Here is a 230,686-nt window from a genome sequence, read left to right as displayed (position 1 = left end):
GTTGCATTGGTAGGAACATTTGCTTTCATGCAGCTTTTTGGTTTTTCCATCAACTTGCTTACGCTTTTTGCTTTGGTACTGGCCATCGGAATTGTCGTGGACAATGCCATTGTCGTCGTGGAAGCTGTGCATGCAAAAATGGCCGAAAAGCATCTGGATGCCATGCCTGCAACGATTGAAGCCATGAAAGAAATGAGCGGTGCCATTGTTGCCATTACGCTCGTGATGTCGGCAGTGTTTGTACCCGTGGCCTTTATGTCCGGGCCTGTCGGGATTTTTTACAGACAATTTTCTGTAACGCTCGCTATTTCCATTGTTATTTCGGGTATCAACGCGCTTACGCTTACACCGGCTTTGTGCGCGCTGATGCTGAAAAATACACACGGTCAGCCTGCAAAAGATACACTTCTCAACCGTTTTTTCAGAAAGTTCAATAATGGTTATGATGCTGTTTCATCAAAATACAGAAATCTGCTTTCCGTCATTGCAAACCGTAGAATGGTTACAATTGGACTGCTGCTTGCTTTCTGTATCGGCACATGGGGCATAAACACCATCCTGCCAACGGGTTTTATCCCAACGGAAGATCAGGGAATGCTTTATGTGAACGTAACAACACCGGTCGGTGCAACAGTTGAACGTACGGAAACGGTTCTGGATGATATTCAGAAAGTGGCGCAGAAGCTGGAACCTGTGGAATCCGTAACTACTTTGTCCGGTTACAGTCTGATGACCGAATCTGCCGGCGCATCGTACGGCATGGCTATGGTGAACCTGAAACCATGGGATGTACGCGTTGCTTCCGTCAATGACATCATCAAGGAACTGGAAGAGAAAACAAAGCACATTACCGACGCAGACATCCAGTTTTTTCCTCCGCCGACAGTTCCCGGATTTGGCAATTCAAGCGGTTTTGAGTTGAGGGTTCAGGACCGCACGGGAAGCGATGATCTTCAGAAAACGGCAGCCATCACAAACGAATTTGTCAAGGCATTGTCGGATGCGCCTGAAATCGGAAGTGCGTTCAGCAGCTTTGACGCCAATTTCCCTCAGTATCTGATCCATGTGGATTCGGATATTGCGGCCAAAAAAGGCGTTTCCATTGACAAAGCCATGAGTACGCTTCAGACGCTTGTCGGAAGTTTTTACGCTTCCAATTTTATCCGTTTCGGACAAATGTATAAAGTCATGGTGCAGGCAGATCCGGAATCGAGGAAAAATCCGGAAGATATCCTGAAACTTTACGTCAAAAATGACCGGGACGAAATGGTTCCTTTTTCCACTTTCATCCGTCTGGAAAGAGTTTACGGGCCGGAACTGCTGACGCGTTACAACATGTTCACTTCCGCCATGATCAACGGCGATGCTGCGCCGGGTTACAGCAGCGGCGATGCCATCAAAGCGGTGGAAAGGGTTGCAAAGGAAAAACTGCCCAAAGGATTTACTTACGACTGGTCCGGAATGACGCGTGAAGAGATTCTGTCCGGAAACCAGGCTGTATTCATCTTTGCGATATGCCTTATTTTCGTGTATTTACTGCTTTCTGCGCAGTATGAAAGCTTTTTGCTGCCCTTACCTGTAATTCTGTCGCTTCCGACAGGCGTTTTCGGTGCCTTTCTTTCGCTGAAACTGCTTGGCCTTGAAAACAACATTTATGCGCAGGTTTCACTGGTCATGCTGATTGGTTTGCTGGGTAAAAATGCAATCCTTATCGTCGAATATGCCATTATTCGCCAGAAAGAAGGCCGTTCCATCCTGGAAGCTGCGCTGGAAGGTGCCACAGAACGTCTGCGTCCGATCCTGATGACTTCCTTTGCGTTCATCGCCGGACTCATTCCGCTTTGTATTGCTTCGGGTGCCGGAGCCATGGGGAACCGCTCCATCGGAACGGCTGCTGCCGGCGGAATGCTCATCGGTACTTTGTTTGGTGTGATTATCATTCCGGGCTTATATGTTCTCTTTGCCGGTTTTGCAAAACGTAAAAAAGTGGAGCAGACGGTTGCGAAAGAAGAAGAAGTCGTGCTGGACTGATTCGGGACTTTTTTCAAGGCAGCCGGCCAGATTACTGCCGGCTGCCCTATTTCAAACAGATTTATAATCATGAAAACCTGTAAAAGGACTTATCCTATACTTTTATTCGGAATGCTTCTTGCAATATCCGGGTGCAAACTGATGCGGCCCGTGGAGCATACTTCCAGAATAAGTACGCCAAAATCTTTTTCCGGCCAGACGGATTCAACGGGCATTGGCGCCATACAATGGAAATCGTTTTTTAACGACCCGCATTTGGTTGCACTGATCGATACGGCTATTCAGAACAACCTTGATCTGAAAATGGCTGTTCAGCGGATTGAAATGGCAAGGTCCAATATGCTTTTTGCACAAGGCGCTTTGCTTCCTGTGATTGCAGGAGAAGTTTCGGGCGGCGGCAGAAAATTCGGTGATTACACGATGGACGGCGTCGGAAATTATGACACCAACTTTTCGGAGAACATTGATAACGACCGGAAACTTCCCGCGCCTTTTCTGCCGGATTATTTCGCAGGATTCCGGAGCACCTGGGAAATTGATATCTGGGGTAAACTGAAGACGCAGAAAAAAGCCGCATACAATCGCCTTCTGGCAACAGAAAAGGCAAGACATGCCATCACAACCGGCCTTATAGCGCAAATTGCAAGTATTTATTTTGAATTGACAGCGCTCGACACGGAACTGGATATCATCCGGAAAAACATTGCATTGCAGCAATCGGCCGTTGAAACCATCAAAATACAAAAAGAAGGCGGAAGGGCCAATGAACTTGGCGTACAGCAATTAACGGCCCAATTACTTAATACACAAAGCCTTGAATTCAGTACGCAGCAAAGAATAGTTGAATACGAAAATAACCTTAACCTGCTTTTGGGCCGTTTTCCTCAAAAAATAACCAGAAATAAAGTTGCTGAACAGGTTATTCCGGAATCCGTACAGGCCGGAATTCCTGCCGGCATGCTGAAAAGACGTCCGGATATCCAGCAGGCACAACTGGAAATGATGGCTTATTATTCGGATCAGCAGGCTGCCCGGCTGGCCTTTTTACCTTCACTGAACATCACAGCCATGCTGGGTTTCAATGCTTTTAAAAGCAGATTGCTGTTTTCGCCGGGTTCTGTTGCCTACAATGCGCTTGGCGGCTTTGCAGCACCAATTTTTAACAGAAAAGCACTTAAAGCAGCACAAAGAAGATCGGAAGCAGCAAGTCTGGAAGCATTGTATGCGTACAACATGACCGTGTTAAGAGGGTTTGAAGAAGTCAGCACCAGTCTGAAAAAACTCGATAATACGAAAAGCATTGCAGCGCTGAAAACACAGGAAGTGGACGTGCTGCAACAGGCTGTCACAACGTCCAAAGATCTTTTCCTTACAGGCTATGCATCTTACCTGGAAGTAATTACGGCGCAGCGAAGCGTTCTGGAAGCAGAACTTAATCTCACCAATGTGCAGAAAGAACAGTTTCTCGCTTTGGTTGAGTTATACCGTTCCCTGGGCGGCGGCTGGGAATAACGCAGGATTTCAGGCGACGTATTCCGGATTGCAACGGTGTATGTTGCCTGAAAGCTATTAGCTTTTAGCTTTTAGCTTTTAGCTTTTGGCGGTTAGCTTTTCTGACCTAAGTATTTGATCAAAAGCAAAATTCAGGAAGTGGAAATCTTGACTTATGCTGTCCAGGCAATTCTTTATTTGAAATTTTATCTCTAATTCATTTTTTTGCTGCTGGCAGCTTCATCAGCAGGTTTATTTTTTTGTAAAAACAGCTAAGTTGCATGATGAATAAATAGTAGTTGTATTTTACAACTTGCTGCTGGAAAGTATTTACCCTATTTTGCAAAAAGTTCATTCACACACTTAAAGTTATCTTGTTAAATGTCAGGATTTAATGAAAAAATGCGGTCAATCCGGATGATGAGAGGCATCAAGCAAAATGAAATTGCCGAACTGCTGAATGTGAAACAGCAATCCATCAGCAAAATTGAAAGCGGCAAAATTCATATTTCAAAAGATACTGCGAACAAAATTGCAAATCACTTCGGCTTTGCAAGCAAGGAAGAAATGGAAATATTTTATGAAAAGAACATATGCCAAAGTTCCAGAAAAGCAAATCAGAAAAGGGAATTTACGTAGCGCTAAAATGTAAAGCATGAAAAGACTTTACATCAGAACGGCTCGTAACCTGATCATTGCTATTGCCTTATTTTCCTGCACGGGATTTGCCCAGAACAGAAATATCTTTAACAATGAACGGGTTCAACCGCGCATGCGGGTCATTATAGACAATGATTTCAGCGGAGATCCGGACGGTTTGTTCCAGCTTGCGCATCATTTACTTTCACCATCTGTGGAAATAAGTGCCATTGTCGGTTCGCATCTGAAGCCAGACGACGGTTTTGATAATTCCAGAACCCAGGCCGACAATGCAGCGGCAAAAGCTTCTGAATTACTTAAAATGCTTAAACCCGGCAGCAAAATTCCGGTTATTGCGGGATCAAATACGGGCATGACATCCGACAGCGTGCCTGTAAAAAGCAAAGCCGTTGATTTTATTATCAAAGAAGCATTGAGAACGGACACCAAACTGCCGTTATACGTTGTTTGCGGGGCCGGGCTCACAGAGATGGCAAGTGCCGTCTTGACAAATCCGGAAATTGCCAAAAAGATCACGCTCATTTGGATTGGCGGCCCGGAATATACAGATCTTGCCTACCCACCGCCAAACTATACGCTGCTGGAATATAATCTGGGAATTGATATTAACGCGGCCAAAGTTATTTTTAACAAGTCGTCCATTCCATTGTGGCAGGTTCCGCGAAATGCCTACAGACAGGCGCTTTTACCTTATTCGGAACTGCTTCTTAAGATAAAAACCAAAGGAGAAACCGGTAAATACCTAGCCAGCGCTATTGAAAACCTCATGCAGAGGATTATTAAATATGTAAATATGGGGGAAACTTACATTTTTGGTGACAGTCCGCTTGTCTTGCTGACTGCACTTCAGTCATCGTTTGAAGCTGATCCGTCTTCCAGTCATTATGTTCTTAAAACGGCACCGAAAATTAATGATCAGGGTTTGTATCAGTATAATCATACAGGAAGAAATATCCGGATTTATGACAAGCTGGATATTCAACTCATGTTCAACGACCTTTTTGCAAAGCTGGAACTGAACAACAAATAACCCGGGCAATAAAAAAGCACGGATCAGAAACCAACCCGTGCTTTTATTTACTATTTCTTTTTGGCTCCTGCCAGACTTGGTTCCTTGGACAGTACGATCAGATCTGCAAGAATACGGCCTGTTTCCGTCAGATAAACATCTTTCTTCTTTTTGTCTTTGGGTGCCTCGGCAGTTTTGGAATCCGTTTCTTCTTCGTCTCCATCCGTTGTATCTTCACCAAGCTGCTTCATGGCTGCTCTTTTTTTCTCAGCTTCATCACGTTCCAGCTTACGCTTGGATTCCTGAAGAGAAACAACCTTGTTTTCACGCGCTTCCTTAAAATCATCCAGTGTTTTGACCAGTGTTTTCAATTCTTCGTCCGTTTTCAGGCGTTGCTTGTATTTGTCACGAAGCTGATCTACAATTTTCGGATTCACATTATTGGTCAGTTCGTATCTGGAAGAAGCAATCTGATCCCAAGGCAATGCACTTGGTTGCGAGCCTTCGCCATATTCGTTAACTTTAAAAGCAGTCGGCAATTCCATATCCGGCATTACGCCTTTTAACTGCGTGCTGCTTCCATTGATACGGTAAAATTTGGCAACAGTCAGTTTTACTTGTCCAAGCTGCTCGGTTTCTTTTGGAACCCATTGGTTCAGATCAATCAGCGTTTGTACCGTTCCTTTTCCGTAAGTCTGTTCACCAACAATGATGCCGCGTTTGTAGTCCTGAATCGCAGCTGCAAAAATTTCGGAAGCAGACGCGCTGAAGCGATTTACCATGACAGCCAGCGGGCCATCGTAGGCAATACTCGGATCGTTATCGGACTGTACTTCCACTTCACCGGGACCTTCTTTTACCTGAACAACGGGACCTCTGTTAATAAACAAACCGGTAAGCGAAACAGCTTCTGTCAAAGAACCGCCGCCGTTATTACGAAGGTCAATAACAATGCCTTCCACGTTGGAAGCCTGCAATTCCGTAATCAGTTTCTGAACGTCACGCGTTGTGCTTGAAAATTCTTTCTCTTTATGCTGAGCACCTTCGAAATCGCGATAGAACAACGGAACATCAATCACACCGATCTTATACACTTTATTGGCATTCGTAACGGAAACGATCTCACTTTTGGCACGCTGTTCCTCCAGTTTGATTTTTTCACGCACCAAGCGGTATTCTTTCGGCGTGGATCCGGGAATTGCATCGGCAGAAATAACCTGAAGGCGAACTACAGTTGATTTCGGGCCTTTGATCAGCTTAACCGCATCATCGACAAACCATCCGATGATATCCACCATCTTGCCTTCATCGCCCTGTGCAACGGCAACGATCTTATCTTCTTTCTTAAGCTGTTTGCCCTTGAAAGCAGGACCGCCCGGAATTACCTCTACGATTTTGATGTAATTGTCTTCTTCACGCAGAATGGCTCCGATTCCTTCCAGCGACTGGCTTATTTCCTGCTTGAAACGATCGGCTGAAGTAGGTGCCATATAGCTTGTATGCGGGTCCATGGACTCGGCATAAGCATTCATGAACATCTGGAAAACCTGTTCTGTGCGAATTCTTCCAAGCGCGCGGTCACGATTTTTGTAACGGTCGCGCAATGTTGAAACAACCGCAGTATCTGCTTTTCCGGACAACTTCAGGTCAAGTGCTTCGCTTTTCAGGTACTTGCGCCATGTATCGTTCAGTTCATCTGCACTTTTCGCCCAGGCCGCTTTCTCACGATCGGTGTTCATGGATTCATCCACCGTATAGTCAAAAGGTTCCGGCTTTTTCAGCAATGTCTGAATGTAGTCGCTTCTTTCCTTGAAGCGTTTTCTGAACACATTATAAATCTGAAAAGGAACATCCAACTCTCTTTTCTGAAGATAATCGTCAAAAGAATCTTTGTACTTGTCAAACTCATTAATGTCGGAAGCAAGGTAATACAGCTTGCCGTGATCAATTGCATCAATGTACTTGTCATAAATTGCTGCTGACAAGGAATCATTGAGCTTGGTTTTTCTGTAATGATAACTGGACAAAATCCGGGTTGTCAGCTCTTCAGCCTTATACTGGGATGCAACCGGCTTGATATCATCTTCAATAGAAGTTTCAGCTCCGGTTTTCACCAGTGCTTTTTCCTGGACCGGGCCACGTTGCCAGCCCAGCAATACAACCGGAATGAGAGTGATTAAGTACTTTTTCATTGTTGAACGTCCTATTTAACAATTTCCAATAATTCAACCTCAAAGACCAAAGCCGAGTAAGCCGGTATCTGAGGGCCTGCAGCACGTTCTCCGTAAGCCAATTGATAGGGAATAAACAATTTCCATTTGGAACCTACGGGCATCAGCTGAAGGGCTTCTGTCCATCCTTTGATCACACCGTTAACCGGAAATTCAACAGGTTCTCCTCTGTCAACCGAGCTGTCAAAAACCGTTCCATTTGTAAGGGTGCCGTGATAATGTGTTTTGACTTTGTCGGTTTCCAATGGCTTGGGGCCATCGCCTGTTTTGATTACTTCGTACTGCAATCCGCTTTCTGTTGTGGTTACGCCCGCTCTTTTCTTGTTTTCTTCCAAAAATTTTTCACCTTCCACCCTGACTACCGCTCCTTTTTCCGCACTTATTTTCTGAAAATATTCACCGATAAACTTGTTTGCATCTTCCGGTGTAAAAGCTGTTTTCTCGCCTTTGAGCGACGCATTGATCGTTTTGGTAAGTACTTCGGAATTAATCTCGTTGATTCCCTGAGAAGTTAGTGAATTAGAGAAGCTTACTCCGATCGCAGCGGATAAAGAATCCATCTGGGTTTTGAGTACACTGGACGATGTTGCTGCTTTTACCGGTGACGCTGTTGACTTTTTTACTGTTGAGGCAGGTTTTGCTGTTTTTTTAATAGTCTGTGCTTTGCCTTCTGCTGTTGCTAAAAATCCTAATATTACGGCAGCTAAAACGGTTTTTTCTAATTTGTACATTCTGTTAATGGATGGTCAAGAAAATTATTTTGAATACGTAAGTGATATTAACGAATTCAATTACAACAAAAACACAATTAGTACCTAAAAAAGTTTTAAAAATATTCGGTAATATAGAAGAAATGATTATTTGCCTGACAGGTAAGTGATTCCTTGCGAAACCTTGGAAAAATCTAATTTTATCTGACAGGTTTTAGTTAAAACATTCTTAATTAACCAAAATAAAACTCTACCTTTGCGGCAGTTTTCAAAAACTTACTACTATACTCTAAATAAGTCAATTATACTATGGTATCTGTTAGACCGGATGAAGTTTCGGCCATCCTGCGCGAACAACTTGCAGGCGCTCGATCAGAAGCAGAACTCGAAGAAGTAGGAACAGTCCTTCAGGTTGGTGACGGTGTTGCCCGCATTTACGGCCTTTCCCAGGTACAGGCAGGTGAGCTGCTTGTCTTCGAAACTGGCCTTAAAGCCCTCGCCCTGAACCTTGAAGAAGATAATGTCGGAGCAGTATTGCTTGGCGATTTCAGCGACATTAAGGAAGGCGCCACTGTGAAGCGTACAAAAGAAATTGCTTCTGTTAAAGTTGGCGACGGAATTGTTGGACGTGTTGTCAACACACTTGCTGAACCCATCGACGGAAACGGACCTATTTCCGGTACACTTTACGAAATGCCCCTTGAGCGCAAAGCTCCGGGTGTAATTTTCCGCCAGCCGGTAACAGAGCCGCTTCAGACCGGAATCAAAGCAATCGATGCAATGATCCCGATCGGACGTGGACAGCGTGAATTGATTATCGGTGACAGACAAACCGGCAAAACGGCTGTTGCTATTGATACGATCATCAATCAGAGAGAATATTTTGAAAAAGGCGAACCGGTATTCTGTATCTATGTAGCCTGCGGTCAAAAAGCCTCAACAATCAAAGGAATTGAAGCAACGCTTCGCCGTTATGGTGCAATGGACTATACCGTTATCGTTGCAGCTGGTGCTTCCGATCCGTCTCCAATGCAGTTTTATGCGCCGTTTACAGGTGCTGCAATCGGTGAATATTTCCGGGATACTGGTCGTCCGGCACTGGTTATTTATGATGACCTTTCCAAACAAGCGGTTTCTTACCGTGAAGTTTCCCTGCTTCTTCGTCGCCCGCCGGGCCGTGAAGCATATCCTGGTGACGTATTTTACCTGCACAGCCGTCTTCTGGAACGTGCTGCAAAAATCATTGCAGATGATACGATTGCCAAAAACATGAACGATCTTCCGCCTTCCTTGCAGGGCGTAGTAAAAGGCGGTGGTTCGCTGACAGCCCTTCCGATTATTGAAACACAGGCTGGTGACGTTTCTGCCTATATTCCTACGAACGTAATTTCGATTACAGACGGACAGATTTTCCTTGAATCCAACTTGTTCAACTCCGGTATCCGTCCTGCCATCAACGTTGGTATCTCGGTATCGCGTGTTGGAGGTAATGCTCAGATCAAGTCGATGAAGAAGGTTTCAGGAACACTTAAACTGGATCAGGCACAATTCCGCGAACTGGAAGCGTTTGCAAAATTCGGTTCTGATCTTGACGCTGCTACAAAACTTGCCATTGACAGAGGACGCCGCAACCAGGAAGTTTTGAAACAGCCTCAGTATGCACCGGTTCCTGTTGAACAGCAGGTTGCAACAGTTTATGCATCTACAAAAGGATTGCTTGACCTTGTGGACGTTACCCGCGTTAAAGAATTTGAAAAAGATTTCCTGACTGTTCTCAGCGGACAGCACAAAGAAACCTTGTCAGCTTTGCGCGCCGGCAAACTGGATAACAGCGTTACAGACGTGATTGAGAAAGTAGCCAGAGAGGTTGCTGTAAAATACCGTTAATTCAGGATTATCTAAAAAAGAAATACGACCGGGCAAACCGAGATGCTTTGTTTCAAACCGTTCCGTTTTGCCCAGTTGTATTTTCTTTATACCTATCAACTAAATCGCAGCGTCGGAACGCTTTAAACTTCCAAATAATGGCAAGCTTAAAAGAAGTACGTAACCGTATCGTATCGGTTAATTCCACTCAGCAGATCACAAAAGCCATGAAAATGGTGGCCGCAGCAAAGTTGCGCAGAGCTCAGGACAACATCATGCAGATGCGTCCTTATGCCCAGAAACTGGGTGAAATGCTTTCCACCGTTTCAGCAGGCTCAGAAAGTTCATCCGATAGTCCTTTGAAAACGGTTCGTCCGGTTGAAAAAGTATTGTTGGTCGTTGTAACTTCTGATCGCGGATTATGCGGTGCATTCAATACCAACGTTATCAAGGCAACTTTACAGCTGATTGAACAAAAATATGCTCAACAGGCTCTCAGAGGCAATGTTGAAATATTTGCAATCGGTAAAAAAGGCGCTGAATCCTTGTCCCGCCGTGGCTTCACTGTTCATACCGCCTATGCCGATCTTTTCGGAAGGCTGAACTTTGTAGCTGTAAAACAGGCTGCCGAAGAAATTATGAAAGATTTCTCGGAAGGACGTTATGATGCAGTAGACCTGATTTACAATGAATTCAAGAATGTAGCCACGCAGATCATTCATGCCGATCCGTATCTTCCGATCAGATCTGAAGACAAATCAATGCGTGCAAGAAAGACTGAAGTAAATTATATTTTTGAGCCAACAGAAGAAGAAATCCTTTCAGAACTGATTCCGAAATCCTTGAAGATTCAATTGTACAGGTCGGTTCTGGAATCGAATGCTTCCGAACAGGGCGCGCGGATGACGGCTATGGACAAAGCAACGGAAAATGCGCAGGAGCTTTTGAAAGAACTTAAACTGGTTTATAACCGTACCCGTCAGGCAGCAATTACGACGGAAATCCTTGAAATTGTTGGCGGAGCAGAAGCTTTGAAAAACTAACGAACCGGATCGAATATATTCAGGCGAGCAGATTTCAACATTTGCTCGCTTTTTTTGTTTTTCGGCTTATAAAGGGTTTGCTGCAATATATTGCACCGCTTCGAAGTTTCAATTTTAAAAAACAATCAAACCTTATGCAAAAAATCAATCGTTCAGGATTACTGCTGCTTCTCGTTTTTCTGGGAATCATCAATGCAGTTTCCGCTCAAAATCTGGATGAAATCATTTCCAAGCACATTGCTGCCATGGGCGGAGCCGAAAAACTATCAAAATTGTCCAGCATGAGAATTGCCGCAGAAATGGACATCATGAATATGAAAGTGCCGATTACAACTACAATCGTTCAGAATAAAGGTTTTCGCAGTGAAACAGTCATTCAGGGAATGACGATTGTGCAGGCAATCAACGGAACCAGCGGCTGGGCTATAAACCCGATGTCGGGCCAGACAAAAGCAGTTGCTTTACCCGAAGAAGCCGTAAAATCCATGATCACGGAAACGGATCTGACCGGGTTATACAATTACAAGGAAAAAGGCTATACACTTACGCTGGACGGAGAAGAGGATCTGGCAGGCGCAAAAGTTTATAAGGTAACAATGACTCTGAAAAATGGAATAAGAAGAATCAATTATATTTCAAAGGATACTTTTTACATTCTCAAGATCATCGTTCAGGCCAGCATAAACGGTCAGGAAATCAAATCGGAAAATACGCAATCCGATTTCCGGCAAGTGGACGGCATTTATTATCCTTTTACTTCGGAAGTAACCACTTCGGCCATGCCGGGTGCCACAATGGCTATCAAGATCAATACGCTCGAAGTCAATCCCAAAATTGATGAAAGCATTTTTGCAATGCCGAACTGAGCACACTTTCAGGTACAATAACATTCTGATCCGGCCTGGTCGCCGGATTTTTTATTTAAAATCTTTTTTATAAGCTGAACTATTTTCTAAATTTACATGTATATACATTAAATGTTATTACATAAATAATTTCAGCTATGGCAACTACAACAACCTGGGCTATTGACCCGACACATTCCGAAATCCAGTTTAAAGTGAAGCACCTTGTGATATCTACAGTTACCGGTTCGTTCAAATCATTTGAAGGAAGCGTGGAATCTGAAAAAGAAGATTTTGACGGTGCGGCTGTTCAATTTTCTGCAGACGTTGCGACGATCGATACCAATCAGGCACAACGCGACGAGCACCTGAAATCAGCGGACTTTTTTGATGCAGAAAAGTACCCAAAAATTTCATTTGCAGGAAAACTTGAGAAAAAAAGCAGCGACAGCTATACTTTGAAAGGCGATCTTACTGTGAAGCATGTTACCAAACCGTTTGAGTTTGCTGTTGAATACGGCGGAAACATGACGGACTTTTATGGAAACAACAAATCAGGTTTTGAAATCACAGGAAAAATCAATCGCAAGGAATTTGGTCTGGAATGGAGCGCGGTGACTGAAGCGGGCGGCGTTGTTGTCGGTGACGAAGTGAAGCTGATTGCCAATATACAGGTTGTAAAACAATAAATTAAGCGTTAAACCTCCTCCTAAAATACAAAAGCGCAGGCATTACGTCTGCGCCTTTTTTATGTCCGCAAGGATATTTTCCTTTACAGTAAGGGCAAAAGCAGATTGCGTCGTCCTTTAGTTATTACTTTTGATCAAAAAAGACTTCACCTTGATTATTGAAACACGTGCTTATGCCCGGGCCGGGTTATTAGGCAATCCATCGGATGGTTTTTACGGAAAAACGATCTCCATTTCTGTCAGGAATTTCGGTGCTTCCATTTCACTTTACGAATCGCCGGAACTTCATATTGAAGCTCAGCCTCAGGATGTAAGTACATTCAGGAGCATTTTTCACCTGCGCGATTCAGTAAGCATGCTTGGCTACAACGGCGGGATTCCGCTGATCAAGGCGGGTATAAAAAAATTCGGTGACTACTGCGAAGAACAGGGAATACGGCTGCCAAACCGGAATTTTACCGTGCGTTACCGTTCGTCCATTCCACGACAGGTGGGCATGTCCGGGTCCAGTGCGATTGTCGTTGCGTTATTCCGGGCATTGATGCAGTTTTACAAGGTTGAGATTCCGATTGAAATACTTCCTCAGCTCGTCATGATCACCGAAACGGAAGAACTCGGAATCACCGCCGGATTGCAGGACCGCGTCATTCAGTGTTATGAAGGCTGTGTTTACATGGATTTTGATAAAACCATGATCGAGCAGAAAGGACACGGCTTGTACGAACGCATTAATCCGGCATTGCTTCCCAAATTGTACGTGGCCTACAATACCAATCTCAGTAAGGTTTCAGGCAAAGTGCACAGCGACGTGCGGACACGTTACGACCGTGGCGAACAGGATGTCATTGATGTACTCGGACAAATTGCGCAAAAAGCGGAAGACGGGAAAAAAGCACTTCTGGAAGGCCGTGCACATGATCTGCATGCACTGATGAATGAAAATTTTGACCTGCGCTGCAAAATCTACAATGTCCCGGAATCGAATAAAAGACTCATCAATGCGGCAAGATCGTGCGGTGCGTCAGCAAAGTTTGCAGGCTCCGGCGGTACAATTATCGGTATTTATCACGATGACGACATGCTGAACAAGCTGTTTGTACACCTTAAAAAGCATAATGCAAGGGTAATCAAGCCGTTTGTAGTCTGAATTCCCTGTTCTTGCCTGCAAATCAGAGCCATTTTAAAAACATATTAATCAACCAAATATATTAAATAGCCAACGGCTGCATGCCGAAAGCAGAAGTCAAACTTATGATTCGTAAAGCTGTAATTCCTGCCGCCGGACTTGGAACCCGGTTTTTGCCGGCAACCAAATCAATGCCCAAAGAAATGCTTCCTATTATTGACATTCCGACGATCCAGTACGTTGTGCAGGAGGCAGTTGATTCCGGGATTGAAGACATCCTGATTATTTCCGGAAAGGGAAAGCGTGCCATTGAAGATCATTTTGACCGCAATGTGGAACTGGAAAGCCGCCTGGAAGAAAAGGAAGATCTGATGTGGTTCAATGAAATGCGCAGGCTTGCAGATATGGCCAATGTACATTTTGTCCGCCAGAAAGAAGCCAACGGACTGGGCGACGCTATTTATTACGCCAGGCATCATGTTGGCAATGAGCCTTTTGCTGTTTTACTCGGCGATACCATCATGGATTCTGTCATTCCGGTAACGCAGCAACTGATGGATACTTACGAACAATACGGCGGATCGGTCATTGCCGTGGAGGAAGTTCCTGCCAATAAGGTAAACCGTTACGGGATTGTCGGAGGAAATTCACTCAGCGATTCCATTATGGAATTACGTACGTTGGTTGAAAAACCATCCATTGAATCGGCTCCTTCCAACCTTGCCATTGCCGGCAGGTACATTCTGACGCCTGAAATTTTCCAGACTATTGAGCAAACGCCGAAAGGGAAAAACAATGAAATCCAGCTTACCGATTCCATGCTGCTTTTGCTGAAACGCGAAAATATCTATGCGCACCGGATTGAAGGAAAACGTCACGATATTGGCGACAAGCTCGATTATCTTAAAACAACGGTTGAATTTGCGCTGAACCGAAAGGAATTTGCAGAACCTTTCAGAAAATTCCTGATTGATATTTTAAATAAATGAAACGGTACAAACATGTAAAATCAGGCTGTTACGGACTTTTTGCCTAAAAGAAATCGCAGTTGTATTTAATCCTTTAGATAAGCTATGGCGGATTTTATAAAGTTGAAAGCAAAAGTTTCGTTCAAATGCCTGATTTTACTTGTACTGCAATTGCACCTCACAGCCGCTTCTGCCGTTTCACAGAATTTGTACGTTTCGCCGGACGGCAACGATTCGAATAACGGCAGCATACTGGCTCCGCTGCAAACTCCCGCCACAGCCATTGCCCGAGTAAAAACCCGGAAAGGCAATGCGATTTCTATTTTTATCCGCAAAGGCATTTATTACCTCGACAAGCCGCTTTTGATCAACCCGGCTGCATTAAATGGCAAAAAGCTTCATATCCGGTCTTATCAAAATGAAAAAGTGACGCTGAGCGCCGGTCGGAGGTTGCATCCGAAATGGGAAAAGCACACGGAAAATATCCTGAAAGCCAAAGTAGACACCGGAAATTTTGAAATGTTGTTTGTCAATGGTCAACCATTGCCTTTGGCGCGCTACCCCGATTACGATGCAACGGCAAGGGTCTTCAACGGAACAGCAGTAGATGCAATCGATTCTTCCAGAACGGCCCGATGGAAAAATCCGGAAGGCGGATATCTGCATGCGCTGCACCAGGGCGAATGGGGAAGTTTTCATTACCGTATCAAAAGTATCAAAAACGGACTGCCGGAACTGGAAGGCGGCTGGCAGAATAACCGGCCCGCTCCGCTGCATAAAAAGGAGCGTTTTGTCGAAAATATTTTTGAAGAACTTGATGCACCCGGCGAATGGTTTTACGACTGGAAAACCCGCTTTCTTTATGCATATCCCCAAAAAGGTACTGACCTGAACAAGGCAATCATTGAAGTTTCCAATCTCAGGCATATTATTGAAATTAAAGGAACATCCGAAATGCCGGTCAGCAACGTAGCCGTTTCGGAAATTCGTTTTGCGCATACGGAACGTTCCATTATGGAACATTATGAGCCCTTGCTGCGCAGCGACTGGATGATTTACCGCGGAGGTGCCGTGTTAATGGAGTACACGGCAAACTGTGTCTTCACAGGTTGCGAGTTTACAAATCTCGGCGGAAATGCAGTGATGATCAGCGGACAAAATCTGAAATCCGGTATTAAAGACTCGCATATTTACAACATCGGATCAAGTGCCGTTTGCTTTGTCGGCGATACTTCCGCCGTCCGTTCAGCCGCATTCGGCTATGAAAATTTCATTCCGTTTTCGAAAATGGATAAAACGCCCGGACCTAAAAACAACCGTTATCCGCTTCAGTGTTTTGCAGAAAATAACCTGATTCATGACATTGGAAAAATAGAAAAGCAATGCACCGGAATCCAGATTGAAATGGCTTCGGAAATACATGTGAGCCACAACACCATTTACAAAGTGCCGAGAGCCGGAATCAATATCGGCGACGGAGCTTGGGGCGGGCACATTATCGAGCATAACGATGTATTTGAAACCGTACTGGAAACCGGAGATCATGGCGCGTTTAATTCCTGGGGACGCGATCGTTTCTGGCATCCTAACCGGAAAACAATGGACAGTCTCGCTCTTGCACATCCTGAAATGATTTTGCTGGATGCACAAAAACCGGTTGTGATCCGAAATAATCGTTTCCGCTGTGATCATGGCTGGGATATTGATCTGGACGACGGCAGCAGCAATTATCACATTTACAACAACGTGCTGCTAAGCGGCGGTCTGAAGTTCCGGGAAGGATTTTACCGGATTGCAGAAAACAACATGCTGATCAACAATTCCTTTCATCCGCATGTATGGTTTAAAAACAGCGGTGATGTGTTCAGAAAAAATATCGTCATGCGCCCGTACTTCCCGATTCTTGTCAAAGATTGGGGAAAAGAAGTGGATTACAACCTTTTCCAGAACGAAGCAGACCTGAAAAGTGCAAAGTCAAACGGAACCGACATGCATAGCAAATTCGGAAATCCTGAATTTGTAAATGCAGAAAAAGGAAATTATCAGGTTAAAAGTACAAGCCCTGCATGGGCACTGGGATTTGTAAACTTCCCGATGAACGAATTTGGTGTTCAAAATGAACGTTTGAAAAATTTGGCGGATAAAGTAACTTTTCCAGTATTGCTAGATGCCGAACTGGAAAGCAAAATACAGGAAATGCCGTGGTTGGGAATCCGGATACGCAATGTTCGGGGTCTGGGCGACCGTTCAGCCTTTGGCTTGCCGGATGAAAAAGGCATTGTAGTGACAGAAATTCCGGACAGTAGTATTCTTGCCAAAAGCGGATTACAGATTAATGATGTCATTGTTGCCGCCAACAGAGAAAAAACGGATAATATCATCCGTCTGGAAGCGATTCGCCAGCAATTAAACTGGACCGGAAAAATGGAAGTCGAAGTTTTCAGGAATCAGCAAAAATTCAATCTGGTGTTGAACCTCAAATAATCTGTAAACTGTTTTCAGGAATCCAGTACTGCAATTTTCACCAGTGCAATGGTACTACGCTGCTTTTTCAGGATGGTAAATTCATAATGCCTGGTTTTAAGCCGCTCTCCAACCGACGGAATACGTCCGAATTTCCAGATCAGATAACCCGCCAGCGTTTCGTAATCGCTTTCTCTGGAAATGTCATGAGGCAGTTTATCATTGACATCCGTAATGGAAGCCGAGCCTAAAACGGTAAAAGTATGGTCATTTTCATTCTTTATAAACGCAACTTCGTTGTCGTACTCATCCTGTATTTCACCGACAAGCTCTTCCAGAATGTCTTCCATCGTTACAATGCCGTCCACGCCGCCGTATTCATCAATGATAATGGCCATTTGCTGACGATTTACCTGAAAATCACGCAGCAACGCACCAATCGGTTTGGAACCATGCACGGTAGAAACAGGTCTGATCAACTCCGGAAGTACGATTTGCTTGCCTTGCCGCATTTTCAAGAGCAGATCTTTCAGATGCAGCACGCCGATAATCTGGTCCAGTGTATCTTCATAAACGGGCATTCTTGAATAACCTTCTTCAATGATCTTTTCCAGCTTTTCTTCATTGAAATCATTGATATCGATGCCCGTCACCTGCGGACGCGGAATCATGATTTGTCTTGCAATCCGTTCCGAAAAGTTGAATGCATTTTTGATCAGATCGTAATCTGCCGCTTCAATCATGCCACTTTCCTTTTGCTGCTGAACAAGATAACGCAGTTCATCGCTGCTATGCACCTCACTTCCGTGCGATGGCGTAATACCGACCCCTTTCAGAATAAAATTGGCAATGCCGTTCAGGATCCAGACAATTGGCTTGAAGATCAGAAAAAACCCGTGCAGCGGATACGAAAGCAGCAAGGTTGTAGCTTCCGGACGCTGTATGGCAATGGATTTGGGGGCAAGCTCACCAAAAACGATATGCAGAACTGTAATGATCGCAAATGCGGCTGGCAAGGCAATCTGATGAGCCAGTTCGGGATCGAGGGAAATACCGACAAGTTCCATTCCGGCAATAAGTACTTTTGAAACCACGGGTTCACCGATCCAGCCCAGCCCGAGACTTGCGAGTGTAATTCCGAACTGCGTTGCGGCAAGGTAGCCATCCAGATTTGCAACGATCTTTTTGGATAAAACTGCCATTTTGTTGCCATCCTGTGCTTTTTGTTCCAGCTGCGAAGCCCTGATCTTTACGATTGCAAATTCAGCGGCTACAAAAAAACCATTCAGAAGAACAAGCACTAAGGTTATTAATATCTGGATAGCCATTCAGTTAAATCAGGATTAGGTTAAAGCGTTGCACATGCATTTTAACAAAAAATTGTTCCATTCAGAAACGCGGCTGCATGGCAACTTGTGCAAGCTATGCGATAATGTTCGCAAAATCTACTAATCCCTGGCGACTGTAACAGTAAAAAACCATTTATTTTACACTTTTTCTTATCTTGTCTATAATTTTTAATTGCTGACCAGGACTAACCCAAATTCTGCCTAAGGCACTATCTCAATGACTTCCAGAAAATTTTTGAAAAAGCCATTGGTGCTACTCACCGTCACCACGGCTGTTGTTGTATCATGCATGAAATTATCGCCCACAAGTTCTACCTCTTCTACTTCCAAAACCAACAGTACGCCTTTGGTTGTGAAGGAAAATGCTGCAACGGGCAAAGCCAGAGCAAAGGAAATACGTGACAAAGTTTCGGTCAAACTGGCGGACGGCCTGAAACTGGATCTCTGGGCTTCGGATTCCCTCGCGCCGGACCCGGTGGCGATCGCTATGGATGATAAAGGAAATGTTTATCTGAACCGCACAAACCGTCAGAAGAACTCGGAATTTGACATTCGCGGGCATCAGAACTGGATGACGGCTTCCATCGGCCTGCAAACCGTTGAAGAACGCCGTGCTTTTCTGCACAGCACCTTTGCTCCTGAAAAAAGCAAGGAAAACCAATGGCTGAAAGATGTGAATGGCGACGGCGTCCATGACTGGAAAGACCTCGCCGTTGAAAAAGACGAAGTCTGGAAAATAGAAGATACGGATAACGACGGCATTGCCGATATTTCCACACGCGTTCTGAATGACTTTTTTGACGAAGTTACGGACGTTGCAGGCGGTTTGCTGATCCGCGCACATGATGCTTTCGTTACGATTGCGCCCGACGTTTGGCGATTGAAAGACAGCAATGGTGACGGAATTTACGATGAGAAAACTTCCATAAGCCACGGTTACGGCGTACATATCGGTTTTAGCGGCCATGGCATGTCCAATCCGATTGAAGGTCCGGACGGTAAAATATACTGGAACATCGGAGACATCGGCGCCAACATTACTACGGCGGAAGGCGTGAAACACGAACACCCTAATTCCGGGATTATTGCACGTTCCAATCCGGACGGAAGCGATTTTGAAGTGTATGCACACGGTCTGCGCAATACACACGAGTTTGTTTTTGATGAATACGGCAACCTGATCAGTTCCGATAACGACGGCGACCATCCGGGTGAAAGTGAAAGGCTTGTGCACGTTGTGGAAGGTTCCGATGCGGGCTGGCGTTCCAACTGGCAGTATGGAAAATACACCGATCCGAAAAACAACAGCTACAAGGTATGGATGGATGAAAAACTTTTCAAACCGCGCTGGGACGGACAAGCTGCCTACATCATCCCTCCTATCCAGAATTTCCACAATGGCCCGACGGGCATGCAGTATAATCCCGGAACGGCGCTGGGATCGGCCTGGAAAAACAAATTTTTCCTCGTTGAATTTGTAGGAAACCCGGCACGTTCTCCGATCTGGTCTTTTGGCCTGAAACCAAAAGGAGCATCTTTTGTTCTGGACGGAGAAAAAAATATTCTTACCGGAATCTTGCCGACCGGCATCCGGTTCGGCCCGGACGGCGCATTGTATGTAGCTGACTGGATCAATGGCTGGGATACGAAAAATTACGGAAGGGTCTGGAAACTGGATGTGACGGACGACAAAAACGACCTGAAAGAAGTAAGAGCAACAACCAAAACGCTCATGCAGCTCAACTATGAAAGACAAAGCGATGATATGCTGTTGTCGCTGCTTTCCAATGACGATATGCGTATCCGTCTGAAAGCACAGTTTGAGCTGGCTTCCAGAGGTGCAAAAGGCGCTGCCGTTTTCAGCAAGGCTATGGAACAAAAAGGAAAACAGCTGGAAAGGATTCACGGAATCTGGGGAATGGGACAATTGGCTCGTCAGGATAAATCCTATGCAAATGTTTTGATGACGCTGCTGAAAGATTCGGATGAGGAAATCACCGCGCAGGCTGCCAAAGTGCTTGGCGATGCAAAAATTGCAGAAGCCGGCCCGATGCTGATCCCGATGCTTTCCAGTAAAAACCCGCGTGTACAGTTTTTCGGAGCGCAGGCGCTGGGCCGTATCCGTCATAAAGAAGCGATTAATCCATTGCTGGAAATGATTAAAGCAAACAACGATTCGGATGTATATCTGCGCCATGCAGCAGTACTGGCTTTGTCCCGCATCGGCGAAGTGGAACCGATTGCTGCTTTATCCAATAACCCTGAAAAGTCACTGCGGATTGCAGCCGTACTGGTGCTGCGCAGAATGCACAATGACAAGGTAAGTCTGTTTTTACAGGATAAAGACGAATACATTGTTGCCGAAGCCGCACGCGCCATTAACGACGACACGTCCATTCCCGGCGCACTCCCGGCACTTGCCGCTACCTTAAAGGAAAGCCGGTTTACTTCCGAGCCGCTTCTGAGACGTGCGATCAATGCTTCTTTGAGAGTTGGAACCGATGAGCAGCTGGACAATCTGATTGCATTTGCAAAAAGAAAAGACGTTGACAAAAGCATAAGGGCCGAAGCGCTGGCTACTTTGGGAACCTGGGCAAATCCGTCTGTTATGGACCGGGTGGACGGCCGTTACCGCGGTGCTGTAAAGCATAATGCGGAGACAGTCAAATCAAAAGTACAGCCGCTGGTTGCTGAATTCCTGAAAGACAATGATTCTGAAATCCTGATTGCTTCTGCGCAGATGCTTACGAGTCTGGGAATTACAGAAAACAATGCCGCGCTGGCCGGAATACTGGCAAATCACTCCGATCCGAAGGTAAGAACGGCCATGCTGACTGCATTGAACAATCTGAAATACACGGATATGGAAACGGTTATGAAAAAAGGAATGACCGATTCCGATGCCGATGTGAGAACAGCGGCTTTGGGAATGGCAGGAAGTGTAAACATGTCCGCAGGAACTTTGGCGGATATTTCCAAAACCATTTTTGACAAAGGAAGTGTTAAAGAACAGCAGCAGATGCTTCGTGTACTGGGAAGTTTGCCGGTTGCCAAAACAGAAAATATCTTCAATGATCTGATCGGTCAGATGAATGACAAGAAACTGCCGCAAAGTCTGGCGCTGGATCTTGGCGAAGCGGTGGATTCTACAAAATCAAGCACATTGATTGCCAAACTGGCTCCGATGCGTTCAAACGGCGCTACGGTCGCCGATTTCCAGGATGCACTTTTTGGCGGAAATGCGCAGCTGGGCCGCCGTTATTTCATGACAAGTTCTGCTGCGGAATGCGTAAGATGCCATTCTATCGGCGGACAGGGCGGTGAAGTGGGGCCTAATCTGTCCAATATCGGCAATGTACTTTCGCGTGAGCAGATTCTGCAGGCGCTTATCGAGCCAAGTGCCCGTTTGTCGCCCGGTTTCGGAATGGTTGTACTGACATTGAAGGACGGAACCAGCGCAGCCGGTATTCTCAGCGAGGAAAATGACCACGAACTGATCCTGAAAACATCGGAAGCGGAACCTCTGAAAATCCCGGTTGCCCGGATCGCCAAACGGGACAATGTTCCTTCCAGCATGCCTCCGATGGGTACGATTATGACCAAAAGGGAAATCCGCGATGTCGTGGAATTTTTATCCGGATTGAAAAAGCAATAATCATCAAACCGGTTAGTTGACGAAAACCGGTCAAGGTTTCTGCTTTTACAATTTGTTATTTATTAGCTATTTTATCTTTCCAGCAGCTTGCAGCTAACTACTGACAGCTAAGAATAGTCCGGGCAGCATCTGTCTGGACTATTTTTTATAGCATATCATTCCCGTCTTAAATTAACGGTAACACTTGTTAACACATACTGGTTGTGTTGATAATTCCATTAATTTTGAAAGGATCAGGAATTATTACTACAAAGCTTATCAAACACATGGAACTAGACAAGAAAGAAGCTGCTGTAATTGATAAAGCAATACGTTTTTGGGAAAGTACCAATAAGATTTCACCCGAGCAGGCCAAAGCACTTCAGAACAGCTATCAGCTGAGAAATGAAAACGTTAATGCCATTGCTATCTATGCGCTGATTGCGGCTCTTTCCTGCGGACTGCTTGCATTCGGCGCGCTGGTAATTGACGAAAAATGGATTGAATTGCTGCGTAGGAAATGGGGATTTTCAGAAACCATTTTCGGCGTTGTGTTTACACTTGCCGCTGCATTGTTTGTGGTTTTGGCAAAAAGGAACCGGAAGAAATATCCCGAAGCGCGCACCAGCACCGAAACTTACAATATAGCCATCATACTTACGGTTGCAATCGCAATTACTTACTGGACGCGCAGCTTTGCCAATTTTAACGGCAATTATGCTTTGCCGCTGTTCATTGCCACGCTGGCCTATGGCGCCATCGCCGTTTTTCTTCAGTCTACGCTGTTGTGGACGGTTATGATTATTTCCTTTGCTGGCTGGTGGGGCGCGCAGACACACTTCTGGTCAGGAGGAAGTTACCGTTTTTTCGGCATGAATTACCCGCTGCGCATGACCGTTTTCGGATTGTTCGTGTGGGCGGCATCCGGGATTGTTTCCAAAATCAAGCCTTTGATCAAATTTGGCGAAGTGACTTATACAATCGGCCTTTTTCTGTTTCTGCTTGCAGGCTGGACACTATCCATTTTCGGAAATTACGACGATCTGAGCGGATGGACAGTGATCAAACAAAGCCATTTCTGGTATTGGGCGGTCGGGTTCAGTCTTGTGCTGGCGGGTTTGCTTTTTTATGCATTTAACAACAAACAGGATACTTTACGCGATCTTTGCCTCGTGTTTTTTCTGCTGAACATTTATACAAGATATTTCGAATACTTCTGGGACAGAACCAACAAAGGCATTTTCTTCGCCGTACTGGCGCTTTCTTTCTGGCTCGTGGGCAGAAAAGCCGAACAATGGCGAAACAAGGAAAAAATTCCGGCTACTGACAAACTGACCAATGAATAACATCCGACCAATCAGGCAGAATGAAATTGAACTGATCCAGTACTTGCTGAAATTACTGAATCTTGATCCTGAAAAATACCCTTTTAGTACACAAGTAGATGAATACGAAGGCGGCAAAATGGGCAGTATCAGTCTTGGCGGCGACACATCGGCTTATGACGGCGATCTGATTCAGGTAGAATATGTGGATGCGGACGGAACGCCGGTTGTGATTACTTTAACCAAAGACGATAAAGGCCGGTTGCTTGATCTGGATTTCTGGAAAATTGATTTCACAAAGCTGATCGAATATCCAACTCCGGACAAGATCCTTGTAAAAAGAAGCTGAAGACGTTTCCGCTTCTTTTTATACTTCTTCGTAATCAAGATCCTTCCCGTACGTTTCTTCCATTTTCCAGAGCGACAGCAATGCAAGCAAAAAGCAGATCGCCCCGACGATTGCACCCGCATTCAGTACACCTTGTTCCGGTTTCAGAAATTGAAATAGCGGAAGCGTAAGCAACACCGTGGCCCTTACATTATTGGCAACAGAAGTAGTTACGGTTGCTCTCAGATTGGTCCCGAACTGCTCGGCTGTCGTCGTCAGGAACATGGCAATGTAACCGATTGAAAACCCGAGCCAGGCATAGCAAATGTAGAGTGTTGATTCAGAATTTATTCCGCCATAGATAAGCCAGAGTACGCCGCTGAAAGTCATGGCCATCATCAGCAGAATGGCCTTTTTACGTGAACGAAGCCACTGACTCAGAATCCCGCTGAAAAAATCACCTGTAACAATGCCGATATAAGTATAAAGAACGCATGTTCCCGCCTGCACTTCGCCGGGAATGTTCAGGGCTTTTGCAAACTCATTGCCGAAAGTCGCATAAATCCCGATGACTATGTAAGTCGGCAACCCGATTCCCATGCAGCGCAGGTATCGAACCAACCTTGAAAAATTGGTAAACAAAGTCCACCACGGAACCGATTCTTTTTCTCTTTTTTCCAGACTTTTATTAAAAATGATTGATTCCAGCACATTAATCCGTAATATCAGTAAAATGACGCCCATGCCTCCGCCAATGAAATAGGCAACGCGCCAGTCGGTGAGTTTAACCGCAAAAAATGCTGCAATGGCTCCGGCCAGTCCGACGCTTGCCACAACGGAAGTGCCATATCCTCTGAGTTCTTTGGGTAAGATCTCGGCAATTAATGTTATGCCCGCACCCAGTTCCCCGGCCAGTCCAAGCCCGGCAATGAATCGCAGTATGGAATAAACTTCCACATTATTTGTAAAACCGCATGCAATATTGGCCAGTGAATAAGTAAGGATGGAGCCGAAAAGCACCGACCTTCTGCCAAGCCTGTCGCCCAGTATGCCCCACATAAATCCGCCGATCAGCAGCCCGGCCTGCTGCCAGTTGTAAATCTCCGCTCCTATTCTGGAAATTTCGGCTTCCGATAACCCAAGGTCTTTCAGACTGGGAACGCGAACAATGTTGAAAAGCAGAAGATCATAAACGTCAACAAAATAACCCAGCGATGCAACGATAACAGGAAGGGTAAGTACAGCACTTATTTTGGGCCGGGCAGCAATATCAGAAGACATGAGGCGGAGGAAATGATTACAGATTTGACAAGTTTATTCTTCAAAAGTTTTTCTGCGCATGGATTTGATCGCTGCATTGTGCTGCTTGGTCTGCAGTCTTTTCAGTTTTGAGGCAAACGTCGGTCTGGAAGGCGTTCGGCTTTTTTCCTGAAAGAACGCTTTCCGGATGAGGTTATCGAATTTTTCAACAACCTTGTCTTTATTGGCCAGCTGCGACCTTTCGGTCTGATGATATAAAACGAGCACTTTTGCATTCGTCAGTCTGGTTGCTAATTTTTCATAAAGCGTTTGCTTCTGTTCTTCACTCAACAGCTGGGAATTTTGAACATCAAACCGCAACTCCACTTTTGATTCGACTTTATTCACGTTCTGTCCGCCTTTGCCACCGCTCCGGGCCGTCTGAAAAACAAGTTCAGTGTGCAGTATTTCAGGATTTATCATTTGTATGCAAATATTGTTAACGCTTGTTAATGCTTTGTCTGGAAAAAGGAACCTTATGCAAGCCGGACCTGCAAATTGACGGAAACCAACATCGTATCTAATAAAAAGGCAGAACGCATAAAGTTAATTATCAATAACTTACGCTATAAATTATTTTATTTGTGATTTTAATACGATTCATTCATTTGTAAACAACCAAATCCGGTTTTCAAGCATCTTGTAAATGTCGTTAAACCAATTGCAAAAAAGAATGTCAAACAAATGATTTTAATAAACAGAAAACAATTAATCCATATAGCCATGAACAGCATGCGTTCACTTCGGATTTTCGGCTTATTCCTGTTAATGCTTGCCGGTATTTCAGTTCCGGACCAGGTTCAGGCTCAACCCGGATTCAGGATTTCCTTTCAGACTTTCTATGATGAATTGTCGCCGTACGGAAGATGGACCCGCAATCCGCAATACGGTTCCGTATGGATTCCTGACGTGCCCCGGGGCTTTCAGCCTTATTCTACCCAGGGATACTGGGAAGTTACCGAATACGGCAATACGTGGGTTTCGGATTACGACTGGGGCTGGGCACCTTTCCATTACGGACGCTGGTCTTTTGACGATTACGTTGGCTGGTTCTGGATTCCGGATTATGAATGGGGCCCGGCGTGGGTCAACTGGCGTTCGGGAGGCGGATACTATGGCTGGGCACCGCTTGGTCCCGGCATGAATTTCAATGTTTCCGTCAATATTCCGTCATTCTGGTGGGTTTTCATTCCGCAGCGTTACATAACAAGTCCGCGCTGGTACAATTACTGCGCACCGCGTAACCGCGTATCGCATTATTACAACCAGACGGTTATCATCAATAATTATTATGAGAACAATAACAGAACGTATGTTTATGGCCCCAGACGTGATGAAATCGAAAGGGTAACAAGAAGAGAAGTTCCGGTGCGTACGATTGATGCCAGCCCGAGCGGACGCGGACGTGTCATAGTAGCCGGTAACAGCCGCGGCAACGACCGCTATGAACCTTCGGGCAACAGCAGAAACAACGGCTATACTAATCGTAATTCCACTATTGATGCCGGCGGCAGCCGTGGAAATGGCAATTACAATCCGTACAACGGAAACCGGGATGACCAATCGGGAAACGGAGGCATTAACGGAAGCACCAATAACAGCAGAAGAGACAATGCGCCTGCAACGCGCTACGGCAACTCCGACGAAAGAAATAACAATGATTACAACCGCGGAAGAACGGCAGAACCGGCGTATCCTTCGGAAAACAGAAGCAACCGTGGCTATGAAGCCCCGCGTTCATCTTTTCCTTCGAGAGAACAAAGCGTTCCGTCGTACGGCTCCGAACGAAGCAACCGATCCGGCCGTTCTGCCGAGCCTGCCAACCGCAGCCAGGAAAGAATGCCGGACAATATGCCTTCACCGCGTTCAAACCGGTCGGAAAGAGGTTCCTCGGAATCAAGAATCAGTGTACCAAACAACCGATCCGGCAACGACAATCCGGGCAGAAGTTCCGGCGGAGCTACTGAAAGAAGCAGCCGGTCACCAAGATAATACAGTGATTTTATAACAAAACAATCCGTTGGGAATAGTAGTTATTCTCAACGGATTGTTTTGTTCATATGGAATGCAGTTGCCGTTTTCAAAGCTTGCTGTCCTGTAATTTCTGAACTATTATGGCCTGAACCCTAACCCGCTTTTATTAATGGAAATACAATTTGACATTGAATTCAAGGAAAGTGCCCCGAAATACATGCAGATCATCAAATCGCTTTTGCAGGCGATCAGTAAGGGAAAGCTGAAAAGAGGCGATAAAATCCCTTCCATAAACCAGCTGAGCGAAGAATATCTGTTATCGCGGGATACGGTGGAAAAGGCGTACAAACATCTGATCAAAGACGGCGTGCTGATTTCGGTTCGTGGAAAAGGCTATTTTATCAATCGGATCGATATTGAAACTTCCCTGCGAATTCTTCTGGTATTCAATAAAATAAGTAATTACAAAAAACAGATTTACAACGCATTTGTAGAAAACATCGGAAGAAACGTGAATGTTGATTTGCATATTCATCATTCCAATGTCAATATCTTTAAAAACCTGATCAAAAACAGTATCGGCGAGTACGACTATTACGTGATTATGCCTCACTTTTATGAAAAGGCCGAAGAAGCCATTGAAACGCTGAAAATGATTCCTTCCGAAAAACTGATCCTGCTCGACAAGGATATTGAGCTGAACAGCAAGAAACATTCTTCCGTTTTTCAGAATTTTGAAAAAGACATTGTTCACGCGCTGAACGAAGCGCTGGATCTGATCAAAGGCTATAAAAAGCTTATTCTCATATTTCCGACACTGATTCCGTATCCGAAAGAAATCATCAAAGGTTTCCGCATTTTCTGCATCCAGCATGAACTGCAGCATGAGATTATCTACGATTTTCATGAAAACAGTATGGCGGTAACGGATACGGCCTATGTCGTTATTGAAGATAATGATCTGGTTAACCTGATTAAAAAATGCCGTGAACAGCAGCTTTCGATCGGCAAGGACATCGGCATTATTTCTTATAATGAAACACCGCTGAAAGAAATCCTGCTGGACGGAATCACCACAATTTCGACCGATCACGAGCAAATGGGAAAAACGGCTGCCGAACTCATTAAGGAAAACCGCCGCGCCATTATCAAGAATCCCTTTACGCTGATAAAAAGAAAATCGCTTTAAACAAAGTTGTTTAAAGCGATCGAAATCAGACCTAATAGAATTAATTGTTAATGCAAAGTTTTATAATCCGGTTGCTACCGTGAGTTTTCCTCGTTCGTTCATCAGTTCCGAGCGTACGTTCAGGTTTCTGAAAAGGCCAATCGGATCAATGGAACCGCCGTTCATGCGCATGGATTCCCGTACAAGCGGACGTACATCCGTCCTGAATGCATTCTGAAGGATTTGCTGTGCAAGCACCACATCGTTTTCATTCCGGGCTTGTTCCAGTTTTTTTCTGTCTACGATCAGCGCCTGTGCATAGGCAAGCAAAATAGCCTCTACGGATTGCAGCAGATCTTCCAGCGGATCTTTTACGTTGTGGCTCGCATCGATCATCCATGCATAGCCGTCGCTTCCTTTTCCGGCGCGCTTCATGCCGTCCACCAGTTCCACAAAGATCAGGAACAACATATACGGCCGGATACTTCCGACGGTAAGATCGTCGTCGCCGTATTTTGAATCATTGAAATGAAATCCCGCAAGACGTCCTTCCATCATCAGCGTAGCTACAATCTGCTCGATGTTTGCATTGGGTAAATGATGGCCAAGATCAACCAAAACATCCGCTTTCGGGCCCAGTTTCTGGCAAAACAAAAGGGAGCTTCCCCAATCCTGAATAACGGTGGAATAAAAATTCGGCTCATAAGCCTTGTATTCTACAAATACTTTCCAGTCGTCGGGCAGTGCGGCATAAATTTCCTGAAGAGATTCCAGCGTATACTGAAAGGATTTCACAAAGCTGGATTGTCCCGGAAAGCAGGAACCGTCTGAAAGCCAGATCGACAATGCTTTTGAACCCAGATCTTTTCCGTATTTGATGACCTCAATATTATGTTCAACAGCCTGCTTTCTTACTTTCGGATCCACATGTGAAAGGGAACCGAACTTGTAAGATTGCTCCTGATTTTTCTGATCCTGAAACGTATTGGAATTAACGGCATCAAATTTCAGGTTCAGCGAACTGGCAAGACTGATGATTGAATTTGCCTGCTCCGGAATATCCCACGGAATATGCAGCGAAATAGAACCGCTGGAACGGTTCAGTGCATGCAGCAAACCTACATCTTCCACTTTCTCTTCCAGCGAGCGCGGTTCACCGCCGCCGGAAAACCTGCCGAAACGGGTTCCGCCGGTGCCCAGCGCCCAGCTTGGAATAGCCACCTGAAATGCCGCAAGTTCATTAATAACTTCCTGCGCATGAATGCCCTGTTCGCCCAATTGTTCATTGGTAAAAAGCAACTGGCGGTTATGTCTTGACAGCAGGCTATCGTTATGCTGATCAATCTGATATTGCTCGATTTTCATAATTAACAGGTTTTTAGGCAAGCAAAATATTCATTCGCCCGATCCGGAATTTATCTCAGAAATGCCGCCGGAACGCCTCCATCCACATTGATTACGTTTCCGGTGCTTTTGCTTAGCAGGCCGCTTACAAAAATGTATACGCCGTTTGCAATATCCTCGGTATGGATCTCCGCATTCAAAACCGTTCTTTTGGCATAATAAGCAGGCAGTTCTTCAATTTTGATACCGTATGCTTTGGCCCGGCCCGCAGCCCAACCGCTTTCCCAGATTTTACTTCCGGAAATAACCGCATCCGGGTTAACGACATTTACGCGGATTCTGTCTGCTCCAAGTTCAGCGGCCAGCAAGCGCGACATATGCTGCTGCGCGGCTTTGGCCGTTCCGTAGGCCACGTTGTTCGGGCCTGAAACAATACCGTTTTTGCTTGCAATATTGATGATATCGCCGCCAAGTCCCTGCTGGCGCATAATGGCAACGGCTTCCTGCGAAACAAGGAACTGGCCTTTTACCAGCACATCCTGTAAAATATCCCAGTCTTTGATTGTTGTTTCTGCCAATGGTTTTGAAATAGACAAACCCGCACAGTTTACGATAATATCCACACCGCCGTATTTCAGTTTGGTGGCATGCAGCGCAGCCTTGATCTGGTCCACTTCGAGTACGTTGGCTATGGTCGTATCTGAAAAATCCTTGCCGAATTTTCCGTCAAATTCCGCTTTTGTTTCAGCCAGTGCTTTTTCATCAATATCGGAAATAACCACGCAAGCGCCTTCCTGCAACAGTTTTTGTGCAATGGCTTTTCCGATCCCGCCTGAACCGCCGGTAACAAAAGCGACTTTACGCGAAACTGATTTTTCCTTTGGCATACGCTGCAGTTTTGCTTCTTCCAGCAGCCAGTATTCAATGTCAAAAGCTTCCTGTTCCGGAAGGGAAACGTACGAAGAAATCGCTTCTGCGCCTTTCATTACGTTAATGGCGTTGGTATAAAATTCGGCCGCAACACGGGCAGTTTGCTTGTCTTTGGCAAAAGAGAACATGCCCACGCCCGGCAATAATATAATAACCGGATTGCGGTCGCGCACTGCCGGACTGTTGTCATGCTTGCAGCGATCGTAATAGGCCTGATAATCCAGTCGATAGGCTTCGAACTGTGGGCGGATATGATCCAGAATTTCCTGATCAGTCAGTTCCAGTTTTTCAAACGGCATGTCCAGAACGAGCGGACGTATTTTGGTACGGAGAAAATGGTCCGGGCAACTTGTTCCGAGCGGAGCCAGTTTATCCAGATCATTGCTACCAATGAATTCAAGCACTCTTTCATCATCGGTGAAATGTCCGATCATGGCCTGCTGCTCGGAAGCCAGTCCGCGCAGGTAAGGCGCCAGTTTTCCGGCGATTTCCGAACGGCGGCTTTGAGATTCGTTTTCCAGACGCTGTCCGCCGAAAACCGGACGGTTTTTGCCAAAGTTTTCATGCAGGTATGCCGATGCCTTTTCGATGGTATCCAGCGTATTGATATACGATTCATAAGCCGTGTCGCCCCATGTGAAAAGTCCGTGGCCGCCCAGTACGATCCCGCGAATGCCCGGATTGTCGGCCAATGCTTTTTCAAGCTTTAAACCAAGATCGAAGCCGGGACGCTGCCAAGGAACCCACGCAAGTTCACCGTTAAAGAGTTCTTTGGTAATAGCTTCTCCTTCTTTGGAAGCAGCAATGGCGATCAGTGCATCCGGGTGCAAATGATCAATATGTTTGAAAGGCAGCAAGCCGTGCAATGGCGTATCAATGGAAGGTGCTTTTGATTTGAGGTCGTAAATGCAATGGTTAAAAAGCTCCACCATTTCATCTTCAAATTCCAGTCCTCTGTATATATTTTTCAGATTATGCAAACGATCCTGATATAGTCCGGCGAGTCCGCTTCTTGTGAGCGTCCCGATGTCTCCGCCGGAACCTTTAATCCACATTACCTCAACAGGATTGCCGGTCAAAGGATCTTTCTCGATGGTTTTGCAACTGGTATTTCCGCCTGCATAATTGGTCAGGCGAAGGTCAGCACCTAATAAATTGGAACGGTATAACAAAAGGGCTACCTGATCGTCTCCGAGCAAAGCGGCTTTTTCATCATCCCATAAATAGCTCACGTACTTGTATTGGCTTTCTGTAATGCTGCTCATATTTTAATTTGATTGATTATCATTTTCGAGGTAAAAGAATCTGCTCCAGAAAGGACAAGCTGCAAGGATCAATACTCTGGAACCGGGCACAAGATTAGAAAACTTACCTATACACACCGTCCTGTTGTATCCTGCATGTTGAAATAAAATAAGAAATAATGTGAGATAATGAAGTTAATTTATCAAAGTAATTTCTGAAAACTTCCAATTTACTTCCAGGCCAAACCCATGTTCTCAAACATAAAAGCATAAATATCTGCCTGTGTTTCAAGTGCTTTCTTTGTATTGCTTGCGCCATGCCCGGAATTGGTGTCAATGCGGATCAGCAAAGGATTGGAGGAAGTTGCTCCGGCCTTTGCCTGAAGTTCGGCAGCGTACTTGAATGAATGTGCAGGCACTACCCTGTCGTCATGGTCTGCGGTTGTGATCATGGTCGCCGGATATTTCCCACCATCTTTGATATTGTGCAACGGAGAGTAGCCATACAGCACTTTAAATTCGTCCGCGTTATCGCTGCTTCCGTAATCCGCAATCCAGTTCCAGCCAATCGTGAATTTGTGAAACCGCAGCATATCCATGACGCCCACAGCCGGAAAGGCAACCTTGAACAGTTCCGGCCGCTGGTTCATAACCGCTCCGACGAGCAAGCCGCCGTTCGAGCCGCCCTGAATGGCAAGACGTTCCGGTGAAGTATATTTTTCACGGATCAGGAACTCGGCGGCGGCAATGAAATCGTCAAATACATTCTGCTTTTTAAGCTTCATGCCCTGTTCATGCCATTTTTCCCCGTACTCGCTTCCGCCGCGCAGATTGGCCTGCACGTAAATGCCGCCCTGATCAAAAAACGGAATCCGGGTCGGGCTGAACGAGGGCGTAAGGCTGATATTGAAACCGCCATAACCGTACAAAATTGTCGGATTGGAGCCGTCCCGTTTCAGTCCTTTTTTGTAAGTGATAAAAGCAGGGATTTTTGTGCCGTCCTTACTTGGATAAAAAACCTGTTTTGTTTCATAATCTTCGGGATTAAAAGAAACTTCCGGCGAACGGAACACGGCACTTTTCTGCATATCAATGTCATACCGGAAAATAGTCGGCGGATAGCTGAATGAGGTGTACGTGTAAAAGACAAAAGTATCTTCCTTTTCCCCGCCAAAACCCGTTGCAGTTCCAAGCCCCGGAAGACGGATTTCGTTTTCCAGCTTTCCGTTCAGATCATAAACATAGGCACGCGTTGTAACGTCTTTGGAGTAAGAAACAAACAATTTTCCGCCTGCAACATTTGCAGACTGCAACGGTTCCGGTTTCTCAGGAATAAGTGTTTTCCACGTTTTGGATCCCGATTCATAGCGCATTACTTTACTGTTCGGCGCATTTTCATTGGTTTCAATCAAAAAATCACTGCCGACATTTTCGATCACGCCAAAGCTGAAATCCGTAATTTCTTCTTTCACCGGAACAAACTCCGAAGTTCCTTTTTTTAATACCCAAAGTCCGTTGCCGTCCTTTCCTTTTCCACGGTCGCTCACGCTCAGAAACGCATATTCTTCGTCTTTGGTCGTACTTACAATGTGAAAGCGCTGCGGATTGGCCGGATCTTCAAAAACCAGTTTATCGTTCTGCTGCAAGGTTCCGATTTTGTGATAAAAAACCTGATGATTTTCATTTTTTGATGCCAGCTCACTTCCTTCCGGCTTCGGATAACGGCTGTAATAAAACCCGTTGTCCTGCCATGCGGCGCCTGAGATTTTTACCCATTCCACTTTATCCGGCAGCATGGATAGATTTTTCATGTCCATAATCTGATATTCCTGCCAGTCGGAGCCGCCTTTGGAAAAACCGAGCACTGCATGAGCGCCGTCTTTGGACAAACTGAAAACCGTAAGCCTTGTGGTGCCGTCCGCAGAAAGCTTGTTGGGATCGAGTACGACTTCCAGATTGCCGTTCAGCCCTTTTTGCCGGTACAGTACCGACTGGTTCTGAAGTCCGTCGTTTTTATAGAAATAAAAATAGTCGCCTTTTTTGCCCGGAGCGGAGTACTTGGGATAATTATATGCTTTTTCAAGATCTGTAAAAATCTTCTTTTTAAAAGCAATTTTGTCCAGATAACCGAATGTGACTTCATTCTGTGCTTTTACCCAAGCAGCTGTTTCGTCGGAACGGTCATCTTCCAACCAGCGATACGGATCGGGCACTTTTACGCCATGATATTCATCGGTATGCTCGATTCTTCGGGTAGCAGGATAATTCAATTGCTGGGCAGAACCGTTTGAAGCAAAGATGGTTGCCGAAATTACATTCATTACAATCAATTTTAAATTCATTCTGTTTTTGAAAATTACTGCTTAATGACATCCGCCTCGATCATACTTGCAGCGCCGGCCTGATGGAAAATGGTTTGTGTAGCCTGAATAAAGTCCGAATCTGCGGCTTTGTAAATATTCTCCACATATTTCTGCGGATTGCGGTCGAAAAGTGGAAATGCGGTACTTTGAACCTGAATCATAATGCTGTGCCCTTTTTTGAAAGTGTGAAGTACATCCTGAAGGCGGAATTTGATGTCGGTCATTTTGCCTGCAACGAGCGCTTCGGGCTTTTCAAAACTGTTTCGGAACCGAGCCCGCATAATTTCACTCCGGACCATTTGCTGATAGCCGGCCATCACCGTTTTCGGGTCGGGCATGAACGCATGATTTTTTTCATTGTCGGGATAAACATCGATCAGTTTTACGAAGAAATCAGCGTCCGTTCCTGTGCTGCTGATTTTTAGCAATGCCGTAATTTCACCGCCCAGCGTCACATCTTCCTGCAGAACGTCCGTTTTAAAAACCAGTACATCCGGCCGTGAAGCCGCAAAACGCTGGTCTTCAGACATGTATTCAAACGGTGTAAAGCCTGACATTTGCTTCACATTGGCCGTATAAGGAACCGGTTTGGCGGGATCGCTCACGTATGCGGTTGCAGATTTCGCTTCTTTCGGCTCGGAGAAATCCAGTTTGCCGTTCGGATGAAAGTATAGTTTTACTTTTTGCGCCGTTGCTGCCGGCCATTTATCGAACGTTTTCCATTCTTTTTTACCCGTGTCAAACAAGTAAGCTTCCGGCAGGCCGGTTTTTCCGTCACCTGATTCTTTCAGAAAATGCTTGAAAAATCTGGCCTCAATGTTATTCTGGTAAAAAGTAGCGATGCTGTCTCCGAAATAAAGATCATTATGCAGCGTATGCCCGGTTTCACGGCTCCATCGTCCGTGTCCGAAAGGCCCGACGACCAGCGTGTTGTAAATGGAAGGATTATTTTTTTCAATGGTCTTGTACGTATTCAGCGGGCCGTAAAGATCTTCGGCATCAAACCATCCGCCAACGGTCATAAATGCATGTTTCAAACCTTTCAGATGCGGCAGAATGTCTCTTTTTTGCCAGAATTCGTCTTTGTTCGGGTGCGCGACGGTTTCCTGCCAGAAAAAGTTTTTCGAGTAATACTGATCAAAGTTTTTCAGTGAACCCATTTTCAGATTGAACGTGTAACCGTCCGGCTCGGGCTTGATAAAATCATTGGCAAACCAGGAATCGGCACCCGGCTGCGGCGGCTTGATGCCGAACACCGGAAAAGTCAGATAATACCCTTGCGTAAATGCGCCGTTGTGATGAAAATCGTCAAAGAAAAAATCCGAAATCGGTGCCTGCGGTGAAGAAGCTTTCAGTGCCGGGTGATTGGAAAGTGCGCTGGCCGTTGTATAAAATCCGGGATACGAAATTCCCCATTGCCCTACTCTGCCGTTGTTTGCCGGAATATTTTTCAGAAGCCATTCAATGGTATCATACGTGTCAGATGCTTCATCCACGTCCGTTTTGCTTTTTTTCTGCGCAATGTGCGGCGTCATGTTCGTCCACACGCCTTCGCTCATATAACGGCCGCGAACGTCCTGATAAACAAAAATAAACTTGTCGCGCATCAAGGCAGGACTCGGGCCCAGTCGCGGCGGATAGGTATCTTTTCCGTATGGCGCCACGCTGTAACACGTACGCTGCATGAGAAAAGGATATTTTTTGTCGTTTGACGCATCTTTCGGAACATACACAATGGTATGCAGCTTTACGCCGTCCCTTACCGGAATGTCGTACTCGGATTTGGAATAATTATCCTTTATAAACTGTTCGTCAGAATTGTTCTGGGCACTGGCTTTCAAGGAAATGAAAGCAATTGTAAGAAACAGGAGTTTTTTAAGCATTGGACTGGATTATTTTCTTTTATAATAGTTTAAGCTTACGCCTGAGGAATTTGATTTTTCACTGAGCGTATAAAAGCCGGCACTTTCGCGATCGAAGCATATGGCTTCTCCCTGCGGTTCCGGCGCCACAGAAAGCTGTTTCAATGCAGATGCAGACAAAGTCTGGCCTATGGTTTTATCCTGTTTTCTTTTCCAGTAATGAACCGAAAGGTAAGTACGGATCAGGATTTCAGTTCCGTCTGCCGAAATACTGCCGCCGGTTGCAAGAGAAACGGAAGGAACGGTCCCGACTTTTTCGGCAATCATCGTTTCCGAAGTGGACTGCGGGAAAGGCAGACGGTAAATTCCTGTACTGCCGATTTCTTTTGAGAGAATGAACAGATCTTTTGTAACAGGATCAAGCAGCAGCGTTTCGGCATCGCGGGCACCATCCGGATAGCTGAAAGTTATTTTCTCAACCGAATTTTGTAAAAAACTGTCGTTTGTGATGCCGATTTCGGGTACGCGGTAAATGATATTGGTCAGAGTAACCGGTTTGTTGTTATTGCCGATATCGCCAATGTAAAGGTAATGGATACCGTCTTTCGGGCCGGGGCCGCCAGCCATATCTTCCCAGTCATGATTGGCCGTTCCGGGAACAGGATATTCCTTGATTTCTTTTCCGTCCCTGCTGATCAGATAAAGCGAATTAGGCGCTCCGGAATCCTGAAGAGTCCATAGAAATCCGTCCAGATTTTTACCGGGTGCAAGCCCGGACGCTTCATCAATAATGCCGGGCGTAATGGCGTATTGCTGCGGTGAGGATTCAAATGACCCGGAGCTGCCGGTTTCAGGATCCGGATCGGGGTCGCAGCTGCAGAGTGCCAGCAATATCAGTGGAGAAAGCACACGACTAATCTGTCTTCCAGGCGTTTTATATAATTTCATAAAAAACACTTCATGTTAGATTTGCTAAAAATACGTACTTTTGCGCCATTTATTATCAGGCACTTTCTTTATATCCGTATTAAAATAATTATATGTTACGTACAAATACCTGCGGGGAGTTAAGCTTAGAACATGTAAATCAAGAAGTTGTATTATGCGGCTGGGTGCAGCGCATTCGGGATAAAGGCGGAATGATTTGGCTGGATTTGCGTGACCGCTATGGCTTGACACAACTTCTTTTTGAAGAAGGGAAAACACCTTCGCAAGTATTGGAGACGGCACGTGCGCTGGGCAGGGAATTTGTGATCTCCGCCAAAGGAATCGTCATTGAAAGGATTGCCAAAAATGATAAAATAGCCACCGGCGCTATTGAAATACGTGTTTCCGAGCTTACGGTTCTGAATGCGGCCAAATTGCCTCCGTTCCTGATTGAAGATGAAACAGACGGCGGCGACGACATCCGGATGAAATACCGTTATCTGGATCTGAGAAGAAATAATGTACGCAAAAACCTGCAGTTACGGCATCAGGTTGCGCGCTATACCCGTGCATATCTGGACGAACTGGACTTCATTGAAGTGGAAACGCCCGTTCTGATCAAGTCAACGCCGGAAGGCGCACGTGATTTTGTGGTTCCGAGCCGCATGAACCCGGGCGAATTCTATGCGCTTCCGCAGTCGCCGCAGACGTTTAAACAGTTGCTGATGGTGGCCGGTTTTGACCGTTATTACCAGATTGTAAAATGTTTCCGCGATGAGGATCTTCGTGCCGACCGCCAGCCGGAATTTACACAAATTGACTGTGAAATGTCTTTTGTGACGCAGGAAGATGTACTGAATACGTTTGAAGGACTGATACGCAATCTGTTCAGCAAGGTGAAAGGAATCGAACTGCCCGAAGTTCCACGTATGACGTATGCGGATGCCATGCGCCTTTACGGATCGGACAAGCCGGATATCCGCTTTGATATGCAGTTTGCAGAACTGAAAGGTGAAAATCAGGACCTGACTTCCGGCAAAGGATTCGGTGTTTTTGATGACGCGGAACTGGTTGTAGGAATTTGTGCGCCGGATTGTGCCGTTTACACACGCAAGCAAATTGATGAACTGACGGACTGGATCAAACGTCCGCAAATCGGCGCAAAAGGATTGGTGTATGTCCGTTACAATGCCGATGGTTCAATCAAATCGTCCGTTGACAAATTCTACTCCGAATCGGATATTAAAAAATGGGTTGATACGTTTAACGCTAAGCCCGGAGATTTGATTTTGTTGCTGTCCGGCCAGGCGGATAAAACGCGCAAGCAGCTGAATGAACTGCGCCTTGAAATGGGTTCACGACTTGGGCTTCGCAATCCGGACGAGTACCGGGTTTTATGGGTTCTTGATTTTCCATTATTGGAATACGGCGAGGCGGAAAACAGATGGTTCGCCATGCATCATCCGTTCACCAGTCCGAAACCTGAAGATATTGCGCTGCTGAATGGCAATCTGGGTCAGGTCAGGGCAAATGCATACGATATGGTCATTAACGGTGTGGAAGTGGGCGGCGGGTCCGTAAGGATATTTGAAAGAGCGCTGCAGCAGAAAATGTTTGAGATTCTGGGATTTTCTCCACAGGAAGCGCAGGAACAATTTGGTTTTCTGATGAATGCCTTTGAATTCGGAGCGCCTCCGCATGCCGGAATTGCCTTCGGTTTTGACAGGCTGTGCTCCATTTTCGGTGGCGCGGATTCCATCCGGGATTTCATTGCTTTCCCGAAAAATAATTCAGGACGTGACGTAATGATCGATTCTCCGTCTACTATTTCGGAAGGGCAGTTAAAAGAACTTTCAATCCAGACCGCTTTATAGATTATGCGTTGGCTATATTTCAACAAGTCAACACTTTAACAGTTAGTTTTAGTAGTTTTACCCCGATTTAAAATTTCTTTATTTGAACCTGACGCTACGCTTTACGGAGTAGTTGTTGATTGTAATTAAAAACACTGCATGCATTATCATTTCTTTTCACGGTTATACTTAAGTGTTCTATCCTTTACGCTGTTATTCTTTGTAAGCATTTCCGGTTTTGCTCAAAACACGAATCCATCCAAACCTGCAACTGCATTGCCGGAACCGGCGCAAAAGGTAAATCCCTCACAGATCACCAATCAGCAGGCAACTGATTTCTATAACCAGGCCAAATCCACGGGCATGTCGGATATGGATATTGAAAAGGCAGCTTTGCAGAGAGGTTACACATTGGACCAGATCTCAGCCATGCGCAAGCGTGTGGCGCAAAAACCGGAGCAAGAGGAAGTTGCTGATCCTAACCGTGATGAGCTGGATGAAACCCGTGATCAGGATGAACTGGACGAACTAGAAGATGAAACCCATAACGAAAAGGACTCGACGAACGCAAGAAAAGTTACAAGAAAACGCATTAACCGCACCTTCGGATCTTCTTTCTTTGCACAGCCTTCATCCACTTTTGAGCCAAACCTGAGAATTGCAACGCCCCGAAATTACATTCTTGGTCCTGAAGACGAAATTGTAGTGGATATTTACGGCAATTCGGTGGACAATTTCAAAATGAAGATCAGTCCGGAAGGAACTGTAAAAATGCTTAATCTGGCGCCTGTGTATGTGAACGGTCTTACAATCGAGCAGGCCAATGAACGCATTGTAAACCGGCTGAGACAAGCCTATTCTACCTTAAACCGTTCAGGATCAGGTACTTATTCTTCCATTACCTTGGGAAATGTCCGGAGCATCCGTGTGATGATAACAGGCGAAGCAACGCGTCCGGGAACTTATACAGTTTCTTCTCTTGCGACTGCCTTCAACGCTTTGTCCTTATCCGGCGGGCCTAATAAGAACGGATCATACAGAAACATCGAGGTAATACGAAACAATAATGTAATCCGGAAAATTGACCTTTACCGCTTTCTTGTAGATGCAGACCTTAAAGACAACATTGCTTTGCAGGATCAGGATATTATCCTGATACGACCGTTTGAAAGCAGGATTGAACTGGTCGGTCAAGTGAAACGGCCCGGCATTTTTGAAGCCCGAACAGGCGAATCCATTTCCAGTCTGATCCGGTATGCAGGCGGATTCACGCCCGAGGCTTATACCCAGACGCTAACATATCAAAGAAATACCGGCACCAACTACGTAATCGGAAGTATTGATTCTGCACAGATTGCCTCCTTTACGCCTAAAAACGGAGATATTTTCAACATCAAGAAGATTCTTGACATCGTAAGCAATCAGGTTGAAGTAAAAGGTGCTGTGACTTTGCCGGGCATTTATGCACTGGAAGAACGCTGCAATACCGTCCTGAAACTTATTCAGATGTCTCAGGGACTCAGCCCGCGTGCATTCCTGAACCGTGCCCTTCTGGAAAGGTCCAGCGGGGAAACCCAGACCGGAATTGTGGCGTTTGATCTGCGGAAACTTGTTAATGGCGAGATTGCAGATATTGAACTGCTTCCGGGTGATATCCTGACAGTAAAATCCGTTGAAGACCTTAAAGAATTTACATTTTTATCGATATCCGGTTCTGTGATCAATCCGGGTAATTACTTCTATTATAAAGACATTTCCATTGCGGATCTGATATTTCAGGCTGGCGGCTACACAGAAGGCGGGGTTCCGTACCGAATCGAAGTTTCCAGACGTATCAAAAATGATACACTTGACTTGCCAACATCACAGAACGTGCGCATCTATACTATAGATGTTGCGGACAATCTCATACTTAATCCGGACGATCAGAAGTTCAAACTGGAACCGAGTGATATGGTTATCGTACGCAAATCCCCGCGTTACGAGGCTCAGAAAACGGTGACGATTATCGGGGAAGTGAAATTTCCCGGAAATTACACCATCATCAGCAACTTCGAACGCATATCCGATCTGTTCACCAAAACAGGCGGCGTTAAACCGGAAGCTTATCTGCCGGGTGTGCGTTTTTACCGGAACAGAGAGTTGCTTGCAGTGGATATTGAAACCATCATGAAAAAACCTTCACTTCCATCCAACCTGTTGCTGTTGGACGGAGATACATTGATGATTCCGAGAAGGTCTGAAACGGTACGGATTCAGGGCGGGGTACATAATCCTTCAGTAATGAATTACGATCCGAAATATGAATATGAAGATTACATTTCACAGGCGGGAGGTTACACGGAGCAAGGCTGGAAAAAACGCGTTTACGTGTCGCATCCGAACGGACGGACCTACCGAACCAAAAATTTTCTGTTTTTCCGCTCCTATCCGACCATTGCACCCGGCTCAATAGTTACAATTCCGGTAAAAGCAGAACAACCTGAGCGCGAAAGGACACCCGGTGAACGTATAGCGTTGTTTTCATTCATAGCATCCATGGTGAGCACCTTGTCCATCGCTATTATTACTTTGAGCAGATAACATCAATGACCAATCCCGAAATACAAGCTGATAAAAACACCGACACACTCGAGATAAGCATTTTTGAAGTTGTAGGGTTTTTCAAGAAATATTTACCGGTTCTAATCGCTGCTGCCATAATATCCGCCATAATCGGAGTTGCATTCAGTTTCCTGCTTGCCAAGAAATATACTGCTCAGACAATCCTGCTGCCCGAGCTGGGATCCAGCAGAAACAACTCATTTTTCAGCATGGCATTGGGTGCAGGCGCTGATCCCAGCGGTAAACTGGTGCCAGAGCTATACCCGAACATCCTTTCAACAGTTCCATTCGGACAGTATTTGTTAAAAACGCCTGTTGTTGATCAAAATGATGTATTTTACCCTACGCTGGAAAGTTATCTGACCAGAAAAAGCTCAAAATCTTTCCTGTCAGGCTTGTTTTCGTTTGGGAAAACATCAAAAGAAGAAACCAAGCCCAAAGTGCCTAATCCTAAAATCAAAATTCTTTCATTTGATCCCAAACAGGAAAAAATGGTGATGGCTGCAAAAAATCTCGTGCATGCAACTGTCGGAACAACAGATGGAATTATTACCATTGAAAGCGAAATGACGGACCCGGTAGTCGCGGCGATGCTTGTTGATGCAGGTGAGAAATACTTGATCAACTACGTCAGCAACTACACTATATCCAAAACGACCCAGCAGGTTGAGTTCCTTCAGAAAAGAGTGGCGGAAGCCCGAAGAAGACAGCAGAAAGCGGAATATGCCCTGCAAACATACAGAGATACGCATAGAAACACTTTTTTGAACGTAGCGAGGATCGAAGAACAAAGGCTACAGGCTGAATATGTACTTTCAGAGGCAATACATTCGGATTTGTCTATCAAGCTGGAACAATCCAAAATACGTGAAAAGGAAGAGAAACCGGTTTTCAAAGTTCTGGAACCTGTCCGGGTTCCATTGGCAAAGAGCAGCCCGAAACGTCCTTTTATCGGCGTTATCTTCTCGGTTCTGGGATTATTCCTGACACTCACCTACATCATTTTCTTTAAAGAGAAACTGCACAAGCAACTTGTTTAGCACTATACATCTGTAAATTATTTTCAACTAAAATGAATGAACATGCTAGATTTGACCGGTAAATCAATACTTATCACAGGAGGAACTGGTTCTTTAGGTAAAGCATTAACCGCCACGATTTTCAAAAGATGGCCAAACGTGAAAAGGCTCGTCATCTTGTCAAGAGATGAACAGAAGCAATTTCAGATGGCACAGGAATATACACCGGAGAAATATCCGCAGATCCGTTTTTTTATTGGTGATGTAAGAGATGAAGAACGGTTACGGAGAGCTTTCAAAGGAATTGATTTTGTGATCCATGCGGCAGCAATGAAGCATGTGCCTATCGCCGAGTACAACCCCAGCGAATGCGTCAAAACCAATATCAACGGAGCACAAAATGTCATCAATGCGGCATTGGACACCGAAGTAAGCCACGTAGTTGCACTATCCACAGACAAGGCAGCAGCTCCGATCAATCTGTATGGCGCTACAAAACTCACTTCGGACAAGCTCTTTATTGCGGCCAATAATATTCGCGGACAGAACCCCATCAAGTTTTCCGTTGTCAGATACGGAAATGTAATGGGTTCCAACGGTTCAGTTATTCCTTTTTTTATCAATAAGAAGAAAGAAGGCGTACTGCCGATAACAGTCGAAAGCATGACCCGGTTTAACATTTCCCTGCAGGGCGGCGTCGATATGGTGCTGCATGCTCTGGAAACAGCCTGGGGCGGAGAACTTTTTGTCCCGAAAATCCCATCCTATAACATTCTTGATATTGCCAAGGCGATCGGACCGGAATGCGAGCACCGGGTAATCGGCATCCGTCCGGGCGAAAAGATTCACGAGGAAATGATCACCACATCCGATTCATTCTTCACTTATGATCTGGGAAAATACTATGCAATAGTGCCCCAAACACCGACATGGAGCATTTCTGATTTTGTCAGTCACTTCAATGCCCAAAAAGTGCCGGACGGCTTTTCATATAATTCCGGAAACAATACAGAATGGGAAACGGTTGAAAGTCTGCGGGCTTTAATCGTTGAGCATGTAGATCCCGGCTTCACAGTTTAATTTTTCTTGAATGATACCGTACGGAAGGCAGAACATAACCGAGGAGGACATTAAGGCCGTGACAGATGTCTTAAAGTCTGATTATCTTACACAGGGACCTAATATCCAGCAATTTGAAATTGCTTTTGCAGAATACGTGGGTTCAAAATATGCTGTTGCGGTAGCAAATGGAACCGCGGCACTGCACTTGTGTGCGCTTGCCTTAGGCGTGAGCCCGGGCGATAAAGTAATTACAACACCCATTACTTTCGCAGCATCGGCAAACTGCATCCGTTATTGCGGAGGAGAAGTTGTATTTGCCGACATTGATCCGTCTACTTATCTGATTGATATTCAGTCGGTACGCAAGTTGCTGGAAAGTGTCCCGAAAGGAACATACAAGGGTATTGTTCCGGTGGATTTTGCAGGCAATACGGTTAATCTGGAAGATTTCAAAAAACTGGCTGATGAATATGGCCTCTGGATGATTGAAGATGCCTGTCATGCACCGGGAGGATTTTTTACAGATTCGGCTGGCAATGAACAGCTTTGCGGAAACAGCAACTTTGCGGATCTTGCGATTTTCAGCTTCCATCCTGTAAAACATATTGCATGCGGGGAAGGCGGAATGATTACGACCAATGATGCTGAATTATATCAAAAATTGCTTGCACTCCGGACGCATGGAATTGTAAAGTCAAACGATTTGTATGTAAACAGCATCGAGCTGGCCGGTGGAGCGGAGCAGTATCCGGGCTGGTATATGGAAATGCAGACTTTGGGTTACAATTACCGGTTAACGGATTTTCAGGCTGCACTCGGTGTCAGCCAGTTAAAAAGAGCAGATGCCGGTCTTGAAAAACGCCGCGCCATTGCGGCTGCTTATCAGGCCGGGTTTTCTGACAAAGCCTTTATACATGGACAAAGTGGCGTGGTCACAGGCCATGCGTATCACCTTTATATTATTGAAGTGGAGGATCGTCTGGGCTTGTATAATCACCTGCGAAGCAAAGACATTTTTGCCCAGATCCATTACATTCCATGCCATTTGATGCCTTATTATCAGAATCTTGGCTGGAAAGTGGGTGATATGCCCCATGCAGAAGCTTACTATCGGGGATGTATCAGTCTGCCGATGTACCCGACACTGACCGCAGAAGAACAGTCGCTCGTCATTGACGCTGTCAACAGTTACTACCATCATGGATAAAGCTCTGGCAATCATTCCGGCCAGAGGCGGCAGCAAGCGTATTCCAAGAAAGAACATCAGGGATTTTCTGGGAAAACCGATTATTGCCTATGCCATCGAAACTGCACTGAATTCCGGCTTATTCAGTGACGTAATGGTCTCGACGGATGATCCGGAAATTGCTGAAATCGGAAAAAATTACGGTGCATCGGTCCCATTTCTGAGAAGTAAAGGCAATGCAAATGATTTTGCATCCACCGTGGACGTTATTAAAGAAGTAGAAAAGGAATATGAAGCTCGTTTTTCGGTTATCTATGATAAAATCTGCTGCATTTATGCTACGGCTCCTTTCATCCAAACCAGGCATTTGCGGGCCGGATTGTCACTGCTCAGCGAATCCGGGTTTGATTCTGTCTTTCCGGTTGTCCCTTTCTCCTATCCGATCTGGCGGGGTTTGGAAGTAACGAACGGAAAAGTACAGATGGTTTGGCCGGAAAATCAAAATGTCAGGTCGCAGGATCTGAAACCGGTTTACCATGATGCCGGCCAATGGTACTGGTACAATCCAGCAAAAATCACGGATTCTCTTTTTACGTCAAACACGGCATCCGTCATCTTGTCGGAAGAAGAAGTGCAGGATATCGATACGGCCTCTGACTGGCTGATGGCGGAAATGAAATACAAATTGCTTTATGAAAAGTAAACTATATATCAGGACGGATGGAAGTTCCAGCATTGGCCTCGGCCATCTTGTCAGGTGTATAGCATTGGCAAAAATGCTCGTCGAAAACTTTGACATTTATTTTGCCTGTAAACAAATTCCGGATAGCATCATTGATGAAATCCGGAATGCCGGTTTTTCCTTTATGCGCCTCCAGAATGACGAAGCGCTATTGCCTGTTTTGTCACCGGAAGATCTGGTTGTCGTCGATAGCTATGAAATTGAAAGTGATTATCAGCTTGCTGTCAAGAAAATAGGCTGTCAGCTAGTGAGTATAGACGATCTGCATGAAAAGCCCAGCTATGCAGATTTGGTTTTGAATCACACACCCTGCGTTTCTCCAGGTGAATACGACGCAAAGCCATACACGCAATTTGCGCTTGGCCCCGACTATGCATTGATCCGTCCGGCATTTCTTGAACTGGCGGGCAAGAAAAAACAGCAAGCTCAAAGTGGCTCGGTTCTGATTTGTTTCGGCGGCTCGGACAGCCGGAATTTAACCCGAACAGCACTGAATGTTGTCTCAGGTTTCAAGCAGTTTAAAAAGATATGCATCGTAACCGGTGCTGCATACCGCCACCAGGAGTCTTTGGCTGCCATTGTGAATGAACATGAAAACGTAATTCATTACAATGACATCAGTGCCGAGGATATGGCCGGGCAAATGGCGGAAGCTAGCTTATGCATTGTTCCGGCAAGCGGGATCCTGACGGAAGCACTTACATCAGGAGCGAAAATTATTTCCGGAATGTATGTTGATAATCAGCGGTTTGTTTTTGAAAACTACAAAAAGGCTAATGCTTTTATCAGCGCTGAAGATTTTTCAGAAGAAAACCTTCTTTCCGCAGTAAAAAAATATTTTTCTCAGGAAAGTCCGGAAAATGCTTTGTTGGTTGACGGGAAATCGGGAGAACGGATAAAAAGGCTTTTCCGGCAACTGGTTGCCGGGCAGCATTTGCACCTGCGGAAATTAACTAGTGACGACGCAGAAATAACTTATCGCTGGGCTTCGGATCAGCAGGTACGCCGGTATTCGCTCAACCAAAACGAGATACAGTATGCGGACCATGTTGACTGGCTTTCTCGAAAGCTAACGGACCCGAAATGCCTGTTTTATATCGCATCATTTTACGATAAACTTATCGGCTCGATCCGGTTTGATCTGCATGGCGAAGAAGCGGTGATCAGCTATCTGCTGGATCCGGAATATCAGGGTCAGGGTCTGGGCGCTGTATTGCTGAAAAAAGGAATTTTGTCGCTCTGTGAAAATACAGAGCAAAATATAACACGGATTTCGGGAATTGTCATGCCCGATAATATTTCGTCGTGCAAGACCTTCGAGCGGTTTGGATTTACAAAAGAGACGGAAGGTGAGAACTATAAATACACCATGAATATCGGATGAGAATAGGAACATTTGAAATAAATAAAAACAGTCCTGTATTTATCATTGCAGAACTGTCGGCTAATCATAATGGCAGCCTGGAAACGGCAATAGAAACGATCAGAGCAGCTAAAAGAGCTGGCGCGGATTGTATCAAACTGCAGACCTATACGGCCGAAACAATCACCATTGATTCCCGCATGGACGATTTTCGCATCGGCGGTACGATCTGGGACGGGCAGTATTTATTTGACCTGTATAAAGAGGCGTATACGCCATGGGAATGGCATGCGGAATTATTCCGTGTAGCGGAAGAAGAAGGTTTGGTCTGCTTTTCTTCTCCCTTTGATCCAACGGCTGTTGAATTTCTGGAAACGCTGGATGTGCCCGCCTACAAAATTGCATCGTTTGAAATTACAGATATTCCTTTGATTGAACTGGTTGCCTCCAAAGGGAAGCCTGTCATTATTTCCACGGGCATTGCTACCGAAGAAGATATCAGGCTTGCCCTGGATGCCTGTGCCAGGCAGGGCAATGATCAGGTTGCTTTGCTGAAATGCACATCGAGCTATCCGGCTCCGGTTGGTGAGGCAAACATGACGATGGTTAAAGATTTTGCAGAACGGTTCCAGGTTATCAGCGGACTTTCCGATCACACCATTGGCAGTACTGTCCCGGTTGTTGCCACGGTTCTTGGTGCCAAAATCATTGAAAAGCATTTTATTCTGGACAGAGCTATTGGCGGGCCGGACGCATCCTTTTCCATGAACGAAGCGGAGTTTTCGGAAATGGTGAAATCGGTGAGAGAAGCTGAACAGGCCATCGGCGTGGTGGATTACAAACTGACTGAAAAGCAATCGAAAGGCAAAGACTTTTCCAGATCCTTGTATGTGGTTGAGGACATTGCGGCAGGCGAAATCATCACAGAATCGAATGTCCGCTCCATTCGCCCGGGCTTTGGTCTGCATCCTAAATACTTGAAAGACATTATAGGAAAACCGGCAAAAGAGGATCTTAAAAAAGGGTCGCGGATGGCGTTGAATAAAATTGCATAGCGCTGTTTGCTATAACACTTTCGATGGAAACACATGGAAGAGCGCGCATTAAAGAGATCATATTGAATTATTAATTGGAAAGCTGGTTTTGAGGAGTAAAATTGAAAATTTAAGGAAACATCCACTTGTCAGGAATAGCGTGCTTTATGTTATTACTGACGCTGTAAACAAGGCGGTTCCGTTTTTAATCCTTCCATTACTCACTCATTATCTGCTTCCTGAGGATTATGGTAAAGTTGCCAACTACAATGTTTACCTTAATCTTCTGGTCATTTTCATAGGAATCAACGTTCAGAGTATTGTTTCGGTCAACTTTTACCGACTGGACAAGGTTGAAATTGGAAAGTATGTTTTCAATATCCTGTTTGTACTTGCCATCACGCTCACGATTTGCGGTTTGATCGTTTTTTTGTTTATCGAGCCAATTAAAAATCACCTTTCGGTCAATACAACTTTTGTAATCACCGGCCTGATCATTGCTACTTCTCAGGTAATAAGCAATATTAATCTGATCATCTGGAGACTTGAAGAGCAACCTCTGTATTTTGGAAGTTACCAGATTTCACAAACGGTCTGCGACGTTACGCTTTCGCTTATTTTAATCATACTCTTCCAGTTAAGCTGGCAGGGCAGAATCATCGGGATCGGCACCAGTTCCGTTCTCTATGCATTGATCAGTATGATCCTTTTATGGAAGCGCGGTTACCTGAATATCTCGTATAACAAGCAATACATCAACGATATCTTCAGGTTTTGCCTTCCGTTAATACCGCATGCAATCAGCATCTGGGCTCGTGCAGGTGCTGACAGACTTATTATATCCAATCTGGCGGGTGTTTCCGAAAGCGGCATTTATGCAGCCGGATTTCAGTTCAGCCTGATCATTTCTTTCCTGACACTGGCATTCAACAATGCATTTACACCGTTTGTTTACAAGACACTATCCATTTCTGATCAGAGTGTCCTTGCGGTAAAGAAGCTGAAACTGGTCAAGTTCACTTACTTGTACATTGCGGCTTTGCTGCTGCTTACATTCATTGCAACCCTGGCATCGGACATGCTAATTGACCATTTTCTGTCAGAAAAATACAGTGATGCAAAAATGTATGTAGGCTGGGCATTGTTTTCACAAGCGTTTCAAGGGATTTACCTGATGTATGTTACATACGTTTTTTTTGTAAAAAAATCCGCCTCCCTGGCAATTGTTACCTTTTTGTGCTCAGCGCTCCAAGTCGCCGCGTCCTATTATCTGGTAAGCATAATCGGACCGCTCGGCGCAGCTTACTCCAATTTTGCAATCAGTCTGCTCAACTGTATTGTCGTTATGATTCTCAGCTCGAGGGTTTATCCAATGCCCTGGTTAAACTTTCGCAAACTCCTGGCCAAATAGAATTTCATTGAACCTGCTATGATTAACGACCTTAAAAGACAGATTGTAGTGCTAGCCGAAAAAACCAAAATTTTTCGGAGGATATATTGTGCTTACAAAAGATCCGGAGCTACCGATTTTCCTGCTCAGGTACAATCGCGGCAGTCAGCCGATATTTTTGATCTTCCTAAACTGGGTGCTCCATTGCCTTATTTTCCGCAATTCTATTTTGAAGATTGCAACTATTACGGCATTCTCTTTCAATTCCTGAACTATGCAAATATTGAAATAGGTGATAAAAACCTTCCCTTGCATGAAATTTATCTGGAGCATGGTATTGTCATAGGCAACCTTGTTCGCACCGATTCGGTCAGTCTTGCAAAAAAAACGTTGACTTTCAGCAGCTACCGGGCAAAATTCATCCAGGAGAAAACAGGCAAAGTGCCCAGCCAGGTTGGACCTTACATTCATTATTGCGAAGGGCTTCTTGACGCAAAGGCTTTATCAGAAATCAAGGAGAGCCTGGGCAGAGTTCTGCTGGTTTTTCCGAGTCATTCCATTGGCGCAGTTGCGTCAGAATACGATAAAGAGCAATTTTGCACCGAGATTGAAAAAAGGAAGGCCGGATACGATACCGTGTTGGTTTGTATGTACTGGAAAGACGCCCAAAACGGTGACCATGAATATTACCAGAACATGGGGTACAAGCTTACAACTGCCGGACACCGGGACGATCTCTATTTTCTGAACCGGTTAAAGTCAATTATTTCGCTTTCCGATATGGTTATCTCGAACAGCACCGGCACACATATTGGTTACAGCCTTTTCCTGAACAAACCCAATTACCTGTTTAAGCAGCACGTTGCCCTTGTGTCAAAATCCAAAAGTGGAGACAACTTGTTGAACCAACACTATCATCCGGAAGTAACGAGTACGAAAGAACGGGACAATCAGTTACTTTACGATGCATTCAGTGTATTTGAGGAAAAGATTAGTCCGGAACAGTACAAACTGGCCAATTACATCTGGGGATTTGATCAGATCAAAAGTCCTGAGGAATTAAAATCGATCTTACTTAATTAATTTTCATCGACGTTTGATGTATGAAAATACCGGCATTGCATATTTCAGTTCAAAAGAATCGCAAAATTGATATCCGCAAGCTGATATGTATCAACCTTGTCCTGATTGCATTTTTTGATTCATATCCAGTATACAGTACCATCGTGCCGGTTCGTGTGTTTGTATATGGCTTGAAATTCCTGAACTTATATGCTTGCCTCGCACTTCTGATCAAGAATAATTACAAAAATTATATTCTTGCAGCCCTGATACTTCCTGTATGGTGGGCTTATTACAATGAAGATTCGATACTTATTTCCATTCAGTTGCTGTATTCCGGTATTTTGCCGTTACTGACGTTCACGCTGTTAAGGGATGAAGAGCGTTTCAAGGTTGCTCAGTGGTATATCAAATTTTTCATTTTTCTGCTCATTGTCGGATTACCCATTTACTTTCTTATCAATCTGGTCGATATTCCTCCGCTATTCTCTATTCAGCGCGGCGAAGCGGGAAAAGGCAGGGTTTATGACAACTATTTCTTCTTTTACTGGACCAGACTTGGTGTCAAGAATCGATTCAGCTCGGTTTTTGATGAGCCCGGCGTAGTAGGCACCATCGTTCCGATCATTATGTTTTATTACCGGCGGATGTTAAGCCGGTTTGAATTCTGGATTCTGACCATCGCAGGGATTCTCTCTTTATCGCTCTTTTTCCTTATCGTATTTTTACCTGTAATCTACTTTTCGAACACCCGGTTGTTAAAGGCAAAACAACTTGCCTTTCGTCTTGCCTTTTCTGTTGTCTTCATCTGCATTTCTTATGTTTCTTTCGTTCTGGCGGCAAGAAGCACCAAAGATGACCCGGTATTGTCTCTCAAAATATACAATCGCTTTGAGTGGCAAAACGGCTGGATTGTAGGTATTGTGAATAACAGAGATACAGCAATCCGGGGATTCGAATCGCTGTATCAGGGCTTTCTTTCAGAAAGCAACACGGATTTGCTTACAGGAAAAGGAAAAGATTATATGCTGAAGGTATACGGCGGTTCGACCTTATCGTACAGGGTTTTTGTTCTGGAACGTGGTATTCTCATCCTTTTCTATCTGATTTTTCTCTTTGCCTACTTACACCCGTGGCGAAAATACTTCATTTTCAGCTGTATTTCCATGCTGATTTTAATGCTTGTTTTTTTCCAAAGACCCATGCTGTACTCGCTCAATTACTTTTTAATAGTGTATGTCGGTCTTGAATTATTTGAAATGCAGGCCCGGTTTAATTCTAAAAAACTAGATTCCAAGAATGAAGATAGCACACATTACTCCATCTCTCGGTAGAGGTGGCGCAGAAAGATTTGTTGTAGACTTATGTAATGAAATGGCCAAGATTACAGGTGTCACGGTATACCTGCTTTCACTAAAGGACAATGATGTTCCGGAATCTTTTATATCGGAACTTGCCAGAGAAGTACATTATATTTCTTTCGGAAAAAACAGCGGGTTCAACCCGAAAACTTTACTAAGCGTTTCTAAATGGATAGATAAGATCAAACCGGATGTTGTAAATACCCATATAAATGCATTTGAATATATCAACCTTAATGTGTTCTTCAAATTCCCTGCGCGTATAACTTATTTTCATACGCTTCATACGCAGGCAGCTCAGGAATGCCCCATTAGCATACTTAAAATGATCCGGAGCCATTATTATAAAAAAGGACGTGTTGTTCCGATTACGATCTCAGGAGACGGAAAAAAAACTTTCAAGGAATATTATGGTATTAGCAATGACGTTACCATCGTAAATGGCCGTCCTCCGCTGGAAACAACGCCGGAATTTCCTGAAATACAAAAGCGATTCAGCGTAAAAGAAAATGAATACCTGCTGCTCAATGTCGGCCGTGTGGTTGAAGTCAAGAATCAGGAAATGCTGGTCAGAGCCGTTCAGATGTTTAATCAGCAAATTTCGGAAAAAAAGTGCCGGCTTCTGATCATCGGTGATTTGAGAGAACAAAAGATTGCAGCCCGTCTGCAGAGCCTGATCGAAGGTGATCCTTATATAGAGATGCTTGGCGCAAAAGATAATATCGTAGATTATCTGTCTATTGCCGATGCTTTTTGCATGTCAAGCCTTTATGAAGGAATGCCCATTTCGCTGATTGAAGCATTGTCGCTGGGATGTATTCCGATCTGCACGCCCGTGGGAGGCATGCCGGAAATGATTACGGATCAGGTAAATGGCTTTTTCAGTACCGGCGTAACAGAAACCGCTTTTTTCGAGGCCATCAAGGCATTTCACTACTTTGCTGAAAAACAGAAAATAGCAGAAAACTGCGTTGATACATTTCTTCAGAAATACCACATTCGCTCCACTGCTGAAAAATACCTCGGATTGTATAAACAAAAAATGAAGTTGCAGTAAAGGAAACCTAACTGGCAAAACGGGCCAATTTGGCACGATTGTTATCGTTTCAGGCATAAAGTCAGGCACAAAATCTTACAACCGCTGCATGACCAAATGGCTGCAACTGCCTCGATTTTCAGAATCAGCAAAGCATTCATCTATCGCATTGGAAACCAAAATCTCCGTTTATGAAAGTATTAGCACTTTGGGCAACATTTATCGGATTGTCACTATTAAGTACAGACGTCTATTCTCAGCGGAAAGTCCTTTCCTACGATTCGACCAGGCATTCCAGCAGGGTCAGCAAGACCATTATGAAACTGAATATTCAGAAGGATTTCGGTGCCATCCCGAATGATACTATTAACGATCATGCCGCTTTCCAGGCTGCATCGGACTTTATCAATCGTCGGAAGGGCTATTGCGAACTGATCATACCCGCAGGAAAATACATCGTCGGCAAACAGGAGAAGCTTGGTAACCGGGATTATTACTATCGTGGAATTGACGTTATCCAGATCATCAATGCAAAAAATGTCAAGATCAGGGGCGAGGTTGGTAGCTTACTGAAATATGACACCGGCTTCAGATTCGGAACTTTTAACCCGCAGGACGGTTCCAGTACGGACATTACGATGGAATGTACCCCGAAAACCAAAACAACTTCCGATAAAAGGGCTGATCTGGGAAGATGCATCCTGATCGTGAACAGCAGCAATGTTACCGTTGAAAATCTGGAACTGGACGGCAATTTTTATTCGGAAACACTGAATAACATGAATACTTACAAAATAAAGTGCATGGATGAGAAAAGCCCGGCCTTTAACCCGAAGAAGATCAACGTAGGCGGCGGCTATGGCGATTGCGGGATTCAACTGGCGCATTACGGCGTTCTTGTATCACATTCCGGAAATGTCACCTTGCGGAAAGTAACTGTTCAGCGTTTTGGTCTGGATGGCATGCAGATAGCAAATTCCCATTCCGAACCTGGTCAGAAGAATATTAAAATCATTCAGTGCAAACTGGACTTCAACGCAAGGACGGCATTGGCCCTGACGGGTGGGGACAAAATGGAGATTACCGGTACGTCGCTAACAAATACCGGACGTTGTCTGTATGCTGCCACCGGAACCGGAGTAGACATTGAAGCAGAGGTTGACGCAAAACGAAAAGAAAAATTGGTTACCAATGTCAAATTCACTAATTGCAGCTTCAGCAACAACAGTTCCGGTGAAATTCTGGCCAAGTTCGGACTGGGATCTTCCAACGTTACTTTTGAGGGTTGCGATATCAAAAGCAGCAGCCGCGCAATTAACCTGGGCAGAAAAAATACCGGTTACAGATTCGTAAACAATAAAATAAGCGGCTCCAAAATAGTTATTGTTGAAGATAAACAGATTGATATCCAGAATAAAGCCTTGCCAAAAAGCACCAGAACCCCGGGCGCTTCGAAAAACGAAAAGTCATTAAGAACTGCTCCCGATTCCAATGTTTTTGAAAACAATGTGCTCGTAGACTGATCTGTTGCAATTTATTACAAGCAGTAACTGGCAGAAAAATTTATAATGAGAGTTTTAGTAATTATCAATGACATATCTCAAGGCGGTGGAGAAAAGCTCTTGGCCTCTTCTCTTCCGTTTTTCAAAAAAAAAGGCATCGATATTGCGCTGTTGCTACTCAATGCAAAAGGATCTGTGCCTTCCTTCTTGTCAGACATTAAAAAGGCCGGTATCACCATTCACGATCTTGGCATAAACAGTTTTTATAATCCGTTGTGTACCTGGAAAATACGGACATTTATTGAAGCTAATTCCTTTGATGTCGTTCATGTTCACTTGTTTCCGGCCCAATACTGGGCGAGTCTGGCTGTTTCTTCCATGAAGGTCAGGCCGGTTCTGATTTTTACGGAACACAGTAACCATAACAAACGACGGGACAAAAAGTACTTGCAAGGAATAGAGCGTGCTGCGTACAAACCTTATTCGGCCATCATTGCCATTACAGACAGCGTCAACACCAAACTAGCTTCGTGGATCGGTCAGGGCGAAAAAATTCATACGATCCATAACGGCGTAGACCTTACAGGTATTGCAAATGCTGCAAAGCTTGACAGATCGGTATTATGCTCCCAACTGAACATTCCATCAAATGCGAGATTAATGCTGATGGCAGCCAGTTTCAGGTATCCTAAGGATCAGGGCGCGCTGATCAAGGCTTGTGCAATCCTGGGAAAAGAATATCATGTGTTACTGGCCGGCGAAGGCGAACTGAAGGAAAAAACAAAGGCGCTGGCCGCTGAATGCGGCGTGGAAAATCAAATTCATTACCTTGGCTTCCGGACTGATATTTCTTCGTTGATGAAAACGGTTGATCTGAACGTTCTTTCTTCAGCTTATGAAGGCATGTCCGGGGTTACACTGGAATCACTTGCAGCTGGCGTTCCGTTTCTGGGCTCCGATGTTGCCGGAATCCGTGAAATCGTACCGGACAAGTCCTTTCTGTTTGTTCCAGGCGACGAAGTTGATCTGGCTAATAAAATCAGACCTGTCTTTCAGGAACCGGGCTTGTCTGAAAAGATGGCTTCTGAAGCAGTCACCTTTGTAAAAAGCTTCAGTATGGAAAATATGGTAGACAAATACATTTTTCTTTACAAAAAATTACTGGATCAATAAAATTTTTTATGCTGTAATCTGCCGTAGAAGGCAAAATTACTCGGTAAAACCTACCGCCGGAATGCTACACTTTGTGCTGCATGCAACTGTTTTATAATTAGAATTGTTTTACGAAAAATAAAACTAGTTCTGTTTTTTTGTAAAACAATTTTAATTAAACATTACAGCATGACAACTTGGTCAACAAAATTCCTTTGCCTCGTGTTAGTTGGAATTCTGACACTATTATCCGCACACACAAACGCCATTGACCCCATCCGTTTTTCCCTCCGCACGTCTGCAACAGAAGTTGGGGTGAATGAAGAATTTGAAATCAAGATAAAGGCCGATCTTCTGAACATACCTGCCAATACCGTTTATGTTTTTGAAACTGCCCGCGCATTTCGCCTGAAGATAATCCTGCCTGACGGATTTCAGCAAACCGGAGGATCTTACCATGACTTCATTGAAGATGAACTGAGCGGCAGCAAGCCATCTGCATTTTACACGCTCAGGGGAAAGTTTGTCAGTGCCGAACGATCCGGTATTTTTCAGTTGCTAAGAAGCCACAAGTCCGCAAATAATGCAAGCAATTTTGTCGAAGTGGACAGGCTTTTATTTGGGATGAGTGAAGGTACACAGGAAGGATCATCCAATGCCCGTATTGCACTCGCAGGAAAGATTTCATATGTTCCCTATCTGAGTATGGCTGAATTAAGATCAATCACGGATACCGCCACTACTGTTTTCATCACAGATCCGTTCCGCGCGGGAATATTCAAGCATAATCCGTCTTCCACCAGGGCAGACGACGGAGCGCTGACCATAGTTGCATCCAGCAAACGATACGAGCGCGTGTACTCAGGACCGGTGAATGTAGAGTGGTTCGGGGTTGTCGGCGATGGCACAACAGATCATACGGCAGCATTGCAGAAAATACTTGACCGGACGGATATCAGCAGCATTCATTTCCCAAAACCGGCTGTTTCTTACCGGATCAAAAATTTGAATATGCGCTCCAACAAGACGCTTACCCTTGAAGAAGGCACTGTTGTAGAAGGGCTTGGCACATTGGGTCTGGAAGAAAGAATGATCATGATGTACAATGTTCAGAATGTCTCCATTAAAGGGAACAACGTTGTATTCAAAGATCAGAAAGCGAAATATACAAGCGGAGAACAGCGGCATATCTTTATCATGCTTGGTGTAAAGAACGTAACGATTGAAGGAATTGCCGCCAACAACAGCGGCGGTGACGGCTTTTACATCGGTTCCAGCCCGACTCAGAAATTTTCGGAAAATGTTAAATTGATCAACATCAGTGCGGACAATAACAGAAGACAGGGCCTTTCCATTATATCCGGTAAAAACATTGAGGTAATCAGTCCCGTCTTTTCGAACACAAACGGAACGGCTCCGAGTGCCGGAATCGACATTGAGCCAAACTACCCCGACGAATTTCTGGAAGGAATCCGCATCACCAATCCGATCACGAAAAATAATGTTGGAGCGGGTATAGTCATCCTTATTGATGATTTCAAAGGTACAAACCGTGTTGTGGACATTGCCATTACCAATCATACAGATGACGGCAGCTTTTATGGCGCATATATTTCCAGAGCCACAGGAGCTATCACGGGAACGATCACATTCCAGAATCCGATCTGGAAAAACAATAAAGCCAACGGCTTCTGCGCCAGCAACTACAGTTCCAGTGCATGCGCGGTTCAGATCAATGATCCTACGGTAATCGATTGTAATAACGCCGGTTCCACGCATGCGCTGTTTGGTTCCGCTATGCTGGTTTATCGGGAAGCGAATGCTATAGGTGACGCCAATGTCGGCAATGTCCACATTATCCGTCCGAAGGTTTACGATACAAGAACTGTCAAAAAGATGGTTTCGGCATTTGCTTTTGAAGATGTGTCCAAAAAGGGAACCGTTAAAAACTGTAGCCTGATCGATCCTGCCGTGCTGGAAGGACTGGATGCTTTGAAATATGTGCACCTTGCGGTTATGGATAACTTTGCTTTATCCGATAGGCATGAAAAACTGACTTTTGACATTGCGCAGGCAAACCGGTTACTGACTTACGGCTTCTTTAAAAAAGTATTTCATAATGCCACTTCGACGGGCTTAAGAACCATTTCGCTCAACGGGCTTCCGCCTAATTATCCTGCAATAACTTTTGAAGTACGTACTGCCCAGATATTGAGGCTGATACCATTAATTAATGACGTAATCCTGCCCATTTCCGTGAACAAGGGAAAGTACATTCAAAGTAATGTAGTAGGAAGCAAAATCACACTCCGGAAAATCGCAACGAACACCTGGCAAGTGGACGAAATGGTAGGAACCTGGACCGTTCAGCCTTAACTTTTATCAACTGCGGGCGGGAGCAATTCCGCAAGATTTTAGATCCGAGCAACCTTATTTTGTGCACATCGACTATTTTTGTCAATCACTGACAATTATAAACAACTATATGCACCTACAAAATAAGGAAATTTGTGTCATCGGTCTGGGTTATGTGGGGCTGCCTCTCGCAGTTGAATTTGGTAAAATTTTTAAAACAATCGGACTTGACATTGATCAGCAGAGAATAAACGAATTAAACAATCAGTTTGACAGAACACTGGAAGTGGATGCGGAAGGTTTGAAGTCGGCCTCCAAACTGAGATTTACTGTTGATCCGGACGACATCCGACAAGCTTCCATCTTCATCATCACCGTTCCTACTCCGGTTGACCAGTTCAATAATCCCGATCTTACGCCTGTGCGGAAAGCAACGGAAACGGTTGCTCACAATTTAAAATCCGGCGACATTGTTATTTATGAATCAACGGTTTATCCCGGCGTTACGGAAGATTACTGTGTTCCGATCCTGGAAAAAATTTCCGGGTTGACTTTCAATCAGGATTTCTTCTGCGGCTATTCTCCGGAGCGGATCAATCCGGGCGACAAACATCATACGCTGACAAAAATCCGGAAAGTGACATCGGGATCAACGCCGGAGATTGCAGAGGAAGTGAATAAATTATACGGCTCGATCATCACTGCAGGCACATTCAAAGCTTCGAGCATTAAAGTTGCCGAATCCGCCAAAGTGATCGAAAATGCACAGCGCGACATCAACATTGCCTTTGTAAACGAGCTTGCAAAAATCTTCAACCTGCTCAAAATCGATACGAGCGAAGTTTTGGAAGCAGCCGGTACCAAATGGAATTTTCTACCCTTCAAACCGGGACTCGTAGGCGGGCACTGCATTGGCGTAGATCCTTTTTATCTCGCTCAAAAGGCCAAGGAAGTAGGTTATCATCCGGAAATCATTCTTGCCGGACGCAGGTTAAATGATTCCATGGGACCCTACGTTGCCTCTCAGTTCATCAAATTGCTGATCCAGAGCGAACGTAAGATAAAAGGCCAGGATGTGCTGGTGCTCGGGATTACTTTCAAGGAAAACTGTCCTGACATTCGCAACAGCCGGGTTATCGACATTATCCGTGAACTGGAATCTTACGAGATGAATGTTCATGTATATGATCCCTGGGCCGACAAAAAGGAAGTTCAGCAAGAATACGGGATTACTTTGATCGATCATCTGGAAAAAATCGAGAAATATCAGGGAATTGTTGCTGCGGTGGGCCATGACCAGTTGCTTGATCTTCAGATCCCGTCCGGAGAAAATGGCCCGATCGTTTACGATGTCAAAGGAATATTTCCCAGAGAAAAAATGTATGCAAGGCTTTAAAAAGCTTTGATTATCCCGTTCCATATTAACTTAAAACTGCTTTTTAAAGCACTTCTTTCGCCTTTGAATTCCATGGATTTTAATAAATATCATCAGCAGGATATTTCATCCTGCAAATTTCTGATTACCGGCGGTGCCGGGTTTATCGGCTCCAATCTTGTTGCGTATCTGGCTCAGTATCAAGCGGCAGAGATTGTAGTTCTTGACAATTTGTCTACGGGTTATCTGGAAAACATCGCTGAATTTATCAGTAACGGCCAGGTCCGGTTTATTGAAGGCGACATCCGGGATTACAAAACCTGCACGGAAGCTATGAAAGGCATTGACTATGTTCTGCATGAAGCGGCACTTGGTTCGGTTCCGAGAAGTATCAATGACCCGATCACAACGAATGAAGTCAATATCAGCGGTTTCCTGAATGTTCTGCAGGCAGCCAAAGAAGCAGGTGTAAAACGAATGGTGTATGCAGCTTCGTCCTCTACTTATGGTGATAGCCCTTCATTGCCCAAGCAGGAAGCGGTTATAGGGAATCCTTTGTCGCCTTATGCTGTCACCAAATACGTGAACGAGCTTTATGCGGATGTTTTCTCGCGTACTTACCAGTTTCATAGCATTGGCCTGAGGTATTTCAATGTTTTCGGTCCGAAGCAAAATGTCAACGGTCCCTATGCTGCTGTTATTCCACTGTTTATTACACAAATCCTGAATGGCGAACGACCGGTTATCAATGGTGACGGGCTTACTTCAAGAGATTTCACATTTGTGTCAAACGTTGTTCAGGCAAATATAAAGGCATTGCTGACGGCTAATCTTGTCAAGCATGAAGTTTTCAATGTTGCCTGTAACGAGCAGACGTCACTGACACAGCTTGTATCTGCCATTACTCAGAATCTGGGAAGCTCACTGGAACCCGTTTACAAGCCGGAAAGAAAAGGAGATGTGAAGCACAGCCTTGCCGATATTTCAAAAGCCGGCAATCAGTTGGATTATCAGCCGGAAGTATTGTTCAGGGACGGTTTGAAGGAAACCATAAACTATTTTCAAGAACTGATCGGCGCATCCTGATCAATGACTTTCTGAAACCGGCATTATTGGGAACATTCAATAATGACAGCGTACGGTTTTGAATATTTTAGGCGTCAAACTTAAATGAATAAAATCAAATTACTCAGGATTACTACCGAAACGTATTCCATACGACTTTTACTCAAAGGGCAATTGAAGTATATGTCGGAAAACGGCATGGAGGTATATATGGCCAGCACGCCCGACGAGCATGTCCCGGAAATGGAGAAAAGTCAGAACGCACAATTCTTTCCCTTGCCTCTTTCCCGCGAACTGACGCCCTTTAAAGATTTGATTGCGCTGTTCAACACCATTAAATTAATCAGGCGGATCAAACCTGACATTGTGCATACGCATTCCCCAAAGGCCGGAGTTATCGGCATGCTGGCAGCTTACATTTGCAAAGTTCCTTTAAAAATGCACACTGTTGCCGGCTTGCCGCTTATGGAGGTTACCGGTCCGAAACGGAAGCTGCTTGATTTTGTAGAATCCCTTACGTACCAGTGTTCGGACTGGGTTCTGCCCAATTCCCAAGAGCTGAGACAATTCATTCTGGACAACAAGCTGAGTTCAAACTGGTCAAAAGTGAAAGTTCTGGGAAACGGCAGCAGCAATGGCATTGATCTCGGTTACTTCTCCAGCAATCCGCAATTACTGGCTGAAAGCCGGGATTTCAAAAAACAGCATAACATCAGTGAGCAGGATACCGTGCTTGCTTTCATGGGCAGGCTCGCCCATTACAAAGGTATTAATGAGTTAGTAAAAGCATTTAAGGTCCTCCAAAAGCGTTACCACAATCTCAAACTGGTGCTGATCGGTGCACCCGAAGACTTGAACCCGCTTGAAGAAGAAACAGATCGTGAAATCATTAACAATCCATCCATCATTGCAGTCGGCCATCAGAGCGATGTGCGAAAATTCCTGATTGCTTCCAGCATATTTGTGTTTCCAAGTTACCGGGAGGGTTTTCCGCAGGCCCTTTTACAGGCCAGCGCCATGGGTATTCCCTGCATTGCCACGAACATCAACGGCTGTAATGAAATGATTGAGGACGGCAAAACAGGAATCCTTGTTCAGCCCAAGAGCATGGAAGCAATTGTTGAAGCATGCAAAAGATTGATCGAAGATCCGCAAGCCAGCAAAAAGATGGGGACATTGGCACAGCAGTTTGTGCTAAAAAACTTTGAGCAGCAGCAGTTATGGAAAATGATTCATACTTTTTACAATTTACATCTGCCGAAAAAGAAGCTGGAATAAAGTGCAAAAACAATGTTTCCGTACACATTCCGTGAATCTGTTTTTCAGGATACTTCAACCCTTTGCTTCCTTTCGTACATGGAAGAATTTTCCTTTTTATCCCGATATGACCTTCTGAAAAATCAGATGGCCCATTCGATAAAAATTCTGTTCGATTTATGTTTCTGAATCATAATCTAACCGTATCAAAAATTTACCTTTGACCGTAAACGGGGATAATTACTTGCTAACTAGTAGATAAAATATAGTTCCTGATTTTTATGTTGACAGTAGTAATACATTGAGCGTGCATTAGAGAAAATTTCGAATTATATTGAAGCTCGTAAACTACAATCCGCTGTGATCTTCAAAAGTGAATCTGGAAATGGTACTGAGTATTGCAGCGGCAATGCAAAGCGGCTTGATCGGCTTTATTGTCTTCCGTTGCACCGGGAATATGCAGCCTGCGGTGTCCGGACCTATTCAGGATAAGCAACTCTGAACCGGTTCTACGACAAAAGTGAAAGCTTCCACTACCGATCAGGTCTTATACAAGAAATTCCGAATAGCTGTTTTCAGCAATTCAAAGGTGTAAATACATACTCCAAATCTTATTTCAGAAATAACAGCTTTCAGCCAGGAAAAATCATAGTCATTTATCATATATATAAATGTTTGGTACTCTAGCTGATATGTGCCTGCAATACCTATGAAAATATTACATGTTATAACACTGGCCGAACTTGGAGGGGCACAATCGGTTGTGATCAATTTGGTAGCAGAGTCCATTCGAAACGGACATCAGGTGATGGTTGCATCATCAGCCAGCGGCGAGCTGTGGAACACTTTGCCCGAAGAAGCAAAACAATGGAAAATACCTTCTCTGCAGAGAAGTATAAGTATTCCCAAAGAAATCAGGGTGGTTAAGGAATTACGCAAAATAGATGCCGCTTTTAATCCTGACATTGTGCATTTGCACTCTTCCAAAATTGGAATTCTGGGACGTCTTGCTTTTTCAAGTTCCAAGATCATTTACACCGTTCATGGGTTTGACTCCATTCGCGTTGCGTTTCGTAAGTTTTTATTCCTGGAAAAAATATTACAGAAAAGGGCACGACATATTGTCGGGGTTAGTCAGTATGATTACAATAACCTGCGAAATGAAGGCATTCAGAACAACATAGGATTTATCTATAACGGCATCATCGATTATTGTACATTCTATAATAAACCTGAGTCCGAAAATCATATTCGATTAAAAAACTTCATACAGGCAAAACCTGGTTTCAAGGTAATCTGCATTGCCCGTATTGCTCCGCCAAAGCGGTTTGACCTATTTTGTGAAGTTGCAGAAAAGCTTCAAGTACAAGGCGTAAATTTTTTCTGGATTGGAAATAAGGAAAAACTAACAGCTGTTCCGGGCAATGTATTTTGCCTGGGTGAAGCAGAAGAAGCACACCGGTTGCTGAAGTATGCCGATCTTTTTATGCTGCCGTCCGATTACGAAGGAATGCCGATTTCGATTCTGGAAGCATTGTGCTATTCAGTGCCGGTAATTGCATCCGATGTCGGCGGGATTTCAGAAATACTGAACGGCTGTAACGGAAAAGCAGTCGGTAACAATGTATCCGATTTTGCAGAAGCAATACTGAAATATGTAAAAAATACAGATGAACTTGTAATGGCAAAAAAAGAAGCAAGAAAGTCTTACGAAAAGTATTTTACGATTCAATCTATGTACAATGCGTATTTGGATTTATATTATTCTGCAGATGCAGTAAAGAATAATAAAAGCGGAGTATCAGAAAAATTAAATGAGTAAATACAAGTATTGCAATAGCAATTTCATTCCGTCAACCGAATAAATTTCCAATCGGAGAATATACTTTTATCTTATACCGTTTTTACATAAAGTTACTGGATCAAAAACAACTTTTTTCTGCATTTTCAATGAGCTTACGATTGTTTACAATCATACTTTAATTGTTAATGCATGATGATTCGATTTTCACCTCTCTTACCAAAAAATCGGTATCGAATTCATACTATAAAGATTACTATAATATTTCTGGAAAAACGACATTCATCATATCAGTCGTTATTCATTGGCAATCGAATCGGTTCCCGAACTTTTTCCGCATTCCTTTATCCTGTACGCTGATAACTACCGAAAACTTAAGTAATAAATCCTGTCAGGAATTTCTGCTTTCTTTCGGACAAGTTCATTTTAATATCAGAAAAAAATCGGCATTGATTTAAAACTTACAACTTCTTCAAGCAATCCGGGAAATGCCCGTCCTATCCTGTTTTTAATTTATCTGTTTGTTATTCAGCCTCTGTACGTTCAGTTTTCAGACCGGAAGATTTTTCATTTTAGTCCTTGAACTTGTCATTACAGTCGCTGTTGCCAATCTGCCAATACATCATTTTTGAAAATAATTTGCTTGAAGGATTAAAATCTTTTTTTGATCAAAGGTTTGAGAAACCATCTGTGCAACTATAAAACAATAACAAAAAAGCATTCATAAATGATTGAAAACTGAAATTTTGTTTGATAAAATACTTATATGTGCATTGTACTTATAACTTTACACAAGCTGTTCCAAATAGTAATAATTGTATTCTTGCCAAAATAACGGCGATCTGTTTCAGCTAAATTAATATTTTATATTATAAAAGTTTATACCTAAACTTGCGTTCCCAACGCATTTTTTTCGAAAAAACCACACTATTCTTGTCATCTTAATACACACATATGAGCAACACTTACGTAACAAACCGCAGGTATATACATCGGCTTTTAAGTAAAACGGCAACTTCAAAGGAGGTTTTGATAGTAACGAGCTATGATTACTTCCTGCAGAAGCATGACCTGGCCTTGCTTTTGAAAAAATACAAGGAAGTGATTCTCATACCGCATTCCAATGACGACGACTACCTTCTAAACCATACTGTCCGACCTCTGCTTGACAAATTTGAAAAAATCCATCTGGTTACAAACCCGCAATATGACAAGCGCAACCGGATTATCTACGAACTTGTAGTACAAAAAAACAAATCGATCCGGATTACAACCGTTTATGATTTTTGTGAAAAAAGCCTTAAAAAGGTTTACATTCCTGACAACGTTTCCGAGATAAATCCCAACCTCCTTACGATTCCTACTTTTGGACGCAGAATCCGGTATCCCAAGAAAATTATTGATGTCACGATTTCTATCATTCTCTTCCTTTTTACCTTTCCGCTCTGGATACTGAGTTACTTCAAAATCAAGATACAGTCACCCGGCCCCGTCTTTTACTTTCAGGAAAGAGTTGGCATGAATAATGTCGCTTTTAATTGCATTAAATTCCGGTCTATGGGACTTGATGCAGAACAGAATGGCGCTTCATTTTCGAAAAAGAACGACTCCAGAACCTTTTCCTATGGTTCGTACATGCGTTTAAGCCGGATTGATGAACTTCCCCAGATCATTAACATTTTCAAAAGAGACTTGTCTCTGATCGGGCCAAGACCTGAACGCCAGGTTTTTACTGAGACATTCGATGAATTGATTCCGTATTACAACATGCGGCACAACATCAAACCCGGAATTACCGGATACGCTCAGGTAATGTATACATACGGTGCAGGCGTATACGACGCGCGGCACAAACTCATGTATGACTTGTATTATATCAAAAACTGGAGCCTGGTTTTGGAACTTAAAATTATTCTGAAAACTGCCGTTGTTATTTTTGGTAAACGCGGACGATAGGATCCATTCCGGAAATCTTTATTGGAATCAATAACCCATTCTGGATGAGGAACTTAATTCTTACGTTGTCCATATGCTTCATTTATTATTCTGACGCACTTTCACAGGATTCAACCTTAACCTATTCTGCTGAACTACAGGCGGCTGCTTCATCGCAAAACACACCGTTCTGGTTGAATGCAAATCAGTATGGTGCAATTCCGGTTAAAGGATCATTCCTGCTGGCAAAAGGTGGAATTCACAAAATATACAATCCAAACAACCCGCGCTTTCTTCAATGGTCTGCCGGTGCTGAACTGATAGCCAATGCCGGAAAAAATCCTTCTTTCTTCTTTACTGATCTGTACCTGGCCGGCAAAGCAGGCCCTGTTGAAGTAAGCATCGGGCAGCGGAAAGAATTTACGGGTTTATCCGACAGTACTTTAACAAGCGGACCCATTGCAATGTCTGCCAATTTCCGTCCATATCCCAAAATCCGGATTTCAACACCGGATTACTTCCACATCATTCCGGCCAGTGATATTATTTCACTGAAATTCTCTTATTCCGACGGACTTCTTGGTCCTGCAAAGGTTCAGTACGGGAATGTCAAGCGGGTTTCTGACATTTATCTTCATCATAAATCCATTTACTTCCGGTTTGGCGGACGTAAGCAAAAGCTGAACCTGTTTGCCGGTTTTAACCATCAGGCCATCTGGGGCGGAGAAGATAAGATTTTCAGCTCCGGACTGAAAAGACCGGAAGCTTACCGTTATGTGGTTTTTGGCAAGCCATGGCAATTTAGCCGGGTCGGAAACCATTTTGGAACCATTGATCTGGCCGTAGAATGGAAATTCACAAACTGGACTGCTTTTCTATATCGGCAAAACATCTATGAAGACGGCTCTTTAAGCAACTTTTCCAACATTGCGGACGGTCTGAACGGGTTCAGGCTGAAAAGAACGGGTTACCAGTCCACGCCTTTCCAGCTTAAAACGTTTTTATTCGAACTGCTTTACACCAAAAGTCAGGGCGGAACAGTATTTGACTTTGCAACAGGCACATTCGGCCAGGATAATTATTTTAATCATTATGTATACAGCCAAGGCTGGTCATACCGCAACAGGTCTTTGGGAACGCCGTTTATCGGACCTAAATACCTGCTAAGAGAAAAATGGAATACTGCCACATCCAATTACACTTTGAATAACAGGATCATTGCATACCATATTGGAAGCAGCGCCAGCATCAATAAGATAAATCTGACATTCAAAGGAAGCTATTCGGCCAATTTTGGCACTTATGCTTCCGGTTTCAGGCATGCAATACATCAAACTTCCTTGCTGCTCACAGCGGAGTCTCCGCTGCCTTCAAGAAAAAAAGAGTTTGTAAATATAAGTCTGGCAGCCGATATTGGCGGACTGTACCCCAACAATGCTGCTGTCATGATTGGCTGGAAGAGGTCCGGCTTTACTGAATGAATGTTTCAAACCCGAAACTTGCAACGTATTGTTTCACCCATAAAGCAGCTTTAACCTGTCAGATGCGAGTCTGTTTGATCTTTCTTATGCTTTGTCTCGCGTCTGGTTCCTACGCTCAGGATTCAACTGTATTCTATAAAACTTCATTGGCATTGTCCGGCGCCACGGACCAGACACCGTTCTGGGTACGTGCCAATCAGAACGGCAACATTCCGCAGGAAGGAAATTTTGCATTTGCCAATCTTGGAATTTACAAAAAATACGATTCCAATCATTCAGAACGGCTTCAGTGGAGTGCAGGGGCGGAAGTTGTAGCCAGCTATTCCACGCAGACCAACCTGTTTCTTTCAAACCTTTATGTTACCAGCAAAATCGGAATACTGGAAGTTCTGGCAGGACAAAAGAATGCAGTTACCGGATTAACGGATACCACGTTGACGTCCGGCTCATTGTCTGTATCAGGAAATTCACGTCCTTTCCCGAGATTGCAGCTTGCAGTTCCGGATTATTATCAGCTTCCTTTTACAAAAAGCTTCGTTTCCTTCAAGTTGTCTTATTCGGATGGTTTTATCGGCCCCAGTGAAATAAATTACGGAATCGCAAGACAGGTTCCCCGCACCTATTTTCATCAGAAAACTTTCTACCTGAAGTTTGGCGATGCAGCCAGCCGGCTTCATGTCTATGCAGGATTTAATCATCAGGCCATGTGGGGCGGAGAAGCAGAAATTACGCCTTTATACAATCTTGCTCCGCTTAAAGCTTACTGGCACACCATTACCGGAAAAACTTTCCACTTTAAAAAGATCGGAAATCATTTTGGCACCGTAGATATTGCGGGAGAATGGAAAGGCAGAAACTGGTCCTATTTCATTTACAGGCAAAACATTTATGAAACCGGTTCATTGTTCAGGATTATCAATTATCAGGATGGGCTCAACGGATTGCGGATCAGGAGAAACAAACCTCCTGATAAATCATACAAGCACTTCGTATTTAACAGCTTTCTGCTTGAAGTATTAGGCACCAATAATCAGATAAACCGATCACCGTTTGAGGATCAGTCCGTATACGAAAATGGCAATTATTACAACAGTTACATTTATCGCCGCGGATGGTCGTACAAAGGGAAAGGAATCGGAACGCCGTTAATTCCGGAAGCCGGAACTACAAATAAGGAGCTTCCTGAAAACGATTCGGAATTCACGAACAACAATCATTTATGGGCATTTCATTCGGGATTTACGGCATCGTGGCAGCGTACGAGCTTGTGCTTTAAAGGCACCTATTCGCGTAATAACGGCTCATTGCTCAGTGACTTTGATTCGACCAGACAGCAGATATCGCTTATACTATCGGCAGAAAAAAAATTGAAAATATTAAAAGGATCCAGCATTTATTCGAGTATATCGTGCGATATTGGAGAGTTGTATCCGGATTCTTACGGTTTGCTGATCGGTTTCCGGAAAGCAGGTTTTCTTAATTAAATAGTGTCGATAGCTGCTCTGAAATAGTTTGAACATAACCGAACAATTTATATCCGGCTATTGAACATGTTACATTATACACATAACGAAAAAGTTTGAAGGCGTACTTATGAAATTAGTTTTTAATATTATTTTACTGCTTGCCATGTCATCTGCTTGTTATGCACAATCAGAAACGGAGCAGCAGGAAACGTATTCCGATTCCGTTTCCAATTATATAGAAGTACTGGGAATCGGAAGCACCGGTTCGCGTACGCCGTTCTGGATGCAGGCCAATCAGTTCGGTACAGTGCCTTTGACCAGCCCTTCCGGCAGTGTACGCGGCGGATTTGAAAAATACTGGTCGATTTCGCAAAGCGGAAAGACAGACAACAAATGGCGGGCCGGCGTAGGCGTTGAAGCTGTTGCCAACTTTTATGACAATACCAAAGTGCTTCTTCCGCAACTGCATGGAACTCTCCGGTTTAAAAACTGGGAATTATACGTTGGGCGAAAAAAACAATCGCTCGGACTGGCAGATTCCACCATTGGATCGGGTTCCTATGCATGGTCCGGAAACGCACTTCCGATTCCCAAGATTTTTATCGGAACAACGCGCTTTGTACCGGTGCCGTTTACCAAAGGCTGGCTTTCCTTCAATGCATTTTACTCGGACGGGTTGTTTGAAAAAAACCGGCCTATCACAAGCGGACTGAAATTTCATCAGAAAGCATTCTATGCCCGTCTCGGAAAAGCGGATTCGAAAGTCAAACTGTATGGCGGTTTCAATCATCAGGTTCAATGGGGCGGCAAGTCGCCATACCTGACTCAAAACGGTAATTTACCCGATGGACTAAGCAATTATGTGCATGCCGTATTTGGTACAATCGGAGGCAGCGGGGACGACATTACTTTTTTTGACAGCACAAGCCGCATTGGTAATCATCTTGGGTCCGTTGATATTGCTCTTGAAATTGAAACTTTTGCAAGCAGTATTTTTCTTTACAGGCAATTTATCTACGAAGACGGATCTTTGTTTTATCTGACCACGCTTTCTGACGGTCTGACCGGCGTGCGCATCCGCCGGAAGAATTCTTACGGTGCCAATTTTGAAATTACGGAAGGCGTGCTGGAAGTGCTTTACACCAAACATCAGGGCGGAAATGTGTTTGTGATCGGCGATGGCAAGCAGCGCGGGATTGACAATTACTTTAACAATCAGCAAGTACGTGACGGATGGTCTTATTTCGACCGGACAATCGGGACGCCGTTCATTCCGCCTACTTCCCAGACAAACTGGAAATGGCCGAACTATGCTGATAATTTCACAAGTAACAACCGCGTAACCGTTTTGCATCTAGGACTGAAAGGAACATTGTTCCGCAAAGTCATGTGGCAGAGCAAGCTTTCTTATTCCAGCAATGCCGGCTCTTACAACGAACCTTTCGTTGGCACGCCAAAACAGTTTTCCGGCTTGCTGGCGCTTCATACAAGAGTCAATTTGCTTGGCGGAATGACTTTAAAAGGTTCCTATGCTGCCGATATAGGCGATTTGTACCCTAAAACGCATGGCTTCATGCTTGGAATCAGAAAGGATTTTTCCAGCTTCTGATTCCAGGCACCGATTCGTCACCTGTTACTTCTGATTTTTGCGGCCAGTTCTGCCAGTTCATCCTGCGATATTTTCAGCTTATTGCCAAAATCCGCATCTTTCATGCTGTTGATCGGCAGCAAATGAACATGCGCATGCGGAACTTCAAGCCCGATTACGCTCAATCCGACTTTTACACACGGTACTGTCTTTTGAAGCGCGGGAACAATGCTTTTTGCAAAAAGAAACAATCTGGAATAGAGCGCATCGTCCAGATCAAAAATATAATCAATTTCCTTTTTGGGAATTACCAGCGTATGTCCAAGTACAATCGGGAAAGCGTCCAGAAATGCCAGAAATTCGTCGTTTTCAGCAATTTTATGACTTGGGATTTCACCATTTACAATTTTTGAAAATATAGAAGCCATTTTACAAGATCAGATATAAGGTTTCGTTTGATGAAAGACGGAAAACAACCGTTCCGAAGTTTCAGCCAAAATAAGTAATTGGAAACTTAAAAGTACTTAATATTGCGATCCAAAACTTTTAACAAACAAGACATGAATTGCACAAGAAGGCTATCTTTTCTAAAAGCCGCTTTTATTGCCCTTACTGCTGTTACATTATCCGCCAATAATGCCGATGCCCAGAGTAAAGGAAAATGGGTTACTTTATTTGACGGAAAAAGCCTGAACGGCTGGCATAGCTGGCAGTCCGACAAGGTTTTACCTCAATGGAAAATCGAGGATAACGCCATTGTTCTTTCCGAAAAAGGAGGAAAAGACCTGGTTACAGACAAAGAATACGGTGATTTTGAACTGGAACTGGAATGGAAAATAGCCGAAGGCGGAAACAGCGGCATTATTTACCACGTAATTGAAGACAAAAAATATTGCTGCCCTTATTCAACCGGTCCTGAAATCCAGGTTCTGGATGATGTAAAGCACCCTGATTCCAAAGCGGGTAAAAACGGAAACCACAAGTCCGGCTCGTTGTACGACATGATTCCGGCAAATGACTTCAATGCGGTAAAACCTGCAGGTGAATGGAACAAAGCCAGAATCGTGATCAAAGGCGGCAAAGGCGAAAGCTGGCTGAACGGCAAAAAAGTAGTTGATTTCCCGACTCAGGGCGCTGAATGGGAAAAACTGGTTGCCGACAGCAAATTCAAAACCTGGGAAGGATTCGGCGCTGCTTCAAAAGGCAAAATCGCTTTGCAGGATCACGGCGACAAGGTTTCGTTCAGAAATATCCGCATTAAAGAATTATAATATTGCTGAATTCAGCACATTGCACCAGTATTCACGACTGTAAACGCGCCTGAAAGGCCAGTTTTTTTGTCGGAGCAGAAGGGGTAAATAAGCGTGAGGTTCTTTGGACGATTTGCTGTTATGATACAGGTCATCGTCGGTCAGGATCAAGCCCTTGTAAACCCCTTCTTCTTTTACGGTGATGTCGCCGAACGGAAGTTCTTTTTCATATTCCGGCGCAGATTTCAGCAGACGATCTTTCAACAGCCAGTCCGTTCTGAATTTTCCTGAGTAAAACGGAACAGGCCGGAATTTACCTTCGGAAACGTCCAGCGCGTACTGAAGATACTGTTTCAGCATTTTCGGTCCGGTGTTGGCGGTTTGGTCCGTTTGTAATTGCGCCGGCCACAAACTGGTTACAAAATAAATGCGTTCCCTTGCCCTTGTCACAGCCACATTGAGCCTGTTTTCTCCGCCTTGCATATTCAGGCTTCCAAACTGCATGGACAACTTGCCTTTTTCATCCGGCGCATAACCCATTGAAAAAATGATAATGTCGCGTTCGTCGCCTTGAACATTTTCAATATTCTTCACGAATAAATCTTTCACAACAATTTTTTCCTTTTCCAGACTGTCCTGAATGGCCTGCTGCTGAAAAAAATTGAACGTAACCACCCCGATGCTGCTGCCCGTCGCACCAAGTTCTTTCACCAGTTCGGTTACTTTTTCCACCTCAACGGCATTGGTATTGTTTTTCCAGGTACCTTCTGTCTTTATATACCGGATTCCTGGAAGTGCATCATTTACATACCTGAAATCAGGAAGCAAACGCAGCGTATCATTGTAAAAATTACGGTTTGAAAAATCAATCAGATCCAGCGACAAGCTCCTGTAATGGCCGGTAAGCTGATATTGATCCAGCGATTGCGCTGCAAGATCGAGCAAAGATTCTATTTCAATGGCTGCCGAATACTCTTCTTCCTCCGCTTTGTCTTCGTAACGGACGCGGTATAAGTCACTTGGCGAAAGCTGCTTGCTGTCGCCGGTAACAACGATTTGTTTGCCCCGGTAAGCCGCCGGCAATCCGTATTCCGCATAACATTGTGAAGCTTCGTCAAAAATAACAAGGTCAAAAATGGCCTGCTGCATGGGAAATATGGCCGATACTGCCTCAGGCGAAGCCATCCAGCAAGGTATCAGTGAAAAAACTTCATCGGTATAGTTTTCCAGCAGCTTCCGGATCGGCCAGATTTTTCTTTTTTTCGTAACCTGGTGTTCCAGTTCACGGTACGTTACGCGGTTTCCCAAACGGTTTTTTTCAATATCCGCGTAAGTAGCTTCTCTTAATTTGATTCCGGTAATGTCCGTACTCAGTTTCCGCTTAATATGAATGCTATCCTGAAGCTGCTCTTCCCATTGCTTCATTTTCAGCGAAGTCACTGATCTCAAATGCGGATATTTGGTTTCAATATGCTCGATCCAAGCCAGCCGGATGCTGTTTTCGAACAGACTGACCATTTCCGCAGAACTTTTAAGGCCCAGTTTTCTGCCTTCATGGATAACGGAGTCTGTTACCGACCGCTCCGCAGGCGTCATTTCTTTTGCCAGTTTGTCCATATCCACAATGGAGTCAAAATCCTTGCTCAGCGGTTCAATTAGTTTCCGGCTGTAATCTTCCGGCTCGCTCAGCAGCATTTTGATTTGTTCAGGCAAAAGAAACGGAAACATGACATGTTCCATCCGGTTCCATTTTTCCAGCCACTGGATTAATCCGGAAATTTGATTGCGGAATAAATTCACTTCACTTCTTTCAGATGCCAATGCAGTCAGAACTGTCAGCCATGGCTTCAATGAAGCTCTCACAGCTGCGTCTGCCGCCTGTTCTGCATTCCTGAAAAATGCAATGTATTGTTCGCCGATAGACAGGAAATCATTTTCAATGTATTTCCGGCTGAATCCCAGATTCGGGTTTTCAAGCCAGTTTTCCAGCTCGATTCTGTTTTTCAAGCGGATTTCCAGTTGGGTCAGGTCTTCAAAGGAAGTGCTCAGATTGTTTTCAGAAGCTGTTTTTTCAATTGCTTTGCGCTCATCTCCAAACATATTCCACCATAAGCCTGAAACACTGGATTGCTTCGCGCTGATTGCTTTTCTGAGCGATTTTGCAAATGTCGTAAGCTGTTCCCGTTCAAGCGAAAATTCAATCCCGTCTTCTTTCAGAAATCCTTCAAGTGCATCCGCAGTCTGCCGGATAAAGGCAAGTCTTCCGTGATTCGTTTCTGAAAACAAGTAGGTTTTGAACAGTTCAAAGCTTGTATTTTCCTGAACAAGCGCGTGTATGTCGTTCAGCCGTTCCAGAACTTCTTTACGGTTTTCCAGAAAATCCTTGGAAAACAGGGTTCCTGTCAAATCGGAAAAAGCGGTTTTATACCTGAAAAAAGCATCCGGCCAATCCGCCAGCATACTTTCCATTTTACGCAGTTCGGTTATGCCGAAATCCGCGAAACTGACGCGTTTTGCCCATGCGTGATCCGGATGGATGTAAAGCGAATACTGACTGAAAACATTCAGCCGCCTTCTGAAATGATCCCAGTTATCCATCCGGAAATGCTTGAAAAATTCATTGGCGTTCACATGCGGCGCATCCGGATTGCTCGTAAGGTAAAGTTCCTTGATGCTGATCCCGCATTCACTTTCTTCAAAAAGCGCTTTGCGGAACATATCCAGATCGTCCACAATACGGTCTATGGCCCGGCTTTCCTGCGTAAACTGCCTTTCCAGAATAACGGCATCCAGGCTGTAATTCTGCTGCTTGTAAGCATCCACACTTTCCGCTTGTGAAGCAATCTGGTGATATAATCCGGGCCGGTCATTTTTAAAATCATGGATCAGACCCACGAAATTGTTCATTCCGATGGTTTCCAGACGTTGATAAACGACATCCAGTGCAGCCCTTTTCTGGCAAACCAGCAAAACCCGTTTTCCTCTGGAAGCGAAATCTGCCATTAGGTTACAGATCAGCTGCGACTTGCCGCTTCCTGGCGGTCCCTGCACAACAACGGATTTGCCCGATTTTACCGAAAGAATAATTTCTTCCTGCGATTCATCGATAGCAAATGGCGTCAGGATTTCCTCTTCCTTAACTTCTGCTACATTGGAAACGGAGTTTTCAGAACTTCCCAAAGGCAGATTTTCTTCCTGTTCCATTCCGATCAGCGGAAATGCAAACGGGTTTTCCTCAAAGTTTTCAAGCAGATTATTGTAATCGGGAACGAGATAGGAACCGGCCTGCGGAAAAATCCCGAGAACGGCTTCCGGGTAAAGTTTCAGTTCTCCGTTCCGTTCGCTGCTTTGCAAATCCGAACTTTTCTGAGCGTTGAAAGCAGCAAGTTTGTCTTCAAACAACTCCTGATTGAAATTGATTTTCAGCGAAGTGGTTTTCAGCCATTCGTAAAGCTGCGTACGGAATTCAAGAAAATCTCTGGAAAAATCCTCAAACGATTTTTCCAGGACTTCATCCATAACCGGCGATTCATTGAAATGCGCATAAGCAAGCGCAAAGCTCTGATTTAAAGTAACGGCAGTTTCCTCCCTTTCAAAAAGGCACCATTGCTCTTTATCCATTTTCAGGGTAAACGGAAAGAAAAGCAGCGGTGCATGAATGGGCGTGCCGTCAGAAAACTTTCCTTTTACAAACGGATAACCAACGTACAGATCGCGTGAACCCCGCTCCTCTTCAATAAAATGCTCGGTTCTGGCAATTTTTCTCAGCCTTTTACTGATTTCATTGACTTTTTCAAAACGCGAATCTGCTACGTCGCAAAGTGCAATGCGCGTTTTTTTCTGGACAATCTGCCGGATCAGCTCGATGGAAGGTTTTTCCAGCAGGAAATCCGCATCATTTAAATCCAGAAACTGCTCGGCAGACAAACTGGTCAGCAGTAATGACTTGTTACGGGTACTTAAATTGGTCAGTCTTTTTAAATAAGCTTTCAGAATCCGGTTCATAGACACTTAAAACGGTTCTGATTACTTAACTATTGGAAGGAACACGCGTAAGTTCCTTTTTCTTTTCCGGAATAACGACCGATGCAAGAATGCTCACAGCCAGAATGCCAAGAATTACATACAGTGAATAAACCGTTTCGAATCCGATTGCTTCCAGCTGGGTATGGAACAGCATCTTGCCCCCGATAAACACAAGCAGAACGCCGAGACCATATTTCAGGAAACGGAAAAGTCCCATGATATTGCTCAGAAAGAAGAACATGGACCGCAAACCCATGATGGCAAAAATGTTCGAAAAGAAGACAACATATGGATCTTTGGTCACTGAGAAAACAGCCGGAACCGAATCAACGGCAAAAATAAGGTCCGTAAATTCAATAATCAGCACGACGACGAACAAGGGAGTAAGCAGCCATTTTCCTTTTTTCAGAACAAAAAAATGTTCTCTTACGTACCGTGGAAAAACAGGCAGATATTTGGAAGTAAAGCGGACAACGGGATGTTTGGAAGGATCAATTTTTTCATCTTCACCGCCTTCAAAGAATATTTTTCCGCCCTGATAAACCAGCAAGAGACCGAATATATAAATGATCCATTCAAAGCGCTGCATTAATGCAGAACCCAGAAAAATAAATACAAAACGCATGATGATTGCGCCGAGCACACCCCAGAAAAGCACTTTTTTATAATAGATCGGCCTTACCCCGAATGAAGAAAAGATCAGGATAATGACAAAGATATTGTCAACGGAAAGCGCATATTCGAGCAGATAGCCGGTAATGAATTCCAGCGACATGTTCTTTCTGTATATTTCCACGCTTGCCTCGTAGTTTCCGGGAATGAGCTGCAGGCTGGGCGCATACTTGTTCTTTATCGTTTCCAGTTCAGCATAACTGTCCATGCCGTGCACCAGATCGCCATGCGTCCGGATCACAAAATAGAAAACCATGGCAAGGGCAATCCAGGCAACGGTCCAGGCGGCAGCTTCGCCAAACTTTACAACGTGATCTTTTTTATTAAAAACGCCAAGGTCCAGCAGCAGCATGATGCTGATGACCAGAATAAATCCTCCAAAAAACAAAACCTCGTTGGAAAACATGTAATTAAATAGTTAATGAGTAGTAAAGTTAAGAACCAGGAAAAATCAGTTTATACGCCGTTAAACTAATCATATTCCTTGTCATGAAGGTAAAGTTAAGCAAAATATAAAGTGCTGAGATTTTTTAGTATGGATGGCAAAAGCGTCCATGCGTCGGTTCAGGCATTTTTCAGAAGTGTTAGTAAAATATTGTTCCTGCAATCTGCATGAACATGTCTGAAAAAAAATGTTAAAATCATTTCCCTGATTAACAATTTGTTAATTAAAAGTTGAAGATTTTTTATCAAATATTTCATTCAAACACTTGCGTCGAATATGACGGGTGCATACATTTGCACCACGATAATCGAAAATGGTTATGCGAAAGTAGCTCAGCTGGTAGAGCGCGACCTTGCCAAGGTCGAGGTCGCGGGTTCGAACCCCGTCTTTCGCTCAGAGAACTCAAGCACCGGAAACGGTGCTTTTTTTCTCATAGGTGCTATCGTTTTTAACAATAGCCAATGCCGGGGTGGTGGAACTGGTAGACACGCAGGACTTAAAATCCTGTGAGCCGAAACGCTCGTACGGGTTCGATTCCCGTCCCCGGTACCAAAAAGAGGATGTACATTTCCATGTGCATCCTCTTTTTGTTTGCATCCGGCCTGATCTGTTCATACCTCCAGTACGGACACGGCCATTAACCGGCTAGCGGAACCGGCTTTTCAGGCAAACGGTCCGGCGACTTTACAACTACAATCGTCAGCAAGGCGGCAAGCAGCAATGCTACTGCCATCAGAATGTAGGAAGCTTCAAAACCGCCGGAGCTGGCATTCAGGTAACCAACCAGATAAGAACCGACAAAGGAACCCAAAGCGCCCAGGCTGTTGATAAGTCCAATTGCTCCACCGACCACATTTTTTGGCAAAATTTCAGTGATTACCGCAAAGAAAGGGCCATAAGGCGCATACAAAGCACCGCCGGCAATAACCAGAAGCACAAACGACGCCCAGAAGTTACTCGTTCCCAGCCAGTACGCTCCGAAAAATGCAGCAGAAGCAATCAGAAGAAACGGCCAGATAAAGATTTTCCGGTCAAGGGTTTTATCCGAAAAGTATGAAGCGGCAAGCATTCCGATAACCGCCAGCACATACGGAACAGCCGAAAGCCAGCCGGTGGTTACAATGTCCACATCCGGCGCTGCTTTTATAATGGACGGCAGCCACATGACAAATCCGTAAACACCCAGGCTCCACAACAAATACTGCAGACAAAGAAGGATAACAGGAACAGACCGGAAAGCCTCAGCATAATTCTTTACCGGCCGGATGCCCGCCTGCTCTTCCAGAAGCTCATTCCTTACTTCTTCTTTTTCCGCATCCGAAAGCCAGCCGGCATCTTCCGGTTTTTCATCAATCATTTTCCACCATATAAAAGCCCAGGCAATCCCCGGCAATCCCTGAACAATAAACATCCAGCGCCAGCCCATGGAATCGATCAGATAACCGGACAGAACGGACATCCATAATACCGTCACCGGATTTCCCAGTATCAGGAAAGTATTGGCCCGGGAACGCTCCTTTTTTGTAAACCATTGACTTAACAATATAAGCATTGCCGGCATGACGGCACTTTCCACAACACCGAGCATAAAGCGTACGGCAATGAGCACGCTGACGTTGCTGACCATTCCGGATGCAGCAGCCAGTGCGCCCCAGCAGATCAGCGAAATAAAAATCAGCTTCTTTGCACTTTTATGCGCGGCATAATGCGCACCGGGAATCTGAAAGAAAAAATAGCCCAGAAAAAACAGCGAGCTCAGCAGTGAAGAAATGCCTTTGGTGATATTCAGATCTTCCGCCATTCCTCCGGCTACGGCAAAACCGAAATTGGCACGGTCAAGATAAGCCAGGCTGTAAGTAACAAATACGATTGGAATAATGCGGTACCAACGGGCGGGAGCTAGTTTCGGCTTCATTATGCAGGGTTAACAGACAAAAGGATTGTCTTGCTGATTTGAAAACAAGATCGGATATAAGTACAAAATACAATTTCCCTGCTTTCATACTGCATTTTGCACCGGGTTATGTTCAAGGTTTGCTGCTGGCCATTTGCAGTGGCATAATATTAGTTGTAAACGATCGCGCTTATTATACGCACTTTCCGTTACCCGATTTTCAAATAAAGGTCCAGAAGTTTTACACTAATCTAAAAATGCATGAAGTCCTGTACGTTTCCCCGTTCCAGATTCCGTTTGTTCAGCTTACTTTTTATCCTGATTATCTGTAAAAATACCGCGTTCGGCTTTGCTCCGAAGCGTGAATTTTACCAGATAAAAATTTACCATTTTAAAGAAGACAGCCAGCGCCAGCGACTGGAAACGTATTTGAAAGACGCCTATCTGCCGGCATTGCACCGCGCGGGCATCAAAAAAGTCGGTGTTTTTGAGCCTGCTGACGAAAAGGATTCGCTGTTGTATGTACTGATTCCTTTCAAGTCTGCAGAACAGTTTCTTTCCTTGCCGCAAACCATTTCAAAGGACAAGCAATATGTGACAGCCGGAAGAGATTACATTGAAACAGAATACAACAATCCGGTGCACGCGGGTTTTGAATCCGTTTTTATGGAAGCATTTGCAGGAATGCCCGCTTTCAAAGCGCCTGCATTGCAATCGGGTCCTTCCGAAAGAATCTATGAACTGCGCAGGTATGAAGCCGCCAGTGAGAAATTACATGAAAATAAAATCAGCCAGTTCAATAACGGAGAACTTGCCATTTTCAGCCGGCTGGGTTTCAATGTTGTATTTTGCGGCCAGGTAAAAGCAGGCGGAAAAATGCCGAGCCTGATGTATATGTCTTCCTTTGAAAACAAAGCGGAACGCGATGCGCACTGGAAAGCTTTCGGCAGCGATCCTGCATGGACTAAGCTGAATGCACAGCCGGAGTATGCGCATAACTTTCTGCGTGCAGATATATACCTTCTTCATCCAATGGCATTTTCCGATATATGATTGTATTTTAAAACGCTGTATACTGTCATTAATCCAGGCGGGCCGGAGTTACTGAATGATTATCATGAGAAGTAGCTCCGGCCTTGTTGTTTATATACTCATCCAAGAATTGTCTGATCATTACCTGAATGAAAAAAAGCAGAGTTATCGTAATCGGATCTTCGGCAGGCGGTGTGATTGCACTGAAAGAACTGGTCGCTTCTTTACCGGCTGATTTTGGAGTGCCGATTTTCATTGTTCAGCATATTGCTCCGCAAGTACACAGCTATTTACCTGAAATCCTGAACCATGCAGGCCATTTGAAAGCCAAACATCCGGAAGACGGAGAACAGATCCGGAACGGGCATATCTACATTGCACCGCCGGACCATCACATGCTTATTGAAGACGACCATATACTTGTTAAAAAAGGACCCAAGGAAAACCGTTTCCGCCCTTCCGTTGATGCCCTTTTCCGCTCGGCTGCCTATACTTACAAAAACGGGGTCATAGGTATAATCCTGACAGGTATGCTGGATGACGGCACTTCCGGAATGTGGGCAGTAAACCAGATGAAAGGAATAACGATTGTACAGGATCCATTGGACGCCATGTATCAGAGCATGCCTCAAAATGTTCTGGAACATGTTAACGTAGATTATATTGTTCCGCTTGTTTATATCCCAGAGCTGCTGACCGGGTTAGCTGAAATTGAAGTAGAGGAAATGCCCATTGAAGTGGATAAAAACAAAGAGTTGATGAAAATGGAAATTGACATTGCTGCCCAGCAGAATGCTTTTGAAAAAGGAATTATCAATGTGGGCGAGCCATCTTCATTAACATGCCCGGAATGCGGAGGAGCACTTAATTTGCTGACCGAAGATAAAATCACGCGCTACAGATGCCATACGGGCCACGCTTACAGTTCGGAATCGCTTATGGAGGAAGTCAGCCAAATGACGGAAGTCAAGGTGTGGCAGACCATAAGAAGCCTGGAAGAACGCATTATTCTGCTGGAAAAGTCCGCGGATAAATCCAGGGAGACAGGCAATGAAGGTACAGCGGTAAATTTTCTTTCAAAGGCCACAAAAACGAGGAAAGCAACAAACCTGCTCCGGGCTTTTCTTTTCGATCAGCTTGGCGGCGGTTCCGGAAAAACCGGTATGTAGCTTCCTGTAAAATCTTGTTGTGAACGGTCGTTCATTGCAGTAGTAGAAAAATATCCACAAGCGGACAAATGCGGAAATGCCGGTAATATTCTGAAATCATATTCCTTCTATTCTAATAAAAATCTTTCTGCCTGAATTGATACATCAAAGCTTATCCGGCATGTTAATTGCCTGCCCGGCTAAAAAAATTTATTACGATTATGGGAAAAGATAAATCTGGAGGGTTTCACCCCGCGAAAGGAAAGCCAACGGCGATCAATAAGGAGGAAGGTTTAGGGATTCCTACATCTCCATCCGATAAAGTAGAAGAATTTCTGGAACTGTCCGATACTTACACAGACGACGATCAGACCATTTCAGCTTCCATACCGGTAAGGCATCCCAACCGGAATGTCTCAAAAAAAGAGCAGACTTTTAAAAACAAGGATAATAAACCGGAAAGTGACAAGACTGTGGAACTGGCTATGGATGCAGAAGTCAAGACGGAGCCGGAGGAACTGCCCGGTGTTCTTGAAAAAGAAGTGTTCGTGGAGCTGGCCAATTTCAAATCTTCATGCGCGGCGTCCTTGTATTTCGGTACGCACGAGTCGGGTGTGGAAGTGAATGAAAAGAAGGACGCCATCCGATTCAAGAACATGCTTCAGGAATTAAGGGCAACGCTGGTTGAAAAGGAAATTCCGGAAAGTCTGATTGAGAACATGCTTACGCCTGGCTATGAATTGCTGAATCAGGATGATTTCTGGGCAAACCTTACTCCGGGACTGGCCGTCTTTATTTCAGAAGGATACTTCAAGTATATCAAAATGCCTGTTGCTCCGGCTGAAAACGAAATTATCTGCAATACATCCTTTTATGTAACTCCGCTGGTTCCGATTCTTGCCCGCAAAGAGTATTTCTATCTGCTGGTGATTACAAAACATCATTGCAAACTGTTTCGAGCCGATGCGTTCGGAATGGAGTACATTGATGTTCCCGCGCTCCCGGAAAGCATGGAAGATGTAAAAGATTTTCCTGACAAAGACGCCAGTACTTTCCGTGCCGGCGGAAGAGGCGGAAACGGCGGCGCCAGTTTCCATGGAATCGGCGGCGGCAACCCTGAGGAAAAAGATTTGATTGCTGCTTACTTCGAAGCAGTAGACGATGTGTTGTTCAAGGAAATATTCAACAAGGAAAACGCACCGTTGCTGCTGGCCGGAGTAGAATACCTTATTCCGATCTACAGGTCTGTTTGCGATTACCACAATGTTTACAGCGAAGCACTTACAGGAAGCCATGAGCATGACGTCAAAAGTGAGCTTTACAAACTTGCAAAAGAGGTTATGCAGCCGTATTTTCTTCAGGCGCAGGACAAGGCACTTACCATTTATGCAAACCAGTCTGCAACGGAACTTACTTCTTCCATTCCTGCAGATGTAATCCCTGCGGCATATTACGGCAGGTTGTCCCACATTTTTGTACAAAAGGCTTCACATATCTGGGGTACTTTTGATGAAAATACAACCGAACTCGCACTGCATGAAAGTGAATCGGAAGAAGCGGAAGATCTGGCAGGTCAGGCGCTGATCAAAACCCTGATGACCGGAGGGGAAGTTTTTCTGCTGGAAAAAGAAGAAATGCCCGCGGATTCTGTCATCGCCGGCGTTTTCAGATATTAATAAACAGAGAATTTGTAAAAAGGACAGGAACCATGTGTGATTCCTGTCCTTTTTTGGTCTGAAGCATTCGTGTATTTTAGTCCACAAACAAAATTCCGGAAGCTGTTTCGTATATACATAAAGACTGGCACAAGATTACCGTAGTAACCGTATTGAACATTAACAGCAAAGTTTTTTCCACATATATGAGCCCATCCAGATCAAAACAGACCTTTTTTTACAGAAACGGCCTGAGCATTGTATTTACATCGCTGTTTGTTTTAACCCTGATTGCACAAGCTGTTACCGGCTGGCATGAAAACAATGCAGAACGCAAGCAAGACAAAGTTGAACCGATCAGTTTTACAACTTACCTCCAGAGCGGTCACTTTATTTCAGCCACATTTGAAAATTTTGAAAGTGAATTCCTGCAAATGGCATTGTATGTTATTCTTACAATCAAGCTCAGGCAAATCGGTTCCGCTGAGTCTAAATCGCTCGATGAGCCCGAAGATGTTGACAAAGAACCTGAGCCTCACAAAGATGCACCGTGGGCTGTAAAGAAAGGAGGCTGGATCCTGAAATTATATGAAGGCTCCCTGTCGCTTACTTTTATCCTGCTTTTTCTTGTAAGCTGGTATTTTCATTTGTACGGAAGCTGGCTGGATCATAACGACCAGAATGCAATCAATAACCAGCCGCCGGACAGCATGACTGATTATCTGATGCAGGCCAATTTCTGGTTTGAGTCCTTTCAGAACTGGCAAAGTGAGTTTCTTTCCATCGCTTCTATCGTCATTTTCACCATATTCCTGCGCCAGAAAGGTTCTCCTGAATCCAAGCCTGTGGATGCGCCGGATATGCAGACGGGCAAATAATACGGTTCTTTTCACAAACAGAGCAACAGCAAATCCGGTTTGTAATTCCGGAATGGCATCCTGATCAGTTGTACGCACCATTTCCATTTGTCTGGCACAACTTTAACTGCGCAATGTATCCGAATTTGAAATTTAAAATACTACGCACTAATGGATCAGCATATTGAAAATGAAATTCTGGATTCTCCGGAATCATCAAGTCTGAAAGTAATGCCCGGCCAGCCTTATCCACTGGGCGCAACCTGGGACGGAAAAGGTGTGAATTTTGCAGTCTTTTCCGAGAATGCAGAAAGTATTCAGCTTTGTCTTTTCAATGATGAAAACGATGCAGAAGAATACGTCAAGATCAAAATTGAAGAAGTCAGCCATCATATATGGCATGTTTATGTTCCTGATCTGAAACCCGGCCAGCTTTACGGATACCGTGTATTCGGGCCCTACGAACCTGAAAATGGCCATCGTTTCAATCCCAACAAATTACTGATTGATCCTTATGCAAAATCACTTGCCGGGAAAATCAGATGGGACGATGCATTGTTTGGCTATGAAGTCGGTCATGAAAAAGAAGATCTGGGTTTCAGTGAATCCAACAGCGCGCCTTTTATTCCAAAATCCGTAGTCGTAGACTACTCCTTTGACTGGGAAAATGACAGCCGGCCAAACATTCCTTATCATGACACTATTATTTACGAAGCGCATGTAAAAGGTTTCACCATACTGAACAATGAAATACCCGAAGAAATACGCGGCACCTATGCGGCGCTGGCACATCCGGTAACTATCAAATATCTGAAAGAACTTGGTATTACGGCTATAGAACTTTTGCCCATTCATTATTTTATTGCTGACAGGCATCTGCTTGAAAACGGACTGACCAACTACTGGGGTTACAACTCCCTTTGCTTCTTTGCCCCGGACAGCCGTTACAGCAGCGCAAAAGGGAAAGGAGAAGAAGTAGCAGAGTTCAAAAATATGGTAAAAGAGCTGCATAAAGCAGGGATTGAAATTATACTGGATGTGGTGTACAACCATACTGCAGAAGGAAATCATATGGGTCCTACGCTGTCCTACAAAGGTTTGGACAATGCATCCTATTACCGCCTGAAAGACGATGAACCGCGGTATTACATGGATTATACAGGAACCGGCAACACCATCAATGCCCGGCTTCCCAATGCGCTGGCCATGATTATGGACAGCCTGCGTTACTGGATCACAGAAATGCATGTGGACGGCTTCCGCTTTGACCTGGCTTCCGCGCTTGCACGGGTACTGCACGATACGGATACATTAAGCTCGTTCTTTAATATCATTCATCAGGACCCTGTAATTTCACAGGTAAAATTGATCGCCGAGCCCTGGGATATCAATGCGGATGGGTATATGGTAGGCAAATTTCCGGGTGGCTGGGCGGAATGGAACGGCATGTACCGCGATTGTATCCGCAATTACTGGCGCGGATCAGAAAGTATGCTGGCTGACTTTGCAATGCGCTTTACGGGAAGTCCTGACCTTTACAAAGGCGGATACCGCAGGCCGACAGCCAGCATAAACCTGATTACGGCACACGACGGTTTTACACTGAACGACCTTGTGAGCTATAATGACAAGCACAATGAAGCAAACGGAGAAGACAACAACGACGGCGCAAATGATAACAACAGCTGGAACTGCGGCGTGGAAGGTCCAACGGATCAGGCAGAAATTATTGCACTGCGTAACAGGCAAAAACGCAATCTACTGGCTACTTTGTTTTTATCGCAGGGCGTTCCCATGCTCGTTGCCGGCGATGAACTCGGCAGGACGCAGAACGGAAACAACAATGCATACTGCCAGGATAATGAAATTTCATGGCTGAACTGGCAGTCTGCTGACCATGAATTACTGGAGTTTACAAAGGGCATTATCCGCTTCATTAAAAAACATCCGTCTTTCCGGCGCAGACGGTGGTTTCAGGGATTGCCTGTTACCGGCGCAGGCCGCGACGATATCATGTGGTTTATGCCCGATGGAAGTCAGATGACCGAAGAAAACTGGCAGCATGACCTGGCCAAATCCCTGAGTGTTTACCTGAACGGCAAAGGGATACGCTGTGTAAACTACGATGGTGCAAGAATTTATGACGATAGTTTTTTCATTATTTTCAATGCACATGAAGATTCCCTTGACTACATACTTCCGGCAGATGAATGCGACAATGCATGGCACAAAGTCATTGACACAAGTGACGGATTTCTGGGTGAAGATGAACAGGAATTTAAACCCGGAGAAACCATTGAAGTTCAGGCACGTTCTGTCATGGTACTGAAATGCCGGACGGCATAAAAAAGAGCGGCATACAGCCGCTCTTTTTTATCACGAAAATTCATCCGTACTGTTTCATGCAACATTCAGCTCGGACAATTCCTGATTTCCCAGGTTACTGATTTCGTTGTAAAGCAACACCTTCCTGCTGCTTAATACGTCCATGTGCTCATTGAGTAATTTGGCCAGACTGCTATGTTCATCCAGATGAATCAGGACATTTTTATAACTTTCCAGAATCTTGTCATACTGCTCAATAATCAGAGAAATTATAAAGCCGGGATTGTTCCGGTTGCTTACTATATGATCAACGTTAACATCCACAGTAATGTGGCTCAGGTCGGGATCGTGCAGGTAACATTTGTTATAGTCATACACGGAACACAATTCCTTTTTAAAAAGGACAGAAGTCATATGTCCCTGACTGCATAGTTTCCTTATCGATCCCAGTTCTTCTATGCTCATAATTGTTTTGTAGAACAACTCGCTTTTGTTGAGCATCCTCCAAAGTCTTGCAACATTCACTAACAAATTCTGGTTGGTTTCCATGATTCCTGAAGTTGGTTTCCATGCTTCCTAAATTGTGAGGTTCCATTTGATCTAAAATCCGTTCCAGCTGCTGTTCCTTGCTAAACAACTGACTTATTGTCATTTGAATACAAGCAAATATAAGGCCATATGCATGCGTGGAAAATTTCCTACAACCTTGCTTTACATTGGTCTGCTTTATCTGCCAAACCGGAAAATGTGAAGCTACTTCCAAGGCGGAAACTTTTTTATTGGCACGGTTTGAATTATATTTAAAGTTCTTAAAATTAAAAAAGACAGTTTTTTATTTGAATAGTGATCTATTTCAATCAAAAGCTTTATTTCCAGCCAACGATCATACAATGAAAGTCTCTCCTGCCGAACCCTTTAAAATCGTCTACTCGATTCTGAATCACGAGTATTTGGGATATATTTTTGAATCGTTTGCAGTGCAGCTTAATGCACAGGGAGAATTTACATTTCAGGTTCAGAGTATTTCTTCCAAAAACATCAAGGAATTCAGGGCAGGACTGGATGCAAGGGATTTTGAACTTGTAAAACTGATCGATGATATTCAGCAGGATAATATCCTGCGCAAATTCAATTCCAAAAAGCTGAGTACCGTAGATTTTTTCCTTAAAGTTTACGATCCCAACAAAGGCGACAAAACAATCCAGGAATCCATTGCAACGTATGTGGAAAGCTGCAAGGAAAAAATCCTGGAACGGCTCTATGACAAGGACTTGTTTATAATGGGCAACGATGGAAATCCGTTGTGGAAGCCGGTGATCCTGGAAAAAGACAAGGCAACAATCCGCTTTCATTTTATACGCAATGCAGAAAACACGCACTACTTTCCTGCCATCCGGCATCAACAGCAAAAGCTGGAATTTCAATACAAAAACGCATTTCTGATCTGTGAAGAACCTGCGTGGCTTGTTCTGGAAGGCCATTTGTACCAGTTTGAAGGCCATGTGGACGGAAAAAAGATAAAGCCGTTTCTTGCTAAAAAATTCATTGCCATTCCCGGACAGGTTGAAGAGCAGTATTATGAACGTTTTGTTGCACCGCTGATTGCTTCCTACGATGTTGTAGCGCGCGGATTTGAAATCCGGAATGTGTCCTCCCAGCCGAAAACGGTCCTCACCATTTCTGAATTCAGTTCTCTTTCCAGAAAAGCACCATTGCTTTTTGCAAATTCGGACAATGACGAAGTTGCTACTATTGAAGACGACGATAGTGACGTCATATTTGACCTTTCGTTTCAGTATGGAAATTTCAGTTTTCACTATGATAATCTGGCACATGCGTCCAGCGTGTACATGGAGAAAAAGGGAAATGACTATCTTTTCAACAAAGTTAAGCGCCGGATTGACGTCGAAAATACCAGTGCGGATCTCCTCCGGGAACATGGCCTCGAACTTAAAAACGGCAAAATACAGATGCCGAAATCGCAGGCTTTTGGCTGGCTTCAGATCCATGCAGCATGGCTTGCTGAAAAAGGCATTGCTGTAAAACAAAATACAAACGACTCCAAACGCTATTTTCTGGGCTACTCTTCACTGGATATTTCCATTCAGGAAGGCCATGACTGGTTTGACATCAATGCCAAAGTCTGGTTTGGCGATTTTGAGATCCCGTTTATTCAGCTCAGGAATTACATTCTGAACCGCAAAAAAGAATTTTTACTTCCGAACGGAGAAACAGCGGTGATTCCGGAATGGTGGTTTACAAAATATTCCGAATTCTTTTCATTTACCGAAAGTGGAAATGACGATGGCCATCTCCGGCTGCGCATGCACCATCTTGCCTTGATTCAGGAACTGAAAGAAGAAAATCTTGCTTCGGCCATCATCAGCCGGAAACTTGAAAATTTAAGGGATTTCAATCACATTGATCCTGCTGAACCGCCTGTCCACTTTAATGGAACGTTGCGACCTTATCAAAAAGCGGGTTATGACTGGCTGCAGTTTCTGAAACAATACCGTTTTGGAGGCTGTCTTGCGGATGATATGGGATTGGGTAAAACGGTACAGACCCTGGCGCTCTTGCAATCTCAAAAAGAATCCGGTACGACCGAGCCTTCCATGCTGATTATGCCCACTTCGCTGCTTTACAACTGGCAGCTTGAAGCAAAACGCTTTACACCGGAACTGAAAGTGCTTGTTTATACCGGAACAAACCGGGAAAAAGACACGGCTCAGTTTGACGAGTACGACCTTATTCTGACTTCATACGGAATTATAAGGCTTGACATTGACTTTCTCCGTTTATACCGTTTTCATTATGTCATTCTGGACGAATCGCAGGCCATAAAAAATCCGGCTTCGATCATTACCAAAGCGGTAAAAAACCTGAACGCCGCTTACCGGCTGATACTGACGGGAACGCCGGTCGAGAACAATACGCTGGATCTGTGGTCTCAAATGTCGTTTGTAAATCCCGGACTTCTGGGAAGCCAGTCTTTTTTCCGCGATGAATTTCAGGTTCCGATTGAAAAGCGCGGTGATGAAGAGAAAACAAAACGGCTATACAATCTGATCAAACCTTTCATTCTCAGACGCCTGAAGTCACAGGTTGCAACGGACCTGCCGGAAAAAGTAGAAAGTGTGCAATACTGCGATATGTCGGAAGAACAGGAGAAAGCCTATGAAGAAGCCAAGGCATATTACCGTAACCTTATCTTGCAAAGTATTGATAAAGAAGGGATATCCAAATCGCAACTGGTCGTTTTGCAAGGATTAACCAAATTGCGGCAACTGGCCAATCATCCTTTGATGGTGAATCCGGAATATGAGTTTAGTTCTGGGAAATTTGAAGACGTGATTTACAAGTTGCAAACGGTTATGGCCGAAAAGCACAAAATTCTGATTTTCAGCCAATACATCAAGCATCTGGATTTGTTCAGGAATTACCTGGAAGAGAAAAACATTACTTTTGCCTATCTGGACGGCTCGACAAAAAACCGGCAGGAACAGGTGGAAACTTTTCAGGAAAATGACCAAATCAAGATCTTCCTGATTTCACTGAAAGCAGGCGGCTTGGGTTTAAATCTGACTGCCGCCGATTATGTCTTTATTCTGGACCCGTGGTGGAATCCTGCCATTGAAGCGCAGGCTGTGGACAGAGCGCATCGCATTGGACAGGATAAGACGGTTTTTACTTACAAGTTTATAACAAAGAATTCGGTAGAAGAAAAGATTCTGGCGCTGCAGAAAACCAAAAAGCAGCTTGCAGACGACCTGATATCCAACGAAGACGGGTTTATAAAATCACTTTCCCGCGAAGATGTTCTGAATTTGCTTGCCTGAAAAATGGTCAGCCCGAACAGAGTGCGAATGTTTCCGGCTCCGTTGGGGCTGACAAATGGAATATGAATCCGTTTCGGTATTTACTCCGGTACTTAACTTAAAAGTGCAGAAGTTTCGCGGCTGATGAGCGCTTCTCTGTCCGGGCCGGTCGAAATAAACGTAATCGGCAGTTTAAGCTCTTCTTCCAGGAATTTCACGTAAGCCATTAATGCATCCGGGATTGCTTCAAAATCGTGAATGCCGTCCAGCGATTGCTGCCATCCTGCAAATTCTTTGTAAACAGGCGTGACAGTTTCATCGCACAAGTCATACGGAAGATGATTCGTAAGTGATCCGTCCGGCAAGCGGTAATCCGTACAAACCTTGATGGAATCAAAAATGGTGAGAACGTCCACTTTCATCATGATCAGCTGTGTAACACCGTTGATCATAATGGCATATTTCAGTGCAGGAAGATCCAGCCAGCCGCAGCGGCGGGGACGACCCGTTGTAGCACCGAACTCACGTCCTTCCTGACGCATTTTTTCACCGGTTTCCTCCAGCAGTTCCGTTGGAAAAGGCCCGCTTCCGACACGGGTACAATAAGCTTTGAAAATCCCGAAAACCTCTCCTACCTGACTTGGCGCGATTCCAAGACCTGTACATGCGCCTGCCGTCATGGTTGTGGAACTGGTCACAAACGGATACGAACCGAAATCAATGTCAAGCAAAGAGCCTTGTGCTCCTTCTGCCAGAACCGTTTTACCTTCTGTCAGTGCATCATTAACTACATATTCGCTGTCTACAAGTGTAAACTGCTTCATGAATTCAATTGCTGCGAAGAAGTTTTCTTCTGCTGCCGGTAACAGATCAGCGTAATCAAAAGAATAAAAATCAAGAATTACTTTATGCGCATCAACGAGTTTTTTGTACTTGTCTGCAAATCGCGGTGATAAAATATCGCCTACTCTGAGGCCCAATCTCGCTATTTTATCCTGATAAGTCGGTCCGATGCCACGCAGCGTTGAACCGATTTTGGAATCGCCTTTGGAACGTTCGTAGGCAGCATCCAGCAAGGCATGCGTCGGAAGGATCAATGACGCCTTTTTTGACACAAAGAGATTGCTGATCAGGTCCAGATTATATTTGGCGAGATTGTCGATTTCCCTTTTGAACACGATCGGATCCAGCACAACGCCGTTACCGATGATATTCTGGATATCACTACGAAAAATTCCGGAAGGAATCTGATGTAAAACGTGCTTGATACCGTCAAATTCAAGTGTATGCCCTGCATTCGGGCCACCCTGAAACCGGGCTACGACCTGATAACGTGGTGCAAGTACATCCACAATTTTACCTTTTCCCTCGTCTCCCCACTGAAGACCAAGTAATACGTCAACTTTCATTCAATTTTTGATTACTGAAATAAATATGGTAAGGTTGGAACGACCTGAAATAAGCAGTCTGTTCCGGTATGAATCCGTTTATCTGTCCTCGTAAACTGCCGTCGGCTCCTTGGAAATCTCGTTCCTGTTCTGGCAGTTTTCTTTGGTGCAGTTTCCGTAAAAAATCAGAGAGTGATGCATCACGCTGAAATTCAGCATTTCACCAACCATGTTCTGAATAGATTGAATCCTTGGATCGCAGAATTCCATTACTTTATGACAATCCGTACAAATCAGGTGATCGTGCTGCTTGTTGCCGTATGATTTTTCAAACTGTGCCAGGTTTTTACCGAACTGGTGTTTGGTAACCAAGTCACAATCAACCAGGACGTCAAGCGTATTGTAAACAGTTGCACGACTGACCCGGTAGCGTTTGTTTTTCATGCTGATGTAAAGTTCATCCACATCAAAATGATCTTCCCGGGTATAAATCTCCTCCAATATCGCAAAACGCTCAGGCGTTTTACGAAGTCCCTTGTTTTCCAGGTAAGCCGTCAGGATTTTCTTTGCGGCTTCAAAATTCGGTTTGCTGGCTTGTGGCATATCTTTAATATTCTTGCGCGAAAATACGCTTTTTTACTTAAATCACAGTTACTTCGACAGTCTTCCTGTTACTGCCTTACCGGTAACAATTCATAAACACGGCAGAAACAGAATCGTTCAAAGAAGCTACTTGGCATTCAGATTCGTATCGAAACGCTGCACATTGTACACGCCTTCTACTTCTTCCAGTTTATTGATCAGCATGTCCAGGTGCATGGTATCCTGCACATAAAGCTTGATATCGCCTTTAAAAACGCCGTCTTTGGTATCAATCGTCAGTCCCCGCATATTGATGTGCAGCTCATTGGAAATAATCCTTGTCACGTCATTGACAAGCCCTACGCGGTCAGTTCCGGAAAGGTAAAGACCGGCCAGAAATGCTTCTTCTTTTCCGGATTCCCATTTTGCCTTGATAATGCGGTTTACATGCTTGGACATCAGCTCCGCAGCGTTCGGACAAGTGGTTCTATGAATTTTGATGCCTTCGTTGATCGTTACAAAACCGAAAACGTCGTCACCGGCAATCGGATTGCAGCATTGGGCCAGTTTGTAATCAATTTTGTCCATGTCGTCGCCGATCAGAAGCGTGTCGCTGTCAGCACGGTCGCCATGAATGTGTTTCAGGTATTTGGTGAGCGTTTTTCCGTCGCTTGCAGGCGCCTGTGCGGCATTTGCAGCAGCATTGTTATCCGAGACTTTTCGTTCCTTTGCCTCTTTGTCTTTCTTGAACCTTTTTAATTCGTCGAGATGGATATACCCTTTTCCGATCCGGTAAAAAAAGTCGGCAGCCGTTTTACATTCAAAGAAAGCCCGCAGCTGATTGGTTACTTCGGCATTAAGGTCTATGCCGAGCACTTTCAGCTTTTTCTCGACCATTTGCCTTCCGTCCGTTTCGTGACGGCGGTTGTCTTCTTTCAGAAAATCCTTGATTCTGGCCCTTGCCTTGGAAGTGACGACGATACGAAGCCAGTCTTCATTGGGTTTTTGCTTGCTGCTCGTAATGATCTCGATCTGATCGCCGTTGTTCAGCACATAACTGATCGGAACCAGAATCCCGCCCACTTTTGCCGCCATGCAGTGCGCACCGACTTCCGAGTGAATATCAAAGGCAAAATCCAGCGCGGTTGAGCCGCTCTGCAGTACTTTCAGTTCTCCTTTGGGCGTAAAAACAAAAACTTCCTCATTGAAAAGATTGCTCCGGAATTCATCCAGAAATTCAATGGCTGCCGTTTTGTCGCCGAAACCGTTTTCCAGCGTTTCCCGTACCTGCGTAATCCATTGTTCAATGTTGCCGCGCACTTTGGTATCGTTGCCTTTGTATTTCCAGTGTGCCGCATAGCCTTTTTCCGCAATCTCGTCCATGCGTGTCGTACGGATCTGCACTTCCACCCACTGTCCGCTTTTGCTCATCACCGTCGAGTGCAGCGATTGGTATCCGTTGGCGCGCGGCGTGCTTAGAAAGTCTTTCAAACGGTCCGGATTGGGCTTGTAATGATCCGTTACGATCGAGTATGCCTGCCAGCAGATTGCCTTTTCACGGTCATTTTCAGCTGTGGATTCCAGCACGATCCGGATGGCAAAAAGGTCATATATTTCCTCAAAGGGCTTGTTCTGCTTGCGCATCTTATTCCAGATGGAATAAATGGATTTCGGACGGCCTTTCAGGATAAAATTCAGTCCGGCAGATTCCAGATCCTGCGCAATCGGCTCCATGAATTTGGCGATAAACCGGTCACGAATGCCTTTTGTTTCCCGTAATTTTCTGGCAATCGCGCGGTATTCCTGCGGTTCGGTGTATTTGAGGTACAGTTCTTCCAGTTCGGATTTGATGCTGTACAATCCGAGCCTGTGCGCCAGCGGGGCATAGATAAAAATCGTTTCGGAAGCGATCTTCAGCTGTTTGTCGCGCGGCATGCTGTCCAGCGTCCGCATATTATGCAGCCTGTCCGCCAGTTTTACCAGAATAACCCTTACGTCGTCCGAAAGCGTAAGCAGCATTTTCCGGAAATTTTCCGCCTGCTGGGAAGTTCCGTATTCAAACCTGCCTGAAATTTTGGTCAGGCCGTCAATGATTTTGGCTACTTTCTTACCGAAAAGACGTTCGATATCCTCAATGCGCATGTCGGTATCCTCGACAACGTCATGAAGCAATGCCGCCACGATGCCCGTCGTACCCAGCCCGATTTCTTCCACGACAATCTGGGCAACGGCCAGCGGATGATAAATGTATGGTTCTCCCGACCGGCGGCGCATGTCTTTATGCGCATCGACGGAAGTGTAAAAAGCTTTTTTGATTAATTTCGCATCATTATCCTTTAAAAAAGGTTTTGCTGTCCGTAACAATCTACGGTATTTCTTAAGAATATCCTTTCGCTCCTGCTCCAGATCAATGGTGAGGGATTCAACGAGTTGCTCCACTTCTTTATTTAATTAGTATGCTTCACCAAAATAACAAATTTTAGTGACATTCTTCAATATCATTTTACCAAAAGATAAAATTTTTAAAAAAACTTGCATGTATATAAAAAATTAAAATACCTTTGCACTCCCAATTCAACGATAGGCGTTGCAAAAAGGAAATAAGCAAGCGGGCGTGGCGGAACTGGTAGACGTGCTAGACTTAGGATCTAGTGCCGCAAGGCGTGGGGGTTCGATTCCCTCCGCCCGTACAAATAACAAGGGAATGACGGGGCGTCAGATTCCTGTTTTTTCAGAAAAATGGATTGCTCCGTAGTAAAACCCGTCAAATGCCCTCAGGACATCGTTTTGAGGGCATTTTTATTTTTTCTGTTAATCTAAAAGGTACTTACCAATATATCACAAGCGACTCATGGAAGTTTTGTTAGAAAAAAATTCACCTACATTAGCCTCTCTCAAAGTAACGCTAACCAAGGATGATTATCAGCCAAAAGTTGATAAAACCATAAAGGATTATTCTAAACGCGTTAATTTGAAAGGATTTCGCCCGGGAAAAGTACCGTCACATGTCATTCAGCGCATGTATGGAAAAAGCATTCTGGTTGATGAGGTCAACAGTCTTCTGAGCAACGCGGTAAGCAACTACATCAGAGAAAACAAACTGCAGGTCGTAGGCGACCCGGTTCCAGACCGCGATAAAGCCGAAGCTGTAAACTGGGACAATCCGAATGGTTTTGAGTTCAGCTATAACCTGGGCGTTGCTTCCGATTTTGAAGTAAACCTGAGCGAACTTCCGGCAGTAAAGCGTTACACAATTCATGTTGACGATAATGAGCTGACCAAAACAATCGACAGCCTGCGTGAAAGATTTGCTGAAAATGCACATCCGGAAACAAGCGAAGCCGGTGATATGGTCTTCGGGGAACTGAAACAGGAATCGTCTGAATTTACGACACGTACCGCCATTCCTACCAAACAGGTAAAAGAAGAAAGCCAGGCTAAATTCATAGGCATCAAAAAAGGCGATGTCATTACTTTCGATATTCAGGATACTTTCGTTGACGAAGCAGCGATTGCACATGTAACCGGCAAGAAAAAAGAAGATATCGAAACGCTTTCGGGAGAATATACGCTGATCGTCGAAGATATTACGCGTCAGGAACCGTCAGAAATCAATCAGGAATTTTTCGACAAAGTTCTGGGGCCGGGCCAGGTTGAAAACGAAGAGCAATTCAACGAGAAAGTACTGGAAATTATAAAAAGCAACTACGAACGCGAAACGGAAGCATTGCTCCGCCGCGACATCGAGCAGGCTTTACTGAACAGCATTTCCATTGATCTTCCGGGCGAGTTCCTGAAAGATTGGCTGGAACGCACCAATGAAGGCAAATTTACCCGTGAGCAAATTGAAGAACAATTTGAAGATTTCCAGAAATCTTTGAAACTGAGCCTGATCAAAAACAAGATTGCCGACAAGGAAAGCGTAAAGGTTGAGTATCCTGAAATTCTGGACTTCACACGCGAAATGGTAAAAGGCCAGTTTGGCATCTACGGCGACGACGACAACATGAAAGAAACCATTGACCGCGTTGCGCAAGGCTATTTGGCCGACAAGGAACGTGACAATTATACCAACGTTTTCAATCAGGTTTTCGATAATAAAATTCTGGATCTGATCCGCAGTCAGGTTGCTACCGATGAACAGACTATCGAAATCAGCGAATTTGAGAAACTGGCCAAAGGAGAAACTACAGAAGCTTGATCTGAGTATTTATAAAAACTTTTTTTTCACCGTCCCGGATTCAAATTCGGGGCGGTGTTTTTTTTAGAAGCCGATCCGTTCGCGCTGCTGCCCTATTTCCCGTATCATTCCTTCTCCGAACCATTGCCTGAATTTCAGTTTCCATTGTTCCAGTTCATGCTGTAACCTGCTGTTTGCAGCCAGAAGCCTTGTATTTTCCTGGCGCAGCCATTCGGTTTCCGACATCGTTGCGGATTCTAGGCCGAGCAGTCCGGACAACGGAACATCGAGTAACCGGGCAATATTTTCAAGACGGGAAACCGACAGTTCCGTGCGGCCTCTTTCCAGGTCGCCGTATGCCGTTGTGGACAATCCGAGCATATCAGCCATATTTTCCTGAGAAAGGCCTTTTTGCAATCGGATCTGACGGATTCTTTCGGATAAATGAGATGCAATATTCATAGCATATCTGTATTTTACTGTTTCAGGACAATTTGTTACACAATGTAATGACATCTTTTACAGGTGACTGTCGCAATTTTCGATAATTTATCACCAGCATTGACAAGGATTATTCAATGATTTAGTCAATTTTGTAAAAGTCAAAGAATAAATGCACATCATTAATGTATAGAAACTAACCTATATTGCTTTTTGTTCTTTCAGTCATTTACCTATTAAATGTAAATTAAATTAAAGTTTATTCATGAACTACGGAAATGAATTTAGAAAATATGCCGTTCATCACCTTGGCATGAACGGTCTTACAGTGGACGGTTACGTAAACCATACAGTTGAAAACATGACCCGTTCGGTCATTGAAGAGCGCCCGATGAACTTCCGTGAAGTGGACGTATTTTCACGCCTTATGGCCGACCGCATTATATTTATGGGAACCGGAGTGGATGACAATATTGCCAATATTATTGTTGCCCAGCTTCTTTTTCTCGAATCTGCAGATGCCAAAAAAGATATTCTGATGTATATAAACAGCCCGGGCGGTTCTGTTTACGCAGGTTTGGGTATTTATGATACCATGCAGTATGTACGTCCGGACGTTGCAACAGTTTGTACGAGCCTTGCGGCATCCATGGGCGCTGTATTGCTGGCGGGCGGTGCTGCCGGCAAGCGTTCCGCGCTTCCGCATGCCCGTGTAATGATTCACCAGCCATCCGGCGGAGCGCAGGGAACTTCGGTAGATATCGAAATTACAACGCGTGAAATTGTAAAGCTGCGTCACGAACTGTATGAAATCCTGGCACATCATACCGGACAAACGCCTGAGCAGATCGGCCTGGATTCGGACCGTGACAAATGGCTGCGTGCGATTGAAGCGAAAGAATACGGACTGATCGACGAAGTATTGACAAGAGATAAATAATGCGAATTTATTGAAAATAAAAACCGTCCTGTTGCTTCGGAACAGGACGGTTTTTATTTTGTGGCTTGTACGGTATTTGGTAAGCCGGTTAAAAAGTTGGAAATTTGTACAAAGGCAAATTAAGTTATAGCATATAACAATAACCAAAAAGTTATTCTGTTTTCAGTCTAAGCACCAAAAATCATTTATATCAAACGGGTTTTTTGAGAATCACTTTAATATAAATGAAAAACTATGAGGCGGATTTTGAAACATTAATTTTCGTCTTCTTGTTAACATGATTTTCCGGCCAGGCTATTTTCTGCAAAGGTGAAACGGAAAAATTAATAACTGTTTATATCGAATCAATGGCACAAGTAAGTTGTTCGTTCTGCGGACGTAAGAAAAACGAAGTAGATTTATTACTCTCCGGAATAGATGCACATATTTGTAATCACTGCATTGCACAGGGACATCAGGTAATTAGTGAGGAGTTAGGATCAAAGGAGGATAAAAAAGAAAAGAAAACAAAGCTGCCCAAGCTTAAACCGATCCCGCCTGCTGAAATCAAGCATTTTCTCGAACAATATGTAATCGGACAGGACGAAGCAAAGCGTTCGCTGGCTGTTGCGGTCTATAATCACTACAAACGCCTGAACCAGCTTCATACGGATGACGATGTGGTGATAGAAAAATCAAATATCATTATGGTGGGCGAAACCGGAACCGGGAAAACGTATCTTGCCAAATCTATCGCACGCATTCTTCAGGTTCCTTTTTGCGTTGCGGATGCAACGGTTGTTACGGAAGCCGGTTATGTCGGAGAAGATGTTGAAACCATTCTTACGCGTTTGCTGCAGGCAGCAGATTATAACGTGGAAGCAGCTGAAAGAGGAATCGTTTACATTGACGAGATTGATAAAATTGCCCGTAAATCGGACAATCCTTCGATTACGCGTGATGTCAGCGGTGAAGGTGTGCAGCAGGCTTTGCTCAAATTACTGGAAGGTTCAATTGTGAACGTTCCGCCTCAGGGTGGCCGCAAGCATCCGGATCAGAAAATGATTACACTGAACACGGAGAATATTCTTTTCATCTGCGGCGGTGCTTTTGACGGAATCGAGCGCCATATCGGAAAACGGATCAACACGCGTCCGATCGGTTTTTCCGGCGACAACAGAATCATTGAAATATTTGATAAAGGCAATCTGATGCGCTATGTAACAGCCATGGACCTTAAATCTTTCGGATTGATTCCTGAGCTGATCGGCCGACTTCCGGTACTTACACATTTGAACCCGCTGGATCGTGAAACACTTCGCCGCATCCTTACAGAGCCTAAAAATGCTTTGGTAAAACAATACAGCAAGTTGTTCGCGATGGAAGGTATTACGTTACATTTCGAAGAGGAAGTTCTGGACTTTATTGTGGATCAGGCAATGAGCTACAAACTCGGCGCACGCGGATTGCGTTCCATCTGCGAATCCATTATGACGGATGCCATGTTTGACCTTCCTTCGCAGAAAGACATCAAAGAATTTACGCTTTCGCTGGATTACGCAAAAGACAAGTTTGAAAAGTCGTCCATGTCGCTTCTCCGGTCTGTTGCTTAATCAGCTCGTTTTACAACAAAAGCCCTCTGTATTTGGTAGATAAATACAGAGGGCTTTTGTTTTACGCAGCAATTTTTCGGGTTACCAATTGCATTGTTCCGTGAAGAATTCGTAATGAAAGCTGTAAAAACAGTTTTTTTTATTTTATTAGCGTAATTTCATCCTATTAACCTGCGAACAGATAACTTTATTTTTATGGCTACCGGACCCATTGTAACGCTTACAATAAATCCTGCTCTTGACAAAAGTTCCAATGTAGCACGCATTGTGCCTGACAATAAACTTCGTTGTGACGCACCGAATTTTGAAGCTGGCGGCGGCGGGATCAACGTGGCGAAGGCCATTCACCGGCTGGGCGGAAATCCTGTTGCCATTTTTACCATCGGTGGCCCGACCGGCCACAGGCTTCACAAGCTCGTTAAAGCCGAGGGCGTCGGAACGATGGTGATTGAAACCAAGCAATGGACAAGAGAAAACTTTCATGTACTGGAAACCAGTACCGGCTTTCAGTACCGGTTCGGAATGCCGGGCACTGAAATGATGCCGACTGAAGTCCGCTCTATTCTGGAAACTATGGAAGAGCTTGATCCGAAACCTGCCTATATCATTGCCAGCGGCAGCCTTCCACCCGGCGTACCCGCAGATTTTTATGGTGAAATTGCCAAAATCGCGCATAAACAGGGAGCAAAATTCATAGCCGACACTTCCGGAGATGCACTGAGGTATGCCACAGAAGCGGGCGTATACTTGCTGAAACCGAATATTACAGAACTTAGTGAACTTGTAGGCGTTGACAAGCTGGAAATGGACGAAGTGGACGATGCTGCCCGCGCATTGATTATCAGAGGCCAATGTGAAGTCGTTGTCGTTTCCATGGGTGCCATGGGTGCCATGCTCGTAACCGAAGATCAGGTGGAGCACATTCCTGCGCCTCCGGTTCAGCCCAAAAGTACGGTGGGTGCGGGCGACAGCATGCTTGCAGGCATAATCTGGACACTTTATCAAGGCAAATCTTTCCGGGAAGCTGTACGTATGGGCGTTGCCTGCGGAACAGCTGCAACCATGAATGCCGGCAGTGAATTGTTTAAAATGCAGGATGTAAACAGATTGATGGATTGGCTGAACCGCTATGGAAAACGTTATTCTGCAAGTTAAAACCGGAATAATGAAAATTCCGCTGCATTGCAAATAGTAAGAAAAAGTATGTCATGTCTTTTGTAAAAAAGATTTTTTATGGCAGAAAAACAATCCCGTCGTCATTTTTCCAAAATAGCAGCACTTACCGCTGCCGCCGTAACGTTCAAGCCATTCTATATTCTGAAAGCAAAACCAAAACCGGACGGTGAAACCATTGGCCACGGATCTTACCAATATAAGGTTCATCAGGGCTGGGGAAATCTGGATGCTTCCAAATTCCCTGTCAATAACTGTCATGAGATGGTTCAGGACAGTAAGGGAAGGCTGATTATGGTAGGCGACGAGATCAAAAACAATATTCTGGTTTATGATCGTTCGGGCAAGCTGCTTGAATCCTGGGGACATGAGTTTCCGGGCGGCCACGGGCTTACGTTATGGAATGCAAACGGAGAAGAATTTCTGTTTATCTGCGATCCGAATATCGGAAAAGTCTTTAAAACCGATCTGAAAGGTAAAATCCTGCTGACCATAGAACATCCTTCAAAGGTTGGCGCATACAAGGAAAGCGATGCTTTCAAGCCTACAGAAAGTGCGATCGGGCCCGACGGAACCATTTATGTTGCCGACGGGTATGGTTCCCAATGGATTTTGAGATATACGCCAAAAGGTGAATTCATAGACAAATTCGGCGGTTCAGGCGATTTGGATGCACAATTTTCAACAGCGCATGGAATTGCCATTGATTACCGTGACAAATCCAATCCGACGCTCTTAATAACCTCGAGAGCACATAATGCATTCAAGCGGTTTACGCTGGACGGCAAATATCTGAGTACTATTTTTCTGCCGGGCGCTTTTGTATGCCGGCCGGTTTTTAAAGGAGAGCAGCTCTTTGCCGGTGTCTGCTGGTCCAGACTGCGCTATTTGAATCAGACTCCGAACTCGGGTTTTGTAACGATTCTGGACAAAAATAACAAGGTCATTTCCAATCCCGGCGGAACCCAACCGGAATACAGAAACGGAGAATTGCAGCTCATGCTTCAGGAAAAGCCGATTTTTATGCATTGTCACGACGTCTGTGTCGACACAGACGAAAACATCTACGTTTGCCAGTGGAATGCAAAGAAAACATATCCGGTAAAACTGGAACGAGTCTGAATTCCTTTAACTCACCATTATTCCTTGACAACCCTGATCGTCACAAAATTGACGATCATCGTAACAATCATCAAAATTGAATAAGCTGGACCGATCGGAATTTGAGGAACAAGCCAGGAAACGCCAATCAGAAATACTACAAATCCGTAACTCGCGAGTAAAAGTCCGTGCAATACCCGGCTTGCCGCATCGGCGCCGCGCTGTGCATGTGTAAAAACAGCCAGCGTAGAAGTCATGATCGGGAAAGGCGTTAAAATTCCGCTCCAAGTCGGGCCGAGATAATCCGCGGCCTGCGTCAGCAAAACGACAAAAAACGTAGCCACAAGCATCCTTAACGGAATGTCGTACAAAGGCTGCTTTTTTGTTTCTGTTACAGGCCGGGATTTCGGAAAGAAATAAAGGACAAATGTAAGCACAAGCAAATTCAGGCCGGCAGCTGCGGGCAGTGAAACCGTACGTCCAAGAGATAAAAAGGCAACGGCAAAAAATGCTGCATAGCTGATCAAAACCGTCGGCAGCCAGGAAAACCTGGAAGCTACAAGCGCATAAACCAGTGCAAACAATGTGGTTCCGATGGATCCCAGCAAAGCGGAAGTGACGGTGGAAGCAGCAAACAATGCGCCGTGCTCCAAGGCAATAAAAAAGGAAATCGGGCCTGCAACCCATGGAAATCCGCCGATCAATCCGCCAATTCCCTCGCCCCACTTTCGGACTGCCAGCGTTACGCCTGCAATCAGCGGCGGCATTAAAACGATTTTTGCAATAAGAAGATCAGACAAAGCAGGAAAAAGGAAACGCCTAATAATGGACAAAGTTAAGTTTCAGGCGCCAGATTGGACTTAAAATAACAAAATACTTCAGAATTCTTCTTGCAACATAGTTGCAATGATTGTATGTTTGCAACATTGTAACATACATTAGAATGAGTTTTCCCGGCATCTCAACTGTAAAGACCAAATGTAAATTATTTAACAAGCTTGTATACAGCTTCTTACTGATTTTATTTTCGGTTTCCGTCTTTGGGCAAAACAGCAATTGCGCCTGCTTTGTAAAAGGTGTGGTCAGAGACAAACATTCCAGCCAGCCGGTAATTGGCGCAACCGTTTTAATCATCGGACAAAACAGCGGGGTTTTTACAGATGAAAAAGGCCGTTATGAATTGCGTGATCTGTGTCCCGGAACGTATACGCTGGAATGTAGGATTGTCGGTTATAGCGCGTTCAGGCAGACCATTGATCTGACATCCGGCCATATTGAAGACTTCAGTCTTCAGGAACAGGAAATTCATTTGAAAGATGTTGAAATAACAGCGCACCGTTCAGATACTCCTGCTTCGCAGCCCCTGAGTACGATCAGTGGAAACGAGCTTGAAAATACAAGAGGCAAAAGTCTGGCCGAAAGCCTGAAAGGATTGCCCGGCGTAACTTCATTACAAACCGGATCTTCCATTTCCAAACCGGTCATTCACGGGCTACACAGTAACCGCGTTCTGATCATGAACAACGGCGTGCGGCAGGAAGGCCAGCAATGGGGCTCGGAACATGCGCCCGAAATTGATCCGTTTATAGCAACGCGGCTTTCGGTTGTAAAAGGCGCTGCAGGCGTACGTTACGGTTCGGATGCAATCGGCGGCGTCATTCTGGTGGAACCTGAAGAACTTCCTTTTGACAAACCGCTGAGCAGTGAACTGAATACCGTCGGTTTTTCAAACGGCCGTCAGGGTGTTTTGTCGGGAACTGTGCAGGGCGGCATAAAAACGCTCAAAGGTTTTGGCTGGCGGGCGCAGGGAACAATCAAGAAAAGCGGAAATATCAGAACGCCGGACTATTATCTGGATAATACCGGAACCAATGAAAACAACTTCTCACTTGCAGCCGGTTACCGCAACAAAGGTTTTGGAATTGATTTGTTTTACAGCCGTTTTGACACAAAAATCGGTATTTTCTCCGGTTCTCATATTGGCAGCGTAACGGACTTGCTGAACGTTATCAAAAATGGAGAACCTTTTATAAAATCCGGTTTCAGCTACGCCATTGCAAGGCCAAACCAGAATGTTACGCATGACCTCATCAAAGCAGAAACGCATTATCATTTTCAGAACGGCAACAAAATTCAGTGGACTGCTGCACGGCAGATCAACAACCGGAACGAATATGATCTGCACCGTTCCAGAAATGATTCCATAGCGGCTTTGAACCATCCGGAGCTCACATTTAAATTATCCACGCTGACCAATGATATCGTCTGGGATCATAAACCCATTGCCGGGAAACTGGCCGGACAAGTGGGCGTAAGTACATTGTATCAGTACAATCTGATGAGCGGAAGGCCGTTGATTCCTAATTTTAACCAGTTCAATATCGGTGTTTTCTGGATGGAAAGACTGGTTAAAAACAGCTGGGAACTGGAAGCAGGCGTACGGTACGATTACCGCAAACTGAAAACATACCGGATTGTCAGCAAGGAAAAATTATCGGACGACTTTGATTTTAAAAACTTTTCAGGAACGCTCGGCGCAACAAAGAATTTTTCAGGACGTCTTTCTGCAAGATTAAACGCCGGAACGGCATGGCGGGCACCGAATGTAAGCGAGCTTTTCAGCGACGGTGTGCATCACGGAGCCGCAGCTTATGAAAAAGGCGATGCTTCCTTACAGCCTGAAATGGCCGTTAATACAATCGGAAGTGTAAAGTATGCCGGCGAAAGACTGACTTTTGAAGTTGGCGGATATTATAATTTTATCTCGGATTATATTTATCTGAAACCGCAACCGGAACCGATTCTGACGATCCGGGGCGCTTTTCCTTATTTCAAATACACGCAAACGGACGCGACTTTCAAAGGAGTGGATGTTTCCGCAAGCTGGAAATTTGTTAAAACGACGACTTTCAGCAGCAAGCTGAGTTATCTTCAGGCATATGACCGCCGCAATGATAATTACCTCGTCATGATTCCGGCAAACCGGATTGATAATCAGCTGAAATACGATCTGCCGGATTTTGGAAACTGGCATCAGACTTATATTTCGGCAGGAAATTTATTTGTAGCAAGACAAAAACGGGTTCCTGCGGAAAGTGATTTTGCACCACCGCCCAAAGCTTACTCAATCTGGACCATCCAGGCCGGCTCGTCCATACAGCTTTCAAACAAACATCAGCTTGAAACGGGCATTACCGTTCAGAACCTGTTCAATACAGCTTACCGGGATTACCTGAACCGCTTCCGTTACTATGCTGACGAAATGGGCCGGAATATATCCATACGCTTCAAATACAGTTTCGGAGCTTAAGAATCTTAACCAAATATAAACCTTGATTATGAAAATGAACCAAAAACGGACGTTGGCTTTGCTTTTATTCACAGCATTGACTTTTACCCAATGCAAAGATGCAGGAGAAAACGTGGAGCCTGATGATGAAAATGAACTGATTACAACGATTACTCTAAAATTTGCAGAAAAAGGAACGACTACGGTAAATACATTTTCCTACAAGGATACAGACGGCGACGGCGGCAATGCTCCGGTCCAGTTTGACACTATTTTGCTGAAACCGAATACGGCTTACACGCTGACAGTAGAAATGAAGGATGAAAGTAAAACGCCGGCCGAAGACGTTACTGAAGAAATTCAGGAAAAAGCGGAGGAGCATCTGCTGATTTACACGCCTGCTCCTGCTACCCTGCTTACTTATACTTACGGCGATAAAGATGCCAACAATTTCAACATTGGACTGAAAGGCGAGGCGCTTACAGGTGCAGCCGGAACCGGCAAGCTAAAAGTACAGCTTCGTCACCAGCCAGGCACCAAAAACGGTTCAGCTGTGCCGGGAAGCGATGACGTAAACCTTGATTTTACGTTAACTGTTAAATAATGGCAGCTACGATTTGCATTTCGGGCAGGTTCCCTGAATCAGCAAATTAAAGTTTTCCGGTATGTAACCTTCCGGCAGTTTCACGGCAGGAATGTGCAGGTTTTCGATGCAGTTGGTTTCGCCGCATTCATTGCATTTGAAGTGAATATGATCGTGCTGATGCTTTTCCTCCGAGCAGCTCTGTGAACAAAGCGCATAACGCAAGCCTTCATCATCAAGGACTTTATGTATAATCCCTTTTTCCAGAAAAGTTTTCAGCGTACGGTAAATCGTCACACGATCATAATTTTCGCCCAGCATTCCTTCCAGGTCACCGTGCGAAAGGGCATTCTTTTTGCTTATAAATGTTGAAAGTACATCTTCCCGGCAAGTTGTCGTGCGAAGCTGATGTCCTTTAAGCATTTCTCTTAATTGTTCCATTGTTTAAAACAAATAGTTACTTGTGTGGTGACTATAAAACCTTTCCGGCCAAAGTTAAGTTCTAAGTTCGGAACTTTCGGATCTTTAACAAAGGTTAAAAGTAAAGGCAAAAATAAAATATCTTGCAACCCTGTTGCATGTTGAAACCTAAAACCTTATTTTTGCAACATGATTGTATCTGGTATGAAAGCAACACACTCACATGGCAAGGCCGACTATTTTGGAATTCTGGGTTCTGTATTGTGCATCATACATTGCCTGATTATGCCTGCACTGGCATTCGGCTCCGGTTTCCTGCAGAAGTTTCATACGCATGAAGGCTTGCTTTCTCTGGATTACCTGTTTATAATCGTGAACGGCATTGCGGTTTACTATGCCACGCGCGATCATAAATCCTTGCCGGTTCGCATATTGCTCTGGGGTGCTTTGGCCTTATTTTCTGTTTCGCTGATACTGGAAAGTTATAGCCCGGTTTTTACCTGGCTCAGTTATGCGGGTTCGGCCTTACTGATTATCGGCCATCTTATTAATATCTACATTTGCCAGATTGCGCCGAGACTGAAATTCAGGGTTTCCTGAGATTTTCTATTTATCATATTCCACTTCATACCGGCTTAAATCGGGCCTCACCGTTCTTTTGCGGTTCAGTTCATATTCAAAGATCGTCTTTCCCAGATTGACCATAAAAGGAAAACCTTTGCTGTCGTACTCGTATTTGTCGTCGTTGAAAATCTGGTCTTCATTGCAGTAAATAACGGCTGTCAGCATGAATTCAATTCCTTTTTCAAAATCAGCGATGTAAGCATTGTCGAGCAAATAGCCGTATGCGTCACCGGATTTGTTGAATAGCCGGATATGCCTTGGCAAACGCGTTTTTGTTGCGCCAAAAAGCAGGAACTTTACATATCCGTCGTAATAATCATCCGTGTAACTCGCAGGAAAACTCGTTTCCACCGGAAATTGAGACATATACTGATATATAAACCGGTAATCTTCACTGGTTAAATTGAAGCGTTGTTCAACGGGAACCTGTTCAGGAAAAATAATGGCCTGCAAAAGCCGGTGCTGCTCTGCAAGTGCAAAATAGTTTTTAGAGGAAAAGTCAAAAGGTTCATTAATCAGTTCTCCGTTTTTTATATATCCTTTGCCTCTCAGAACGGGCTTTTCAGATTTGTAATCTTTACTGCAATACTGCGCCGGCTGCTCATAAACTACTTTTCCATCCTTTTCAAACCGGACCGGATTGGTATATCTGTTTTCTTCAGCACTGAGCGGCGATTCCAGCCGGTGCAGAATCCTTACATTGGTGTAGCCTTTTTGATGCAGGGATGCATTATATTCCTCTTGTCCGATGAATTCATAAAGACGGTTAAAGGCATCGTTATCGCTTGCAAGCAGTATTTTCTTTGCATAATGCGCTACCGAAGGCAAGCCGTTTTCCGATGACGTATCCTTTGAAACTGCCGTTTGTTCAGGCCTGTCGGCCCGTGTAATCATCGGCGTGTACTTGTCAATTCCAAGACGGTTCAACTTGTCGAGTGCCAGAACTACTGCCGATAATTTCACTGTACTGGCAGGATAAAAATAGTTGGAGCTGTTGACACGATAGCCATGCGTTGTTAAATGCGGCTCGTTTTTCTTGTTGCGGTCAATGCGGGTGTAAAGAATCTGAACCTGGTATTTTTCAGGGTTATCAAGAATTTCGGAGAATCTTTCAGGATGTTTTTTTAACAATCTTTCAATAAAATTGTCATTCTGGTACTGAGCGGACGAAGGCAATGCAAACAGCTGTAAAAGCAAGTAAAGCAACAATTTATAATCTCTCTTCAAAATCATGGACAATCCCGGGCACGTGCAAAACGAATATACAATTTTTATTTTAAAGGGTTGCCGGAATTATATTTTACTGCTGTTGGCCTTTACTTATTTACATGTAAACGATGGCAACTAATGGGAGAAAATAAGTTACGCAGCCGCGGCTGGTTTGGCAAATCAGGAAAAGACGGATTTATATACAGGGCATGGATGAAAAATCAGGGTTATCCTGCGGATGAATTTGACGGAAGACCCGTGATCGGAATATGCAATACTTTTTCAGAGCTAACGCCTTGCAACGGGCATTTTCGTGAACTTGCAGAATCTGTAAAGCGCGGCGTCTGGGAAGCCGGCGGTTTTCCGCTCGAATTTCCTGTGATGTCGCTGGGAGAAACCTTGATCAAGCCAACGGCCATGCTTTACCGCAACCTGGCCAGTATGGATGTGGAAGAATCGATTCGTGCCAATCCGATTGACGGCGTTGTGCTGCTTTGCGGATGTGACAAAACAACTCCTTCGCTCGTCATGGGCGCCGCAAGCGTAGACATTCCGACGATTGTCGTTTCGGGCGGCCCGATGCTCACCGGCAGATACCGCGGAACAAACATCGGCACAAGCGATGTGTGGCGGTTCAGTGAAATGTACCGGAAAGGTGAAATATCGCAGGAAGAACTCACAACGGCAGAAGCCTGCATGTGCAGAAGCAACGGACATTGCGCCGTGATGGGAACGGCTTCTACAATGGCCTGTATGGTGGAGTCGCTTGGGCTCACTTTGCCCGAAAATGCAGCAATTCCTGCTGCGGATTCCCGCCGAAAAGTACTTGCCCATTTATCCGGAAGAAGGATTGTCCAGATGGTAAATGAAGACCTGCGCATGTCGCAGATCCTGACCAAAGAAGCTTTCGAGAATGCCATTATGCTGAATGCCGCCATCGGAGGTTCTACCAATTTTGTAATCCATTTGCTGGCCATTGCCGGAAGGATCGGCGTGGATCTTTCGCTGGATCATTTCAATGACCTTTGCGCCAAAATTCCGCTGCTGCTGAACCTTCAGCCGTCGGGCGGCTATTTTATGGAGGACTTTTACTATGCCGGCGGCCTGCCCGTTGTGATCAAGGAAATGATCAGTCTTCTGCATAAAGATGTCATTACGGTAAATGGAAAAACCATGGCCGAAAACAGCAGTACGGCAGAATGCTACAATCCGGAAGTAATTGCAACGCTTGAAGAACCCGTAAAAAACCTGACGGGTCTGGCGGTTGTAAGAGGAAATCTTTGTGAGCACGGAGCTGTTATCAAACCTTCCGCGTCGTTAAATCCTGCATTGATGAAGCACCGCGGAAGAGCTGTTGTTTTTGAAGATATTGATGATTACAAACACCGGCTTGACGATCCGGATCTCGATGTGGACGAAAACTGCATTCTCGTACTTAAAAACGTAGGCCCGAAAGGTTATCCCGGCATGCCGGAAGTCGGAAATATGTCACTTCCCAAGAAAATCCTGGCAAAAGGAATTGTGGACATGATCCGCATTTCGGACGGACGCATGAGCGGTACGGGTTTTGGAACAGTTGTTTTGCATGTTTCCCCGGAGGCAGCGGTAGGCGGAACGCTCGCGCTTGTACAGGATGGAGATATCATTGAGCTGGATGTTGAAAACAGAAAACTGAACCTGGAAGTCTCCGATGAAGAACTGAACAACCGGCGGGCATACTGGAAACCGCTGGATATGGGATATAGCCGCGGCTACGTTAACCTTCATATAAACCATGTAATGCAGGCGCACGAAGGTGCAGATCTGGACTTCCTGCGGGGCGGTTCGGGCGATAAAGTTACAAGAGATTCACACTAGCAGGTTTTCCGGGATGCATAAGGCATCCTGGAAAGTTTAAAACATAAAGCAAAAATGAATAGCCACTTATTTGATAATCAGGCTGCCATTGTTACCGGTGCCGGTCAGGGAATCGGGTTCGAAATTGCCAAGCAACTTTCCTGCCAGGGCGCATGTGTTATCCTGAATGACGCCAATGAAACGCTGGCAGCCGATGCTGCACGCAAGATCCGCGACAAAGGTGGCGAATGCATTGCTTTTGCCGGAGACGCATCCAAGCAGGATGTAATAGATGCCATGGTGGATGAAGCCATGCGCTGCTTTGGAAAACTGACGATTACCGTTGCCAATGCAGGCATTACGCTGTTCGGGGACTTCTTTGAATACCCGGCGGAAAACCTGAAAAAAGTACTGGAAGTAAATCTGATGGGTTCATTCCTGCTTACCCAAGCAGTAGCCCGGCAAATGCGGTCGCAAAAATCAGGCGGAAGAATCCTGCTGATGTCTTCAGTTGTCGGGCATCAGGCGCATCAGTTTCTGGGTGCGTATGCGATGACGAAAGCGGGCCTGGAAATGCTTGCCAAAAATCTGGTACTGGAACTTTCCCCGCATGGGATTACAATTAATACAGTAGCTCCGGGCGCAACGCTTACGGAACGGACACTTGCCGAAGATCCGGCTTATCCGAAAATCTGGTCCGCCATAACGCCCATGGGCCGGCCGGCCATTTGCGAAGATATTGCCAATGCAGCGCTGTTTCTGCTTTCACCGTTTTCAGGACATATTACCGGACAAAGCCTTGTTGTAGACGGCGGCTGGACTTCCGTAAGTCCTTTGCCGGATCTGAGCAGCCTGAATTCTGTTAAATAAGTTATTCTTCCAGGCCCTGGGAAAATAGCTGCGTCTCAAGATCGTCCATATTGCCTTCCTTGGAAACAAAGAGTTCACGCTGTCTGGAAGGAACGGCAGGCTTTACCTTTACAAAGCTGCGGTATTGTTCGTCCGTTATAATTTCCAGTGACAAAGCTCTCTTCAGAACAATTGCAAAAGGTACTTTAAAGAATCCGGCAATTTCTGCGGCCAAACTTGCCGGAATTCTGGAAATACCTGTACGAAAAAAGCTCTCCACTTCTTTAAACGGAAGCATGACATCAAAAATCAGCTTTTCGGAACGTTGCAGCAACGTTTCAGGGTTGGCATAAGAAGCATGCAGTCCAAGTGACACAGCCAGCAGATGAATGTGATAATTCCGTTCATGAATGTCCGCTGCCGCATTTACAAAAATCCAGCCTTTCCGATCAAAAATGGCAGAAAATCCTTTGAATACCGGATCTGCATCATGCATCTGAGCTATTTTGACAACCTCCGGATAAGGAAGTTTATGCCCGATCTGATTTAGAATATCCTGTGCATAGGAAATATCCGCAGCTTCACCGGCCGGCTCAATCATCCATTCGCCATTCACCAGACCTTCAAAAAGCCGGTTTCCCACTTGCTGGCTCCCGGTTTCTCCGAGATGCAGGACAATCCTGTCACCACGAACCGAATAATCGAGAAGCAGCTGGTTTTTTGGCGGTTTTCTTGGCATAATCTGTAAGGAAGCTGAGGTGCATGATATCAAAGATACATGCTTACAATTTTCACTGCAATATCGTTCCGGATTTTATCTCCATTCCAGCGTATTTAAAAGCTGAAGCATGTCTTTCTGCAGATAATCGATAACCGGAGCCAGCGAATCATTTTTTGTTGCAGTCGGGAAATAAATGGCGCCTCTTAAAAAATGCGTCGTGCTGTCTGTTATGTAAAATTGATAAGGGCTTGGAACATCTCCTTCTATTTTAAACAGCATTGCCATTTTTCCGCTTTGTGTCAGAACCCGCTGTTCCTGAATGGATGAAGCCCGGATCTGGTGTTTGCTTGTCAGTTTGTACGTATCATTTATAAAGTCGCTCAATCGTTTCGGATCGTTCCGGATTGTTTTGTAAGTCAGCTGAATACTGGCTTTGAACTGCGGGTAATTGATAAAAACCCAGTCTTTTTCCGCCATTGGAAAAGTATCCGGAACAACAACTGCATATTTCGAAAATTCGAAGCTGTAAGGATGTTCCTGCAAAAGCTTCTGATACTGATGCGCAGGGAGTTCGATCCGGTTATAGCCTTTTGGCTTCGGAGCATAACTTTGCTCCTCTTTTCCACACGAAAAAATAGTAACAGAAACAAAAAGGACAAGCAATAAAACGGAATGCTTTGATATCATGCTGAGTAACCGGTAAATGAGCGCCCAAAATTAACGAAAAGCATGCAACAATATTTTCCGCCTACTCTACCGTTACCGATTTTGCAAGATTTCTGGGCTGGTCTACATTTCTTCCGCGCATGACGGCAATGTAATAGGAAAGCAGCTGCAACGGAATCACCGAAACAAGCGGCGTCAGGATTTCATGCACTTCCGGAACTTCAATCACAAAATCGACCATTTCCGGAATCAAAGTATCTCCTTCCGTTACAATTGCAATAACCCGTCCTCTTCTTGCCTTCACTTCCTGAATGTTGGAAACGATCTTTTCATAGGAACTGTCTCTGGTTGCCAGAAACACAACGGGCATATCTTCATCAATCAATGCAATCGGCCCGTGCTTCATTTCGGCGGCGGGATAACCTTCTGCATGTATATAGGAAATTTCCTTCAGCTTAAGTGCTCCTTCCAGTGCTACGGGAAAATTAAAGCCGCGGCCGAGGTAAATAAAATTCCGTGCATAAGTAAAAATGTAAGCAATTTCCTTGATCCGGGAAGCATGCTCAAACACTTTTTCCACCTTGCCGGGTATGGCTTCAAGCGCTCCGAGCAACTGGCGGTAAGTTTCTTCCGAAATCGTATTTTTCCTTCTGGCGACGGCAATGGCGATCAAAGTAAGTACGGTTACCTGCGCCGTAAAAGCTTTTGTACTTGCCACGCCTATTTCCGGACCGGCATGTGTGTAAGCGCCTGCGTGCGTGGCGCGTGCAATAGAAGATCCGACCACATTGCATACTCCGAAAATCGTAGCTCCTTTTGATTTTGCAAGTTCAATGGCAGCAAGCGTGTCCGCAGTTTCTCCGGATTGTGAAATGGCTATCACCATGTCATTTTCCCTAATAACAGGATTGCGGTAACGGAACTCGGATGCATACTCCACTTCCACATTGATGCGTGCAAGTTCTTCAAACAGATATTCGGCCACGAGTCCGGCATGCCATGAAGTTCCGCAGCCTACCAGAATAATCCGCTCGGCACAGGCAAGTTTTTCCAGATAATTGTTGAGTCCGCCCAGTTGCAGATGCATGTCCGCTGCCCGGAGTCTTCCGCGCATGCTGTCCGCAATGGAACGGGGCTGTTCAAAAATTTCTTTGATCATGAAATGGTCATAACCGCCTTTTTCAATCGTATCCAGCTCCATTTCGAGCAGCTGTATGTAAGGAACCGTTTCTGTACTGTCCAGATTCCGGATGCTCAGTTTGCCCTGGTTTACGGTTGCTACTTCATAATCATCGAGATAAACCACATTTTTAGTATATTCAATAATCGGCGTAGCGTCAGAAGCAAAAAAATACTCGTTTTCACCAATGCCGATCACAAGCGGGCTGCCTTTCCGGGCTGCGATCAGCTGGCCGGGATGATCCGCAGACATGACAACAATGGCATAAGCACCTACTACTTCCTTTAAAGCCAGACGAACTGCGGCCTCGAGAGCGTTTCCGGTTTCCTGCTGAATGTCTTCAATGAAATGGATAAGAACTTCTGTATCGGTATCGCTGTGAAAAACGTGCCCTTTCTGCGTCAGGTTTTGCTTGATGGCCGCATAATTTTCAATAATTCCGTTATGGATAATGGCAAGTCTGCGGTTGTTGGAAAAATGAGGATGTGCATTGACATCATTAGGCTCGCCGTGTGTGGCCCAGCGCGTATGGCCGATTCCGGTCGTTGCGGAAAATGGCTTTTCAGAAAGCTGGCTTTCCAGATCGGCAACTTTTCCTTTTTTCTTGTAAATATTCAACTCGCCATTTTCGAGCAGCGCAATTCCTGAACTGTCATAACCACGGTATTCGAGTCTTTTCAGACCTTTCAGGATCAGATGGCACGCTTCTCTGCTGCCGGTGTAAGCTACAATTCCGCACATATTTGAAGTTGTAAGTTTAAGTGTATGTATATGAGAATGTGCAAATAAATAGGAATCAGGCTTGCCTCACAAACTAAATTTTCCCGGAAAAATGAAATTGACCCATTCTTTCAAGAGTGTTCGAACACATCGCTAAAAAAAATTTGGCACAAAAAAACGGCGACTTGAAGAAGCCGCCGTTTTTTATGATTTTTTATCAGGATCAATTCATCAGGTCTGTATACAGGTTGTAATACGACTCGGAGAATTTCTCATTGTGCTCGTCCAGCTCGACACGCTTCGGAGCACTGTTGAAAATCTGGTTCAGGCTTTCGCTGCAGTGATCGTCCGCTTTGATAACGGCATCCGCATAAGCACAGCCGATTTTAACAAAGCCTTCAAAATCTGCAGAATGAAGATGGGACAACGCCTCGTCACTTACATCCATGGCTTTGGCCTTGCTTTGCAGATCCGCATCAAATTTGTAATCAAAAGCATTGTTATGTACCGTAAAGACACTTTTCGTATCCTTGAACATCGGATCGTTGCGGTAAGTGGTTTTCAGATATAACGGGATCAAAGCAGTCATCCAGTCATTACAATGTACCACATCCGGAGCCCATCCCAGTTTCTTAACCGTTTCCAGCACCCCTTTGCAAAAGAAAATGGCACGCTCATCGTTATCATCGAAAAAGTTATTCTCTTTATCAAAGAATACCGACTTTCTGTGAAAATAATCGTCATTATCTATAAAATAGACTTGTAACTTGGCATTCGGAATGGAAGCTACTTTAATGATCAACGGCTTTTCTTCATCTCCTACAGTAATATTTATTCCAGACAGTCGAACTACTTCATGAAGCCGGTTTTTGCGCTCATTGATTAAACCAAAACGGGGAACCAGAATTCTGATTTCTGCACCTAGTTCCTGCATTGCCTGAGGAAGTTTTCTTACGTAATCGGCAACATCTGTGGTTTGAAGGAAGGGATTGATTTCACTGGCTACATACAAAATTCGTAGTTTCTCCATAGATCCTTTTAGCAGTTTGTGAAAAAAAGTTTTGCAAAATTATACAAAAAAAATCGCATTTTCAAAAGATATTCCAAACTAAATGTAATATTGCGTTCAGATTGGGATTGCCTGCCTCAGATATTCTTGAATCCTGCCTGTTGTTCCTGCCCAGGTTAAAAAGCACAGGAAAGGATTTGCTTACTGCCCCTGATTTATATTTTAAATGGAAGTATTTACTTCAGTCAAAAGCCTCAGAAATTACCTCGATCAGCAGCTTTTACAGCAACGTACCATCGGCCTTGTTCCTACCATGGGGGCCCTGCATGAAGGACATATTTCACTGATCGAAAGTGCTATCCGGCAGACTGACATTACGGTTTGCAGCATCTTTGTCAACCCCACGCAGTTCAATAATCCCGAAGATCTTCTGAAATATCCCAGAACGCCTGAAGAAGATTATGCCATGCTTGAAAAAGCCGGCTGCTCGGCTGTTTTTGCGCCAACTGTCGAAGAAATGTACCCGGAAAAGGCGGTGCTGAAAATTAATTTCGGAACGCTTGAAACGGTTATGGAAGGCGCTTCCCGGCCGGGACATTTCAACGGTGTCGGAATTGTGGTTTCAAAGCTCTTTAATATCGTCCGGCCGCATAAGGCTTATTTTGGCCAAAAAGATCTGCAGCAGGTTTCCATTATCAAAAGGCTTGTAGCGGACCTTTCATTTGATCTGGAACTCGTTATTTGCCCAACCGTACGCGAGCGTGACGGACTGGCCATGTCGTCGAGAAACCGGCGGCTTAATGAAGCTGAAAGAGCTATTGCTCCTGCCATTTACAAAGTGCTGACATCAGCAAAAGAAAACCTGCTCGCAGGCAAACAGGTTCATGACGTAACTGAACTCGCAAAAAGTGAATTCCTTTCTATGAAAGAATTTACACTCGATTACATAGAGATTGCTGACCTTAAAACGCTGCAATCCGTAGAGCGCATTGGCCCGGAAGGAAGCAATGCCATTTGCATTGCCGTTTTCCTCGGCCCGGTAAGATTGATTGACAACATCGTTTTTTAAACATCCGTAACGCTGCAAAAGCTGCAGCGTTACGGATGTCTTGTATTTTAAGACAATTTCCAGTCGCCTCTGTATTTGCGTTTTACAAACTGGTTTGCGCCGTCGAAGTTGGTTACTTTCATGTTGTTTCCATCCCAAAGCAGCTTCTTGCGGCCCGGATAATTAAATCCTTTTCCGTCTGCTCTCGCTTCGCGCAGGTTATAACTGCGGATACCGAGATTTCCCATGATAACGGTTTCAGTCAAAGGACCTGCGTAATCGAAAGAAGATGTAAGTGCCTTGTGTTCCTTGCTGTTAAAACCGGCTTTGCAGGCGTCCGACCAGGAAACATGATGGCCATATTCCGGCATCGTCGTGTATTTGTTACCAAAATCGCCTTGTTTGTATTCCAGCTTGGTACCATCTTTCAGATAAACTTTCGGATCCACTCCGTAAGTACCGCAGGTCATTACGCCTTTTTCACCGATTAGCAGAACGCCGTTGCTGCTGTCCGGTTCTCCGAGCGGATCGTTTGCCGGGATCAGTTCCGGATGAAAAGGACGCAAACCACCGTCGTGCCATGTAAGCGTAACTTCGGATTTGTTAATTTTATTGGCAGGAAATTTCAATTGCACACGTGAAGACGGCGGGCAGCCTTCGGGAATGTATTCCGGAGTCCAGTCTTTGATAAAAACCTGTCCTACGCTGCATTCCAGTTCCGTTGGATAACCCAGTCCGAGCGTACGGAAAGCCGGATCGATCAGGTGACAGCCCATATCGCCCAGAGCGCCCGTTCCGAAATTCCACCAGCCGCGCCACTTGAACGGATGCCATGCCGGGTTGTAATCCACCCACTCTGCCGAGCCGACCCAAAGTTCCCAGTCAATATCCGAAGGCACGTCGAACTTTCCGGTTGGAACCGGAATTCCCTGCGGCCATACGGGGCGGTTTGTCCATACGTGCGCCTCATGCACATTTCCGATCAGGCCTTTGTTAAACCATTCTTTCATCTGGGTCTGTGCAGGGTTCGATGCGCCCTGATTTCCCATTTGCGTTACAACCTTGTATTTCCGTGCAGCCTCGGTCAGCATGCGCGCTTCGTAAATATCGTGCGTTAAAGGCTTCTGAACATACACGTGTTTCCCTCTCTGCATGGCTGCCATGGCAATAATGGCGTGCATATGGTCTGTAGTTGAAACGGTAACCGCATCGATGTCCTTTTCCATTTCGTCGAACATCTTGCGGAAATCCTTGTATTTTTTGGCATCCGGATGCAGCTCAAAATTCTTTTTAGCCTGGCCCCAGTCCACATCGCATAACGCGACCAGATTTTCAGCTCCTTTGTTCCATGCGTTATTAGTATCCGAAAAACCTTTACCTCCAACCCCGACTCCGGCAATGTTCAGTTTATCACTCGGTGCACGATATCCTTTACCTAAAACATGACGGGGAACTATAAAAAAACTGCCAATTGCCGCTGCCGTACTCTTTTGTAAAAAGTCACGGCGAGAAACATCCTTCGGTTTATTTTCTGTACTCATTGGATCTTTTAATGGAAAAAAGTTGATAATAAAGATAAAGCATCAAAAACCGGATTATTACTTATGCTCTGGATCAGCTCCGGAATATAATGGCGTGCCGGCGGGCCAAAGATCCTTTATGCATGAACAGCGGCTGATTCCCGCATGGCTGTACCGTTTTCATTTCACATCCTGATACCCGATGCCGGCAGAGAACGGATTGGAACCCTAAGCAGCATACTGATGTTTTGAAGGCTGCATATTATTCCTGTAACTTTGGGAATTAATGCAGATTAACCAGAATCCCGACCAGAAGGAAATGCAAATAACAATGATGAAATCGAAGATTCACCGGGTAAAAGTAACCCAGGCTGAATTGAATTATGTCGGCAGTATCACAATTGATGAAGATCTTATTGACGCCGCCGGACTAGTTGAAAACGAACAGGTGCATATTGTAAATAATAATAACGGCGAACGTTTTGTAACCTATGTCATTAAAGGTGAGCGCGGAAGCGGAATGATATGCCTCAACGGCGCAGCAGCAAGAAGAGTCCAGATCGGCGATGTTATTATCATTATCGCTTACGGCTCCATGTCGCAGGAAGAAGCAAAAACCTTTAAACCCATGATTGTTTTTCCGGATCATAATAATCAGTTGGTAGTTTAATGTAGATTTATTTTTATTTGCACTAACATTCACTATATCACAGCCAATGAAAAATATTCTACGTTATGCAGTATCGCTCCTGCTTGCAGGCGGTCTGATCTGGTTTGTATTCAAAGATATCAATCTGGCAGAAATGCTGGACAGATTTGCGGAGTCGGACTGGCGATGGATTGCTGTTTCCTGTTTTTTTCTGCTTTGTGCGCATATTATACGGGCGTGGCGCTGGGGAATGCTGATGGAACCGCTCGGACATAAACCCGGACTCTGGAACAGCATTATTTCCGTTCTTACAGGCTATTTTGCCAATTACATTGTACCGCGAATGGGCGAAGTCACACGGTGCGGCACCTTGTACCGGCTTGAACGCATTCCCGTCAACCTGAGCTTTGGTACCGTCGTTGCTGAAAGGATATTTGACGTCCTTGTTTTGCTGGTCATGATCGGTCTGAACTTCATTCTTGAATTTGACAGGCTGAGTACTTTTTTCACTGATTTTTTCCAAAGTAAAGTTGCCGGCGGACAAGGAAATTCGGGTAGCAGTATGCTGCTGACCGTACTGCTCGCAGGAATTGTGCTGATTTCGGTTGCTGCTGTTTTTATTTACAGGAACCTTACGTTCCGGAACAAACTTCAGCAGCATGCAATTATTCAGAAAGTGCTGCATTTTGTAAAGGGAATGCTGGAAGGATTACTGAGCATCCGAAAGCTGCGCAGTCCCGGGTTGTTCATTTTAAGCACCATTGCCATCTGGGTCATGTATTATTTTGTTTCGTACGTTCTTTTCTTTTGTATTCCGGAAACGTCAGACCTCGGCCCGCTTGCCGGCCTCACGTTGCTTGTAGTCGGCGCCATTGGCATGACGGCTCCTACGCAGGGCGGAATCGGCGCTTACCATCTCTTGGTTGGCAATGTCATGGTGCTTTACGGACTTTCCCAGAATGACGGAATTACGCTAGCGACCTTTATTCACGGTGCACAAATGATATTTATGCTGATCACAGGCGCTTTGGCATTCTTATACGTACTTACCAAAAGCAAGAAACCTGTGGAACAGGAAGCACACGTTACTGCCAAAAGCTAGATTATTTCTGATTTTGGCATTAACGGCAAATTTATTTTTCTGACTGATTTCCGACTTCTGAAAACCGACTTATCCATGAATCATACCGAAAGCAAAATCCTAAGACTGGAAGAAGCAATCACCACAATCGGAGACTGGCAGCGCGCAGGTCAGAAAGTTGTTTTCACAAACGGCTGCTTTGATATCGTTCACCTCGGGCATATCGATTACCTGGAAAAAGCACGTGCTTTGGGTGACAGGCTGATCCTCGGACTGAACACGGATGCATCCGTAAGCCGCCTGAAAGGACCTTTGCGCCCCGTTGTGAACGAATATGCAAGAGCACGCCTGATGGCAGCACTTTCATTCGTTGATGCTGTCATTTTGTTCGACGACCCGACGCCAAGTCAGCTTATTGAAGCTATAAAACCTGACATTTTGGTAAAAGGAGACGATTATACGGTCGAAAACATTGCTGGCGCGGATTTTGTTTTGAATAATGGAGGTGAAGTAAAAACGATCGCTCTTGTGCAGGGATATTCGACAAGTTCACTGATTGAAAAAATAAAACAGGGATATAACTAGATAAAATTATGGGTGGAGCATATTTGATTGGTATACTCGTAATGGCCATCAGCTTTTATGTGCAGTGGCGGTTAAAGAGTAAATTTGAAGAGTACTCGCAAGTAGGCCTGAGTAACGGAATGAGCGGTAAGGAAATCGCCGAAACCATGCTCCGTGAAAGCGGAATTTACGACGTGAGAGTGTTATCCGTAGAAGGAAAACTTACGGACCATTATAATCCACAGGATAAAACGGTAAACCTGAGCCCGGATGTATATCATGGACGCAGCGTTTCGGCAGCAGCAGTCGCATCACACGAATGCGGACATGCCGTACAGCACGCTACAGCTTACAAATGGCTTCAGTTCCGGTCACAAATGGTGCCGTTCCTGAGCATTGCTTCCAGTTACATGCAATGGATTATTCTGGCTGGAATCCTGATGATTAATACAACTTTGATTCCGCTGACAATCGGCGTTGCCTTGTTTGCAGCGACTACCTTGTTCAGCTTTATTACGCTTCCGGTTGAATACGATGCAAGTAACCGCGCTTTGGCCTGGATTAAAAATAACCGGATTGTAAACGAAAGAGAATACATCATGTCTGCCGATGCATTGAAATGGGCAGCACGTACTTATCTTGTTGCAGCCATCGGTTCTCTGGCAACCTTGCTTTATTATGTAAGCATTTTGATGGGACGCAGAGATTAATCGGAAAGGGACTTTTAATAAAAACAAAAACGGATCGCAGAAAACTGCGATCCGTTTTTGTTTGTGGGCAAACTGATTACTTTTTAAGCTGGTTCCAGTAAACAGCCACATTTTTTGTAGAACGCCCGGAAGCAATAATATCCAGATCGCCATCGCCGTCCAGATCGGCGGATGAAATATCTTCACAGGCCATTTTTATTTTTTCATCCAGCACATATTCCTGCCATTTCTTGCCTTCAGCATCGGAACCGACGAATATGCGAACGCCAGTCCGCCCGCCTTCATCCGGATTTCGCCAGCCCATTACGATCTGATCTCTTCCCTGTCCGAAAAAATCCGCGCACAGCAAAGCATGGCCTTCTTTAATTTTATCTGTAAGTACTGTACGATTATCCTTTGAATAAACGACAACTGAATTGCCGTGCATGGGCTCAATCGTTGCCGTAAAAAGCTGGTTTTTACTCAGGCTTCCTGTTCTGATTTCCCCGACGCCCTTATTTGGAACCATCCAGTTACCCGATGTAGCCCAGCCATCCGCTCCGTTCAGAAAAATCTGCACGCCTTCTTTTCCTGCAACCGCAAGTCCGAGAATCCTGCCCGGCACTTCCATCGGATGCATGTTATGCGTCATATGCATGTTGGTTTCCAGCAATTCGTAGCTCCAGATGCCTTTGCGGTTTTCCGGTACGTCAAATGTAATGAGTTTAACGCCTGCTCCTTGTCCCCCGGTGTTTCCTTCACCATGCAGCGGCAGTACGGCAAGCTGAAATCCGCCGTCTGCTTTTTTCAACCATTGCATGCGGTGAATGGTCACCTCGTGGTGCAGGCGCACAGGTTCCCAAAGCTGCGCCCGGTCTTCGGGAGAAAGCATATAAAACACAGCCCCGGATTTTTTTGCATCTTTTGTTTCGGAAGGATTCCATTGCGCCCCGACGGCTACTTCCACTTTTCCGTCTCCGTCAATATCCCGGGCTGCAATGCATACATTATCCTGCTCGGTAAGATCTTTTGCAATGATATACCGGACCCATTTTTCTCCTTTTTTACCCGGGTTTTTATACCAGACAATTTCTTTTTTATCCGCCAGCAGAATGTCCTGTTTTCCGTCGCCGTCCACATCGCCTGCAGTAACGCCGTAGCCGATGCTGATGTTGTCATCAATAACTTCGCCGCTGAAAGTAGCAGTCTGCGCATACGACTTTCCGGCCATGCAAAAAACCGAAAGGATCAACAAGTACTTCTTCATATTTCCGGAATGTAATCAATGCTCATAAATAAACCTTTTAACCTATATTTTCACAATATACTTCAAATACTACATCCTTGTTTCTGAAAAAAGAGTTTTTTGTGTCGCTTTGACCGGCTTTGCATACTTTTGTAAATTAATGTGAACCAATTAATCATTCATGAAAACTGTCCCTCTGCATCATGTCCATGTCCGGCTTGGCGCCAAAATGGTTCCTTTTGCCGGTTTTGAAATGCCTGTGCGCTATTCCTCGGATCTTGATGAACACCACACTGTAAGAAATAATGTCGGCGTCTTTGACGTATCGCATATGGGCGAATTCAGCATCAAAGGGCCAAATGCAACCGCTCTTGTGCAGAAAGTTACTTCCAATGATGCTTCGGCTTTGTACAATGGAAAAGTACAGTACAGTTATCTGCCTAATGCTGCCGGCGGAATTGTAGATGATCTGCTGGTTTATAAAGTCAGTGACGATGAATATTTTCTGGTCGTAAATGCTTCCAATATAGAAAAAGACTGGAACTGGATCCAAAGCCAGAATACGGAAGGTGCAGCAATGAGCAATGTTTCGGATGACCTTTGTCTTTTGGCAGTTCAGGGTCCGGATGCAACGGCTACGCTGCAGAAACTGACAAGCGAAAACCTGGCCGCCATGGAATATTACACATTCAAGATCGGAGAAATGGCCGGAATTGAAAATGTCATTATTTCGGCAACAGGTTATACAGGCTCCGGCGGTTTTGAAATATATGTAGACAAAGAGGATGCTGAAAAAATGTGGAACGCCATTTTTGAAGCCGGAGAAGAATTCGGGATCAAGCCCGTCGGGTTGGGCGCAAGAGATACTTTGAGACTGGAAAAAGGGTTCTGTCTTTACGGAAATGACATCGACGATACAACATCTCCACTGGAAGCCGGTTTGGGCTGGGTTACCAAATTCAATAAAGATTTTATCAGTGCTTCGGCATTAAAAGCGCAGAAAGAAGCCGGTCTGAAAAGAAAGCTTGTCGGTTTTGAAATGATCGACAGAGGAATTCCGAGAGGCCATTACGAACTGTGTGATGCCGACGGCAACAAACTGGGCGAAGTCACTTCCGGCACCCAATCGCCTACTTTACAAAAAGGCATCGGTATGGGATATGTTCCGGCCGCTTACAGCAAGCCCGACACGGAAATCTTTGTAAAAGTCCGTGACAGATTGCTGAAAGCCAAAGTAGTGAAACTGCCCTTTGTCAAAAACTAACCCTCAACCGCTTTCCCATCGTTCCGATTGCATTTATGAAACACCTTGATATTTGTCTGACACCCGATTTACTTCATTTGCATAAACTAGATAATTCCATTGTTGTTGTCGCCGATGTTTTCAGGGCAACTTCCTGTATGGTTACCGGCCTGGCTTATGGCGTAAAAAGCATAACACCTGTTGCCACGATTGAAGAATGTAAATTTTTACAGGATAAGGGCTATTTTGCAGCAGCCGAACGCGATGCACGCAAAGTGGAAGGTTTTGATCTTGACAATTCCCCGTTCAGTTATATGAACGAGCGTCTGATCGGTGCCGAAATTGCAATGACTACAACCAACGGAACGTTATCTATTGCCAAAGCAAAAACCTCGGCAGTAAAAGTAATGGTCGGATCCTTTCTTAATCTCGGCGCGCTCGCCAATCATCTCAGGTCTGAACCGTATGACGTGCTCGTTCTCTGTGCCGGCTGGAAAGGAAGGCCTAACCTGGAAGATACGCTTTTTGCTGGCGCGCTCGCAGATGCTCTGAAAGATCAGTATATGCTTTTGGAAGACGGCACACTGATGGCTCAGCGCCTGTATGAACAAAGCCGCAACAACCTGCTGGCAAGCGTTTCCAACTCTTCACACGTAAGGCGTTTGCAGCGGCTCGGGATCCAGAAAGATATTTCTTACTGCCTGCAGACGGACCTTTACGATATTGTACCGATTTTACGGGGAAGCCAGCTGGTAGCAATGCATTAAATTTTTTTAATTAAAATCTTACATGTCAAGATTCGTCTTTTTCATTTTTTTCGGACTGCTGTTTTATGCCAATGCTGCTAATGCACAGAAAAGAAGCACAACGCCCAAAAAACAGTCTTCAGCAAAGCGGGCTGTAAACGCTCCTGCAAAACAATCACTTCGGGCCAGACCGGACACAAACCGGCTGAATACTGCCGAAGTCATTGATTCTGTGCGGATTGATTCTTCAGGCAAAGTGCAGCAACCGGAGCATGTATCCGGTGTCTCACAGGATACATTGACGGAGCAGGCAGCTGAAGAAAAACTTGAAAAACCGGCAAAGACACTTGCTGACAGCATTCAGTCCTATAAAATAATAGTTGACGATATTTCTTTTCTCACTGTTTGCCCCGGAACGGCCATCACCATTCCGTTTTCGACAGTCGGGCCATTTGATGAAGAAAACACTTTTGTTGCACATATGATTGATGCGAACGGAAAGTCTGTTCCTATTTCGTTGCCCGTCAAGAAAAGTCCGGTAAAAGCAGTTATTCCTTCGTATAAGATCGGCGGAGAAGTATACCGTATTCAGATTGTAAGTACGCAGCCGATTATCAAAAGTCAGGAAGTGCCGGTTCGTTTGCTGCAGTTGCCAGCTGCCCGCCTCGAAGTTGCCGACGGAACGCAGTCAGTACGCATTATGCCCGGACAGGAGGCTATGCTCAAAGTAAATCTTACCGGCGCGGCTCCCTGGTCTTTCCGGCTCTCGGACAGCAGTACCGTTTTACAGACCTTATCCAATCCGCATTATATTTCGGTCAGGCCAAAAGACGTAAGAGCATACAGGCTGACGGCTGTCGCCAACGCCTGCGGAAGCGGAACCACGTCCGGCGAAGCCATTGTGAATGTCAACAACAATCCGGAGCCGAAACTGGAACTGAAAGAAGCTGAGAAAATTGCCCGGCTTTGCAGCGGAGTACCTTTTCAGGTGCCGTTCAATGCAACCGGCAAGTACAAGGAAGGCAACCATTTTGTGGTCCAGATCGCAGAAAGGACCGGCGCTTTCAAAACCATTTCCACACCCGACACGACCGGCCAGATCGTAACGCAGATCCCGACCAGTTACAAACCCGGAGAATACAAGCTCAGGGTAATCTCCTCAGCGCCGTACCTTGTAAGCCAGACGACCAACGTAACAATTGTTTCACCTGCTACGGCCATTCTACAGAAAGATTCGCTGCACCTTGGAGAAAATGAATCCGGCGAACTGACGGTAAAATTCACCGGTGGCGGCCCGTGGTTTGTGCTGCTTTCCGACGGAACGTATGAAAACAACATTCAGGAACCGGTTTACAAGATCAAGGTCAAGCCCATATATGACACCAATTACCAGATTACGTCTGCAGGCGGATTATGCGGCGTCGGCAAGTTTTCAGGATCAGCAAAAATTTCGGTAAAAAGTGCGCCGGCAAGCATCACGCTTGACAAGCTGCCGCAGAATATGGTTTGTTCCGGCTCTTCCATTGAAATACCCTACAAAACAGAAGGACGCTACAATCCGGGTAACCGTTTTGTAGTGCAGATAACTGATAAAACGGGAAGATTCGTAGACCTGCCGACTACTGTAACGCCTGCTACGATGAAAGTAAAGATCAGCGGTTCTGCATCGGAAGACACAATCCGTACGCAGAAAATACGTATTATTTCTTCCTCTCCGGCTGTTTCCAGCGCAATTCAGGAAATTGACGTCGTGGCACCGGACAAAGCAGTGGGCGAAGTATCCGGCAAGAGTACCGTTTCCGCAGGAAGATCAACCCGTATTCAATTGAAATTCAGCAACGGAATGCCGCCATGGTCATTTACACTGTCTGACGGAACGGCCATTAACGGAACATTTCTGAATCCATATCTGATCTCGGTTTCGCCTGCATCCACAACGGAATTCAAGATCAGTTCCCTGAAAAGCGGTTGTGGAACAGGAACCGGAAAAGGATCTGCACTGGTGACCGTAGAAAACTGAAAGACAGCATTCGCCCAACAGATTCAGAAAATACCAATTTTTCATTTCTGGTTTGAAACAGGAACAAAAGGAAAAGTTAAATGATGAAAATGGGACGGTTTGTGGTGCTTGCTTTTCTATTTATGACTGTAAATGGCCATATCAAAGCGCAGCATGTGCCGCTCGGATCATGGGAAACGCATTTCAGTTATCTTTCAGCAAAGCAAGTTGTTCAGGCTAACGACCACATTTTCTGTTCCACTTACAACGGCCTTTTCAGCGTAAACCTTTCGGATAAGAAAATCAGAATATGGTCCAAACTGGACGGGTTAAGCGAAAGCGGAGTCAGCAGCATGGCTTACGATTCTGAAGACAGCCTGTTACTGGTTGCTTACCGCAGCGGCTTTATTGATCTTGTTTATATAGATCAAAATGCGGAACCAAAAGAAATAATTCCATGGCCTGTTCTTCAGAATGCCGCCGGGCTTCCCGACAATAAAGAAATAAAACAGGTTACTTTTCATCAGGAACTTGCTTATTTATCCACAAGATTCGGAATTCTGGTACTGGATACCAGGCTGCGTCAGGTTGAAGAAACATATCGCTACATTGGCTTAAACGGCTCGGAAGTAGCTGTCAGTAACATTGCCTTTTCCAGTGATTCCATTTATGCAGTCACTTCAAACGGAATCCTTGCTGCATCCATGCAGCCTGATGTTAACCGTCAGTATTTTGCCAACTGGAAACCGGTCGGAACGCCGGCTAATGCGGTGGCTGTATGTCAGTACAACAATAAACTTTATGCAGGATTTTCCGGAAAAGGAATTTATGAAAGAGCCGGCGGAGCATGGCAGAACGTTTATTCTTCCCAAAGCAAACGTTACTCGATATCAAAGCATGAAAAGTCCCTGATTGTCGCACTGGACGATAAAATTGTTACGATTGATGAAAACAACAGTGCAACAATCACGAACAACACTTCAATCAAATCACCGGCCGAAGCATTGCAAACTGCTGATGGAACATTATGGATTGCAGATTATAAAAACGGCCTGATCCGTAACTCGGGTCCGGATTTTACATCTTTTGTTCCGGAGCAAAAAGACACCACCATTTCGCCGCGTCCAGATTCTGTTGTCATTGACCGGAACGGACTTAGCTGGGCACGGCTTCCGGATTATCTTGGCGGTGGCATTCTGGTTGAGAATAAAGAAAAAAATAAACAGCGCGTACTTTCCGTTTCCATCGGCAATGGAAGTTTGCCGTCATCTTCCATCCACAGTCTTGCGCTGGATCAGGACGGCTACGTTTGGTTTGCAAGTGATAAAGGAGTAGGCTATTTTATTACAGATGATATTCTGAATGCCGGCCGCACAGATGCCATATTGCCGGTTTATGGCCAGCGCAGGCTTTTTGCCAATGAAAAATGTACCGCCATAGCTGTTGAACCCGGAAACAGAAAGTGGATCGGAACTGCAAACGGATTATTCCTTTTCAGTGCGGACGGCATGGAATTGATCCGGCAATTTACAGCAACGGACTCTCCTCTTCCGTCGGATTACATCCATGCATTGCGGTTTGATGCTGAAAACGGAATGGTTTTTATAGATACGCCCAACGGCATGGTTTCTTATCGGAGCAACGCATCTGCTTCAGCGGAAAATCTTTCTGCTGTAACCATTTTCCCGAATCCTGTCAGGCCGGGTTTTGCAGGATTGGTTGGAATAAAAGGGCTTCTGGATAAATCCATTGTTAAAATTACCGAACTTTCCGGCCGGCTGATTTACGAAACGGCATCTCAGGGCGGAACGGCATCGTGGAATCTGAATGATTACACCGGACGACGGGCCAGAGGAGGAATTTATATGGTTTTCGTTGTTACAAATGATGGAAATGAAAAATTTGCCGGAAAACTCGCCGTTATTGAATAAGTATATTTAAAATCTATGAAATCTGTAAAAATCAGGTTTCATGCTCGACCTTTATGATAACCCCCGAAAAACTACCTTATATCATCGGAATTACCGGCGGCAGCGCGTCCGGTAAGACCTTTTTCATGAAAAGCCTGATCGATGCTTTTGGCAAAGATGAAATCACACGCATTTCGCAGGACAATTATTACCGTCCGATTCATGAAATACCGAAAGATGAAAACGGCGTTGAAAATTTTGATTTGCCTGAAACGATTGATCATCATTTGTTTGCGGAACATATCGCTGTGCTCCGCGCCGGCAGAGAAGTCCATCAGAAGGAGTACACTTTCAATAATCCGCTCATTCAGCCCGAAATTCTGGTTTTTGAACCAAGACCGATTATTATTGTAGAAGGGATTTTTGTATTTTATTTTCCGGAAATTTCCAGACTGATTGATCTGAAAATTTTTGTGGACGCCAAGGAGCATGTGAAAATAAAAAGAAGAATTATTCGTGACAACAATGAGCGCGGTTATGACCTGAATGATGTTTTGTACCGGTGGGAACATCATGTTGCACCGACTTATGACAAATTTATTCTGCCGCTGCGTTCCGAAGCAGACGTAATTATCAACAACAATTCTCGTTTTGATACAGGCCTTCAGGTGTTAATCGGTTTTCTCAAAGGAAAACTGGAAGAACGAAAGGTTTTGGACTAGTTTTATATTTATACAAGCAAGCATAGTTATTCAGATTATGAAGATCCATACACACATTAACAGTTGGTTGCCCAAAAAAGCCGGTTTGAGTAACCCGTTTCTGCTTCTGATCATGGTTGCAGTTTTTTCATGCGATACAAAGACGACGGAACCAGTCAGTGACTACAACTATTTTCCGTTGGAAGCAGGAAGGTACTCCATTTATCAGGTTCAGGAAGAAGTGTATTCCACAAGCCAGAAAGATCCGGTGGTAAAAGCATGGCAGGAAAAAGATGAAGTGATCAGAGTGGAAACCAATGAAGGCGTTTCGACTTACACCTTCTCCCGTTCTACCCGGAACACCTCAGCAGATTACTGGCAAAAGGTGAAGGAATTTACGGTACAGAAATATCCCGACAAGATCCTGACCAACATGGATAGCCGGATGTATTTTTCCATGGCGTTTCCGGTGGACGCAAACCTGGAATGGAATGGCAACAGCTATAATGACCTGGACGAAGAAAATTATCATTATCAGCATATCGGTCAGCCTGCGAGCATCGATGCACAGTCTTTTGATAAAACGGTGACAGTAGAAGAGCGTAGAGATACATCGATAATCAACAAATATATCGGCGTAAAGCAATATGCACTCGGAGTAGGATTAATCTCGGATGATCAGACAGCCCTGGAACTTTGTCAGAATGAAAACTGCATCGGATCAGGCAAGATTGAGTCAGGGTCGCATAAAATCAGAAAGATAATCGAGTACGGAAGTAAGTAGCAGCCAGTTTTAGTAAAATACAACTTCGATTTTCCCTATCCGGGTTCAAAATATTTGTTAATTAAGTTTATCTAACTAAATTTACGCTGGATACTGGTATTAATCATATTAACAACATTTTAAAAATGAGAACAGTGACTTCGCACTCTACACAGACCAAAAAGGCTTACCGCAAGCCAATTCTGAAAAAGCACGGGAATGTTAGTAAGCTGACAAAAGGAAAGTTGGGAAGTCTTCCTGACCTTACTCCTCCTGATGACTTTTCTTCTGAAGGTTAAAAAAATAATTTTGATTTGCTTAAAGATTTGAATTTTGCTGATTGAAGGCTTTATAAATTATCAATTTGTAACTTCTAATAATAACAAGCCTTTTTTTGAAAAAGCAATTGAATTTAATCATGGTCTAATCGGTACTCATCATTTAGACCACGATCCCTTCAATAAATTTCTTGTAGCAAGTTTCGATATTAACAATAAAGAGAGTACTTCATTAAGTAATTTTTTACATGATGAAATACTCTCTTTTGATTTTTGCCGTAAAATCTTAAAAAATTGTGATAACAAATTAAGGATAGCTATTTGTTATGATGAAGTCAACAACCAAATATTGTTGGCTCGTGAGTTGTTCGGCACTATTCCCTTATTTTACCTGCACATTCCAAAAAAGTTTTTTGCTTTTTCAACAAGCCTTGCTTCGCTTGTTTCAAATAAAGAAGTTCAGCCATATCTAAACATTAATGATAGTGCAATTACATCGTACCACCGTTTCAGGATGGATCTTACGACAAAGCACTCCTATGATTCGTTTTATGATCAGATAAAATCCGTTCTCCCAGGTCATATAGTAACAGTGTATGAAAACAAAGTTGTTACGGAGCCTTACGTAACCTTTAATCCTGAGAAATGGTCTCATTTATCATCATTAAAAGATTATGGCGAAGCTGTTTACAACATTTTTAAAGATTCTGTACGATCATCTGCTTTAAATGAGTCGTTGAATGTTGCTTCTCATTTGAGTGGCGGACTTGACTCCTCTTCGGTGAGTACAATGTTTAAACATATTTTTCCATCCCGCACCTTGCACACTTTATATCACAAAAGTGCAAGCAAGGAAATGGATGAAAGTTATTATTCTGAAAGCGTTGTAAACAAAATAGGATCCATACACCATGAAGTATACCAATCAAAGGAAGATTTTGATTTGATCAAAACACATACTGCATTATACGGTGAACCGGAAGTATCCACACTTTCTCCTTCATTGATTACAACCATGATGCCTTTTGCCAAATATCTTGATTGTAATATCCTTTTACGTGGAAGTGGCGGCGATTCTGTTATTGGAAGTGGAATGGAAGTATTAGGAGAAACTTTCAAGGAAAAAAAATGGCATGACTTTGAAAACCTTTTACGCAAAAGGGTACCCTATTTTTCCTTAACTGAACAATATCCAAATTGGAATTCATACTCCTTTGAACAAAAGTATAATCTTGTTCTTCAGAATTTTCTTTATAACCGTATCTCAGATGCAAGAAATTTATCCTTGAAAGATCTCGTGAAAGTGTACAGGGAAATACATAGCACATTGAGAATATCCAATACTTACTTTTTAAAGCGCGGATTAGGTAATTTCATCAATCGCTTACGGCATCAGGCAGTTAATGCTCCAATTTCCATTTTAAAAGATGAATATTTGCAAAGACCAATTCTTGCATCTGTGGAGCCTGTTTTACCTACATCTTTACGCAGCAATTTGCCGGAGCATTTTCAACCGTTGTTTGAAGATGTATTTACGCCAAGAGCAGTTACAGCAATAGAGCAACAGTTTGTACTTGGTGAACATTACGGAATAAGCAACAGATCTCCTTTTCTTGATAAAGACTTGTTTGAAGTATGCATGGCGGTACCGAATGTCATTAAATACGGAAACGGTAAAGGCCGTGAACACTTTCGGGAAGCAATGAAAGGGCTGTTATCCGATGAGGTACTTGGCCGCAGCAGCAAAGCTACATTAGCATCATCGCATGGACAGGAAATTACGCTCCGGCTTTACAAACAAGCCGAAGAATTCCTGAATGATACAAAGCTGGTTTGGGAATATGTAGATAGGAAAAAGTTTAATGAGCAAACCACAGTTCTTGAAAACAACCGAATTCCCTATACGCATAAAGTCAGGCCATGGTTCCATATTACCAGAACCATATCACTTGCGCTTTGGCTGGAATGGTTTAATGAGAAAAAACTATCTTAGACGAGAAATTCTGATTGTTAAAGTTATTTAACAATCAGAATTCTTCCGGTCAGCTGCTTACTTGTTGAGTCCTTTCCTTTTCTGGTAACTTTATAAATGTATAAACCAGAAGGTTGATTGTCAGGCTGCCAATACCATTCATTCACATCTGCTTGCACTTTATCAATAATTTTTTCCCCAACCTTGATTCCTTTCAGATTATAAACCGAGTACTCCAGAGATTCAATCTGTTCAAAATCAACTGTTTTAGCTTCAAACCGAATGTACGATGAAGATGGATTAGGACTGCTTGTAACACTCCATTGTGATACCTCTTCACTAATCTCAAAACGTATTCTGTAAGGTTGCAAGGATGAATTTCCTGACTGATCCCGAACATTGATCAACAGTTCATACTTTCCTATTACAAGGTTATCAAAATAGTAGTTAATTTGAAAAGAACGAGCAGTTAGGGATTGAATATCATATTTGCCAGCAGTGTAATTTACCGGTTCAAACTCGCAGTTCCCATTCCAGCAAGGTTTGATAAAAATATCTACCAAAGCCGTATCCCCGACAATCAGACGATCATCATTCACTGTAATATTTAATAGTGGGTTTTGCAGTAACACCTCCTCATTTCTGATCATTCTGTTATTTACCTTGACATTAAGCAATGGAGGAATAATGTCCTTGATGGTTTCAACTGGATACAGCATTTCGTTCTCTGCTATTTCCCAGTTAATTTCCAGCTCTGCCAGATTATTCTTTTCATTCAACTCATCCAGTATGTTGTCCGGATCCAATTGTACTTCCACCCTCTGAATATTTTGATTTTTGTTTGGAAATACAATATCCAATGTACTCTGATAAGGAAAAGCTGCAATGGTTTCTATTTGAGAACTGGTTCCCTCCTTAAAGTGAAAAGTTATTTTAACAGGTAATTTATCATCCTTCAAAAACCTTCCCTGATTAAAAATGCCAATCTGTAGTTTTAATGTATCAGAAGATCCAATGGTTTTATCAGGAGATTTTGAATATATCTTTATGCTATTGTTAACATCAAGAGAATAATCAGGCTTGCTTACTGTTATGAGCTTTAATGCCGGATCACCCTGAAGTATGGATTGATGAATATTGGCAATAGCGTATACACCATTATCTGACGTAAGTACCTGATTTGCTACGGCTGTCAAAATCTTACCTATTGACAAGTTAACAGTTGCCGGATCTGAAAACATTTTCTCATAAAGAACCTGCAGATATTTGGCTGACGGGCTGACAAAGCTTTCAAAGGAGTTTGCAACAATTGCTACAGAGCCCCTGTTCTTTGCAAGTAGCCAGTCGAGCGATAAAGCATAACGGTCAGAAGCGTTCGGATTTGGATTGAAGCGCGCACTGAAAATATTTCCTACTCCGCAACCATTGAAGTACATCATCGGATATTTACCGGCATTGTTATATCCGCGGTCGCCATCCGTAATATACCCCATATTCAAGTCTGTACGTATCGTTGATCCATGCCCAAAGTAAGTAATCAGTCCTACACCTTCATTTACCTGAGACGTTATATTTACTGATTCGACCTCAGCCATTGCCTGCTGCTTGGCAAATGGTGTTACTTTGCCGCCAATACTCCCGTTAATAACAAAAGGTTCGAGAGATGCCAGTTCATTTTTCAACTGCGTTATTTCTTCGGTTGATTTACCGCCATTCAAATGAAGCACTTCTTTGCGCCATCCATATTCTCCGGAAATATTTGATTCATAATCTTTAACCTTTTGAAGGTAATCCAGAACATTTTGATTAGTTATTGCTGATACTCTTCCAACAGGAATGGCCTGAACGTTCTTGGGTGCTCCGGCAAGTCCTTCCACAAGCAATATATCAGAAGCCGGATAGCCTACTGTCGGAACTTCATCCGGCAATTCTCTTACCATTCTTTCATTGTGTGTAACCGACTTTCCTAGGAGTAAAAGATACTTGTCTTTTAATCCCGACGACAGTGCAAAATTTACAAAATTACGAATGGCAACAGGGCTCGGTTCTCCATAGTTAAATTGATTGTAAATATCTTTAATATTTACAACAGCCGTTTTGAAGCTTCCTCCGTTAACAGATGAACGGTAAGCTGCATAACTGTTTGCTCCTTGCAGTAGATTTTCACTGGAAACAATAATGTAATTAATGGAATTTACATCTTGTTTGTTAAATTGTACATTACTGATTTTGGCTGGATTTACAATGCTTGTTTCATCAGTAACCAACATATTGGCCATCTTGCCGGATGTTCTTGAAATTACTAGATTATCTGCTTTACCCATGATAATCCTGGGCTTGTCGGGATCTGTAATGTCAAGGAACTTTGCATTTGCAAAATTGCCGGACAAGGAAATACGGCTAAAAGGCTCCGAGACAGCAGGCAGGTCAAAGTAGCTGGTTTTTCCCTGAATTGCCGTGGATGCCGGATAAGAAATACGAAAATAGGTAAGTGAAAATCTTTTTAGTTTATCTTCCGTACTTCCCGACTTAAATGTAAATATGCCCTTTCCATTCTCGTCTGTGTCGCCTTCTTCAAGTTCAAAGGTGTATTCTGTTGCACCAAAACCTGCGCTGGAAAGAGATTTCACAAGCCTTAATGATTGTTCATTTTTTCCAACTGAAATCTCAATACTTCGGGAATTACTGCTTCTTCCATGTAAAAGCAACTTAACCGTAGCTTTCTCTAATTCGTTTTTTTTTATACCTGAAAGTTCAAAAGGGTAAGCTGCTGTTTTACCATCAATAATGGCAGGTCCTGTTTTGCTCGCAGAAAATTCAAAAAAGCTGTTTCGTAAATTAGGAGCATTCGGATCTTCTGTTGTCATCGAGTATACATCCTTGAATACATTCAGATTGGTTTTTCTGAAATAAGTTTGTACAGGAATACTCGTATCTGCCGGTTTGTTAATGACTTCCGCCCGTAATCCTGCTGTTTCTCCATTTGTCAGAAAGTAAGAACTTTCATCGGAATACATGCTGAAATACGGATTCAATCGGGAGCTTGTTGGCTGGTAAAATACGGAATCGCTTGATCCGTCATTTGGTACACCAAAAAAGAGAATTTCATTGTTATCAGTACTCAGGATTGCAACCTGTTTTCCACGATGCCAGAGTTGTAGATTAGATGGTTGGACGGTTGAAAAACCTGCCGGAAGAGAAGCAAATGGTACCTTATATATTCCTTTGGCAGTAATGCCGATTTTCACATAAGGTTTGCCATAGGAAATCCAGCTGTTTGCAAAAGAAGCGCTTTCCTGCGCAAACAATTGATTAACTGAGAATAAAAAAAAGAGTAGAATGGAAGATAGAAAAGTTTTCAAATCGTGTGTATTTAGTATGAAATAATGAAAGCACGGACATTGTTGCTAGAACGTTTGTCCGTGCTTTTCTATTACATTTTCACAATTTTCTTAAAATAAATATCTTCATTTTCAGTAAGGATTTTAATAATGTACTCTCCGGCTGGGAAATTGGCAAGATTTACTTTATTTCCTGTTCCCGCCCTTTTAAATACTTTTCCTTGCTGATTCAGTATGTCCCAGTTTTTTATTTTAACCGGAGCATCAAGAACAATTTCGACCAGATCCGTTGCAGGATTAGGTGAAATAACCAGCATACTTGTCTCAGGCCTGTTGATGGAAACAATTTTGGAGTAACTGATTTTTTCCGCCGAAGTTTTGTCTCCGGATACTGCTGCCTTATCAATTTGCTTTAAACGGTAATAACTTGTACCGGCAAGAGGATTTGTATCACTAAACAGATAAGTGCTTTCCGTATTGGAATCTCCTTTACCTTCTGCAAATCCAATTTCTTCAAAATTTTTGGCATTGTAACTTCTTTCCACTACAAAATGGCTGTTGTCTTTTTCCCAGGCCGTTTTCCAGGTTACATCCACTTTATTCTTTTCTGCCAATGTTGCATCAAAAGAAATCAGCTCAACCGGAAGGGGCCCGTCGGTTACCAAAATGCGAAGAGCCGGATCTCCCTGTAAAATAATTTGATGAATATTTGCTCTGTCGTAATCATAGTAGGACGCTACTCTGCCGTTTGTAATCGGATCGTATGAATATCCTTTTTCAAGCTTTGTTTTCAAGGCAACATCCTGAATAATTCCTCCGATCGATCTTCTTTCCAAATCTGATTTTGGGAAAATTTCCAGATAAAGCTTATCCAAATATTCATTGGAAGTAGTAGCATAGGCATCCCAGTCATTACCAAATACAGCTATTGCTCCTTTGTCAGCAGCCAGCAACCAGTCCAGAGACATCGGCCGCCTGAACGACGGACTTCCGGGTGCTTCTGAAAATAACTTAAAACGGTTACTGAACACGTTATTTACACCACAGCCATTATAGAACAAAATCGGATATTTACTGGTATTTGCATAGCCTTTTGCCGGATCAGTAGCATACCCAAAATTAAGATCGGTTACATCAACACCTCCGTGTCCGAAATAAGTAACCATTCCAATCCCAGTTATAGACGGATCAATCGTTCCATTTACATAAGGTGCTATTGAAATTTCCTGAATTGCATTGGTTGCTAAATCAAGAGCTTTCGGCACAGCAATAACTTTACCATAATAAGGCGCATTCGAAAGGTTCGATGCAGAAGCAATGTCGGACAAATTTTTGGCAAATTCCTGAACCTGCAGGTTTCCTTTACCTCCGCTTAGATGCAGTACGTTTTTCCTCCATGAAACATCGGTCTGGCTTTCATAAGTCTTTACCTTATTTAAATAGTCAATTAATTGCTGATTGGTTATAGCAGAAATCCTTCCATAAGGAATAGAAGGAACATCATCAGGCGTACCGCCAAGTCCGTCAACAAGCAACAAATCAGAAGCAGGAAATCCGACAGTCGGAACTTCATCGGGAACTTCCCGGGTACTTCTTTCATAGTACGTTATTGATTTTCCTAAAAGCAGCAGATACTTGTCTTTATTCTCATCGGAAATCATAAAATCAACAAACCTTCTAATTGCAACGGCACTTGGCTCGCCATAATTAAACTGGTTGTAGACGTCCGTAATTTTCTTGACAATTGGTTTATACTTTTTACCTGGCGATCCATTTTTACGATAATCGGCATACGTTTGAGCTCCTGATGATAACGTTTCGTTCGTCACAATGAGATAATCAAAATCAGCCGGGTTTATTTGCTGGAAGGTTACCGAGGAAGGAGTAACTGTTGTACTTTCATTTGAAGCCAGCAGTTTCATCACACCCCCGTTTCGTGAAACCATCAGATCAGAAGCATTTCCATTAATAATCCTTGGATGATCTGCGTCGGTAACGTCCAGAAACCTGAGATTTCCAGATGGTGTATTCAGTATGGTAAATCTTGTATTGGAATTGGAAGCCGGAAAGTTGAATTCATAAGAATTTCCTCCCTGCATATCAATTTTCTGCTCATACGTTACAGAATAGTAAGAAACAGAAAACCCGTCCGAAGCACCACCGGTTGATTTGAAACCAAGTGTACCCTGTCCGTTTTCTATGTCTGTTTCCTGTAATTCAAAATTATAGTCCTGATCAAGGAATCCGGTAACTGCTGTAGATCCGGTTAGTCTCAAAGAAGCCGGAGTGTTGTCTTTGCCGGCATATACGCCAACATTTGAGGTAGCGCTAAACAGAAAGCCACGACCTTTCAGACGAACGTTAACTTTCGGTACAGCAGATCCAAACCTTGATTTAAGCTGATAAATAAATGGTTCGGCTACATACGAGTTTGAAAAAATAACAGGTTTCGGATTGGAGGTTTTAATGTCCGCAGAATTATTTGCTATCCTTGTTCCGGTTCCTGCTTTTCCTTCTTCAAAATAACTGTTAAGGGTTGCAGGACGACTCGGATAAGTAGTCATATGAGAGTTTTCAATTGTAAACTCTTTGAAATAGGTAGCATAATGAAATTGCTGTGGAGTTACTGCCTGATCAGGAACAAGAGAAACCTGTACTGTTGCTGTTCGAGGTGTAGAATCAAATGTCAGAAAGTATGCACTTTCATCCGAGTAAATGCTGAAGTTGGTATTTTTTCTGCTTGTAGGCAAACGATACAACAAAGCATCCGAGGCTCCATCATTGGGCACACCGTAAAATTCTATTTCTGTATTGGTTGCACTTACCAGTGCAACTTCAACACCTCGACGATATAAATGCAGTAAATTAGGCTTATTCTGGAAAGCGACTGGTAACGCAACCTTGTAAATGCCATTCTTGGAAACACCGATACGCAACCACGATTGGCCATACTTTCCCGCAAGCCATTCGTTCCCATACTTTCCACTCCATGGCGTTTGTGCATGTCCAACAGTTATTTGTACCTGAATACAGACTGCTAAAAGAAAAATTAACCTAGTAAAGTTTTTTGTCTTCATAAAACTGTTTTTGATATAGTGTATTCTTTATTAAATTGATTGATAAAGCTGGATTTTTGCAGTTAGCCAATATCTGTACTACTTACATATTAAAATTAAAACTACGATATCTAACGTAGCCTGACACATTTTAGCTTATAAAACATTACTCATTTTTAGTATTGTGCTAAAATATTGCCTTGAGACACAACTGGGCAATAGCTGACTTACAACATTCAAATTTAGTTAAACAATATGAATCATATTGTTCTATCTTGATCATTTGTTGCATATGCAAAGTTAAACCTGGCCAAATTTCCTAGGTAATTGAAACAATAACTACTTAATTTGTCTTGGAATCCATTACTCACAAATTCCCATTTTACCTTTTAACTAAAACTTGTACTACTATGATTAAAAAATTAACGATTATTGCATGGATAGCAATTGTTGGTGTAGGAATAGGATGTGACGGCCCAAAAGGTGATGTCGGACCGGCAGGTGCTCAGGGACCTAAGGGAGAAACAGGTGCAGCCGGCGCAAATGGGAAAGACGGCATAATGGCAAAAGAAATTGTTACGGGTGCCGTACAAAGTACAAAAGGCGGATACACACTTGGTAAAGCAAACTTGTCTTCTGAAGATTCTGTAATGATCTCCAAAAGTGTAGTCGTTGTCTTTATAAAAAGCCAGGGACTATGGTGGGCACAACCGGGCAAAGTGGAATTTGGAGAAGGCAAGTTCACAAATTTCAACTTTGTAACGCTTTTGCGCGGATCAAACTTTTATGTTGACATACGTCCGGTAAGCTGGTCGGAAACAGAGCAGCAAACAGCACCGGAACGTCAGTTCGAAGGAATAAAAGCTGTCATCATTCCTTCCGAGAGTCTTCGTACGAATGCCAATGTAGATTGGACGAATTACAAAGAAACAATGGCTGCTCTTGGATTGAAAGAGTAATAAATTATAAATCAGAAATTTACTATTTTGTAGCTATACAGATATGCTGTAAATGATAATCGTAAGATTCATTTTATAGTATCTGTTAACTTAATTCAAGGTTACTGTAAAAACAGTAACCTTTTTCTTTGTCCATTTGGTAAGAAAAGATTTAAATCAATAGCACCTAAAAAAGTTTTAATTGGGACTAAAAAAGAACTTGCCGCTTGGCTTGACTTTATTTTTAAGAATTATACTATTTTCGAAACAAATTGTGCTGTTTAAATTGTTACCAGATAGTATTTTGTACTTTTCCGGGCTAACGCCCTTTTAACATATCTACTTTTTTCCTGATGGTTACCAAAAAATCTTCAAAAACGATCTCCCCTGATGTTGTTTTGATTGGGGCCGGTATCATGAGTGCAACTCTTGGAGTTTTGCTTAAAAAATTAAACCCATCTATCACAATATCCATTTTCGAACGTCTTGACCGTGTTACTGCCGAAAGTTCGGATCCCTGGAACAATGCCGGAACCGGACACTCTGCCTTCTGCGAACTGAACTACACGCCGCAACTTGAAGACGGCTCTATTGAAACAAAGAAGGCCATTAAAATTGCCGAGTCTTTCGAAGTCTCCAAAGAATTCTGGTCTTTTCTTGTTGAAACCGGGGTGATTGAATCTCCGGATGCTTTTATCCATAACATTCCGCACATGAGCTTTGTCTGGGGTGAAGAAAATGTGGAATACCTGAGAAAACGCTATGAAGCACTTACAAAGCATCATTTGTTCCGGGAAATGGAATTCAGTGAAGATAGCAAGGAAATAAGCAACTGGATTCCGGTTGTGATGGAAGGAAGAGATCCGAATGAGAAAGTGGCAGCAACCCGAATGGAACTGGGAACGGATGTGAATTTCGGAACACTTACCAAATTCATGTTTGATCATCTTGAAAAACAGGAAGGTGTCAATCTTTACCTGAATCATGAAGTGGACGATTTTGATCGTCATAAAGACGGTTCGTGGATTATCGAGGTAAAAGACCGCACTACGAGAAAAGAGACTAAAGTCAAAACCAAGTTCGTATTCATTGGTGCTGGCGGCGGCTCTCTTCCATTGCTTGAAAAATCAGGTATTCCGGAAGGTAAAGGATTCGGCGGATTTCCGGTAAGCGGCCAGTGGCTCGTTTGCAATAAACCCGAGATCATTGAAAAACATCAGGCAAAAGTATATGGAAAAGCTTCTGTCGGCTCTCCTCCTATGTCGGTACCGCACCTGGATACACGTATGATCGAAGGCAAAAAAGCATTGCTGTTCGGGCCTTATGCAGGTTTTTCTACCAAATTCCTGAAAAACGGGTCGTTCCTCGACCTTCCGCTTTCCATTAAGCTGAATAACATCAGGCCGATGCTGGCTGCGGGAATTCACAATATTCCGTTGACAAAGTATCTGATTGATCAGGTGAGACAATCGCCGCAGGATCGTCTGATGGCATTGAAAGATTACTTGCCGGAAGCTAAACTGGAAGACTGGGATCTGGAAATGGCCGGACAACGTGTTCAGGTAATCAAAAAAGACAAGAAAGTGGGCGGTGTACTGGAATTTGGAACCGAAATGGTAACGGCTGCGGACGGTTCTCTGGCTGCGCTGCTGGGCGCATCTCCGGGTGCTTCTACGTCCGTTTCCATTATGCTGGAACTGATTAACAAATGCTTTAAAGAGGCAAAATCCAAAGAATGGCAGGAAGAATTGAAAAAGATCATTCCGTCTGTTGGAAAATCGCTGGCCAAGGATGCAAATCTGGCGGCTAAAACGCGCGCAAGAACAACTGAAGTTTTGCAGTTGAGCGCATCGCAGCTTGAAGAAGGAATCACTGCCTGATTATAAATCATATTTGCTATTTAAAGCCTCTGATTCGTTCAGGGGCTTTTTTCATACCCTTATTGCTGATTCCAGCTGTTTACTTGCCGCAATAATTAGCTTTTACCTATTTCTCGAATTTCTCTTTTACTAGAAATTGATCTTCAAAAATTTGATCCTTAATAAAACTAAACTACTTTTGTCTACTAATCCGATAGATTAAACATTTGCAAATTAATTTAAACAACCACCCGCCGGTTTTTATGAAAGCCAATTTTATTGTAAAAAATCTTTTCGTCCTCGTTCTTTTACTTCTTCCTGTTTTATCATTTTCCCAAGGAAATAATTTTATTGAAATATCCGGTAAAATCGTAGATAAGAACGATAAAACTTCCCTTCCCGGTGTCAGTGTTCTTATAAAAGGAACGGTAACCGGAACAACGACCGAATCCGACGGCAGTTTCAAATTAAGGTCCAAAGCCAAGTATCCGTTTACACTCATCATATCAAGCGTTGGTTTCCAGACGCAGGAATTTGAAGTTACCGGCCCCGGCTCCAACCTGAATGTGGAACTTGTAACACAAACGCAACTTGCTCAGGAAATAGTGGTTACGGCTTCCAGAGTGGAAGAAAGCATTCTGAAATCGCCGGTCGCCATTGCCAAACTGGATATCCGTGCCATACGTGAATCCCCTTCTCCTTCCTTTTACGACGCACTGGAAAATGTGAAAGGCGTACAGATGACTACTTCCAGTCTGACCTTTAAAATTCCCAATACGCGCGGTTTCAATATCCCGAGCAATTACCGGTTTATGCAGCTTGTAGACGGCATTGACATGCAGGCGGCTACACTCGGCGTTCCGCTCGGAAATTCCATCGGGCCTACCGAACTGGATATTGCCAGCGTTGAAATTACGCCCGGAGCAGCTTCCGCTCTTTATGGTTTGAATGCAATCAATGGAATGTCGAACCTTTTGACCAAAAGCCCTTTCTTTTATCAGGGCCTGAGTGTATATCAGAAAACCGGTGTAAATCATGTGGGCGGAACCGGTCGCGATGCCAGTATTCTGACTGAAACGGCTATTCGCTATGCCAAAGCATTTAACAACAAAATTGCCTTCAAGCTGAATTTCGGTTACATGAAAGGTACCGACTGGCTTGCGGATACAAGACTGGATCAGAACCCGAACAATCTCAAAAGTGCCAATCCGAGTTTTCCATCGCTGAACGGAGCCAATAACGCGGCTTTTGACGGATGGAACAAGTACGGCGACGACGTACTGGCCGGAAGTAACACCGTTTCGGTAAGCGGATTGACCATCAATGGGAAAGCCAATCAAACGCTGAATGTGGCCCGTACCGGATACTGGGAAAAAGACTTGATCAGCCCGCATGTGGACAATCTGAAATTTGATGCAGCTTTGCATTACAGACTTAGTGATCAGGCGGAAATTTCTTACAGTTACCGAGTTGGTAAAATGGACGGCGTGTTTCAGCGCGGAAATAAAATACAACTGGACAACGTCCTTGTTCAGAATCATAAAATCGACCTGAAAGGCAGCAACTTTTTGGTAAGGGCTTATATTTCATCAGAGAATTCCGGTGATTCTTTCAATGTAAAGCCGCTTGCCGATAATATGGACTTGTCCACGGGCGGAAGCGGAAGCACATGGGGCGCTGCGTACAAAACAGCATTAAACACGTATGCCGAACAAAATGGCGGCGCACTGACGGACGCAAATCTTGCCGCTGCAACACAGTATGCGCGTGGCGTTGCCGATGCAAACCGGGCGGTTCCGGGAACAAAGGCATTTGAAGATCAGAAAGCATTGATCCGCAGCATTAATAACTGGGATATCAAATCGTCTACAATTCCGGATGCTCCGGCTTCCGGCGGTGCCGCTTTGATTCAAAAAAGCCATTTGTATCACATTGAAGGACAATGGGACCTTTCCAAATACACGAAATATTTTGACCTGCTGATCGGCGGTGACGCAAGAAATTACAGGATTACTCCCGACGGCAATACGTTCGTCGATTTTTCCAGACCAATTGCGGATCGCGGAAGACAGCTTGAAGACGGAACATTCGGTGACAAGATCAACTATAAAAAAGTAGGTGCTTTCGCGCAGGTTACGAAACAGTTTTTTAAAGACCGGCTGAAATTGTTCGGTTCATTGCGGTATGACTACAATCCTGAATTTGACCCTAAGCTCACGCCGCGCCTTGCAGCCGTTTACTCTCCTACTCCGAACAACAATTTCCGTTTTACCTATCAGCAGGGTTATCGTTTTCCGGGCTTGTTTGAAGCACTTTCTTACGTAAACAATGGCCGTGTGAAGCGCGTAGGCAGTTTGTCGTATATCAATGAAGGTCTGGGTTATCTGGACAACAGCTACACAAGAGCATCCGGTGTTATTTTCAATGCAGCTGTCAATGCAGCAGTTGCCGCGGGTGCAAACCGCAACGATGCAGCGCTTGCAAACCGGAACTTACTCGTAAAAGCGCAGCTTGACAAAGGCCGTCCGGAACAAATCCATTCTTACGAGTTCGGTTACAAAAGTGTTTTCCTGAACAATACACTGGTTTTTGACTTTGACGCTTATACCAATACTTACGATGGTTTTCTCGGTCAGGTACAAGTGGATGTTCCGCGCGGACAAACCATTGGCTCCGACGCCGCAGTGCTTGCCATGCTGGATGCCAACCGCGATGCCGGACAGGATCGTTACCGGGTTTATACCAATGCAAAAAACCAGTATAGAAATTATGGCTCGGCACTTGGCCTGACTTACAATTTCTACAAAAACTTTACGATTTCAGGAAATACAAGCTTCAATAAAATCAAGTCCAATGCGACTACGGATATTTTTGTAACCGGATTCAATACGCCGGAATGGACGGCCAATGTTCAGTTCGGGAATCGTCAGATTGTGAAAAACCTTGGGTTCAGCGTGGTTTACAGATGGCAGCAGGCATTTATGTGGGAAAGTCCGCTTGTAAACGGTAAGGTTCCTGAAATCCATACTTTCGATGCACAGGTTACTTATAAAGTGCCGCAGATAAAAGCAAATGTCAAAGTTGGCGGCAGTAACATTTTCAACAGAAATTATATACAGTACGCCGGCGGCCCCACATTGGGCGGCTTGTACTACGTTGCCCTTACATTTGACGGATTATTGAATTAAGATTGAAACAGATGGCGCCGGAAATCACCGGCGCCATTAATTTATAAATACTTCGGATAACTGCTACTCGCCTATTTGCACAATTCAAGAGCAAATTTTCATGCTGTTTAATGACAACATCCGTTAAAATGCAAGCGATCGAAGAAAGTTCAGGCCATCGATTGCAATGACTTCCTTAGAAGGTTCTATTTTACGCCAGATGGAAGCTGCTTTTGCGATGATTTTGACGTCCGGCGTAAAGGATTCAATGACAATATCTCCCTGATAATTAATGTTGTCCAATGCTGCAAAAATCCGTTCCCAGTTGATCTGATCGCCGCCGGGCGTTCCTCTGTCGCTGCCCGAAGCATGCAGCAAAGCCAGTTTTCCGCCCGCTTTTTTGATAGCCAGCGCCGGATCTTTTTCTTCCAGATTCATATGAAAGGAATCCAGATGTACAAACAATGCATTGCTCCCGACATCCTCTATTAATTGAATCGCCTGATCGCAGGTGTTGATAAAATCGGTTTCATAACGGTTAAGCGGCTCAATGGCCAGCTTAACCTTTTGTTTTTCCGCATAGGAAGTAAGTGATTTCAGGTTTTTGACGACAAGATTCCATTGTTTTGATTTCTTTTCTTCCGGAACCAGACCAGCCCTTCCGACCGCTGAATAGACAGGTCCGGCAACAAGGCTGCTGCCCAGAACCGGCGCAATATTGATCAGTTCCTGAATATACTCCATAGAAGTAATCTGTTCCTTGCGGTTGCCGCGCAGGTCGCGCCCCTTACCGGTTGCCGCACATACCGAACGGCATTCCAGTCCGTTGTCATCCAACGCTTTTCTGACAAGTTCGGGATCAATGTTTGCCGGATCTTCCAATGCAATTTCAACAAAGTCAAAGCCCCATTTTTTGAAAAGTGGAAAACAGGAAATGCTTTCGTTTGTGAACGGTGAAGAAAACAGGTACGTGTTGATGCCGAATTTCATTTCATTGAATTTTGAACAGGTTCATGTCATTACAAAAACAGCACTTACTTCTGCTGCGTGAAAATCCGAACTCCTTTTTTATTTCCCGTAACTATATCCGGAAGTTTGTCATTGTTCATGTCTTCTACGGTAACATGCAGCCCGACGCCGGAATCACTGTCAATTTCATGTTTGATCCATTCAGGTGTTTTTCCCGGCTTGTATTCATACCAGCAGATCACAGCAGGCTCAAATTCGCCCGGATCGTTGCCGTTATGCGCAAAATATCTTTTCCCGGTAACGAAATCCATGTTTCCGTCCCCGTTGATGTCCGCCAGAGCCAGGCCGTGTGTCTGAGAAAAAGTCTTGTCAATTTCGTGGTGCTTCCAGGTTTCCTTTCCGTCCTTGTCTTTTCCCTGTTCATGCCACCATATGCCGTAATTATGCGCGGACGCACTCAGAACGTCATTCAGGCCGTCGCCATTCAGGTCCATAACGTACATCTGTGAACAATCCTCGCCAAGATCTGCGGGATGAAAAGTCCAGTCTGCATCTTTGGGATGCTTTGCCGGACCTTCTTTCGGGCCTTCCCACCAGCCTGATTTGACCAGCACATCCTTTCTGCCGTCGCCATTGATATCGCCATAACCGATACCGTGCGTGTACATGTGCGTGGAATTTTTCTCATCGTTGCTGATGATGTATTTTTCCCATTCCGTTTCTCCCTTTTTGGAAGGACATTTCAGCCAGATTACCTTTTTGGCCGTCGGATCATTGCATAACAAATCCAGCCGGTTGTCACCGTCCATGTCCACAAGTTGCGGCGATTCATTTCCGACTGAAGAATGAATGACATGCGTTGGCCAGTAACCGGTTTTTCCCTGCGGATTTTCATGCCATACTGCCGCTTTTCCGGGCCAGTCAATACGGATCAGATCAATCCAGCCATCCTGATTTACATCCATGGCAAAGTCAAGAAAAGAATCGCTGTAACTTCCGTTTACGATAAAAGAATCGGGTTTAGCCAGTTCGTGTGCTTTCCAGTCGGGTGCTTCAAACCAGTAAGCACCGGCAAGCACATCTTTTTTGCCGTCCTTGTTCACATCGCCGAATGCCGCGCCTTCAGAGATGAATTTCGTGATGAGCTCCTGCTTTTTAAATGTAACTTCTTTTCCTTTTTTCTGTGCGGATTGAGCCTGAACCGTTTTTATTCCCAGCAATACAAGTGACAACAAACAGATCAACTTGATTGAACTCTGCATTTTTTTCATCGGGTAAAAGGTTTAAGAATGTATTAAAATAGCTTTTAGCAATTAGCTTTTAGCTTTTAGCTCTTGGGAAAAGAAATATTACTCACGCAGGTAATTTCCATAGCCGACAATCAGTACGGAAAGCACGATGACCAGAATTCCGGTAATGATCGTCCGGAGTGTTTTCCTGCTGATCCCGTTCCATTCTTTCAGGATCAATCCCCAGGAATTGGCGACCAGAATAATAAATGCCATATGCAGAATCCACGAGCTCGGGCCGTTTCCAAGTTTGCTCTCGCCCATTCCGTAAAAGAAGAACTGCATAAACCACGTTGTTCCGGCCAGTGCAGAAAAGATGTAATTGTTCAGCAAAGGCGTGCTGCTGTCGGTATAGTTGCAGAAAGTCTTGTTGCGTGCATTCAGGATCATGCACCAGATCAGATTGGTCGTAAGTCCGCCTAAAAGAATGATAACGTACGTGACATTGTTTTGAAATAAAAATTCGCCCTGACCCGGATTCACTGCTTTCCAAAGCTCGTTTGCATCTTCGGCCATAATTTTGCCGGCATCAATCCCGAAGGCAAAACATGCGCTGAGAATACCGGAAATAATGGAAACCGTAAGGCCCAGTCCGATTTTAAACTCGGTCTTGTCGTCCGGTATGTAACCGCTTTTTTTAAGATCGTTATCTTTCATTGCACCCGCTTTTCCGCAGATGACAATCCCGATCACGCAAACCAGCAAGCCAAGCAGGACCATCTGGCCCCAGCTATTGGTAAACAAATCCGAAATGGTGTCTTTTCCGGGCTTTGGAGCATATTGATAATAAACTGAGGGGATAAGCGCACCAAAAACCGAACAAAGTCCGAGAATAATACTGCTACCCAGGGAAACGCCCAGATAACGTACGCCAAGTCCGTACGTAAGTCCGCCGATTCCCCACAAAACACCGAATAGATAAGTAATAAAGAGAACTCCGTCGTTGGTATGCGCTATGATTTCTGTAAAATCCGGAATCGTGAGATAAGCGGCAAGCGGCGGCACGATAAGCCATGAAAAAAGCCCGCCTACGATCCAGTATGACTCCCAGGCCCAGCCTTTAACCTGTTTGTACGGAATATAGAAACTACCGGAGGCGAAACCGCCGACAAAATGAAAAATGACACCTAGAAGAGCTTGCATGAAGACAGGATTTTATACTTTTAAGCTAAAATCAAAAGGTATCTACTCAATAAAATTGCCTTCCAAATGCAGTCAGATCATTAAAAAAGGCAATTTAGCGAACAACTATCTTCTTCACATTCCGGCTGCTGCCATGTTCAAGTTCCAGTATATAAAGTCCTGCCGGCCAGTTTAATGTAGAAATTTCCAATGTCATGTTCGCTTTTACATTCCGGTTTGCAAGCACCGGCTTGCCGTTGGCAGTCAGTATGCGCAAAGATCCGCCTCTGGAAGAATGTACGCTGACATAATCCGCTACCGGATTGGGATATACCTTAAAATCAATGCTTTGAACCGGCTCCGTTCCTGTAACGGTAATCGGCAGCACATTGGTCAGCAGTCCTATGCCCCCGGCATTGTTCCCGATGGCAAGATCCATTTTTTTGTCCCCGTTATAATCACCTGCAGCAACGGCAAGATAATTTCCGAATACAGGCGCAGTAGCCTTGCCGTTGCCGGCTACCAGCAGACTTTCCCTTTGCGTCCATTTGCCCCATGCTGCACCGTGAAAAATGCGGATTGTTCCGCTGTTATCAGCTGTAAGCAGATCCGGCTGCCCGTCCAGATCAAAATCCATGACAGCAAGTTGCGGCGAACCGCCTGTGAAATCATTGTTGCCGACGCCTGCAAATGCATTTGTTTCAAGGTTAAAAGCAAATTGCTTGCTGTTTCCTGCATTTTTATAATAATAAATATTCCCCTGCGGCTTTCCCAGAAGCAAATCCAGATCGCCGTCGTCGTCGCCGTCATAAAAGTAGGGTGAATCACCGATCTGTACGTCTGCCGGTAAAGCAATGGTCACGGCATCAGCCATATTGAACTGTGGAGCAGCGCCAGCAGCGGCTTTGTTGGGAATGTAACGATATTCCAGCTTCAGACTTGCAGACGAAGTTGCCGCAAACCCAAGATCGGTCATGCCGTCTCCGTTAAAATCCGCCCACTGCGGTTTCAGGTTGTAAACGGACAATGCAGCGGTGATGTTCAGATAATTTTCGGTTGCAAGCTTAAATGCCGGCATGGCTGCGGTTCCGGTATTTTCCAGAAGCCACAAACTTCCTTTGAACCCCGCAGCGCCCGGCCTGCCGCCGGTCCCGATCACCATATCCAGGTCGCCGTCGCCGTCCACATCAAAAAACGTCGGCGCGGCATTTTCCCCCACATCGATCATCTGATCCTGAAGAAAGTTTTTCTGCTGTAATTTGAAATCGGGCTTTATGTTTGTGCCAGCATTGTGGTAAAACCAGCCGGAAGATCTGAAATCGGTTAAGTTCCCGTCATTGGAAGAAACATTCGGAGCAACCAGCAAATCTTTCACACCGTCAAAATCCACGTCTTCCATGTAAGCGGCCGGAAAAATATGCAGTAAAACCGGATCGGTCGGCGGATAGGAATTGGTGTAAGCTGTAAAATTTCCGATCAGTCCGGAAGCTGAATTGGTGAGAAAAGAAATGTGTTCATTGCTGACATGGCCAACGAGCAGGTCTTTTTTGCCGTCTCCGTTCAGGTCGTTCAGCAGGATGGAGTTGCCTGCATGCATGACGCGTCCGTCTTCACTATCGGTGACGCCGCAATCGAAACCAAAGATAAAATCCTCATTATTGCCTTTGCGTAAATTTCCCCAGCATTCGCCGTTTCTTCTGAAAACCGTATTCTCTTCATTTCCCAGACTATCCGGAACGCCGAATTTTTCCATGCTCAGATTCTGGTGCAGCTCGATAATGGTTCCCTGAGAATCAAAGGTAAGCAGGTCCAGATCGCCGTCGTCATCAATGTCTGTAATTCCCGGAATATCCGTTCCGTAAACCTGCAGATTGATATTTGAATTATAACCGCGTGTATAAATCGCATCTTTCATGAGTTCCCAATGCCACGCATTCCCTGTTTTTACCTGCTTGTAAACGCTGATACCAAACGGATTGCTGCCGAAAAGATCTTTTAATCCGTCTCCGTTGTAATCCGCCAGAATCATCCAGTTGTCCATATGCGGAAACAGGGACTCATAATACGGCGCATGCACGAATACTTTTTTTCCGGAACCGGCCGGATCAGCGGCTGCCAGAAAAGTAGTGACTTTGCTGTTGGTTCGGTCATAGACAACCAGATCTTCCTCCGCATCGTTATCAAGATGCATTTTCTGATACTGGGAAGCATTCAGTCCGCCGGCCCATGGATTGATCAGTTTTTTATCATTGGCCAAAAGCGTTGTGACCGTATCCATTTTGAACCAGATCTGCTGCGAACGTGCACCCGTAGCGGCCATGAAGTAAAGGACAAAGAAAATACAGAAGGTATATTTGGTACGCATCGTTGAGGAATAATCCATTAGTTTTGCAGGTTTACAGGCTTGTAACTTATGCTTCTTAAACGTAACGAAATAAGCACTTATAACTTTATATTGAACTTTTAATTCATGTATACTTCTACAGAAACGCTTTACGATCTATTTAAAGCCGGCGCCGGAATCTGTACGGATACCCGTCAGATCAGTGAAGGCGGCCTGTTTTTTGCGCTGAAAGGCGACAAATTCGATGGCAATCAATATGCGCAGGAAGCATTGCAGAAAGGCGCAGCTTATGCCGTTGTGGACAATCCCGAAACAGTTGCCGGCCCACGCTTTCTGCTCGTGGAAAATGTACTCGCAGCATTGCAGGACCTTGCGAGGCATCACCGCAGGACGTTTGCATTTCCGGTTATTGCACTGACGGGGTCCAACGGCAAAACCACGACCAAAGAGTTGATTGCAAAGGTGCTTTCCATGAAGTACAATACGTACGCAACACTCGGCAACCTCAATAATCATATCGGCGTTCCGCTTACGCTGCTTTCCGTCAATCCGGCGAAGCATGAAATGGCTGTAATCGAAATGGGCGCCAATCACCAGGAAGAGATTGCGCTGCTGTGCACGATTGCGCAGCCTACGCACGGACTGATTACCAACATCGGAAAAGCGCATCTGGAAGGTTTCGGCGGAATGGAAGGAATCAAAAAGGGAAAAGGGGAACTGTTCGATTTTCTGTCCAAGAAAAAAGGAATTGTATTTGCCAATGTAAACCATGATGCGGTTATGGAAATGATCAGCAAACGGCGCGCGTTCGGTGAAATCGTTTTTTACTGCTCGGAAAACAGCCCGGTCAATCCGCTTCTGATTCAGGAAACGCCTTTTGTTGTTTTCAGCAATTATGGAAAGACGGTTACAACACATCTTCCCGGAAACTATAATTTTGATAACATCTGCGCGGCACTGGCCGTTGGAAAACATTTTGAAATCTCCGATGAAGATGCGCTGGAAGCCGTAGCCACTTACGAGCCGGACAATAACCGTTCACAAGTCGTCAAAAAAGGAAGCAATACGGTGATAATGGATGCCTACAATGCCAATCCGTCGTCCATGCAGGCTGCCATTGCCAATTTTGCCCGGCTGGAAGCGCCGCGTAAAATGCTGATCCTTGGCGATATGTTTGAACTGGGCAATGCAGCTCCGGAAGAGCATCTTGCACTCGGAAAACAGATTGCCGCCGAAAAGTTCGATATCGTCATACTTTCCGGACAACTGATGCAGCATGCTTTGCCGGCTTTGCCAAAAGCCTATTATTTTCCGGATAAGTTTTCACTGCATAACTGGGTCATGGATAACCCGCAGGAAAATACGTATATATTGATTAAAGGTTCACGCGGAATGGCGCTGGAAAGTGTGCTCGGCGTGATGCTCGGGTGACATTTATTATTTAAGTAAATATTAGTATAATTATATTACAAAAATTTATATACGTATTGAAAAAATTGATAACATCCGGATTTATATAAGCAAAACCAAATTAATTTAATTTAAACAACTCTTTCCTGACAAAGTACCATCGTGTGAGTTGCCTTGCATTGCCTGCGCCTGTAAGTTTGTAACATTAAAAAGTACAAATAATAAACAAACGAGCAATCATGGCTAATAGATTATTGTCAGTGGGATCAACATTCCCGGAGTTCAAAAAAACATCTGTTGTTTCTCTTGAAAAAGGAAATGAATTCTACGACATTACTTCGGAAGACCACAAAAATGCCGGCAAATGGATGGTGATGTTCTGGTGGCCGAAAGACTTTACTTTTGTATGCCCGACTGAAATTGCCGAGTTTAACAAACACAATGAAGATTTTGCAGACCGCGACGCCATCCTGATCGGTGCTTCTACGGACAGCGAATTTGTTCACCTTGCATGGCGCAAGAACCACGACGATCTTCGCAATCTTCATTTCCCGATGCTTGCCGATACATCCAAGTCACTTGCTGAAGAACTGGGCATTCTGGAAGCCAATGAAAAAGTTGCCTACCGCGTAACATACATCGTTGATCCGCAAGGAATCGTTCGCTGGGTCAGCGTTAACGACCTTTCAGTAGGACGTAACGTATCCGAAGTGATCCGCGTGCTGGATGCTTTGCAAACTGACGAACTTTGCCCTTGCAACTGGCAAAAAGGAGAAGCGACCATCGCTTAATCCAAGTTACTTAAGTACAGTTCACAGCAGGCAGCCACCTTTTGCGCTTCCAACTGTGAACTGTTTTCATTTATCACCAGAGGAATCCGGCCTCTTTCAATCCAAAAACATCATGTATCCATTTACATCAACAGGAAATACAAAAGATTCGCTGTATAAAGAAATCAATCTTCCGGCTGATTTTGAAAGCGTGCTGATCAATAAACTGGCCGCTTTGGATCACCGTTATCTTAAAGATCTTAAAATCAATGTCGGCAATGTTCTGAAATCGCAGACGCTGAACCGCAAAGAGGCGTTATTGATTGCGCTTGCCGTTGCAGTAAACGAGAAAAATACGGCGCTGATTACAGCCATCGAAGAACTTGCAGCCAGTGAAGGCGCAGATGAAAAAGAGATTGCAGAAGTGACTGCATGCGTTTCGCTCATGAATGCAAACAACGTCTTTTACCGTTTCAGACATTTCATGCACAAGGAATTTTATGACAATGCGCCCGCCGGCATCAAAATGAGCATTATGGTCAATCCGGTGTTGGGAAAGGAATTTTTTGAGTTGCTGAGCCTTGTGGTTTCGGCGCTTAACGGTTGCGAAATGTGCGTGACTTCACATGAGCAGTCGGTTCTGAATCACGGAGGGACGCAGGCGCGCATATTTGATGCCGTAAGAGTCGGCGCTATTTTCAAGAGCTTTACCGTGCTTGTATAGTTTTCTGAATGCATGCAAAAATCCAGGCTTCAAAGAGTCTGGATTTTTTATTTACCCGCAAAAACGATTTTACTTCACAACTGTAACCCGCTGTCTCGGCCAATCTCATCCATGCAATCTGGTTTCAGAATGGAAAACCGCTAACATTCCATGTGCAGAATTCGTTGGCAAACGGCCTAAATCCGATGCTATACGGAATTGCCAGACAAAATATCTGAAAGGAACGAATATAAACCTTTGCATCACTGACAAATCTCTGATTAGGCATGCCTGCAAGATAAAATATCTGATTTCAGACCTTTATTCTCAATTTGTATCTGTTTTTACTAAGGCCAGTGGTTTTTCTACTTAATTTTGTATCAAATTAAAGATATTAACTAAACTGTAAAATAATGGCAACGTCAACAGAAACGTACATTCCTTACAAGGTAAAAGACATCTCGCTGGCCGAATGGGGCCGTAAAGAAATTACACTGGCAGAAGCTGAAATGCCGGGTTTGATGGCTATCCGCGCTGAATATGGCCCGTCCCAGCCGCTTGCAGGTGCACGTGTTGCCGGTTGTCTTCACATGACGATCCAGACTGCAGTGCTGATCGAAACGCTTACTGCCCTTGGTGCGGAGGTTACATGGTCATCATGCAATATATTTTCTACGCAGGATCACGCAGCAGCTGCTATTGCTGCATCTGGCATTCCGGTTTATGCGTGGAAAGGTATGAATGAAGAAGAATTTAACTGGTGCATAGAACAAACACTTTTCTTTGGTGAAGAACGCAAGCCTTTGAACATGATTCTGGACGACGGCGGAGACCTTACCAATATGGTTTTTGACGAATACCCTGAGCTGATCGCCGGCATCAAAGGACTTTCCGAGGAAACGACAACAGGCGTACTTCGTTTGTACGACCGCCTGAAGAACGGAACACTTCACTTGCCTGCCATCAACGTAAATGATTCGGTTACCAAATCCAAATTCGATAACAAGTACGGCTGCCGCGAATCGCTTGTGGATTCCATCCGCCGTGCTACGGATTTGATGCTAGCCGGTAAAGTTGCCGTTGTAGCCGGTTACGGAGACGTTGGCAAAGGTTCTGCCGAATCGCTTCGCGGTGCGGGCTGCCGGGTTCTGGTTACTGAAATCGATCCGATCTGTGCGCTTCAGGCTGCGATGGACGGCTTTGAAGTTGTAACAATGGACGAAGCTGCGGAACGTGCGAACATTTTCGTTACTGCAACCGGAAACTACAAGATCATCACAGACCGTCACTTCCTGAAAATGCGTGACAAAGCCGTTGTTTGTAACATCGGCCACTTTGATAACGAAATCGATATGGCCTGGCTTAACAAATCATACGGCCATACCAAATCGCAGATCAAACCGCAGGTTGATATTTACTCGGTGGAAGGCAAAGACATTATTGTACTTGCAGAAGGCCGTCTTGTAAACCTGGGCTGTGCAATGGGCCACCCATCGTTTGTAATGTCATGCTCTTTCTCAAACCAGACACTTGCCCAGATTGAACTGTGGACAAACACGGCTGCATACGAGAAAAAAGTATATGTACTTCCAAAAGCGCTGGACGAAAGAGTAGCTGCTTTCCACCTTGCCCACGTTGGCGCAAAACTGGAAACACTTTCTGACGAACAAGCGGCTTACATCGGCGTTTCAACCGAAGGCCCTTTCAAATCGGAAACATACCGTTATTAATATATGCTTTTGAAAAAGGCTTGCCGGATTTCTCCGGCAAGCCTTTTTTTATGCCTGATCTTTTGTCTGCGGCGGTTCCGGGCCTCGCTTTTGTAACGGAATCGCAATGTTGTTTTCATCAAAGGCTTTCTTCACAGCTTTTATGGCCGCACTTTTTGCCGGTCCCGGCCCTGCTTTGCTCTGATCAATCCAGAAGAATACTTCAAATTCAATTCCATTGTCACCGAATTTAGTAAAATTCAGTTCTACCGGTTTTTGCTTTTGGAGGAAATCAAGGCTGTTGATAACAGAAAGCACCAGACCTTCTACAAAATTCAGATTTTCATTGTTGGCAACGCTGCAAAGAAGCTGTATCCTGCGCTCACCGGAATAAGTAAAGTTTACAATCGGTTTCTGGAAAATATCTTTACTCGGCAATTCCACATGCTGTCCTGCAAAATTGTCCATCTTCACGGAACGCAGTCCGATGGATAAAACCTTGCCCGTAAATCCGTTGGTTTCGATAACGTCACCGACTTTGATCGGGCGCTGAATGGCGATAAAAGCACCGGAAATAAAATTCGTTGTCAGATCCTGAAAAGCAAAACCGAGCGCAAGTGCCAGTACGCCGGCACCTGCCAGCAGGGACGTTACCGTTTTGTCCAGCCCGAGCATACCGAGTGCAAAGAACAAACCGGTTGTAATAATTGTTATTTTGGTCAGCGCTGAAATCAGACTTACAAGTGCGATATTCTGTGAAGCTCGCGTCAGTGTCTTTTCTGTAATCCGGCTGCCGTAATGCGACAAGTACCGGAAAACAACCAGAATGATAACGGCAATAATCAGGTTCGGAACAAATCTGATACTTGCATAAGCCCAGCTTTCCAGCTTGACGGCAACCGGCTGTATAAATTTTGAGATTTGTAATAAAATCATTTCAGCAATTTTAATCTGATAAAAATCAGACTTCAAAATTGCTGAATTTTTACTGAATATCTGTATAGCTGTTGGCTATTAGCGATTGGCTATTAGCTTTTAGTTGTTGGCAATGAAGTGCTTGGCTGTTATCTGATTTGAGATTTACTTTCAGGCTTGTAGCTGGTTTCATATAAATATCTTTTTATAAATCAGTTAGCAATCAGCCAACAGTTATGTATCCAAATGCTAATAGCTAAAAGCTAATAGCTAACAGCTTATCACAATTTCTCCAGCAACTCCTGTTTCTTAGCTTTAAATTCTGCTTCCGTTATCTGGCCTTTTTCAAAAAGCATGTTTACTTTTTCAATCGTAGCCATAATAATATCCTGCGGGTTATGTCCATGATTTTCCGTGCTCAGGTCAGCCGTTGAAGTAACATCGTATGCAATTTCAGGCGTTGGCTGCGTTTGTACCGAAGGCTCGGAAATAATTGTCAGGCTGCTCAGATCAACCGGTCCGTCCTGACTTGTAAACTTGTACGAATTTACGCTTCCCTGCTGCTGTGAAATGCCTGTAATATCGTGATGTTTGGTATCATAAATAGTACGCTTGCCGTTTTCTTCTATCACCAGACGCTTTACTCTTGCAAAATAAGCGTATCTGAAATCGTTCTGTGAACCGCTGGAAGTCGGACTTCCGAAAATGGAAGGCCATGAACTGCCGGAATCTGCGGAAAATCCGCTGCCGGCCTGCTGCTTTTTTTCCGGCATTTCAGCTGTTTCTTCAAACAACAATTTGGTACTGACCAGATTTGAAAGTTCGCTGCAAAGCTTGTCAACGGTAGTCCGAAGCGAATTGTTGAACATATCTCCGACCATAGTCATTCCGCCTTTCATCCACTGGCCCGATCCGCCCAGTTCAGGAATGTTAAACTGTGCCATGGTACCATTTCCGCTGATAACAGCATTTAACAAAGATTCAACTGTTGCTGCCTGCAGGTTATATTTAGCCGCAATGTCTTCCACAAGTTGCTGGCCTTCATTTGTAAGTGCTTTCATATCCAAATAGTTCTTTTCAGTATACGTCATAAAAACAATGCCATCATTGCCAGCAGTTCAGTCTGCGGATGACGCTTTTCACAGCTTATTTCTCCCCTAAAATGGCTTAGACAAAAGAAATGCGCTAACCTTCAACATGGATTTTAATCGTATGCATATTGTCAAACACATATTCTATTCCAAATCCGTACAGATCCGCAATGGCCTTTACAATCGCCAGGCCTAATCCTGTATTGTTTTTACCTGAATTGCTTTTATGAAAACGCCGGAAGATTTTGTCTTTGTCCAGCGCTTCCGGATTTCCCGAATTTGAAATGCTGAAATGATCCTTTTCAATGTAAATGTTTACACTTCCGTGTGAGTAATTATGGACAATGGCATTTTTAAGAAGATTGGATAAAAGTATCGCCGCCAGATCCTTTTGCATGGATACGCTCAGCCGGCTGTTTTCATAAAGTTTGATGGTTATATCTTTGTACTCGGCAAAATCCGCAAACTCATTTGTCAGTTGTGCAGCCAAATCATTTACAGAAACATTTTCAGTTTCCGGAAACTGACGGTTTTCTATTTTGGAAAGCAGCAGCAACGATTTGTTCAGCCGTGTAAGCCTTTCCAGCGTCTGGATCACCTGTCCGACAGCTTCCAGACCCGCTTCGCCAAGATCATTTTTTTCAGCAAGCATTTCCAGTTTGTTGATACTGATTGCAACGGGCGTCTGAAGTTCGTGCGAGGCATTTTCAATGAATTGTTTCTGGCTGTTGTAAGTTTCCAGCGTATGCAGAACCAGTGAAGTCACTGCGGAATTTAATTCTCTAAACTCTTTTACGTCCGTATCTGCCGTTTTTACCGGCTCGCCTTTTCCAAGCTGAAAATGCTTCAGTTGTTCAAGCAAATGATAGAATGGTTTCCATACTTTTTTCAGCAGAAAATTATTGACAACCAGAATACTCACAATCAGCGCCACATACAGCCATATCAGCGCAAAAAACAGATCTTCAATCAGGTCATCTTCCTCCACCATGGAAGAAATGATTTTAAGCTCGTAGAAACGGTCTTTATATTTGAAGTCCGTCGTCAGCATGCGCACGGGCTCAAGATCCTTTTCGTTCATCATATACATGAGCGTGTCGCGGTAGGAATCCTTTTCCTGAAATGCCTGGATGCTGGAAATTTCCCGGATTTCATAATTGGCTTCGCCGAAGTCCGTTCTGGATAAAGTCGCGGGATCTTCATTGACCTTTTCCAGAATCAGCAACTTGTAATTGTCCAGCCCGTCGTCCAGACTGTCGTAAACTTCGTCCAGCATATTGATATAAAACAGGACGGCCCAGACGCTGATGATGCCAAACAGGGCAAACGCCAGATAACGAAGTGTATAATTGAGCAGATTCACAGCTGAACAAGTTTATAGCCGATCCCGTATACAGCCTGTATTTCTACGCCTGCGTTGTTTTCCTTGAGTTTCTTTCTGAGGTTTTTGATTTGCGAATAAATAAATTCATAATCGTCCGCTTCGTCCATATGATCACCCCAGACGTGCTCGGCAAGAGCCGTTTTGTTTACAAGGCGGCTTTTGTTCACAATCATGTACATCAGGATGTCAAACTCTTTTCGGTTCAGAGGAATTGGCTGATTGTCAATTTGTAAAGTTCTTTCCCCAGCGTCCAGTTTGAGATTGGAAAGTTCGATGAAGTTTTTTCCCTCAAAAGACTTTCTCCTCAGCACCGATTTTACTCTTGCCGTAAGTTCCGCAATGTGAAAAGGTTTGGTCAGATAATCGTCAGCGCCCAGATTCAGGCCTTTCAGCTTGTCATCCAGCGAATCTTTAGCCGAAATAATGATGACGTTGTCCGATTTGTCAAGATCTTTGAGTTCCTGCAGCAAATCCAGCCCGCTGCCGCCCGGAAGCATAATATCGAGCAGAATGCAGTCGTAATGGAACGAAATGATTTTATCCAGTGCCGATCTGTAATCTTCTGCGGATTCCACCAGAAAATGCTCCATTTCCAGCGATTCGCGGATCACATCGGACAATTCCGTCTCGTCTTCAATAATCAGTATTTTCATAGCCTGCAAATTAGCTTAACAAACTGGAAAGAATCTGGAATTCCCTATATGAAAAGCTTGTCTTTATAAACCCGACTCGGCATAATTGTTTTAGGGACAGAATCATCATTAATAATTAAAATACATCAGGCACAATGGATATTTATCAGATTGCTAGCGAATACAGGAACGACCCGTCCAATGAAATTGACCCGACAGACCCCCGAGAAACGCCTCCTTTTGATCCAAGGCCGGAAGTTCCTTCACCGGATGTTCCCGAAGAAACCCCTCCGTTTGAAAGAGAACCGGAAACACCGCCCGTAGAACCCAGTCCCGAACTGCCGCCGGTTGAACCCTCCGTTCCGGAAGTTGATCCTTTACCGACACCCGGAGGCGATCCTGAAATTCCTGCTTTTCTGTAAACAGTCGACTGTTCACAAACCGGAATCAATTTGTCTCCTGACTTCCTGAAAGTTGCTTAAATAAAGAAAGTTTTCCTGATCAAAACAGACGAACGTTACTTTATGGATTTCGTCTGTTTCTGAAATAAACTCAGAAACAGCTTTTACAGCAATTTCAGCTGCCTTGTCTTTCGGAAAGCCGTAAACGCCTGTACTGATATTGGGAAAAGCAATGGTTTTACACTGATATTCAACAGCAAGATTTAACGAACTACGGTAGCAGTCAGCCAGCTTCTCAGCTTCCTGACTGTTGCCGCCTTTCCATACCGGTCCGACAGTATGAATAACAAATTTTGCAGGCAGGCTGCCGCCGGTTGTAATAACCGCGTCTCCGGTTTTACAGCCGCCTTGCCTGGCTACAATCTTGCGGCACTCTTCCAGGATCGCTGGTCCGCCGGCGCGGTGAATGGCACCATCGACACCGCCGCCACCCATTAATGAGGTATTGGCTGCATTCACAATGGCGTCAACATGCAGCTGTGTAATATCTCCTTTTATTAGTTCGATCCAACTTTGTTTCATTTTCACACGTATTGTTTTGTAATCTCCAATCAAATAATTGTTCCTGTGAGATTAAATTCTTGTTAAGATGTAAAATACTTTGATTGCCGCTTTAACAGAAGCCGTTAGTACGAAAAATTATTTGTAATTTTGTATAGTAAACCTTCTACTATTTAATAATGCTTCTAGCTAATAAATTGCACACAATCAAATTTTCTCATTTATTAGAAATGAAAAAAATTCTACTTTTCATTTTCTTGTTTTGTGCTCATCTTTCTCAGGCACAAACCTACAAATCGCTTCCCGGTAAGATAGAAGCTGAAAACTATGATTTGATGTACGGAGTCCAGACCGAAACAACAAGCGATACGCTGGGCGGCCTGAACGTAGGATTCATTGATGACGGTGACTGGATGGATTACAATATTAAGACGGTATCCGCGGGTCTGCATACGTTTCATTTTAGGGTTGCAAACAACTACGGTTATGGCATTATTGAAATAAAAGATGCTGGCAATAACGTACTGGGCCAGGTCAGTGTACCGCAAACCGGCGGGTGGCAAAGCTGGATTACGATTACTACACAGGTAAATCTTCCGGCCGGCGATCAGGTTATCCGCCTGTTTGCCAAATCCGGCGCTTTCAACCTCAACTGGTTTGAGCCTGTTCTGCTTGTCGTGCCTGACCTGGAAACAACGCTTCCAGCCAGAATCGAAGCCGAGGATTTCAATGCCATGAACAATGCGCTTACGGAACCTACTTCAGATGCCGGCGGCGGCAGTAATGTGCGCTGGATGGAAGACGGCAGCTGGATGGATTACAAAGTTCAGGTGCCTGCACACGGATTTTACACAATCAGTTACAGAATCGCCAACGGATTCAGCCCGGATGCAACCATTTCCCTCAAAGCAGAGAACGGAACTGTTCTCGGACAAACAAAACTTCCTCAAACCGGCGGTATGCAAGGCTGGAAAACCGTTAACATGATTGCTGAATTACCCGCAGGAAACCATACTTTACGCTTGTTTACAGAAAAGGGAATATTTAGTCTGAACTGGTTTGAAGTAAAAAATCCAAGGCCGCTGCCGGGAAAGCTGGAAGCAGAAAGCTTTGATGTTACCAATAATGCAAGATTGGAACCGACGACTGATATGGATGCAGGCTATGCCGTCAGTTATATCAATGATGGCGACTGGATGGATTACAACGTCAACATGGCGGCATCAGGCATTCACACGCTTAATTTCAGGATTTCCAACAGTTATGGCAATGGATTGATTGAAATCCGGAATGCTGCCGGAACTATTCTTGGCCAGGTGGATGTGCCGCAAACCGGCGGCTGGCAAAACTGGTCAACAATCCGTACAACTGTGAATTTCAGTGCCGGAAGTCAGATATTGCGCATTCATGCCAAGCGCGGCGCTTTCAACCTGAACTGGCTGGAAGTGGTTTCCGGCTCCGTTCAAGGACAATCAGTAATAACCATGGCGCCGATCACGGATAAAAACATAGGCGACATCGGCTTCAACATGACGGCAACAAGCAACAACAATGAAACGCCTGTCATACTTACTTCCTCCAATCCTGAAGTTGCTGCTGTTTCCAATAGCGGAGATAGCTGGCGGGTTACGCTTGTTGGTGCCGGTGATGTTACAATTACTGCATCGCAGGCAGGAAACAATAACTATATGCCTGCACTGGACGTTTCCAGAAGCTTTACGGTTGCCGGAAGTTCCAGGCCGTCCGATCCGGCATATGGCACGAAAATCCCGATTGACCCGAAACGCTGGTATCAGCTGACCAATGCAGCCAATGGGCTGGAAGGACTTTTTGACGGCAATACGCAGGAAAACGTGCATACCGGCTGGGGAAAAATCATTGATTATTACGAGGCATATTACCCGTTGCTGGAAGGTGAGCAGATATCGCTGGACCATATCCGCTTCTTCGATTATACGGGTTCAACGCCGGACCAGCCCATGATTTTGTCTGTTATCGACGATCAATGGCGACGGATTCCGATTGCTACCTTTACGGGAGAAATCTACAATGGCTGGGTTGGACCTTATCCAAACCGGCCTCTTACCGGAAATGATCCTTTTAAATTGGACTCGGTCATAACAAATATCCGGTATTTGGTCATAACTGTTCCGCATACCTTGCCTACGGAAATTGAGTTTTACGGAAATTACACAGCTCCTGCTCAAACCCAGAAGCAGTTCAGAACCAGAAATATCAGGCTTAACGACATGATCGGTGTCAATGGGTATGAATGGAATTTTCAGGATGGAGCACACGCCGAAAAACTCGTAGAATCCAAAATGAATGCTGTGAAAGGTTTTTCAGGATTTCGTCATTACATGGACTGGGAAAAACTGGAATCTTCCGAAGGGGTTTTTTCCTATAATCCTACCCTTAGCGGAAGCTGGAATTATGATTTGATCTACGAAAGGTGCAAGCAGGAAAATATCGAAGTGCTTGCCTGTCTGAAAACCTTGTCGAACTGGATGCTCAGTTCATATCCGGACAGTTTGAAGGATCATGAAAATGTACCTGTACGTTATGGAAAAGATTTCAAAGATCCGCTTTCCTACATTGAGCAGGCAAGAGTAGGCTTTCAGTATGCCGCCCGTTACGGCAGCAACAAAAATGTAGACCCTACCCTGCTGAGCGTTTCCACAACACCGCGCTGGTTTGGAGATTACCCGAACACCGTTCGCATTGGTCTGGATCTGGTCAAATATATTGAATGCGACAACGAACGTGACAAATGGTGGAAAGGCCGCAAAGGATACCAGACAGCCAGAGAATACGCCGCCAATCTTTCTGCATTCTACGACGGCCATAAAAACACCATGGGACCTGCGGTCGGCATCAAAAATGCAGATCCAAACATGAAAGTAGTAATCGCAGGACTGGTTACAGGGCCTGATTTTGTAAAAGGAATGGTGGACTGGTGCAAGGAATTCCGCGGTTACAATGCGGACGGATCGGTAAACCTTTGCTGGGATATCATCAACTTCCACATTTATACGGATAACACTTCATCCAGCCAGAGCGGGACTTCTACACGCGGAGCCGCGCCGGAAGTTACGAATGCAAGCCAGATTCTTCAGGACTTTGTAAAAGTATCCCAGGAAGTTTCCAACGATTTGCCGGTTTGGATTACGGAATCGGGTTACGATATCAGCCAGACCAGCCCGCTGAAGGCCATTCCGATCGGAAACAAATCGGCTATGCAGACTCAGGCTGACTGGATTCTGAGAACTTCGCTGTTTTCTGCGCGGAACGGTATTGAGAAACTGTTTTTTTACCAGTTATATGATGATAATGGTTCCGGCGGAATGTTCGGAACTTCCGGACTGCTGAACAATGACCAGACGCGAAGACCTTCGGCAGACTATCTTTTCCAGACCAAAAAACTGTTTGGAGAGTACGTATACAAGGAAACGATCAACGCTGATCCGATTGTGGACCGCTATGAACTGAACGGCAAGTCCCTGTTTATTCTGGCTGTTCCGGACGAAGTAGGCCGCACCGGAGAATATACGCTTAACCTGAACGGTGCCACAGCGGCAAGAATTTACACGCCGACGGCAGGAAGCGATAACATGGCCATGACGGAAGTGCCTGTAAACGGCGGAAGCCTAACCGTTACTGCTGGTGAAACACCGATTTTCATTGTAGGCGTAAGCGATCCCAATGCCAGAAAAGCAGCTGCTGAAACGCTGACGCCTGCATTGGCACCCGTTGAAAAGGTTCTTCATGAAGATGTTACCGTTTACCCGAACCCTGCATCCGGTTTTGTAAACATTGATTTGGCCAATGAAAATACCGGAATCCTGGAAATCAATATATTTGATTCGAAAACCGGTCGTCTGCACACGAAGACGCAGGTTCACAAATCCGGAAGCAAACTGTCGCACAAGCTGGATCTGACCAGTATGCCTGTTGGAGTCTACGTGGTGGAAGTGAAACAGGGAAATGAAAGTGCCTTCCGTAAAATAGCTAAAGTCGATTAAATATTCTGCGGCATGCGCTTCGACATCCGGTTGTTGCGCATGCCGTCAATACGTGAAATATTGAACTTGTCACGGTATTCCTTAGGCGTTACGCCCGTACTTTTCTTGAACAGCTGCCTGAAAGATTTAAGGTCGTTGTACCCGGAATTCAGCATCACTTCCAGCACGCTCTGATCGGTTTGTTCCAAAAGTTTTTTAGCCGCTTCAATCCGGGTTTTCTGAAGATACTCAATCGGTGTCAGTCCGATGGCCTGCTTGAAACGCCGGACTACATTACGCCGGCTTGCGGGAATATCCTGAATCAGCTCTTCAATCGTCCTTCCTTCCTGATAGGCCGTTTCAATCTTTTGCTGCGCCATATTCACCAGCCCGTCACCATGGTTCTGCAATGGCGTGAAAGTCCCGAAGTAAGTCTGTTGTTCACGGTCCATATCAATGGCAAACATTTTGGCGGTGCGAAGCGTAATTTCTTTTCCGCAATAGCGCTGAATGAGATACAGCATCAGATGAAAGCTGCTGGTGGCACCGCCGCTCGTATAGATTCCTTTGTCATCCGTCACTACGGCATCACTTTTCATGATTACTTCCGGGAAATTGGAAGCGAACGTCAGGGCTGCGTCAATGTGCGTGGTTGCTTCTTTGCCGTTCAGCAAACCGGCCATGGCAAGAAGGAATGCGCCTGTACAGAAACTGGCTATTTCGGCACCATTTGCATACTGCTCTTTTAACCAGGGAATACACAACTGATTTTTTGCAAGAGAAACCTGCAGATCGCCCGGGCCAAATGCCGGAATCAGAATCAGATTCTGCTGAACAGCATCTCGGATCGGCTGTATGGTATACAGATCGTTGAACTCGCCTGGCTGGTCGTCCGAAGAAAACAAGGTTATTTCAAAGAAAGGGCTTTTGTTTTGCTGTTCATGGAAAATATTTGCCGATTCAAACACATCCAGAATGGCAGCTACACTGAGCAGGCGATACCTTTTGGTAATTAAAAGACCTAATCGTATCATAATTTCAAGGTGGAATAGAACATGCCAATTTAAAGAAATTTGTCTCAAATACCCCTGTTTATCTAATTTTCAATCGTTTTTATTTTACTTATGAAAATTCCGGCTCCATTTGAAGATGGCATGAATTTGGTAAGAACCGACAGAACAACCAAGTATTTAAAAATGAGGGTGTTTATTAAACCATTTGCTTTATTCCTGACAGCCGTTTACCTGTTTGCCTGTAAGCCTGCACCCGTTTCGCACTGGTTTCCTGTAACGCCGCTTGAACATTACGAAAGGGAACTCTACAAGGCAGAACTCGAAAAAACGCCGGCCGGGCAAACCTGGTTTAAAGAAAGCAAAAGGGTTTTGAGCGATTCCATATTCTCCGTTGTACCCTATCAGGAAAGGTTTTATCTGGGCGATTCTGTTCCGGCACAGGCGATCCGTCTTAAAATCCCGGTCGGAAGAAAACTGGTTATCACGCCTGCGCGCAGCGAAAATGATACCGTTTCCAGACTGTTCGTGGAATTGTACCGCATCCGAAAAAACGGCAAGCCGCAGCGTCTGGAATACCTGGCCAAAGAAGCACAATCGCTTACGTATCTGAATGAAGACGAAGACACGCTGTTGCTGCGCCTGCAAACGGGCCTTCATGATAAAGCAAGTGTTTCCCTGACACTGACAACTTTGCCTTCACTCGCATTTCCCGTTGCCGGCCATACGATGTCGCATGTAATCAGCGTCTGGGGCGTAGACCGTGACGGCGGTGCAAGGCGGCATGAAGGCATTGATATTCAAGCAAAACGGGGAACGCCGGTTGTGGCGGCAGAAAACGGTTTCATCACACAAACCGGGACCAACAACCTTGGCGGAAAGATCGTTTTTCTGTCGTCAGCAGGAAGTCCTTATTCCCTTTATTATGCGCATCTGGACAGTCAATTGGTTTCGGTTGGCAAACGCGTACTGAAAGGCGATACGCTGGGTTTGGTGGGTAATACCGGAAATGCCATTACAACCGCGCCGCATCTTCATTTCGGAATTTACTCGCATGGCTCGGGCGCTGTAAATCCGCTGCCTTTTATCAATGACAGAAAAGAGAAAATTCCCGGCCTGCCCGAACAATCGCGCTGGCTGGGCGATTCGGTTAAGATCAGAAAAAAAGCCAATTTGTTTGCTTCGCCTCAGTTTCAGGAAGCGGAGCGGATTATGGCATTGCCGCCATATACGATTGTAAGGATCCTTGGAGAAATGGCCAAAGGCTTTCGCGTAGCAACGGAAAGCGGCACCATTGGCTATATTCCAACAGTGCCGCTTGAAGCATATCCCAAACAGGTTTCCGGGATCAGCAGGTCAAACAAAGATTTGTAATAACCGGTCCGGAAGTTAGTTTCAATCTGCCTGTTTCAATTCTGTCAGCCATTGCTGTGCAAAAGCGCGTGCCGCATTGGTCGGAGCAGGCCCGATCCGGTAACAGAATTTCCAGACATCATTTTGGCCTTCGTAAGCTGCATCGACAAACTTTTTCCGGTTATTGACTTCCTTTGTCTTTGCAGCAAAGTCAACGCCTTTGCTTTTTTCCAGAAATTCCGTCAACCTTGCCGCAAGGACTTTTTCCGGACTTTTCCATTGATCAAATTCTTCCGCATTGTTTTTGTTGCTGCGGATCAGCTGCTGCTCGGCCTGCGCAATTTCGTCCTGTGCAAGAAATGCTGCATACTGTTTTTTAAAGGCTTCAAAATCCGATTTCAGCAGCGGCTTTACTTTTTTGAAAAATGCCACCGTCCGTTTGCTGTCTTCAATCTGTTTTTTAAATTCGGCCCGCTGGTCTGGAGGAAGGCTCGTTAACATGCTTTCCATACCCGTAATGGATTCGCCGGCCTGAATCTGGATATCAACAATCGGCTCCATATCCTTTGCGTTCAGGCTTTTTATATCCCTGATCTTGTTTTCCCTGATTTCAGCCTTTCTTTCTTCACTTATTTCAACTTCTTCCTGCGGAAAACTTTTGGCAAGCCAGTTATTGTAACGCTTCTTGAAATCCTGCGAGCCATAGTACAACTTGATCAGATTTCCCGCTTTCTGCACAGCCGCCGCCTGATGGTCAGGCGAAATCGAGCGGCATGCTGCCTTTGCAGAACTGCTTAGATACGGTGCATACACGCTTTTATTTTGCAACGTACTCCAGAACTTTTCCTCAACATCTTCATGCGTAACACCGAATTCCGAATAATCTTCTGAAAACCGGAAATTCAGAAAGCAAAGGCACACGGCAGTAATCAGTAATGCTATTTTATTTTTCATGGCTAAATAGGGTATTCCGGTTGCTATCTTTTGTTGGCAACCATTTCAAAATTCTGACCTTCAAACTCTACAAAGAGCGTAAGTACATCTGATTTAATATTACCGACTTTCGTGGTTCCTTCGTAAACGTCAACGCCCATGCTGCCGACATTTTTGAGGTTCAGTGTGCCGAGATCCGAATCGGGTTCCGCCTCACCGTCTATTTTCAGGCGCATTTCACCGGTTACTGTTTCCGGCGACGATTTGTCAAGCTGTACGATGATTTCCACCTGATCGAGCGGGTAACTGTCACCGTCCACGGTTAGTTTGGAAACTTTGTAGGTTCCGGCAACCTGCGCGCTCAATTCCGGAGCAGGATCTTTGTCATCTTTGCAAGCGAAGAAAAACGGGATCAGGAAGAGAAATAAAAAAATCTTTTTCATGGCTGTAAAAACTTGATGTTTGAATTTTTTGGATGAGATAAATTGTCTTTTGACATGACAAAGGTAGCTGCGCGGCGTGGCCGGAATCAATCCTTCAAAAACAGGATTTTTGAAAAATCATGCTTTTAGAGGATATTATTAAAAGGTTTTATTTAGGAATTTTACAATCGTAATTTTCAAGCCCATACTCCTTTCAAGAATCAATGAAGTTCTTTTTTACAATTCTTATCTTACTGATTTACAATGACATTTTAGCGCAAGGCAGCGATGCAAATGCCATTCTGGAGAAAATAAAAAAGAGTAAGGAAGACACGAACCGGGTTCTGGCCTATGTCGAATACGGGCAGTATCTGGAAAACCGGAATCTGGACAGTGCAGCCAAATATTACCTTAAGGCGGAGGCGCTGAGCAGCAAGCTGGATTACCCGACGGGCAAATTCAAGTTCCGTTCCAATTACACGTATATTCTGAATCTGCAGGGAAAATTTGAGCAGGCACTTAGGCTGAATAATGAAAGTCTGGAAATTGCGCGTGACATGAAAAGCCCGCTGAACGTCGGTAAAAGTCTGGCCAATATTGCAGCAAGTTATACGTACATGGGAAATTTCACCAACGCCATCAAATTTTACCAGCAATCGGCCGACCAGTTTGAAAAGCTGGACCAGAAAACGTTTTTACCGAGGCTGTATGTCAATATCGGAACAGCTTTTGAACACGCCAATCTGTTCAACAAATCCTTGATTTACAAACAGAAAGCGCTCCGACTTGCGCGGCCCATGAATGACAGTCTTCAGCTCGCCGACATTCTGACCAATCTGGGCGGCTGCCTTTTCAACCTGAAAAAATACGAACAGAGCCAGACTTACTATTTGGAAGGCCTGAACGTAGCGCAGAAAATAGGTTCGGACATTTTTGTCATTCAGGCATACGGCGGCTTGTGCCGGACCTATCGAGGACTGAAAAAGCTGGACAAAGCACGGGAATTTGGTGAAAAAGGACTGGAACTTGCCAGAGAAACGGGAAATGTATTTCTGGAAATGGAATGCCTCCGGGCGCTTATGTTCGTGGCGGAAGACAGCAACCAGCCGGAACTGTCAGCAAAATATACAGGTGAAGCCTTGAAAATCGCCGAAGAAAATGAAATGACCGATCATCTTGTGGAGCTTTACGAAGACTATGCAACGGATCTGGCCCGCCGTAACAATTATAAAGCTGCTTACAACTATCTGTTGAAATACGCCATTCTGAATGATTCGATTCAGGGCATTGACGTACAAAAACAACTTCAGGAACTGGATACCCGATACTTAACAGCCCAGAAAGAAAAACAGATTATAACACTTGAAAAAGAAAAACAGACACGCAACACACTGATATACGGCCTGGCGGCCGGACTGATTGTACTTGCACTGATTTCGGCACTTGTATACAGAAATATCACGATCCGGAAACAGATTGCAGAAAATGAAGTATTGCAACTGCAGCAGGAAAAGCAACTTGTTGCAACCAATTCCATTTTAAAAGGACAGGAAGAAGAAAGAACACGCGTTGCCCGCGACCTGCACGACGGGCTGGGCGGCTTGTTATCCGGTATTAAACTAACTTTAAATTCAGTGAAAGGAAATGTAATTCTGCCCGAGGAAAGCGCGATGACCTTTACGCGGGCGCTCACACAACTGGACGGCGCAATCAGTGAAATGCGCCGTGTAGCACACAGCATGATGCCCGAAACGCTGGTCCGGTTCGGACTTATTGAAGCGCTCAGCGATTTTTGTGAAGGCATCAGTTCTTCCGGCCAGCTGCGTGTAACGATGCAGGATTTCGGATTTGACAAACGGCTGGACTCTTCGGTGGAAATTGTATTGTACCGCATTGTGCAGGAACTGCTCAACAATGTGCTGAAATATGCGGAAGCAACGGAAGCGCAGGTGCAGCTTACCCGCGTCGGGAACAATGTCAGCGTTACGGTGGAAGATAACGGCAAAGGTTTTGACGTAAAAAGTCTGGATCAGAACAAAGGAGCCGGAATCCGCAACGTACAGGCCAGAGTAGATTATCTGAACGGCAGACTTGATATTCAGTCCACGCCGGAAGAAGGCACTTCGGTACTGATAGAAATTGTGGTTTAAGAAAGTTAATCTTCAGGTTCCACAATGGCATAACCTAAATCTTATTTGAACATGAGCGCGAAGATCCTGATCGTAGACGATCATCCGATGGTTCTGGAAGGACTGAAATCCCTGTTGTCCGACAGCGGGGAGATTGCTGTCGTAGGAACGGTTTCCAATGCAATCGACGCCATTGCCTTTTTGAAAAACAACGAAGTGGATATTGCCTTTCTGGACATTAATCTTCCCGACATTAACGGTATTGAGTTATGCAAAAAGATCAAAGAGCAGTTTCCGGATGTAAAAACATTGGCATTAAGTACATTCAGCGAACGTGCGTACGTTTCCCGAATGATCCAGAACGGCGCCTCAGGGTATTTGATCAAAAGTTCGGGAAAAGAAGAAATCCTGGAAGCAATCCGTCAGGTTCAGGCAGGTGGTTATTTTATAAATGTCAATTTTGATCAGAATGCATCCGTTCCTGCCCCGAAAACCATTCCGTTCCTGACGCGAAGAGAAAAAGAAGTATTGCTGCTCATAGCCGAAGGAATGACCAATCCGCAAATTGCAGAACAGCTTTTTATCAGTGTCACAACCGTCAACAGCCACCGACAGAATCTGCTGATGAAATTCGAGGTTTCTAATACGGCTTCATTGATCAAGCTGGCGGCCGGGCATGGTTTGATCTGAACAATTTTGCTGACGTGCAGTTATTGACTTTCAATAATTGCAATATTACAGATCCCTATTTTCAGCAATAATCGTTAATCCTTTTCTGATTGTACCAGGATCAGAAACATTTCCCAATGCTATTCTAATGCCGCTATACTTCGCATTCTTTTCGATCCGGTACGCGTGGCTTGTAACCACATCCACGCCTTTTTCAGACAATGTTTCCTCTAATTTTTGAATGTCTGATCGTTCCGGCAAAGGCAGCCATAAATGATAACTCGAAGGTTGAGAAATGTATGGAATACTTTTAAAAACCTCTTTTACAATAGCTTGTCTTTTAACAGCTTCTTTCCTTTTTTCTTCAATAATCCGATCAATCAGGTCGGATTGAATTAGCTTGCTGATCAATCCGGTAAACAGGGAAACAGATCCGCTGGCAGTTAAACGAAGGGCACTTTCTATGTTGCTCTGCCATTTTGGAGGAACTATGATGTAAGAGGTTTTAACGCCTGACGCGATGGACTTGGAAAAGCTGTAAATGTAAAATGCTCTTTCAGGCGCCAGATCAGCGAAATTGAGCGGAGCATTGCTTTCCAGAAATCCATAAGCATCATCATCAATCAGCAAAAGGTTAAATTCACGTGCGATTTCTACAATAGCCAGCCTGCGATCCAATGGCATCGTAAAGCAAAGCGGATTATGAATCGTTGGCATCAAATAAATTGCAGCTGCCTGCTGAGTACTGCCTATTTCCCGCAATGCTTCCGGGATCATTCCGTTATCGTCAATGCTGCACGGAATCAGCGTAATATTCAACATGCCGGCGAGATTAATTACGCCATTGTATGTAATGGCATCAACAATGATGGATTTACCGGACAAACCGGCAGCCAAGAAAATGGCAGCCAACGCATTATGTCCTCCACAAGCCGCAAACAAACTTTTCGGGCTAACTTTATATCCGGATTTTGACATCCATTCAGCTGCAATTTCTCTGTCTTGATAATTTCCGGCAATTGCATTCATGCCCAAATTAATTTTCGTTAAATCCATAGAGGACAACTCATTAATCAGTAAATCATGATGTGCATCGGATAATGGATAATTGAATTTAAAATCAATCATAAATAGGTTTGATAAGTATTCGAAAGATTGACAATTGTTCCTTTTGATTTTATTGGATAAGATTAGTAATTATCCTGCGGCAATCAAAAGTACACTTCAACAGCATTGGCAAGGATTTTATAGCTGAGTAGCAGACGAAATCCACAAATGCATGAAAAAAAACGTTTACTTCCTTGTTCTTACTTTTTGCCTTTCCATGTCAGCCGCTTATGCGCAGCTCACAATTTTCAATGTATCCTCTTCTGAAATTACTGACAAGCACAAAGCCAGTGTTCAGCAGCAGTTCGAGTTCCAGGAAGTCATCAATTCCACGACAACGCTGACGTACGGGTTGGGGAAATTCTGGGAAGCCGGTTTTAACGTTGTCAATGTCAATTATGACAAATCTGTACATCATCTTACAAAGAATGACACCAGTACAGTTGATCCTTATGCGCCGTTACTGATGGTGAACACACAGAAACTTTTTAAACTGAACGAAGTTCTGGGAATCGGGATCGGTGGGCTTGCAGGTTCCAATTTTTCGGGTAAAAAGCATTTTGTTTATTACAGCTACGCCAATCTCGCCGCTTCCTTGTACGAGGAACATTACAAGCTGGCTGCCGGAGCGTACCTCGGGAACAACGGCTATCTGGGAGAAGGGCCGATAGAAGGCGTTCAGCTCGGCCTTGATGCAGGCATATGGTACGAAAAAATACACATTCTTGCCGACTGGCTTTCAGGCGCACATCCGAAAGGACAGCTTTCTGCAGGCGTCGGCATTTACTTCCTAAAACATTTGCCGGTTTCCGTCGCATGGCAGCACGCCAATGCAGACGGTTCCAACGGCTGGGCTCTGCAGGTTACTTACGTACCCTGAAATGCCGTTGGATAAATCTGACTCTTAGTTGGATGCCATGTTGCCAAAAGGAAAAATAGCTGAAGAAACATGGGCCTGATTCATAATCCGGCCGAGTTCTTTTGCTTTTTGAGCAAATTCTGAAGCTACGTTTTTGGTTTCGCCCGGATCTTTGGATAAATCATATAGCTCGACCGGCGCATCGGGGTTGCCTGCTGCTTTCAGCCGGACTGCTTTCCAGTTGCCTTGTCGTACGGCTTGTCTTCCGCCTTGTTCATGAAATTCCCAGTAAAGGTAATCGTGCTTTTTCTGCGTGTTTTTTCCGTAAAGCGCGTCTGTAAAGGAAATTCCGTCAATGTTGCCGGGCGCTTTGGCCTGCGCCAGTTCGGCAAACGTTGGCAGAATATCCCAGAAAGCACCGATGTAGTCGCTTTTGGATCCGGGTTTGATAACGCCCGGCCAGCGTGCAGCAAACGGTTCTCTGACGCCGCCTTCGTACAAATCCCGCTTTACACCTCTGAACCCGCCCGAACTGTTGAAAAATACCGGATCAGCGCCGCCTTCCACATGCGGGCCGTTGTCACTTGTGAAAATAACCAGCGTATTTTTATCCAGCCCTTTTTCTTTCAACTTTTCCAGAACCTGACCTACGTATAAATCCAGACGCGCGACCATGGCAGCAAATGCAGCAAGCGGATATTCCTGTGAAGCATAACCTTCTTTCTTGGCATTCGGACCATAATCAGCGCCTTTGAAAGGTTTTTCATTGAACTTTCCTTTGTAATACTGAAAAATACTGTCATCCGGAACAACCAGTTCGGCATGCGGCAGAATGTACGGCAGGAAAAGGAAAAATGGCTCTTTCCCGTTTTTTGCATCAATAAAGCTCAATGCATTTTTCTGAATGATATCCGGCGCATACTCTTTATTGTGAAGCAAATCCTGATTTCCTTTCAGTGTTATTTTTTCAGAATTGTTCCAGAGATGGTCCGGATAATAGCGGTGCGCAAGGCCCTGGCAATTGTAACCGTAAAATTTGTCAAAACCCTGCTTGTTCGGATCGCCTTCCGAACCGACCGGCCCTAACCCCCATTTGCCGAAAGCGCCGGTGCTATAACCGGCTTTTTTCAGTACTTCGGCCAATGTAACAACCGAATCGGCGATAGGCTGCTGTCCTTCCGGTTCTACACTTTTATTGCCGCGAATGTACGTATGGCCCGTATGCTGGCCGCTCAGCAAGGAAGAACGGGAAGGCGCACATACGGAAGTTCCGGCATAAAACTGGCTGAAAATCATTCCTTCTTTGGCCAACTGGTCAATATTCGGCGTTTTTATGTATTTCTGACCATTAAAGCCCACATCTCCGTAGCCGAGGTCATCGGCAAGAATGAATATGATGTTCGGTTTTGCAGTTTCCGGAGCCTGTGCCAGCAAGTCCGAAGAAAGCAAGCCGGCCATGCAGGCAAGAAAAAAGTATCTTTTCATTAAAAATGCTGTTGATATGGATTTAAAAACCGGACTTTTTATTTTCGGACAGCGGTTCCGACCGGCCTTGCGTTTTTACCTGTTTTCTGTTGTAAATCGTCGCCCAAATCTTCCCGCGCAGTATCAGCTATTTTCCGGAGTTCGGCTACGATTTCCGGATTTTGTTCCAGCACATTGTACCGTTCGCCGGGATCGCGTTCCAGATTGTAAAGGGCTTCCGGAAACGCATGATCTTCCGGACTGGGTCCCGGCTTGCCGTTCTGGCCGGGCAATGATCCTTCGTACGTTCTTCCCGGATGTGCAAAAACCAGTTTCCAATCGTGCTTTCTGACGGCTTCAAGGCTATTTTTTCGGTAATAATAAAGGAATTCCTCACGCGGGGATTTACTTTCATCGCCTTTCAGCAAAGCGGTGAATTCAATCCCGTCAATCTTTTCTTTCGGCAACTTGGCACCGGTCAGTTTTGCGATCGTCGGAAGAATGTCAAGCGTGGATAAAAGCTGGTTGGAAACCCTTCCGGCAGGAACCACGCCGGGCCAGCGCATAATACAAGGTTCCCGCTGCCCGCCTTCAAAGGAAGTTCCTTTGCCTTCCCGGAACCCGCCGGACGAGCCTGCATGATCGCCGTAATTCAGCCACGGACCGTTGTCGCTTGTAAAAATCACCAGCGTATTTTCATCCAGTCCCTGCGTTTTCAGTTCTTTCATAATTTCGCCTACAGACCAGTCCAGTTCCATCAGTACATCGCCGAAAATACCGCGTTCGCTTTTTCCTTTGAACTTATTTGAAACAGCCAGAGGCACATGCGGCAGCGGATGCGGCACATACAGGAAGAAAGGTTTGTTTTTGTTTTTCCGGATAAATGCCGTTGCATGTTCCGTAATGACCGGCGTGAGTTCGCTTGCGTCTTCCAGATTTTTGATTTCCTTGCCGGGTTTGTTCCCGTCGATCCAGTGCAGCGGCGGGTATTTTGCCTGTTCCTGCCACGGATGCAGCGGCCACATATCATGCGAATAAGGCACGCCGTAATATTCGTCAAATCCCTGCTGAAGCGGCAGGAATTCCTGATCGCTCCCCAAGTGCCATTTCCCGAATATTCCGGTTGCATACCCCTGCGCTTTTACGAGTTCGGCAATGGTTTCTTCCTTTGGACTTAATCCCAGCGGAGAAGCAGGCCCGAAAGCACCGTAAACGCCTACCCGATTCGGATAGCAGCCTGTCAGCAATGCGGCACGCGACGCGCTGCATACGGCCTGTGCCGCCATGAAATTGGTAAAACGCGTTCCTTCGACGGCCATTTGATCCAGATTAGGCGTTTTATAACCTAGCGCGCCCGTTACCGACAAATCGCCGTAACCCAGATCATCAATAAAAAAAAGCACAATATTCGGCGTTTTTGCAGCCGGTTTGTTCGTCATGGCCGTCATTACAACCGCAATGGCCAGCATGAAAAAAGGAATAAGAAGCAGTTTGAAATTTTTAATCATCAATATTAAAGTTAGAATTTAGCGACTAGCTTTTAGCTGTTGGCTTTTAGCTATTAGCTATTAGCTGTTGGAAAAATAAGTAATACTTGCGTTTTTACCAGTTTGGATTTTGTTTCAGCAATGGGCTTAAATTAAGTTCTTTCTGCGGAACGGGCCATAGGTAATGACGGTTCGGATCAAATACTTTGTTTACAGCCACCGCTTGCACGATTGTTAATTTCCCTTGCTCATTGACGTAAGTAATGCCGTAAACAGGCCCAGGAATAACCGATTCTGCCGTTTTCCACCGGCGTATGTCAAACAAATGCTGTCCTTCAAAAGCGAGTTCAACAGTCCGTTCCCTTCTTACAAGTTCCCGAAGTGCTGCCTGCGAAGCATTGCTCACAGAAGGCTGTTTCACGTCCGTTCTACCATTTCTGACGGCATTTATTGCGGCATACACGCCTGCGTCAATTTGTCCAAGCTCAATTTTGGCTTCTGCATACGTCAGCAGGATTTCGGCATAGCGCAGCAGAATAATGTTGATGCCGCTGTTCACCGGATTGGCATAATCGTCCGTATTGATGTATTTTTTAATATTATAGCCCGTACCCGAAGCAATGTAAGTGCTGCCGACGGCATCCGCCGTTCCGCTGCCCGGCTTCGGGTTGAAAACCGCTCCGCTCGGCAGAATATCCCCTTCCAGAAAAACAGAGAATTTCAGCCGCGGGTCCCGGTTCAGATACGGTTTCAACGGATCATACCCGCTTCCTGCTTCCGCGATCTTTTTCCCGCCTAACGTTTCGTACATATCCACCAAAGCCTTTGTCGGAACAAATGTGCTGCCGCTGTTTTTCTGACTGTACGGCGCGAGCAACTGAAAAACGGTATTGGAATACGTGTCTTTTATAAATTGTCTGTCGAGCAATACTTCCTTGTTATTTTCGGCTGCGTAAGTAAACAGCTTTTCATACGATTCATACAATCCGTACGTACCCGATTTTATTACTTTATCGGCTGCCTCAGCTGCTTTCTGATAACGTCCTGCGTAAAGGTTCGCCCGCGCCAGCAATCCCAGCGCGGCTCCGCTTGTAACCCTGCCTTTTTCCGTAGCGGCATAAGTTGCGGGCAAAAGCAATGCGGCTTCGTTCAGTTCTTTATCTATAAAATTCCAGAGTTCTTCTACCGGCGTGTTGGCGACCTGTTTTGCATCTTCCAGACTTAACGATTTAGTAATCAGCGGCACCGGCCCGAACAAGCCGGTCAGTTTAATGTACTGATAAGCTCTCAGCGCCTTTGCTTCCCCTTTGTACTGATTGATCAGCGCCAGATTGGCAGCAGGAATCTTGTCCACGTTTTCCAGAAAGTAATTGGAAGCCTGAACGCCGCGGTATGCTTTCCGCCATTCGTCGTACACTTTGGAACTGGTTGCGTCGTAGGTACCAAGCTCCACATACGCTTCCACATTGAAGTTCTGATTGGTATGCGCAATGTCCGTCATGGCATCCCAGGATATGATATTGGTGCTGTCCAGATCGGTATAAAGCGAGTTTACCGCAATCCGGGCGTCATTTTCAGTTTTCCAGAAAACATCCACAGAAAGGCGGTCATTTGGAACGGTATTCAGCAGGTCTTTGTCGCAGGATACAAGGCCGGAAGCCGTGCCCGCCAACGCAAGTGAAAACAGCAGTTTATTAAAATATATCTTTTTCATGATTGTAAATTCTTGTCTGAGAAAAATCAGAGTTGCAGGTTTAAGCCAATTGTATAAAGTGCCGTTTGAGGATAATACACGCCTCGCCCGGAAGAGACTTCGGGATCCAGGTTCCATTCGTTCAGTTTGGAAAAAGTAAATACGTTGGTTGCGGAAGCGTAAATGCGGAGCCGGTTGAGGTAAATCTTTCTGGAAATTTCAGAGGGCACTGTATAGGCGAGCTGCACATTTTTCAGCCTGAGATAAGATCCGTTCAGCACCAGCCGATCCGAAGTTGCTACGTTTCTCAGGTCAAATTTGATCGGCCGCGGAAAACGGGCGTCCGTATTTTCGGGCGTCCAGTAATTGTTGGTGTAAATTTCATGCGTAAAACCTTCCTGATTTCCCATTTCCGCCAAAGCGCCCGCAAGCCGCGCATCCACTTTTGCAGCACCCTGGAAAAGAATGCTCAGTTCAAAGTGCTTGTATGAAAAGTCGGAGTTGAAACCAAAAGTATACTTTGGAAACGAGTTGCCAATTGCCGTCATGTCGTTGGCATTGATCTTTCCGTCTTTGTTCAGATCCACATATTTTACGTCACCGGGCTTTGTATTGGCTGCATACGTCGCTTTATATTCGGCAATTTCCTGTTCGGTCTGGAACAATCCGTCCGTTTTGAAACCCCACAGCGTATTGATCGGCAATCCTTTGGCAATAATGTAACGCGGATCAATATCGGAGCCGGTAATGTACGGCCCTGTTCCTTTCAGGTCAGTCACTTTGTTTTCATTGATGCTGAGGTTGGCACCCAGATTATACCGGAAACCGGAACTTGCCGGCGCGCCTCTGTAATTCAGGCTGAATTCCCAACCTTTGTTTTCAACGGAGCCCGCATTCTGCGGCGGTGCCGTAAGCCCGATCGTAGCAGGAATTTCCAGATTAAGCAGAATGTCGTTTGTCAATTTACGGTAATAATCCATCGTCAGGTTCAGGCGCCTGTTCAGCAGCGAAGCGTCCAGTCCTAGATCCAGCTGTGTTGTAGATTCCCAGCCCAGTCCCGTATTGGCAAGCGTTGTCGGACGATAACCCGGAACGGCCGCTCCGCCAAAATTGTACCCGACAGCCGTAAGCGCAGCATAATAACTGTACAAATCCACAGACTGATTTCCGGTAATGCCCCACGATCCTCTGAACTTCAGATCATTAACTGCTTTTTCAAGCGGTTTCCAGAAATTTTCCTTTGAAATCCGCCATCCGGCCGAGAAGGAAGGAAAAATGCTGTATTGCTTGTCGCCGGTGAATTTGGACGATCCGTCATAGCGCGCATTGACTTCGAGCAAATATTTTTCATCAAAATCATAATTGACACGTCCGAAGAAAGACCTTAACCCATAAACGGCATCTCTTCCTGAATTGCTTTTGGTACCGTCATTGGCGCCTTCACTGATGGAACCGATGTTGTTGTTGTAAAAACGTTCGCGGTATGCGGATAAGAACGTCTGCGTATTGCCGATCTGCGAATAGCCGAGCAATCCCTTGAAGTTGTTTTTGCCAACGCTTTTTTCGTAAGTCAGCAAATTGTTCAGCGTATATTCTTTCAGGTTATCCCGAACTTCCGTGAGGCTGTTGTTGGCAATGGTTTTGGTAATGTTGGTATTCTTGTCCGTGTTAACGTAAGAATTGATATAGTTTTTCTGCTGGGTAAAAAAACCTCTTCCTCCCAGCTGGGATGAAAAAGTAAGTCCTTCCACAATGTCGAAATCTGCTTTGATGTAACCGGCCAGATAATCTGTATGCTGTTTGGATTGCCCGCCGATTTCGTTAAACATCAATGGATTGTTTCCCTGCGTGCTCAGTCCGTACGTGCCGTCCGGATATTTGGGAACGGCCCATAATGTTCCGTGAAAAAAGTTGTTCAGCGGAGCCGTAGGATTTGTCGAAGGGCTTTCTGTTTTGTTAAAACGGTAATTTACATCCGCACTGACACGCAGTCTTTTGGAAACTTCATAATCAGAGTTCAATCTGATTTCACCGATTTTATTGCCAAAATTATTGATAACGCCTTTCTGATCCTGATATCTGACACTCAGCCTGGTACGAAGCGTTTCATTTCCGCCGGCTACCGAAAACGTATGATTTTGCTGTGGCGCAGCTTTCAGCATGGTATCAAACCACGTATTGGGCAAAGGATATTTTTCACGGTCTGTCGCAGTAATCCACGTCTGAATGGATTGCTCTGTAAAGCGGGCGGGCAGCGTGGCGCCGGCATTGGTGTAAGCGGCAACCTGTTCGCGCATGTACGCTTCCAGCCCCATCATTTTGGGCACGTTATTGGATTTCTGGATGGCATAATAACCGTGATAATCCACTTGCACTTTGCTTCCTTTTGCCCGTTTGGTACGAACCAGCACAACGCCGTTGGTTGCGCGCGATCCGTAAATAGCCGTGGAAGAAGCATCTTTCAGCACAGAAATCGTTTCAATATCGTCCGGATTAATGTCGCTTAACCTTTGCTCGATGCCGTCAACGATCACCAGCGCATCATTTTTTCCAAGATCGTAGCCGCTTGTGCTGCTGTTGTTGATGTTGAAAGTAGTGATTCCGCGCACGCGGATTGTTGCATTGGATTTTCCCGGCGAGCCGCCCAGATCCGTAACGGTAACGCCCGGCATCACGCCCTGAAACGACTGCTGAATGTTGGAAACCGGTCTGCGCGTCACATCTTCGCCGCTGATCTGCGAAATGGAATTGGTCAGGCTCGTCCGCTTTTGCGTTCCATACCCGACGACAACTACTTCTTCAAGCTGTTTGGTATCTGCGGCAAGTTGTAAATCCAGCACACTTTTGCCGTTTACAGCCGCTTCCTGCGTCACAAACCCGATGCCGGAAAACACAAGCACGGCGTCGGAAGGAACACTGAGCTCGTATTTTCCATCTACGTCCGTAGTGGTTCCGGTGAGTGAATTTTTGATGATTACGTTCACGCCGGGCAAAGCCGTACGGTCGGAGGCGGAAGTTACCGTTCCTTTTACAGTAATATTCTGGGCATGGGCATGCAGGCCGAAGAGCAAGACAGCCAGAAAAAATGCCGCTTTGCTTCGCTGAAAAATAGTTTTATAAAAATGATGATACATACGTTTTTGAATTGAAAAACATGGAAACTGATAATCCGGATTTGACATGAAAAAATTCAGGAAAGGATGTTGCTGCAACAAAGGCAATGCATGCAAAGAACCGGCTCGAAAATCTTGCAGAAAATGGCGGTTGTTTTCATAGAAAATGGCGTTCAGGTTTAAAGGCTTGATAAATCTACTAAGTTGATAGGCAAAATAAGATATATAGATTGACATTATCAACCTTGCTCCTATTGCAGGCGGTTTGCATGCGCACTTTCATTTATTATTTTATATAAAAAGAGGCAAAAATTCTATTTCAAATGACATATAGCGTTCCATCTGTTTTATTTAGTATGAAATTTGATACAGGACTTCTGGAATGAAAAAGCGTTGTTTGTGAAGGATTCAGAAAAAATCAGTAATATTCTGCCCGGATCGGCATTAACCAGAATCATGAAAGACGAGAACACACATTACGGCGTGAAGGAAATTGCCCGGCGCGCAAATGTTTCCATTGCTACCGTAGACCGGGTTATTCACAACCGTCCCGGCGTTTCGGAAAAGACTAAAAAGAAGATTAATGACATTATCATAGAACTGGATTATCAGCCGAATGTGCTTGCCAGCCGGCTTGCCTCGCGCAAGATCATTTCACTGGCCGTGCTGATCCCGCGGGTTTCGGAAGAAACGGACTTTTGGGAAGCGCCGCTTCGCGGAGTCATGCGTGCCGAATCCGAAATCAAAAAATACGGCATTCAGGTTCTTCCTTTTTTCTTCGACCTGAACGACAAGCATTCGTTTACCGAACAGGCCGAGCTGATCCTCAAAAAGGAAGTACAGGGAATTCTGCTTGCTCCGTCGTTTATCGAAGAATCCAGACAATTAATCACCGCTTGCCAGAAGTTAAAAATTCCGGTCGTTTTCATCGATTCCAATGTTCCGGAACAGGATAATCTTTGTTACATCGGGCCGCATCTTTTTCAGAGCGGCTATGTCGGTGCCAAGCTGCTTACGTACCGCCTTAAGGAAAACCATAAAGTACTGGTTGTCAATATTTCAAAGGAAAAGGATAATTACAGTTATCTGCAGATTGAAGATGGTTTCCGTTCTTATTTCAAGGATCACAGCCAGCCTTGTGAAATCATCCGGATTGACATAAAAGATACCGACAAGCTTTCAGTGACCAAAGACCTCACGCGTGTTTTGTTTGAACATCCGGACATTGAAGCCATTTTCGTGACCAATTCAAGGGTTTTTTCCGTTGCTTCTTTTCTTGAGAATGCCGGTCGTAAAGACATTTCACTGATTGGGTACGACTTCCTTAAAGAAAATATCCGCTTCCTGAAAGAAGGCATGATTGATTTTCTGATTTGCCACAAACCCGAAGAACAGGGTTTCCGCGGACTCATGGCATTGTACCAGACGCTTGTGCTGGGTTCGCCGGTTGAAAAAGTGCATTTCATGCCCATTGACATCATCACGAAAGAAAATCAGGCTTTTTACCAAAATTAAGCTGTATACACGTTTTTGCAGTAGATTGTATTTACGATAAGTACAAACGACAAAATATATTGCAAACAAACAAGGCGATAACTTGTAAATAAAAAAAGGTTTGTATATTTACGGGTACGTACCCGAAACCAATACGCTTTTCCATTCACCAACACTTTTACTTTTCAGTTTATGCATATTCTCAGCAGAAGAAGATTTATTCAGCGTTCCGTTGTAACAGGAGTAGGATTAAATCTGCTCGGTCATTTTCCTTCAGAAGCAAAGGCAGCAGATGGTAAAAGAGTTGGAATAATCGGGCTGGATACATCGCACAGCATTGCGTTTACCAAAGCTCTGAATGCAGAACAGCCGGATGCCGTTTATGACGGCTACCGCGTAACCGCAGCTTATCCCTACGGAAGCAAAGACATTGAATCCAGCACCAAACGCATTCCGGGTTACATCGACGAAGTAAAAAAACTGGGCGTAGAAATAACCGGTTCCATCAAAGAACTGCTTGGCAAATCGGACGTGATTCTGCTGGAAACCAACGACGGCCGCCTTCATCTGGAACAGGCACTGGAAGTTTTCAAAGCGGGCAAAAGAATGTTTATCGACAAACCCGTTGCCGGAACGTTGAAAGATACGCTTGCGATTTACGAAGCTTCGGAGAAATACAAGATTCCTGTATTTTCAGCATCGTCTTTACGCTATATGAAAGGGATTGAAAGCATTGATAAAAGCAAAGTACTCGGTGCCGATACGTACAGTCCTGCCGTTCTTGAAAAAACACATCCTGATTTTTTCTGGTATGGAATTCACGGAATTGAAGCACTTTATACAGTTATGGGAACAGGCTGCAAGAGCGTTACCCGCGTCAGTACGCCGGATACCGACATTGTTGTGGGCATCTGGGAAGACGGCAGAACGGGAACATTCCGCGGAACACGCACCGGAAAACACGATTACGGCGGAACGGTATTTACGCAGGACGGCAACAAAATCCTTGGTCCGTACGGCGGCTATGAACCGTTGCTGAAAGACATTATCAAGTATTTCCAGACCGGCGAAGTGCCCGTAACGTCCAAAGAAACGATTGAAATATTCACCTTTATGGAAGCTGCCGACGAAAGTAAAAGACAAGGCGGCAAAAATGTAACGCTTGAAAGCGTCATGAGCAAAGCCCGTAAAAAATAGCCAGTTCGGAACAGCGTAGAACCTTGTTGCGCTTATTTGAACGCTTCCGGACAGGAAAAATAAATCCGGCGGAGTAAGATTCCGTTTGAGTGTCTTATAATATTACATTAAACCATTAACCATATGCAAAATTCAGATCCTATCAAACGCGTTGTCCAATCAGACAGTGAAACAACCGCAGATAACCGCAGGGATTTTATCAAGAAAACACTTGCCGGAAGTGCGCTGCTGACATTCGGCGGAATATTGCCGGGATTTACTCCTAAAAGTTACGCACGCATTCTGGGCGCCAATGAAAAAGTAAAAGTCGGCATGATGGGCGTAAACAGCCGCGGTCTTGCACTGGCTTCCAATTATGCGCTGCAACCTAACTGCGAAGTTATTTCCATTTCGGATGTCGATTCCAGAGCGGCGGAAAAATGCATTGCAACCGTCAACGATATTCAGAAATCCAAACCTGCAAATACGCCCGATTTCCGGAAAGCACTGGAAAATAAAGAAATGGACGCACTCGTGATTGCAGCGCCGGATCACTGGCATGCGCCGGCTGCGATTCTGGCTTCCAAAGCGGGCAAACACGTGTATCTTGAAAAACCATGCAGCCATAATCCGAACGAAGGTGAAATGCTGGTGGCTGTTGCCAAGAAATACAAGAATGTAATCCAAATGGGCAATCAGCGGCGTTCATGGCCAAATGTGGCGGCGGCGATCAAAGAAGTGCATGGCGGTACAATCGGCAGACCCTATTTTGTAAAAGGCTGGTATACAAACAACAGAGCTTCGATCGGAATTGGAAAAGAAGTAGCTGTTCCTGCATGGCTCGACTTTGAACTCTGGCAGGGACCGGCGCCAAGACGGCCTTATAAAGACAATATCGTGCATTACAACTGGCACTGGCTCTGGAACTGGGGAACGGGCGAAGCACTCAACAACGGCACGCACATGCTGGATCTGATGCGCTGGGGATTGCAAGTGGATTACCCGACACGTGTTACCTCAGCCGGAGGTCGGTACCGTTACAAAGATGACTGGGAAGCACCGGATACACAGGTTATCAATCTGGAATTTGACAATAATACGGCCATGACGTGGGAAGGCAGAAGCTGCAACGGACGAACCATTGAAGGAAGCAGCGTGGGTGTCATTTTTTACGGCGATACCGGTTCTCTGCAGATTGGCGAAGGCAATACGTATAAGGTTTACGACCTGGAAAACAAGCTGGTCAAGGAAGTTAAAAACGATTTCGTCATTGACCCGAGAAACAAAATGAACCCGTCGCAAGGGCTTGACGCGCTGCATATTCAGAACTTTTTTGAAGGAATCAAGAACGGAACTGCACTTAATGCAGAGATTGTCGGAGGCCATAAAAGTACGTTACTTGCCCAGCTTGGCAACATTGCAATCCGTACCGGCGAAACACTTAACATTGATCCTTCCAACGGACATATCAAAAACAGCAAGGAAGCCGACAAATTATGGAAGCGCGAATATGCAAAAGGATGGGAACCAACAGTTTGACAATAAGTAAGGTTTTTAAAAGGAGTGAATCCGGGCACAAAATTTAACTAAATGAAAAGTACAGCCGAAGCAATCAAAGTAGAAAACCTTTCGAGTCGGGAAACGACCATTTCCATTTTTCTGATCGGACTGATGTTCTTTATATTCGGTTTTGTGTCCTGGGTTAATTCCATTCTGATCCCGTATTTCAAGATTGCCTGCGAGCTCACCAGTTTTCAGGCATATCTGGTTGCGTTTGCCTTTTACATTGCCTATTTCGTCATGTCTGTGCCTTCGTCCTATTTATTAAAATCGGTGGGTTTTAAAAAAGGCATGATGTTCGGTTTCTGGGCAATGGCGCTCGGCGCATTTATTTTTGTTCCGGCCGCCATGACCAGAACTTACGAGGTTTTTCTGCTTGGCCTGTTTACAATTGGCATCGGGCTAGCCATTCTTCAGACGGCGGCCAATCCCTATATTACGATTCTGGGCGCCAAGGAGCGGGCTGCACAGCGCATCAGCATGATGGGAATCTGCAATAAAGCAGCAGGAATTCTTTCACCGATTGTATTTGCGGCCGTTATTCTGCGGCCAACGGATACGGATCTTTTTGCGCAGCTTAGTTCCATGACGGACGCTGAAAGAAGCGCGGCTCTGGATGAACTGATTCGCCGGGTGATTAATCCGTATATTGGTCTGGGCAGTTTTCTGTTTGTTCTTGGTATTCTGGTTTACAGATCGCCTTTGCCGGAGATTGACACGGAACATGAAAGTCAGGAAATTGCGAGTGCCAATGCGGGCAAAACAAGCATTTTCCAGTTTCCGCACCTTATTCTCGGTGCCATTGCGATTTTTCTGCACGTCGGCACGCAGGTGATTGCCATTGATACCATTATCGGATATGCCAATTCAATGGAAATTGATCTGCTGGAAGCCAAGGTTTTTCCTTCTTACACGCTTTTCTGCACGATATGCGGTTATCTGATCGGAATTACGTTGATCCCTAAATTTTTGAGCCAGGTCAATGCGCTTCGGATCTGTACGCTGCTTGGAACCGCTTTTACGCTTTTGATCATTTTTGCTCGCGGGCCTGTTGAACTGCTTGGGCATCGCGCTGATATTTCCATTTGGTTTGTTGTTTTGCTGGGATTGGCCAATTCGCTGGTTTGGGCAGGCATATGGCCGCTGGCGCTGGACAATCTGGGCAGATTTACCAAACTGGGCGCTTCCATTATGATCATGGGACTTTGCGGAAATGCCATTATGCCGCTTTTTTACGGATATTTTGCGGATAAACTGGACGTACGGCAAGCTTACTGGGTATTGCTGCCTTGCTATCTTTATCTGGTTTTTTATGCTGTAAAAGGGCACCAATTGCGCCGCTGGAAATTATGATTTGTGACGTGCGGCGTGAGATGAAATGCGTTTATGACAACGTGCACCTGATGTGCACATAATATGCCAAACAACGTGAACATGACGTGCACAAAATTTAACATGCGATTTGCATACAATATGCCAAACAACGTAAACGTGACGTGCACAAAATATATGACGTGCGATTTGCATACAATATGCCAAACAACGTGAACGTGACGTGCACAAAATATATGACGTGCACACAAAATGCACACGTCCAACGATTTGCTACCGGGATTTTGTTCCTGACGGAACAGTTGAAATTGAGTAATTAGAAAAGCCAAAAGCTAATGGCTAAAAGCTGACAGCCTAAAGCCAAAAAATTATGCGATTAAAAATTATTAATGGTGATATTATAACGCCTTACCGCTATATCCGGAATGGAACCGTACTTGTTGAAAACGGCATCATCATCGGTGTACATGAAGGAAATGTCGATTTCCCGGATGCCAAGGTTATCAATGCAAACGGGAATTACATTGCGCCTGGCTTTATTGATCTGCATGTGCATGGCGGCGGCGGACATGATTTTATGGACGGCAGCGCAGAAGCATTTCTGGCCATTGCGGAAACGCATGCCAAATATGGAACTACGTCCATGGTTCCGACGACGCTTACAAGCGAAAAAGAAGACTTGCTGCAAACGCTCGATTTGTACGAACAGGCAAATGCCACAAACCGGAAAGGCGCTCAATTTCTTGGTATGCACCTAGAAGGGCCGTACTTTGCATTAAGCCAGCGCGGCGCACAGGACCCGCGCTACATCCGCAATCCGGATCCTGCCGAATACGAAGAAGTACTCGCCTACTCTAACTCCATTACGCGCTGGAGTGCAGCTCCTGAACTTCCCGGCGCTATTGAATTCGGCCGCAGGCTTTGTCAGAAAGGCATTCTGGCTGCGGTGGCACATACCGATGCGATTTATGAGGAAGTGCTGGAAGCATATGAAAATGGGTATTCATTGGCAACGCATTTGTATTCGGCCATGTCGGGCGTTACGCGCAAAAACGCATTTCGTTATGCAGGCACGATTGAAAGTGCTTTTTTGCTCGATATGGATGTGGAAATCATTGCGGATGGCGTGCATTTGCCGGCTCCGCTGCTCAAACTTATTTATAAAATTAAAGGTGCAGACCGCATTGCCCTGATTACCGATGCCATGCGCGCAGCCGGCATGCCCGAAGGTGAAAGTACGCTGGGTTCTCTAAAAAACGGTCTGAAAGTCATTGTGGAAGACGGCGTTGCCAAGCTGCCCGACCGCACTTCCTTTGCCGGGAGCGTTTCCACAACGGACCGTCTTGTAAGAAATATGGTTCAGATGGCGGATGTTTCATTGCTTGACTCGGTCCGGATGATGACGGTGACGCCGGCCCGGATTATGGGAGCAAGCCGGAAAGGATCGCTGGCTGCGGGCAAAGATGCAGATATTGTCATTTTTGATCCGGATATACGGATTCAGATGACAATTGTGCAGGGAAAAATAATTTATGAAAAGCAATAAAAAAAAATTTACCACAAACTATGAAAGTCGATCAACTGGAAATCAGAATATTTGATACAAGGCAGGAAATGGGTGAAAATGCAGCAAAAATGGTTGCGGATAAAATCCTTGAATTGCAGCAATCCCAGGAATTTGTCAATATAATTTTTGCCTCTGCGCCTTCACAGAATGAATTTTTGGCTGCGCTGAAAGAAGAAAAAGGCATTGCATGGGAAAAGATAAATGCCTTTCACATGGACGAATATGTAGGTTTGCCAAGCGACGCACCGCAAAATTTCGGTTATTTCCTGAAAGTAAAATTGTTTGATCACGTGCCGCTGCATTCCGTTTCGTATCTGGACGGCAACGCTGCCGATTTGGAAAAGGAATGTGAGCGTTATGCGCAGTTGCTTCGCGAAAACCCGATTGATATCGTTTGTCTGGGCATTGGCGAAAACGGACATCTTGCATTCAATGATCCGCATGTTGCTTTTTTTGATGATCCGCTGACCGTTAAAATGGTGGAGCTGGATCATGCCTGCCGCCAGCAGCAGGTGAATGACGCTTGTTTTACTGCTTTCGGGGAAGTGCCGGAAACTGCGCTGACATTGACAATTCCAACGTTACTGAAAGCCAAACACGCTTACGCGATTGTGCCGGGCGAGAAAAAAGCGCAGGCCATTTACCATACCGTAGCCGAGGATATCAAAGAAGAATTTCCTTCAACCATTTTGCGCAAACACCCGAATGCGATTTTATTTATTGATAAGGCAAGTTCAGGGAAACTGAAAGAAATTTCGTCATACAGTCAGGCATAGTTCAGCTTTGCGATTATCTTGCCATTATTACCTGAATCCATTAAAATGAAAAAGAAAATCCTGACCATCGCTTTACTGAGCGCAATGACGTTAAATTACGGATGTAATTCCAGGAAAGAAGAAGAACAGAAAGATCAGAAAAAGCCTTTGAGCCTGATTGTTGTGGAACCCGGCCATTTCCATGCGGCTTTGGTTCAGAAATCCATGTATGCGGATGTGGACTCCGTTGTGCATGTGTACGCCACAAAAGGCCCGGACGTACAGGCTTATCTTGACAAAGTTGAAAAATACAATACACAGGCTGAAAATCCGACGCACTGGAAAGAGGAAGTTTACACCGGAAATGATTTTCTGGAAAAAATGCTTTCTGAGAAAAAAGGAAATGTCGTTGTTCTGGCCGGGAATAATCAGAAGAAAACGGATTTTATCAAAAAGTCTGTAGATGCAGGTCTGAACGTACTGGCCGACAAGCCGATGGCGATTGATGCGGCCGGATTTGACAAGCTGAAAGAAGCATTTGCAAGTGCGGATAAAAATAAAGTGCTTTTGTACGACATTATGACGGAGCGCTACGAAATCACGAATGCGCTGCAACGCGAACTGGCTTTGCTTCCGGCTATTTTCGGGGAACTTCAAAAAGGAACGGCAGAAAATCCCGCAGTTGCAAAGGAAAGTGTCCACCACTTTTTCAAATACATTTCTGGCGAGCCGCTTGTACGGCCTAGCTGGTTTTTTGACGTGAAACAGCAAGGTGAAGGAATGGTCGATGTGACGACACATCTTGTGGATCTGGTGCAATGGAGCTGCTTTCCGAACACAACGCTGGATTATCAGAAAGATATCAATTTATTATCGGCAAAGCGTTCGGCTACCAAGCTGACGCCTTCGCAGTTCAAGCTCGTTACAAAAAGCGATAAGTATCCTGATTTTCTGAGCAAAGACGTTAAAGACAGCACATTGAATGTGTATTCCAACGGAGAGCTTCATTACACGCTGAAAGGAGTTCATGCAAAAGTTTCGGTAATCTGGAATTTTCAGGCACCGGAAGGAACCGGCGATACGCATTATTCCATCATGAAAGGTTCCAAGGCTAATCTGATCGTTCGTCAGGGAAAAGAGCAGAATTACAAGCCTGTTTTATACATCGAAACAATGGATAAAAGCAAAGGGTATGAAAATGCAGTTGTGGCCGCTTTCAAGTCGGTTCAGGATAAATATCCCGGAATTGAACTGAAAAAGAATGCTGCCGGTTGGGAAATAACCATTCCTAAAAAATACGACAACGGCCACGAAGCCCATTTTGCACAGGTAGCCAACAAATACATGGAATATCTGAAAGCCGGCAAGTTGCCGGAATGGGAAGTTCCGAATATGATTGCGAAGTATTATACAACTACGCAGGCTTTGAAAGAGGCAAAGTAATTAACTATAAATCAATATTTTAATGCAACAAGCGAGTGGAATGTAATCTGCTCGCTTGTTTTTTTCTTAATTGGCAATGTAACACATGTTGTTACATTTGTGTTAATGATCCAGAGTTTTCAACACAAAGGCTTGCGGTTGTTTTTTGAAAATGAAGATACCGCCAAGTTGCCCGCAGCACACACTAACAGAATTCGTAATATTTTGACCAGACTGGAATTTGCTAAATCATTAGAAGATATTGGCACGCCCGGATCACGATTACACTCGCTATCCGGAAAATTAAAAGGGTTTTATGCAGTGAATGTGTCTGGAAACTGGCGAATCATTTTCAGATTCGAACATGGCAATGCTTACGATGTTGATTATCTGGACTATCATTAATTACAAGAATTTATGAAAAGAGGTATGAGGCCGGCGCATCCCGGGGCACTTATTAAAGAGACGATCGAAGGTTTGAAAGAAGAAACCGGACACAATTATACACAAGCCGAAATTGCAAAAGGTTTGGGCATTACGCGTAAAACACTTTCAAATATATTGAACGAACATCAGGGAATCAGTTCTGAAATGTGCGTACGCTTGTCCGAAGCATTTGGAACAAGTGCTGAATTCTGGCTTGATATTCAGCGAAATTACGATCTTTGGCATGCAGAAAGAACAGTTGAACGCAAGACAATACAGCATTTTCGGACGTTGCAGAATGGAACGCTGCAATTTGTCTGACGTTTTAATTTTTTATTGGCACCTACTCTCCTCTTCTGATCCGTTCCACTTTCTCAAAAAATTCCAGCAGTTCCTTGAAAGAAAAGTACGTATTACAAAGATTTGATGAGCGGCCTGTTTCGTTTTGAGCGAGTATGAACCCGCTGAACATTGTCCAGAGTTCACGGTTCCAGCTTTCGGCACTACTGCTGCTCAGCAATGCATTTACTTCCCGGCCATATGCAATCAACTTCAAATTCGCAGCCTCGTTAGCGTATGTTTCTGTATGCATTTCCTTTGATTTTTAAGTGTATAAAACCAATCCTTGCTATAAATAATCTGTTTATTTTGCAGCAAAGCACCAAATCCCGCAAATGGTAGCCAATTTATCCAGCCGGTATTTTACAATCAAATGCGCGTAAATTACTCAAACATTTACCGATGGATTTGTATAAATTGCCTTTTCAAAGAAACCGTTTTTCGCATGACACATACTAATTCCAATCCGAAAATTCACGAAGGCCGCAATCTGAAACGTTTCCGCGAAATGCTCGGAATAAAGCAGGATTTTCTTGCCTTTGAACTTGGCGACGAATGGAACCAGCAAAAAATTTCTTTATTGGAACAAAAAGAAAAGATCGAAGCTGACATTCTGGAGCAAGTTTCTGCTATTCTTAAAATACCCGTTGACGCCATTCGTAATTTTGATGAAGAAAATGCGGTAAATATCATTGCAAATACATTTCACGACAGTTCATTTGTAAATGCGGGAAATACTCCGACTTTCAATATTAATCCGATAGCCGAAATCATGAAGTTGCATGCAGACAAAATGGAGCTTTATGAGCGGATGTTGAAGGAGAAGGATGAAATGATGTTGCGATTGGAGCGGTTGATTGGTGCGAAATAAACTAATTGCTATGATTATGCATTTTTCAATATAATGCTAGAAAAGAATTTATACATCATTGCGGGTTGCAACGGTGCTGGAAAAACAGCCGCCTCTTTTGCAATACTACCGGAGATTTTAGACTGTAAAGAGTTTGTAAATGCTGACGAAATTGCAAAAGGTATATCGCCATTCCAACCAGAAAAAGTTGCGCTGGAAGCCGGACGCATTATGTTGGGCAGGGTTAATGAACTACTAAACGGCAGTGACAGTTTTGCATTTGAGACAACATTATCTACTCGAAGCTATAAGCCCAAAATTGAGGAAGCAAAGAAAAAAGGATTTGCAGTGACATTGATTTTTTATTGGCTAAAAAATGTAGAATTAGCAAAAGAGCGTGTTAGTATGAGAGTTTCAGAAGGAGGGCACAATATTGAATCTGATGTTATAGAAAGGCGATATGTAAAAGGAATCAAAAATTTATTTGACATCTACTTACCAATAGTTGATCTTGCCTTTATAATTGATAATTCTTTTGAAGATGAAGAATTGATTGCACAAAGATCAGAAGATTATAGTTTAAAGATATTTCAAAAAGAAAAGTTTAATCAACTTCGCAATTTTTATGAACACAATTGAAAAAGAACTGGCATTACAAGAGAAAATTTTACTTGGGATAAAAAGAACTCATGAAAGAGTTGTTGAGTTCAAAAAGCAAAAAGGTACGCCACTTGTTGTAATGAGAGGCAACGAAATTGTAAAGATTAAACCTTGGGAAAAGTAGGCATATTTATTGAGTAAAATCATTCCGTTTTAGAAAACTCGTCCATTAAATGGAAAGGCTCGGAAAGTATAAAGCGACAATAACAAAACTTTGCAAAGCGCATAAAGTAAAAAGCCTTTACGCTTTCGGTTCCGTTCTGACCAAAAACTTCACTGACGAAAGTGACATTGATTTAATCATCGATTTCCTAGATATGGAAGTTGAGGACTATGCGGATAATTATTTTGATTTCAAGTTTTCATTACAGGAAATATTCAAACGGCCGGTTGATCTTCTGGAAGAGAAAGCAATCAAAAATCCTTATTTTCTGCAGAATATAAACCAGCAGCGCCAGCTTGTGTATGGACATTGAGATTAAAACGTGGCTCTACGACATGTTAATGCAATCACCGTAATTGAAAGCTTTTTCGCCGACCGAGACTAATGCTATTTGGAAATTATAAATCCGACTTATGCATAAAACGTGCCGTTGAGAGAAGCATTAAAATCATTGGCGAGGCAATGAGAGTACAATTTTGACAATGCTCATAGTCTTGGCTTTACTGATTAATATCCTTAAAGCTTTTTAATGTTGTATTCAGATCGGTCAATAACTTAGATATCGCATCAATTTTTTTTGGTAAAAGTGTGATACTATATTCAGCCTTTGTGGATTCTTTATTATGATCCAATGTGATCCTGAATTCTTCCATTGATAAAGGAACGATAATTTCGTAGTAATTTCCCCCAGAAATTTGATCAGTAAAATTTATCTTAGCAATATAATTAGTGGGAGCTTTATTATTTTCGTAAAATTGATAATAGCCATCCACAGTAATAAAGTGAGACTCGCCTTTTTGAAGAGATATTACTCTATCAAACTCCTGCTGCTTGTGAATGGCAACATAACCTCCATAAATACATTTAGGCTTATCGTAAACGTTCTCTTGACCATGATACGTGTCCAACCAGGATAAACGAATATTATATGCAGTGCTACCTCCTATATTTTGAAGTACAAGTTGAATAAAATTATATCTGCTTTCACAATCAAATTTAGCTATTACCTGAGGAAGCTGATTTACATTAACTTGATGAACAACCTCAAATGCAAATATTGCTGAAATAATTGCTGCACTAACTCCTAATGATGATACTGCTTCTGGCCATTTGCCAAGATAGAGCGCGTATAATGTCATAATGATTGACAAAATGCATATCCAAATCATTAATCCTATTATACCTTTTTTTCGGTCAAGTATTTGTTTTGGAACCATAAAGTTCAGTTATTTTAATAGCTGTAAATTCTAGTAAATTGGACTCAAAATCAGTACACAGCATACTATTCTCCCCAAGCCAACTCCACTCCTTCCCCTTCCAAAAACCCCTGAAATCCCTCCAATAACGTCTTATTCTCACGCACAACCTGCGGGATTACTTTTTTCTCAGTCGCATACTTCACGAGTAACCCAACTGCTTCGCCAATGCTCCATTCTACCGGATGAAGCCGGTAACAGCCGTTTGTGAGGTGCGTGGTACCGATATTTTTGTTGGCAGGAAGCAGGTTTTCCATTCGGATGGGCAGCAGGGCACCGAGTGGGATTTGAAATGGCAATGAGGCGAAATCAATGTAATTGTCTTTTCCTGTACTCGGATGCAGATCAATGTGATAATAACCGATTCCTACGCTGTCGTAAAATTCGGCTGCTTTATTTCCGGTTTCCTTTCCGGTGATCATGGCTCTGTTTGCAGCGCCTACATGTTCTTCCTTGATGGTAAAAACGGCTTTAATTCGCCTCGATTCACGCACATACGGGTATTTGGCAAATCCGTCCGACGTTCCCATGATATCTTTCCTGAAGCGGATTCCCGGCCAGCCTTTGCCGCCGTCCGGACGCGGTGCTTCCGTTTGCAGCCAGTAAAGCAATGACAAGCTCAGTTGTTTTCCGCGTTCCACATGGCGCGCAAATTCTTTTTCACTGGCTCCGATCAGGTTTCCCAGAAAATAATCATTTTGCGGCCAGTTTACAATCGTAATATCGCTCTCGTAACTTCCAATTGTGAAATTGTCTTTACTGATTATCCTGCGGTAATTCCAGAGATTCAGTTTATCGCCGGTATTAATTCCTTCGGGATGAAATGCAAGTTCTTTGGGTTCAAGCGTTTTTGGATTGGAATATGAAAGTGAAAGCAGCTTTCCCGACCATGGCGACGTCATTTCAGGTATAAAGTTTTTCCAGAAATCGTATTCTGCCGGCTTTTCAATCACGTGATTTTCGCCATATCGATAATCCATAGCAAAGCAAATGGTGAAAGCCTGATTGTTTTCCGGATTTGCTTTTTCCGGTGCATGCAGTTCATTCGTTTCACTTTTCGCCTCAGCACCTGTCACAAACTCCGTTCCGGTAATTGGCAGCAAATCTCCCAGTTCTGTCGCATCCACAAAGTATGGAGCCGTTAACTTTACTTGCTGTTTGCTGCGTTTATTCAGCACATGCAGCAATTTTACTTTGTTGCCGTTTACTTCTGCGGAAACAGGCTTGTGTTCCAGAAGCAAAGTCAGTTTGCCGCGGCTGATGTAAGGCGCCAGCATATCCGTCAGAACCGACACTGCTACTTTCGGTTCATGACACAATTTTGAAACGGAACCATTTCCCGGATTCAGATATTTGCTGTTCTTTGCGGCTTCCGTTAGCGGGTAATTCCGGATGTAATATTCGCGGATTGCATTTCTGAAATCACGGTATGCCTTTGGCGCGCCATGTGTTTCAATCCATTGATGTTCATCCGGCGGAACGCCCTGCTGACTGACTTGCCCGCCGATCCAGTCTGTTTCTTCTGTTAAAATGACCGAAAGGTTATTCCGCAAAGCTGCAAGTGCAGCCGCACAACCGCCCAGTCCGCCGCCGGCAATGACGACATCAGCAGTAATTACTTCCGGTTCTGACTTAATTTCAGGCTCTTCTTCTAAAATTGCTTTTTTACTGATTTCAGGATCGGTGGCCAGCATACTGCTTCCTGCTGCAATGCTTTGAATGAAGTTTCGGCGTTTCATAAGGTTTTATACAAGAAGAACGCTCATTACAAAGCCTCGTCTTTGTAATGAGCGTTGAAGATTTTAAAAAAGGAAATTTATACTGCTTTTCCCATAACATACATTTCTTCCATGGTTGGCGTCGGATTTCCGCCTTCTTTTTCAAGTGTAATGGCAAATGCAGCCGATCCGGACTTTGTATTTTTCATTTTCAGAACTTTTCCTGAGAACTGATTGTCCAGCATACCGATATCGACCGGCTTGCCGTCTACAATGCTCCAGAGCTGATATTGCTTGCCTTGCGGCGGCTCCGGCAGTTTACGTACGTCCAGTAAAACTTCGTTCGTCTGCTGGTTCCAGAATGCGGCAACCGAACTTTCGGGCGATTTGGGAAGCCCGGCCATCTGAACGATCTTGTATTCCGGATTTCGGTAAAGATTTGTCAGATACTGATTATCGACGTACTGGCTTTTTATACTTTCCATTTCAGCAACAACTTTTTCGTTGCTCTCTTTCAACCCGTTTATCTCATTGGCAGACCAGGCTGCAAATAACGCAAGCAGTAAGGATGCTGCAACGGCCAGTCGGGCCCAAAGCGGCGTTACTTCCCGTATTTCGGTTTTATCAAATGCATTGGTTATTATACGGGAGTCGTCTGTTTTTTCTGAAACGGGCGGAACCGGAACATTTTCAGACGAACTTTTTGAATCGGCATGCCCTTCGTCAGCGTTCGTTTCTGCTGTGTTTTGAGGAGAATCAAAATCCATTTTCGCAAAAATGGATTCTTTCAGTGAGGCGGGCGGCGCAGTCTGATGTTTCAGTGCATATTGTTCCAATGCGCTTTCCGTTCTCAGCAGCTCTTCTTTAATCTCAGGATAAATATGAGACATACACTCCACTTCCTGCTTTTCCTGCGGAGAAACAGTGCCCAATACATACTCTTCTAGTATACCGGACTCTATGTATGCTTGGATGTTCATGCTGCAAAGTATTGTTTTAACTCTTGTAATGCTGTCCGGATTCTGGATTTTACCGTTCCCAGAGGAATACGCAGTTCTTCGGATATTTCTTCATGCGTATAGCCCTGAAAATAAGCCATATCAATCAAAATTTTTCTTTCCGGCCTGAGCATATTCACGATTGCCTTCATTTCCGAACTGGATGCCAGTGAATCTTCATGCACATCAGGCTCATTCAGAACTATCCTGTTTTCGATATCATCCATTGCCGGCTTTCTCCCTTCCATTCTTGCTGCGTCAATCGCACCGTTCCGTGCAATGTTCATAATCCATGTAAACAGTCTTCCCTTTTCCGGATTGTACGATGCAATATTTTTCCAGATTTTCAGAAAAGATTCCTGTAATACATCTGCCGCTTTCTCCTCGTCCCTCAGCGTTTTTGAAATGATATTAAACAAAGCTCCCGAGTAGTGATCGTACAGAAATTCAAAAGCGGTTCGCTCGTTTCTTTTCAGAGCTGCCACCAATTCCTCTTCCGAGTATTTTACCTTGCTAGTCGCCAAGAGATGCTTAACATTTAATTGTATAATACTTAGCGGCAATCTAGTAAAATTTCGGAAGAACAGGGCTGATGCGTTGTAATTAATTGTTTTGTCGCTCCGGCAGAAAGAGCCGTACAACTGAAGAGGCTGGGGCAAACGTGCTGTATGTGTAAAAGTCGTCATCTTCGTGTGTTTTAATCATATACGATTAATACACAGGATTAGATCGGGAAAATGGCCGCAGCGGATATTTTACTTTCTGAGCTTTTCAACCTGCCAGTAGGTAAGGCAAAGGAAAAACAGGATCAGGCTGAGCAGATAAATAATGTTCCTTGAATCGATAAGCCCTTTTCCGAGCGCGCGGTACTGCTCGTCCAGTGCGGCCCAGGAAAGTATCTGCGCAGCCAACCCAGTTCCGAACAATGCCGCTACCGAACCAAATCCGACATACCAGATAAAAGCAAAAAAAACACCCAGAATGAATGCAACAATCTGATTGTCATTTAAAGAAGAAGCCCACAAACCCATTGCAACCACCACGCCGCTGAAAAGCAGCAAACCGATGTAAGAACCGAAAACCGCTGCTGAATCAACGTTTCCTTCCGGATTCCCAAGCTTGTACACGCTGTAATAATATAGCAGAGTCGGCAAGAGCGTAATCAGCACCAGAAACCAGTTTGCAAGGAATTTACCTAAAATAAGGTCGCGGTTTTGGAGCGGTTTGGTCAGCAGCAGTTCCAGCGTGCCGTTTCTGGATTCTTCGGCCAGTGAACGCATCGTAATGGCCGGGATCAGAAACAGCAGTACATAAGGTGCCAGCTGAAAGAATGAGCCAAGATCGGCATAGCCGTAATCAAGTATGCTGGAATCCGGAAATACCCACACGATCAAACCAACGGTCGTCAGAAAGACTGCCATAACAATATAGGCAATCAGTGAATTGAAAAAACTCCCTACTTCTTTCCGGAAAATTGCTAACACAAATCTGAATTATTTAACAGGCTGTTGTAACTGGAAAAGCTATTCAAATACCGGCTTTTCACGTCTTAAAATGGCAGCAACAATAAGGGAAACGATAAGTCCCATTAAAATAGATCCTAAAACGCCCATAAAAAAGACAATGCCCGGCGACATAAACCGCTGCGACAATTCCATGGCCTGATCAATCTGGGCATCGTCCTTGCCGCTTTTTTCCATATCCTCACGAACCTTATTCATGGCCTGTTCCAGCAAGGTATTGTCGATAAACTGCATGTAAAACATGTTGAATGCAGAACTCAGAAGTCCCATTACTGCCGAAACCAGCGTACCCAGGCCCAGACCTTCGCCATACGACATGAAACCTTTGTTCTGCTCGCGGTAATCTTTCATGGCAAGAACAATGGCAACAATCATAAACACAAAGGTGAGAGAAGTCAGGAACTGGTTTTGCGACAATCCTGAAACGTTTATGATCGTGGTATAAACCATGATGATGACGGACGTAAGAACGCCGTATTTAAGCGCAACCCGGGCAGTAGATGTTCTTTCTTCCATTTCAGTGCTTTTAAGATTTGGTTAAATCCTTTTTCCGGAACCTCAGAATAAATTCCGGATGTAAAATTTACGGTTTATTGTGAAAAACGCCGTAGTTCTGTTTACGGAAAATCAGCGAAATAATCAGAATGGGAATAATGGCCATTACCGTTTTTTTGCTCACTTCATCCATGATAATCTCGGATCGCTGCATGCCGCCGACTCCATTATACATTTTGGAAAATTCCGCTTCACCGATGTTTTTCACGAGTTCACTTTTTCCTTCCAGCATCAACGCTTTCATCTGGGCAATGTAATCCGTGAAAACAGAAGGATCTGCGTACGTTACAAAAAAATAGATCAGCCAGCCCGCAACCAGCGCACCGATCGTATTGACGACATAACCGATTGTGAGCGCTTCCCAAAGGTGCAAAAACCCGTTTCCGACTTTCTTGCGGAAATACCAGCAGGCCACCGCTATCATAATGATATGAATGCCGAAATCCAGGACTTTATTGTTGCCCAGCGGCACGATACCGATCGCGTACAAACCCAGAAAAAAGATAAAAACCAGCAGTCCCGTTGCCAGTCCGAACAGCAAAGGAATTTTAAGGATCGGTTTGTTAAAATATGCAATTACTGATTTCATTTGTACCACTCCTGTTTTCCATTGTTGATTACTCCTCTTACCTTGCCTGTCAGCGTCTTTCCCAAAAATGGCGTATTCTTTGATTTGGAATAGCTCTTGTTGAAATCCCATTCTGTTTCCGGTTCAAAAAAAGTCAGGTTTGCTTTCGTCCCTGCTTCAATGCTGTTTTCCGGCAACCGTAAAATTCTTCTCGGTGCAGCGCTTAGTTTTTCAATTATATCTTCAACGCGCAGGCCACTGTACATGATGGCAAGTGAAAACGCAGTTTCCAGACCCGTTATCCCGAAATCGGCATGATCAAATTCCACGTTTTTACTTTCCTCGTCATGCGGGCTGTGATCTGAAACAATCGCGTCGATAGTTCCGTCCGCAAGTCCGGCTTTAATTGCATCCGTATCGGCAGTGGAGCGGAAAGGCGGATTTACTTTCAGATTGGTATCAAAGCTGATCAGGTCCGTATCGTGAAATGCCAGCTGGTGCGCAGCAATATCGCAGGAAACCGGAAGGCCCTTCTTTTTGGCTTTCCGGATCAGCTCCACCGATTTGCCGGCAGAAACAAGGGAAACGTGAAGCGCCGGAACGTCCGATTTATACATGTTTTTTTCCAGTGCATATTCCAGCAGTTTCAGATCGCGTGAAAGCATCATTTCTTCCGCCAGCGAAGGCATTCCTTTCATACCGACCAACGTACTGGTTATGCCTTCGTGCATTTGTCCGTAAAGCGTAAGCTGTCTTTCTTCCGGCCTGTTCATGAGCAGTGCGTTCATGGGCCGAAGGTACAGAATGGTTTTCAGGAAAAGATCCGCATTCTGCACCGGATGCTCTCCGTCTGTAAACGCAATGGCGCCGGCTTCATGCAAGTCGATCATTTCGGTAAAGTCTACGCCTTCCGATTTCCGGCTTACCGATCCGGCCACATGCAATTTCACCAGTTCATCCGTTCCCGACTGACGAATGTAATTCAGCGTGTCTTTGCTATGCACGACCGGCTGCGAATTGGGAAGCAACACGATTTCGGTAAAGCCGCCGTGCGCTGCTGCCTGCCGCACACTTTTAAGATCTTCTTTATGTTCAAATCCCGGGTCCCGCGAAGCAACGCGCATATCCAGCCATCCGGCCGAGACACACATTTCAGCACCTTCTATAATTTCAGCTGAGTCTGCAGAAAGATTTTCACCTATTTCCTTAATTATATTCTCTTCTATCAGTAAATCCTTTATTTGTCCGTTAAACGGAGACTTTTTATCAACGATCTGAACAGAGCGAACTAGTAGTTTCATATGTATCTAACAAGAATGAATTGCCGGAATCATGGTCACCAAACCGGTTTCAAAAAAAAAGCTCCTGATGGAGCTTCAACCTAATTTTCAGGCGCCTATAAATTTTTCATAATCTTCGGCTGACATTAATCCGTCTTCGTCGCCGGGACTTGACAAGCTTATTTTTACCATCCAGCCACGGCCGTAAGGATCTGTATTGACCAGTTCAGGCTCTCCGTCCAGTTCTTCGTTTACTTCGGTCACAGTTCCTGCAACGGGAATTAAAAGATCAGAAACCGTCTTTACGGCCTCAACAGATCCAAATACTTCGCCTTTTTCCAAAGCGTCCCCGACAGTATTGATATCGACATACACAATATCACCTAATTCATGCTGAGCGTGATCGGTTATTCCAATGATAGCTGTATCTCCTTCAATACGAATCCATTCGTGATCTTCTGTATACTTAAGTTCGGACGGGAAATTCATGGTATATTAAGGTAAGTTTTGAAATCTTTGAAGCGCAAATTACAGGATGTAGCGCGTATTTTCCAAATCAAAATGTTATTCTGCCAGATTGAACTTCAGCTGGACGCCACCCGAAGTACTTGCACGGTAAAACGAATTGGAAACCAGCGGATCGTTAAAGGTTCTGTCAAAATAAAACTGAACGCTTAACCGGTTATTTACCAAGTAATTAACCGTTGGCCTTAGCTGGAAGTTAATATTTCCGGCAATCGGTATGTTCTCGCCGTCAAATTTCCGCTGAATGGACCGCGTGTCCCTGAATGTCATGGCAAGCTGCATGGTCATGTCATTCTTAAGTTTCTTTTTTACGCCGTTGATCTTGAACGGAATTGCTACATTGTTTTTGGTAAAACCGATATTCACCGTCACGTCCTGATTGAACAGTTCCGCCATCTGCGAGTTGGAAATATTCAGCGCAACCGTACGGTCCCGGTTGTATTCGATTCTGGCTGTAACCCTGCTCTGTGTCCTGAACTCAACGCCGACCAGCGGCTGAAACCGTTCTGCCAACGTAATGGTGCTCATGGCAAATACCGGAATGTATTGTCCGAGTTCGTTCAGTCTGGAAGACAAAGGATACCCCATAACCGCAAGGTTCACGTATAAAGCCTCATAATCCAGCGAAGAAGTAAAATTACCCACGCTGTAATTGGACATGTATTTGTGTTTCAGAGAGAATGAACTGAACAGTTTCTTGAACATGGGCAGCTGCGACAATCCATTATAGCTTAAATCCCAGTTTGGCATCGGGAATTTAAGGAACGGGTTGGTACGGACTGTTAACGGATCTTTGCCTCTGTAAGCTGCAAAGAAAGAAGAAATCAGTACGTCCTGCGAAGTTTCGTTATACTCGCCTGAAGTCGGGTTTTCCTGATTCAGCCTGTCCCTGAGAACGGCCCTGTATGCCCTGAACTTGTCAAATACCGGAGAAGAATTGTCTCGTCTCATTTTGGCGAATGCAGTCCGGAAAGACATAAAAGACATGCTGAACTGCCCGTTCCGCAACGGACTCTGCGAAGCAAAATTGCCGCTTGCATCCGGCCGGTAAAATTCCTGATACGCATCCTGCCGCGTCAGCCTCGCTTCTATAATCAGCCTGAAATCCTTGAAGGGTTCCAGCGTCGTATTGGCCGAAAAGTTTTTGGCAATGGTTTGCTGAAACGGCATGTTCTGCTGCTCACTTTTCGTAATCCAGCCTTTTTCAGCTGCTTTCATCTGGAAATTCCTGTCCTGCTGGCCAAGTACGAAAGGCAGCCCGGGCGCATTGGTATTGTCAATTCCAAAGTACTTCGGCGCTCTCAGATAACCCGGCAAAGAAGTTGTTTCCAGGACCGAGTAACTTACATTGATTCCTCTTACCGTCATCAATGCCCGTGTAAGGGTTTTCAGAACATCCGTTGTACGCATGTCAATGTCTTCGATATCACCCGGGCTCCTGGCAAAATTTTTCCGTGCCACAGTTGGTGTATTGGCGAATTTCAGATATCGGAGCTTGTTGTATAGCAGTACAAAATCCACTTTTCCATTGATACCGCGTTCACGGCTGTTGCGGATAATATCTCCGAAAGGAAGCCCGGTCGTATCTTTCAGACCAAGCGCATTTGCCTGATATTGATAAGCGACCGAATGTTTATAGTCTGCGGTCATCCAGTCGGTAAGCGGTATTTTATCCAGTGGCAAGCGGTATGTAAGGTCAATTTTCTGATCAAAATTCTTGATCCTGCCCAGTTTCTTGAAATTGCTCCATAAGGAATCCTTTTTCGCTGCTGTATTGATATCGCCCATTGGTTCATCGATAATGGAATTGGCCGATGAATTGTAGGTCAATGTGACATTGCGTGTCAGGTTCCAGCTGAAATCATAGTAACGGTTGAACCAGAAATATTTCTCATAAAGCGGCTGTATGCCTTCGGTTGTCAGGTCTGCGTTCCGCAGCTGCGTTTTCAGGAAACGACGGTCTACATCCGTGCGGATCGAAACGGTATTCGGAAGCAAAGTAAGGTTAAAGTCCTTGATCAGATCGGTCCAGCGGCTTACTGCAGTCCATTTCTTGAACGGCTCAAAAGCTTTTGGCTGACTGCTGTACACATAGGAAATCCCGCCTTTGTACATGCGCTGTGCGTATTCCTGTGTCAGGATATTCCGGCGTTTATCATCGCTGAACGCATACGTAAAGGAGAAATTCTCAAAATCATAAAAGTGATTTTTGGCTCCCTGATTCATTTTAACCTTGTGCACGTTGGAGAAATTAATCCCTCGCTTGACCGTATTTTCTTCCACCAGACGCCGGTATCCGTCCCGGTCTTCATCCGACAGCAGATTATCCAGCGATGTATTCAGCGGCGTATCCGGATCAAGCGGATTGAAATGCGGCTTGACATTGCGCCGGTCGTAACTTACAAACAGCGGTATACTAAAACCCCAGCTCTGCGGAAGCAATTTGTCAAGTGCAATGTTGGATGAAAGTCCGTATTCGGTTGTAAAATTACGCGACCGCTCTCCTATCCGTTGCTGGACACTTCCGAAACCAAACGTTTCCATTCTTCCCGAAGCGGTCAGTGTTGCAAAGTCGGCAAGTTTTGCATTCAGCTGCGCGATGGCTGCAATTCCGCCTGTTTCGTCAAATCCTTCCACATGCATTTCATTCACCCAGATACAAAACGTTTTTGGCCGTTCATCGACTGATTTCGGGTTACGCATCCCGATCATCATTACCCTTACAGCACTCAGATCCGGATTACCTACGACTGTAAGTTTATAGCGGCCGTCGGAAGTAGTAATTGTATATGGCAGGCTCAGGTTTCGGTCAATCTGCCTGTTGCGTTGTGCTTTGGCTTCAATCAGATCTGCAAGTGCAATATTCAGTTCATTTTCTTCAGGCCAAACTTCTGTATCAGGCCGGTCACCAGGCAAGGTTGCCCGCAACGTGGAAAGGTCTATTTCGTAATAGTTTTGCGTAAGGTCCGTTCCGATTCGCATGAATGCACCCACCATGCGGTCTTCATTCTGCTCGTTCTGCATATGAATATACATGCGCAGTCTCTTACGGAACAAAAGGTCAAGACTTACATTTTTATAAACAGCCCGGGAATCTCCGTCACGCAAATCGGTTACGCAAAGGTTCATGGATTGTTCATTCAGCAAAAGCGGCGGACGCTGCGTAGCGTCCTGATCGCGCTGCCAGCCCGGAGGAATTTTATAAACGTATTTGTTTGCTCCGCTGTTTGCCTGACTATTTTCTTCAATACTGACCGTTCCAACCGTAAATCTGGCATCATACGGTTCCGGAACTTCCTGAAGTCCGGGTGCATCCAGATTGGAAGTATATTTACGATATTGCTGTCCGACCATCTGCAACTGGGCAAAACGGAGCACAACGGGCTGCTGAAATCCGGTGAGATACATCCGCATAAACCGGATTGACTTGAATCCGCTCATACTGCCGACAACACCTGTAAATTCCCGAATCGGGACCCGGAACAAATACCAGTTCTGACCATCTGTAACTGTTTTATCAACAATATACCCGTTTCCGATTGCAAGCTGATTAGGCTTCAGATCAATTTCATAGGAGTAGTAAGATTCATTGTCGTTAATGGTATTATCAACGTTCATGTCTTCACCGTCCGGAACATTGGTCGAAGCCGGCGTAACGTCCGTAGCAGTTCCGCGGCTTTCAGGAGAATTGTTCTCCATACCTATGTAGTTTTTATAACGCTGCAGTACTTTCGCATCGGCACTGTCAAGATCAGAACCGAGAAAGAACTGAAAGTCGTCACCGGAAGGGTCCGCAATGATTCTTGCTCTCGCCTGCGGGCTCAGGCTTGCCGGAAGTCTGTCAAGGTACTGCTTGTAGAATACCCTTTCCTCATCGTTGTTCATTCCGTCCAGACCTACATCCTGTCTTTCACGCGCGCCGGATTCATTGCTGAATGCATTGATCAGGTACTGCGATTTGGTTACATACCCCCAGGCAGTAGAATCCACGTTGGTACCAACGATTTTGTCCACAATCGGAAGGCCGTTTTCAAAATTGTAACGTTCATCCGGAATTACATCTTCAGAAATATCCCCGAGATTGAAAACAAGTTTTCCACCGGTCGTATTTGATTTATCCTCGAAACCGTCTCTTACTTTTCCTTGGTCGCCTGTAATAAACGGATCCAGCATCCAGAATTCAATGCTTTCAATGTTGGCATTGTCAAAGTCATTATCCGAAGTAATTGCCCTGCTTAACCCGCCGAAGTTCTGAACGGGATTTTTCAGGCGTCCGTCTGCATTCAGGTCTGTATTATAGTTATACATTCCTTTTTCACTCGGGTAATAAGCAATGTCAAGTATGTTCTGCGGATAAGTTACCAAACCTGCAATGGCACGGTTCGGGAAAATTTCGTTGGGAAGAAACAGTCTTTCGTAAAAGTTCTTGCGGTCATCATCATTTATATTGGTTGGCGGTTCATATCCGCCGCCCAGACCTTGCGCTCCGCCAAAAATGTTGTCTACGGTATAAGCAGATATTTTTGCTCTTTTGAAGCCGTAATTCAAAGTTTTGCTATCCACCCCGGTTCTGAATTCAGGCGGTACGGAAGCAAGCCGCCACTTTTGCGGCTGCCGGGAAAGGTCATAAATGGTACGCGTTGCTTCAAAGTCGTCGACAAGCGAACGGTTGTTCACATCTTTTGAAACTCCGGGAAACAATTTGGCAACTTCTCCTTTAAACTGAATGCTTGACATTTCTTTCGTCTGCAGTAAAGGCAATGCGTCCAGCCATTTGGTCAGAAAAGGAACATCTTTGCGGAAATTGATATCAAAGCCGATCATGGTATTGTTCACCGGCTCGTTTCCGATGGACACCCGTTTCAGAAATCCGGCAGTTCTTTCCCGGTACTTGATCGCAGTCATACCCAGGCTCATATCGCGGTTTACCAGATAATCAAGCCTTGTTCCGAGCAAAGTGCGTATCTGGTTCTGGAACATATCCGGCCGCTCGTACTCAATCACGATTTCCCGTCCGGAATTTAACACGCTGCTGTTCAGTAACCGGACGCGTCCGATCTGTGCTTCCACAATGTAATCCGAACCGGGAGAGAGCGGCGCACCGCCGGATGTGACAGTAACCGAAGTTTCCAAAACGCCAAACGGCAACTGCACTTCTGCTCCGCCGCTGGACTGATAGGAACCTTTGATATAAAACTTGTTGCGCTCGGTAATTTGCTGCGCGTCAATCATCGTAGTCCTGTAAAGCTCATTGAAGACATACTTGCTGCGAAACTGATCCTCACCGGCACCGAACTTCTTGGAAAGGTTTGTTCCGAACGGTTCAAGAACGGGAAAAATAATCCTTCCGGACTTGCTGTCCACCGTAATACCTTCTACAAAATCAAAGTTTCCGTCCGGCTGAAGATCGTTGACAGGATTCAGGCGGTCCAAACCCATTAAACGGATCAAAGGAACATTGGCAATGCTGCTTTCCTGTAAGTTCGGGTTATCAATTCCGGTCTGGTCATCCTTGTAAATCACTCTCAGCTGAAATCCCTGCTTGTCGATCTGACTGGTACCCAGTGAGTAAATATTCTTCATCATCAGGTCCCACATCGGAAGTTTGGTATTGTTCCGGATTGTTGAGGATTTTAAAAGTTTCAGAGCAATTACTTCATCATCGCCTCTTGCCTGGTAATCTTCGGTAAGTTCACCTACTTTGAAGGACCTTCCATTTAATGTGTACTCATAAGATACGGCCAGCACTTCATCATTTCGGAGCGCGTTGGTCAGGGAAATATAGCCAAGCTGCGGATTGAATGTGTAATCCCGTTCTGCGATAAGCCTTTTGGCACCGCGCAGCAGTTCATAATCGAGCGTTTTTTCAAAACCAAGACTTGTTATTGCGCTGTTGGCATTATCAACCTGACGAAATGATTCTGTGCTTGTAAGTGTTTTATACAATCCGTTGGCGGCATTATCTGCCGGCGAAGTGGAACGGATAGGCTGTAAACTCGGGTTAGCGGATTTGTAAGGTGCGGGTTCACCGAGATCAGCAAAACCGACTATATTTCTTAGCGATTCCGTTGTGGTTGTCCGGTTGGTAACGTACACTTCAATTCTCGTCACCGTAACACCGGAAGTAATTGTCGGCGTGTTCTGCAGAGAACCTTCATATATATTTCTGAAATACTGGGAAAGAAAGAAGTTCCGGTTTTCGTCGTAAGTATCCGCTTTCAACTCAAAGTCACGGCTTTGTGCACCTCCGCGCAGTACAATCCTTTCCTTGCTGGATTTCTGCTGTGAAGCCACAAAAGTCGCATTCAGCCTTCCGAACTGAAAATCGGTTTTTAATCCAAACAAATTCTGAACACCCGGAATCAACTGACTGTTTATCGCCCAGTTGATGTTTCCGGCCTCTATTTTCCGGATAAAGCTTTCTTCCGGATTCTTGTAGTTCAGCTTGATCGCATTTTCAAAATTGAAGTTGGCCTTTGTATCAAAGTTAGTCTGAAAGCCAAGCTGATCGCCCAGTCTGGCGTCAAAGTTGATACTAATCTGTTCATTAAAGATAAACTGTGTATTTCGCCGCTGGCGGATCGGAATGGCAGGATTATCAAGGAACTGATGCATCAAACCAAGATCCAGCGATACAAACCCGGTTGGTTTGAAATTGATGAAATCATCACCGAGCAGCTTGGAAAGTCCTGGCGGAATATCCAGTTTTGGCAGCAATCCTCTCGCTCCCATCGCACTTTTTCCATCCTGTCTTCCGGCATACTCGCGCAACAGACTTCTGAAAGCACGGTCTTCCTGGATCTTGTCATAAGTTTCCAGGTCCATACGTTCCGGTGCACGAAACTTCAGGTTTCCGTCGGGCGTCTGGATATTTTCAGAAACGGCGACTTTTCCTGCGCTGTCAAGCACGATGGAAGTGGCAATGTTGGTCGGGTCCCGAAGATAAAAAGGAGAACGTGGCCGGGGTTCAGCAATGCGGTTGGAATAGAAATCTTTCCAACGCATGATGAGCTGGTTGCCGGAACGGTCTATATTCTTTTTTGTAGAATCGGTAAGCGTATCCGCAATGATGGCCCATTCCTGCGCCTGGCCGGAATATGGTTCTTCCACATCAACAGAAACGTTGGCAAGCAATACAGCTCCTGTCGAAATGGTTAATGCCTTGAAAAGAAATGAGTAAATCGTTGATGACAAGGGAATATGCTTATTTAAAGAAGGTTGCAGCTACAATCAAATCCATTAAAACGATTTTTGTTATCGTAAAAACTTTTACCCGGTTTCATTTCAATACTTGTTAACGTAGTGCCAGCTTTATTAAATTTTCCACAGTTATGGATTGTCCTTCCCGCTTGATAATGGCGTCCAGACTTTTTTCTGCAGTTGCCTTTGGAATACCCAGCGTAACAAGCGCAGCCAATGCTTCACTTTTAATAGTACCCGAAGCGCTTTCCGGCGTTTTTATACCTGTAGAAAGCATGTCTTCCTTGCGAATTTTATCTTTCAGTTCCAGTATCACGCGCTGTGCGGTTTTGGAACCAATGCCTTTTATAGATTGTATCAGCCGTAAATCCTCATCTATGATTCCCTGACGGATTTCTGATGCAGAAAATGACGAAAGCATCACCAATGCAGTCGAAGGACCGACCCCGGAAATACCGATCAGATCTAGAAAAAGCTTTTTTTCATCATTTCCCCAAAATCCATAAAGAATATGGGCATCTTCCCGAATGTTAAGAAACGTCACCAGTTTGCAACGTTCGCCTAATTCGGGAAGTGAGGTATATGTTTGTAGGGATATTCGAACTTCATAGCCTAATCCGTTAACATCAATGATCGTGAATGCCGGATCTTTGTAGACTACAGTTCCGTTAACGTAGGCAATCATAGAAATAGTATGTGTGTTTCTGACTCTTGTTCACTACGCGGAGATGATAAGTTTTTGTCCGGGTTTGATGGCATTGCCTCTGATTCTGTTTTTCTTTTTCAATTGTCCGATTTCCAGGCCGTAACGTTGTGAAATGATCCACAAGGTATCTCCTTTCTGAACCGTATGATACCGTTTTCTTGTATGTCTGTCTTTGTGAGCCGGCGCTTTTTCGGTATGTGCCGATGCAACTGAAACGCGACTTGTGGAAACCGTTTCTTTTACTTTTACCTCTTTCAGAATAACCAGCCTTTGTCCTCTGTTTATAGAGCTCCGGCGAAGATGGTTCCATCTTTTAAGGTCGGAAACAGAAACGCGGTACTTGCGGGAAATAGAAAGCAGGTTTTCGCCTCTGCGTACCGTATGCGTTGATTTTTTTGTTTTACTGCGTACCTGCACTTCGGTCCCTTCCACTTCCGGCTCTTCTTCCGAATCATTTACGGCATAAGCAACAGTTGCGTACGGGAATGCAGTACGCTGGCCGAGCGAATCCGTTGCTGTGCTGTCAGCTTTTGCAATCATGGTTTGGCCCGGAAGGAATTTCCTGGTGCAGGAATCCATGATAGTACTTCTGTTGCTGACAAGGTAAGTAAACCGTACACTCGGCACTTTAAGTACGAAGTCTGCCGTTTTTTCAGGAAGTGAAGTTTTGGTAATCTGCGGGTTCAGTTTTCTAAGTTCTTCAAAATCGATATTCGTTTGCTGGCAGAAAGTAAGCAGATCAATGTAGCCATTGATGTGGATGGTATCGTTCGGAATCGGAAATTCTGTATTCTGAGGAAAAATCCCGTGGTCATTGCCATAATTCATCATGTAATTCATGGCAACATACTGCGGAACGTAAGAGCGTGTTTCTCTCGGAAGTACATTGTATATGGTCCAGAAAGTGGTTCCGTGCGAACGGCGCATGGCGCGCTTTACATTTCCCGGTCCGGTATTATAGGATGCCAGTGCCAGTTCCCAGTCGCCAAAGATGTTATAAAGCTGTTTCAGGTATTTGCAGGCTGCTTCAGTTGCTTTCACAGGCTCGAACCTCTCATCGATATAACGATCCTGATAAAGCCCGAATTCACGGCCTGTTGCCGGCATAAACTGCCACAATCCGCCTGCGCTTGCATGGGAAATAACGGTTGGATTGAGCCCGGATTCAATCATGGAAAGGTATTTCAGCTCCACCGGCAATCCGTATTTCTGTAATGTTTTTTCAAAAATGGGAAAATACAAAGGCATTTTCTCCATCATGGTCTTGGTAAAATTCGCCTTCTTGTAGATAAAGTATTCAACAAATTCGTGAGAAGACTTGTGATAAGTCAGTGGAATGGACTTTTCCAGCTTTGCAAACCGGGATCTTAAAAGTGCTTCCGGAATGGCCGGGTTAGGTCCTATTTCTTCTACTTCCGGCAAATAAGGCATCAAGTCCTGCTCTGTCTCAGCTACGGTCTTTACGGTATCCTGCTCGAATTCCAACGTCTCTTGTGGAGTGAACGCCCTAAGCGGCGAGTTCCATAATCCTGCGCACATGGCTCCGAGCCATAATACTTTTTTTGAAATCTTCATCAATAAAATGTTTTTTGAAGGTTAATCAATTCCCGGTTTTCAATGGCTGGTACCTGTTAATATAGCAATACAGATAAAAATCCTCTTTTTCAGCTTATTTAAACATCTGGAAATCTGCCTGATGAATCAGAATAATCTCTAATACATGATATCTGGCTCAATAAAATCTTTCAGAAGGATTTTCTCCTGAAAGATTCACTACACTGGCACGATTATTTTCTTGAACAAAGTGTTGGTTATGCTCTAATCTGAATATACTTAGGCAAAAAAATTTACTGATTCAGATTAAATTCCATCACACCGCTTTTGTTTGTATTAAAAATATAATCAGCAAAGGCCAGCATTTTATCTTCTCCAAAATAAGGAGCCATAATCTGAATTCCGACCGGCATTCCGTTCTCATCTGTTCCGACAGGAACCGAAATTGCTGGATTACCTACTACATTCGCCTGAACTGTAAATATATCAGCCAGATACATCTGGATCGGGTCTTCTGTTTTTTCCCCGATTTTGAAGGCGGTTGTAGGTGTTACCGGTGAAATCAGAAAGTCAAACTGCTCGAAAAAGCGGTTTGTTTCTTCCCGCACCAGTCTTCTAACGCGCTGCGCCTTGGTATAGTATGCATCGTAATAATTAGCACTGAGTACGAAAGTACCTAAAAGTATTCTTCTCCTTACTTCTTCTCCAAAAGCTTGAGTACGTGTTTTTTTGTACAGACTTTCCAAATCCTTTGATTCTGAGCTTCTGAACCCGTAACGAACACCGTCAAACCTGGACAAATTGGAGCTTGCTTCGGCCGTTGTCAAAATGTAATAAGTGGGTAATAAAAAATCCAGCAACGGCATTTTTACCGGCGTCACTTCATGGCCCTCAGCCTGAAGGCGGTTCAGCACATCCAGTGTACGCTGACGAATATCAGAAGAAATAGATTCATTATCAATCGTTTCAGCAATATATCCGATTTTCGCTTTTTCAGTCCATTTCGGAGAAGAAGAATAGGACGGAACTTCCTTTTGGGAAACAGTACTGTCATAATCATCCGGACCGGCCATAATTTCCAGAATCAGCGCAGCGTCTGCTACGCTTTTTGTAATCGGGCCAATGCAGTCAAAGGAAGAAGCATAAGCAATAAGTCCATACCTTGAAACCCGTCCGTAAGAAGGCTTCATACCCACCACACCGCAAAATGCAGCGGGCTGCCGGACAGAGCCGCCCGTATCGCTTCCGAGTGATGCATGGCAAAGACCGGCCTGCACAGCTACTGCCGAACCGCCGGAAGAACCACCGGCTACCCTGGAATTGTCCGCAGCATTCAGTACCGGCCCGAAAGAGGAATTTTCATTGGACGAACCCATTGCAAACTCATCGCAGTTCTGTCTGCCGATGATAATTGCATCCGCATCAATCAGGCGCTGGACGGCCGTTGCGGTATAAGGTGCAGAATAGGATTGTAAAACGCGGCTTCCGGCCTGCAAATGATGATCTTTGTGCGAAAGAACATCTTTAAGCCCAAGCACAAGACCTGCAAGCCGGCCTGCTGTCCCGTCTGCAATCTTTTGGTCTACAGCAGCTGCTGTTTGTCTCGCCTCGTCGGCATATACTTCAACAAAGGCATTCAGATGAGCGGCGGATGCTATTTTACTTAAATAATGATCAACTAACTTGACGCACGTCAAACTGCCTTCACTCAAATCTTTCTGAATTTCAGCCAGCGTCAGATATTGTTTCAAAGCAGATAATTTATTGGATTGTAAATAAATAATCAGAGCCAATAAGTTTATGCTTAAAGGCTCTGTTATACCCGTGACAAGATGGAAGTGTTATTTGGGGTCTTCCATGCTTTTTTCAATATTTTCCTTAACGTCCTTGGTAGCGTTCTTGAATTCATTGATACCCTGCCCCAAACCGCGCATCAATTCAGGAATTTTCTTCGCACCGAAGAAAAGTAAAACGAACAAGGCAACCAAAAAGATTTCTTGTCCACCCAATCCCATAAATGCCAAAACGGTTACTGATTCCATATCTGTTTCTTTTTTAATGTTTACAAAAATAATTATTCTTTTTATAAGAGCGGCAACATCGTGCTGTTTTATCCTATATTAATTGTTTTTTTTCGCTTTTCCCACTCACTAAATTTCTGAATATCGCTCCCAAAAGTTTTTATCAACCATACAACAAGTGCTACATCGTCTGTAATACCAATTACAGGCAGAAAATCAGGGATCAGATCAATCGGAGAAACAAAATAAATCAGAACAGCAACGATGGAAAGGATGCTTTTCCAGGGCAGACCTTTGTATTCACCGGAAGCATAAGCACGGATCATTCTGATGAGTATTTGCACATTGGTTTGAAAGTCCGACATATTTTCCCGAAACCCAACTTTCTGCATCTTGCTGATAACCTGTTTGGCCAGCTCGAACATTTTAGCTGAATTCGTTGCATAACGGCTTGCTTTCCCCTGCGCCTTTTTGAAAAAAATGGATTTCAAAACCCGTGCTATCATGGACTCGTTACTCATTATTCAAAGCAGGAAAGGTGATTGATTATGCCAATATAACTATCAAGTTACGTAAAAAATTGCATTTCGGATCATGTCCTTTACTTTTCAGGCAAAAAATCACATTCCTCTTGGTTTAAACAAATTATGTGCTCTACTTTAAGAACAAAATTCAAAAAGCATTAATTTCTATACAATAAACCATATTTATATGAAGATTACTGTTGTAGGTGCGGGTGCCGTCGGTGCAACGACTGCCGATAATATTATTCGTCGTGAACTGGCCGAAGAAGTGGTACTGCTTGATATCAAGGAAGGTGTAAGCGAGGGAAAATCGCTGGATATATATCAGACTGCCGCCTTACTTGGCTTCAATACCAAACCCATCGGCTGCACCAATGATTATGAAAAAACAAAAGGATCTGATGTGGTGGTCATTACATCCGGACTGCCCCGCAAACCGGGTATGACCCGTGAAGAACTGATCGGTATAAATGCGGGGATTGTAAAAGGAGTTACTGAAAATATACTGAAATATTCTCCCGAAGCCATTATCATTGTCGTGTCCAACCCGATGGATACCATGACTTATCTTGCATTTAAAAAAGCGGGTATTCCGAAACAGCGCCTGATCGGAATGGGCGGCGCGCTGGACAGTGCACGCTTCAAAACGTACCTTGCGCTGGCTATGGACGTTTCGCCGCTGGATATTCACGGAATGGTTGTCGGGGGCCACGGCGATACCACCATGATCCCTTTGACCCGGCTTGCAACGTATAACGGCATTCCTGTCAGCAATTTCCTTTCCGCCGAAGAACTGGAAAAAGTAGCCGCGGATACCATGGTCGGTGGTGCCACGCTTACCAAACTTATCGGGACTTCCGCGTGGTATGCGCCGGGAGCGGCCACTTTGTTACTGGTAGAAAGCATTGTCCGGAACCAGAAACGCATTGTTCCATGCAGCGTATACCTCGAAGGAGAGTATGGCCAAAATGACATTTGCATGGGTGTGCCGGTTGTTTTGGGAAAAAATGGCTGGGAAAAAATCATTGACCTGGAACTGAACGAAACGGAAAAAGCCGCATTCGAAAAGTCGGCAGAAGCTGTAAGATCCATGAATGGCGCACTGAACGCGTAACTGCATTTAAAAATAACAAGGCAGAGGCTGGCTCGTTTGTTCGGGTCAGCCTTTATGCTTTTACAATTTTTTGTGACTGTTTTATAAAAAATACGTAATGAAGGTAAGTTCCGGCACTGCATTTGCTAAGCGGGCTTACTGACGAACATAAACTTATTTTTTATGAGAAAATCACTAACTATACTATTTGTTACGCTTCTGATTTCATCCGGATTATTCGCTCAGGGAATAAGAGGAAAAGTAACGGATGAAAAAAACGGCTCTGCCCTGCCGGGAGTTTCCATACTCATTGAAGGTACGAACAATGGAACAGTAACCGATGCAAACGGAAATTTTGAACTGAATGCAGCCGAAGGTTCTTACAAGGTCATTGTTTCATTTATAGGTTACACTTCAAAAACCGTCCCGGCAGTCATCAAGGCAGGCGAAATGGTTCCATTGAATGTTTCCCTTGCAGAATCCTCAGAGCTTCTGGGTGAAATTGTCGTGACTGGTACACGAAGCGGCGGCAGGTCGCGTATAGATTCTCCCGTTCCTGTCGATATCATCCCGGTTGCACAGATCACAAATAATGTCGGACAAGTGGATATTAACCAGATCCTGACTTTTATTGCGCCTTCTTTCCAGTCAACACGGCAAACGATTTCTGATGGCTCCGATCATATTGACCCGGCTCAGCTTCGTGGCCTGGGCCCGGATCAGGTACTTGTTCTGGTAAACGGAAAAAGAAGGCACCAGTCCTCGCTTGTCAACGTAAATGGAACCGTAAACCGCGGAACTGTAGGAACGGACCTGAACGCCATTCCGGCAACATCCGTAGAACGAATTGAAATCCTGAGAGACGGTGCCTCGGCGCAGTACGGATCGGATGCCATTGCAGGCGTAATCAACATTATCCTGAAAACCCGGACCGGTTTGAGCGGCAATGTATCCTATGGGCAGAATGTCACGAGTTATGATAAAAATTATGTTATCAACAACGGAACCGGAAAAGATCCGTCTGTCAACGTCACAGACGGCGGAACCACGCAGGTCGGGCTAAACTATGGCTTGAAAGTCGGAGAAAAAGGATTTGTGAATATTACCGGAGAATATGTAAGCCGGGAGCCAACGAACCGGACCGGCACATACACCGGCCAGCTGTTTCCTGCCGTTAACGGACAAATAGCCGATGAGGAAATCTTATCCCAGCGAGGACTTACCCGGAATAATTTCGACATGCGTATCGGTAATTCAAAAGTAAAAGGCGGCGGCGTGGTGCTGAATGCCAGTATTCCTGTTAATACCAATCTGGAAGTATATGCGTTCGGCGGTTATAACAATAAAAAAGGGTACGCAGCCGGATTTTACCGTTACCCGAATGCAGTTCCGGCCATTGTAAGAACCAATATCTTTGCCGTCTATCCAAACGGGTTCCTGCCGGAAATCAATAGTGACGTTACGGATATTTCTGTTGCAGCCGGAATACGAGGAAAGCTCGGAGAATGGAAATTTGACCTGAGCAACACATTCGGCAAAAATGATTTTGACTATGAAATAGCAAATTCCGTCAATTACACGCAGGCTGTTTCCACCAGTAATTTCCAGAAAACCTTTAATGCAGGCGGTAACGGATTTATGCAGAATACCGTCAATCTGGATCTGGGACGAAAATTTAATGTACTGCAAGGACTGAATGTAGCCGTCGGAGCGGAACAGCGAACAGATAAGTACACCATTACAGCAGGTGAAGAATCATCTTACCAGAATTACGATATTGCTTCGGGAGTCGCATCCGGTTCACAGGTATTTGCCGGATTCTTTCCGCAGAATGCAGGAACACATTCCCGACACAGCGTAGCCGGATACGTTGATCTTGAACAGGATCTGACACGTGCTTGGGTACTGAGTGCGGCGCTTCGCTTTGAAAACTATTCCGATTTTGGAAATACGCTTAATTACAAGGTTTCTACCCGTTACAAAATTACAGACGGCATCGCACTTCGCGCTTCTGCCAGCAGTGGTTTCCGGGCTCCTTCCCTTCAGCAGAAGTATTATGCAAGAACCAATACCTTGTTTGTGACACAGAACGGCCAGCAGGTTCCGCAGGAAAGCGGCACTTTTACCAATGACAGCAGACCCGCAGAGATTCTGGGTATTCCGAAGTTGAAACAGGAAACTTCCCAGAGCTTTACAATCGGAACAACAATCCAGATTAACAACGCATTTGAACTGACGCTGGACGCTTATCAGATCGACATAGACGACCGGATTGTACTGACCAATAACTTTACCGATGCAGGCAACGCTACATTGAAAGCACAGCTTGCAGCTGCCAATGCTACTGCGGCCAATTTCTTCGCCAACGCGGTGGATACGCGTTCGAGAGGGCTGGAAGGCGTATTGTCCTATAACACAAGGTTTGCAGGAAATCAATCTTTCCGCGCAGTGCTGGCGGGAACATTTATTCAGAACAGAGTTAAAAAAGATGCAAATGACAAGCCGATTATTCATGCATCCGATATTTTGGTAGCAACCAATCAGGTGAATACTTATTTTAACCGGGAAGACCTCAGCCGCTTTGAAATCGCAAGTCCGAGAAATAAGCAGAACCTGATGATCAATTATAAAGCAGGAAAATTCGGTGTGATGCTCCGTGCGGTCCGTTTCGGTGAAGTTGCATACTGGGATGCAACCATTGATCCGACAAAGCCTGATTCCTGGCCGGTAAATACATTAACAGGTCAGAGGGAAACGCTGGATCAGGTTTACAATGCCAGAATTGTGACAGACATTGCATTGAATTATGATCTTACAAAAGCAATCAATCTTTCAGTTGGCAGCAACAACCTGTTTGATGTTTATCCGGAACTGCAAGCGCATTCAGGCAATATCAGTTCGGGACGTTTTGTTTATTCGAGACGTGTTCAGCAAATGGGCTTTAACGGACGCCATATCTTTGCCAGATTAAATTTCAATCTCTAAATCCTTGCTACAAACAGGGGGCTCCGCGGGAGCCTTGCATTGTGCATTTTTGAGATCTTTTACAAACAGGGTGTTACTCCGTAGCAGATTGAATTCTGCCACAGCGTGGCACCCTGTTTATAGCATCAGGTTGTTCGTAAAATTCCGCTTGCAAGGAGGCTCCTGCGGAGCCGCCTGATTATTACAATGTCTTTTCTACAAACAGAGGGCTCCGCGGGAGCCTTGCATTGTGCATTTTTTGGGGTTTTCAAATGGAAACCTGATATTGAAGCACAAAAGCACTTTTTCTTCCATATGAAGCCAACTTATTCGGAACAGCACTTGCCCTGTAAACCGGGCGGTTCTCAAAATTGAGTGACATTTTGCCATTATGCCCTTTGATCAGCCAGTTAAAACCAAGATTATAAACGTTCATTCCGCCATCTAACCTTTCGTAATCAGCATATTGTAAAGAAGCATAAGGCATTAATGTTCCCTGATTTCCAAGCAAACCATCTTTGAACTTGTAACCGGCCTGTGCATACATCACCCTTCCTGTTCCGAACATCGGATAAGCATTTCCCTGCGTACCGCCTGTTCCGGCAATGGGTTGTGTAGTACCCGTAGCAGGATTCATAATGCCATTGTAACGAAGATATCCTTTACCGTAATCTGTATTGAAAAAGCCAAGATATGCAGAAACAACTGTACCCTTGTTTCTATCAACCGGCATGTCCATGTATGCAGCAACAGACCATAAGTTCATATTGCTGTAAATCGTATCAGCAGTTTCCCTGCGCCATGTTGCATTTTTTTGCGAGATAATCCCGGCTTCAACATTCAGAACCTTACGCTTTCCAAGGTATGTTCCTGTCATGTAACCTGGCGTTGTATTGTCTTCCGTGTCAAAGATGTTGTAAATCAGTAATCCCTGAAACTGCTTGTGGTTTTTTCGCTGCGCAAATACGGAATTTACACCAATGACGGCTGGAACCAAACCGTTCGTTTCTATCGGAAAAGGATCGGCTATGTCCAGACGATAGTTGAATCTGCCGATTTGGCCGCGGCTGTAAACACTTAGTTTTCTGGCAAACTGATCCGTCTGATCGACAGTTGCCTGTGCAAAAACGGGCACATCCATCGTCATAATGGTTCCGATACTTGGCTGAGAGAAACGGGAAAGGCCGTTTACAACCGTGAGCCCGCCTCCGAACCGGATAAAACGGCTTCCTTTCCGCTGAATTTCGTACTCACCGAGTGCATCATGAAAAAAGGCTGCTACTTTTCTGTTGCTCGGCGTGCCATTGGTATTATAGGCAGGAAATGCACTCAGCTTGTTAAAATTGTTCATTCCGAATTGTGTGTAGAAAAAAATGCGGTCCGTTATTTGTCCGAAAAGCTGAACACGCGTACGGCGCAGTCCGATGTCAAACGTATTCGTCTTTGGATCACCAAGCACGGTAGTTCCCGGATTACTTTCATTCCAGCGAAGCCACGTCTGATTCGTAAATGTAAATTTCACATAATGTGAGCCGGATTCATTAAGATTGTAACGGATGTCATTTCTCGAATTGTCATCAGAAGGCTTCACCTGCGACATGGAAACTGAAGAGGTGAACAAAAGAATTGCAAGTACTTTTTTCATTTACTAACGTTATTATGTTTCACTGATGAAGCGCATTATCTTCTTCATCTTGCGTTAAAGCAATACCAAAAGATTACTAAAATGATTTTTGTTTGTACAGTAAAACAGCTTATGCATATTTTTTCCATCATTAAAACTGGTAAAGATAAGACGGCATTGCTTACTGTTATACTCTTTTCCGCTTCTGTTTTCCGGGCCGTCATGGCGCAGGAAACGCCTCCGCTGGTCAATTATCCTTCAACAGTTTACAAGGCGCACAATCAGAACTGGGATATGGATCATGATAAAAATGACATTGTATATGCAGCCAATTCCGACGGGTTGCTGGAATTTGACGGCGCAGCCTGGAAAGTGCATTCGCTGCCGGACGGACAAATCGTCAGAACGATATTGTATGATGAATCCGAAGTTGCCGTTTCTTCCGGCAAGGTTTATCATCACAATACGCAAAAGGAACAAAGGATTTATGCCGGCGGCTATTCTGAATTCGGTTACTGGAAAAAAGAACCGGACGGCCAGCTGAAATATTATTCCCTGAGTAAAAATGCCCGTTTTGCCAGCCTTAAGACGGAAGAAATCTGGCACATTCTGAAAACGCCGGAGTATATTTATTTTCAGTCCTTTTCACGTATTTACCGGTACGACGGCAAAAATCTCACCGAGATCAATCCGGCTGGCAACTTCATGTTTTTGAGGTATGTACAAAATCGCATTCTGGCTCAGATCATCGGAAAAGGACTTTTTGAACTGAAAGGTAAAAAATTCGTCCCGTTGAAAGGAACAAACGGCCTGGCACCTGCCATTGTTTCTTCCATTTTACCTTTCTCAGGCGGTCAGCTTTTAATTACAACAACCAAACACGGCTTGTTCCTTTGGAAAAACGGCATCTTATCCAGCTGGAATATTCCACTGTCGGAAGAACTGAAAACCAATATCATTAACCGGGCGCTTGTTTCAAGTCAGGACAGCAGCCTTGTTTTCGGAACCATTCAAAACGGAGTTTACATTGTATCAAAAAACGGCAATCTGAAATACCGTTTCAACAAAGAAACCGGACTGCAGAACAATACGGTGCTTGCATTGGCCGAGGACAGCCGCAAACAGCTCTGGATCGGTCTGGATCAGGGAATTGATCTGGTCAAAATGTCTTCACCAGTTATTTCTTATCAGACCAATGACAATCCGCTCGGCTCTACGTATGCAGCTGCTTTATGGCGTGGTAAATTGTACGTCGGTTCCAATAAAGGTGTCTTTGTAAAAAAATGGCTTTCTTCCGAACCATTCAGCCCGGTGCCGGGGCTGGAAGGCCAGACGTGGAATTTGAAGGTGATTGGCAATCAGTTATTGTGCGGGCACAACGACGGAACTTACCGGATTGGAGAAAACGGGGTCTTCAAAATTTCCAATATAAACGGTGGCTGGATCATTATCCCGATCAGAGCCGGTAAGGATACATTGCTTTTACAAGGTGCTTACAACGGTCTGCATGTTTATAAGCGGGACAAGCAAAACCTGTGGACGTATGCACATGCTGTAAAAGGTGTTCTTCCGATTCCGATCCGTCAGATAATCCGGGATAAAGACGGTTCTTTCTGGCTGGGACATGCCTATAAAGGGCTTTTCAAAGCACAGCTTACGCCTCAGCTTGACTCGGTTTTGCAATGGAAAGAATACAAGTCACCGCAGGATTTGCCCGGAGAATTTTCAATTGAACTCAATGAATGGAAAAACCGGATTTACATACATGTTGCCAACCAGTTTCTGGAACCGGATGCTTACGGCAAACTGAATCCAAGCAAAAACCTTTTCAGAGTGGAAGATGAAGAGCCGTTCAAGTTACGGACAGGTATTTCGCAGGACTGGTTTAAAGTATATATCAATCGGGTTGCTTATTACTCAGGGAATAATATCCTGAATCTGCCGCTCACGCTGGTACGGAACAGTGAAACCATCATTCCGTTATCCGGAGATTATTATTTCTTTTGTCTGGACAACGGTTATGCATTGTACAACCGGCTTGCTGATAAAAACAATGAGGAAATCGCTGCATTTCCGCTGATCCGCAAGGTAGCCAATCTGCGCAATCTTGCCGAGACTTTCAATATTTCCGGCAAACCTGTACTCCGATCGGATGTCCGATCGATCCGGATTATGTTTGCACTGCCTGTTTACGGCCAGCATGTACAATACAAGTACCGACTCAGGGGACTTACCGATCAATGGTCGGAATGGACCGAACAGAACTTCGTGGAATTTACAAACCTGGAATCGGCTAATTATCAGTTTGAATTAAAAACCAGCCTGAATGCCCATACCGTTTCGTTCCATTTCAGTATTCAGCCATACTGGCGTGAAACGCTTTTTGCACGCTTCCTTTTTGCAGTGACTTTAATAGTTGCATTCATCGGGTTGATTTTTTACCAGGAAAAGCGGCTTGCAAGGCATCGCAACAAGCTGATCCGGGAACAGGAAGAAAAGCTGCGCCAGCAGCGGATGTCCAGCGAACGGCAGATCATGCAGATCCAGAATGAAAAACTTCAGAGTGAGATCCAGAACAAAAGTCAGCAACTGAGCAATGTAGCAATCAATGTGGTCAAAAAAAATGAAATCCTTGAAGAAATCAGGGACGAACTCAAACAGGTGAAAGCGGAAATGGGACAGCAGCTCCCGAACATTCATTACCAGAAACTGCTACACAGCATTGAGCGCAATGTTGCCGGTAAAGACGACTGGGTACTGTTTGAGCAGAACTTTGATGAAGTGCATGAACAATTCTTCAAGAGGCTCCGGACTATTTGCCCTTCTGTTTCTCCTTCCGAACTCCGTCTTGCGGCATGTCTTCGCATGAATCTTTCCACTAAAGAAATGGCTCCCGTATTGGGAATTTCTATCCGCGGTGTGGAAATTAAACGTTACCGATTACGCAAAAAACTCGGATTGAACATGGATGCCAACCTTGTCCAGTTTATGATGGACATTTAACCGTCTTGTACTAATTCCTCATAAAACCTTCTGACAACGCCTAAACCTTGCATTATTCTAATTGATGTAATGGTGATGTAGCGCTTTATTTGATTGCTGCTGATTCTGGAACTTAAATTTGAGGTCAATAAATTCTTTTAATAATTCTATCAACTAATTTATACCTAATGAAAACTACTGTACGAATTCTGTACACGCTTGTTTTCCTGTTCTGCAGTATTATATCCTTTGCACAGGGAATAAATGTAACAGGAAAAGTCACTTCCGGCTCTGACGGTTCAGCACTTCCGGGAGCCAGCGTGCTCATAAAAGGAACAACTACCGGCGTTCCAACCGACATTGATGGCAACTACACCATCCAGGTGCCGTCATCGGAGTCTGTTCTGGTTTTTTCCATGATCGGTATGGTCGCCCAGGAAATTCCGGTGGGTACGCAGACGGTGATCAACGCTGCTCTGGCAGAAGATGCCAAGTCTCTGAATGAAGTAGTTGTTGTCGGATACGGTACGCAGCGCAAACTGGACGTAACCGGCTCTGTGGCACAAATTAAAGGTGAAGAAATTTCCAGACAGCCTTCCATGAATGCCGTAAGCGGCCTGCAAGGAAAAGTAGCGGGCGTTCAGATCAACAACTCCGGAAAACCGGGTGAAGCGCCGCAAATCCGTATCCGCGGTGTCGGAACTGCTTACGGAAGCGCTAATCCGCTTTATGTTGTGGACGGCGTTTGGTTCGATGATATCAGCTTTCTCAATTCCGCTGATATCGAAAGCATGAACATTCTGAAAGATGCATCCAGCCAGTCGATTTACGGTGTACGTGCGGCTAACGGCGTTGTGCTGATCACAACCAAAAGAGGAAAATCCGGAAAGGCCGTTGTGGATTATAACGGTTTTGTTGGATTTCAGAAAGTTACCAATCAGATTAAAATGGCCAATGGCAGAGAATATGCCACCATGGTGAATGAACTGAGCAACATCAACGGCAAACAGAACATTCTTGATCCTTCACAATACGGCGAAGGCACTGACTGGTACGATCAGATACTGAGAACTGCAAAGGTGAACAATCATCAGCTTTCCATCAGCGGCGGCGGTGAAAAATCGACTTACAATCTTTCACTCGGATTCCTGAATCAGGAAGGAGTTGTTCAGAAAAACAACTTTAAAAGGTACACAGCCAGATTACAAAATGATTTTCAGGTTCTGAAAAGCCTTAAAGTCGGCTATACGGCAACGGGTTCTTACAGCAAATCGCAGGATGAAGCCGGCGGTATTTTCAGACAACTGTATGCGGCCGGACCCATTGTACCGGTTTACAATGCAGACGGAAGCTACGGCGATCCCAACGATTTTGGTCTGGGCGATGCCAACAATTTCAATCCGCAGGTCACCATTGATTTCTTTAATCAGAATACAAAAAGAACTTTGCTGACTGCCAATGCTTACGCGGAACTGAATGTGTTGGACGGACTGACTTTCCGTACAAGCCTAGGCGGACGTTATTCACAGGACGAAACGCGCAGTTATACACCGCAATATGCTGCAACCTTGAAACAGCAGAATACAACAAGCGTTCTGCAGTTTGTACGTCCGCAGACACGTTACTGGATTTTTGAAAATACATTGACTTATACCAAAGAATTCGGCAATCATAACTTCACGGCATTGATCGGACAATCGGCACAACGTGACCAATCCTATCAGCTTACGGCAAGTGCACTGAACGTTCCGTATTCCAGTGAAGGCGATCTTTACCTTACGCTGGGTAACGCAGACAGTCGTTACGTAACAGATCAGGGCGATCTGGGAACATATGCTTCCTACTTTGGAAGGGTTAACTATTCTTTTGCAGACCGTTATCTTCTGAATGCATCGTTGCGTGCCGACGGTTCTTCCAAATTTTTCCAGGGCGGTAATGCATGGGGTTATTTTCCATCTGTGGGTGCTGGCTGGGTCATCAGCAACGAGCCTTTTATGGAAAGCCAGAAGTTTTTTGACAATCTGAAAATCAGAGGAAGCTGGGGTAAAATCGGTAATGCATCCGTACCGTCCAATCTTTCCACCCTTACGGTTGCAACCGGCGGAGGCCTGGCAGCAGTTTTTGGCGGTCAGCTAAATACCGGAGCCAGCATCAACACCATTATTCCGCCGACAACTTACTGGGAACGCGGCGTAGGAACAGACATCGGTCTTGAAGCAGCCGTATTGAATTCAAGACTTTCCCTGGAACTGGATTATTACAGCAAGAAAACGGAAAGAGCTATTTTTGACATTCCGGTTTTAACTTCCATCGGTACCGAAACCGGCAGGATTGTGGGTAATCAGGCAAACTTCCGGAACAAAGGCTTTGAAGCCGCTCTGACGTGGAGAGATGAAATCGGAAAAGACCTGACTTACAGCATTGGCCTGAACGGAAGCATCAATGACAATACTGTTCTTTCCGTATCTTCCGGCTCCAACCCGATTTATGACGGTGGCGTGGGACTTACAAGCGGCGCGCTGGCAACACGTACCGTAGTCGGCGATCCGATCGGTTCATTTTATGGATTGATTGTGGACGGCATTTTCCAGAATGCGGACGAAATCAGCAAGTCAGCACAACCGAATGCCAAGCCGGGCGATTTCAGATACCGTGACATCAGCGGCACAAACGGCACACCGGACGGAGCCATTACAGGTCTTGACCGTCAGGTAATCGGGAATCCGAACCCGAAATATACTTACGGTATCAATACCAGCTGGAATTACAAAACCATTGATCTTACACTTGATTTCCAGGGTGTGGCCAAAGTGGATATTTACAATGCCAATATGGGCTGGCGCTACGGAAACGAAAATTTCACCAAAGATTTTTTTGATAACCGCTGGCATGGAGAAGGAACTTCCAATACGTATCCTTCGGCGAACATAGGCGGAGGCGCTAATTATCTTCCAAATACTTTTTTTGTTCAGAGCGGCAGTTATTTCAGGGTGAGAAATGCGCAGCTTGGCTATACTTTCCCGCAGTCTGTCAATGAAAAACTGAAAATCAGAAAACTGCGTTTGTACGCCAATGCGCAAAATGCGCTGAACTTCTTCAAGTACAAAGGACTTTCTCCCGAGGTAAGAGCCAATGAGAATAAGCCTACGCAGGCGGGAATTGATGCCAATGTTTACCCGATTTCGGCGACTTACAACTTTGGTATAAATGTTACTTTCTAAGATTCAATAAAATGAAAAATATAAATTTTAAGAACAACTTGAAAAAAGCGGGCGTTTGCGCCGGATTGATTTCCATGCTCATGATTCCCTCCGCATGCAGACAGGAGTTTCTGGATACAGATCCGCAGGGAAAGCAGGCCGGAACCGTTTTCTGGACGAATGAAGCGGATGCGACCAAAGCCGTTAACGCCATGTACGCCAATCTTCGCAGCTGGAGAAATACTGCATTTGCCTCCATTGCTGTGGAAAGCATGGGATCGGATGACACGGAAAAAGGAAGTACGCCTTCCGACGCTACTTTCTTCAACGACTATGACCGGTTTACAGTAGGTTCCAGTGACGGACAGCTAGCCGATTTCTGGTCAGGACAATATCAGAACATCAATTATGCCAATCAGGTCATTACGAACATTCCGGCGATCAGCATGGATGAAGCCCTGAAAGCGCGTTACATCGGAGAGGCGAAATTTATTCGTGCTTACTCCTATTTCAGATTGGTAAGAGCATATGGCGACGTTCCGTTGCGGCTTACACTTCCGAAAGATGCTACCGAATACAACATCCCGCGTTCACCGAAAGCAGAAGTTTATGCCGCCATTGAAGCGGACCTTACGGATGCAGCTGCAGTTTTGCCGTTGAAATACGGTTCCACTGACACCGGCCGTGCAACCAAAGGCGCCGCCATGTCATTGCATGCAAAAGTAGCTATGTACCAGCAGAAATGGCAGCAGGTTTTTGATCTTACCAATCAGGTGATGACTTCCGGACAATATTCGTTGTTCCCGAACTTTGAAGCACTTTTCCGGGTACAAAATGAAAACTCTGCCGAATCTATTTTCGAGATACAAAATGAGCTGATTCCTTCCAATAAGGATGCATCCAATTCACAGTATTCCCAGGTTCAGGGCGTACGCGGCGTAGTTGGCGGCGGCTGGGGATTCAACACACCTACGGAAGCACTTGTAGATTCCTTTGAAACTGGTGACCCGAGAATGGACGCATCTATTATTTTCCGGGGTGAAACCACGCCTGCGGGTGATGTAATACCCAAAGAAGGCGACAATCCGATGTACAATCAGAAATCTTATGTTCCGTTCAACTTGTATATAACCGGATTCAATGAAGGTTCGCAGCAGAATATAAGGGTAATCCGGTACGCAGAAGTGCTGCTGATGAATGCGGAAGCTGCCAATGAACTGGGTAATACCACACAGGCGCTTGCTTCGCTGGAAATGGTAAGAGCTCGTGCAAGAGGTACAAGCAAGACGGTTCTTCCAAAAATTACGACAACAGACAAAGCTGCCTTGCGCCTCGCCATCTGGCATGAGCGCCATGTGGAACTTGCGCTTGAATACGACCGCTATTTTGATGTGATCCGTCAGGGAAGAGCAGCCCAGATTTTTGGTCCGCTAGGCTGGAAACCAAACAAAAACGAAGTATGGCCGATTCCGCAATCCGAAATTGATCTGAGCGGGGGCACACTGACCCAAAATCCCGGTTATTAACTGCCGGAATTGAATTGGATCAAGTCAGTTACGCTGTTCTTATTTGCAATAAAGGCTTGTTTTAAAATTTTGAAATAAGGTATTAAAAGGAAAAAATGCCCTGTAAAAACCTGTTTCTTATCTGCCTGCTGATATGGCTCGGGATTTCCTGTAAATCAGAAAAGGATCCCGAGCCGTCAGCACCTTCTGCTTTCGGTCTGAAAAGCGTTGAGGTCAATGAAATCAATAGCGGTTTGGCAGTTGAAAATGTAAGCCTGAATCCAAAGATCAGGTTTACGTTTTCAACTGCTTTGAACAGTACTTCCATTAAAAACGGGTTTACTTTCAAAACTGGTTCGGGAGAAACCGTTGCTTTTTCCGGAACGCTTGAAAACGGCGACAGTTCGGTTGTTGTTGAGCCGGTATCCGCATTGAACGGCCTGAATTCCTATATGGTTACGGCTACAAAATTTTTAAAATCCGTCACAAACGGCACTTTGCAGGCAGAAATAAAAGTCAGCCTTCAAACACAAGTTGATTCCACTGATAAATTTCCTGTACTATCCGACGAAGCATTGCTGGATCTGGTTCAGAAACAGACTTTCAGGTATTTCTGGGATTTTGGACATCCGGTTAGCGGCCTTGCACGCGAGCGGAACACTTCCGGGGACGTTGTAACTTCCGGCGGAAGCGGATTCGGGATTATGACCATTCCTGTGGCTATCGAAAGAAAATTCATCACCCGCGCGCAGGGACTTGAAAGATTACAGAAAATCACCGGTTTCCTGAAAGATAAAACACAGCGGTTCCACGGCGCTTTTCCGCACTGGATCAATGGCGCAACCGGAGCTGTGGTGCCTTTCAGTACAAAAGATAACGGCGCTGACCTTGTAGAAACTTCTTTTCTGATTCAGGGTCTGCTCACGGCGCGTCAGTATTTCAACGATCCGGGAGCGGCTGAAACTGCTTTGAGAAACGACATCAGTAAAATCTGGGAAGCCGTGGAATGGGACTGGTTCCGGAAAAATAATGAAAACGTACTTTACTGGCACTGGAGCCCGGAATATGAATGGGAAATGAATCATCCGATCCAGGGCTGGAACGAATGCCTGATTACTTACGTGCTGGCCGCCTCTTCACCGACCCATGCCATTCCCAAGTCAGTTTACGATTCGGGCTGGACAGATCACGGGAATTTTGTAAATGGAAAGGAATATTACGGAATTAAACTTCCGCTGGGCGAACCTTATGGCGGCCCGCTCTTCTTTGCGCATTATTCTTTTCTGGGTCTGAACCCAACCGGATTGTCGGACGGTTTCGCCAATTATTTTACCCAGAATAAAAATCATGCATTAATTAATTACAATTACTGCAAAACCAATCCGCTGGGCTATAACGGATACAGTGACCAATGCTGGGGACTTACGGCAAGTGACATTCCGGATGGCTATACAGCCAGCTCTCCAAGTAATGACAAAGGGATAATTGCCCCGACTGCCGCACTTTCTTCCTTTCCTTACACGCCGGCGGAATCCATGAAAGCACTGAAATTCTTTTACTACAAACTGGGTGATAAAATCTGGGGCGAATATGGTTTTCACGATTCCTTTTCCATAGATCAACGCTGGTTTGCAGATTCCTATCTCGCCATTGATCAGGGCCCGATTGTTATCATGATCGAAAATTACAGAAGTGGTTTGCCATGGAACCTGTTCATGAGCAGCCCGGAAGTAAAAACAGGCCTGAAAAAGCTGGGCTTTACCAGTCCGAACCTGAATTAAGTCAGTTAAAATTTAAACCAATCCGTCATGAAAATAACGTTCCGTTACCTTCTATGCATTACGCTGCTTTTTGCTGCTGCAGAAAGTTTTGCACAGAAAAGGAAAAATACAAATAGTAAACCTCCTCTTTTTAATCCTTCCGACCGGCCCAAAAACTTGTCAGACACTGCTTTGCTGGAACTGGTTCAAAAGCAGACATTCAAGTATTTCTGGGATTTTGGTCATCCGGTCAGCGGCATGTCACGCGAACGAAGCAATGCTGCATACGATTACGGCGACGAAGTGGTGACAATTGGCGGAACTGGATTTGGTGTGATGGCCATGGTCGTTGCGGCAGAAAGAAAATGGCAACCCCGCGATTCCGTTGCGGCAAGGCTGCTGAAAATGGTCAAATTTCTGTCCAAAGCAGATCATTACCACGGCATTTTTCCGCACTGGCTCAATGGCGCTACGGGAAAAACAATTCCGTTCGGACGAAAGGACGATGGCGGCGACCTTGTTGAAACATCCTTTCTTTTTCAGGGATTGCTAGCAGTACGGCAATACTTTGATGCTGATAACGATCTGGAAAGGGATTTAAGAAACCGGATTCAATGGCTCTGGAATGAAGCCGAATGGGATTTCTATACCAGAGAAAACCCGAACCAGCTTTACTGGCACTGGAGCCCGAACCATGGCTGGGCCATGAACTTTGAACTGAGAGGTTATAACGAGACGCTTATCACGTACATTTTGGGTGCTTCTTCTCCGCGCTATCCGATTACGGCTCAGGTTTACAACAAATGCTGGGCGCAAAGTGACCATTTTAAAAACGGCAAGGAATTCTATGGCATTAAACTTCCGCTTGGTTTCGATTACGGCGGGCCTTTGTTCTTTGCGCATTATTCATTCGTCGGCCTTGATCCGCGCAAGCTCAAAGATCAGTATGCCGATTACTGGGAACAAAACGTAAACCATACGATGATTAATTACAAGCATTGTGTGGCCAATCCCGGCAAATTCAAAGGTTATGGCGAAAACAACTGGGGACTTACGGCCAGCGACACGTACAACGGCTACAACGCACATTCTCCGACAAACGACTTCGGAACCATAACCCCGACAGCCGCATTGTCGTCATTTCCTTATACACCGGAGCAATCCATGAAAGCACTTCGCCATTTTTACGATGATCTGGGTGACAAGATATGGAGTGAATACGGGTTTACGGATGCCTTTAATGAATCGCAAAACTGGTATGCAAAATCGCATCTGGCCATTGATCAGGGGCCGATCATCGTCATGATCGAAAATTACCGTACGGGTTTGCTCTGGAAATTGTTCATGAAAGATCCCGATGTAAAAAATGGTCTGAAGAAACTCGGATTTGAAAGTCCCGCACTGGAAATTTCCGGCAATAACTGATCTTTTACCCTGAAAAAACAATTGAAAGGCCGGCATCGTACCGGCCTTTCAATTTTATGAAATAGATTTGTACCTTAAAGGCGTTTTTAAATCAGCTGCTGATTTCAGCAGACTTTCCAATCCCTTACCAAACGTTGACAAAATGAAACCTTTTTTCAAAACCGGTGCATTGCTTTTTGCGCTCAGTATTTTGTCTTCATCTGTTTCAGGCCAGATATGGAATGTTTCCGAACCGGAAAACCTTCCTGAAAAACGGCACGAAAATGCCATGGCTACCGCCAACGGAAAATTATATCTGCTTGGCGGACGCGGTATCAAGCCTGTGGATGAATACGATTTCAAAAAGGACTCCTGGACAAGCCTCAGCAAAACGCCTTTGGAAATGAGCCATTTTCAGGCTGTAACTTATAAAAACGAAATATATGTTGTGGGCGCTTTTACCGGCGGATATCCGCACGAGATGCCTATTCCGGACATTTATATTTTCAATCCGGTCAAAAATGAATGGCGGAAAGGTGCTTCCATCCCGGAAAACCGCCGTCGCGGAGCAGCGGGTGCTTTTGTGCTGAATGATAAAATATACCTTGTTTGCGGAATTCAGGACGGGCACTGGGACGGACAGGTTACTTGGTTTGATGAATACGATCCGAAAACCAACCAATGGAAAACGCTGGCGGATGCGCCGCGTCCACGAGATCATGTGCAGGTGGCAGTATTGGATAACAAGTTGTACGTTGCAGGCGGGCGGCTTTCCACTGCGCGCATTAATCAGGTTCTGAACACAGTGATCAAGGAAGTAGATGTTTATGATTTCAAAACCGGAAAATGGTCCACAATGGATGCATCCAATAACCTTCCGACTTTAAGAGCCGGAAATACAACGGTTGTCTATAATAATAAAATCCTGATCATTGGCGGAGAGAGCGATGCACATGTGGAAGCACATAATGAAGTGGAAGCATTTGACCCTCAAAAACAGAAATGGGAAAAATTGCCGGCTCTGCATCAGGGCAGACACGGAACGCAGGCGGTTTCACTGAACAAAAAGGTTTACATTGCTGCCGGGTCGGCCAATCGCGGCGGCGGCCCGGAACTGAATGATATGGAAATCCTGGAAAAGTAAGCTTGGCGTTTTTTAGCTGTTGGCTGTTAGCTATTGGCTTTTAGCTGATGGCTATTAGCTGGTGGCTGTTGGCTTTTTTTAGCTGTTGACTTTTGAAAATATTATTAACGGGCAAATAGCCTGTACTGATTTAAAGCGATTACTTGGCTGTAATTACAAAATGTTCAAACCACTTCTTTTTATTTTTCTGGTTATTTCCGGCGGCTGCATGGCTCAGAGCGGCAAATTTACGCATGCAGATACGTTGCGTGGTTCCATCACGCCGCAGCGCGAATGGTGGGACCTTACTTATTACCATCTGCATGTTCGCCCGAATGCGCAGGACAGCACGTTGTCTGGAAGTACGCAGGTGAATTACAAGGTACTGAAAGCCGGCCAATCCATGCAGATTGATTTGCAGGAACCTTTAAAAATCGATAAAGTGATTCAGGACGGAAAAGAACTGACTTTTAAAAGAGACGGCAATGCCTTTTTTATTGATCTTGTAAAAAAACAGGAAGCCGGAAAGCTGGAATCCGTTGAGGTCTTTTATTCAGGTAAACCAAGATTGGCCAAGCGGCCGCCCTGGGACGGGGGCGTTCAGTGGATTCCGGACGGAAAGGGAAACACGATTATTTCAACTTCCTGCCAGGGACTTGGTTCCAGCGTATGGTGGCCATGCAAGGATCACATGTACGATGAGCCGGACAGCATGCAGATCAGCATTACAGTACCTAAAAACATGATGGATGTTTCAAACGGAAACTTGCGTTCTGTGACTGAAAACAATGACAATACGCATACGTTCAACTGGTTTGTAAAAAACCCGATCAACAATTACGGCGTGAACATGAATGTGGCGGATTACGTAAGCTGGAAAGAAACCTTTAAAGGTGAAAAAGGCGATCTGGCGCTGAGTTATTACGTGCTGCCACAGAATCTTGAAAAAGCAAAAGAGCAGTTCAAACAGGCACCGCAAATGCTGAAAGCATTTGAGCACTGGTTTGGGCCGTATCCGTTTTATGAAGACGGTTACAAGCTCGTGGAAGTGCCTTATCTCGGAATGGAACATCAGAGTTCGGTTACTTACGGCAACGGATATAAAATGGGTTATCTCGGCCGTGACTTGTCCAAAACAGGCTGGGGTTTGAAATGGGATTTCATCATCATCCATGAAAGCGGCCACGAATGGTTTGCAAACAACATTACGTACAAAGATGTGGCGGATATGTGGGTGCACGAAAGTTTTACAAACTATTCCGAAAACCTGTATGTAGAGTATTACTTTGGAAAAGAAGCCGGCTCGGATTATGTACTCGGAACAAAGGCGCTGATTGCCAACGATATTCCGATTGTCGGGATTCATGGCGTAAATCAGGAAGGCTCGCGGGATATGTATTACAAAGGCGGAAACATGCTGCATACCATTCGTCAGATCGTAAATGACGATGAAAAATGGCGGCAGATTCTTCGTGGCCTTAACAAAACTTTTTACCACAAAACGGTTGACGGCTCGGAAATTGAAAATTATGTAAGCGAGCACGCCGGAAGAAACATTTTCAAAGTATTCGATCAATATCTCCGCGATGTGCGCATTCCGGTTCTGGAATATTCTTTTGGAAACAAAGGTCTTCAGTATCGCTGGAACAATGTCGTCACCGGATTTGACATGCCTGTAAAAGTCAAAATAGGAAGCGGCAAGGAAGATTTTATTTACCCGACAACGGAATGGCAAACGATGAAGGCAAAAAATGAAAAGACGCTTATTGTGAACCGCAATTTTTTTGTAGAATCCAAAGAAACAAAGCAGGCTTCTTTATAAATCCCAGCATTCCATAATCAGCAAATCGCCTTTTCGGGCTGAAATACGGACCATACCGTCTTTTTCGGCTTCATTACTGTTTCCGGTTCTATGCCCCAATGTGAGTGTTTCGTCATGAAGATTGTACTTTAATCCGCTTGTTTCAATTCCTTCAACAATGCCAACCGGAATGAGCGAAACGGGCGTTCCGGCTACATACCATTTTTCGAATGTTCCGGACAATGGAAAAATTTTGGAATAATCATCAAATAACACCAGCCGGATTTTTTCCTTGTAACGAACCAGATTTGTAATGTTGGTTATGGCGTGATCGGCACGGCGGCCGGTTGCCCAAACGATATTGGCAGCAGGAAAACCCCTTGTTACCAGAAAGTCAATTGCTTTTTCAAGATCCGTTTTTTCCTGATCCGGCGTATGAACAATTTCCAGCGGCGCTTGTCTGGCCTGTATCATTTCAAAATCATGCTGCTGATCAAAGTCGCCCATCCATACATCCACTTTGATACCCAGATCCAGCACGCGGTAAATGGCATGATCCAGCACGACAATAAAAGGACTCCATTCCAGCAGCTGGCCGAGAAGCTCTTCGCTGCATGCTTCTCCGTTGGCAATGATAAGCGCAGGTTCCTGTTTTTCTCTGACGATATGATGCGATGACATGGACTGCGCTGTTTAAACTTCTGTTTCCTTGGCCTTGTTCCAGTATTCGTCCATTTCCTGCAAAGACATGTCGGACAAAGTTTTGCCGTCGGCCTTTGAAGCTTCTTCGAGGTACTGGAAACGCCGGATGAATTTCTTGTTTGTTCTTTCCAGAGCCGTTTCCGGGTTAATGTCTACAAATCTGGAATAATTGACCAAAGAAAAAAGCAAGTCGCCAAATTCACTTTCGGCTTCTTTCTGATCCATAACGTCGTTTGTTTCAATGTTGAAATGATCCTTAAATTCTTTAAGTTCTTCTTCCACTTTTTCCCAGACCTGCTGCTTTTCGTCCCAGTCAAATCCTGCGCCTCTTGCCTTTTCCTGAATCCGCATGGCTTTCACAAGCGCAGGCAAGGAAGCCGGAACGCCGGACAAAACGGATTTATTTCCTTCTTTAAGTTTGAGTTTTTCCCAGTTCTGTTTTACGGCTTCTTCTGAATCCGCCACGGCATCGCCGTAAATATGCGGATGGCGCGAAATCAGTTTTTCACAAATACCGTTCAGAACGTCTTTGATATCAAATTGATACGAATTTTCCTCTTTTCGTTCGGAACCTATTTTGGCATAAAAAACAATATGCAGCAGCAAATCGCCCAATTCTTTTTTGACTTCGGGAATGTCATTTTCTAGGATTGAATCCGAAAGTTCGTAAGTTTCTTCAATCGTGAGATGCCGCAGACTTTCCATTGTCTGTTTCCGGTCCCAGGGGCATTTTTCACGGAGTTCGTCCATGATCGTCAGCAGCCTGTCAAAGGCCATTAACTGCTGTTGCCTGCTTTCCGGCAGGTCGCTAAATTGTTTTTCCATAAATAAGAGTAAATGTTACCTGAAAGTA

General features: G+C 44.6%; 172 protein-coding genes and 3 tRNA genes (2 of these 175 only partly in view). 108 read left to right on the top strand and 67 right to left on the bottom strand.

Annotation, left to right across the window (positions count from 1 at the left end):
- The 4 genes from FEM55_RS19160 to FEM55_RS19145 all read left to right on the top strand — a co-directional run.
- On the top strand, positions 1-2,031 hold the 3' portion of the coding sequence (locus FEM55_RS19160) for an efflux RND transporter permease subunit (protein ID WP_138282996.1). 1,125 nt of this gene lie to the left of the window's left edge; 2,031 of the gene's 3,156 nt are visible here — the last part of the coding sequence; its start codon lies off the left edge, out of view; its stop codon occupies positions 2,029-2,031.
- A 69-nt stretch (positions 2,032-2,100) separates the two neighbouring features.
- Entirely contained in the window at positions 2,101-3,543 is a 1,443-nt protein-coding gene (locus tag FEM55_RS19155; RefSeq protein ID WP_138282995.1) for a TolC family protein, read from the top strand.
- Positions 3,544-3,903: 360 nt separating this feature from the next.
- Positions 3,904-4,161: a helix-turn-helix domain-containing protein gene (locus FEM55_RS19150; protein WP_138282994.1), complete on the top strand. Its 258-nt coding sequence runs from the start codon at positions 3,904-3,906 to the stop codon at positions 4,159-4,161.
- A gap of 16 nt (positions 4,162-4,177) precedes the next feature.
- Positions 4,178-5,212, top strand: a complete 1,035-nt coding sequence (locus FEM55_RS19145; RefSeq protein WP_138282993.1) for a nucleoside hydrolase — start codon at positions 4,178-4,180, stop codon at positions 5,210-5,212.
- 50 nt (positions 5,213-5,262) lie between these two features.
- On the opposite strand, the gene FEM55_RS19140 is transcribed toward FEM55_RS19145, so the two are convergent.
- Positions 5,263-7,383: a carboxy terminal-processing peptidase gene (locus tag FEM55_RS19140; RefSeq protein WP_138282992.1), complete on the bottom strand. Its 2,121-nt coding sequence runs from the start codon at positions 7,381-7,383 to the stop codon at positions 5,263-5,265.
- 11 nt (positions 7,384-7,394) lie between these two features.
- Positions 7,395-7,982 (bottom strand): BamJ family beta-barrel-assembly machinery protein, encoded by a 588-nt coding sequence (gene bamJ, locus FEM55_RS19135; RefSeq protein WP_308420232.1) that lies wholly within the window; start codon positions 7,980-7,982, stop codon positions 7,395-7,397.
- A gap of 7 nt (positions 7,983-7,989) precedes the next feature.
- Between bamJ and FEM55_RS25340 the strand changes: the two genes are divergently transcribed.
- From FEM55_RS25340 to FEM55_RS19100, 8 genes are all read left to right on the top strand, one after another.
- Positions 7,990-8,241, top strand: coding sequence for a hypothetical protein (locus FEM55_RS25340; protein ID WP_308420231.1), 252 nt, complete (start codon positions 7,990-7,992; stop codon positions 8,239-8,241).
- A 200-nt stretch (positions 8,242-8,441) separates the two neighbouring features.
- Positions 8,442-10,019 carry a F0F1 ATP synthase subunit alpha gene (atpA, locus tag FEM55_RS19130; RefSeq protein ID WP_138282990.1) on the top strand — a complete coding sequence of 526 codons (1,578 nt, stop codon included), beginning with the start codon at positions 8,442-8,444 and terminating at the stop codon, positions 10,017-10,019.
- A gap of 137 nt (positions 10,020-10,156) precedes the next feature.
- Entirely contained in the window at positions 10,157-11,041 is an 885-nt protein-coding gene (atpG, locus tag FEM55_RS19125) for an ATP synthase F1 subunit gamma (protein WP_138282989.1), read from the top strand.
- A gap of 134 nt (positions 11,042-11,175) precedes the next feature.
- Positions 11,176-11,907, top strand: a complete 732-nt coding sequence (locus tag FEM55_RS19120; RefSeq protein ID WP_138282988.1) for an outer membrane lipoprotein-sorting protein — start codon at positions 11,176-11,178, stop codon at positions 11,905-11,907.
- A gap of 137 nt (positions 11,908-12,044) precedes the next feature.
- Positions 12,045-12,575, top strand: a complete 531-nt coding sequence (locus FEM55_RS19115; RefSeq protein WP_138282987.1) for a YceI family protein — start codon at positions 12,045-12,047, stop codon at positions 12,573-12,575.
- 151 nt (positions 12,576-12,726) lie between these two features.
- On the top strand, positions 12,727-13,722 hold the full coding sequence (locus FEM55_RS19110) for a mevalonate kinase family protein (protein WP_138282986.1): 996 nt from the start codon (positions 12,727-12,729) through the stop codon (positions 13,720-13,722).
- Between the two features lie 104 nt (positions 13,723-13,826).
- Positions 13,827-14,690 (top strand): UTP--glucose-1-phosphate uridylyltransferase GalU, encoded by an 864-nt coding sequence (galU, locus tag FEM55_RS19105; RefSeq protein WP_138282985.1) that lies wholly within the window; start codon positions 13,827-13,829, stop codon positions 14,688-14,690.
- Between the two features lie 84 nt (positions 14,691-14,774).
- Positions 14,775-17,153 (top strand): PDZ domain-containing protein, encoded by a 2,379-nt coding sequence (locus tag FEM55_RS19100; RefSeq protein ID WP_138282984.1) that lies wholly within the window; start codon positions 14,775-14,777, stop codon positions 17,151-17,153.
- A gap of 14 nt (positions 17,154-17,167) precedes the next feature.
- Here FEM55_RS19100 and FEM55_RS19095 read toward each other — a convergent pair whose 3' ends face one another.
- Positions 17,168-18,460 (bottom strand): hemolysin family protein, encoded by a 1,293-nt coding sequence (locus FEM55_RS19095; protein ID WP_138282983.1) that lies wholly within the window; start codon positions 18,458-18,460, stop codon positions 17,168-17,170.
- A gap of 238 nt (positions 18,461-18,698) precedes the next feature.
- On the opposite strand from FEM55_RS19095, the gene FEM55_RS19090 reads away from it, so the two are divergent.
- The 3 genes from FEM55_RS19090 (at position 18,699) to FEM55_RS19080 (ending at position 23,789) form a co-directional block, all read left to right on the top strand.
- A complete protein-coding gene (locus tag FEM55_RS19090; RefSeq protein ID WP_138282982.1) occupies positions 18,699-22,136 on the top strand; it encodes a HEAT repeat domain-containing protein in 3,438 nt (1,145 codons plus the stop codon).
- A gap of 266 nt (positions 22,137-22,402) precedes the next feature.
- Positions 22,403-23,461: a hypothetical protein gene (locus FEM55_RS19085; protein WP_138282981.1), complete on the top strand. Its 1,059-nt coding sequence runs from the start codon at positions 22,403-22,405 to the stop codon at positions 23,459-23,461.
- Positions 23,454-23,789, top strand: coding sequence for a DUF6984 family protein (locus tag FEM55_RS19080; protein WP_138282980.1), 336 nt, complete (start codon positions 23,454-23,456; stop codon positions 23,787-23,789). The genes FEM55_RS19085 and FEM55_RS19080 overlap by 8 nt, the downstream gene beginning before the upstream one ends.
- Before the next feature lie 18 nt (positions 23,790-23,807).
- Here the strand turns inward: FEM55_RS19080 and FEM55_RS19075 are convergent, their stop codons facing one another.
- Together FEM55_RS19075 and arfB are read right to left on the bottom strand one after the other, a co-directional pair.
- A complete protein-coding gene (locus tag FEM55_RS19075) occupies positions 23,808-25,049 on the bottom strand; it encodes an MFS transporter (RefSeq protein WP_138282979.1) in 1,242 nt (413 codons plus the stop codon).
- A gap of 33 nt (positions 25,050-25,082) precedes the next feature.
- A complete protein-coding gene (gene arfB, locus FEM55_RS19070; RefSeq protein WP_138282978.1) occupies positions 25,083-25,490 on the bottom strand; it encodes an alternative ribosome rescue aminoacyl-tRNA hydrolase ArfB in 408 nt (135 codons plus the stop codon).
- A 300-nt stretch (positions 25,491-25,790) separates the two neighbouring features.
- Here arfB and FEM55_RS19065 point away from each other — a divergent pair, with 300 nt between their 5' ends.
- Together FEM55_RS19065 and FEM55_RS19060 are read left to right on the top strand one after the other, a co-directional pair.
- Entirely contained in the window at positions 25,791-27,059 is a 1,269-nt protein-coding gene (locus tag FEM55_RS19065; RefSeq protein ID WP_138282977.1) for a DUF6600 domain-containing protein, read from the top strand.
- A 151-nt stretch (positions 27,060-27,210) separates the two neighbouring features.
- The gene (locus FEM55_RS19060; RefSeq protein WP_138282976.1) at positions 27,211-28,230 is read left to right on the top strand and encodes a GntR family transcriptional regulator; all 1,020 of its coding nucleotides are present in this window, start codon (positions 27,211-27,213) and stop codon (positions 28,228-28,230) included.
- A 60-nt stretch (positions 28,231-28,290) separates the two neighbouring features.
- Here the strand turns inward: FEM55_RS19060 and FEM55_RS19055 are convergent, their stop codons facing one another.
- From FEM55_RS19055 to FEM55_RS19035, 5 genes are all read right to left on the bottom strand, one after another.
- A complete protein-coding gene (locus FEM55_RS19055) occupies positions 28,291-29,574 on the bottom strand; it encodes a sugar isomerase (protein WP_138282975.1) in 1,284 nt (427 codons plus the stop codon).
- 50 nt (positions 29,575-29,624) lie between these two features.
- Positions 29,625-31,748 (bottom strand): bifunctional aldolase/short-chain dehydrogenase, encoded by a 2,124-nt coding sequence (locus FEM55_RS19050; protein WP_138282974.1) that lies wholly within the window; start codon positions 31,746-31,748, stop codon positions 29,625-29,627.
- 209 nt (positions 31,749-31,957) lie between these two features.
- Complete coding sequence (locus tag FEM55_RS19045) at positions 31,958-34,069, bottom strand: prolyl oligopeptidase family serine peptidase (protein ID WP_171036608.1); 2,112 nt, start codon at positions 34,067-34,069, stop codon at positions 31,958-31,960.
- Between the two features lie 14 nt (positions 34,070-34,083).
- On the bottom strand, positions 34,084-35,973 hold the full coding sequence (locus tag FEM55_RS19040; RefSeq protein ID WP_138282973.1) for a CocE/NonD family hydrolase: 1,890 nt from the start codon (positions 35,971-35,973) through the stop codon (positions 34,084-34,086).
- 9 nt (positions 35,974-35,982) lie between these two features.
- The gene (locus FEM55_RS19035; protein WP_138282972.1) at positions 35,983-36,900 is read right to left on the bottom strand and encodes a YjiK family protein; all 918 of its coding nucleotides are present in this window, start codon (positions 36,898-36,900) and stop codon (positions 35,983-35,985) included.
- Positions 36,901-36,992: 92 nt separating this feature from the next.
- On the opposite strand from FEM55_RS19035, the gene aspS reads away from it, so the two are divergent.
- The 23 genes from aspS (at position 36,993) to FEM55_RS18920 (ending at position 69,589) form a co-directional block, all read left to right on the top strand.
- Complete coding sequence (aspS, locus tag FEM55_RS19030) at positions 36,993-38,753, top strand: aspartate--tRNA ligase (protein ID WP_138282971.1); 1,761 nt, start codon at positions 36,993-36,995, stop codon at positions 38,751-38,753.
- A gap of 138 nt (positions 38,754-38,891) precedes the next feature.
- A complete protein-coding gene (locus tag FEM55_RS19025) occupies positions 38,892-41,315 on the top strand; it encodes an SLBB domain-containing protein (protein WP_138282970.1) in 2,424 nt (807 codons plus the stop codon).
- Between the two features lie 5 nt (positions 41,316-41,320).
- A complete protein-coding gene (locus FEM55_RS19020) occupies positions 41,321-42,376 on the top strand; it encodes a Wzz/FepE/Etk N-terminal domain-containing protein (protein WP_138282969.1) in 1,056 nt (351 codons plus the stop codon).
- Positions 42,377-42,418: 42 nt separating this feature from the next.
- Positions 42,419-43,435 (top strand): UDP-N-acetylglucosamine 4,6-dehydratase (inverting), encoded by a 1,017-nt coding sequence (pseB, locus tag FEM55_RS19015; RefSeq protein ID WP_138282968.1) that lies wholly within the window; start codon positions 42,419-42,421, stop codon positions 43,433-43,435.
- 10 nt (positions 43,436-43,445) lie between these two features.
- Entirely contained in the window at positions 43,446-44,624 is a 1,179-nt protein-coding gene (gene pseC / locus FEM55_RS19010; RefSeq protein ID WP_138282967.1) for a UDP-4-amino-4,6-dideoxy-N-acetyl-beta-L-altrosamine transaminase, read from the top strand.
- Entirely contained in the window at positions 44,617-45,306 is a 690-nt protein-coding gene (gene pseF / locus FEM55_RS19005) for a pseudaminic acid cytidylyltransferase (protein ID WP_138282966.1), read from the top strand. The genes pseC and pseF overlap by 8 nt, the downstream gene beginning before the upstream one ends.
- On the top strand, positions 45,296-46,729 hold the full coding sequence (gene pseG, locus FEM55_RS19000; RefSeq protein ID WP_138282965.1) for a UDP-2,4-diacetamido-2,4,6-trideoxy-beta-L-altropyranose hydrolase: 1,434 nt from the start codon (positions 45,296-45,298) through the stop codon (positions 46,727-46,729). Before pseF ends, pseG begins: the two co-directional genes overlap by 11 nt.
- Complete coding sequence (gene pseI, locus FEM55_RS18995; protein ID WP_138282964.1) at positions 46,726-47,763, top strand: pseudaminic acid synthase; 1,038 nt, start codon at positions 46,726-46,728, stop codon at positions 47,761-47,763. Before pseG ends, pseI begins: the two co-directional genes overlap by 4 nt.
- 88 nt (positions 47,764-47,851) lie before the next feature.
- The gene (locus FEM55_RS18990) at positions 47,852-49,153 is read left to right on the top strand and encodes a lipopolysaccharide biosynthesis protein (protein ID WP_262710599.1); all 1,302 of its coding nucleotides are present in this window, start codon (positions 47,852-47,854) and stop codon (positions 49,151-49,153) included.
- Between the two features lie 18 nt (positions 49,154-49,171).
- Positions 49,172-50,215 (top strand): hypothetical protein, encoded by a 1,044-nt coding sequence (locus FEM55_RS18985; RefSeq protein WP_138282962.1) that lies wholly within the window; start codon positions 49,172-49,174, stop codon positions 50,213-50,215.
- Between the two features lie 143 nt (positions 50,216-50,358).
- Entirely contained in the window at positions 50,359-51,528 is a 1,170-nt protein-coding gene (locus FEM55_RS18980) for a hypothetical protein (protein WP_138282961.1), read from the top strand.
- Complete coding sequence (locus FEM55_RS18975; protein ID WP_138282960.1) at positions 51,494-52,612, top strand: glycosyltransferase family 4 protein; 1,119 nt, start codon at positions 51,494-51,496, stop codon at positions 52,610-52,612. Before FEM55_RS18980 ends, FEM55_RS18975 begins: the two co-directional genes overlap by 35 nt.
- Positions 52,613-52,782: 170 nt before the next feature.
- Positions 52,783-54,114, top strand: coding sequence for a right-handed parallel beta-helix repeat-containing protein (locus tag FEM55_RS18970; protein WP_138282959.1), 1,332 nt, complete (start codon positions 52,783-52,785; stop codon positions 54,112-54,114).
- A gap of 45 nt (positions 54,115-54,159) precedes the next feature.
- Complete coding sequence (locus FEM55_RS18965) at positions 54,160-55,266, top strand: glycosyltransferase (RefSeq protein ID WP_138282958.1); 1,107 nt, start codon at positions 54,160-54,162, stop codon at positions 55,264-55,266.
- Positions 55,267-55,434: 168 nt separating this feature from the next.
- The gene (locus tag FEM55_RS18960; RefSeq protein ID WP_138282957.1) at positions 55,435-57,621 is read left to right on the top strand and encodes a glycoside hydrolase family protein; all 2,187 of its coding nucleotides are present in this window, start codon (positions 55,435-55,437) and stop codon (positions 57,619-57,621) included.
- 109 nt (positions 57,622-57,730) lie between these two features.
- Positions 57,731-58,996, top strand: a complete 1,266-nt coding sequence (locus FEM55_RS18955) for a nucleotide sugar dehydrogenase (RefSeq protein WP_138282956.1) — start codon at positions 57,731-57,733, stop codon at positions 58,994-58,996.
- Between the two features lie 72 nt (positions 58,997-59,068).
- Complete coding sequence (locus FEM55_RS18950; protein WP_138282955.1) at positions 59,069-60,061, top strand: SDR family oxidoreductase; 993 nt, start codon at positions 59,069-59,071, stop codon at positions 60,059-60,061.
- Between the two features lie 84 nt (positions 60,062-60,145).
- Positions 60,146-61,318, top strand: coding sequence for a glycosyltransferase family 4 protein (locus FEM55_RS18945; RefSeq protein ID WP_138282954.1), 1,173 nt, complete (start codon positions 60,146-60,148; stop codon positions 61,316-61,318).
- Positions 61,319-62,006: 688 nt separating this feature from the next.
- A complete protein-coding gene (locus FEM55_RS18940; RefSeq protein WP_138282953.1) occupies positions 62,007-63,119 on the top strand; it encodes a glycosyltransferase in 1,113 nt (370 codons plus the stop codon).
- A gap of 933 nt (positions 63,120-64,052) precedes the next feature.
- A complete protein-coding gene (locus FEM55_RS18935) occupies positions 64,053-65,054 on the top strand; it encodes a sugar transferase (protein ID WP_138282952.1) in 1,002 nt (333 codons plus the stop codon).
- A 44-nt stretch (positions 65,055-65,098) separates the two neighbouring features.
- Complete coding sequence (locus FEM55_RS18930; protein ID WP_138282951.1) at positions 65,099-66,514, top strand: capsule assembly Wzi family protein; 1,416 nt, start codon at positions 65,099-65,101, stop codon at positions 66,512-66,514.
- A 62-nt stretch (positions 66,515-66,576) separates the two neighbouring features.
- On the top strand, positions 66,577-67,998 hold the full coding sequence (locus tag FEM55_RS18925) for a capsule assembly Wzi family protein (protein WP_229209334.1): 1,422 nt from the start codon (positions 66,577-66,579) through the stop codon (positions 67,996-67,998).
- Positions 67,999-68,107: 109 nt separating this feature from the next.
- A complete protein-coding gene (locus FEM55_RS18920) occupies positions 68,108-69,589 on the top strand; it encodes a capsule assembly Wzi family protein (protein ID WP_229209333.1) in 1,482 nt (493 codons plus the stop codon).
- 17 nt (positions 69,590-69,606) lie between these two features.
- Here the strand turns inward: FEM55_RS18920 and FEM55_RS18915 are convergent, their stop codons facing one another.
- A complete protein-coding gene (locus FEM55_RS18915; protein ID WP_138282950.1) occupies positions 69,607-69,996 on the bottom strand; it encodes an HIT family protein in 390 nt (129 codons plus the stop codon).
- 132 nt (positions 69,997-70,128) lie between these two features.
- On the opposite strand from FEM55_RS18915, the gene FEM55_RS18910 reads away from it, so the two are divergent.
- Positions 70,129-70,839: a 3-keto-disaccharide hydrolase gene (locus tag FEM55_RS18910; RefSeq protein WP_138282949.1), complete on the top strand. Its 711-nt coding sequence runs from the start codon at positions 70,129-70,131 to the stop codon at positions 70,837-70,839.
- Here the strand turns inward: FEM55_RS18910 and FEM55_RS18905 are convergent.
- Positions 70,834-74,823, bottom strand: a complete 3,990-nt coding sequence (locus FEM55_RS18905; protein ID WP_138282948.1) for an AAA domain-containing protein — start codon at positions 74,821-74,823, stop codon at positions 70,834-70,836. The genes FEM55_RS18910 and FEM55_RS18905 overlap by 6 nt on opposite strands.
- Positions 74,824-74,848: 25 nt before the next feature.
- The gene (locus FEM55_RS18900; protein ID WP_138282947.1) at positions 74,849-75,922 is read right to left on the bottom strand and encodes a TerC/Alx family metal homeostasis membrane protein; all 1,074 of its coding nucleotides are present in this window, start codon (positions 75,920-75,922) and stop codon (positions 74,849-74,851) included.
- 360 nt (positions 75,923-76,282) lie between these two features.
- On the opposite strand from FEM55_RS18900, the gene FEM55_RS18895 reads away from it, so the two are divergent.
- Together FEM55_RS18895 and FEM55_RS18890 are read left to right on the top strand one after the other, a co-directional pair.
- Positions 76,283-76,355, top strand: a tRNA-Gly gene (locus FEM55_RS18895).
- Between the two features lie 69 nt (positions 76,356-76,424).
- A tRNA-Leu gene (locus FEM55_RS18890) sits at positions 76,425-76,513 on the top strand.
- A gap of 85 nt (positions 76,514-76,598) precedes the next feature.
- Here FEM55_RS18890 and FEM55_RS18885 read toward each other — a convergent pair.
- On the bottom strand, positions 76,599-77,876 hold the full coding sequence (locus FEM55_RS18885) for an MFS transporter (protein WP_138282946.1): 1,278 nt from the start codon (positions 77,874-77,876) through the stop codon (positions 76,599-76,601).
- 240 nt (positions 77,877-78,116) lie between these two features.
- Between FEM55_RS18885 and FEM55_RS18880 the strand changes: the two genes are divergently transcribed.
- From FEM55_RS18880 to glgX, 5 genes are all read left to right on the top strand, one after another.
- Positions 78,117-78,908: an NIPSNAP family protein gene (locus FEM55_RS18880; RefSeq protein ID WP_138282945.1), complete on the top strand. Its 792-nt coding sequence runs from the start codon at positions 78,117-78,119 to the stop codon at positions 78,906-78,908.
- A gap of 128 nt (positions 78,909-79,036) precedes the next feature.
- Positions 79,037-80,056 carry a chemotaxis protein CheB gene (locus tag FEM55_RS18875; RefSeq protein WP_138282944.1) on the top strand — a complete coding sequence of 340 codons (1,020 nt, stop codon included), beginning with the start codon at positions 79,037-79,039 and terminating at the stop codon, positions 80,054-80,056.
- A 200-nt stretch (positions 80,057-80,256) separates the two neighbouring features.
- Positions 80,257-81,711, top strand: a complete 1,455-nt coding sequence (locus FEM55_RS18870) for a baeRF7 domain-containing protein (protein ID WP_138282943.1) — start codon at positions 80,257-80,259, stop codon at positions 81,709-81,711.
- A gap of 185 nt (positions 81,712-81,896) precedes the next feature.
- Positions 81,897-82,568 carry a DUF6766 family protein gene (locus tag FEM55_RS18865; protein WP_138282942.1) on the top strand — a complete coding sequence of 224 codons (672 nt, stop codon included), beginning with the start codon at positions 81,897-81,899 and terminating at the stop codon, positions 82,566-82,568.
- Between the two features lie 150 nt (positions 82,569-82,718).
- Complete coding sequence (gene glgX / locus FEM55_RS18860; protein WP_138282941.1) at positions 82,719-84,893, top strand: glycogen debranching protein GlgX; 2,175 nt, start codon at positions 82,719-82,721, stop codon at positions 84,891-84,893.
- A gap of 54 nt (positions 84,894-84,947) precedes the next feature.
- Here the strand turns inward: glgX and FEM55_RS18855 are convergent, their stop codons facing one another.
- Positions 84,948-85,337, bottom strand: coding sequence for a hypothetical protein (locus FEM55_RS18855; RefSeq protein ID WP_138282940.1), 390 nt, complete (start codon positions 85,335-85,337; stop codon positions 84,948-84,950).
- Positions 85,338-85,762: 425 nt separating this feature from the next.
- On the opposite strand from FEM55_RS18855, the gene FEM55_RS18850 reads away from it, so the two are divergent.
- Positions 85,763-88,711, top strand: a complete 2,949-nt coding sequence (locus FEM55_RS18850; protein ID WP_138282939.1) for a DEAD/DEAH box helicase — start codon at positions 85,763-85,765, stop codon at positions 88,709-88,711.
- A gap of 92 nt (positions 88,712-88,803) precedes the next feature.
- On the opposite strand, the gene FEM55_RS18845 is transcribed toward FEM55_RS18850, so the two are convergent.
- The 3 genes from FEM55_RS18845 to FEM55_RS18835 all read right to left on the bottom strand — a co-directional run bounded on the left by FEM55_RS18845 (position 88,804) and on the right by FEM55_RS18835 (position 93,099).
- Positions 88,804-90,099 (bottom strand): adenylosuccinate synthase, encoded by a 1,296-nt coding sequence (locus tag FEM55_RS18845; RefSeq protein WP_138282938.1) that lies wholly within the window; start codon positions 90,097-90,099, stop codon positions 88,804-88,806.
- 78 nt (positions 90,100-90,177) lie between these two features.
- Complete coding sequence (locus FEM55_RS18840; RefSeq protein ID WP_138282937.1) at positions 90,178-90,681, bottom strand: Fur family transcriptional regulator; 504 nt, start codon at positions 90,679-90,681, stop codon at positions 90,178-90,180.
- A 126-nt stretch (positions 90,682-90,807) separates the two neighbouring features.
- Positions 90,808-93,099 carry a RelA/SpoT family protein gene (locus FEM55_RS18835; RefSeq protein ID WP_138282936.1) on the bottom strand — a complete coding sequence of 764 codons (2,292 nt, stop codon included), beginning with the start codon at positions 93,097-93,099 and terminating at the stop codon, positions 90,808-90,810.
- A gap of 169 nt (positions 93,100-93,268) precedes the next feature.
- On the opposite strand from FEM55_RS18835, the gene FEM55_RS18830 reads away from it, so the two are divergent.
- A tRNA-Leu gene (locus FEM55_RS18830) sits at positions 93,269-93,350 on the top strand.
- Between the two features lie 161 nt (positions 93,351-93,511).
- Positions 93,512-94,861: a trigger factor gene (gene tig, locus FEM55_RS18825; protein WP_138282935.1), complete on the top strand. Its 1,350-nt coding sequence runs from the start codon at positions 93,512-93,514 to the stop codon at positions 94,859-94,861.
- 63 nt (positions 94,862-94,924) lie between these two features.
- Here tig and FEM55_RS18820 read toward each other — a convergent pair whose 3' ends face one another.
- Entirely contained in the window at positions 94,925-95,302 is a 378-nt protein-coding gene (locus FEM55_RS18820; protein WP_138282934.1) for a helix-turn-helix domain-containing protein, read from the bottom strand.
- A gap of 244 nt (positions 95,303-95,546) precedes the next feature.
- On the opposite strand from FEM55_RS18820, the gene FEM55_RS18815 reads away from it, so the two are divergent.
- From FEM55_RS18815 to FEM55_RS18800, 4 genes are all read left to right on the top strand, one after another.
- Positions 95,547-96,221: a ClpP family protease gene (locus tag FEM55_RS18815; RefSeq protein ID WP_138282933.1), complete on the top strand. Its 675-nt coding sequence runs from the start codon at positions 95,547-95,549 to the stop codon at positions 96,219-96,221.
- A gap of 347 nt (positions 96,222-96,568) precedes the next feature.
- Positions 96,569-97,813: an ATP-dependent Clp protease ATP-binding subunit ClpX gene (gene clpX / locus FEM55_RS18810; RefSeq protein WP_138282932.1), complete on the top strand. Its 1,245-nt coding sequence runs from the start codon at positions 96,569-96,571 to the stop codon at positions 97,811-97,813.
- A gap of 195 nt (positions 97,814-98,008) precedes the next feature.
- Positions 98,009-98,968, top strand: coding sequence for a 1-phosphofructokinase family hexose kinase (locus tag FEM55_RS18805; RefSeq protein ID WP_138282931.1), 960 nt, complete (start codon positions 98,009-98,011; stop codon positions 98,966-98,968).
- 78 nt (positions 98,969-99,046) lie between these two features.
- Positions 99,047-100,108, top strand: coding sequence for an NHL repeat-containing protein (locus tag FEM55_RS18800; protein WP_138282930.1), 1,062 nt, complete (start codon positions 99,047-99,049; stop codon positions 100,106-100,108).
- Positions 100,109-100,125: 17 nt separating this feature from the next.
- Here FEM55_RS18800 and FEM55_RS18795 read toward each other — a convergent pair whose 3' ends face one another.
- On the bottom strand, positions 100,126-100,854 hold the full coding sequence (locus FEM55_RS18795) for a hypothetical protein (protein ID WP_138282929.1): 729 nt from the start codon (positions 100,852-100,854) through the stop codon (positions 100,126-100,128).
- A gap of 311 nt (positions 100,855-101,165) precedes the next feature.
- On the opposite strand from FEM55_RS18795, the gene FEM55_RS18790 reads away from it, so the two are divergent.
- Positions 101,166-103,397 carry a TonB-dependent receptor gene (locus tag FEM55_RS18790; protein ID WP_229209332.1) on the top strand — a complete coding sequence of 744 codons (2,232 nt, stop codon included), beginning with the start codon at positions 101,166-101,168 and terminating at the stop codon, positions 103,395-103,397.
- A 28-nt stretch (positions 103,398-103,425) separates the two neighbouring features.
- Positions 103,426-103,980 carry a hypothetical protein gene (locus tag FEM55_RS18785; RefSeq protein WP_138282927.1) on the top strand — a complete coding sequence of 185 codons (555 nt, stop codon included), beginning with the start codon at positions 103,426-103,428 and terminating at the stop codon, positions 103,978-103,980.
- Between the two features lie 6 nt (positions 103,981-103,986).
- Here the strand turns inward: FEM55_RS18785 and FEM55_RS18780 are convergent, their stop codons facing one another.
- Positions 103,987-104,400, bottom strand: coding sequence for a Fur family transcriptional regulator (locus FEM55_RS18780; protein WP_138282926.1), 414 nt, complete (start codon positions 104,398-104,400; stop codon positions 103,987-103,989).
- Positions 104,401-104,583: 183 nt separating this feature from the next.
- Between FEM55_RS18780 and FEM55_RS18775 the strand changes: the two genes are divergently transcribed.
- Positions 104,584-104,979, top strand: a complete 396-nt coding sequence (locus FEM55_RS18775; protein ID WP_138282925.1) for a MerC domain-containing protein — start codon at positions 104,584-104,586, stop codon at positions 104,977-104,979.
- 6 nt (positions 104,980-104,985) lie between these two features.
- Here the strand turns inward: FEM55_RS18775 and FEM55_RS18770 are convergent, their stop codons facing one another.
- On the bottom strand, positions 104,986-106,236 hold the full coding sequence (locus FEM55_RS18770) for a serine hydrolase (protein WP_138282924.1): 1,251 nt from the start codon (positions 106,234-106,236) through the stop codon (positions 104,986-104,988).
- Positions 106,237-106,350: 114 nt separating this feature from the next.
- Here FEM55_RS18770 and FEM55_RS18765 point away from each other — a divergent pair, with 114 nt between their 5' ends.
- Together FEM55_RS18765 and FEM55_RS18760 are read left to right on the top strand one after the other, a co-directional pair.
- Positions 106,351-108,069 (top strand): IlvD/Edd family dehydratase, encoded by a 1,719-nt coding sequence (locus tag FEM55_RS18765; RefSeq protein WP_138282923.1) that lies wholly within the window; start codon positions 106,351-106,353, stop codon positions 108,067-108,069.
- 54 nt (positions 108,070-108,123) lie between these two features.
- On the top strand, positions 108,124-108,918 hold the full coding sequence (locus FEM55_RS18760) for an SDR family NAD(P)-dependent oxidoreductase (protein ID WP_138282922.1): 795 nt from the start codon (positions 108,124-108,126) through the stop codon (positions 108,916-108,918).
- A gap of 1 nt (position 108,919) precedes the next feature.
- Here the strand turns inward: FEM55_RS18760 and FEM55_RS18755 are convergent, their stop codons facing one another.
- The 4 genes from FEM55_RS18755 to FEM55_RS18740 all read right to left on the bottom strand — a co-directional run bounded on the left by FEM55_RS18755 (position 108,920) and on the right by FEM55_RS18740 (position 113,214).
- A complete protein-coding gene (locus FEM55_RS18755; protein ID WP_138282921.1) occupies positions 108,920-109,636 on the bottom strand; it encodes a hypothetical protein in 717 nt (238 codons plus the stop codon).
- Between the two features lie 75 nt (positions 109,637-109,711).
- Positions 109,712-110,305 (bottom strand): gliding motility lipoprotein GldD, encoded by a 594-nt coding sequence (gene gldD, locus FEM55_RS18750; RefSeq protein WP_138282920.1) that lies wholly within the window; start codon positions 110,303-110,305, stop codon positions 109,712-109,714.
- A 61-nt stretch (positions 110,306-110,366) separates the two neighbouring features.
- Entirely contained in the window at positions 110,367-112,205 is a 1,839-nt protein-coding gene (gene glmS / locus FEM55_RS18745; protein ID WP_138282919.1) for a glutamine--fructose-6-phosphate transaminase (isomerizing), read from the bottom strand.
- A 202-nt stretch (positions 112,206-112,407) separates the two neighbouring features.
- The gene (locus tag FEM55_RS18740; RefSeq protein WP_138282918.1) at positions 112,408-113,214 is read right to left on the bottom strand and encodes a glycogen/starch synthase; all 807 of its coding nucleotides are present in this window, start codon (positions 113,212-113,214) and stop codon (positions 112,408-112,410) included.
- A gap of 205 nt (positions 113,215-113,419) precedes the next feature.
- Between FEM55_RS18740 and panC the strand changes: the two genes are divergently transcribed.
- Positions 113,420-114,262, top strand: coding sequence for a pantoate--beta-alanine ligase (gene panC / locus FEM55_RS18735; RefSeq protein WP_138282917.1), 843 nt, complete (start codon positions 113,420-113,422; stop codon positions 114,260-114,262).
- A 47-nt stretch (positions 114,263-114,309) separates the two neighbouring features.
- On the opposite strand, the gene FEM55_RS18730 is transcribed toward panC, so the two are convergent.
- The gene (locus FEM55_RS18730; RefSeq protein ID WP_138282916.1) at positions 114,310-115,782 is read right to left on the bottom strand and encodes a Gfo/Idh/MocA family protein; all 1,473 of its coding nucleotides are present in this window, start codon (positions 115,780-115,782) and stop codon (positions 114,310-114,312) included.
- 298 nt (positions 115,783-116,080) lie between these two features.
- Between FEM55_RS18730 and panD the strand changes: the two genes are divergently transcribed.
- The 4 genes from panD (at position 116,081) to FEM55_RS18710 (ending at position 118,765) form a co-directional block, all read left to right on the top strand.
- Positions 116,081-116,431, top strand: coding sequence for an aspartate 1-decarboxylase (gene panD / locus FEM55_RS18725; RefSeq protein ID WP_138283067.1), 351 nt, complete (start codon positions 116,081-116,083; stop codon positions 116,429-116,431).
- A 46-nt stretch (positions 116,432-116,477) separates the two neighbouring features.
- A complete protein-coding gene (locus FEM55_RS18720) occupies positions 116,478-117,512 on the top strand; it encodes a lysylphosphatidylglycerol synthase transmembrane domain-containing protein (RefSeq protein WP_138282915.1) in 1,035 nt (344 codons plus the stop codon).
- A gap of 75 nt (positions 117,513-117,587) precedes the next feature.
- Entirely contained in the window at positions 117,588-118,076 is a 489-nt protein-coding gene (gene rfaE2, locus FEM55_RS18715; RefSeq protein WP_138282914.1) for a D-glycero-beta-D-manno-heptose 1-phosphate adenylyltransferase, read from the top strand.
- Positions 118,077-118,084: 8 nt separating this feature from the next.
- Entirely contained in the window at positions 118,085-118,765 is a 681-nt protein-coding gene (locus tag FEM55_RS18710; protein WP_138282913.1) for a zinc metallopeptidase, read from the top strand.
- A 76-nt stretch (positions 118,766-118,841) separates the two neighbouring features.
- Here the strand turns inward: FEM55_RS18710 and FEM55_RS18705 are convergent, their stop codons facing one another.
- Positions 118,842-120,011, bottom strand: coding sequence for an FG-GAP repeat domain-containing protein (locus tag FEM55_RS18705; RefSeq protein ID WP_138282912.1), 1,170 nt, complete (start codon positions 120,009-120,011; stop codon positions 118,842-118,844).
- 160 nt (positions 120,012-120,171) lie between these two features.
- Between FEM55_RS18705 and gcvT the strand changes: the two genes are divergently transcribed.
- The 8 genes from gcvT to FEM55_RS18665 all read left to right on the top strand — a co-directional run bounded on the left by gcvT (position 120,172) and on the right by FEM55_RS18665 (position 129,623).
- Entirely contained in the window at positions 120,172-121,254 is a 1,083-nt protein-coding gene (gene gcvT, locus FEM55_RS18700) for a glycine cleavage system aminomethyltransferase GcvT (RefSeq protein WP_138282911.1), read from the top strand.
- Between the two features lie 35 nt (positions 121,255-121,289).
- Positions 121,290-122,000, top strand: coding sequence for a 2-phosphosulfolactate phosphatase (locus FEM55_RS18695; RefSeq protein ID WP_138282910.1), 711 nt, complete (start codon positions 121,290-121,292; stop codon positions 121,998-122,000).
- Positions 122,001-122,022: 22 nt separating this feature from the next.
- Positions 122,023-123,999 carry a hypothetical protein gene (locus FEM55_RS18690; RefSeq protein WP_138282909.1) on the top strand — a complete coding sequence of 659 codons (1,977 nt, stop codon included), beginning with the start codon at positions 122,023-122,025 and terminating at the stop codon, positions 123,997-123,999.
- An 80-nt stretch (positions 124,000-124,079) separates the two neighbouring features.
- Positions 124,080-125,909, top strand: coding sequence for a PorZ beta-propeller-like domain-containing protein (locus FEM55_RS18685; protein WP_138282908.1), 1,830 nt, complete (start codon positions 124,080-124,082; stop codon positions 125,907-125,909).
- Between the two features lie 53 nt (positions 125,910-125,962).
- On the top strand, positions 125,963-126,610 hold the full coding sequence (locus FEM55_RS18680) for a uridine kinase family protein (RefSeq protein WP_138282907.1): 648 nt from the start codon (positions 125,963-125,965) through the stop codon (positions 126,608-126,610).
- 37 nt (positions 126,611-126,647) lie between these two features.
- The gene (locus FEM55_RS18675; protein WP_138282906.1) at positions 126,648-127,373 is read left to right on the top strand and encodes a hypothetical protein; all 726 of its coding nucleotides are present in this window, start codon (positions 126,648-126,650) and stop codon (positions 127,371-127,373) included.
- 125 nt (positions 127,374-127,498) lie between these two features.
- Positions 127,499-127,651, top strand: a complete 153-nt coding sequence (locus FEM55_RS18670) for a lasso RiPP family leader peptide-containing protein (protein WP_138282905.1) — start codon at positions 127,499-127,501, stop codon at positions 127,649-127,651.
- A 34-nt stretch (positions 127,652-127,685) separates the two neighbouring features.
- Positions 127,686-129,623, top strand: coding sequence for an asparagine synthase-related protein (locus FEM55_RS18665; protein WP_138282904.1), 1,938 nt, complete (start codon positions 127,686-127,688; stop codon positions 129,621-129,623).
- A 23-nt stretch (positions 129,624-129,646) separates the two neighbouring features.
- On the opposite strand, the gene porU2 (FEM55_RS18660) is transcribed toward FEM55_RS18665, so the two are convergent.
- Positions 129,647-132,964: a putative type IX secretion system sortase PorU2 gene (gene porU2, locus FEM55_RS18660; protein WP_138282903.1), complete on the bottom strand. Its 3,318-nt coding sequence runs from the start codon at positions 132,962-132,964 to the stop codon at positions 129,647-129,649.
- 71 nt (positions 132,965-133,035) lie between these two features.
- Entirely contained in the window at positions 133,036-136,020 is a 2,985-nt protein-coding gene (gene porU2, locus FEM55_RS18655) for a putative type IX secretion system sortase PorU2 (protein ID WP_138282902.1), read from the bottom strand.
- Positions 136,021-136,409: 389 nt separating this feature from the next.
- Here porU2 (FEM55_RS18655) and FEM55_RS18650 point away from each other — a divergent pair, with 389 nt between their 5' ends.
- The 3 genes from FEM55_RS18650 (at position 136,410) to FEM55_RS18640 (ending at position 141,984) form a co-directional block, all read left to right on the top strand.
- The gene (locus tag FEM55_RS18650) at positions 136,410-136,958 is read left to right on the top strand and encodes a collagen-like triple helix repeat-containing protein (RefSeq protein ID WP_138282901.1); all 549 of its coding nucleotides are present in this window, start codon (positions 136,410-136,412) and stop codon (positions 136,956-136,958) included.
- 332 nt (positions 136,959-137,290) lie between these two features.
- Positions 137,291-138,817, top strand: a complete 1,527-nt coding sequence (locus FEM55_RS18645) for a malate:quinone oxidoreductase (RefSeq protein WP_138282900.1) — start codon at positions 137,291-137,293, stop codon at positions 138,815-138,817.
- 242 nt (positions 138,818-139,059) lie between these two features.
- The gene (locus tag FEM55_RS18640) at positions 139,060-141,984 is read left to right on the top strand and encodes a TonB-dependent receptor (RefSeq protein WP_138282899.1); all 2,925 of its coding nucleotides are present in this window, start codon (positions 139,060-139,062) and stop codon (positions 141,982-141,984) included.
- A 123-nt stretch (positions 141,985-142,107) separates the two neighbouring features.
- On the opposite strand, the gene FEM55_RS18635 is transcribed toward FEM55_RS18640, so the two are convergent.
- The 4 genes from FEM55_RS18635 to FEM55_RS18620 form a co-directional block, all read right to left on the bottom strand.
- On the bottom strand, positions 142,108-142,953 hold the full coding sequence (locus tag FEM55_RS18635) for a sugar phosphate isomerase/epimerase family protein (protein ID WP_138282898.1): 846 nt from the start codon (positions 142,951-142,953) through the stop codon (positions 142,108-142,110).
- 44 nt (positions 142,954-142,997) lie between these two features.
- Entirely contained in the window at positions 142,998-144,203 is a 1,206-nt protein-coding gene (locus FEM55_RS18630) for an FG-GAP repeat domain-containing protein (protein ID WP_138282897.1), read from the bottom strand.
- 78 nt (positions 144,204-144,281) lie between these two features.
- Positions 144,282-145,364, bottom strand: coding sequence for an L-rhamnose/proton symporter RhaT (rhaT, locus tag FEM55_RS18625; protein WP_138282896.1), 1,083 nt, complete (start codon positions 145,362-145,364; stop codon positions 144,282-144,284).
- 94 nt (positions 145,365-145,458) lie between these two features.
- Positions 145,459-147,726 carry a T9SS type A sorting domain-containing protein gene (locus FEM55_RS18620; protein WP_229209331.1) on the bottom strand — a complete coding sequence of 756 codons (2,268 nt, stop codon included), beginning with the start codon at positions 147,724-147,726 and terminating at the stop codon, positions 145,459-145,461.
- An 87-nt stretch (positions 147,727-147,813) separates the two neighbouring features.
- Here FEM55_RS18620 and FEM55_RS18615 point away from each other — a divergent pair, with 87 nt between their 5' ends.
- The 4 genes from FEM55_RS18615 to ahcY all read left to right on the top strand — a co-directional run bounded on the left by FEM55_RS18615 (position 147,814) and on the right by ahcY (position 152,300).
- Positions 147,814-149,118 carry a UDP-N-acetylmuramoyl-tripeptide--D-alanyl-D-alanine ligase gene (locus FEM55_RS18615; protein ID WP_138282895.1) on the top strand — a complete coding sequence of 435 codons (1,305 nt, stop codon included), beginning with the start codon at positions 147,814-147,816 and terminating at the stop codon, positions 149,116-149,118.
- A gap of 218 nt (positions 149,119-149,336) precedes the next feature.
- Positions 149,337-149,888 carry a peroxiredoxin gene (locus FEM55_RS18610; protein WP_138282894.1) on the top strand — a complete coding sequence of 184 codons (552 nt, stop codon included), beginning with the start codon at positions 149,337-149,339 and terminating at the stop codon, positions 149,886-149,888.
- Between the two features lie 112 nt (positions 149,889-150,000).
- Positions 150,001-150,591 carry a carboxymuconolactone decarboxylase family protein gene (locus FEM55_RS18605; protein ID WP_138282893.1) on the top strand — a complete coding sequence of 197 codons (591 nt, stop codon included), beginning with the start codon at positions 150,001-150,003 and terminating at the stop codon, positions 150,589-150,591.
- Between the two features lie 392 nt (positions 150,592-150,983).
- Positions 150,984-152,300 carry an adenosylhomocysteinase gene (gene ahcY / locus FEM55_RS18600; protein ID WP_138282892.1) on the top strand — a complete coding sequence of 439 codons (1,317 nt, stop codon included), beginning with the start codon at positions 150,984-150,986 and terminating at the stop codon, positions 152,298-152,300.
- Between the two features lie 48 nt (positions 152,301-152,348).
- Here ahcY and FEM55_RS18595 read toward each other — a convergent pair whose 3' ends face one another.
- The 4 genes from FEM55_RS18595 to FEM55_RS18580 all read right to left on the bottom strand — a co-directional run bounded on the left by FEM55_RS18595 (position 152,349) and on the right by FEM55_RS18580 (position 156,322).
- Positions 152,349-153,215: a mechanosensitive ion channel family protein gene (locus tag FEM55_RS18595; protein ID WP_138282891.1), complete on the bottom strand. Its 867-nt coding sequence runs from the start codon at positions 153,213-153,215 to the stop codon at positions 152,349-152,351.
- A gap of 260 nt (positions 153,216-153,475) precedes the next feature.
- Entirely contained in the window at positions 153,476-154,255 is a 780-nt protein-coding gene (locus FEM55_RS18590) for an SHOCT domain-containing protein (RefSeq protein WP_138282890.1), read from the bottom strand.
- Between the two features lie 124 nt (positions 154,256-154,379).
- Positions 154,380-155,648 (bottom strand): sensor histidine kinase, encoded by a 1,269-nt coding sequence (locus tag FEM55_RS18585; protein ID WP_138282889.1) that lies wholly within the window; start codon positions 155,646-155,648, stop codon positions 154,380-154,382.
- Positions 155,645-156,322, bottom strand: a complete 678-nt coding sequence (locus FEM55_RS18580; protein WP_138282888.1) for a response regulator transcription factor — start codon at positions 156,320-156,322, stop codon at positions 155,645-155,647. The genes FEM55_RS18585 and FEM55_RS18580 overlap by 4 nt, the downstream gene beginning before the upstream one ends.
- A 134-nt stretch (positions 156,323-156,456) precedes the next feature.
- Here FEM55_RS18580 and FEM55_RS18575 point away from each other — a divergent pair, with 134 nt between their 5' ends.
- Positions 156,457-156,723, top strand: coding sequence for a filamentous hemagglutinin (locus tag FEM55_RS18575; protein WP_138282887.1), 267 nt, complete (start codon positions 156,457-156,459; stop codon positions 156,721-156,723).
- A gap of 12 nt (positions 156,724-156,735) precedes the next feature.
- Here the strand turns inward: FEM55_RS18575 and FEM55_RS18570 are convergent, their stop codons facing one another.
- On the bottom strand, positions 156,736-157,284 hold the full coding sequence (locus FEM55_RS18570; protein ID WP_138282886.1) for an O-acetyl-ADP-ribose deacetylase: 549 nt from the start codon (positions 157,282-157,284) through the stop codon (positions 156,736-156,738).
- A 209-nt stretch (positions 157,285-157,493) separates the two neighbouring features.
- On the opposite strand from FEM55_RS18570, the gene FEM55_RS18565 reads away from it, so the two are divergent.
- Positions 157,494-161,285: a carbohydrate-binding protein gene (locus FEM55_RS18565; RefSeq protein ID WP_229209330.1), complete on the top strand. Its 3,792-nt coding sequence runs from the start codon at positions 157,494-157,496 to the stop codon at positions 161,283-161,285.
- Here the strand turns inward: FEM55_RS18565 and FEM55_RS18560 are convergent.
- On the bottom strand, positions 161,282-162,298 hold the full coding sequence (locus FEM55_RS18560) for a GlxA family transcriptional regulator (RefSeq protein ID WP_138282884.1): 1,017 nt from the start codon (positions 162,296-162,298) through the stop codon (positions 161,282-161,284). The genes FEM55_RS18565 and FEM55_RS18560 overlap by 4 nt on opposite strands.
- 162 nt (positions 162,299-162,460) lie before the next feature.
- Here FEM55_RS18560 and FEM55_RS18555 point away from each other — a divergent pair, with 162 nt between their 5' ends.
- Entirely contained in the window at positions 162,461-163,648 is a 1,188-nt protein-coding gene (locus FEM55_RS18555; protein WP_138282883.1) for a M23 family metallopeptidase, read from the top strand.
- A 21-nt stretch (positions 163,649-163,669) separates the two neighbouring features.
- Here FEM55_RS18555 and FEM55_RS18550 read toward each other — a convergent pair whose 3' ends face one another.
- Positions 163,670-164,581 carry a hypothetical protein gene (locus tag FEM55_RS18550; protein WP_138282882.1) on the bottom strand — a complete coding sequence of 304 codons (912 nt, stop codon included), beginning with the start codon at positions 164,579-164,581 and terminating at the stop codon, positions 163,670-163,672.
- 23 nt (positions 164,582-164,604) lie between these two features.
- Positions 164,605-165,003: a hypothetical protein gene (locus tag FEM55_RS18545; RefSeq protein WP_138282881.1), complete on the bottom strand. Its 399-nt coding sequence runs from the start codon at positions 165,001-165,003 to the stop codon at positions 164,605-164,607.
- 203 nt (positions 165,004-165,206) lie between these two features.
- On the opposite strand from FEM55_RS18545, the gene FEM55_RS18540 reads away from it, so the two are divergent.
- Both FEM55_RS18540 and FEM55_RS18535 read left to right on the top strand, forming a co-directional pair.
- On the top strand, positions 165,207-167,132 hold the full coding sequence (locus FEM55_RS18540; RefSeq protein WP_138282880.1) for a tetratricopeptide repeat-containing sensor histidine kinase: 1,926 nt from the start codon (positions 165,207-165,209) through the stop codon (positions 167,130-167,132).
- Between the two features lie 51 nt (positions 167,133-167,183).
- Positions 167,184-167,801: a response regulator gene (locus tag FEM55_RS18535; protein WP_138282879.1), complete on the top strand. Its 618-nt coding sequence runs from the start codon at positions 167,184-167,186 to the stop codon at positions 167,799-167,801.
- A 45-nt stretch (positions 167,802-167,846) separates the two neighbouring features.
- Here the strand turns inward: FEM55_RS18535 and FEM55_RS18530 are convergent, their stop codons facing one another.
- Positions 167,847-168,809 carry an aminotransferase-like domain-containing protein gene (locus FEM55_RS18530; RefSeq protein WP_171036606.1) on the bottom strand — a complete coding sequence of 321 codons (963 nt, stop codon included), beginning with the start codon at positions 168,807-168,809 and terminating at the stop codon, positions 167,847-167,849.
- 250 nt (positions 168,810-169,059) lie between these two features.
- Here FEM55_RS18530 and FEM55_RS18525 point away from each other — a divergent pair, with 250 nt between their 5' ends.
- Positions 169,060-169,767: a hypothetical protein gene (locus FEM55_RS18525; protein ID WP_138282877.1), complete on the top strand. Its 708-nt coding sequence runs from the start codon at positions 169,060-169,062 to the stop codon at positions 169,765-169,767.
- 24 nt (positions 169,768-169,791) lie between these two features.
- Here FEM55_RS18525 and FEM55_RS18520 read toward each other — a convergent pair whose 3' ends face one another.
- From FEM55_RS18520 to FEM55_RS18505, 4 genes are all read right to left on the bottom strand, one after another.
- Positions 169,792-171,231, bottom strand: a complete 1,440-nt coding sequence (locus tag FEM55_RS18520) for an arylsulfatase (RefSeq protein WP_138282876.1) — start codon at positions 171,229-171,231, stop codon at positions 169,792-169,794.
- Positions 171,232-171,269: 38 nt separating this feature from the next.
- Complete coding sequence (locus FEM55_RS18515; RefSeq protein ID WP_138283065.1) at positions 171,270-172,679, bottom strand: sulfatase family protein; 1,410 nt, start codon at positions 172,677-172,679, stop codon at positions 171,270-171,272.
- Between the two features lie 133 nt (positions 172,680-172,812).
- On the bottom strand, positions 172,813-174,411 hold the full coding sequence (locus FEM55_RS18510; protein ID WP_138282875.1) for a RagB/SusD family nutrient uptake outer membrane protein: 1,599 nt from the start codon (positions 174,409-174,411) through the stop codon (positions 172,813-172,815).
- A gap of 26 nt (positions 174,412-174,437) precedes the next feature.
- Positions 174,438-177,524 carry a SusC/RagA family TonB-linked outer membrane protein gene (locus FEM55_RS18505; protein WP_138282874.1) on the bottom strand — a complete coding sequence of 1,029 codons (3,087 nt, stop codon included), beginning with the start codon at positions 177,522-177,524 and terminating at the stop codon, positions 174,438-174,440.
- Positions 177,525-177,902: 378 nt separating this feature from the next.
- On the opposite strand from FEM55_RS18505, the gene FEM55_RS18500 reads away from it, so the two are divergent.
- From FEM55_RS18500 to FEM55_RS18460, 9 genes are all read left to right on the top strand, one after another.
- Positions 177,903-179,018 carry a LacI family DNA-binding transcriptional regulator gene (locus tag FEM55_RS18500; protein ID WP_229209329.1) on the top strand — a complete coding sequence of 372 codons (1,116 nt, stop codon included), beginning with the start codon at positions 177,903-177,905 and terminating at the stop codon, positions 179,016-179,018.
- A 171-nt stretch (positions 179,019-179,189) separates the two neighbouring features.
- Positions 179,190-180,194, top strand: coding sequence for a Gfo/Idh/MocA family protein (locus FEM55_RS18495; protein WP_138282873.1), 1,005 nt, complete (start codon positions 179,190-179,192; stop codon positions 180,192-180,194).
- 123 nt (positions 180,195-180,317) lie between these two features.
- Complete coding sequence (locus FEM55_RS18490) at positions 180,318-181,712, top strand: Gfo/Idh/MocA family protein (RefSeq protein ID WP_138282872.1); 1,395 nt, start codon at positions 180,318-180,320, stop codon at positions 181,710-181,712.
- A gap of 51 nt (positions 181,713-181,763) precedes the next feature.
- Positions 181,764-183,086, top strand: coding sequence for a sugar MFS transporter (locus tag FEM55_RS18485; protein WP_138282871.1), 1,323 nt, complete (start codon positions 181,764-181,766; stop codon positions 183,084-183,086).
- A gap of 349 nt (positions 183,087-183,435) precedes the next feature.
- Complete coding sequence (nagA, locus tag FEM55_RS18480) at positions 183,436-184,611, top strand: N-acetylglucosamine-6-phosphate deacetylase (protein ID WP_138282870.1); 1,176 nt, start codon at positions 183,436-183,438, stop codon at positions 184,609-184,611.
- A gap of 20 nt (positions 184,612-184,631) precedes the next feature.
- On the top strand, positions 184,632-185,408 hold the full coding sequence (locus tag FEM55_RS18475) for a glucosamine-6-phosphate deaminase (protein ID WP_138282869.1): 777 nt from the start codon (positions 184,632-184,634) through the stop codon (positions 185,406-185,408).
- A 45-nt stretch (positions 185,409-185,453) separates the two neighbouring features.
- Positions 185,454-186,830 carry a putative oxidoreductase C-terminal domain-containing protein gene (locus FEM55_RS18470; RefSeq protein WP_138282868.1) on the top strand — a complete coding sequence of 459 codons (1,377 nt, stop codon included), beginning with the start codon at positions 185,454-185,456 and terminating at the stop codon, positions 186,828-186,830.
- A 105-nt stretch (positions 186,831-186,935) separates the two neighbouring features.
- A complete protein-coding gene (locus FEM55_RS18465) occupies positions 186,936-187,214 on the top strand; it encodes a type II toxin-antitoxin system RelE/ParE family toxin (RefSeq protein ID WP_138282867.1) in 279 nt (92 codons plus the stop codon).
- 12 nt (positions 187,215-187,226) lie between these two features.
- Positions 187,227-187,556 carry a HigA family addiction module antitoxin gene (locus tag FEM55_RS18460; RefSeq protein WP_138282866.1) on the top strand — a complete coding sequence of 110 codons (330 nt, stop codon included), beginning with the start codon at positions 187,227-187,229 and terminating at the stop codon, positions 187,554-187,556.
- 22 nt (positions 187,557-187,578) lie between these two features.
- Here FEM55_RS18460 and FEM55_RS18455 read toward each other — a convergent pair whose 3' ends face one another.
- Entirely contained in the window at positions 187,579-187,827 is a 249-nt protein-coding gene (locus tag FEM55_RS18455) for a hypothetical protein (RefSeq protein WP_138282865.1), read from the bottom strand.
- A 192-nt stretch (positions 187,828-188,019) separates the two neighbouring features.
- On the opposite strand from FEM55_RS18455, the gene FEM55_RS18450 reads away from it, so the two are divergent.
- From FEM55_RS18450 to FEM55_RS18440, 4 genes are read left to right on the top strand one after another with little or no spacing between them, the layout of a single operon-like run.
- The gene (locus FEM55_RS18450; RefSeq protein WP_138282864.1) at positions 188,020-188,445 is read left to right on the top strand and encodes a helix-turn-helix domain-containing protein; all 426 of its coding nucleotides are present in this window, start codon (positions 188,020-188,022) and stop codon (positions 188,443-188,445) included.
- A 33-nt stretch (positions 188,446-188,478) separates the two neighbouring features.
- Entirely contained in the window at positions 188,479-189,063 is a 585-nt protein-coding gene (locus FEM55_RS18445) for an ATPase (RefSeq protein ID WP_138282863.1), read from the top strand.
- Positions 189,050-189,208, top strand: a complete 159-nt coding sequence (locus FEM55_RS25020) for a hypothetical protein (protein ID WP_171036605.1) — start codon at positions 189,050-189,052, stop codon at positions 189,206-189,208. The genes FEM55_RS18445 and FEM55_RS25020 overlap by 14 nt, the downstream gene beginning before the upstream one ends.
- A 49-nt stretch (positions 189,209-189,257) precedes the next feature.
- Complete coding sequence (locus tag FEM55_RS18440) at positions 189,258-189,560, top strand: nucleotidyltransferase family protein (protein WP_138282862.1); 303 nt, start codon at positions 189,258-189,260, stop codon at positions 189,558-189,560.
- A 187-nt stretch (positions 189,561-189,747) separates the two neighbouring features.
- On the opposite strand, the gene FEM55_RS18435 is transcribed toward FEM55_RS18440, so the two are convergent.
- The 15 genes from FEM55_RS18435 to FEM55_RS18365 form a co-directional block, all read right to left on the bottom strand.
- Entirely contained in the window at positions 189,748-190,464 is a 717-nt protein-coding gene (locus FEM55_RS18435) for a DUF8453 domain-containing protein (RefSeq protein ID WP_138282861.1), read from the bottom strand.
- Between the two features lie 65 nt (positions 190,465-190,529).
- Complete coding sequence (locus tag FEM55_RS18430) at positions 190,530-192,242, bottom strand: FAD-dependent oxidoreductase (protein WP_138282860.1); 1,713 nt, start codon at positions 192,240-192,242, stop codon at positions 190,530-190,532.
- Positions 192,243-192,319: 77 nt separating this feature from the next.
- Positions 192,320-193,201: an anti-sigma factor gene (locus FEM55_RS18425; RefSeq protein WP_138282859.1), complete on the bottom strand. Its 882-nt coding sequence runs from the start codon at positions 193,199-193,201 to the stop codon at positions 192,320-192,322.
- A complete protein-coding gene (locus tag FEM55_RS18420) occupies positions 193,198-193,743 on the bottom strand; it encodes an RNA polymerase sigma factor (protein WP_229209328.1) in 546 nt (181 codons plus the stop codon). The genes FEM55_RS18425 and FEM55_RS18420 overlap by 4 nt, the downstream gene beginning before the upstream one ends.
- A gap of 231 nt (positions 193,744-193,974) precedes the next feature.
- Positions 193,975-194,703 (bottom strand): gliding motility-associated ABC transporter permease subunit GldF, encoded by a 729-nt coding sequence (gene gldF, locus FEM55_RS18415; protein WP_138282858.1) that lies wholly within the window; start codon positions 194,701-194,703, stop codon positions 193,975-193,977.
- Between the two features lie 39 nt (positions 194,704-194,742).
- Positions 194,743-195,258 (bottom strand): DUF4199 domain-containing protein, encoded by a 516-nt coding sequence (locus FEM55_RS18410; protein WP_138282857.1) that lies wholly within the window; start codon positions 195,256-195,258, stop codon positions 194,743-194,745.
- 67 nt (positions 195,259-195,325) lie between these two features.
- Positions 195,326-195,886: a DUF4199 domain-containing protein gene (locus FEM55_RS18405; protein WP_138282856.1), complete on the bottom strand. Its 561-nt coding sequence runs from the start codon at positions 195,884-195,886 to the stop codon at positions 195,326-195,328.
- Entirely contained in the window at positions 195,883-197,166 is a 1,284-nt protein-coding gene (locus FEM55_RS18400; protein ID WP_138282855.1) for a dihydroorotase, read from the bottom strand. Before FEM55_RS18400 ends, FEM55_RS18405 begins: the two co-directional genes overlap by 4 nt.
- An 87-nt stretch (positions 197,167-197,253) precedes the next feature.
- On the bottom strand, positions 197,254-197,634 hold the full coding sequence (gcvH, locus tag FEM55_RS18395; RefSeq protein ID WP_138282854.1) for a glycine cleavage system protein GcvH: 381 nt from the start codon (positions 197,632-197,634) through the stop codon (positions 197,254-197,256).
- 75 nt (positions 197,635-197,709) lie between these two features.
- The gene (gene sov, locus FEM55_RS18390; protein ID WP_138282853.1) at positions 197,710-204,864 is read right to left on the bottom strand and encodes a T9SS outer membrane translocon Sov/SprA; all 7,155 of its coding nucleotides are present in this window, start codon (positions 204,862-204,864) and stop codon (positions 197,710-197,712) included.
- A gap of 100 nt (positions 204,865-204,964) precedes the next feature.
- Positions 204,965-205,555: a Holliday junction branch migration protein RuvA gene (gene ruvA / locus FEM55_RS18385; protein ID WP_138282852.1), complete on the bottom strand. Its 591-nt coding sequence runs from the start codon at positions 205,553-205,555 to the stop codon at positions 204,965-204,967.
- A gap of 33 nt (positions 205,556-205,588) precedes the next feature.
- Complete coding sequence (locus FEM55_RS18380; protein WP_229209327.1) at positions 205,589-207,151, bottom strand: lytic transglycosylase domain-containing protein; 1,563 nt, start codon at positions 207,149-207,151, stop codon at positions 205,589-205,591.
- 272 nt (positions 207,152-207,423) lie between these two features.
- Positions 207,424-208,881, bottom strand: coding sequence for an Asp-tRNA(Asn)/Glu-tRNA(Gln) amidotransferase subunit GatA (gatA, locus tag FEM55_RS18375; RefSeq protein WP_138282851.1), 1,458 nt, complete (start codon positions 208,879-208,881; stop codon positions 207,424-207,426).
- 90 nt (positions 208,882-208,971) lie between these two features.
- Complete coding sequence (locus FEM55_RS18370) at positions 208,972-209,172, bottom strand: Sec-independent protein translocase subunit TatA/TatB (protein WP_026631334.1); 201 nt, start codon at positions 209,170-209,172, stop codon at positions 208,972-208,974.
- Positions 209,173-209,240: 68 nt separating this feature from the next.
- The gene (locus FEM55_RS18365; RefSeq protein WP_229209326.1) at positions 209,241-209,672 is read right to left on the bottom strand and encodes a YkvA family protein; all 432 of its coding nucleotides are present in this window, start codon (positions 209,670-209,672) and stop codon (positions 209,241-209,243) included.
- Between the two features lie 190 nt (positions 209,673-209,862).
- Here FEM55_RS18365 and mdh point away from each other — a divergent pair, with 190 nt between their 5' ends.
- Positions 209,863-210,789: a malate dehydrogenase gene (gene mdh, locus FEM55_RS18360; protein WP_138282850.1), complete on the top strand. Its 927-nt coding sequence runs from the start codon at positions 209,863-209,865 to the stop codon at positions 210,787-210,789.
- A 162-nt stretch (positions 210,790-210,951) separates the two neighbouring features.
- A complete protein-coding gene (locus FEM55_RS18355; protein WP_171036604.1) occupies positions 210,952-213,753 on the top strand; it encodes a TonB-dependent receptor in 2,802 nt (933 codons plus the stop codon).
- A 247-nt stretch (positions 213,754-214,000) separates the two neighbouring features.
- Here the strand turns inward: FEM55_RS18355 and FEM55_RS18350 are convergent, their stop codons facing one another.
- Entirely contained in the window at positions 214,001-215,377 is a 1,377-nt protein-coding gene (locus FEM55_RS18350; RefSeq protein ID WP_138282849.1) for a hypothetical protein, read from the bottom strand.
- A gap of 111 nt (positions 215,378-215,488) precedes the next feature.
- Here FEM55_RS18350 and FEM55_RS18345 point away from each other — a divergent pair, with 111 nt between their 5' ends.
- The 7 genes from FEM55_RS18345 to FEM55_RS18315 all read left to right on the top strand — a co-directional run bounded on the left by FEM55_RS18345 (position 215,489) and on the right by FEM55_RS18315 (position 229,152).
- A complete protein-coding gene (locus FEM55_RS18345; protein WP_229209325.1) occupies positions 215,489-218,359 on the top strand; it encodes a helix-turn-helix and ligand-binding sensor domain-containing protein in 2,871 nt (956 codons plus the stop codon).
- 167 nt (positions 218,360-218,526) lie between these two features.
- Positions 218,527-221,559, top strand: coding sequence for a SusC/RagA family TonB-linked outer membrane protein (locus tag FEM55_RS18340; protein ID WP_138282847.1), 3,033 nt, complete (start codon positions 218,527-218,529; stop codon positions 221,557-221,559).
- Positions 221,560-221,570: 11 nt separating this feature from the next.
- On the top strand, positions 221,571-223,064 hold the full coding sequence (locus tag FEM55_RS18335) for a RagB/SusD family nutrient uptake outer membrane protein (protein ID WP_138282846.1): 1,494 nt from the start codon (positions 221,571-221,573) through the stop codon (positions 223,062-223,064).
- 95 nt (positions 223,065-223,159) lie between these two features.
- Positions 223,160-224,824 carry a glucoamylase family protein gene (locus FEM55_RS18330; RefSeq protein WP_138282845.1) on the top strand — a complete coding sequence of 555 codons (1,665 nt, stop codon included), beginning with the start codon at positions 223,160-223,162 and terminating at the stop codon, positions 224,822-224,824.
- Between the two features lie 27 nt (positions 224,825-224,851).
- Entirely contained in the window at positions 224,852-226,228 is a 1,377-nt protein-coding gene (locus FEM55_RS18325; RefSeq protein ID WP_138282844.1) for a glucoamylase family protein, read from the top strand.
- 142 nt (positions 226,229-226,370) lie between these two features.
- Complete coding sequence (locus FEM55_RS18320; protein WP_138282843.1) at positions 226,371-227,351, top strand: Kelch repeat-containing protein; 981 nt, start codon at positions 226,371-226,373, stop codon at positions 227,349-227,351.
- Between the two features lie 160 nt (positions 227,352-227,511).
- On the top strand, positions 227,512-229,152 hold the full coding sequence (locus FEM55_RS18315; protein WP_138282842.1) for a M1 family metallopeptidase: 1,641 nt from the start codon (positions 227,512-227,514) through the stop codon (positions 229,150-229,152).
- On the opposite strand, the gene FEM55_RS18310 is transcribed toward FEM55_RS18315, so the two are convergent.
- The 3 genes in view from FEM55_RS18310 to FEM55_RS18300 are tightly spaced (at most 15 nt apart) and all read right to left on the bottom strand, a layout consistent with a single transcriptional unit that may run on beyond the window.
- Positions 229,147-229,812: a thiamine diphosphokinase gene (locus FEM55_RS18310; RefSeq protein WP_138282841.1), complete on the bottom strand. Its 666-nt coding sequence runs from the start codon at positions 229,810-229,812 to the stop codon at positions 229,147-229,149. The two genes, FEM55_RS18315 and FEM55_RS18310, sit on opposite strands and share 6 nt — an antisense overlap.
- A gap of 12 nt (positions 229,813-229,824) precedes the next feature.
- Positions 229,825-230,658, bottom strand: coding sequence for a nucleoside triphosphate pyrophosphohydrolase (gene mazG, locus FEM55_RS18305; RefSeq protein WP_138282840.1), 834 nt, complete (start codon positions 230,656-230,658; stop codon positions 229,825-229,827).
- A 15-nt stretch (positions 230,659-230,673) separates the two neighbouring features.
- Positions 230,674-230,686, bottom strand: the end of a protein-coding gene (locus FEM55_RS18300) for a PaaI family thioesterase (RefSeq protein WP_138282839.1). 455 nt of this gene lie beyond the right edge of the window; the window shows 13 of its 468 coding nt (coding positions 456-468); the start codon falls outside the window, past its right edge — the gene reads right to left on this strand; its stop codon occupies positions 230,674-230,676.

It is taken from the genome of Dyadobacter sediminis, from assembly GCF_005860765.1.
Classification (GTDB): domain Bacteria; phylum Bacteroidota; class Bacteroidia; order Cytophagales; family Spirosomataceae; genus Dyadobacter; species Dyadobacter sediminis.
The sequence above is the reverse complement of the archived record's forward strand: the minus strand, read 5'-3'. Positions and strand labels throughout refer to the sequence as shown.

Bases quoted from the DNA above. Each gene is read 5' to 3' on its own strand.
- FEM55_RS19155 (WP_138282995.1), top strand. From the start codon at position 2,101: ATGAAAACCTGTAAAAGGACTTATCCTATACTTTTATTCGGAATGCTT.
- FEM55_RS19150 (WP_138282994.1), top strand. From the start codon at position 3,904: ATGTCAGGATTTAATGAAAAAATGCGGTCAATCCGGATGATGAGAGGC.
- FEM55_RS19145 (WP_138282993.1), top strand. From the start codon at position 4,178: ATGAAAAGACTTTACATCAGAACGGCTCGTAACCTGATCATTGCTATT.
- FEM55_RS19140 (WP_138282992.1), bottom strand. From the start codon at position 7,383: ATGAAAAAGTACTTAATCACTCTCATTCCGGTTGTATTGCTGGGCTGG.
- bamJ (WP_308420232.1), bottom strand. From the start codon at position 7,982: ATGGATTCTTTATCCGCTGCGATCGGAGTAAGCTTCTCTAATTCACTA.
- atpA (WP_138282990.1), top strand. From the start codon at position 8,442: ATGGTATCTGTTAGACCGGATGAAGTTTCGGCCATCCTGCGCGAACAA.
- atpG (WP_138282989.1), top strand. From the start codon at position 10,157: ATGGCAAGCTTAAAAGAAGTACGTAACCGTATCGTATCGGTTAATTCC.
- FEM55_RS19120 (WP_138282988.1), top strand. From the start codon at position 11,176: ATGCAAAAAATCAATCGTTCAGGATTACTGCTGCTTCTCGTTTTTCTG.
- FEM55_RS19115 (WP_138282987.1), top strand. From the start codon at position 12,045: ATGGCAACTACAACAACCTGGGCTATTGACCCGACACATTCCGAAATC.
- galU (WP_138282985.1), top strand. From the start codon at position 13,827: ATGATTCGTAAAGCTGTAATTCCTGCCGCCGGACTTGGAACCCGGTTT.
- FEM55_RS19100 (WP_138282984.1), top strand. From the start codon at position 14,775: ATGGCGGATTTTATAAAGTTGAAAGCAAAAGTTTCGTTCAAATGCCTG.
- FEM55_RS19095 (WP_138282983.1), bottom strand. From the start codon at position 18,460: ATGGCTATCCAGATATTAATAACCTTAGTGCTTGTTCTTCTGAATGGT.
- FEM55_RS19090 (WP_138282982.1), top strand. From the start codon at position 18,699: ATGACTTCCAGAAAATTTTTGAAAAAGCCATTGGTGCTACTCACCGTC.
- FEM55_RS19085 (WP_138282981.1), top strand. From the start codon at position 22,403: ATGGAACTAGACAAGAAAGAAGCTGCTGTAATTGATAAAGCAATACGT.
- FEM55_RS19080 (WP_138282980.1), top strand. From the start codon at position 23,454: ATGAATAACATCCGACCAATCAGGCAGAATGAAATTGAACTGATCCAG.
- FEM55_RS19075 (WP_138282979.1), bottom strand. From the start codon at position 25,049: ATGTCTTCTGATATTGCTGCCCGGCCCAAAATAAGTGCTGTACTTACC.
- arfB (WP_138282978.1), bottom strand. From the start codon at position 25,490: ATGATAAATCCTGAAATACTGCACACTGAACTTGTTTTTCAGACGGCC.
- FEM55_RS19065 (WP_138282977.1), top strand. From the start codon at position 25,791: ATGAACAGCATGCGTTCACTTCGGATTTTCGGCTTATTCCTGTTAATG.
- FEM55_RS19060 (WP_138282976.1), top strand. From the start codon at position 27,211: ATGGAAATACAATTTGACATTGAATTCAAGGAAAGTGCCCCGAAATAC.
- FEM55_RS19055 (WP_138282975.1), bottom strand. From the start codon at position 29,574: ATGAAAATCGAGCAATATCAGATTGATCAGCATAACGATAGCCTGCTG.
- FEM55_RS19050 (WP_138282974.1), bottom strand. From the start codon at position 31,748: ATGAGCAGCATTACAGAAAGCCAATACAAGTACGTGAGCTATTTATGG.
- FEM55_RS19045 (WP_171036608.1), bottom strand. From the start codon at position 34,069: ATGAATTTAAAATTGATTGTAATGAATGTAATTTCGGCAACCATCTTT.
- FEM55_RS19040 (WP_138282973.1), bottom strand. From the start codon at position 35,973: ATGCTTAAAAAACTCCTGTTTCTTACAATTGCTTTCATTTCCTTGAAA.
- FEM55_RS19035 (WP_138282972.1), bottom strand. From the start codon at position 36,900: ATGAAATTATATAAAACGCCTGGAAGACAGATTAGTCGTGTGCTTTCT.
- aspS (WP_138282971.1), top strand. From the start codon at position 36,993: ATGTTACGTACAAATACCTGCGGGGAGTTAAGCTTAGAACATGTAAAT.
- FEM55_RS19025 (WP_138282970.1), top strand. From the start codon at position 38,892: ATGCATTATCATTTCTTTTCACGGTTATACTTAAGTGTTCTATCCTTT.
- FEM55_RS19020 (WP_138282969.1), top strand. From the start codon at position 41,321: ATGACCAATCCCGAAATACAAGCTGATAAAAACACCGACACACTCGAG.
- pseB (WP_138282968.1), top strand. From the start codon at position 42,419: ATGCTAGATTTGACCGGTAAATCAATACTTATCACAGGAGGAACTGGT.
- pseC (WP_138282967.1), top strand. From the start codon at position 43,446: ATGATACCGTACGGAAGGCAGAACATAACCGAGGAGGACATTAAGGCC.
- pseF (WP_138282966.1), top strand. From the start codon at position 44,617: ATGGATAAAGCTCTGGCAATCATTCCGGCCAGAGGCGGCAGCAAGCGT.
- pseG (WP_138282965.1), top strand. From the start codon at position 45,296: ATGAAAAGTAAACTATATATCAGGACGGATGGAAGTTCCAGCATTGGC.
- pseI (WP_138282964.1), top strand. From the start codon at position 46,726: ATGAGAATAGGAACATTTGAAATAAATAAAAACAGTCCTGTATTTATC.
- FEM55_RS18985 (WP_138282962.1), top strand. From the start codon at position 49,172: ATGATTAACGACCTTAAAAGACAGATTGTAGTGCTAGCCGAAAAAACC.
- FEM55_RS18975 (WP_138282960.1), top strand. From the start codon at position 51,494: ATGAAGATAGCACACATTACTCCATCTCTCGGTAGAGGTGGCGCAGAA.
- FEM55_RS18970 (WP_138282959.1), top strand. From the start codon at position 52,783: ATGAAAGTATTAGCACTTTGGGCAACATTTATCGGATTGTCACTATTA.
- FEM55_RS18965 (WP_138282958.1), top strand. From the start codon at position 54,160: ATGAGAGTTTTAGTAATTATCAATGACATATCTCAAGGCGGTGGAGAA.
- FEM55_RS18960 (WP_138282957.1), top strand. From the start codon at position 55,435: ATGACAACTTGGTCAACAAAATTCCTTTGCCTCGTGTTAGTTGGAATT.
- FEM55_RS18955 (WP_138282956.1), top strand. From the start codon at position 57,731: ATGCACCTACAAAATAAGGAAATTTGTGTCATCGGTCTGGGTTATGTG.
- FEM55_RS18950 (WP_138282955.1), top strand. From the start codon at position 59,069: ATGGATTTTAATAAATATCATCAGCAGGATATTTCATCCTGCAAATTT.
- FEM55_RS18945 (WP_138282954.1), top strand. From the start codon at position 60,146: ATGAATAAAATCAAATTACTCAGGATTACTACCGAAACGTATTCCATA.
- FEM55_RS18940 (WP_138282953.1), top strand. From the start codon at position 62,007: ATGAAAATATTACATGTTATAACACTGGCCGAACTTGGAGGGGCACAA.
- FEM55_RS18935 (WP_138282952.1), top strand. From the start codon at position 64,053: ATGAGCAACACTTACGTAACAAACCGCAGGTATATACATCGGCTTTTA.
- FEM55_RS18930 (WP_138282951.1), top strand. From the start codon at position 65,099: ATGAGGAACTTAATTCTTACGTTGTCCATATGCTTCATTTATTATTCT.
- FEM55_RS18925 (WP_229209334.1), top strand. From the start codon at position 66,577: ATGCGAGTCTGTTTGATCTTTCTTATGCTTTGTCTCGCGTCTGGTTCC.
- FEM55_RS18920 (WP_229209333.1), top strand. From the start codon at position 68,108: ATGAAATTAGTTTTTAATATTATTTTACTGCTTGCCATGTCATCTGCT.
- FEM55_RS18915 (WP_138282950.1), bottom strand. From the start codon at position 69,996: ATGGCTTCTATATTTTCAAAAATTGTAAATGGTGAAATCCCAAGTCAT.
- FEM55_RS18910 (WP_138282949.1), top strand. From the start codon at position 70,129: ATGAATTGCACAAGAAGGCTATCTTTTCTAAAAGCCGCTTTTATTGCC.
- FEM55_RS18905 (WP_138282948.1), bottom strand. From the start codon at position 74,823: ATGAACCGGATTCTGAAAGCTTATTTAAAAAGACTGACCAATTTAAGT.
- FEM55_RS18900 (WP_138282947.1), bottom strand. From the start codon at position 75,922: ATGTTTTCCAACGAGGTTTTGTTTTTTGGAGGATTTATTCTGGTCATC.
- FEM55_RS18885 (WP_138282946.1), bottom strand. From the start codon at position 77,876: ATGAAGCCGAAACTAGCTCCCGCCCGTTGGTACCGCATTATTCCAATC.
- FEM55_RS18880 (WP_138282945.1), top strand. From the start codon at position 78,117: ATGAAGTCCTGTACGTTTCCCCGTTCCAGATTCCGTTTGTTCAGCTTA.
- FEM55_RS18875 (WP_138282944.1), top strand. From the start codon at position 79,037: ATGAAAAAAAGCAGAGTTATCGTAATCGGATCTTCGGCAGGCGGTGTG.
- FEM55_RS18870 (WP_138282943.1), top strand. From the start codon at position 80,257: ATGGGAAAAGATAAATCTGGAGGGTTTCACCCCGCGAAAGGAAAGCCA.
- FEM55_RS18865 (WP_138282942.1), top strand. From the start codon at position 81,897: ATGAGCCCATCCAGATCAAAACAGACCTTTTTTTACAGAAACGGCCTG.
- glgX (WP_138282941.1), top strand. From the start codon at position 82,719: ATGGATCAGCATATTGAAAATGAAATTCTGGATTCTCCGGAATCATCA.
- FEM55_RS18855 (WP_138282940.1), bottom strand. From the start codon at position 85,337: ATGAGCATAGAAGAACTGGGATCGATAAGGAAACTATGCAGTCAGGGA.
- FEM55_RS18850 (WP_138282939.1), top strand. From the start codon at position 85,763: ATGAAAGTCTCTCCTGCCGAACCCTTTAAAATCGTCTACTCGATTCTG.
- FEM55_RS18845 (WP_138282938.1), bottom strand. From the start codon at position 90,099: ATGAAAGTTGACGTATTACTTGGTCTTCAGTGGGGAGACGAGGGAAAA.
- FEM55_RS18840 (WP_138282937.1), bottom strand. From the start codon at position 90,681: ATGCCACAAGCCAGCAAACCGAATTTTGAAGCCGCAAAGAAAATCCTG.
- tig (WP_138282935.1), top strand. From the start codon at position 93,512: ATGGAAGTTTTGTTAGAAAAAAATTCACCTACATTAGCCTCTCTCAAA.
- FEM55_RS18820 (WP_138282934.1), bottom strand. From the start codon at position 95,302: ATGAATATTGCATCTCATTTATCCGAAAGAATCCGTCAGATCCGATTG.
- FEM55_RS18815 (WP_138282933.1), top strand. From the start codon at position 95,547: ATGAACTACGGAAATGAATTTAGAAAATATGCCGTTCATCACCTTGGC.
- clpX (WP_138282932.1), top strand. From the start codon at position 96,569: ATGGCACAAGTAAGTTGTTCGTTCTGCGGACGTAAGAAAAACGAAGTA.
- FEM55_RS18805 (WP_138282931.1), top strand. From the start codon at position 98,009: ATGGCTACCGGACCCATTGTAACGCTTACAATAAATCCTGCTCTTGAC.
- FEM55_RS18800 (WP_138282930.1), top strand. From the start codon at position 99,047: ATGGCAGAAAAACAATCCCGTCGTCATTTTTCCAAAATAGCAGCACTT.
- FEM55_RS18795 (WP_138282929.1), bottom strand. From the start codon at position 100,854: ATGCCGCCGCTGATTGCAGGCGTAACGCTGGCAGTCCGAAAGTGGGGC.
- FEM55_RS18785 (WP_138282927.1), top strand. From the start codon at position 103,426: ATGAAAATGAACCAAAAACGGACGTTGGCTTTGCTTTTATTCACAGCA.
- FEM55_RS18780 (WP_138282926.1), bottom strand. From the start codon at position 104,400: ATGGAACAATTAAGAGAAATGCTTAAAGGACATCAGCTTCGCACGACA.
- FEM55_RS18775 (WP_138282925.1), top strand. From the start codon at position 104,584: ATGAAAGCAACACACTCACATGGCAAGGCCGACTATTTTGGAATTCTG.
- FEM55_RS18770 (WP_138282924.1), bottom strand. From the start codon at position 106,236: ATGATTTTGAAGAGAGATTATAAATTGTTGCTTTACTTGCTTTTACAG.
- FEM55_RS18765 (WP_138282923.1), top strand. From the start codon at position 106,351: ATGGGAGAAAATAAGTTACGCAGCCGCGGCTGGTTTGGCAAATCAGGA.
- FEM55_RS18760 (WP_138282922.1), top strand. From the start codon at position 108,124: ATGAATAGCCACTTATTTGATAATCAGGCTGCCATTGTTACCGGTGCC.
- FEM55_RS18755 (WP_138282921.1), bottom strand. From the start codon at position 109,636: ATGCCAAGAAAACCGCCAAAAAACCAGCTGCTTCTCGATTATTCGGTT.
- gldD (WP_138282920.1), bottom strand. From the start codon at position 110,305: ATGATATCAAAGCATTCCGTTTTATTGCTTGTCCTTTTTGTTTCTGTT.
- glmS (WP_138282919.1), bottom strand. From the start codon at position 112,205: ATGTGCGGAATTGTAGCTTACACCGGCAGCAGAGAAGCGTGCCATCTG.
- FEM55_RS18740 (WP_138282918.1), bottom strand. From the start codon at position 113,214: ATGGAGAAACTACGAATTTTGTATGTAGCCAGTGAAATCAATCCCTTC.
- panC (WP_138282917.1), top strand. From the start codon at position 113,420: ATGGAAGTATTTACTTCAGTCAAAAGCCTCAGAAATTACCTCGATCAG.
- FEM55_RS18730 (WP_138282916.1), bottom strand. From the start codon at position 115,782: ATGAGTACAGAAAATAAACCGAAGGATGTTTCTCGCCGTGACTTTTTA.
- panD (WP_138283067.1), top strand. From the start codon at position 116,081: ATGCAAATAACAATGATGAAATCGAAGATTCACCGGGTAAAAGTAACC.
- FEM55_RS18720 (WP_138282915.1), top strand. From the start codon at position 116,478: ATGAAAAATATTCTACGTTATGCAGTATCGCTCCTGCTTGCAGGCGGT.
- rfaE2 (WP_138282914.1), top strand. From the start codon at position 117,588: ATGAATCATACCGAAAGCAAAATCCTAAGACTGGAAGAAGCAATCACC.
- FEM55_RS18710 (WP_138282913.1), top strand. From the start codon at position 118,085: ATGGGTGGAGCATATTTGATTGGTATACTCGTAATGGCCATCAGCTTT.
- FEM55_RS18705 (WP_138282912.1), bottom strand. From the start codon at position 120,011: ATGAAGAAGTACTTGTTGATCCTTTCGGTTTTTTGCATGGCCGGAAAG.
- gcvT (WP_138282911.1), top strand. From the start codon at position 120,172: ATGAAAACTGTCCCTCTGCATCATGTCCATGTCCGGCTTGGCGCCAAA.
- FEM55_RS18695 (WP_138282910.1), top strand. From the start codon at position 121,290: ATGAAACACCTTGATATTTGTCTGACACCCGATTTACTTCATTTGCAT.
- FEM55_RS18690 (WP_138282909.1), top strand. From the start codon at position 122,023: ATGTCAAGATTCGTCTTTTTCATTTTTTTCGGACTGCTGTTTTATGCC.
- FEM55_RS18685 (WP_138282908.1), top strand. From the start codon at position 124,080: ATGATGAAAATGGGACGGTTTGTGGTGCTTGCTTTTCTATTTATGACT.
- FEM55_RS18680 (WP_138282907.1), top strand. From the start codon at position 125,963: ATGATAACCCCCGAAAAACTACCTTATATCATCGGAATTACCGGCGGC.
- FEM55_RS18675 (WP_138282906.1), top strand. From the start codon at position 126,648: ATGAAGATCCATACACACATTAACAGTTGGTTGCCCAAAAAAGCCGGT.
- FEM55_RS18670 (WP_138282905.1), top strand. From the start codon at position 127,499: ATGAGAACAGTGACTTCGCACTCTACACAGACCAAAAAGGCTTACCGC.
- porU2 (WP_138282902.1), bottom strand. From the start codon at position 136,020: ATGAAGACAAAAAACTTTACTAGGTTAATTTTTCTTTTAGCAGTCTGT.
- FEM55_RS18650 (WP_138282901.1), top strand. From the start codon at position 136,410: ATGATTAAAAAATTAACGATTATTGCATGGATAGCAATTGTTGGTGTA.
- FEM55_RS18645 (WP_138282900.1), top strand. From the start codon at position 137,291: ATGGTTACCAAAAAATCTTCAAAAACGATCTCCCCTGATGTTGTTTTG.
- FEM55_RS18640 (WP_138282899.1), top strand. From the start codon at position 139,060: ATGAAAGCCAATTTTATTGTAAAAAATCTTTTCGTCCTCGTTCTTTTA.
- FEM55_RS18635 (WP_138282898.1), bottom strand. From the start codon at position 142,953: ATGAAATTCGGCATCAACACGTACCTGTTTTCTTCACCGTTCACAAAC.
- FEM55_RS18630 (WP_138282897.1), bottom strand. From the start codon at position 144,203: ATGAAAAAAATGCAGAGTTCAATCAAGTTGATCTGTTTGTTGTCACTT.
- rhaT (WP_138282896.1), bottom strand. From the start codon at position 145,364: ATGCAAGCTCTTCTAGGTGTCATTTTTCATTTTGTCGGCGGTTTCGCC.
- FEM55_RS18620 (WP_229209331.1), bottom strand. From the start codon at position 147,726: ATGGATTATTCCTCAACGATGCGTACCAAATATACCTTCTGTATTTTC.
- FEM55_RS18615 (WP_138282895.1), top strand. From the start codon at position 147,814: ATGTATACTTCTACAGAAACGCTTTACGATCTATTTAAAGCCGGCGCC.
- FEM55_RS18610 (WP_138282894.1), top strand. From the start codon at position 149,337: ATGGCTAATAGATTATTGTCAGTGGGATCAACATTCCCGGAGTTCAAA.
- FEM55_RS18605 (WP_138282893.1), top strand. From the start codon at position 150,001: ATGTATCCATTTACATCAACAGGAAATACAAAAGATTCGCTGTATAAA.
- ahcY (WP_138282892.1), top strand. From the start codon at position 150,984: ATGGCAACGTCAACAGAAACGTACATTCCTTACAAGGTAAAAGACATC.
- FEM55_RS18595 (WP_138282891.1), bottom strand. From the start codon at position 153,215: ATGATTTTATTACAAATCTCAAAATTTATACAGCCGGTTGCCGTCAAG.
- FEM55_RS18590 (WP_138282890.1), bottom strand. From the start codon at position 154,255: ATGAAAGCACTTACAAATGAAGGCCAGCAACTTGTGGAAGACATTGCG.
- FEM55_RS18580 (WP_138282888.1), bottom strand. From the start codon at position 156,322: ATGAAAATACTGATTATTGAAGACGAGACGGAATTGTCCGATGTGATC.
- FEM55_RS18575 (WP_138282887.1), top strand. From the start codon at position 156,457: ATGGATATTTATCAGATTGCTAGCGAATACAGGAACGACCCGTCCAAT.
- FEM55_RS18570 (WP_138282886.1), bottom strand. From the start codon at position 157,284: ATGAAACAAAGTTGGATCGAACTAATAAAAGGAGATATTACACAGCTG.
- FEM55_RS18565 (WP_229209330.1), top strand. From the start codon at position 157,494: ATGAAAAAAATTCTACTTTTCATTTTCTTGTTTTGTGCTCATCTTTCT.
- FEM55_RS18560 (WP_138282884.1), bottom strand. From the start codon at position 162,298: ATGATACGATTAGGTCTTTTAATTACCAAAAGGTATCGCCTGCTCAGT.
- FEM55_RS18555 (WP_138282883.1), top strand. From the start codon at position 162,461: ATGAGGGTGTTTATTAAACCATTTGCTTTATTCCTGACAGCCGTTTAC.
- FEM55_RS18550 (WP_138282882.1), bottom strand. From the start codon at position 164,581: ATGAAAAATAAAATAGCATTACTGATTACTGCCGTGTGCCTTTGCTTT.
- FEM55_RS18545 (WP_138282881.1), bottom strand. From the start codon at position 165,003: ATGAAAAAGATTTTTTTATTTCTCTTCCTGATCCCGTTTTTCTTCGCT.
- FEM55_RS18540 (WP_138282880.1), top strand. From the start codon at position 165,207: ATGAAGTTCTTTTTTACAATTCTTATCTTACTGATTTACAATGACATT.
- FEM55_RS18535 (WP_138282879.1), top strand. From the start codon at position 167,184: ATGAGCGCGAAGATCCTGATCGTAGACGATCATCCGATGGTTCTGGAA.
- FEM55_RS18530 (WP_171036606.1), bottom strand. From the start codon at position 168,809: ATGAATGCAATTGCCGGAAATTATCAAGACAGAGAAATTGCAGCTGAA.
- FEM55_RS18525 (WP_138282877.1), top strand. From the start codon at position 169,060: ATGAAAAAAAACGTTTACTTCCTTGTTCTTACTTTTTGCCTTTCCATG.
- FEM55_RS18520 (WP_138282876.1), bottom strand. From the start codon at position 171,231: ATGAAAAGATACTTTTTTCTTGCCTGCATGGCCGGCTTGCTTTCTTCG.
- FEM55_RS18515 (WP_138283065.1), bottom strand. From the start codon at position 172,679: ATGCTGGCCATTGCGGTTGTAATGACGGCCATGACGAACAAACCGGCT.
- FEM55_RS18510 (WP_138282875.1), bottom strand. From the start codon at position 174,411: ATGAAAAAGATATATTTTAATAAACTGCTGTTTTCACTTGCGTTGGCG.
- FEM55_RS18505 (WP_138282874.1), bottom strand. From the start codon at position 177,524: ATGTATCATCATTTTTATAAAACTATTTTTCAGCGAAGCAAAGCGGCA.
- FEM55_RS18495 (WP_138282873.1), top strand. From the start codon at position 179,190: ATGCATATTCTCAGCAGAAGAAGATTTATTCAGCGTTCCGTTGTAACA.
- FEM55_RS18490 (WP_138282872.1), top strand. From the start codon at position 180,318: ATGCAAAATTCAGATCCTATCAAACGCGTTGTCCAATCAGACAGTGAA.
- FEM55_RS18485 (WP_138282871.1), top strand. From the start codon at position 181,764: ATGAAAAGTACAGCCGAAGCAATCAAAGTAGAAAACCTTTCGAGTCGG.
- nagA (WP_138282870.1), top strand. From the start codon at position 183,436: ATGCGATTAAAAATTATTAATGGTGATATTATAACGCCTTACCGCTAT.
- FEM55_RS18475 (WP_138282869.1), top strand. From the start codon at position 184,632: ATGAAAGTCGATCAACTGGAAATCAGAATATTTGATACAAGGCAGGAA.
- FEM55_RS18470 (WP_138282868.1), top strand. From the start codon at position 185,454: ATGAAAAAGAAAATCCTGACCATCGCTTTACTGAGCGCAATGACGTTA.
- FEM55_RS18465 (WP_138282867.1), top strand. From the start codon at position 186,936: ATGATCCAGAGTTTTCAACACAAAGGCTTGCGGTTGTTTTTTGAAAAT.
- FEM55_RS18460 (WP_138282866.1), top strand. From the start codon at position 187,227: ATGAAAAGAGGTATGAGGCCGGCGCATCCCGGGGCACTTATTAAAGAG.
- FEM55_RS18455 (WP_138282865.1), bottom strand. From the start codon at position 187,827: ATGCATACAGAAACATACGCTAACGAGGCTGCGAATTTGAAGTTGATT.
- FEM55_RS18450 (WP_138282864.1), top strand. From the start codon at position 188,020: ATGACACATACTAATTCCAATCCGAAAATTCACGAAGGCCGCAATCTG.
- FEM55_RS18445 (WP_138282863.1), top strand. From the start codon at position 188,479: ATGCTAGAAAAGAATTTATACATCATTGCGGGTTGCAACGGTGCTGGA.
- FEM55_RS25020 (WP_171036605.1), top strand. From the start codon at position 189,050: ATGAACACAATTGAAAAAGAACTGGCATTACAAGAGAAAATTTTACTT.
- FEM55_RS18440 (WP_138282862.1), top strand. From the start codon at position 189,258: ATGGAAAGGCTCGGAAAGTATAAAGCGACAATAACAAAACTTTGCAAA.
- FEM55_RS18435 (WP_138282861.1), bottom strand. From the start codon at position 190,464: ATGGTTCCAAAACAAATACTTGACCGAAAAAAAGGTATAATAGGATTA.
- FEM55_RS18430 (WP_138282860.1), bottom strand. From the start codon at position 192,242: ATGAAACGCCGAAACTTCATTCAAAGCATTGCAGCAGGAAGCAGTATG.
- FEM55_RS18425 (WP_138282859.1), bottom strand. From the start codon at position 193,201: ATGAACATCCAAGCATACATAGAGTCCGGTATACTAGAAGAGTATGTA.
- FEM55_RS18410 (WP_138282857.1), bottom strand. From the start codon at position 195,258: ATGGAAGAAAGAACATCTACTGCCCGGGTTGCGCTTAAATACGGCGTT.
- FEM55_RS18405 (WP_138282856.1), bottom strand. From the start codon at position 195,886: ATGAAATCAGTAATTGCATATTTTAACAAACCGATCCTTAAAATTCCT.
- FEM55_RS18400 (WP_138282855.1), bottom strand. From the start codon at position 197,166: ATGAAACTACTAGTTCGCTCTGTTCAGATCGTTGATAAAAAGTCTCCG.
- gcvH (WP_138282854.1), bottom strand. From the start codon at position 197,634: ATGAATTTCCCGTCCGAACTTAAGTATACAGAAGATCACGAATGGATT.
- ruvA (WP_138282852.1), bottom strand. From the start codon at position 205,555: ATGATTGCCTACGTTAACGGAACTGTAGTCTACAAAGATCCGGCATTC.
- FEM55_RS18380 (WP_229209327.1), bottom strand. From the start codon at position 207,151: ATGAAGATTTCAAAAAAAGTATTATGGCTCGGAGCCATGTGCGCAGGA.
- FEM55_RS18370 (WP_026631334.1), bottom strand. From the start codon at position 209,172: ATGGAATCAGTAACCGTTTTGGCATTTATGGGATTGGGTGGACAAGAA.
- FEM55_RS18365 (WP_229209326.1), bottom strand. From the start codon at position 209,672: ATGAGTAACGAGTCCATGATAGCACGGGTTTTGAAATCCATTTTTTTC.
- mdh (WP_138282850.1), top strand. From the start codon at position 209,863: ATGAAGATTACTGTTGTAGGTGCGGGTGCCGTCGGTGCAACGACTGCC.
- FEM55_RS18355 (WP_171036604.1), top strand. From the start codon at position 210,952: ATGAGAAAATCACTAACTATACTATTTGTTACGCTTCTGATTTCATCC.
- FEM55_RS18350 (WP_138282849.1), bottom strand. From the start codon at position 215,377: ATGAAAAAAGTACTTGCAATTCTTTTGTTCACCTCTTCAGTTTCCATG.
- FEM55_RS18345 (WP_229209325.1), top strand. From the start codon at position 215,489: ATGCATATTTTTTCCATCATTAAAACTGGTAAAGATAAGACGGCATTG.
- FEM55_RS18340 (WP_138282847.1), top strand. From the start codon at position 218,527: ATGAAAACTACTGTACGAATTCTGTACACGCTTGTTTTCCTGTTCTGC.
- FEM55_RS18335 (WP_138282846.1), top strand. From the start codon at position 221,571: ATGAAAAATATAAATTTTAAGAACAACTTGAAAAAAGCGGGCGTTTGC.
- FEM55_RS18330 (WP_138282845.1), top strand. From the start codon at position 223,160: ATGCCCTGTAAAAACCTGTTTCTTATCTGCCTGCTGATATGGCTCGGG.
- FEM55_RS18325 (WP_138282844.1), top strand. From the start codon at position 224,852: ATGAAAATAACGTTCCGTTACCTTCTATGCATTACGCTGCTTTTTGCT.
- FEM55_RS18320 (WP_138282843.1), top strand. From the start codon at position 226,371: ATGAAACCTTTTTTCAAAACCGGTGCATTGCTTTTTGCGCTCAGTATT.
- FEM55_RS18315 (WP_138282842.1), top strand. From the start codon at position 227,512: ATGTTCAAACCACTTCTTTTTATTTTTCTGGTTATTTCCGGCGGCTGC.
- FEM55_RS18310 (WP_138282841.1), bottom strand. From the start codon at position 229,812: ATGTCATCGCATCATATCGTCAGAGAAAAACAGGAACCTGCGCTTATC.
- mazG (WP_138282840.1), bottom strand. From the start codon at position 230,658: ATGGAAAAACAATTTAGCGACCTGCCGGAAAGCAGGCAACAGCAGTTA.